This window comes from Clostridium sp. J1101437_171009_A5, assembly GCF_015547905.1.
Lineage (GTDB): Bacteria > Bacillota > Clostridia > Oscillospirales > Oscillospiraceae > Pseudoflavonifractor_A > Pseudoflavonifractor_A gallinarum.
The window spans coordinates 39,056-241,980 of sequence record NZ_JADMVY010000004.1; the positions used below are offsets into that span (position 1 = coordinate 39,056).

202 protein-coding genes, 5 tRNA genes, 1 other RNA gene and 2 pseudogenes are annotated in these 202,925 nt (G+C 61.8%); 133 read left to right on the forward strand and 77 right to left on the reverse strand.

Annotated features, from left to right (window positions below):
• Nucleotides 1-2 precede the first annotated feature (2 nt).
• Nucleotides 3-76: transfer RNA gene (locus I2C21_RS07285), tRNA-Gln, on the forward strand.
• Nucleotides 77-233: 157 nt separating this feature from the next.
• Here the strand turns inward: I2C21_RS07285 and glyA are convergent.
• Nucleotides 234-1,481: a serine hydroxymethyltransferase gene (glyA, locus tag I2C21_RS07290; protein ID WP_101692682.1), complete on the reverse strand. Its 1,248-nt coding sequence runs from the start codon at nt 1,479-1,481 to the stop codon at nt 234-236.
• A 202-nt stretch (nt 1,482-1,683) separates the two neighbouring features.
• Here glyA and nth point away from each other — a divergent pair, with 202 nt between their 5' ends.
• The 3 genes from nth to I2C21_RS07305 all read left to right on the forward strand — a co-directional run bounded on the left by nth (nt 1,684) and on the right by I2C21_RS07305 (nt 4,338).
• Nucleotides 1,684-2,325 carry an endonuclease III gene (gene nth / locus I2C21_RS07295; protein ID WP_101692683.1) on the forward strand — a complete coding sequence of 214 codons (642 nt, stop codon included), beginning with the start codon at nt 1,684-1,686 and terminating at the stop codon, nt 2,323-2,325.
• A 26-nt stretch (nt 2,326-2,351) separates the two neighbouring features.
• Entirely contained in the window at nt 2,352-2,813 is a 462-nt protein-coding gene (locus I2C21_RS07300; RefSeq protein WP_195278886.1) for a peroxiredoxin, read from the forward strand.
• A 151-nt stretch (nt 2,814-2,964) separates the two neighbouring features.
• Nucleotides 2,965-4,338, forward strand: a complete 1,374-nt coding sequence (locus tag I2C21_RS07305; protein ID WP_195278887.1) for a vWA domain-containing protein — start codon at nt 2,965-2,967, stop codon at nt 4,336-4,338.
• A gap of 69 nt (nt 4,339-4,407) precedes the next feature.
• On the opposite strand, the gene nrdR is transcribed toward I2C21_RS07305, so the two are convergent.
• Complete coding sequence (nrdR, locus tag I2C21_RS07310) at nt 4,408-4,863, reverse strand: transcriptional regulator NrdR (protein WP_101692686.1); 456 nt, start codon at nt 4,861-4,863, stop codon at nt 4,408-4,410.
• A gap of 182 nt (nt 4,864-5,045) precedes the next feature.
• Between nrdR and I2C21_RS07315 the strand changes: the two genes are divergently transcribed.
• The 4 genes from I2C21_RS07315 (at nt 5,046) to I2C21_RS07330 (ending at nt 7,364) form a co-directional block, all read left to right on the forward strand.
• Complete coding sequence (locus I2C21_RS07315; protein WP_193538100.1) at nt 5,046-5,201, forward strand: hypothetical protein; 156 nt, start codon at nt 5,046-5,048, stop codon at nt 5,199-5,201.
• A 236-nt stretch (nt 5,202-5,437) separates the two neighbouring features.
• Nucleotides 5,438-5,511: transfer RNA gene (locus tag I2C21_RS07320), tRNA-Gln, on the forward strand.
• A gap of 190 nt (nt 5,512-5,701) precedes the next feature.
• Nucleotides 5,702-6,073: a DUF2500 domain-containing protein gene (locus I2C21_RS07325; RefSeq protein ID WP_195278888.1), complete on the forward strand. Its 372-nt coding sequence runs from the start codon at nt 5,702-5,704 to the stop codon at nt 6,071-6,073.
• A gap of 13 nt (nt 6,074-6,086) precedes the next feature.
• Nucleotides 6,087-7,364 (forward strand): replication-associated recombination protein A, encoded by a 1,278-nt coding sequence (locus I2C21_RS07330; protein ID WP_195278889.1) that lies wholly within the window; start codon nt 6,087-6,089, stop codon nt 7,362-7,364.
• Between the two features lie 6 nt (nt 7,365-7,370).
• Here I2C21_RS07330 and ypeB read toward each other — a convergent pair whose 3' ends face one another.
• On the reverse strand, nt 7,371-8,741 hold the full coding sequence (ypeB, locus tag I2C21_RS07335) for a germination protein YpeB (protein ID WP_286167227.1): 1,371 nt from the start codon (nt 8,739-8,741) through the stop codon (nt 7,371-7,373).
• 167 nt (nt 8,742-8,908) lie between these two features.
• Here ypeB and I2C21_RS17540 point away from each other — a divergent pair.
• Nucleotides 8,909-9,352: pseudogene (locus I2C21_RS17540) on the forward strand (flavodoxin family protein); the annotation flags it as partial.
• 50 nt (nt 9,353-9,402) lie between these two features.
• On the opposite strand, the gene I2C21_RS07345 reads toward I2C21_RS17540, so the two are convergent.
• The 4 genes from I2C21_RS07345 to csaB all read right to left on the reverse strand — a co-directional run bounded on the left by I2C21_RS07345 (nt 9,403) and on the right by csaB (nt 14,580).
• The gene (locus I2C21_RS07345; RefSeq protein ID WP_195278987.1) at nt 9,403-10,062 is read right to left on the reverse strand and encodes an HAD family hydrolase; all 660 of its coding nucleotides are present in this window, start codon (nt 10,060-10,062) and stop codon (nt 9,403-9,405) included.
• A gap of 91 nt (nt 10,063-10,153) precedes the next feature.
• Nucleotides 10,154-11,179 (reverse strand): inorganic phosphate transporter, encoded by a 1,026-nt coding sequence (locus I2C21_RS07350; protein ID WP_195278891.1) that lies wholly within the window; start codon nt 11,177-11,179, stop codon nt 10,154-10,156.
• Between the two features lie 66 nt (nt 11,180-11,245).
• Nucleotides 11,246-12,331, reverse strand: a complete 1,086-nt coding sequence (locus tag I2C21_RS07355) for a glycosyltransferase family protein (RefSeq protein ID WP_328821070.1) — start codon at nt 12,329-12,331, stop codon at nt 11,246-11,248.
• Nucleotides 12,328-14,580, reverse strand: a complete 2,253-nt coding sequence (gene csaB / locus I2C21_RS07360) for a polysaccharide pyruvyl transferase CsaB (protein WP_195278892.1) — start codon at nt 14,578-14,580, stop codon at nt 12,328-12,330. The genes I2C21_RS07355 and csaB overlap by 4 nt, the downstream gene beginning before the upstream one ends.
• A 157-nt stretch (nt 14,581-14,737) precedes the next feature.
• Between csaB and I2C21_RS07365 the strand changes: the two genes are divergently transcribed.
• Together I2C21_RS07365 and I2C21_RS07370 are read left to right on the forward strand one after the other, a co-directional pair.
• Nucleotides 14,738-15,259 (forward strand): DUF4330 family protein, encoded by a 522-nt coding sequence (locus I2C21_RS07365; RefSeq protein WP_101692691.1) that lies wholly within the window; start codon nt 14,738-14,740, stop codon nt 15,257-15,259.
• Nucleotides 15,260-15,340: 81 nt separating this feature from the next.
• On the forward strand, nt 15,341-15,895 hold the full coding sequence (locus tag I2C21_RS07370; RefSeq protein ID WP_101692692.1) for a phosphatase PAP2 family protein: 555 nt from the start codon (nt 15,341-15,343) through the stop codon (nt 15,893-15,895).
• A gap of 80 nt (nt 15,896-15,975) precedes the next feature.
• On the opposite strand, the gene ssrS is transcribed toward I2C21_RS07370, so the two are convergent.
• Nucleotides 15,976-16,177, reverse strand: a non-coding RNA gene (gene ssrS / locus I2C21_RS07375) — 6S RNA.
• 33 nt (nt 16,178-16,210) lie between these two features.
• Nucleotides 16,211-16,510, reverse strand: coding sequence for a DUF1292 domain-containing protein (locus I2C21_RS07380; protein WP_195278893.1), 300 nt, complete (start codon nt 16,508-16,510; stop codon nt 16,211-16,213).
• A 287-nt stretch (nt 16,511-16,797) separates the two neighbouring features.
• Between I2C21_RS07380 and I2C21_RS07385 the strand changes: the two genes are divergently transcribed.
• Nucleotides 16,798-19,437 carry a transglycosylase domain-containing protein gene (locus I2C21_RS07385; RefSeq protein WP_193538091.1) on the forward strand — a complete coding sequence of 880 codons (2,640 nt, stop codon included), beginning with the start codon at nt 16,798-16,800 and terminating at the stop codon, nt 19,435-19,437.
• Between the two features lie 63 nt (nt 19,438-19,500).
• Here I2C21_RS07385 and ytvI read toward each other — a convergent pair whose 3' ends face one another.
• The gene (gene ytvI, locus I2C21_RS07390) at nt 19,501-20,571 is read right to left on the reverse strand and encodes a sporulation integral membrane protein YtvI (protein WP_195278894.1); all 1,071 of its coding nucleotides are present in this window, start codon (nt 20,569-20,571) and stop codon (nt 19,501-19,503) included.
• Nucleotides 20,572-20,748: 177 nt separating this feature from the next.
• Between ytvI and I2C21_RS07395 the strand changes: the two genes are divergently transcribed.
• The 3 genes from I2C21_RS07395 (at nt 20,749) to I2C21_RS07405 (ending at nt 23,753) form a co-directional block, all read left to right on the forward strand.
• Nucleotides 20,749-21,189 carry an ACT domain-containing protein gene (locus I2C21_RS07395; RefSeq protein WP_101692696.1) on the forward strand — a complete coding sequence of 147 codons (441 nt, stop codon included), beginning with the start codon at nt 20,749-20,751 and terminating at the stop codon, nt 21,187-21,189.
• A 22-nt stretch (nt 21,190-21,211) separates the two neighbouring features.
• Nucleotides 21,212-22,414, forward strand: a complete 1,203-nt coding sequence (locus tag I2C21_RS07400) for a homoserine dehydrogenase (RefSeq protein ID WP_193538089.1) — start codon at nt 21,212-21,214, stop codon at nt 22,412-22,414.
• A gap of 112 nt (nt 22,415-22,526) precedes the next feature.
• Nucleotides 22,527-23,753: an aspartate kinase gene (locus I2C21_RS07405; RefSeq protein WP_101692698.1), complete on the forward strand. Its 1,227-nt coding sequence runs from the start codon at nt 22,527-22,529 to the stop codon at nt 23,751-23,753.
• An 84-nt stretch (nt 23,754-23,837) separates the two neighbouring features.
• On the opposite strand, the gene malQ is transcribed toward I2C21_RS07405, so the two are convergent.
• The 3 genes from malQ to I2C21_RS07420 form a co-directional block, all read right to left on the reverse strand.
• Nucleotides 23,838-25,325 carry a 4-alpha-glucanotransferase gene (malQ, locus tag I2C21_RS07410; RefSeq protein ID WP_195278895.1) on the reverse strand — a complete coding sequence of 496 codons (1,488 nt, stop codon included), beginning with the start codon at nt 25,323-25,325 and terminating at the stop codon, nt 23,838-23,840.
• A gap of 72 nt (nt 25,326-25,397) precedes the next feature.
• The gene (locus I2C21_RS07415) at nt 25,398-25,934 is read right to left on the reverse strand and encodes a DUF4358 domain-containing protein (protein WP_193538084.1); all 537 of its coding nucleotides are present in this window, start codon (nt 25,932-25,934) and stop codon (nt 25,398-25,400) included.
• The gene (locus I2C21_RS07420) at nt 25,931-28,417 is read right to left on the reverse strand and encodes an ATP-dependent Clp protease ATP-binding subunit (RefSeq protein ID WP_195278896.1); all 2,487 of its coding nucleotides are present in this window, start codon (nt 28,415-28,417) and stop codon (nt 25,931-25,933) included. The genes I2C21_RS07415 and I2C21_RS07420 overlap by 4 nt, the downstream gene beginning before the upstream one ends.
• Before the next feature lie 209 nt (nt 28,418-28,626).
• Here I2C21_RS07420 and fdxA point away from each other — a divergent pair, with 209 nt between their 5' ends.
• The 4 genes from fdxA to I2C21_RS07440 all read left to right on the forward strand — a co-directional run bounded on the left by fdxA (nt 28,627) and on the right by I2C21_RS07440 (nt 32,183).
• Nucleotides 28,627-28,797 carry a 4Fe-4S ferredoxin gene (gene fdxA, locus I2C21_RS07425; protein WP_101692701.1) on the forward strand — a complete coding sequence of 57 codons (171 nt, stop codon included), beginning with the start codon at nt 28,627-28,629 and terminating at the stop codon, nt 28,795-28,797.
• A gap of 157 nt (nt 28,798-28,954) precedes the next feature.
• Nucleotides 28,955-30,256, forward strand: coding sequence for a branched-chain amino acid transport system II carrier protein (gene brnQ / locus I2C21_RS07430; RefSeq protein WP_101692702.1), 1,302 nt, complete (start codon nt 28,955-28,957; stop codon nt 30,254-30,256).
• 16 nt (nt 30,257-30,272) lie between these two features.
• Nucleotides 30,273-30,740 carry a hypothetical protein gene (locus tag I2C21_RS07435; protein WP_186963744.1) on the forward strand — a complete coding sequence of 156 codons (468 nt, stop codon included), beginning with the start codon at nt 30,273-30,275 and terminating at the stop codon, nt 30,738-30,740.
• Between the two features lie 24 nt (nt 30,741-30,764).
• Nucleotides 30,765-32,183: an amidohydrolase family protein gene (locus tag I2C21_RS07440; RefSeq protein ID WP_195278897.1), complete on the forward strand. Its 1,419-nt coding sequence runs from the start codon at nt 30,765-30,767 to the stop codon at nt 32,181-32,183.
• A gap of 69 nt (nt 32,184-32,252) precedes the next feature.
• Here the strand turns inward: I2C21_RS07440 and I2C21_RS07445 are convergent, their stop codons facing one another.
• The gene (locus I2C21_RS07445; RefSeq protein ID WP_195278898.1) at nt 32,253-33,218 is read right to left on the reverse strand and encodes an alpha/beta hydrolase; all 966 of its coding nucleotides are present in this window, start codon (nt 33,216-33,218) and stop codon (nt 32,253-32,255) included.
• Between the two features lie 194 nt (nt 33,219-33,412).
• Here I2C21_RS07445 and I2C21_RS07450 point away from each other — a divergent pair, with 194 nt between their 5' ends.
• The 9 genes from I2C21_RS07450 to argF all read left to right on the forward strand — a co-directional run bounded on the left by I2C21_RS07450 (nt 33,413) and on the right by argF (nt 43,905).
• A complete protein-coding gene (locus I2C21_RS07450; protein ID WP_195278899.1) occupies nt 33,413-34,720 on the forward strand; it encodes a hypothetical protein in 1,308 nt (435 codons plus the stop codon).
• Between the two features lie 30 nt (nt 34,721-34,750).
• Nucleotides 34,751-35,455 carry a DUF6320 domain-containing protein gene (locus I2C21_RS07455; protein WP_101692707.1) on the forward strand — a complete coding sequence of 235 codons (705 nt, stop codon included), beginning with the start codon at nt 34,751-34,753 and terminating at the stop codon, nt 35,453-35,455.
• A 266-nt stretch (nt 35,456-35,721) separates the two neighbouring features.
• The gene (locus I2C21_RS07460; protein WP_101692708.1) at nt 35,722-36,939 is read left to right on the forward strand and encodes an argininosuccinate synthase; all 1,218 of its coding nucleotides are present in this window, start codon (nt 35,722-35,724) and stop codon (nt 36,937-36,939) included.
• A gap of 217 nt (nt 36,940-37,156) precedes the next feature.
• Nucleotides 37,157-38,542: an argininosuccinate lyase gene (gene argH / locus I2C21_RS07465; protein ID WP_101692709.1), complete on the forward strand. Its 1,386-nt coding sequence runs from the start codon at nt 37,157-37,159 to the stop codon at nt 38,540-38,542.
• Between the two features lie 96 nt (nt 38,543-38,638).
• The gene (gene argC / locus I2C21_RS07470) at nt 38,639-39,580 is read left to right on the forward strand and encodes an N-acetyl-gamma-glutamyl-phosphate reductase (RefSeq protein WP_195278900.1); all 942 of its coding nucleotides are present in this window, start codon (nt 38,639-38,641) and stop codon (nt 39,578-39,580) included.
• A gap of 66 nt (nt 39,581-39,646) precedes the next feature.
• On the forward strand, nt 39,647-40,870 hold the full coding sequence (gene argJ / locus I2C21_RS07475) for a bifunctional ornithine acetyltransferase/N-acetylglutamate synthase (RefSeq protein ID WP_101692712.1): 1,224 nt from the start codon (nt 39,647-39,649) through the stop codon (nt 40,868-40,870).
• Nucleotides 40,871-40,890: 20 nt separating this feature from the next.
• Nucleotides 40,891-41,745: an acetylglutamate kinase gene (gene argB, locus I2C21_RS07480; protein WP_101692713.1), complete on the forward strand. Its 855-nt coding sequence runs from the start codon at nt 40,891-40,893 to the stop codon at nt 41,743-41,745.
• 13 nt (nt 41,746-41,758) lie between these two features.
• Nucleotides 41,759-42,937 (forward strand): aspartate aminotransferase family protein, encoded by a 1,179-nt coding sequence (locus I2C21_RS07485; protein WP_193538070.1) that lies wholly within the window; start codon nt 41,759-41,761, stop codon nt 42,935-42,937.
• Between the two features lie 47 nt (nt 42,938-42,984).
• The gene (argF, locus tag I2C21_RS07490; RefSeq protein WP_101692715.1) at nt 42,985-43,905 is read left to right on the forward strand and encodes an ornithine carbamoyltransferase; all 921 of its coding nucleotides are present in this window, start codon (nt 42,985-42,987) and stop codon (nt 43,903-43,905) included.
• A 65-nt stretch (nt 43,906-43,970) separates the two neighbouring features.
• Here argF and gltX read toward each other — a convergent pair whose 3' ends face one another.
• The 3 genes from gltX to hcp all read right to left on the reverse strand — a co-directional run bounded on the left by gltX (nt 43,971) and on the right by hcp (nt 47,560).
• Entirely contained in the window at nt 43,971-45,461 is a 1,491-nt protein-coding gene (gene gltX / locus I2C21_RS07495) for a glutamate--tRNA ligase (protein ID WP_195278901.1), read from the reverse strand.
• A gap of 136 nt (nt 45,462-45,597) precedes the next feature.
• Nucleotides 45,598-45,870: a TIGR04076 family protein gene (locus I2C21_RS07500; RefSeq protein ID WP_101692717.1), complete on the reverse strand. Its 273-nt coding sequence runs from the start codon at nt 45,868-45,870 to the stop codon at nt 45,598-45,600.
• Between the two features lie 49 nt (nt 45,871-45,919).
• Nucleotides 45,920-47,560: a hydroxylamine reductase gene (gene hcp / locus I2C21_RS07505; protein ID WP_195278902.1), complete on the reverse strand. Its 1,641-nt coding sequence runs from the start codon at nt 47,558-47,560 to the stop codon at nt 45,920-45,922.
• A gap of 239 nt (nt 47,561-47,799) precedes the next feature.
• On the opposite strand from hcp, the gene I2C21_RS07510 reads away from it, so the two are divergent.
• Nucleotides 47,800-49,791 carry a fructose-1,6-bisphosphatase gene (locus I2C21_RS07510; RefSeq protein ID WP_101692719.1) on the forward strand — a complete coding sequence of 664 codons (1,992 nt, stop codon included), beginning with the start codon at nt 47,800-47,802 and terminating at the stop codon, nt 49,789-49,791.
• A 68-nt stretch (nt 49,792-49,859) separates the two neighbouring features.
• Here the strand turns inward: I2C21_RS07510 and I2C21_RS07515 are convergent, their stop codons facing one another.
• Entirely contained in the window at nt 49,860-50,993 is a 1,134-nt protein-coding gene (locus I2C21_RS07515) for a hypothetical protein (protein ID WP_195278903.1), read from the reverse strand.
• Nucleotides 50,986-51,531 carry an RNA polymerase sigma factor gene (locus I2C21_RS07520; RefSeq protein ID WP_286167228.1) on the reverse strand — a complete coding sequence of 182 codons (546 nt, stop codon included), beginning with the start codon at nt 51,529-51,531 and terminating at the stop codon, nt 50,986-50,988. Before I2C21_RS07520 ends, I2C21_RS07515 begins: the two co-directional genes overlap by 8 nt.
• Before the next feature lie 195 nt (nt 51,532-51,726).
• Here I2C21_RS07520 and I2C21_RS07525 point away from each other — a divergent pair, with 195 nt between their 5' ends.
• Nucleotides 51,727-52,824 (forward strand): helix-turn-helix transcriptional regulator, encoded by a 1,098-nt coding sequence (locus I2C21_RS07525; RefSeq protein ID WP_195278904.1) that lies wholly within the window; start codon nt 51,727-51,729, stop codon nt 52,822-52,824.
• A gap of 44 nt (nt 52,825-52,868) precedes the next feature.
• Here the strand turns inward: I2C21_RS07525 and I2C21_RS07530 are convergent, their stop codons facing one another.
• The 3 genes from I2C21_RS07530 to I2C21_RS07540 form a co-directional block, all read right to left on the reverse strand.
• Nucleotides 52,869-53,333: a phosphate-starvation-inducible PsiE family protein gene (locus I2C21_RS07530; RefSeq protein WP_193538060.1), complete on the reverse strand. Its 465-nt coding sequence runs from the start codon at nt 53,331-53,333 to the stop codon at nt 52,869-52,871.
• Nucleotides 53,334-53,352: 19 nt separating this feature from the next.
• Complete coding sequence (locus I2C21_RS07535) at nt 53,353-54,381, reverse strand: threonine aldolase family protein (RefSeq protein ID WP_195278905.1); 1,029 nt, start codon at nt 54,379-54,381, stop codon at nt 53,353-53,355.
• A 69-nt stretch (nt 54,382-54,450) separates the two neighbouring features.
• A complete protein-coding gene (locus I2C21_RS07540) occupies nt 54,451-56,142 on the reverse strand; it encodes a glutamine--tRNA ligase/YqeY domain fusion protein (RefSeq protein ID WP_195278906.1) in 1,692 nt (563 codons plus the stop codon).
• A gap of 259 nt (nt 56,143-56,401) precedes the next feature.
• Here I2C21_RS07540 and I2C21_RS07545 point away from each other — a divergent pair, with 259 nt between their 5' ends.
• The 17 genes from I2C21_RS07545 to I2C21_RS07625 all read left to right on the forward strand — a co-directional run bounded on the left by I2C21_RS07545 (nt 56,402) and on the right by I2C21_RS07625 (nt 76,389).
• Entirely contained in the window at nt 56,402-57,304 is a 903-nt protein-coding gene (locus I2C21_RS07545; RefSeq protein WP_195278907.1) for a DMT family transporter, read from the forward strand.
• Between the two features lie 10 nt (nt 57,305-57,314).
• Nucleotides 57,315-57,917, forward strand: coding sequence for a histidine phosphatase family protein (locus I2C21_RS07550; RefSeq protein ID WP_186963735.1), 603 nt, complete (start codon nt 57,315-57,317; stop codon nt 57,915-57,917).
• A gap of 376 nt (nt 57,918-58,293) precedes the next feature.
• A complete protein-coding gene (gene glnA / locus I2C21_RS07555; protein WP_195278989.1) occupies nt 58,294-59,628 on the forward strand; it encodes a type I glutamate--ammonia ligase in 1,335 nt (444 codons plus the stop codon).
• 31 nt (nt 59,629-59,659) lie between these two features.
• Nucleotides 59,660-60,208 carry an ANTAR domain-containing response regulator gene (locus I2C21_RS07560; RefSeq protein WP_101692728.1) on the forward strand — a complete coding sequence of 183 codons (549 nt, stop codon included), beginning with the start codon at nt 59,660-59,662 and terminating at the stop codon, nt 60,206-60,208.
• 12 nt (nt 60,209-60,220) lie between these two features.
• Complete coding sequence (gene dapF, locus I2C21_RS07565) at nt 60,221-61,018, forward strand: diaminopimelate epimerase (RefSeq protein ID WP_328821068.1); 798 nt, start codon at nt 60,221-60,223, stop codon at nt 61,016-61,018.
• 450 nt (nt 61,019-61,468) lie between these two features.
• Entirely contained in the window at nt 61,469-62,317 is an 849-nt protein-coding gene (locus I2C21_RS07570; protein ID WP_328821067.1) for a sigma-E processing peptidase SpoIIGA, read from the forward strand.
• A 37-nt stretch (nt 62,318-62,354) separates the two neighbouring features.
• Entirely contained in the window at nt 62,355-63,074 is a 720-nt protein-coding gene (gene sigE, locus I2C21_RS07575; protein ID WP_101692731.1) for an RNA polymerase sporulation sigma factor SigE, read from the forward strand.
• A gap of 114 nt (nt 63,075-63,188) precedes the next feature.
• Nucleotides 63,189-63,785, forward strand: coding sequence for a cytidylate kinase-like family protein (locus tag I2C21_RS07580; RefSeq protein ID WP_101692732.1), 597 nt, complete (start codon nt 63,189-63,191; stop codon nt 63,783-63,785).
• Between the two features lie 455 nt (nt 63,786-64,240).
• A complete protein-coding gene (locus tag I2C21_RS07585; RefSeq protein WP_101692733.1) occupies nt 64,241-65,086 on the forward strand; it encodes a transketolase in 846 nt (281 codons plus the stop codon).
• A 3-nt stretch (nt 65,087-65,089) separates the two neighbouring features.
• Complete coding sequence (locus I2C21_RS07590; protein ID WP_101692734.1) at nt 65,090-66,037, forward strand: transketolase family protein; 948 nt, start codon at nt 65,090-65,092, stop codon at nt 66,035-66,037.
• Nucleotides 66,038-66,868 (forward strand): HAD family hydrolase, encoded by an 831-nt coding sequence (locus I2C21_RS07595; protein ID WP_195278908.1) that lies wholly within the window; start codon nt 66,038-66,040, stop codon nt 66,866-66,868.
• Nucleotides 66,869-67,044: 176 nt separating this feature from the next.
• Nucleotides 67,045-67,998, forward strand: coding sequence for a D-2-hydroxyacid dehydrogenase (locus I2C21_RS07600; protein ID WP_101692736.1), 954 nt, complete (start codon nt 67,045-67,047; stop codon nt 67,996-67,998).
• A gap of 129 nt (nt 67,999-68,127) precedes the next feature.
• The gene (gene mgtA, locus I2C21_RS07605; protein ID WP_195278909.1) at nt 68,128-70,788 is read left to right on the forward strand and encodes a magnesium-translocating P-type ATPase; all 2,661 of its coding nucleotides are present in this window, start codon (nt 68,128-68,130) and stop codon (nt 70,786-70,788) included.
• A gap of 40 nt (nt 70,789-70,828) precedes the next feature.
• Nucleotides 70,829-71,320: a winged helix-turn-helix domain-containing protein gene (locus I2C21_RS07610; protein ID WP_353654788.1), complete on the forward strand. Its 492-nt coding sequence runs from the start codon at nt 70,829-70,831 to the stop codon at nt 71,318-71,320.
• A 506-nt stretch (nt 71,321-71,826) separates the two neighbouring features.
• Nucleotides 71,827-74,583, forward strand: coding sequence for a magnesium-translocating P-type ATPase (gene mgtA, locus I2C21_RS07615; RefSeq protein ID WP_195278910.1), 2,757 nt, complete (start codon nt 71,827-71,829; stop codon nt 74,581-74,583).
• A gap of 16 nt (nt 74,584-74,599) precedes the next feature.
• Nucleotides 74,600-74,755, forward strand: coding sequence for a hypothetical protein (locus tag I2C21_RS07620; protein WP_180956920.1), 156 nt, complete (start codon nt 74,600-74,602; stop codon nt 74,753-74,755).
• A gap of 473 nt (nt 74,756-75,228) precedes the next feature.
• A complete protein-coding gene (locus I2C21_RS07625; protein ID WP_195278911.1) occupies nt 75,229-76,389 on the forward strand; it encodes an MFS transporter in 1,161 nt (386 codons plus the stop codon).
• Between the two features lie 310 nt (nt 76,390-76,699).
• On the opposite strand, the gene I2C21_RS07630 is transcribed toward I2C21_RS07625, so the two are convergent.
• Complete coding sequence (locus I2C21_RS07630) at nt 76,700-77,125, reverse strand: flavodoxin (protein WP_101692740.1); 426 nt, start codon at nt 77,123-77,125, stop codon at nt 76,700-76,702.
• A gap of 33 nt (nt 77,126-77,158) precedes the next feature.
• Nucleotides 77,159-77,746: a DUF3793 family protein gene (locus I2C21_RS07635; protein ID WP_195278912.1), complete on the reverse strand. Its 588-nt coding sequence runs from the start codon at nt 77,744-77,746 to the stop codon at nt 77,159-77,161.
• A 343-nt stretch (nt 77,747-78,089) separates the two neighbouring features.
• Here I2C21_RS07635 and I2C21_RS07640 point away from each other — a divergent pair, with 343 nt between their 5' ends.
• A complete protein-coding gene (locus I2C21_RS07640) occupies nt 78,090-79,463 on the forward strand; it encodes an MATE family efflux transporter (RefSeq protein WP_195278913.1) in 1,374 nt (457 codons plus the stop codon).
• 74 nt (nt 79,464-79,537) lie between these two features.
• Here the strand turns inward: I2C21_RS07640 and I2C21_RS07645 are convergent, their stop codons facing one another.
• The 6 genes from I2C21_RS07645 to I2C21_RS07670 form a co-directional block, all read right to left on the reverse strand.
• Entirely contained in the window at nt 79,538-81,919 is a 2,382-nt protein-coding gene (locus tag I2C21_RS07645; RefSeq protein WP_101692743.1) for a phosphoketolase family protein, read from the reverse strand.
• 268 nt (nt 81,920-82,187) lie between these two features.
• Nucleotides 82,188-83,003, reverse strand: coding sequence for a hypothetical protein (locus I2C21_RS07650; RefSeq protein ID WP_195278914.1), 816 nt, complete (start codon nt 83,001-83,003; stop codon nt 82,188-82,190).
• 37 nt (nt 83,004-83,040) lie between these two features.
• A complete protein-coding gene (locus tag I2C21_RS07655) occupies nt 83,041-84,399 on the reverse strand; it encodes an MATE family efflux transporter (RefSeq protein WP_286167229.1) in 1,359 nt (452 codons plus the stop codon).
• A 188-nt stretch (nt 84,400-84,587) separates the two neighbouring features.
• On the reverse strand, nt 84,588-85,121 hold the full coding sequence (locus I2C21_RS07660; protein WP_101692746.1) for a GNAT family N-acetyltransferase: 534 nt from the start codon (nt 85,119-85,121) through the stop codon (nt 84,588-84,590).
• Between the two features lies 1 nt (nt 85,122).
• Nucleotides 85,123-86,442, reverse strand: a complete 1,320-nt coding sequence (locus tag I2C21_RS07665) for a 2-hydroxyacyl-CoA dehydratase (RefSeq protein ID WP_195278915.1) — start codon at nt 86,440-86,442, stop codon at nt 85,123-85,125.
• 28 nt (nt 86,443-86,470) lie between these two features.
• A complete protein-coding gene (locus I2C21_RS07670) occupies nt 86,471-89,407 on the reverse strand; it encodes an acyl-CoA dehydratase activase (RefSeq protein ID WP_195278916.1) in 2,937 nt (978 codons plus the stop codon).
• A 140-nt stretch (nt 89,408-89,547) separates the two neighbouring features.
• Between I2C21_RS07670 and I2C21_RS07675 the strand changes: the two genes are divergently transcribed.
• Together I2C21_RS07675 and I2C21_RS07680 are read left to right on the forward strand one after the other, a co-directional pair.
• Nucleotides 89,548-89,871 carry a hypothetical protein gene (locus I2C21_RS07675; protein ID WP_195278917.1) on the forward strand — a complete coding sequence of 108 codons (324 nt, stop codon included), beginning with the start codon at nt 89,548-89,550 and terminating at the stop codon, nt 89,869-89,871.
• 105 nt (nt 89,872-89,976) lie between these two features.
• Complete coding sequence (locus I2C21_RS07680; protein WP_193538031.1) at nt 89,977-90,483, forward strand: hypothetical protein; 507 nt, start codon at nt 89,977-89,979, stop codon at nt 90,481-90,483.
• A 44-nt stretch (nt 90,484-90,527) separates the two neighbouring features.
• On the opposite strand, the gene I2C21_RS07685 is transcribed toward I2C21_RS07680, so the two are convergent.
• The 4 genes from I2C21_RS07685 to trhA all read right to left on the reverse strand — a co-directional run bounded on the left by I2C21_RS07685 (nt 90,528) and on the right by trhA (nt 95,232).
• Complete coding sequence (locus tag I2C21_RS07685) at nt 90,528-91,283, reverse strand: glycoside hydrolase family 25 protein (RefSeq protein WP_193538139.1); 756 nt, start codon at nt 91,281-91,283, stop codon at nt 90,528-90,530.
• A gap of 102 nt (nt 91,284-91,385) precedes the next feature.
• Complete coding sequence (locus I2C21_RS07690) at nt 91,386-93,287, reverse strand: LTA synthase family protein (RefSeq protein WP_195278918.1); 1,902 nt, start codon at nt 93,285-93,287, stop codon at nt 91,386-91,388.
• A gap of 211 nt (nt 93,288-93,498) precedes the next feature.
• Entirely contained in the window at nt 93,499-94,368 is an 870-nt protein-coding gene (locus I2C21_RS07695) for an NAD(P)-dependent oxidoreductase (RefSeq protein WP_186963722.1), read from the reverse strand.
• Between the two features lie 114 nt (nt 94,369-94,482).
• The gene (trhA, locus tag I2C21_RS07700; protein ID WP_195278919.1) at nt 94,483-95,232 is read right to left on the reverse strand and encodes a PAQR family membrane homeostasis protein TrhA; all 750 of its coding nucleotides are present in this window, start codon (nt 95,230-95,232) and stop codon (nt 94,483-94,485) included.
• A gap of 139 nt (nt 95,233-95,371) precedes the next feature.
• On the opposite strand from trhA, the gene I2C21_RS07705 reads away from it, so the two are divergent.
• Entirely contained in the window at nt 95,372-95,899 is a 528-nt protein-coding gene (locus tag I2C21_RS07705) for a ferritin-like domain-containing protein (RefSeq protein ID WP_186963721.1), read from the forward strand.
• Between the two features lie 62 nt (nt 95,900-95,961).
• Here I2C21_RS07705 and rplT read toward each other — a convergent pair whose 3' ends face one another.
• Genes rplT through infC form a run of 3 tightly spaced genes read right to left on the reverse strand, consistent with a single transcriptional unit; the run spans nt 95,962 to nt 97,177 of the window.
• On the reverse strand, nt 95,962-96,318 hold the full coding sequence (rplT, locus tag I2C21_RS07710; RefSeq protein WP_087259349.1) for a 50S ribosomal protein L20: 357 nt from the start codon (nt 96,316-96,318) through the stop codon (nt 95,962-95,964).
• Nucleotides 96,319-96,355: 37 nt separating this feature from the next.
• Nucleotides 96,356-96,559: a 50S ribosomal protein L35 gene (rpmI, locus tag I2C21_RS07715; RefSeq protein ID WP_101692753.1), complete on the reverse strand. Its 204-nt coding sequence runs from the start codon at nt 96,557-96,559 to the stop codon at nt 96,356-96,358.
• 57 nt (nt 96,560-96,616) lie between these two features.
• Complete coding sequence (infC, locus tag I2C21_RS07720; protein WP_207724933.1) at nt 96,617-97,177, reverse strand: translation initiation factor IF-3; 561 nt, start codon at nt 97,175-97,177, stop codon at nt 96,617-96,619.
• A 286-nt stretch (nt 97,178-97,463) separates the two neighbouring features.
• On the opposite strand from infC, the gene I2C21_RS07725 reads away from it, so the two are divergent.
• Both I2C21_RS07725 and I2C21_RS07730 read left to right on the forward strand, forming a co-directional pair.
• Nucleotides 97,464-99,410 (forward strand): bifunctional metallophosphatase/5'-nucleotidase, encoded by a 1,947-nt coding sequence (locus tag I2C21_RS07725; RefSeq protein ID WP_195278920.1) that lies wholly within the window; start codon nt 97,464-97,466, stop codon nt 99,408-99,410.
• A 36-nt stretch (nt 99,411-99,446) separates the two neighbouring features.
• A complete protein-coding gene (locus tag I2C21_RS07730; protein ID WP_101692755.1) occupies nt 99,447-100,178 on the forward strand; it encodes a class I SAM-dependent methyltransferase in 732 nt (243 codons plus the stop codon).
• A gap of 77 nt (nt 100,179-100,255) precedes the next feature.
• Here I2C21_RS07730 and sigG read toward each other — a convergent pair whose 3' ends face one another.
• A complete protein-coding gene (gene sigG / locus I2C21_RS07735; RefSeq protein WP_193538025.1) occupies nt 100,256-101,026 on the reverse strand; it encodes an RNA polymerase sporulation sigma factor SigG in 771 nt (256 codons plus the stop codon).
• A gap of 219 nt (nt 101,027-101,245) precedes the next feature.
• On the opposite strand from sigG, the gene I2C21_RS07740 reads away from it, so the two are divergent.
• The 8 genes from I2C21_RS07740 (at nt 101,246) to cls (ending at nt 111,207) form a co-directional block, all read left to right on the forward strand.
• Nucleotides 101,246-101,319: transfer RNA gene (locus tag I2C21_RS07740), tRNA-Gly, on the forward strand.
• 322 nt (nt 101,320-101,641) lie between these two features.
• A complete protein-coding gene (gene murB / locus I2C21_RS07745) occupies nt 101,642-102,556 on the forward strand; it encodes a UDP-N-acetylmuramate dehydrogenase (RefSeq protein WP_193538023.1) in 915 nt (304 codons plus the stop codon).
• Nucleotides 102,557-102,587: 31 nt separating this feature from the next.
• Nucleotides 102,588-103,448, forward strand: coding sequence for an RNase adapter RapZ (gene rapZ, locus I2C21_RS07750; RefSeq protein WP_101692758.1), 861 nt, complete (start codon nt 102,588-102,590; stop codon nt 103,446-103,448).
• A gap of 48 nt (nt 103,449-103,496) precedes the next feature.
• Entirely contained in the window at nt 103,497-104,510 is a 1,014-nt protein-coding gene (locus I2C21_RS07755; protein WP_101692759.1) for a gluconeogenesis factor YvcK family protein, read from the forward strand.
• Between the two features lie 13 nt (nt 104,511-104,523).
• The gene (whiA, locus tag I2C21_RS07760) at nt 104,524-105,420 is read left to right on the forward strand and encodes a DNA-binding protein WhiA (RefSeq protein ID WP_101692760.1); all 897 of its coding nucleotides are present in this window, start codon (nt 104,524-104,526) and stop codon (nt 105,418-105,420) included.
• 17 nt (nt 105,421-105,437) lie between these two features.
• On the forward strand, nt 105,438-105,719 hold the full coding sequence (locus I2C21_RS07765) for a hypothetical protein (RefSeq protein ID WP_193538019.1): 282 nt from the start codon (nt 105,438-105,440) through the stop codon (nt 105,717-105,719).
• Between the two features lie 419 nt (nt 105,720-106,138).
• On the forward strand, nt 106,139-109,675 hold the full coding sequence (locus tag I2C21_RS07770; RefSeq protein WP_195278921.1) for a DNA polymerase III subunit alpha: 3,537 nt from the start codon (nt 106,139-106,141) through the stop codon (nt 109,673-109,675).
• The gene (cls, locus tag I2C21_RS07775) at nt 109,675-111,207 is read left to right on the forward strand and encodes a cardiolipin synthase (RefSeq protein ID WP_195278991.1); all 1,533 of its coding nucleotides are present in this window, start codon (nt 109,675-109,677) and stop codon (nt 111,205-111,207) included. The genes I2C21_RS07770 and cls overlap by 1 nt, the downstream gene beginning before the upstream one ends.
• 266 nt (nt 111,208-111,473) lie before the next feature.
• Here the strand turns inward: cls and I2C21_RS07780 are convergent, their stop codons facing one another.
• Complete coding sequence (locus I2C21_RS07780; protein ID WP_101692763.1) at nt 111,474-111,866, reverse strand: DUF5655 domain-containing protein; 393 nt, start codon at nt 111,864-111,866, stop codon at nt 111,474-111,476.
• A gap of 25 nt (nt 111,867-111,891) precedes the next feature.
• Nucleotides 111,892-112,647, reverse strand: coding sequence for an EFR1 family ferrodoxin (locus I2C21_RS07785; protein ID WP_195278922.1), 756 nt, complete (start codon nt 112,645-112,647; stop codon nt 111,892-111,894).
• A 146-nt stretch (nt 112,648-112,793) separates the two neighbouring features.
• Here I2C21_RS07785 and I2C21_RS07790 point away from each other — a divergent pair, with 146 nt between their 5' ends.
• Nucleotides 112,794-113,270, forward strand: coding sequence for a CYTH domain-containing protein (locus I2C21_RS07790; RefSeq protein ID WP_195278923.1), 477 nt, complete (start codon nt 112,794-112,796; stop codon nt 113,268-113,270).
• Nucleotides 113,271-113,459: 189 nt separating this feature from the next.
• On the opposite strand, the gene I2C21_RS17545 is transcribed toward I2C21_RS07790, so the two are convergent.
• The 6 genes from I2C21_RS17545 to I2C21_RS07815 form a co-directional block, all read right to left on the reverse strand.
• Nucleotides 113,460-113,594 carry a hypothetical protein gene (locus I2C21_RS17545; RefSeq protein WP_279287847.1) on the reverse strand — a complete coding sequence of 45 codons (135 nt, stop codon included), beginning with the start codon at nt 113,592-113,594 and terminating at the stop codon, nt 113,460-113,462.
• 384 nt (nt 113,595-113,978) lie between these two features.
• Complete coding sequence (locus I2C21_RS07795) at nt 113,979-115,463, reverse strand: recombinase family protein (RefSeq protein ID WP_101692768.1); 1,485 nt, start codon at nt 115,461-115,463, stop codon at nt 113,979-113,981.
• 100 nt (nt 115,464-115,563) lie between these two features.
• Nucleotides 115,564-116,091, reverse strand: coding sequence for a hypothetical protein (locus I2C21_RS07800; RefSeq protein ID WP_195278924.1), 528 nt, complete (start codon nt 116,089-116,091; stop codon nt 115,564-115,566).
• A gap of 3 nt (nt 116,092-116,094) precedes the next feature.
• Nucleotides 116,095-117,294: an exonuclease domain-containing protein gene (locus I2C21_RS07805; protein WP_195278925.1), complete on the reverse strand. Its 1,200-nt coding sequence runs from the start codon at nt 117,292-117,294 to the stop codon at nt 116,095-116,097.
• 38 nt (nt 117,295-117,332) lie between these two features.
• A complete protein-coding gene (locus I2C21_RS07810) occupies nt 117,333-117,764 on the reverse strand; it encodes an ImmA/IrrE family metallo-endopeptidase (RefSeq protein WP_195278926.1) in 432 nt (143 codons plus the stop codon).
• On the reverse strand, nt 117,757-118,137 hold the full coding sequence (locus I2C21_RS07815) for a helix-turn-helix domain-containing protein (RefSeq protein ID WP_195278927.1): 381 nt from the start codon (nt 118,135-118,137) through the stop codon (nt 117,757-117,759). The genes I2C21_RS07810 and I2C21_RS07815 overlap by 8 nt, the downstream gene beginning before the upstream one ends.
• Nucleotides 118,138-118,279: 142 nt before the next feature.
• On the opposite strand from I2C21_RS07815, the gene I2C21_RS07820 reads away from it, so the two are divergent.
• Nucleotides 118,280-118,504 (forward strand): helix-turn-helix domain-containing protein, encoded by a 225-nt coding sequence (locus I2C21_RS07820; protein WP_195278928.1) that lies wholly within the window; start codon nt 118,280-118,282, stop codon nt 118,502-118,504.
• Between the two features lie 47 nt (nt 118,505-118,551).
• On the opposite strand, the gene I2C21_RS07825 is transcribed toward I2C21_RS07820, so the two are convergent.
• Complete coding sequence (locus I2C21_RS07825) at nt 118,552-118,938, reverse strand: hypothetical protein (RefSeq protein WP_195278929.1); 387 nt, start codon at nt 118,936-118,938, stop codon at nt 118,552-118,554.
• Between the two features lie 130 nt (nt 118,939-119,068).
• Between I2C21_RS07825 and I2C21_RS07830 the strand changes: the two genes are divergently transcribed.
• The 43 genes from I2C21_RS07830 (at nt 119,069) to I2C21_RS08040 (ending at nt 151,701) form a co-directional block, all read left to right on the forward strand.
• The gene (locus tag I2C21_RS07830; protein ID WP_195278930.1) at nt 119,069-119,536 is read left to right on the forward strand and encodes a helix-turn-helix domain-containing protein; all 468 of its coding nucleotides are present in this window, start codon (nt 119,069-119,071) and stop codon (nt 119,534-119,536) included.
• The gene (locus I2C21_RS17550; RefSeq protein ID WP_286167230.1) at nt 119,529-119,654 is read left to right on the forward strand and encodes a hypothetical protein; all 126 of its coding nucleotides are present in this window, start codon (nt 119,529-119,531) and stop codon (nt 119,652-119,654) included. Before I2C21_RS07830 ends, I2C21_RS17550 begins: the two co-directional genes overlap by 8 nt.
• 5 nt (nt 119,655-119,659) lie before the next feature.
• Complete coding sequence (locus I2C21_RS07835) at nt 119,660-119,842, forward strand: hypothetical protein (RefSeq protein WP_195278931.1); 183 nt, start codon at nt 119,660-119,662, stop codon at nt 119,840-119,842.
• 157 nt (nt 119,843-119,999) lie between these two features.
• Nucleotides 120,000-120,314, forward strand: a complete 315-nt coding sequence (locus I2C21_RS07840; RefSeq protein WP_101692824.1) for a hypothetical protein — start codon at nt 120,000-120,002, stop codon at nt 120,312-120,314.
• A gap of 39 nt (nt 120,315-120,353) precedes the next feature.
• Nucleotides 120,354-121,145 carry a helix-turn-helix domain-containing protein gene (locus tag I2C21_RS07845; protein ID WP_195278932.1) on the forward strand — a complete coding sequence of 264 codons (792 nt, stop codon included), beginning with the start codon at nt 120,354-120,356 and terminating at the stop codon, nt 121,143-121,145.
• Nucleotides 121,135-122,472 (forward strand): replicative DNA helicase, encoded by a 1,338-nt coding sequence (locus I2C21_RS07850; RefSeq protein ID WP_195278933.1) that lies wholly within the window; start codon nt 121,135-121,137, stop codon nt 122,470-122,472. Before I2C21_RS07845 ends, I2C21_RS07850 begins: the two co-directional genes overlap by 11 nt.
• On the forward strand, nt 122,454-122,615 hold the full coding sequence (locus I2C21_RS07855) for a hypothetical protein (RefSeq protein ID WP_193536049.1): 162 nt from the start codon (nt 122,454-122,456) through the stop codon (nt 122,613-122,615). The genes I2C21_RS07850 and I2C21_RS07855 overlap by 19 nt, the downstream gene beginning before the upstream one ends.
• Nucleotides 122,602-122,805, forward strand: coding sequence for a hypothetical protein (locus I2C21_RS07860; protein ID WP_195278934.1), 204 nt, complete (start codon nt 122,602-122,604; stop codon nt 122,803-122,805). The genes I2C21_RS07855 and I2C21_RS07860 overlap by 14 nt, the downstream gene beginning before the upstream one ends.
• Before the next feature lie 14 nt (nt 122,806-122,819).
• Nucleotides 122,820-123,602, forward strand: coding sequence for a ParA family protein (locus I2C21_RS07865; protein ID WP_195278935.1), 783 nt, complete (start codon nt 122,820-122,822; stop codon nt 123,600-123,602).
• The gene (locus I2C21_RS07870) at nt 123,586-125,064 is read left to right on the forward strand and encodes a ParB/RepB/Spo0J family partition protein (protein ID WP_207730607.1); all 1,479 of its coding nucleotides are present in this window, start codon (nt 123,586-123,588) and stop codon (nt 125,062-125,064) included. The genes I2C21_RS07865 and I2C21_RS07870 overlap by 17 nt, the downstream gene beginning before the upstream one ends.
• 2 nt (nt 125,065-125,066) lie before the next feature.
• Entirely contained in the window at nt 125,067-125,324 is a 258-nt protein-coding gene (locus I2C21_RS07875; RefSeq protein WP_195278936.1) for a hypothetical protein, read from the forward strand.
• 137 nt (nt 125,325-125,461) lie between these two features.
• Nucleotides 125,462-125,731: a hypothetical protein gene (locus tag I2C21_RS07880; RefSeq protein WP_195278937.1), complete on the forward strand. Its 270-nt coding sequence runs from the start codon at nt 125,462-125,464 to the stop codon at nt 125,729-125,731.
• A 356-nt stretch (nt 125,732-126,087) separates the two neighbouring features.
• Nucleotides 126,088-126,306, forward strand: a complete 219-nt coding sequence (locus tag I2C21_RS07890) for a hypothetical protein (RefSeq protein WP_195278939.1) — start codon at nt 126,088-126,090, stop codon at nt 126,304-126,306.
• 53 nt (nt 126,307-126,359) lie between these two features.
• Nucleotides 126,360-126,947: a nucleoside triphosphate pyrophosphohydrolase family protein gene (locus I2C21_RS07895; RefSeq protein WP_195278940.1), complete on the forward strand. Its 588-nt coding sequence runs from the start codon at nt 126,360-126,362 to the stop codon at nt 126,945-126,947.
• Nucleotides 126,948-126,961: 14 nt separating this feature from the next.
• Nucleotides 126,962-127,435 (forward strand): hypothetical protein, encoded by a 474-nt coding sequence (locus I2C21_RS07900; protein ID WP_195278941.1) that lies wholly within the window; start codon nt 126,962-126,964, stop codon nt 127,433-127,435.
• Entirely contained in the window at nt 127,425-128,144 is a 720-nt protein-coding gene (locus I2C21_RS07905; RefSeq protein ID WP_195278942.1) for a hypothetical protein, read from the forward strand. Before I2C21_RS07900 ends, I2C21_RS07905 begins: the two co-directional genes overlap by 11 nt.
• Before the next feature lie 131 nt (nt 128,145-128,275).
• On the forward strand, nt 128,276-128,407 hold the full coding sequence (locus tag I2C21_RS17910) for a cysteine-rich KTR domain-containing protein (RefSeq protein ID WP_502709454.1): 132 nt from the start codon (nt 128,276-128,278) through the stop codon (nt 128,405-128,407).
• Between the two features lie 73 nt (nt 128,408-128,480).
• Nucleotides 128,481-128,852: an HNH endonuclease signature motif containing protein gene (locus tag I2C21_RS07915; RefSeq protein WP_195278944.1), complete on the forward strand. Its 372-nt coding sequence runs from the start codon at nt 128,481-128,483 to the stop codon at nt 128,850-128,852.
• A 228-nt stretch (nt 128,853-129,080) separates the two neighbouring features.
• Nucleotides 129,081-129,596 carry a P27 family phage terminase small subunit gene (locus I2C21_RS07920; RefSeq protein ID WP_195278945.1) on the forward strand — a complete coding sequence of 172 codons (516 nt, stop codon included), beginning with the start codon at nt 129,081-129,083 and terminating at the stop codon, nt 129,594-129,596.
• Complete coding sequence (locus I2C21_RS07925) at nt 129,586-131,397, forward strand: terminase large subunit (protein ID WP_193537963.1); 1,812 nt, start codon at nt 129,586-129,588, stop codon at nt 131,395-131,397. The genes I2C21_RS07920 and I2C21_RS07925 overlap by 11 nt, the downstream gene beginning before the upstream one ends.
• Nucleotide 131,398: 1 nt before the next feature.
• A complete protein-coding gene (locus I2C21_RS07930; RefSeq protein ID WP_195278946.1) occupies nt 131,399-131,626 on the forward strand; it encodes a hypothetical protein in 228 nt (75 codons plus the stop codon).
• Entirely contained in the window at nt 131,623-132,846 is a 1,224-nt protein-coding gene (locus I2C21_RS07935; RefSeq protein WP_195278947.1) for a phage portal protein, read from the forward strand. Before I2C21_RS07930 ends, I2C21_RS07935 begins: the two co-directional genes overlap by 4 nt.
• Nucleotides 132,839-133,543, forward strand: a complete 705-nt coding sequence (locus I2C21_RS07940; RefSeq protein WP_195278948.1) for a Clp protease ClpP — start codon at nt 132,839-132,841, stop codon at nt 133,541-133,543. The genes I2C21_RS07935 and I2C21_RS07940 overlap by 8 nt, the downstream gene beginning before the upstream one ends.
• An 18-nt stretch (nt 133,544-133,561) precedes the next feature.
• Nucleotides 133,562-134,854: a phage major capsid protein gene (locus I2C21_RS07945; RefSeq protein WP_195278949.1), complete on the forward strand. Its 1,293-nt coding sequence runs from the start codon at nt 133,562-133,564 to the stop codon at nt 134,852-134,854.
• Nucleotides 134,855-134,866: 12 nt separating this feature from the next.
• Nucleotides 134,867-135,280 (forward strand): hypothetical protein, encoded by a 414-nt coding sequence (locus I2C21_RS07950; RefSeq protein WP_195278950.1) that lies wholly within the window; start codon nt 134,867-134,869, stop codon nt 135,278-135,280.
• Nucleotides 135,277-135,606, forward strand: coding sequence for a head-tail connector protein (locus tag I2C21_RS07955; RefSeq protein WP_286167231.1), 330 nt, complete (start codon nt 135,277-135,279; stop codon nt 135,604-135,606). The genes I2C21_RS07950 and I2C21_RS07955 overlap by 4 nt, the downstream gene beginning before the upstream one ends.
• Before the next feature lie 46 nt (nt 135,607-135,652).
• Nucleotides 135,653-135,985, forward strand: coding sequence for a head-tail adaptor protein (locus I2C21_RS07960; RefSeq protein WP_101692846.1), 333 nt, complete (start codon nt 135,653-135,655; stop codon nt 135,983-135,985).
• Entirely contained in the window at nt 135,982-136,317 is a 336-nt protein-coding gene (locus I2C21_RS07965; protein WP_195278951.1) for a phage tail protein, read from the forward strand. The genes I2C21_RS07960 and I2C21_RS07965 overlap by 4 nt, the downstream gene beginning before the upstream one ends.
• Before the next feature lie 50 nt (nt 136,318-136,367).
• Nucleotides 136,368-136,955 carry a hypothetical protein gene (locus tag I2C21_RS07970; protein ID WP_195278952.1) on the forward strand — a complete coding sequence of 196 codons (588 nt, stop codon included), beginning with the start codon at nt 136,368-136,370 and terminating at the stop codon, nt 136,953-136,955.
• Between the two features lie 5 nt (nt 136,956-136,960).
• Nucleotides 136,961-137,518 (forward strand): hypothetical protein, encoded by a 558-nt coding sequence (locus I2C21_RS07975; protein WP_101692849.1) that lies wholly within the window; start codon nt 136,961-136,963, stop codon nt 137,516-137,518.
• A gap of 319 nt (nt 137,519-137,837) precedes the next feature.
• A complete protein-coding gene (locus I2C21_RS07980; protein ID WP_195278953.1) occupies nt 137,838-138,209 on the forward strand; it encodes an HK97 gp10 family phage protein in 372 nt (123 codons plus the stop codon).
• Nucleotides 138,210-138,351: 142 nt separating this feature from the next.
• Nucleotides 138,352-142,686: a hypothetical protein gene (locus I2C21_RS07985; protein WP_195278954.1), complete on the forward strand. Its 4,335-nt coding sequence runs from the start codon at nt 138,352-138,354 to the stop codon at nt 142,684-142,686.
• A 12-nt stretch (nt 142,687-142,698) separates the two neighbouring features.
• On the forward strand, nt 142,699-143,589 hold the full coding sequence (locus tag I2C21_RS07990; RefSeq protein WP_195278955.1) for a phage distal tail protein: 891 nt from the start codon (nt 142,699-142,701) through the stop codon (nt 143,587-143,589).
• 17 nt (nt 143,590-143,606) lie between these two features.
• Nucleotides 143,607-144,758: a siphovirus ReqiPepy6 Gp37-like family protein gene (locus I2C21_RS07995; protein WP_195278956.1), complete on the forward strand. Its 1,152-nt coding sequence runs from the start codon at nt 143,607-143,609 to the stop codon at nt 144,756-144,758.
• Between the two features lie 132 nt (nt 144,759-144,890).
• A complete protein-coding gene (locus I2C21_RS08000; protein WP_195278957.1) occupies nt 144,891-146,003 on the forward strand; it encodes a hypothetical protein in 1,113 nt (370 codons plus the stop codon).
• A gap of 243 nt (nt 146,004-146,246) precedes the next feature.
• Nucleotides 146,247-146,597, forward strand: coding sequence for a DUF4376 domain-containing protein (locus tag I2C21_RS08005; protein WP_195278958.1), 351 nt, complete (start codon nt 146,247-146,249; stop codon nt 146,595-146,597).
• 40 nt (nt 146,598-146,637) lie between these two features.
• Nucleotides 146,638-147,027, forward strand: coding sequence for a putative ABC transporter permease (locus I2C21_RS08010; RefSeq protein WP_286167232.1), 390 nt, complete (start codon nt 146,638-146,640; stop codon nt 147,025-147,027).
• An 88-nt stretch (nt 147,028-147,115) separates the two neighbouring features.
• A complete protein-coding gene (locus tag I2C21_RS17555) occupies nt 147,116-148,186 on the forward strand; it encodes a collagen-like domain-containing protein (protein ID WP_286167233.1) in 1,071 nt (356 codons plus the stop codon).
• Complete coding sequence (locus I2C21_RS08020) at nt 148,179-149,141, forward strand: leucine-rich repeat domain-containing protein (protein WP_195278960.1); 963 nt, start codon at nt 148,179-148,181, stop codon at nt 149,139-149,141. The genes I2C21_RS17555 and I2C21_RS08020 overlap by 8 nt, the downstream gene beginning before the upstream one ends.
• Nucleotides 149,141-149,365 carry a hypothetical protein gene (locus I2C21_RS08025; protein WP_195278961.1) on the forward strand — a complete coding sequence of 75 codons (225 nt, stop codon included), beginning with the start codon at nt 149,141-149,143 and terminating at the stop codon, nt 149,363-149,365. The genes I2C21_RS08020 and I2C21_RS08025 overlap by 1 nt, the downstream gene beginning before the upstream one ends.
• Nucleotides 149,362-149,766, forward strand: coding sequence for a hypothetical protein (locus I2C21_RS08030; RefSeq protein WP_195278962.1), 405 nt, complete (start codon nt 149,362-149,364; stop codon nt 149,764-149,766). Before I2C21_RS08025 ends, I2C21_RS08030 begins: the two co-directional genes overlap by 4 nt.
• A complete protein-coding gene (locus I2C21_RS08035) occupies nt 149,763-151,232 on the forward strand; it encodes an N-acetylmuramoyl-L-alanine amidase (protein WP_195278963.1) in 1,470 nt (489 codons plus the stop codon). Before I2C21_RS08030 ends, I2C21_RS08035 begins: the two co-directional genes overlap by 4 nt.
• A 1-nt stretch (nt 151,233) precedes the next feature.
• On the forward strand, nt 151,234-151,701 hold the full coding sequence (locus tag I2C21_RS08040; RefSeq protein WP_195278964.1) for a phage holin family protein: 468 nt from the start codon (nt 151,234-151,236) through the stop codon (nt 151,699-151,701).
• Nucleotides 151,702-151,810: 109 nt separating this feature from the next.
• Here I2C21_RS08040 and I2C21_RS08045 read toward each other — a convergent pair whose 3' ends face one another.
• The 3 genes from I2C21_RS08045 to dcd form a co-directional block, all read right to left on the reverse strand.
• Nucleotides 151,811-152,077: a DUF1653 domain-containing protein gene (locus I2C21_RS08045; RefSeq protein WP_195278965.1), complete on the reverse strand. Its 267-nt coding sequence runs from the start codon at nt 152,075-152,077 to the stop codon at nt 151,811-151,813.
• On the reverse strand, nt 152,074-152,427 hold the full coding sequence (locus I2C21_RS08050; protein WP_195278966.1) for a hypothetical protein: 354 nt from the start codon (nt 152,425-152,427) through the stop codon (nt 152,074-152,076). The genes I2C21_RS08045 and I2C21_RS08050 overlap by 4 nt, the downstream gene beginning before the upstream one ends.
• A 124-nt stretch (nt 152,428-152,551) precedes the next feature.
• Nucleotides 152,552-153,175 (reverse strand): dCTP deaminase, encoded by a 624-nt coding sequence (gene dcd / locus I2C21_RS08055; protein WP_195278967.1) that lies wholly within the window; start codon nt 153,173-153,175, stop codon nt 152,552-152,554.
• 352 nt (nt 153,176-153,527) lie between these two features.
• Between dcd and I2C21_RS08060 the strand changes: the two genes are divergently transcribed.
• Nucleotides 153,528-154,157 (forward strand): hypothetical protein, encoded by a 630-nt coding sequence (locus I2C21_RS08060; protein WP_328821076.1) that lies wholly within the window; start codon nt 153,528-153,530, stop codon nt 154,155-154,157.
• A gap of 383 nt (nt 154,158-154,540) precedes the next feature.
• On the opposite strand, the gene bsh is transcribed toward I2C21_RS08060, so the two are convergent.
• Nucleotides 154,541-155,518, reverse strand: a complete 978-nt coding sequence (gene bsh / locus I2C21_RS08065; protein ID WP_195278968.1) for a choloylglycine hydrolase — start codon at nt 155,516-155,518, stop codon at nt 154,541-154,543.
• A gap of 318 nt (nt 155,519-155,836) precedes the next feature.
• Complete coding sequence (locus I2C21_RS08070; protein WP_195278969.1) at nt 155,837-156,940, reverse strand: DUF3048 domain-containing protein; 1,104 nt, start codon at nt 156,938-156,940, stop codon at nt 155,837-155,839.
• A 222-nt stretch (nt 156,941-157,162) separates the two neighbouring features.
• On the opposite strand from I2C21_RS08070, the gene I2C21_RS08075 reads away from it, so the two are divergent.
• The 5 genes from I2C21_RS08075 (at nt 157,163) to tsaD (ending at nt 162,546) form a co-directional block, all read left to right on the forward strand.
• Nucleotides 157,163-157,702 (forward strand): DUF4364 family protein, encoded by a 540-nt coding sequence (locus tag I2C21_RS08075; RefSeq protein WP_101692868.1) that lies wholly within the window; start codon nt 157,163-157,165, stop codon nt 157,700-157,702.
• A gap of 107 nt (nt 157,703-157,809) precedes the next feature.
• Entirely contained in the window at nt 157,810-160,470 is a 2,661-nt protein-coding gene (gene polA / locus I2C21_RS08080; RefSeq protein ID WP_195278970.1) for a DNA polymerase I, read from the forward strand.
• A 26-nt stretch (nt 160,471-160,496) separates the two neighbouring features.
• A complete protein-coding gene (gene rimI, locus I2C21_RS08085) occupies nt 160,497-160,946 on the forward strand; it encodes a ribosomal protein S18-alanine N-acetyltransferase (RefSeq protein ID WP_186963708.1) in 450 nt (149 codons plus the stop codon).
• Nucleotides 160,943-161,539 (forward strand): GNAT family N-acetyltransferase, encoded by a 597-nt coding sequence (locus I2C21_RS08090; protein WP_195278971.1) that lies wholly within the window; start codon nt 160,943-160,945, stop codon nt 161,537-161,539. The genes rimI and I2C21_RS08090 overlap by 4 nt, the downstream gene beginning before the upstream one ends.
• Nucleotides 161,536-162,546 carry a tRNA (adenosine(37)-N6)-threonylcarbamoyltransferase complex transferase subunit TsaD gene (tsaD, locus tag I2C21_RS08095; RefSeq protein WP_195278972.1) on the forward strand — a complete coding sequence of 337 codons (1,011 nt, stop codon included), beginning with the start codon at nt 161,536-161,538 and terminating at the stop codon, nt 162,544-162,546. The genes I2C21_RS08090 and tsaD overlap by 4 nt, the downstream gene beginning before the upstream one ends.
• Before the next feature lie 274 nt (nt 162,547-162,820).
• Here tsaD and I2C21_RS08100 read toward each other — a convergent pair whose 3' ends face one another.
• Nucleotides 162,821-163,126: a hypothetical protein gene (locus I2C21_RS08100; RefSeq protein ID WP_101692873.1), complete on the reverse strand. Its 306-nt coding sequence runs from the start codon at nt 163,124-163,126 to the stop codon at nt 162,821-162,823.
• A gap of 173 nt (nt 163,127-163,299) precedes the next feature.
• On the opposite strand from I2C21_RS08100, the gene I2C21_RS08105 reads away from it, so the two are divergent.
• From I2C21_RS08105 to rbr, 3 genes are all read left to right on the forward strand, one after another.
• Nucleotides 163,300-163,683: a Fur family transcriptional regulator gene (locus I2C21_RS08105; protein ID WP_195278973.1), complete on the forward strand. Its 384-nt coding sequence runs from the start codon at nt 163,300-163,302 to the stop codon at nt 163,681-163,683.
• Between the two features lie 158 nt (nt 163,684-163,841).
• Nucleotides 163,842-164,228, forward strand: coding sequence for a desulfoferrodoxin family protein (locus tag I2C21_RS08110; protein WP_101692875.1), 387 nt, complete (start codon nt 163,842-163,844; stop codon nt 164,226-164,228).
• Between the two features lie 108 nt (nt 164,229-164,336).
• On the forward strand, nt 164,337-164,870 hold the full coding sequence (rbr, locus tag I2C21_RS08115; protein WP_101692876.1) for a rubrerythrin: 534 nt from the start codon (nt 164,337-164,339) through the stop codon (nt 164,868-164,870).
• 48 nt (nt 164,871-164,918) lie between these two features.
• On the opposite strand, the gene I2C21_RS08120 is transcribed toward rbr, so the two are convergent.
• From I2C21_RS08120 to larE, 8 genes are all read right to left on the reverse strand, one after another.
• Entirely contained in the window at nt 164,919-165,524 is a 606-nt protein-coding gene (locus I2C21_RS08120; protein WP_186963704.1) for an ABC transporter ATP-binding protein, read from the reverse strand.
• Nucleotides 165,521-166,456: an ABC transporter ATP-binding protein gene (locus I2C21_RS08125; protein WP_195278974.1), complete on the reverse strand. Its 936-nt coding sequence runs from the start codon at nt 166,454-166,456 to the stop codon at nt 165,521-165,523. Before I2C21_RS08125 ends, I2C21_RS08120 begins: the two co-directional genes overlap by 4 nt.
• Nucleotides 166,457-166,473: 17 nt before the next feature.
• Nucleotides 166,474-167,295 carry an ABC transporter permease gene (locus I2C21_RS08130; protein ID WP_101692878.1) on the reverse strand — a complete coding sequence of 274 codons (822 nt, stop codon included), beginning with the start codon at nt 167,293-167,295 and terminating at the stop codon, nt 166,474-166,476.
• A complete protein-coding gene (locus tag I2C21_RS08135) occupies nt 167,292-168,245 on the reverse strand; it encodes an ABC transporter permease (protein ID WP_195278995.1) in 954 nt (317 codons plus the stop codon). Before I2C21_RS08135 ends, I2C21_RS08130 begins: the two co-directional genes overlap by 4 nt.
• 79 nt (nt 168,246-168,324) lie before the next feature.
• Entirely contained in the window at nt 168,325-169,938 is a 1,614-nt protein-coding gene (locus I2C21_RS08140) for an ABC transporter substrate-binding protein (RefSeq protein ID WP_195278975.1), read from the reverse strand.
• A gap of 14 nt (nt 169,939-169,952) precedes the next feature.
• Complete coding sequence (larC, locus tag I2C21_RS08145) at nt 169,953-171,257, reverse strand: nickel pincer cofactor biosynthesis protein LarC (RefSeq protein ID WP_195278976.1); 1,305 nt, start codon at nt 171,255-171,257, stop codon at nt 169,953-169,955.
• Nucleotide 171,258: 1 nt separating this feature from the next.
• Nucleotides 171,259-172,023 carry a nickel pincer cofactor biosynthesis protein LarB gene (gene larB / locus I2C21_RS08150; RefSeq protein WP_101692881.1) on the reverse strand — a complete coding sequence of 255 codons (765 nt, stop codon included), beginning with the start codon at nt 172,021-172,023 and terminating at the stop codon, nt 171,259-171,261.
• Nucleotides 172,024-172,036: 13 nt separating this feature from the next.
• A complete protein-coding gene (gene larE / locus I2C21_RS08155) occupies nt 172,037-172,792 on the reverse strand; it encodes an ATP-dependent sacrificial sulfur transferase LarE (protein WP_195278977.1) in 756 nt (251 codons plus the stop codon).
• Between the two features lie 328 nt (nt 172,793-173,120).
• Between larE and I2C21_RS08160 the strand changes: the two genes are divergently transcribed.
• Both I2C21_RS08160 and I2C21_RS08165 read left to right on the forward strand, forming a co-directional pair.
• Entirely contained in the window at nt 173,121-174,362 is a 1,242-nt protein-coding gene (locus tag I2C21_RS08160) for a cation:proton antiporter (protein WP_195278978.1), read from the forward strand.
• The gene (locus tag I2C21_RS08165) at nt 174,359-174,991 is read left to right on the forward strand and encodes a TetR/AcrR family transcriptional regulator (protein WP_195278979.1); all 633 of its coding nucleotides are present in this window, start codon (nt 174,359-174,361) and stop codon (nt 174,989-174,991) included. Before I2C21_RS08160 ends, I2C21_RS08165 begins: the two co-directional genes overlap by 4 nt.
• Nucleotides 174,992-175,105: 114 nt before the next feature.
• Here the strand turns inward: I2C21_RS08165 and I2C21_RS08170 are convergent, their stop codons facing one another.
• From I2C21_RS08170 to I2C21_RS08180, 3 genes are all read right to left on the reverse strand, one after another.
• Entirely contained in the window at nt 175,106-177,076 is a 1,971-nt protein-coding gene (locus I2C21_RS08170) for an oleate hydratase (protein WP_193538476.1), read from the reverse strand.
• Nucleotides 177,077-177,219: 143 nt separating this feature from the next.
• Complete coding sequence (locus tag I2C21_RS08175) at nt 177,220-177,780, reverse strand: TetR/AcrR family transcriptional regulator (RefSeq protein ID WP_101692886.1); 561 nt, start codon at nt 177,778-177,780, stop codon at nt 177,220-177,222.
• Nucleotides 177,781-177,828: 48 nt separating this feature from the next.
• The gene (locus tag I2C21_RS08180; RefSeq protein ID WP_101692887.1) at nt 177,829-178,284 is read right to left on the reverse strand and encodes an AlbA family DNA-binding domain-containing protein; all 456 of its coding nucleotides are present in this window, start codon (nt 178,282-178,284) and stop codon (nt 177,829-177,831) included.
• 172 nt (nt 178,285-178,456) lie between these two features.
• On the opposite strand from I2C21_RS08180, the gene I2C21_RS08185 reads away from it, so the two are divergent.
• The 3 genes from I2C21_RS08185 (at nt 178,457) to I2C21_RS08195 (ending at nt 179,546) form a co-directional block, all read left to right on the forward strand.
• Nucleotides 178,457-178,540, forward strand: a tRNA-Leu gene (locus I2C21_RS08185).
• A gap of 73 nt (nt 178,541-178,613) precedes the next feature.
• On the forward strand, nt 178,614-179,384 hold the full coding sequence (gene yaaA, locus I2C21_RS08190) for a peroxide stress protein YaaA (protein ID WP_195278980.1): 771 nt from the start codon (nt 178,614-178,616) through the stop codon (nt 179,382-179,384).
• A 74-nt stretch (nt 179,385-179,458) separates the two neighbouring features.
• Nucleotides 179,459-179,546: transfer RNA gene (locus I2C21_RS08195), tRNA-Leu, on the forward strand.
• 138 nt (nt 179,547-179,684) lie between these two features.
• Here the strand turns inward: I2C21_RS08195 and I2C21_RS08200 are convergent.
• The 5 genes from I2C21_RS08200 to I2C21_RS08220 form a co-directional block, all read right to left on the reverse strand.
• On the reverse strand, nt 179,685-180,308 hold the full coding sequence (locus I2C21_RS08200) for a LexA family protein (protein ID WP_186963690.1): 624 nt from the start codon (nt 180,306-180,308) through the stop codon (nt 179,685-179,687).
• A gap of 79 nt (nt 180,309-180,387) precedes the next feature.
• On the reverse strand, nt 180,388-182,466 hold the full coding sequence (locus I2C21_RS08205; RefSeq protein WP_195278981.1) for an S-layer homology domain-containing protein: 2,079 nt from the start codon (nt 182,464-182,466) through the stop codon (nt 180,388-180,390).
• Nucleotides 182,467-182,486: 20 nt separating this feature from the next.
• Nucleotides 182,487-183,668, reverse strand: coding sequence for an ABC transporter permease (locus I2C21_RS08210; protein ID WP_195278982.1), 1,182 nt, complete (start codon nt 183,666-183,668; stop codon nt 182,487-182,489).
• Nucleotides 183,665-184,390, reverse strand: coding sequence for an ABC transporter ATP-binding protein (locus I2C21_RS08215; protein WP_195278983.1), 726 nt, complete (start codon nt 184,388-184,390; stop codon nt 183,665-183,667). The genes I2C21_RS08210 and I2C21_RS08215 overlap by 4 nt, the downstream gene beginning before the upstream one ends.
• 5 nt (nt 184,391-184,395) lie before the next feature.
• Nucleotides 184,396-185,442 carry an efflux RND transporter periplasmic adaptor subunit gene (locus tag I2C21_RS08220; protein ID WP_195278984.1) on the reverse strand — a complete coding sequence of 349 codons (1,047 nt, stop codon included), beginning with the start codon at nt 185,440-185,442 and terminating at the stop codon, nt 184,396-184,398.
• 668 nt (nt 185,443-186,110) lie between these two features.
• On the opposite strand from I2C21_RS08220, the gene tet(W) reads away from it, so the two are divergent.
• The 7 genes from tet(W) (at nt 186,111) to I2C21_RS08255 (ending at nt 192,516) form a co-directional block, all read left to right on the forward strand.
• Nucleotides 186,111-188,030, forward strand: a complete 1,920-nt coding sequence (gene tet(W), locus I2C21_RS08225; RefSeq protein ID WP_002586627.1) for a tetracycline resistance ribosomal protection protein Tet(W) — start codon at nt 186,111-186,113, stop codon at nt 188,028-188,030.
• Nucleotides 188,031-188,080: 50 nt separating this feature from the next.
• Complete coding sequence (locus tag I2C21_RS08230) at nt 188,081-188,848, forward strand: class I SAM-dependent methyltransferase (protein WP_002586626.1); 768 nt, start codon at nt 188,081-188,083, stop codon at nt 188,846-188,848.
• 171 nt (nt 188,849-189,019) lie between these two features.
• Nucleotides 189,020-189,442, forward strand: coding sequence for a sigma-70 RNA polymerase sigma factor region 4 domain-containing protein (locus tag I2C21_RS08235; RefSeq protein WP_002586616.1), 423 nt, complete (start codon nt 189,020-189,022; stop codon nt 189,440-189,442).
• Nucleotides 189,435-189,647, forward strand: a complete 213-nt coding sequence (locus tag I2C21_RS08240; RefSeq protein ID WP_002586615.1) for a helix-turn-helix domain-containing protein — start codon at nt 189,435-189,437, stop codon at nt 189,645-189,647. The genes I2C21_RS08235 and I2C21_RS08240 overlap by 8 nt, the downstream gene beginning before the upstream one ends.
• Nucleotides 189,648-190,144: 497 nt before the next feature.
• Nucleotides 190,145-190,543 carry a plasmid mobilization protein gene (locus tag I2C21_RS08245; RefSeq protein WP_002596229.1) on the forward strand — a complete coding sequence of 133 codons (399 nt, stop codon included), beginning with the start codon at nt 190,145-190,147 and terminating at the stop codon, nt 190,541-190,543.
• Complete coding sequence (locus I2C21_RS08250; protein WP_002596230.1) at nt 190,515-192,140, forward strand: relaxase/mobilization nuclease domain-containing protein; 1,626 nt, start codon at nt 190,515-190,517, stop codon at nt 192,138-192,140. Before I2C21_RS08245 ends, I2C21_RS08250 begins: the two co-directional genes overlap by 29 nt.
• Nucleotides 192,130-192,516 (forward strand): cysteine-rich VLP domain-containing protein, encoded by a 387-nt coding sequence (locus I2C21_RS08255; RefSeq protein WP_002596231.1) that lies wholly within the window; start codon nt 192,130-192,132, stop codon nt 192,514-192,516. The genes I2C21_RS08250 and I2C21_RS08255 overlap by 11 nt, the downstream gene beginning before the upstream one ends.
• An 83-nt stretch (nt 192,517-192,599) precedes the next feature.
• On the opposite strand, the gene I2C21_RS08260 is transcribed toward I2C21_RS08255, so the two are convergent.
• The 5 genes from I2C21_RS08260 to I2C21_RS08280 form a co-directional block, all read right to left on the reverse strand.
• Nucleotides 192,600-194,111 carry a recombinase family protein gene (locus tag I2C21_RS08260; protein WP_002575864.1) on the reverse strand — a complete coding sequence of 504 codons (1,512 nt, stop codon included), beginning with the start codon at nt 194,109-194,111 and terminating at the stop codon, nt 192,600-192,602.
• A 94-nt stretch (nt 194,112-194,205) separates the two neighbouring features.
• A complete protein-coding gene (locus I2C21_RS08265) occupies nt 194,206-194,397 on the reverse strand; it encodes a hypothetical protein (RefSeq protein ID WP_321118048.1) in 192 nt (63 codons plus the stop codon).
• Nucleotides 194,398-194,401: 4 nt separating this feature from the next.
• Entirely contained in the window at nt 194,402-195,346 is a 945-nt protein-coding gene (mobV, locus tag I2C21_RS08270) for a MobV family relaxase (protein ID WP_002575862.1), read from the reverse strand.
• Nucleotides 195,347-195,519: 173 nt separating this feature from the next.
• Nucleotides 195,520-195,915, reverse strand: a complete 396-nt coding sequence (locus I2C21_RS08275) for a replication initiator protein A (RefSeq protein WP_002575861.1) — start codon at nt 195,913-195,915, stop codon at nt 195,520-195,522.
• Between the two features lie 111 nt (nt 195,916-196,026).
• Entirely contained in the window at nt 196,027-196,440 is a 414-nt protein-coding gene (locus I2C21_RS08280) for a cysteine-rich VLP domain-containing protein (protein WP_002575860.1), read from the reverse strand.
• Between the two features lie 228 nt (nt 196,441-196,668).
• Here I2C21_RS08280 and I2C21_RS08285 point away from each other — a divergent pair, with 228 nt between their 5' ends.
• Together I2C21_RS08285 and I2C21_RS08290 are read left to right on the forward strand one after the other, a co-directional pair.
• The gene (locus I2C21_RS08285) at nt 196,669-196,932 is read left to right on the forward strand and encodes a hypothetical protein (RefSeq protein ID WP_002575859.1); all 264 of its coding nucleotides are present in this window, start codon (nt 196,669-196,671) and stop codon (nt 196,930-196,932) included.
• A gap of 78 nt (nt 196,933-197,010) precedes the next feature.
• Nucleotides 197,011-197,811 (forward strand): helix-turn-helix domain-containing protein, encoded by an 801-nt coding sequence (locus tag I2C21_RS08290; protein ID WP_002575858.1) that lies wholly within the window; start codon nt 197,011-197,013, stop codon nt 197,809-197,811.
• Nucleotides 197,812-197,891: 80 nt separating this feature from the next.
• Here I2C21_RS08290 and I2C21_RS08295 read toward each other — a convergent pair whose 3' ends face one another.
• Nucleotides 197,892-199,112: a Mef(A)/Tet(V) family efflux MFS transporter gene (locus I2C21_RS08295; RefSeq protein WP_002584949.1), complete on the reverse strand. Its 1,221-nt coding sequence runs from the start codon at nt 199,110-199,112 to the stop codon at nt 197,892-197,894.
• Nucleotides 199,113-199,487: 375 nt separating this feature from the next.
• Nucleotides 199,488-199,724 carry a hypothetical protein gene (locus I2C21_RS08300; RefSeq protein ID WP_014080336.1) on the reverse strand — a complete coding sequence of 79 codons (237 nt, stop codon included), beginning with the start codon at nt 199,722-199,724 and terminating at the stop codon, nt 199,488-199,490.
• 488 nt (nt 199,725-200,212) lie between these two features.
• Between I2C21_RS08300 and I2C21_RS08305 the strand changes: the two genes are divergently transcribed.
• The 3 genes from I2C21_RS08305 to I2C21_RS08315 are packed head-to-tail and all read left to right on the forward strand — an operon-like array spanning nt 200,213 to nt 202,055.
• Nucleotides 200,213-201,007 carry a replication initiator protein A gene (locus tag I2C21_RS08305; protein WP_006356266.1) on the forward strand — a complete coding sequence of 265 codons (795 nt, stop codon included), beginning with the start codon at nt 200,213-200,215 and terminating at the stop codon, nt 201,005-201,007.
• Complete coding sequence (locus I2C21_RS08310; protein ID WP_002596233.1) at nt 201,004-201,846, forward strand: ATP-binding protein; 843 nt, start codon at nt 201,004-201,006, stop codon at nt 201,844-201,846. The genes I2C21_RS08305 and I2C21_RS08310 overlap by 4 nt, the downstream gene beginning before the upstream one ends.
• A 14-nt stretch (nt 201,847-201,860) precedes the next feature.
• Nucleotides 201,861-202,055 (forward strand): transposon-encoded TnpW family protein, encoded by a 195-nt coding sequence (locus I2C21_RS08315; RefSeq protein WP_002596234.1) that lies wholly within the window; start codon nt 201,861-201,863, stop codon nt 202,053-202,055.
• 64 nt (nt 202,056-202,119) lie between these two features.
• On the opposite strand, the gene I2C21_RS08320 is transcribed toward I2C21_RS08315, so the two are convergent.
• Nucleotides 202,120-202,320, reverse strand: a complete 201-nt coding sequence (locus I2C21_RS08320; protein WP_002596235.1) for a hypothetical protein — start codon at nt 202,318-202,320, stop codon at nt 202,120-202,122.
• 225 nt (nt 202,321-202,545) lie between these two features.
• Here I2C21_RS08320 and I2C21_RS08325 point away from each other — a divergent pair.
• Nucleotides 202,546-202,860 (forward strand): annotated as a pseudogene (locus I2C21_RS08325) (recombinase family protein); the annotation flags it as partial.
• Between the last annotated feature and the right edge of the window lie 65 nt (nt 202,861-202,925).

Here is a 202,925-nt window from a genome sequence, read left to right on the forward strand (position 1 = left end):
ATAGCGGGTTTGTGTAAGGGTAGCACAGCAGACTCTGACTCTGTATGTGAGGGTTCGAATCCTTCACCCGCTGCCAAAAGAGATGCAACGTCGGTTGCATCTCTTTTTTTGTCCTGGAGGAGGATTCCGGGCGCTTGAAACGAAAATTGAGCTGGTTCGGCAAAAGGAGGCGGAGACTCACAAGAGTCTCCGCCTCGGTGATTTTCGCTATGATGAAGTTGCCCGTCCGGTCATCAGTTGCCGGGATAGAGGGGGTACTTCTCGGTGATGGAAGCCACGGCGTCCCGGATGGACTGGGCCTTGGCCTCGAAGTCGGTGGCCGCCTGCCAGATCAGCTGGCCGATGAGGGTCATATCCTCTTCCTTCAGGCCGCGGGTGGTGGCGGCGGGAGTGCCGATGCGCACGCCGCTGGTGACGAAGGGCTTCTCGGGGTCGTTGGGGATGGCATTCTTGTTGACGGTGATATGTACCTCGTCCAGACGGTGCTCCATCTCCTTGCCGGTGACGCCGGCCTTGCGCAGATCGACCAGCATCATGTGGTTGTCCGTACCGCCGGAGACCAGATCAAAGCCCTCCTTCATCAGAGAGGCCGCCAGCGCCTTGGCGTTTTTGATCACCTGCTCCTGATAGGCCTTGAACTCGGGCTTGAGGGCCTCGCCCAGGGCCACGGCCTTGGCCGCGATGATGTGCTCCAGAGGGCCGCCCTGGCTGCCGGGGAAGATGCCGGAGTCGATCTTCTTGGCCAGCTCCTCCTTGCACAGGATCATGCCGCCGCGGGGACCGCGCAGGGTCTTGTGGGTGGTGGTGGTGACCACGTCAGCATAGGGCACGGGGTTGGGATGCAGACCGGTGGCCACCAGGCCGGCCACGTGGGCCATGTCCACGAAGAGATAGGCGCCCACCTCATGGGCGATGTCGGCAAAGGCCGCGTAGTCGATGAAGCGGGGATAGGCGGAGGCGCCGGCAATGATCATCTTGGGATGATGCTTGCGGGCCATGTCCCGGACGTTGTCGTAGTCGATGAATCCCTCTTCATTCAGGCCGTAAGAGACCATGTTATAGTTCTTGCCGGAGAAATTGACCGGGCTGCCATGGGTCAGATGTCCGCCGTTGGCTAGATCCATACCCAGCACGGTGTCGCCCACGTTGCACAGCGCCTGATACACGGCATAGTTGGCGTTGGCGCCGCTGTGAGGCTGGACATTGGCATGGTCCGCGCCGAAGAGCTTACAGGCACGATCCCGGGCCAGATTCTCCACCACGTCCACGCACTGGCACCCGCCATAGTAACGCTTGCTGGGATAACCCTCCGCGTACTTGTTGGTCAGCACGGAACCGGCCGCGGCGAGCACCGTCTCGCTGACAAAGTTTTCAGATGCGATCAGCTCGATATTCCGGCGCTGACGGTCAAACTCGTGTTTGATCGCCTCACCCACCTCAGGATCCTGCGCGAGGATAAAGTCCATCATGTCCTTGACCATTTTGATTCCTCCCATGGCATTATACTAAACAGTATAGTTTTTGGGTACTCTATGTTGATTATAGCTGAGCTTGTCCCAAATTACAACCATGATTTGTAAATAATGTCTCGTTTTTTTTCATCCCCCATGTTATAATGGCACAATCAAAGAACCGGTGCTCCATCTGCCGCAAGCACCTTGACCGGTATATGAGGTGATCCCCTTGAAATCCCAAGACGATATTCTGGCCATTGTGGCCGCGCTGAAAAGCGCCTATCCGGAGGCCATCTGCTCTCTGGACTATCAGAAAGATTATGAGCTGCTCTTCTCCACCCGCCTGGCCGCACAGTGTACGGACGAGCGGGTCAATCAGGTCACGCCCACGCTGTTTTCCCGGTTTCCCACGCTGGAGGCCCTGGCCCAGGCCGATGTGAGCGAGGTGGAGGAGATCATCCACTCCACCGGCTTTTTCCGGGCAAAGGCCCGGGACATCGTGGCCGCCTCCCAGATGCTGCTGGAGGTCTATGGCGGAAAGGTGCCCTCCACCATGGAGGAGCTGCTGAAGCTCCCCGGGGTGGGGCGGAAGACCGCCAATCTGATCCTGGGCGACATCTTCCACGCCCCCGGCGCCGTGGTGGCCGACACGCACTGCATCCGCATTTCGGGCCGCCTGGGGCTGACCGACGGCACCAAGGAGCCCCCCAAGGTGGAGCAGCAGCTGCGCGCCCAGCTCCCGCCCGAGGAATCCAATGACTTCTGCCACCGCCTGGTGCTCCACGGACGGGCCGTGTGTATGGCCCGCAAGCCGGACTGCGCCAACTGTACCCTGCGGCCCTGGTGTGATTTTTACCAGCCCCAGGACTGAACCATCCAGAAAAGGAGGAGCATACCATGCTTCCGATCGGTACTCTAGCCCCTGATTTCACCCTTCCCGATCAGGACGGGAACCTTGTGACCCTCTCCCAGTTCCGGGGAAAGAAAGTGGCCCTCTACTTCTACCCGCGGGACAATACCCCCGGCTGCACCCGGCAGGCCTGCGCCTTTGGGGAAGCCTGGAGCGCTTTCCAGGACCACAATACCGTCGTCCTGGGGATCAGCAAGGACAGCACAGCCTCCCACGCGAAATTTGCCCAGAAATACGCCCTGCCTTTTCCCATTCTCTCCGACCCGGAGCTGATTGCCATTCAGGCCTATGATGTCTGGAAGGAGAAAAAGCTCTACGGAAAAGTCAGCATGGGCGTGGTGCGCTCCAGCTATCTCATCGACGAGAACGGCGTGATCCTGGACGCCCGGGAAAAAGTGAAGCCCGACACCAATGCAGCCGATCTGCTGGCCCGGCTGGAGGAGGGTTAAGGTACATTTGTGCCCGCCTTCGAAACATTCCAAGCAGGTCCTGTCCCCTGACAAAGGGACGGGACCTGCTTTTTTGTGCCTTTGGTGTGCCACAAGGGCACGCACCTGCATAGGATGTCAGGGGGAATTCCCCAGAAGGAGGCCGCAACCCATGGGTATTACCAATTCCAACAAAGTCATCAATCAGGACCGGATCGACTGTGACGGTTCTCTCCGCGTCACGCTGGCCATCACCGCCGCGCCGGATATCATCTCGAATCCCACCGACATCGTCCTGGTACTGGACCGCTCCGGCAGCATGGCCGGGGCGCCCCTCTCCGCCATGAAAATAGGCGCAAAGACCTTTATTGATATTATTGACGAGGCCACCGACAGCAGCAAGGACGGACAGATCGGCTCCGGCAGCCGGATGGGCGTGGTGAGCTTTTCCAGCACGGCAGTGGCCGACACACAGCTCATCACCTCGGTGGATGCGCTCAAAAATGCCGTAGACGGACTGAGCGCCGGCGGAAGCACCAACCACGCAGACGCCTTCACCAAGGCCATGGAGCTCTTTGAGCCCGCCTCCAGCAATGCCAAGGTGATCGTCCTCTTCACCGACGGCAACACCACCGCCGGTGCGCCGCCCGCCCCGGTGGCCGCCGCCGCCCGGGCCCAGGGGATCACCATTTACTGCATCGGTCTCATCGGGTCGGACGGACTGGATATCGATGCGCTGAACAACTGGGCCACCGATCCGGACACCTCCCACGTGGCGGTGACCCCGGATCTGGCCGACCTGGAGGAACTGTTTGCAGAGCTGGCCGCCAACATCTCCAAGGCGGGGGCCACCAACATCCAGATCAAGGAGATGGTCACCCCTGATTTTGTCATCACCAGCATTTTGCCCCCCGCCAAAGGCATGGCAGAGCAGCTGGATGACCACACCCTGCGCTGGAAGATCCAGGAACTGGGCGTGACGCTCAGCGAGAGCGCCGTGCTGGAATTTTTCGTCCGCCATGTGGGGCAGGAGCCGGGGATCAAGCTGGTCAACGAGTCCATCACCTATTCCGACAATGAGGGGAACGTGGTCACCTTCCCCGAGCCCAAGGTAGAGGTGGACTGTGATGTGGTGGTCCATCCGGAGGAGTGCCCCGTACCCATCCAGTTCACGGTGGAGGGCTGTGAGGATTCCCTGCTGGTGGATCTGGGCGACACGTATCTGGAATCCCAGGGCCGGATCATCCAAGTGGACGCAACGGTCAAACAGGTCTTCCCCCATACCCGGGTAGCCCTGGCCGTGATCCTCACTGAAGTGGACACGGACGGCATGGAGTACCAGCGCGGCATGAAGGCCGTGACCCTCCCGGCCCATGATTTCCCGGGCTGCCGGGACATTCAGGTCAAGTGCATCAAGTTTGTGGTGCCGGAGGATCTGAGCGTATCGGGCGGTTCCCTGTGCAGCCCCCGCAATTTCAAAGCGCGCCTGATCGCCCACAGCATCGACACCGATTATCGCTGCTGTGAGGCGGTTATTTCCCCCTGATCTATTTCACTGAAGTCGGATGGAAAACGGGCGGCCGGGACACCATCGTGTCCCGGCCGCCCGTAGTGTTTATTTTTCCCGGATGAGCTTGTCCAGCTCGTCCATAAAGGAACTGATGTCTTTGAATTCCCGGTAGACCGAGGCAAAGCGGACATAGGCCACCTCGTCCACCCCGCGCAGGCGCTCCATCACCATCTCGCCGATGTGGGTGGAGGAGACCTCCCGGTCCAGCGCGTTCTGGAGGGTCTGCTCGATCTCGTTGGCAATGGCCTCCAGAGTATCAAAGGAGACCGGGCGCTTCTCGCAGGCCCGGAGCATCCCGTTGAGGAGCTTGCTCTTATCAAAAGTCTGTCGGCTTCCATCCTTTTTGATCACGACCAGTGGAAGGCTCTCCATGGTCTCATAGGTGGTAAACCGTTTATGGCACACCAAGCACTCGCGGCGGCGGCGGATACTCGCACCCTCATCCGAGGGGCGCGAATCCACGACCTTGCTCTCCGGGTTGGCACAATACGGACATCTCATGGCGGAATCCCTCCCTGACGATACGCGGCGTTTTTGCTGAAATGTGGGGCTCTTCCCGAGAGCACCGTTTCACGTTACGTTATTATATCATGTCCTGCGTCAATTTTGTATCCTTTCTTTTTGCGGGAATGAAATCTTGCCGGAGCGGTTAAACTATGCTCGCCGAAAGGAAGGTGAATGTTATGCAGAACAACTATAACGACGAGATCCGCAAGGCCAACCGCAGCAGCCACAGCAAGTCCTCTTCCTCCAGCGCCCAGAGCAAAAAGCAGGGCCCCACCGCGGAGAACAAGAAGAGTTCTTCCAAGAGCGGCCCTGAGACCAGCTCCTCCTGCTGAGATCCGTTGATCTGACCGGAGCTCCGGCGCAATCCCAGCACGGTTGAGTGCGTGAGAACAGCCCGGAAGGGCGTGCCGTTTCCGCGGCAGTCCCTGCCCGTCCGGGCTGTTCTCGGGGTACTTACGGCCTCCCGCAGCAGCTTTTTTGCCGGGAGGAAAAATTTTGTCAAAAAAGGCTTGACTTTTCTGAAATATCGGCTATAATATTTTTTGTTGTTCCGACACGGAACGGATATAGCGGGTTTGTGTAAGGGTAGCACAGCAGACTCTGACTCTGTATGTGAGGGTTCGAATCCTTCACCCGCTGCCAAAAAGAGATGCAACGAATGTTGCATCTCTTTTTTTGTTTCCAGACCGACTTTGCCTCTGTGGGGCGTCCGGTCGCCCACCGGAAAATGTAGTTGAAAAGTGTTGGAAACATGGTATGATGAGAGTACAAAATCAGCCCGCGCTCAGACAGGACGGGCAGGAAAGCGAGGCTTTGGAATATGGGATTCGGTATGGGATTTGACCTGATGTTCGGACTTGTTCCCATCCTGGTTATGATCATCTTTGGCATCGTACTGGTGATGTTTGTGGTAGGTGCGGTACGGGGCGTCTCCCAGTGGAACAAAAACAATCACAGCCCCCGCCTGACGGTGAACGCCGCGGTGGTGGCCAAGCGCGGCCATATCACCCGCCATCACCATGCCGATCACAACGGCATCGGGCACACCCACACCAGCACGACCTATTATGTCACGTTTGAGGTGGAGAGCGGCGACCGCATGGAGCTGCAGGTCCCCAGTCATGAGTACGGCATGCTGGTGGAAGGGGACCGGGGGACACTGACCTTCCAGGGCACCCGCTACCTGGGCTTTGTCCGGCAGTAAGGGGGGAGCGCGTATGAGTTACCGTCCCCTGGCCGACGAGATCCGCCCCACCACGCTGGATGAAGTGGTGGGGCAGAGCCATATTTTGGGGCAGAACGGCCTGCTCCGCCGGATCATTGAGAGCGGCAGCATTCCCAATCTGATCTTCTACGGGCCCTCGGGCACCGGCAAGACCACGGTGGCCAATCTGATCGCCAAGCGGACCAACCGGCCCCTTCACCGGCTCAACGCCACCACGGCCTCCATTTCCGACATCAAGGACATCATCGCCGACATCGGCACCATGCTGGCCCCCGACGGGGTGCTGCTCTATCTGGACGAGATCCAGTATTTCAACAAGAAGCAGCAGCAGAGCCTGCTGGAGTTCATGGAGAACGGCAAGATCACCCTCATCGCCTCCACCACGGAAAATCCCTATTTCTACGTGTACAACGCGGTGCTCTCCCGCTCCACGGTCTTTGAGTTCAAGCCGCTGGAGGGGTCCGACGTGGTGCCCGCCATCCTGCGGGGCCTGGAGTACATGGCCCGGCGGAGCGAGATCCCCCTCACCTGGGAGGACGGAGTGGTGGAACACATCGCTCAGGCCTGCGGCGGGGATGTGCGCAAGGCCATGAACGCGGTGGAGCTGCTCTCCGGTGCGGCCCGTGTCACAGAGGAGGGGCGGCGCATCACCCTGGAGGACGCCCGCATGGCGGCCCAGCGCTCCGCCATGCGGTATGACCGGGCGGGAGACGACCACTATGACATCCTCTCCGCCCTTCAGAAGTCCATCCGGGGCTCGGACCCGGACGCGGCCTGTCACTACCTGGCCCGCCTGCTGGTGGCGGGAGATCTGGTGTCGGCCTGCCGGAGGCTCATGGTCATTGCCTGCGAGGATGTGGGACTGGCCTATCCCCAGATCATCCCCATCGTCAAGGCCTGCGTGGACGCGGCCAATATGCTGGGGCTGCCCGAGGCCCGCATCCCCCTGGGGGACGCGGCGGTCCTCATGGCCACCGCGCCCAAGTCCAACACCGGGCACATCGCCCTGGACCTGGCCATGGCCGACGTGCGGGCGGGGAAGACCGGGGACTATCCCCGCCACCTCCAGAACCGGCATGCCGACTCGGCCGGCCTGGAGCGGGAGCAGGGGTATCTCTATCCCCACGACTTTCCCCACCACTGGGTGGAGCAGCAGTACCTTCCCGACGCCCTGGTGGGAACGCGGTACTACACCTACGGCGAGAACAAGACCGAGCAGGCCGCCCGGCGGTACTGGGAGGAGATCAAGGGCAAGGGCGGCTCCCGCTGAGGGGCCTTACAGCACCAGGGTGCCGTTTTCGTCCTCCAGCAGGAGGAGGATGCGCTCCTGCTCCCCGGTCTGAGCATTGACATAGAGGATATAGTGCTGTCCCTTTTCATTGCGGCATTTGAACTCGTGACAGAGGACCTCGTTCTCTCCCTGGGTGGGGATGAGGGCCAGCTGCTGGCTGAGGACTTCCAGCCCCTGGGTGACCTGACTGCGGGCCTCTTCGGCCGATACGGCCGGGGCGGAGAAGGTCCGGCTCTGGTGGCTCATGAGATAGTTGCGGCTCTCCAGACCCACGATGCCGCCGTTATCCAGCGCCACCGATACCTTGACCAGATCGGGGTAACAGAGCACATTCCCCTCCTTGCCCGCAAAATTGATGGTGAGGATGTTGCCCTGGTCGATGAAATAGGTCTCGGCCATGTCCGGATAGCCCAGCTTCTTCAGGAAGGCCTGGGCCCGCTCCACCGCCTGCTCCCGGGTGAGCTGAGCGGGCCCCACCGGGCGAGAATGGAGGATCTCCAGAAGCTGTCCGCCCTGTTTGGTGACCTCCACATAGAGCTCGCCCCCGTCCACCTGGGCGGAGAAGCCCCAGCTGGGGAGAACGCCCGCTCCGTCGGAGACGGGGGTGAAGAGCTGCGGCTCCTGCCCCAGCCACCCGGCCGCGGCGGAGCGGGCATCCTCCCGGCTCACCTGGGGCTGTCCCTCCAGCATACGGGGAGTCCGGTCGGCCAGATGGTCGGAGAAGGGACCGTCGTAGATCAGGGTGGGAAGCTCGGAGCACTCCTGCTCGATCTCCTGGAAGGAGGAGCCGGCGGTGGTCTGATCTCCAGTCTGTGTGGCCTGGGAGAGCCGCTCCTGGACCTGGGCCAGGTCCTCCAGACGCATGGTACCGGAAAAGAGGTCGCTCTCCAGAGACTGGAGGGTCTGACACAGAGCCGAGGAGCGCTGGGCCAGGGCAGCGAGGGTGGAGCGCTGCTCCTCACTCAGCCCCTGGGAGGAGGCGCGGGAGAGGGACATGGTGTAGTCGCCCGTCTTGGCCAGGAAGGTGGCGGTCTCCTCCAGTTCCACATTTCCGTAGGGCAGGGAGCCCAGGGCGGTCTGGGCGGCCAGGGCGCTGCGGAAGGCCTCGGTGCACAGGGAGGAGAAGAGCTGAGGAGAGGTGGCATAGATGCCCTTTTGCAGCGCGGTATCCAGCTGGGAGACCGAGGTGCTCAGCTCTGCAAAGGCATATTCATAGGTCTTGTTGAGCAGGTACTGGTACTGTGCGGCGCGGACCTGACCCTGAATGGCAAAGCCGCCCAGTACGGCCAGCCCCGCAGTGAGAAAGGTTGCGGCCCGGACTTTTCCACGGGTGGAAGTGGGAATGAGCTTCATCATAAACGCCCCTTTTCGGATGCTCTCAGGCATTGGATTGTGCTTAGTGTGCGTCCGAAAAGCGGAATTATTGCATGGTAAATATCAGAGAATGACGGGAAGCAAAGCGAATATTGGACGTGGGATCCGGACAAAAGGGACCTGCGCAGAGAAGATGGGAGGGTGTGTATATGGTTCACATTTTGGGATTGTGCGCCAGCCCGCGGCGGGAGGGCGCCACGGACTATGCCCTGCGCATGGCGCTGGAGGGGGCACAGGGCGTATCGGAAGAGATCGAGACTTCCATGGTGACCCTGGCGGGGAAGCGCATCGCGCCCTGCACCGACTGCAAGGCCTGTATCCGCAGCCATTCCTGATGCGTGATCCCGGATGACATGCGGACTTTGGTGGAGCAGCTGGACCGGGCGGACGGCATCCTGGTGGCCTCGCCGGTCTACTGCATGGGGCCAACGCCCCAGCTGAGCGCCTTTTGTTCCCGCCTGCGGGCCATCCGGGACTGCTTCCCGGGGCTGCTGCGGGGCAAATTCCTGGCAGCCCTGGCGGTGGGCGGCACCCGCAACGGCGGGCAGGAGACCACGGTGGCTGCCATCCACAATCTCTTCGGCATCCGGGGCATGAACCTGGTCACCAACGAGCCCCGGGAGTACATGGGAGAGGACGTTTTTTATGCTTCGGGCGTGAGGAGCAGGGCGGCCAGGGCCTGGGGGGTATCGGCGATGCAGGAGGTGCCGTGGGCGTACAGGAAGGCGCTGTCCCGGAAACCCCAGGAGACCGAGATACAGGCCGTGCCGGCGTTGCGGGCGGTCTCAATGTCCACGTCGGAGTCTCCCACGTAGACCGCGCGGTCGGCCGGGACATCCAGCGCGCGCAGCGCGGCAAAGACGGTGTCGGGGGCGGGCTTTTTCCGCACAGAGGGGGACTCGCCCAGTGCCACCGGCACGCGGGGACCGAAATAGTCCCGGCAGAGCTCTTTGACCGCGGCGTCAAATTTGTTGGATACCACCGCCACGGCGATCCCCGCCTGCTGGAGCGCGTCCAACAGGGGCAGAATGCCGGAATAGGGGGCGGTCTGGTCCCGCATATGGACCAGATAGTGGGCCCGGAAGCGCTCCAGACAGCGCGCCTCCTCCTCCGGGGCGGTCCCGGCGGGGACCGCCCGGTGGATCAGCTTGGCCACGCCGTTTCCCACAAAGGCCCGGACCTCGTCCAGGGTGCGGGTCGGGTAACCGCAGGCGGTGAGGGCGGCATTCACCGCGGCGGCCAGATCGTCCAGGGTGTTGAGCAGGGTGCCGTCCAGATCAAAGATCACGGCGTCATAGCGCATGAAAATCACTCGTTTCTTCCTTGGTGATAGAGTCCGTCCCATGGGAGACCGACCTCTCTTATCATACCCCAGCGGCGGTTGGGATGCAAGCTCAGGCGAGCAGCTGCCGGGCCAGAAAGAAGCCGAGGGCTCCGCAGCCGGGGAAGGTGAGCAGCCAGGTCAGGGCAATGGAGAGGGCGGTCCCCGGGCGGGCCCGTCCTCCGTGGGCCGTTCCGGCCCCCAGAATGGCCGAGGTCTTGGTGTGGGTGGTGGAGACCGGCAGACCCAGCAGGGTACACACCAGCAGGGCGCATCCGCCGCCCAGATCGGCGGAGAGCCCGGCGGCGGGGGAGAGGACCACCAGCTCCCGGCCGATCTTGTCGATGATGCGCCGTCCGCCCAGCAGAGTGCCCAGGGCCATAAACAGGGCGCACACCGCCATCAGCCACAGGGGGACCGAGAGGGCGCCCAAGGTCCACCGGCCCTGGGAGAGGGCGGCTCCCAGCAGAAAGACCCCCAGGAATTTCTGCCCGTCCTGGGCCCCGTGGAGAAAGGCCATGGCCGCCGCGCCTGCCGTCTGAAGGGAGCGGCACCGGCGGGGGGAGAGGGGGAGGCGCTGGAGAAGCCCACTCGCCCGCCGGCCCAGCAGAAACCCCAGGAGGACCGAGAGGAGAAGGCCCAGGCCCACCTTGCCCCAGGCCTCCGGCCGCAGGTTCTTCCACCCGCCCGGCAGGGAGAGGGCCGCACCGGCCAGACCGGAGAGCAGGGCGTGGCTTTCGCTGGTGGGAATGCCGAAGCGCCAGGCCAGCGTGGCCCAGAGGACCACCGCCAGCAGCGCGGCGCACAGGGCGGTGCAGGCGATGGTGGGATCGCCGCCGAAATCGGCGGCCTCGCAGACGGTCTGCGCCACGGCGGGCATGCACAGGGAGGTGGCCGCCACACCGGCCAGGTTGCACCCGGCGGCCAGCAGGACGGCCCGGCGGAAGGAGAGGGCGCCCGAGGCCACGGCGGTGGCGATGGCGTTGGGCGCGTCGGTCCAGCCGTTGACCAGCAGGACGGCCAGGAGCAGGAGACTGACCAGGGCCAGCGTGGGATTTCCACGGGCCTGGGCGAGGAAGTCGGAACAGGATATGGACAAAAGATCACCCCCACCGTATTGTACGGCAGGGGTGGGGCGAATAGCACGGAAAGAAAGCGGCACGTCTCAGAAAAGCCCGATGCTCTCCAGAATGCGCTCCACCTCCCGGGCCCGGTTGGACCAGGAGCCGATCTGTCCGTAGGAGCGCCGCCGGTCCCGGGCCCAGGAGCCGCGCTCGGCCAGGGCGCTGGTGCACAATTGGGAGAACTCCGCGCTGGTGTGGGCGCCGTAGATGACGTCCGGGAACTGCTCCACCTGTCCGGGCTGGAGCATGGAGACCACCGGCTTTCCGGTGGCGAAGTATTCAAAGATGCGGGGCGGCAGGATGTCCCCGTCCATGGAGCCGGTGCGCAGGAGATTGAGACACACGTCAAACCGGTTCAGGTATTCGGGCAGTTCCACCAGCGGCTTGCGGCCCAGAAAGCGCACGTTGGGCAGCCGCTCCAGCGCGCGCAGGTGGGGATTGCGCTCCACCCGGCCCACCAGCACAAAGGTGGCGGCGGGGTGCTCCCGGGCGGCGCGGAGGAGGGGCTCCAGGTCCAGATCCCGCCAGATGGTGCCCTCATAGCCCAGGACCGGGCCGGAGATGTCCCGCAGAGCGGGCGGAGTCTCCAGGTCCTCCCGGGCAAACATGGTGTAGTTGGCCCCGTTTGGGAGAAGGGCCACGTTGTCGTTGCAGGGGCCGATGTGGTCGCACAGCTCCGGAGAGGCGGCAAAGACCACGTCGGCCGCCAGGGCCAGCTCGCTCTCCCACTGGTCGGGGAGGGAGGACCAGTCCCGGCCGCAGTCGTAGACCAGTCCCTGACGGGGCAGGCCGTCCAGCAGGTGGACGGCGGTGGGGATGGCGCACCAGAGCACCGGGTCCTGGACCCGGTGGCGGAGCATGGCTTTTTCCACATAGCGGGCCAGCTTGCGCTGCCCCAGGCGGAAGAGCAGGGGATGCTCCCCCTCCCCGTCCAGAACGGGCGGGAGGGAGTAGACCAGAAGGCCGGGCCGGACCCGGCGGGCGGGCTTCTTCCAGGGACATCCCTTCCGGCGGGCGGGCGGCTCAAAGTAGAGGATATGGACATCCTTCAGCCGGGTCATGAGCTGCTGGGTCCGGGCGGGCACGCTGCTCCAGGGGGTGTCGGAGAGACAGACCAGGTGCTTCACGGGCGCTCGCCCTCCTCCTCGGGGGCGGGGAGGCCCAGCAGGCGGCGGGCGGTGGCCGAATTGCGGTGCTCCACCTGGCGCAGACGGTCCACGCCCTCGGTGAGGAAGTCGTGGTCGTCGATGCGAGCGCAGGCGGTGTCGATGTGGGCGGTGAGCCGCTCCAGGGTCAGCTCGCCCAGGTCGGTGTAGAGGTCCTGTCCAATATAGGAGAGGAAGGAGCTGATCTTCTGGTCATAGACCACGCCCACCAGGGGGACCCCCTGGCTGGCGGAAAAGACCAGAGCGTGCAGGCGCATGGAGACCACGACCTTCATCCGGGCAAAGAGGCCGATGGTGTGGGCGGAGCTGCCGGTATTCTCAATGATATGGAAGGGGGCGGTCATGGAGGCGGTGGCCTGCCGGATGGCGCCCAGGTCCAGCCGGCGCTCAATGGGGAGGAAGACCGGCGTCAGGCCGTATTTCCGGTAGGCATAGTCGGCGGCGGCGGCAAAGATCTCCGCCTTTTCCTTAAAGCCGGGCCAGGGACGCAGGGTGAAGCCGATATAGGAGCCGTTGGGGTCCAGGCCCTCCCGCTCCAGAATGCCGTCCACCACCTGGGGCGCGGCGGCGGGGAGAATCACGGTGGGGTCGGCGGAGAGGATGATCTCCGGATGGTCCACGCCCATGCGCTTGAGCTCCTCCCGGGAGTGGGTGTCCCGCAGGGTGATGGCGTCCACCCGCTTCTGGAGCACCTTGGCCGCCAGGCGGCGGTTGGACTCGGAGCGGATGGGGCCGATGCCGCAGCCGTACATGAGCACCCGGTTGCCCAAAATCTTGCCCGCCGAGATGGTAAAGAGGTAGAACCACAGGGAGCGGTGGCTGGTCACATCCTGCATCAGGGAGCCGCCGCCGTTGATGTAGAGGTGGGTCTTGGTCATCCGCCGCAGGAAGCGGGGGAAATTAAAGGTATAGATGGAGTTGACCCGGTAGGTGAGCCGGGTGCTGTCCGGATTGCGGGACAGGACCCAGATGGGAAGGTCGGGGTCCAGCTCCCGCAGCTCGGCCACGATGGCCTCCAGGATGGCGTCGTCTCCCGCGTTGCCCCGGCCGTAGGCCCCGCAGACCAGCACGCCGTCCCGCTGGCCGCCTTTCCGGCTGTGGCGGCGGAGAATGGTCTCGTAGATGTGGAGCTGGCGCTGGAGAGTGGACTCCAGAGAAAAATCCTCCTTGGCCTTCTGGTAGAGCCGGCGGCCCAGGTGGGCGCGCAGGGTGGCGTCCTGGGCGAGGGCGGTGAGCTGGCGGGCCAGACCGTCCGGGTCCCCGGCCTCGAAGAGCAGACCGGTCACGCCGTCCTCGATGAGGTAGGGCACGCCGCCCACCCGGCTGGCCACGGTGGGCAGTCCCGCCCGGGCCCCCTCGGTGAGGGCGTAGGGGAAGGTCTCCGACAGGGAGGTGAGGGTATTGATGTCGATGGCGTTATAGAAGCTGTCGGTGTCCGAGATCCAGCCGGCAAAGCAGACCTGCCGCTCCACGCCCAGCTCCCGGGCCAGGCCCTCCAGCATGGCGCGCTCCTCTCCGTCGCCGGCGATGAGCAGGCGCAGGTTGGGGCAGTGCTCATAGGCCTTGGCAAAGCCGCGGATCAGGGTGGCCACATCCTTCACCGGATTGAGTCGGGCGGCGATGCCGGCGATGACGCAGGAGTCGTCCGCCTCCAGACCCACCGAGCGCAGATAGGCCTGCCGGTCCATGGCGGGGTGGCGGGGGGAGAAGTCCAGGCCGTTGTAGATGGTAAAGAGCCGGTCCGGGTCAAAGCCCCGGGAGATGAGCAGGTCCGTCATGGCGTCGGAGACGCCGATCCGGTAATCCAGCAGGCGCAGGGCCACGGTGTTGGTGGTCCCGTAGACCAGCCGGGCGGCGGGGCGGCCCAGATAGTCCAGCCGGTAGTCGGAGTGGACGGTGCTCACCACCGGAAGTCCGGTGGAGCGGCGCAGGAGGGCGCCCATCATGTTGCCCCGGGCGCCGTGGCAGTGGATGATCTGGTAGCCGCCGTCCAGGATAAACTGCCGGAGCTTCCGGTAGGTGGAGAGCAGGTTCCGCCCGGAAAAGATGACGGTATGGATGCCCAGCTCCCGGGCCTCCTGGGCAAAGGGACCGTCCATAAAACAGACCATGGTCACGTCGATGGTCTGGGAGAGATTCTGAAGCAGGGAGTGCACATGGGTCTTGGCGCCGCCGCTGTCGCCGCCGCTGATGAGGTGGATGACTTTCATGGGATGAGACCCTCCAGGTGAAAAAAGACTTGTTCCCATACTGGGAATATGCTACAATATAAAAAGCTCCACTGTGAGTCCGGAGGCTTCCGGACACAGGGACAGTCCTATTTTACACCATAAACCGGTCAATTTACAACCTCGGAGGCTGCAAAAGATGTTAGACGAAAAAGGCAGACTGTTTGGAAAGATCAACATTGTGGACCTGCTGGTCCTGATCCTGGTGGTATTGCTTGCCGCGGTAGTGGGTCTGAAGCTGCTGGGCAAGGGCGGCGTGCTCCCCGGCGCGGAGGGCGGCGCGGCTACCCTGACCTATACGGTCCAGGTCAACAACGTATACCCGGAGGTATATGACTCCATCGTGGAGTATGTGGAGCAGGAGGGCGGCGATCAGCTCATGGCCTCCGGCACCAAGCTCAACGGCTATGTGACCGATGTGGTGGCCAAGCCCCACGACAACAGCACCACCATCAACTCCGCCACTGGCGCGCTGACGCTGCCTCTGGCGGATAACCTGCTGGACCTGACCTTTACGGTGACCGTGCATGTGGCCAACAGCGCCACCAACGAAGTGGGCACCCAGGAGGTCCGCATCGGCAAGGCCCATACGCTCAAGACCACGCACTTTGAATTTGCCAACGGCATCATCACTAACTGCCAGTGGGACGAGGCGGCCTGATCGCAAGAGACAGAACGAGAGCAGGACGGGAGCGTTCCCGTCCTGCTTTTTTATCATTCGGAATCAGAAAAGGAGATAGCTATGCTTACGTGGCTCCTGGCGCTGGACGGCGCGATCCTCCTCTGGATCCAGGATTGGGTCCGCAATCCGATCCTGAACGCGTTTTTCTCCGTTTTCACCCATCTGGGGGACGCGGGCATGCTGTGGATCGCGCTGGCACTGGTCTTTGCGTGTATCCCCAGGACCCGGAGAGCGGGACTCTGTGCGCTGACGGCCCTTCTGCTGGGCCTGCTGTGCACCAATGTGGTGCTCAAGCACCTGGTGGAACGCACCCGGCCCTGGCTGGTGGTGGAGGGGCTGGTCCCTCTGATCGCAGAGGGAGACCCCAATTCCTTCCCGTCGGGGCACACCACAGCGGCCTTTGCCGCGGGCGTGGTGTGGTGGAAGAGCCTGCCCTGGCCCTGGGCAAGGGCAGGTGCGCTGGTGCTGGCGGTGCTGATGGGCTGCTCCCGCCTGTATGTGGGGGTCCATTTCCCCAGTGACGTGCTGGCCGGCGCCGTGGTGGGCACCCTGTGCGCCCTGTGTGCCATGGCCCTGTGGCGGCGCGTGGCAGACCGGAGAAGAAACCGCATCTGAAAAAAGCGGGTACGATTTTAAGATCGTACCCGCTTTTCTGTCCCTTCGCATATAAAAAAACCCCACAGGCAGAGCCTGTGGGGGGGCCCGCAGAAGCCGTGTGGACTCCTTTAAAACCTGCACGTAATTGGCAGGTGGGTTGTCTCCACAGCGCTTCCTTGCTTCCAACTTCCAGTGACCCACAAAGGGGGCCGGGAGGCCTGCAATCCACGCCGTGAGGGCGACATCCCGTTTCAGAGATGTGGGTTTAAATAAAGCCCATCACGCACCCCGCAGGAAAAATTCAGAAAAAATTCAGAATTGGTAAGGCGGAGGTTATTCCTCTTCGTCCTCGAAGAGCTCCTGCATCACCAATTCATAGACGGCGTCCAGCTCTTCCTGGCTGTCCAGCGTGGCCAGCTGATCCTCGCCGTCCACGTTGATGACCTTGAGGATGACCAGACCGTCGTCCTCGCTCTCTTCCGGCTCTTCCGTGTCCTCATCGGCCTCGGTAACCGTCAAAAAGGCCATATAGAGCGTGCCTTCGTGCTCGATCGTCGTGCAGTATTCCAGTTCGAACTCATTGCCCTCCTCATCGGTCAGGGTAATGAACTCACCGCCAAATTCCTCGCTCATGGCTTCACCGCTTTCTATGGTTTGTGGTCCCCGGAGGGGGAGGCCGTACAAAACGCCAGAGCGATTTGCTGCCGTACCTATTGTAACCCGAAGCAGGATAAATTGCAAGATAGGAGTCCGCAAATTTTTTTCGAGATTCTAAAAATAGGAAATAAAGGGATAATATAGGGTGGACAACTGGCGCACCTATGCTATAATATTCGGGTACCTGTGACGAAGTCACCCATACCATGGCAGCCGGCCGCAGAATGCGGCGGGGCTGGCCGACCGATACCGGAGGTGTCACTTTGGCAAGAACAACGAATCCCAACGACGACCGGCGCGCGCGGGGGAGCGGAGGACATACGGCGCGAACCGTCCTCAAGGGGATCGGGACGCTGTTCCTGATCGGGCTCGTGACCTGTGCGTTCCTGGCCTGCTTTGCGGCGGTTTATATCACGACGGAGATCCTGCCCAACGCCCATGTGGATGCACAGGCCTATTCCACGGCGCTGGCCAGTACGATCTACTACACCGACAAGGAGACCGGACAGCCGGTGGAGCTTCAGTCCCTCTACGGGACGGAAAACCGGGTGTGGATCCCCTATGAGGAGATCCCGGAGGATCTGATCAACGCCACCATCGCCATTGAGGACCGGCGCTTTTACAAGCACAACGGCGTGGACTGGGTGCGTACCGCCCGGGCGGTGCTGAGCATGATGACCGGCGAGGACATCCAGGGCGGCTCCACCCTGACCCAGCAGCTGCTCAAAAATATGACCGACTATGACGACGTCACCGTCAAGCGCAAGATCCTGGAGATCTTCCGGGCGCTGGATTTTGAAAAGTACCACACCAAGGAAGAGATCCTGGAGCTCTATCTGAACTATATTTACCTGGGGCAGAAGTGCTACGGTGTGTCCACGGCCGCGGAGAACTATTTCGGCAAGGATGTGCGGGAGCTCTCCCTGGCCGAGTGCGCCAGCCTCATCAGCATTACCAACAACCCCTCCATGTATAACCCCTATCTGCATCCGGAAAACAATGCCAACCGGGCGCTGAACGTGCTCAACGCCATGCTGGAGCAGGAGAAGATCAGCCAGGCCGAGTACGATGAGGCGGCCGCCCAGGTCAAGGCCGGACTGAACTTCACCAAGGGGGAGGATGAGGAGAACGAAAATACCACTAATGTGCTCAGCTGGTATGCCGAGCAGGTGGTGCGGGATGTGATCGACGACCTGGTGGAAGAGGGCGGCTACTCGAGAGAAGTGGCCAGCAACATGGTTTACAGCGGCGGACTCAAGATCTACTCCTGCATCGATCCGGACGTCCAGGAGGTGGTGGATGAGGTCTACCTCAACCGGGACAACCTTCCCCAGACCTCTTCCCGGGGCGAGCAGCTGGAGTCGGCCATCGTGGTGCTGGATCACGACGGAGACGTGGTGGCCATGGCCGGCGCCATGGGCGAAAAAACGGCCAATCAGGTGCTGAATATGGCCACCATGAGCAAGCGGCAGCCGGGCTCCTCCATCAAGCCCCTCTCCGCCTACGCCCCGGCCATCGATCTGGGACTCATTACTCCCAACTCGGTCTTTGATGACACGCCGGTGATGGAGCTGAGCGGCTCTGCCTGGCCCTCCAACTCCTACGGCTACTACTGGGGCCGCGAGACGGTGAGCAAGGCGGTGGAGCAGTCGGCCAACACGGTCCCGGCCCGGGTGATCCAGGAAATGGGCATCGGACAGTCCATGGAGTACCTGGAAGACCACTTCCACATCAGCACGCTGGTCCACAGCGCGGAGAACAAGAAGAGCAACGACGAGGGCCTGGCCCAGCTCTCCCTGGGCGGTCTGACCGACGGCGCCCGGGTGATCGATATGGCTGCGGCCTACTCGGTCTTCCCCCGCAGCGGCGTGTACGTGGAGCCCCGCACCTACACCAAGGTGACCCGGGAGCAGGATGGCCAGGAAGTGGTCATTCTGGATAACACCCAGGAGGAAGAGAGTGCGGTCAAGTCCACCACGGCGTGGTATATCAACAGCATGCTCAAGAACGTCATCAAGAGCCCCAACGGGGTGGGGACCGGCCGGGAGGCCTACTTCAGCGGCATGACCATCGCCGGTAAGACGGGCTCCACCAACGACTACAAGGACCGCTGGTTCGTGGGCTACTCCCCCTATTATACGGCGGCCGTGTGGACCGGATACGCCCAGTATCCCGAGCGCATCAACAACGGCTCCACCAACCCGGCGGCCCAGATGTGGCGCAAGGTGATGGAGCCCATCCACCAGGGCCTGGAGAATAAGGACTTTGAGACGCCCGAGGGACTGGTGACCGTCAACATCTGTATCGACAGCGGCAAGCTGGCCGGTCCGAACTGTACGCTGGATCCCCGTGGGAACCGGGTGCAGGGCGCCTATTTCTTCAACGGCGACCAGCCCACCGAGCACTGTGACGTCCACACGCAGACCATTGAGGTCTGTAAGGACAGCCCCATCCTCAATTCCTCCGGAGAGAGCACCGGACTCTACCATGTGGCCGGAGAGTTCTGTCCCCGGGAGGGGAATGAGGCCGGGGTGGAACCCACGGTCGTCACCATCTCTCTGCCCAGCTTCGAGCGGGAGTCCTTCGGAAGAGGGGCCCGGGACGACGCCTACCGCCTGCAGAACGTACAGGCCCAGGGGACGTGCACCGTCCACACCCAGGAGCAGGAGAAGCCGACGGAATACGATCCGTCGACCTTCGATCCCATGGACCCCAGCACCTACCCGCCCGCGGACCTCTACCCGGATTTTGACCCCTATAACCCGGAGACGTGGCCGGTGGTGACACCGTCGCCCGAGCCCAGTACAGAGCCCACCGAGCCGGGCGGGGAGACGGAGGAGCCGGAAACCACACCCTCTCCGCCGCCCAGTGAAGAGGTGGCCCCTCCGGCAGACGCCCAGTAATAGAATAGCGCAACAAAAGCCCTCCGCGGCCCGGCTGCTTCAGCCGGAAGGCGGAGGGCGTCGTTATTTCCAGAGGTGGACCAGACCTCGGTCGTGGAGCTCCTTGAGCATGACGGCGGCCATGGGCAGGAAGATCATGCCCGCCGCCCCCCACAGGATAAAGCCGGTATACATGGCGAGCAGCGCGGCCAGAGGGGGGAGACCCGAGCCCTTTCCCACCAGCTTGGGCTCCAGGATGCTGCGGGTGAGAAAGAGTACGCCGTAGAGGAGGAGCAGTCCCAGCGCCAGGGAGGTCTGCCCCCGCAGCAGGGAGAGCAGCGCCCAGGGCAGCAGGACGATCCCCACGCCGAAGACCGGCAGGGCGTCCAGCAGTGCTGTGAAGCCGGCGGCCAGAATGGCCAGATCCACCCCCAGGAGCAGAAAGCCCGCCGTGAGCAGACACAGCGTGACCAGCATGAGACACCCCTGTGCCCGCAGCCAGCCGGTCATGGCATCCCGCACCGCACCCACCATATGCCGCAGGCGGGTGCGGAAGCGAGCCGGGACCTGACGCCAGAAGAACGCGTGCAGGCGGGACCGGTCGGCGCTGATGAGGCAGGTGGCCAGGGCGGTGGTAAAGAGAAAGAGACCCCACTGGGGCAGGGCGGAGGCCCCGTGGGCCAGCCAGGTCCCCAGCAGGCCCGAGGCATCCCCCAGCAGACGCATTCCCTGGTCCTCCAGCGCCTCCATCCCGCCCCGCAGGGTCTCCTGAAGGGGGATGGGGGCTGCGATGAGGAAGCGCTCCGCCCAGCGCCGGACCCCGCCCAGCCAGCCGGTAAAGGCCGAGAGGAGCTGGGGCGTCTTTTGGAGGAGCACGGCGCACTCCGTTCCCAGCCGCCACACCAGCAGGCCCAGGCCACCGGCCAGCAGAAGGAAGAAGACCAGGGTACACAGCGCCGCGGCCAGGAAGCGGGGGAGCCTTCCGCGCCGGGTGAGAAAGGCCACGGGCCCTTCCAGCAGGGCGGCGCAGAGGAGGGCCAGCAAAAAGGGCAGCAGGCAGGGAAGTACGATGGGCAGCAGAAACCAGAGTCCTCCCAGCACAAGGATGGCCTGTAAGACGCGGACAGGAATCAGGGGCGAAGGCGGCGGGGGCATGGGGGTCCTCCTTTCCAACGATGTGGTTATTTTGACGAAAAAGTGGGGATGATAGACTGTAAAACTGTTGGCTTTCACGCGAAATCGGCGGTTGATTGTCGCAGTTTACTGTGCTAAAATGATAACAATTCGATGAACAATTGCTTTTCGGAGAAGGACATTGAGGAGGGATTGACGTTGAGCAAGACACCGAATTATTTTATCGTGGAGGCCGGAGCGCTGCCGGAGATTTTCCTCAAGGTGGCGGAAGCCAAGCGCCTTCTGGAGACTGGCGAGGTGGATACTGTCAACGCCGCGACCCGCCGTGTGGGGATCAGCCGCAGTGCGTTTTATAAATATAAGGATGCGGTACGGCCCTTCAACGATATGCTCCACGGGCGTATCGTCACCTTCCAGATCCTGCTGAAGGATGAGCCGGGCGTACTCTCGGCAGTCCTCAATATCTTTGCCCAGAGCGGCGGGAATATTCTGACCATCAATCAGGGGATCCCGGTCAACGGCTGCGCGGCCGTGACCATCGGCGCGGAGACGTCGGGCCTGCAGCTCTCTCTGGAGGAGCTGCTGGCGCAGGCGCTCAACGTGGAGGGCGTGGTGCGCTGCGAGATTCTGGCCGGCTGAGCAGAGAGGAAGAGAACGAAATATGATACATGTGGCAATTCTGGGCTACGGCGTGGTGGGTTCCGGCGTGGCGGAGGTCCTGCACGAAAACGCCGGGGCTATCGGCCGCCGGGCGGAAGAGGAGATCGGCGTCAAATATATCCTGGTGCGCCGGGATTATCCGGACAGCCCCTTCCGGGACCGGATGGTCCGGGACTTTTCCCTGATTGAGCAGGATCCCCAGGTGGAAGTGGTGGTCGAGGTCATGGGCGGCACCGGCGCGGCCAAAGAGTACACGGAGCGGGCACTGCGGGCCGGGAAGAGCGTGGTGACCGCCAACAAGGAGCTGGTGGCCGAGCACGGGTATGAGCTGCTCCAGCTGGCCCGAGAGCACGGCGCGCGCTATCTCTTTGAGGCCAGCGTGGGTGGGGGCATCCCCATCATTCGGCCGCTGAGCCAGTGCCTGGCGGCCAATGAGATCGAGGAGATCACGGGCATCCTCAACGGGACCACCAACTATATCCTGACCCGGATGATCCGGGGCGGGCTCTCCTTTGAAGCGGCCCTGAAAGAGGCCCAGGACAATGGCTATGCCGAGGCAGATCCCACCGCCGACATCCAGGGCCATGACGCCTGCCGGAAGATCTGCATTCTCGCCTCCCTGGCCTTTGGACGGCATATCTACCCCCGGCAGGTCCCCACACAGGGGATCACAGAGCTGACCGGGGCCGACGTGGCCTATGCCGGGAGCGCCGGATACCGCTGGAAGCTGCTGGGCCGGGCCATCCGGCAGGCGGACGGGCGTCTGTGCATCTATGTGGCGCCCCACCTGGTGGAGGAGGAAAACCCGCTCTCCGGTGTGGAGGATGTGTTCAACGCCATCACCGTGAAGGGAAACGCGGTGGGCGATGTGATGTTCTACGGCCGTGGAGCCGGAAAGCGGCCCACCGCCTCCGCGGTGGTGGCCGACGTGATGGACGTGGCCAAACACCGGAAGGGCCCGGGAGAGCTGTCCTGGGCGCCCGGCGGCGAGGATACGGTGGCCCCGGCCGATGCGCTGGAGAGCCGCTGGTATGTCCGTCTGGCGGAGGCCGCCGCCCTCCCCGAAGGGGTGCAGGAGCTCACGCGTCCGGACGCCCCGGCAGGCGAGCGGGCCTTCCTCACCGGCGCCATGAGCGGCGCGCAGCTGCGGGAGAGCCTGTCCGGATTCGGACGGGTCGTTCTGGCTCAGCGGGTGCTGGACTGACGGCTCGGGGGAGCAGAACATAAGATAGTGAGAGGAAGGGGGCCGCTCCGGCCGCCGTTCCTTCCGAGCGGACAACGCTCCACTCTGAAGTTTTAGGGGGTACATAGATACCATGGGATTGATTGTACAGAAATTCGGCGGCTCCTCAGTCGCCGATGCGGATAAGATCCGCAATGTGGCGCGTATCATCACGGAGACCTACCGCCGGGGCCACAATGTGGTGGCCGTCCTCTCGGCCCAGGGGGACACCACCGACGACCTGATCGCCAAGGCGGCGGAGATCAACCCGAAGGCCTCCAAGCGGGAGATGGATATGCTCCTCTCCACCGGAGAGCAGATCTCCTGTTCCCTGTGCGCCATGGCCATTGAGGCCATGGGCTATCCGGTCGTCTCTCTGACCGGGTGGCAGGCCGGGATGAAGACCAACTCCGCTTACAGCAACGCCCGCATCAAGCGCATCGGGCCCGAGCGCATCCTGGCCGAGCTGGACCGCAGAAGCATCGTGATCGTCACCGGCTTCCAGGGCGTGAACAAGTACGACGACATCACCACACTGGGCCGGGGCGGGTCGGATACCTCTGCCGTGGCTCTGGCCGCCGCCCTCCATGCGGATCTGTGTCAGATCTACACCGACGTGGACGGTGTCTATACCGCCGATCCCCGCCGGGTCAAGGGCGCGCGCAAACTGGATGAGATCACCTATGACGAGATGCTGGAGCTGGCCAGCCTGGGCGCCCAGGTCCTCCACAACCGCTCGGTGGAAATGGCCAAGCGCTACAATGTCAATCTGGAGGTGCTCTCCAGCTTTTCCGGACAGCCTGGCACCAAAGTCAAGGAGGTTACTAAAAACATGGAAAAAGTATATGTCAGCGGCGTTGCCAAGGATACCGATATTGCCCGTGTGGCCATCATTGGCCTGGCCGATGAGCCGGGTATTGCCTTTAAGATCTTCTCCATGCTGGGGAAGGAAAATATCAACGTCGATATCATTCTCCAGTCCATCGGCCGTGACCAGACCAAGGATATCAGCTTCACCGTCGGCCATGGGGACATGGAGCGGGTCCGGGAGCTGCTGGAGGAGCGCAAGTCCGCCCTCCACTACGACCACGTGGACATCGTGGACACCGTGGCCAAGATCTCCATTGTGGGCGCCGGTATGGTAAACAACGCCGGCGTGGCCTCCCAGATGTTTGAGGCCCTGTACAGCGCGGGCGTCAACATCAACATGATCTCCACGTCCGAGATCAAGATCTCGGTGCTGGTGAACAAGAACGAGGCCGACCGGGCGGTCCAGGCGATCCACGACCGCTTCTTCTCCCAGTTCGGAAGCCACAACTAAATCGATACAGCAGAAAAAGAGCCCGGACGGCATAGCCGTCCGGGCTCTCAGCGTGTCGGAGCAATGTTTGGATACCTGTGACGATCACAGACAGCGGCGGTAGGTGCGGGTGATCTTCCGGAGGCGGGTGGACACGTCCGGGTTGAAGGCGGCCTCCCGCACCCGCCAGCTCCAGTTCTGGGGCCCCATGGTGCCGGGGGCGTTCATCCGGGCGTCGGAGCCCAGGCCCAGCAGGTCCTGCATGGGGACCATGGCCAGGCGGGAGGGAGAGGCCCAGGCCCCGCACACGGCCCCCCAGCCGAAGCCCTCGTCTCCCCGGAGGCGGAGGTAGTCGGAGGCATACTCCCGCTCGGCGGCGCTGGACTCCTCAAAGAGCCACTGGACAAAGGTGGGGGTGTCGTGGGTGCCGGTGTAGATGATGGAATTGGGCGGACAGTTGTGGGGCAGATAGGAGCTCTCCCCTACCGGATCAAAGGCGTAGATCAGGATCTTCATGCCGGGCAGGCCGCTCTGGGCGATAAAGGCCCGGACCTCGTCGTCCAGGTCGCCCAGGTCCTCGGCGATGAGATGGAGCCCGGGGATGGCCGAGAGGAGCTCCACCAGCTCCAGACCGGGGCCGGGCTCCCAGTGGCCGGCCTTGGCGGTGGACGCGTCCAGGGGAATGGACCAGTAGGTGTGGAAGGCGCGGAAGTGGTCGATGCGCACCACGTCGTAGAGCCGGGCCATCTGATCTCCCCGGCGGCGCCACCAGGCATAGCCGGTGGCGCGGTGATAGTCCCAGTCGTAGAGGGGATTGCCCCAGTGCTGGCCCTCGTCGCTGAAGGCATCCGGGGGCACGCCCGCCACGGCGGTTGGGTGGAAGTCCTCATCCAGCTGGAAGAGGGAGGGGTTGGCCCAGACCTCCGCCGAGTCGGGAGAGACGTAGATGGGCAGGTCGCCGATGATGGAGATCCCCCGCTCGTTGGCGTAGCGCTTGAGGGCGTCCCACTGGCGGAAAAAGAGGAATTGCAGGAACGCATGGTAGGAGATCTCTTCGGCCAGGGCCTCCCGCAGGGGGGCGAGGGCCTCGGGCTGGCGGGTACGCACTTCCCGGGGCCAGTCCTTCAGCTCGGCGCCGCCGAAATGGCCCCGCAGAGCCAGGAAGAAGGCAAAGTCGGGCAGCCAGTCGGCCTCCTCCTCCAGGAAGCGGTCCAGCTCCTGGGCATAGCGGGTCCGGCCCCGTTCCCACGCCTTGCGGAGCAGGGCAGGGCGGTTCATGTGGAGCCAGGGGTAATCCACCCGGTCGGGATTGGGATACTGGGATTCACTCAGCTCCTGGGCGGTGAGCAGGCCGTCCTGGGCCAGAGTCTCCAGATCCAGGAAAAAGGGGTTGCCCGCAAAGGAGGAGGGGGACATATAGGGGGAGTCCCCTCCACCGGGAGGGACCAGAGGGAGGATCTGCCAGTAATGCTGTCCGGCGTCACAGAGAAAATCCACAAAGCGGCGGGCCTTGGCCCCCAGGGTCCCGATACCGTAATCGCCGGGAAGGGCGGAGATGGGGAGCAGGATGCCGCTGGAGCGGTAAGTGAGCATCGTATGACCTCCAATCGTGCGGCCGGAGGGCCGCAGGTTCTGCTCCATTATAGAGCGGCGGCGCGGAGGCTGTCAAGAAAGCCCGGCGGGGATGCCGCCCTCCTCCAACGTGCTGCGGATGGCGTCCAGGACCCCGTCGGCGTCCTCACATAGGACCAGCAGACAGGTGCCGTCGGCCAGGGTCTCCACCCGGGCATCCTCGGCGATGGCGTACTGGTCGGCCAGATAGAACTCAAAATTGTTTTTCTGGGTCTCCACAAAGGAATCCAGCCCATCGCGGACCACATCCTCCCGCCCGTCGGCGGGGAGGATCAGGGCGATGCCATAGGCCTTGATGTTCATGGGGGAGACCGCCACGGCAAAGGACTCCAGGTCCTCCGGGGTGACCCCCAGAAGGGAGAGGAGCAGATCGGCCCGCTCGTCCTCCGGGTCGCTGAGGACCGGGAGGGCCTCGTTCGTCTCCTGGTCCCGGGCGCGCTCGATGGCGGAGCGGTAGAGCTGGGTACGCTCCTCCGGGGAGAGGGAAGGGGCAGGGGAGGCCGAGCAGGAGCAGAGCAGGGCAGTGAGCAGCAGGATCGCAGGGAACAGGCGTGTATGGCGCAGTATCATGGTTCCAGACTCCTTTCGTTTGTGGCGGGGGATTGGGGTTCCAGGGCGAGGGCGCCCTCCCGCAGGACCAGCCGGACGGCCCCTCCGGCCTGGAGGGCGCCGGAGAGCAGAGCCTCGGCGGCGGGGTCCTCCACCCGGGCGCGGATGGCCCGGCGGAGGGGGCGCGCACCGTAGTCGGGGGCGAAGCCCTCCCGGGCCAGCTGTTCCAGGGCGTCCTCCTCCACGTGCAGGGAGACCCCCAGGCGGCCCAGCCGCTCACCCACGCCGTCCAGCATCCGGCGGGCGATGGTGCGGATCTGTTCCCGCTCCAGCTGGCGGAACACGATGGTGTCATCCAGCCGGTTGAGGAATTCCGGCCGGAAGACCCGCTTCAGGTCGCCCATCACGGCCTCTTTGAGCTCGGTCAGGGGGCGGGTCTCCCCGGAGGAGAGGGCCGACTGGAAGCCCAGCTTGCCACCCTTGGCGGTGATGCGCCCCGCCCCCACGTTGGAGGTCATGACAATGACCGTGTTGCGGAAATCCGCCTTCCGGCCCTGGGTGTCGGTGACCACTCCGTCCTCAGTGATCTGGAGGAGGAGGCCCCAGACGTCCTCGTGGGCCTTCTCCAGCTCGTCAAAGAGGAGGACCGAGTAGGGACGCCGGCGCACCGCCTCGGTGAGCTGTCCCCCCTCATCGTGGCCGATATAACCCGGCGGGGAGCCGATCAGGCGGGAGACCGTGTGCCGCTCCATATACTCGGACATGTCGAAGCGGAGGAGGGCCTCTTCACTGCCGAAGAGGGCGGCGGCCAGGGCCTTGCAGAGCTCCGTCTTGCCCACGCCGGTGGGCCCCAGAAAGAGAAAGACCCCGATGGGACGGCCGGGCTCCTTCAGCCCCACCCGGCCCCGGCGCACCGCCCGGGCCACCGCCCGGACCGCCTCGTCCTGGCCGATCACCCGGCGGTGGAGCTCCCTCTCCAGGGCGAGGAGGCGGTCCTTTTCACTCTGGGTGAGGGAGGTGACGGGGACCCCTGTCCAGCGGGAGACCACCTGGGCCACATCCTCGGCGGTGACTTCCCCCACGTTCTGTCCGCTGTGCCAGAGGGTGCGCTCCCGGTCCAGCTCCCGGCGGAAATCGCTCTCGGCGTCCCGGAGCATGGCGGCCTTTTCAAAATCCTGACTGCGGATGGCCTCCTCCTTCTCCCGCCGGGCCTGAGCCACCCGCTCCTCCAGCTCCCGCAGGTCGGCGGGCGCGGAGAGCCGCTCCAGACGCACCAGGGCGGCCGCCTCGTCCATCAGGTCGATGGCCTTGTCAGGCAGGCGGCGGTCGGCCAGATAGCGGATGGAGAGGGAGAGGGCCGCGTCCAGGGCCTCGTCGGAGATGCGCAGCTTATGGTGGGCCTCATACCGGCCCCGGATCCCCAGCAGGATGGAGCGGGCGGTGGCCTCGTCGGGCTCGGAGACGGTAACGGGCTGGAAGCGCCGCTCCAGCGCCGCGTCCTTTTCGATATAGCGGCGGTACTCGCTGGTGGTGGTGGCGCCGATGACCTGGATCTCCCCCCGGCCCAGGGCGGGCTTGATGATGTTGGCCGCGTCGATGGCGCCCTCGGCGGAGCCGGCGCCCACGATGGTGTGGAGCTCGTCAATGAAGAGGATGATGTTGCCCAGGCGCACCACCTCGCCCAGCAGCTGCTTGACCCGCTCCTCAAACTCGCCCCGGTACTTGGTGCCCGCCACCATGGAGGAGAGGTCCAGGGCCAGCAGGCGCTTGCTGCGCAGCTCGTCGGGGACCTCCCCGGCGGCCAGGCGGCGGGCCAGGCCCTCGGCCACGGCGGTCTTGCCCACGCCGGGCTCTCCGATCAGGGCGGGATTGTTCTTGCGCCGGCGGGAGAGGATCTGGATCACCCGGTCGATTTCATCGTCCCGGCCCACCACCGGGTCCAGCAGGCCGCTGGCCGCCATGCGCGTCAGGTCCCGGGAGAACTGCTCCAGGAGTTTGCTGTCCCCGGCGCCGGTGTAATCAGGCTCGGATTTGGCCTTTCCACCGCTGCGGAAGGGCGGGGGGAGCTCTCCTCCCATGGCCGCGGAGAGATCTCCCGCCAGACGCCGGGGGTCCTGCCCGCAGGCCGAGAGGACCCGGATGGCCACGCCCTCTCCCTCCTGGAGCAGGCCCAGCAGGAGGTGCTCCGTGCCCACGTAGTCCTGACCCAGCCGTCCGGCGTGGGCCAGGGCCAGCTCGATGATGTGCCGGAAGCGGGGGGTGAGCCCCTGGGAGGGGAGGGCCCCCGGTATCCCCGAGCCCACCGCACGCAGGATGGCGGTGCGGATGGTCTCGGCCTCCAGTCCCGCGCTCTGGAGGACCCGGGCGGCCACGCCCCCGCCCTCCCGCAGCAGTCCAAGCAGGAGATGCTCCGTACCCACATAGCCGTGCCCCAGCTCCGCGGCGCTCTCCTGGGCCAGACGCAGAGCGGTCTGGGCCCGCTGGGTAAAATTCACGTCGTTCAAACGATCACCTCGTTTTGCGGAGAATCGGAATCTCCGGGTTCTTTTTTGGATCGGCCCCATGGTAACGCCTCTTTCCTCAGTAAAATTCGATCGCACAAAAGCTGGAAATTCTGCCATCCAAAAATATACCCAGTATTCTGTGAATTTAGCATTGCAATTTTAAAAATTCGTGTTACAATGTGGTTAGTTTAAGTTTGGAGGTGTTACCTATGGCATATGTGATTAGCGGCGATTGCGTGAGCTGCGGCTCCTGCGCTGGCGCCTGCCCCGTGTCCGCCATCCACGAGGGTGACGAGCACTACGAGATCGACGCCGGTTCCTGCATCGACTGCGGTACCTGCGCTGATACCTGCCCCGTCGGAGCGATCTCCCAGGGCTAATCGTCTCATCTGAGAACTGAAAAACAGGGACCCGTCCTAGACGGGTCCCTGTTTTTGTGTTTGCATGAAATACATTTGTTTACAACGGGGCGGAAATCCTGTATACTACCATCATGTAAACTCATGCGTATTCCAGAGAGAAAAAGGAGGAGCGAGCATGAAGCAGCTCAAGAGCAGGGACCTGCTGCTGGTAGGATTCACCCTGTTTTCCATGTTTTTTGGGGCGGGAAATTTGATTTTTCCGCCCAATATTGCGGCTCAGGCCGGGACCATGACCTGGTTTGCCATGCTGGGCATGACCCTGAGCGCGGTGGGCCTTCCGGTATTGGGCATCATCGCGGTGGCCCGCTCGGGGGGGCTGGACGTCCTGGGCGGCCGGGTCCACCCCCTGTTTGCAAAGATCTTTACGGTGATCGCCTATCTGGCCATCGGCCCCTGTCTGGCCATTCCCCGTACCGCCAGCACGTCCTTTGAGATGGCCGTACCCCCCTTTGTGGGCGGAGACGCCCCCATTGCGGTCTATCAGCTGATCTACTCCCTGGTGTTTTTCGTCCTGGCCCTCATCGTGGCCCTGCGGCCGGAAAAGCTCACCGACCGGCTGGGCAAGATCATGTGTCCCATCCTCATCGCCCTGATCGTCATCACCTTTGTGGGATGCGTGATCAATCCGCTGGAGGGATACGGCGCGGCCGGCGCGGGCTATGAGACCCCGGTCCAGGCCGTCTCCACCGGCTTTTTGGCGGGATACAACACCATGGATACCATCGCGGCGCTGGTCTTCGGCATCATCATCAGCCTGAACATCCGCGCCCGGGGCGTGGAGGAGGACCGCGCCGTGGTCCGCGGAGCGGTCCGGGCAGGCATCATCGCGGGTGTGCTGCTCTTTGTGATCTACTCCATGCTGGCCCACATCGGCGCCCTCTCGGGCGGCGCCTTCCCCAATCCGGAGAACGGGGCCCAGGCGCTGACCAACATCGTGGCCGCCCTGTTCGGACGGCTGGGCAACGTGCTGCTGGCGGCCATCTTCGTCATCGCCTGCTTCAATGTGTGCGTGGGCCTGATCTGCTCCTGCGGCGAGTATTTCAACAGCATCTGCCCCAAGCTCTCCTACCGGGCCTGGGCGGTCCTCTTTGCGGTGGTGAGCATGGTTCTGGCCAACGCGGGACTCAACCAGATCCTGGCCGTCTCCGGGCCGGTGCTCAACATGATCTATCCGGTGGTCATCATGCTCATCCTGCTGGCCTATGCCCAGCCCTGGCTGGAGGGACGGCGGATGGTATACCCCATGACCATCCTCTTCACCGGAGTGGCCAGTATCCTCTTTGAGGTGCAGCGCCTTTTGAAGCTGGAGGTCTTGAACGGAATGCCGCTGGCCGAGCTGAATCTGGGCTGGATCCTGCCCGCCGCCGTGGGCGTGATCGTGGGCCTGATCCTGTCCGGCAAGAAAGCGGAAGCGTAATTGGGAGGAAAAAGAAATGCATCACGACGGTCACTGCGGCTGCGGCCATGACCACAGCCATACCCATACCCACGACTGCGGGTGCGGGCACGAACATGGACCTGCACAGGGGGAGCTGACCCCCGCTATGGAGGACTTTCTCCACCATCTGCACCACCATCACTTCCTTCCGGTGGCCCGCTTTCTGGTGGAGAGCAGCGTGGAGGAGGATTTCTGCGCCGTGGCCCTTGCCCCGGTCTATCTCCGCGCGCCCGACGAGAGCATGGAGTCGGTGAAAGAGACGGCGGCCATGCTGCTGGAGCTGGAAAAGATGGGCTATCTCACCCTGGATTACGATTATCCTCTTGACAGATACTCATATAAAGAGTATAAAGAATCTGAGCTTTATGCCTATTTCTGCCGGACGGTGGCGGAGGGAACAGGACGAGCCGGATTCCTGGGTGACCGACCTGTGCTGGAACTGGGCAGTATCGCTCCCACATAAACAGATTGGAAGGAAGGATACTCCATGGAACAGCTCATTCGCAATGCCGTCATCGTGACGGTGGACCCGCAGCGCCGCATTCTCTGGGACGGAGCCATCCTGGTTCGGGATGACCGCATCGCCGATCTTGGTCCCAGCGCTGAGCTGAACGCCAAATACCCTGCCCCCGACCGCGTCGTGGACGCGGGAGGAAAGGTGATCTTCCCTGGCTTTATCGACAACCACACCCACCTCTTCCAGACCCTGCTCAAGGGCATCGGAGACGACATGGAGCTGAGCGACTGGCTCTCCCATATGATGTTCCCCGCGGCGGTCTACCTGGAGGCGGAGGACACATACCATGCCGCCATGCTGGGCCTGTCGGAAGCCCTGCACAGCGGCGTGACCACCACGGTGGATTACATGCACTGCCACAGCAAGGGCGGACTGACCGACGGGATCTGCCGCGCGGTGAAGGACCTGGGCGTACGCGGCATCGTGGGCCGCGGCACCATGGACACCGGCGTGGAGTACGGCACCTGCCCCGACCTGTGCGAGAAGGTGGCCGACGTGGAGGCTGATCTCCACCGGCTGTTCCGCACCTATCACAATACCGAAAACGGCCGCCTGAAGATCTGGGCCGCTCCGTCCTCCATGTGGTCCAACTCGGACGAGATGCTGAAGATGCAGTGGCGCGTGGTCAATGAATACGGCGCGGGCTTTACTGTCCACGTGTCCGAGACGGAGTATGCCCGCATGGCCACCGAGTGGGTCCACGGGTGCAACGACGTGGATCTGCTGAAGAAGCTGAACATCCTGGGCCCCAACGTGCTCATGGTCCACTGCTGCTGGGTCAACGAGCAGGATATGGAGCTGATGAAGCAGTACGACATGAAGGTGTCCCACGACGTCTGCTCCAACATGTACCTGGCCGACGGCGTGGCTCCGGTGCCCGAGATGCTGCGCAAGGGCCTGACCGTGGGCCTGGGCCTGGACGGCGCGGCCAGCAACAACTCCCAGGATATGATCGAGCTGATGAAGTGCACCGCCCTCCAGCACAAGGTCAAGACCCTGGACCCCATGGCGGTCACCGCCGAGAAGGTGCTGGAGATGGCCACCATCGACGGCGCCCGCTCCATCGGCATGGAGGAGGAGATCGGCTCCATCGAGGTGGGCAAGAAGGCCGATCTGGTCTTCTTCGACCCGGCGGCCAGCCAGAAGTCCACCCCCATGCACAACCCCGTCTCCACCCTGGTGTACTCCTCCGGGATGCAGAACATCACCGATGTGATGGTGGATGGACGCATGGTGCTGGAGAGCGGCCATCTGACCACCGCCAGCGATGAGAGCATCATCGCCAACGGCCAGCGCGCCGCCGAGGGCCTGTGCCGCCGCGGCAAGATCACCAACCGGGGCGAGGGCCACAAGTGGGAGAGCTTCAAGACCAGAGCCCAGGAGAACTGATCCTTCTGAGAGAAAGAAATACCCCCAGACCTACATGGGTCTGGGGGTATTTTGCTGTAAGAGAGAAGATCAGATGGAGAGCTGTTCCAGCAGGAAGCGGCCGATGCTCTCCATGGCCTCGTTGGAGCGCTTGAGGGGGAACATCTGAAAGACGTGCCACATGCCGTTCCAGACCTCCAGGCGGCAGGGGATGCCGGCCGCCACCAGCCGGTCCCGCAGGCGGACCGAGTCGGAGAGCAGAATCTCGTGGGTGCCCGCCTGGATGAGGACGGGCGGAAAGCCGGAGAAATCCCCGAACAGGGGGGAGAGGTAGGGGGAGGTCCAGTCCTCCCCCCGGGCATAGGCCCCCCGGACGGCCTGGATATACTCCAGCGTGAGGGAGGGGTCCAGCTCGGCCCGCTCCTGATAGGAGCGCCCGCTGGCCGTCATATCGGTCCAGGGGGACATGAGAATGAGAGAGGCGGGGAGCCTGCGCCCCATGGCCTTGAGCCGGTGGGTGAGCACCAGGGCCAGATTCCCGCCCGCCGAATCTCCAGCCACCACGATGTCCCGGGCACCGTAGCCCAGGTACATCAGGTGGTCCCAGGCCCGGATGGCGTCCTCCACCGCGGCGGGATAGGGGTGCTCCGGAGCCAGGCGGTATTCAAAGGAGAGGACCTCATACCCGGTGACCGCCGCCAGCTTGGAGGCGATGGGGCGGGAATAGCCCAGATTGCCGCTGGTATAGCCTCCGCCGTGGCAGTAGAGGATGGCGTGGCGGCGGTCGTGGCCCCGGTTGGGCCGGACCCAGGCCGCATTCATGCCGGAGAGGGAGAAGGGCTCCCAGCTCATCCCGGCCATGGGGGCGGCCAGGCGGCCCAGGACCTCCTGCCCCTTGCGCTGGCGCTCCAGATCCTCCGGGTCCATGGACTCGGGAGAGGTGGCGGTGTGGATGGCCTTGAGGGCCTTCATCATGCCGGTCAGGCGCCGCTGCTCGGCCCGCCGGGATTCGGAGCGGGCCCGGTCGGATTTGGAGAAGAGCATGGTTCGTTTCATGGACACAGGTCCTCCTTGTACGTGGGAGCTTGTAATATAGAAAAGAGGTAATAGACGCTTTGCGGGTATTATACCACAGAAGGGGGAGGCGTAACAGTACCAAACCTCCCTTCGCCCAATTCCCCTTGTAGTTTCCATACGGGGGTGATAAAATGGAAGGCAAGAAGCGATCTGATCCAAAAGGAGGTGACCGAATGGCTCCCAGAGAACGCAGAGAGAAGCAGTGGTATAAGCTGGACAATGCCGGCGTGCTCTACTCCGCGATCCAAAAGGAAAACTATTCCGCCATCTACCGCTTTTCCGCGGTGATGGAGGAGCGGGTGGACCCTGAGGCCCTGCAGCGGGCGGTGGATAAGACCATGCCCCGTTTTCCGGGCTTTGCGGTCCACATCAAAAAAGGGGCCTTCTGGTACTACTTTGAGCCCAATCCGGCCCCGGGACCCTTTGTGAAACGGGATATTTCCAACCCATGCCAGCCGGTCCGCTTCCGGGAGGACAACGGCTGGCTGGTGCGCTTTTACTACTATGAGCACCGGATCTCTCTGGAGGTCTTCCATGCCCTCTCGGACGGGGCGGGCGCACTGGTCTTTTTCCGCACCCTTCTGGCCGTGTACCTGCGGGAGATGGGGCATGCCATCCCCAACGGTCCGGGCATTCTGGACGTGGAGGAGCCTCCCCACCGGGAGGAGCTGGAGGACGCCTATGCCCGCTATGCCACGGTCCGTTCCCTTCGGGCCGGGATCGGGAAGAAGGCCTTCCAGAACACCGGCACGCCGGAGCCCTTCTATACGCTGAATGTGACCATGGGCTTCGTCCCGGTGGACCAGCTCAAGGCCCGGGCCAAGTCCTACGGCGTGTCCATCACGGAGTATCTGACCGGCGCGCTGCTGAAGGTCATTCTGGAGAATCAGGCTAGGGAGGAGCCCTGCCATCCCAAGCCGGTGGCGCTGGCCATCCCCATCAATCTGCGGCCCTGGTTCCCGTCGGAGACCCTGCGCAACTTCATCCTGACGGTGCGGCCCTGCATCGACCCTTCCCTGGGGGAGTATACCTTCCCGGAGATCCTCTCTCAGGTCCACCACTATATGCGCCTGCACATCAACCGGCAGGAGATGCAGGCCCTGCTGACGGGAAATGTCCGTTTCCAGACCAACCGGGCCCTTCAGCTCATCCCCATCTGGCTGAAAAATCCCGTCATGGCCCTGAGCTACCGCCTGGCGGGGACCCGGCCCTATTCCGGTACTTATACGAATCCCGGCGCCTTCACCGTGCCCGAGGAGATGGCCCCCCACATCCGGCGGATGGAGGTCATTCTGGGGCAGGCCACCAACCCCCGGGTCCACTGTGCCTCCATCAGCTACGGCAATACCATGGAGATCACCTTCGCCGGGACCCTTCAGGAGACCGACACCGAGCGGGAGTTCTTCCGCTTCCTGGTCCGGGAGGGAATCCACGTCAAGGTGGAGAGCAACCGGAGCGTCCAATCCGAGCTGCTGTTTTGAGTTTTGCGTGAAAACGAGGTGTAAGCCGCTATGTCCTATTGCGTCAACTGCGGGGTAGAGCTGGATGGAACGGCCTCCTTCTGCCCTCTGTGCCATACGCCGGTGGTCAACCCGAAGCAGCCGGTGGATACCGTCTCCCCCAAGCCCTTTCCCACGGAGCGGGGCGAGGTGGCCCCGGTCTCCAAGTGGGAGCTGGCCGTGCTGATCTCAGCCATGCTGGTGTCGGTGTCGGTGTGCTGTGCTATTTTGAACATCTTCCTCCCGGCGGAGCGGACCTGGTCCCTCTATGTGGTGGGGGCGGCCATCATGCTGTGGCTGTGGTTTGTCCCGCCGCTTCTGCTGCGGGGGATGCCGCTGCTGATCCGGCTGGTGCTGGATGTGGCGGCGGTGGGGGTGTATTTGCTCCTCATCGCCATAGACCTGGACGGAATGGTGTGGTACCTGGGCCTGGCACTGCCCATCGTGCTGTGGGGCGGGGCCTGTGTTCTCTTCCTGGGGCTGATACTGGGGGGAGGACGGCGCTCCATCCTGACCACGGTCACGCTGCTGGTGGGCACGATCGGGGCCTTCCTGGTGGGCACGGAGCTGCTCATCGACCGGTTTATCCACGGGGCCTGGGGACCCAGCTGGTCCCTGGTGGTTTTCACCATCTGCGTGGCGCTGGTCATTCCGCTCATCATCGTACGGCGGATCCCCTCCCTGCGGGAGGAGGTCCGGCGGCGGTTCCATATGTGACAGCGCGGCGGCGCGGCTCTCTTCGGAGGGCCGCGCCGCTTTTTTCATGGCATGCAGAATAAAAACGTATATTCCAGAGTGTGCGCCAGGGGAGTACATTCTGAAATATTCACTATAAAATGAATATTTAAAATTATATTCAAATAAAATGGGATATATAAGAATAATTATGCAAAATGACAGTTGCATTTTTATTCTGCTGGGAGTATAATGATGCCAACATCAGGAAGACGGCCGGAGCGGCCGCCTCACAGGAGGTCATTACAATGTCTGAGATCAAGAAAGTTGTCCTCGCCTACTCCGGCGGTCTGGATACGTCCATCATCATCCCCTGGCTGAAGGAGCACTACAACAACCCCGAGATCATCGCCGTGGCCGGCGACGTGGGCCAGAATGACGAGCTGGAGGGCCTGGAGGAGAAGGCCATCAAGACCGGCGCTTCCAAGCTGTATGTGCTGGATCTGGTGGATGAGATGGTAGACGATGTCATCATCCCCTCCATGATGATGGGCGCCAAGTACGAGGACTATCTGCTGGGCACCGCCTTTGCCCGGCCCATCATCGCCAAGGGCCTGGTGGAGATCGCCAAGAAGGAAGGGGCCGACGCCATCGCCCACGGCTGCACCGGCAAGGGCAACGACCAGATCCGGTTTGAGCTGGCCATCAAGCGCTTCGCCCCCGAGATGAAGATCATCGCCCCCTGGAGAGAGTGGGACATCAAGAGCCGCAACGAGGAGATCGACTACGCCGAGGCCCACAACGTGCCCCTGAAGATCAGCCGGGAGACCAGCTACTCCAAGGACAAGAACCTGTGGCACCTCTCCCACGAGGGCCTGGACCTGGAGGATCCCGCCAGCGAGCCCCAGTACGACAAGCCCGGCTTCCTGGAGATGGGCGTCTCTCCCGCCATGGCCCCCGACGAGGCCACCTATGTGACCATCGACTTTGAGAAGGGCTGGCCCGTGGCCGTGGACGGTGAGAAGATGAAGGCCTCCGACATCATCCGCAAGCTCAACGACCTGGGCGGCAAGAACGGCATCGGCCTGCTGGACATCGTGGAGAACCGGATGACCGGCATGAAGGACCGGGGCGTGTACGAGACCCCCGGCGGCGCCATCCTCTACCGGGCCCACGAGGTGCTGGAGATGATCACCATCGACAAGGACACCAAGCACATGAAGCAGAAGCTGGCAGTGGACTTCGCCGATCTGGTCTACAACGGCAAGTGGTTCACCCCCGTGCGGGAGGCCCTCTCCGCCTTCGCCGCTGAGACCCAGAAGTACGTCACCGGCCAGGTGAAGCTCAAGCTCTACAAGGGCAACATCATCACCTCCGGCGTCACCTCTCCCGACACCCTCTACTCCGAGGACATCGTCACCTTCCAGGAGAGCGATTACAACCAGAACGACGCCACCGGCTTTATCAACCTCTGGGGCCTGCCCGACACCATCCTGGCCCTGCGGGACCAGGGAAAGCTGAAGTAAGACGGCATTCAGCCCTCGGCAGAGTTTCGCCTCCCGCAGGCGGCGAAAGAAAATCGAAATCCGTTTTTTCCGAGGACATGCGCCTCGGAAAAAACACTTCTCAGCCCACAAGCGTGCGCGCTTTGCGCGCGCGACGCAGGGGGCTGTATCCCCTCTCAAAAATGCCTGCATTTTTGAGAAAACACTAACCCGATGAAAGAGAAATGAGGTAACCAGCATGAAATTGTGGGCAGGACGGTTCCAGAAGGAAACCGATACCCTGGTAAATGACTTTAACTCGTCCATTTCCTTCGACGCCCGTCTCTACAAGGAGGACATCGCAGGCTCCATGGCCCACGCGGCCATGCTGGGAAAGACCGGCATCATCGAGGCCCATGAGGCCGAGAAGATCATCGACGGGCTCAAGGCCATCCTGGCCGACGTGGAGGCCGATCAGGTGGAGTTCTCCATGGAGAACGAGGACATCCACATGAACATCGAGTCCCTCCTCACCCAGCGCATCGGCCAGACCGGCAAGCGGCTGCACACCGCCCGCAGCCGGAACGACCAGGTGGCGGTGGACTTCCGGCTCTATGTGAAGAAGGAGATCCCCGTCATCATCGGCATGATCCAGGACCTGGAGGAGGTGCTGGTGAAAAAGGCCCAGGCCAACCTCCACACCGTCATGCCGGGCTACACCCACCTCCAGCGGGCCCAGCCCACCACCTTCGCCCACTACATGATGGCCTACGCCAACATGCTCAAGCGGGACATCACCCGCCTGGAGGACTGCCTGGAGCGGATGGACGAGTGCCCCCTGGGCGCGGGCGCCCTGGCCACCTCCACCTATCCGGTGGACCGGTTCCAGACCGCGGCGGCCCTGGGCTTCCGGTGCCCCACCGACAACTCCATGGACTCGGTGTCCGACCGGGACTTTGCCATTGAGTTCCTGTCTGCCTGCTCCATTCTGATGATGCACCTGTCCCGTTTCTCGGAGGAGATCATCCTCTGGTGCTCCTGGGAGTTCAAGTATGTGGAGCTGGACGACGCCTACTCCACCGGTTCCTCCATCATGCCCCAGAAGAAGAACCCCGATGTGGCCGAGCTGGTCCGGGGCAAGACCGGGCGGGTGTACGGCTCCCTCATCACCCTGCTGACCGTGATGAAGGGCCTGCCTCTGGCCTACAACAAGGACATGCAGGAGGACAAGGAGCCGGTCTTCGACGCCATCGACACGGTGGAGCTGTGCATCCCCGTCTTTGCCGCTATGCTGGACACCCTCACCGTCAAGGAGAAGAACATGCGCGCGGCGGCCTCCGGCGGCTTCATCAACGCCACCGACTGCGCCGACTACCTGGTCAAGAAGGGAATGCCCTTCCGGGAGGCCTACATGATCGTGGGCAAGCTGGTCAACTTCTGCATCAAGGCCGGTGAGACCCTGGACACCCTGCCCCTGAAGGACTTCAAGGCGGTCTCGCCCATCTTCGAGGAGGACGTCTACCAGGCCCTGGAGCTCAACACCTGCGTCAACGGACGCCAGGTCTACGGCGGTCCCTCCGCCGAGAGCGTGCAGCAGCAGATCGACCACATCAAGGACTTCCTGGCCCAGCGGAAGAAGGGCTGAGAAACCAGACTGTAACAGGTTTGAGGTTGAAATCCTCGCTCGGCTGCCGTACTATGAAACTGTCTACGCGGCAAACCGAGAAAATGGGGTGTTTCTATGAATAAACCAAAGGTATATATCGACGGCAAGGAAGGCACCACCGGCCTTCAGATCTATGAGCGCCTGGGCGCGCGGGAGGACATTGACCTCCTGCTCATCGACGAGGAAAAGCGCAAGGACGTGGAGGAGCGGAAGAAGCTCCTCAACGCGGCCGACCTGGTTTTCCTCTGCCTGCCCGACGCGGCGGCCAAGGAGGCGGTGGCCCTCATCGAGAATGACCACACCCGGGTCATTGACGCCTCCACCGCCCACCGCACCGCCAAGGGATGGGTCTACGGCTTCCCGGAGTTTTACCGCTATCCCGGCGAGGTCATCGGACAGGCCACCCGGGTGGCCAATCCCGGGTGCCATGCCACGGGCTTTCTCTCCTCCACCATGCCCCTGGTCTCCCTCCACATCCTGCCCAAGGACTACCCGCTCACCTGCTACTCCCTGACCGGCTACTCCGGCGGGGGCAAGAAGATGATCGCGGAGTACGAGAGCGGGGAGAAGGGGAAGGACCTGTACAGCCCCCGGATCTACGGCACCAACCTGCGCCACAAGCATCTCAATGAGATGCGGAAGATCTCCGGGCTGGACCAGCCTCCGGTCTTCTGCCCGGTGGTGGACGACTACTACAAGGGCATGGCCACCACGATCATGCTCCACAACAAGTATCTGCTGGGGCAGCCCACGGCCAAGGAGATCTACCACATCCTCATGGCCTACTACGCCGGACAGAAGCTGATCTCGGTGCGCTATGAGGAGGAGGGCGGAATGCTCCCCGCCAACGCCCTGGCCGGAAGCGACCGGCTGGAGCTGGTGGTCTGCGGCCATGAGGAGCAGACCATCGTCACCGCCCTCTTCGACAACCTGGGCAAGGGTGCATCGGGCGCGGCGGTACAGAATATGAATATCATGTTGGGCCTGGACGAGACCACCGGGCTCCATTTGGACTGAGCGGAAGAAGGGGAGCTGGAGACAGCGCACCCTTCGTTCCCCCACAGAAGGGAAGGACATAAGGTTATGAAGCAGATCAACGGCGGCGTGACCGCAGCCAAGGGCTTTCGGGCCTGGGGCGTTCACTGCGGCGTCAAGAGCAAGAAGCTGGAAAAGAAGGACCTGGCCATCATCCTCTCCGAGCGGGAGTGTGCGGCGGCGGCCACCTACACCATGAACCGCGTCAAGGCGGCCCCCATCTACGTCACCATGGACCATCTGGAGGACGGAACGGCCTGGGGCGTGGTGGCCAACAGCGGAAACGCCAACGCCTGCTGCCCCCAGAGCCATGAGAACGCCGAGCTTATGAGCCAGTACGCCGCCCAGGCCACCGGCCACAAGCCCTCGGACTTTGTGGTGGCATCCACCGGTGTCATCGGCCAGACCATCAACATCGCCGCCATCGAGCGGGGAATGCCCGAGGTGGCGGCCGGACTCACCGACGGCCCCGAGGGCTCCGACGCGGCGGCCCACGCCATCATGACCACTGACACCAGCAAGAAGGAGATCGCCATCTCCTTCACTCTGGGCGGCAAGACCGTGACCATGGGCGCCATCGCCAAGGGCTCCGGCATGATCCACCCCAACATGGGGACCATGCTCTGCTTCATCACCACCGACTGTGCTATCACCGGCGAGCTGCTCTCCGACGCCCTCCACGAGGTGGTGCCCAAGACCTTCAACCGGGTGACGGTGGACGGGGACACCTCCACCAACGACATGTGCGTGGTGCTGGCCAACGGCATGGCGGAAAATCCCCTCATCGAGTGGAAGGATGACAGCTACACCGTCTTCCGCAAGGCCCTTCACCAGGTCTGTGAGTATCTGGCCCGCTGCATCGCCGGCGACGGCGAGGGCGCCAGCCGTCTCATCACCTGCACCGTCCATGCGGCCCGCAGCGAGGAGAGCGCCGAGCGCCTGAGCAAGGCGGTGGTGGGCTCCCCCCTGGTGAAGGCCGCCATGTTCGGCACCGACGCCAACTGGGGCCGGGTCCTGTGCGCCATGGGCTACTCCAAGGCCCCCTTCCGTCCCGAGTACGTGGATGTGAAATTTGCCTCCGCCGTGGGCGAGGTGCTGGTCTGCCAGCAGGGCATGGGCCTGGACTTCGACGAGGAGGCTGCCAAGAGCATCCTCTCCCAGGACGAGGTGATCATCGACATCTGCCTCCACGAGGGAGAGCACGAGGCCACCTGCTGGGGCTGTGACCTGACCTATGACTATGTGAAGATCAACGGCGATTACCGCACCTGATCGGGAAAGAAGGATTCCAAATGTCTGACCCTGTTGTGACCAGAGCCACGGTGCTGGCCGAAGCTCTGCCCTATATCCAGAAATTTTACGGCAAGACCATCGTGGTCAAATACGGCGGAAACGCCATGATCTCCGACGAGCTGCGCCGGGCCGTCATCAGCGACATCATCCTGCTCCACCTGGTGGGCATCCATGTGGTGGTGGTCCACGGCGGCGGACCCGAGATCTCGGAGATGCTCCGCAAGATCGGCAAGGAGTCCCGCTTTGTGGACGGCCTGCGCTACACCGACGAGGAGACCATGGACATCGTCCAGCAGGTGCTCTGCGGCAAGGTGAACAAGAACCTGGTGGCCACCCTCAACCGCCGGGGCGGCCACGCCATCGGCCTGTGCGGCATGGACGCGGGCCTCTTCCAGGCCCAGAAGCTGGACGAGAAGTACGGCCTGGTGGGCGAGATCGTCAAGGTCAATCCTGACCCGGTGCGGGACTGCCTCCAGCAGGGCTACATCCCGGTGGTCTCCACCGTGGCCCAGGGAGTGGATGGGGAGAACGCCTACAACATCAACGCCGACACCGCCGCGGCCAAGCTGGCCGTGGCCCTGGGGGCCGAGAAGCTCATCCTCCTCACCGACATCCGGGGGCTGCTGCGCGACCCGGCGGACGAGGGGACCCTCATCCCGGTGGTGGGACTCTCCGACGTGCCCCAGCTGGTGCGGGAGGGCGTGATCCAGGGCGGCATGATCCCCAAGATCGAGTGCTGCGTGGAGGCGGTACGCTCCGGCGTGGAGCGCACCCACATCCTGGACGGACGCATCCCCCACTCCATCCTCATCGAGATGCTCTCCGACCAGGGCATCGGTACCATGATTCTGTAAGGAGACGGCAACCATGACCTTTGAAGAACTGAAAGCCCTGGATCACGCCCACACCCTTCAGACCTACGGGCGCTTTGACGTGGCCATTGCCCACGGAAAGGGCGCCACGCTCTGGGATCTGGAGGGGAAGGAGTACATCGACTTCACCTCCGGCATCGGCGTGAACTCGGTGGGCTACGGAAATGAGCAGTGGGCCTGGTCCATCTATGAGCAGGCCCTGGCTCTGGGGCATATCTCCAACCTCTTTTATACCCAGCCCTACGCCAAGCTGGCCGATGTGCTGTGCCGGCGGGCGGGAATGGCGGCGGCCTTCTTCGGAAACTCCGGCGCCGAGGCCAACGAGGGCATCATCAAGCTGGCCCGCAAGTACAGCTTTGACAAGTACGGCAAGGGCCGCAGCACCATCCTGACCCTGAAGAACTCCTTCCACGGACGGACCATCACCACCCTGACCGCCACCGGACAGGATGTGTTCCACCAGTACTTCTATCCCTTTATGGAGGGCTTCCGCTACGCCGACGCCAACGATCTGGAGAGCGTCAAGGCGGAAGGCGGGAAGGACGTATGCGCCGTGATGCTGGAGCTGGTCCAGGGCGAGGGCGGCGTGCTCCCCATGGAGCCGGACTTTGTCCAGGGCCTGGCGGAGCTGTGCGCCGAGCGGGATTGGCTCCTGCTGGTGGACGAGGTCCAGACCGGCATCGGCCGGACGGGCACCCTCTTTGCCTACCAGCAGTACGGCATCCAGCCCGACGCGGCCTCCTTTGCCAAGGGCATCGCCGGCGGCCTCCCCATGGGCGGATTCCTGGTGAACGAGAAGTGCCGGAACGTGCTGGGCGCGGGCATGCACGGCTCCACCTTCGGCGGCAACCCCATTGCCGCCTCGGCCGCCCTCACCGTCCTGGATATCCTGGACGAGGACGCGCTGGAAGCGGTGAAGGAGAAGGGCGCCTACCTGCGCGCCGGCATCGAGGCCCTGGACAAGAAGAGCATCGGCTCCACCCGCGGGCTGGGCCTGATGATCGGCATTGAGGTCAAGGAGGGCTATACCAACAAGGCCCTGGCCGCCCAGCTGGTGCAGAATGGCCTTTTGGTCCTCACCGCCGGTCCGGGTCTGCGGCTGCTGCCCCCCCTGACGATCACGAAGGAAGAGATGGACAAGGGCCTGGCGATCATGGCCCAGGTCCTGGAATAAGAACGGCGCGGGACACCGCTCCCGCCGGATGATGAGGTGACATGGAAATGAAGGATCTGTTGAAGCTGCTGGATCTCTCCAAGGAAGAGATCATTCATATTCTGAACGTGGGCGACCAGATGAAGTACAACCAGAAGCATGGTCTCACCCACAACTATCTCCAGGGCAAGACTCTGGCCATGATTTTCGAGAAGAACTCCACCCGCACCCGGGTCTCCTTTGAGACCGGTATGTACCAGCTGGGCGGCCACGCCCTCTTCCTCTCCAGCAAGGAGAGCCAGATCGGCCGCGGCGAGCCCGTGGAGGACACCGCCCGGGTGCTCTCCCGCTACTGCGACGGCATCATGATCCGCACCTACTCCCAGGAGGAGGTGGAGAAGCTGGCCGAGTACGCCGACATCCCGGTCATCAACGGCCTGACCGACTTCGCCCACCCCTGCCAGGTGCTGGCCGACCTGATGACCATTCGCGAGCACCAGAGCAAGCTGGAAGGGCTGAACATGTGCTTCATCGGCGACGGCAACAACATGGTCAACTCCCTCATCGTGGGCTGCCTGAAGGTGGGCATGAACGTGTCCGTGGCCTGCCCCGAGGGGTATGACCCCCATCCCGACGTGATGGAGTTTGCCAAGAGCGTGACCGACGCCACCTTCACCCTCACCCGGGATCCCATGGAGGCCGCCAAGGGGGCCGACGTGGTCTTTACCGACGTGTGGGCCTCCATGGGCCAGGAGGAGGAGACCGCCAAGCGCAAGGCCGCCTTCCAGGGCTATCAGGTCAACGAGGCGCTGATGAAGGTCACCAACCCCGGCTGCATGGTGCAGCACTGCCTGCCCGCCCACCGGGGCGAGGAGATCACCGCCGAGGTCTTTGAGGCCCATGCCGGCGAGATCTTCGACGAGGCTGAGAACCGCCTCCACGCCCAGAAAGCGGTGCTCTACCTGCTCATGGGTGAGGAAAAGAAGTAAATCAGACCAAAAAGAAACGCCCCCGGTTCCGCGGAACCGGGGGCTTGTTCTGTATGAGAAGAAAATCAGCGAGCCAGCTGCTCCATACCCAGGCGGATACGGCGGAGGGTCTCCTCCTTGCCCAGGATGTGGCACAGCTCCACGGCGCCGCCGGGGGTGACGGCCTTGCCGGAGACTGCGGTGCGCACGGGCCACATGATGCGGCCGTTCTTGAGTTCGTGGCTGGCGGCCAGGTCGATGAGGGCGTCGTGGATGGCGTCATAGGTCCAGTCGGAGAGGCCTTCCAGCACGGGAAGGACCATCTGGAGGGCCTCCAGAGAGTTCTCCTCGTTGGTCTTCATCTTCTTGTGGCAGTAGAGCTCGTTGGAATAGGCGGGCAGCGCGTCAAAGAAGTCCACCTGGGGGGCGATGTCCAGCCAGGTGTCGCAGCGGGGCTGCACCAGGGGCGCGATGAGGGAGAGGTCGATGCCGGGGGTCTTGACCGCCTGCTCCAGGTAGGGCCGGGCCCCCTCATAGAAGGCCTCGGGGGAGAGGGCGCGCAGGTACTTGGCGTTGAAGTACTTGAGCTTCTCCAGGTCGAAGATGGCGGGGGACTTGGAGATGCCCGCCACGTCGAAGGACTCTGCCAGCTCGGAGAGGGTGAAGAACTCCCGCTCGCTCTCCTCGCCCTTGGGGGACCAGCCCAGCAGGGTGACATAGTTGACCACGGCCTCGGAGAGGAAGCCCATGGCCAGGAGGTCCTCGTAGGAGGGGTCGCCCTTGCGCTTGGACATCTTGTTGTGCTGGTCGCGCATGACGGGGGAGCAGTGGATATAGGCGGGGACCTCCCAGCCGAAGCCCTCATAGAGCAGGTTGTACTTGGGGGCGGAGGAGAGGTACTCGCTGCCGCGGACCACGTGGGTGATGCCCATGAGGTGGTCGTCGATGACGTTGGCGAAGTTATAGGTGGGCAGACCGTCCGACTTCATGAGGATCTGGTCATCCAGGGTGGAGTTCTCCACCGTGATGTCACCAAACACCACGTCGTGGAAGGTGGTGGAGCCCTCCTTGGGGATCTTCTGGCGGATGACATAGGGCACGCCGGCTTCCACCTTGGCCCGGGCCTCCTCCATGCTCAGGGAGCGGCAGGGATCGTCGCCCCGGTCAAACTCACCGGAGTCCTCCTCGGACTCGGTCTTTTCGCAGAAGCAGTAGTAGGCGTGGCCCCGCTCCACCAGGAGCTCGGCGTACTTGCCGTAAAAGCCGCGGCGCTCGGTCTGTACATAGGGGCCCACCGGACCGCCCAGATCGGGACCCTCGTCCCAGTCCAGACCGCACTTGCGTAGGGTGTTGTAGATCACGTCCACGGCGCCCTCCACCAGGCGGCCCTGGTCGGTGTCCTCGATGCGGAGCAGGAACTTGCCGCCGTTGTGCCGGGCGATGAGCCAGGTGTACAGGGCGGTGCGCAGGTTGCCCACGTGCATATAGCCCGTGGGAGAGGGGGCAAAACGAGTGCGGACCTCTCCCTTGGGAATGCGGGCCTCCATCTCGTCAAACCAATTCATATCCAGAGCCATTTGAATTCCTCCAACGGTTGGGCGCCGCCCGAAAGGGGGAGCGCCTGAATTAAGCAGACAATATTATAGAGGCTTTTCCCGCCTATGGCAAGGGGGCGGGGGCAAAACTCTTCCAAAATGGACGGAAAAGGAGGGATCAGGGCTCCTCCGGGGGGAGGATCTCCAGGCGGAAGACGTTGACCACGTCTGCGTCCGGACAGCAGAAGCGGTAGTCCCCGTGGCGGCTCTTGGGCAAGGTCCCGCCGTAGCGGAGGATGTCCACGAAGGGGAAGGCCGCGTGGGCCGCCATGGGGCACAGCTCGCCCCGCTGGGTCTCAAAGTCGAAGGAATCGCCGATCTGATGCCCCCGGTGACACCGGCAGGGGCCCAGACGGTCCACCAGAGTGATGCGGACGGACGGCTTTTTCATGGAAAGACAGCTCCTTTCTCTCAGAAACCCGGCAGGGCGAAGGGGGGACTCAGGCCTGCTCGCCGAAGAAGAGGGCCATGTCCTCCTCCACGGTGCGGATGCCGGCGATGCCGAAGTTCTCCACCAGGACCTTGGCCACGTTGGGGCTGAGGAAGGCGGGCAGGGTGGGGCCCAGGTGGATGTTCTTCACCCCCAGATAGAGCAGGGCCAGCAGGACGATGACCGCCTTCTGCTCATACCAGGCGATGTTGTAGATGATGGGCAGGTCGTTGATGTCGGAGAGGCCAAAGACCTCCTTGAGCTTGAGGGCGATGACGGCTAGGGAGTAGGAGTCGTTGCACTGGCCGGCGTCCAGCACCCGGGGAATCCCGTTGATGTCGCCCAGGTCCAGCTTGTTGTACTTGTACTTGGCGCAGCCTGCGGTGAGGATCACGGTGTCCCGGGGCAGGGCCTTGGCAAAGTCGGTGTAGTAGCTGCGGCTCTTGGCGCGGCCGTCGCAGCCGGCCATGACCACGAACTTCTTGATGGCTCCGCTCTTGACGGCCTCCACCACCTGATCGGCAAGGGCCAGCACCTGGGCGTGGGCAAAGCCGCCCACGATCTCACCCTGCTCCAGCTCGGCAGGGGGCGCGCAGCGCTTGGCGTGCTCGATGAGAGCGGAGAAGTCCTTCTCCTCCCCGATGGCGCCGGGGATGTGCTTACAGCCGGGGAATCCGGCGGCGCCGGTGGTGTAGAGCCGGTCCTTGTAGCTGTCCTTGGGGGGCACGATGCAGTTGGTGGTCATCAGGATGGGACCGTGGAAGGACTCGAACTCCTCCTTCTGCTTCCACCAGGCGTTGCCATAGTTGCCCACAAAGTGGGGGTACTTCTTGAAGGCGGGGTAGTAGTGGGCGGGGAGCATCTCGGAGTGGGTGTACACGTCCACGCCGGTGTCCTTGGTCTGCTCCAGCAGCATCTCCAGGTCCCGCAGGTCGTGGCCGGAGACCAGGATGCCGGGGTTCTTGCCCACGCCCAGCTGGACCCGGGTGATCTCGGGGTTGCCGTAGGCCTGGGTGTTGGCCTGGTCCAGAAGGGCCATACCGGATACGCCGTATTTGCCGGTCTCCAGGGTGAGGGCCACCAGGTCGTCGGCGGTGAGGGTGTCGTCCAGAGTGGCGGCCAGGGCCCGCTGGAGGAAGGCGTCGATCTCCTCGTCGGCCTGGAGCAGGGCGTTGGCGTGCTTGGAGTAGGCGGACAGGCCCTTCAGACCGTAGGTGATGAGCTCCCGCAGAGAGCGGATGTCCTCATTTTCGGTGGAGAGCACGCCCACCTGGGCGGCCTTCTCCTCCCAGTCGCCGGAGCCGTCCCACCGGGCGGCGGCGGGAAGGGCGGAGGGGTCCTGGACCTGGGCCAGCAGGGGTGCCTTGGCCGCCAGGGTGTCCCGGATGCGCTGGAGGATGGCCTCCTGGTCAAAGTTGGCGTTGGTGATGGTGGTGAAGAGGTTGAGGGTGATGAGCTGGTTGAGGGAAGCGGGGATGGTCTCGCCCTGCGCCCGCAGGGCGGTGGTGACAGCGGAGAGCCCCTTGGTCACATAGACCAGCAGGTCCTGGGTGTTGGCCACCTGGGCGGTCTTGCCGCACACGCCGGCTCGGGTGCATCCGGCGCAGCCGGCGGTCTCCTGGCACTGATAGCAGAACATCTTGTTTTCCATAGTCTAACTCCTTTTTATGGCCGGAGCAAGCTGCGGCCGATGGTTTTCTGGATCATGGCATCAGTATAGGGGAGAATGGCCCATTTGTATGTTGGAATTCCAACAAAAAAACGAATGCACCGGGGAAACCGGATGGAAAAATCCGGTGTGGAAGAGGGAAAGGACACGCCTCCCCTTGCAACCGGAGGGAGAACGTGACATAATGAAGATTACCAAAGATTAGAAAAGGAGGCCCCCGCATGAAGCCATCGAAAACCTACCGGTCCGAGAATCTGCACTATCTGAAAATGCTGGCCCGGCAGTATCCCACCGTTCAGGCGGCCAGTACCGAGATCATCAATCTCCAGGCGATCCTGAACCTGCCCAAGGGCACGGAACACTTCATCTCCGATGTGCACGGCGAATACGAGGCATTTCTGCACATCCTCAACTCCGCTTCCGGCGTGGTGCGGGAAAAGCTGGACAAGCTCTTCGGCACCAGCGTCTCCAAGGCCGAGCTGGACCAGCTGGCCACCCTCATCTACTACCCCAAGGAGAAGCTGGAGGAGATCGAGCGGGAGAACGACGACATGCGGGAGTGGTACCGCATCACCTTCCACCGCCTCATCGAGGTCTGCCGGGAGGTCAGCTCCAAGTATACCCGCTCCAAGGTCCGTAAGGCCATGCCCAAGGAGTACGCCTATATCATCGACGAGCTCATCCACACCCACTACGAGGACAGCGATAAGCGGGACTACTACGAGAACATCATCTCTACCATCATCGACATCGACCGGGCCTCCAACTTCCTGGTGCAGCTGTGCGAGCTCATCAAGCGCCTGGCCGTGGACCACCTGCACCTGGTGGGCGATATCTTTGACCGCGGCCCCCGGGCCGACATCATCCTGGACTCCCTGATGGAGTACCACAGCGTGGACATCCAGTGGGGCAACCACGACATCCTGTGGATGGGCGCGGCCTCCGGCTCCCGCACCCTGGTGGCCACCGTGCTGGCCAACTCCCTGCGCTACAACAACCTGGAGGTCATCGAGACCGGATACGGCATCTCCCTGCGGCCCCTGTCGGTCTTTGCCAACGAGGTGTACAAGGACTGTGACATCCACCAGTTCGCCGTCAAGCTCACCAATGAGGACGAGGCCCACTACACCGAGAAGGACAAGATGCTGGCCGCCCGGATGCACAAGGCCATCACCATCATCCTCTTCAAGCTGGAGGGGCAGAAGATCCTGCGCAATCCCTGCTTCGGCATGAACGACCGGCTGCTCCTGGACAAGATCGACTATGAGAACAAGTGCATCACCCTGGGGGGCACCACCTATCCGCTGGAGGACACCGACTTCCCCACCGTGGACCGGAACGACCCCTATGCCCTCACGGAGGAGGAGTCCGTCCTCATCGACCAGCTCACCGCCTCCTTCCGGCACAGCGAAAAGCTCCAGCGGCACATCCGCTTCCTCTACTCCAAGGGCAGCCTCTACAAGGTGTTCAACGGGAACCTTCTCTTCCACGGCTGCATCCCCATGACGGCGGAGGGGGAGCTGATGCGCTTCTCCATCGGCTGCGAGAACCTCTCGGGGCGGGCCTTCCTGGACTATGCCGACCTGGTTGCCCGGCGGGCCTACTACAATAAGCCCGGCTCTCCCGAGCGGCAGTTCGGTATGGACTTCCTCTGGTTCCTCTGGGCGGGACGCAACAGCCCCATCTTCGGCCGGGACCGGATGACCACCTTCGAGCGGCGGCTCATCGTGGACGAGTCCACCTGGACCGAGCCCAAGAATCCCTACTACCAGTTCTACAACGACCCCGCCGTGTGCGATATGCTGCTGCGGGAGTTCGGGCTGGAGGGCCCCCACTGCCACATCATCAACGGCCACATCCCGGTCAAGTCCAAGAAGGGCGAGAGCCCCATGAAGGCGGGGGGCAAGCTGCTGGTCATCGACGGCGGCTTCTGCAAGGCCTATCAGAAGACCACCGGCATCGCGGGCTATACCCTGATCTACAACTCGGGCTGCTTCCGCCTGGTCTCCCATGAGCCCTTTGTGGGCCGGCGCAACGCCATCCGGGAAAATCAGGACATCGCCTCCAGCTCGGTGGTGTTTGAGCGGCTGGAATCCCGCATGAAGATCGCCGGGACCGATGTGGGCCGCCAGCTCCAGGAGCAGATCGACGACCTGATGGCCCTGCTCTGGGCCTTCCGCAGCGGCGAGATCGCCGAGGACCACAAGAAATAAGCAAAGAGAACAGGGCGCGGCCGCCGCAGAACGAATCTTCTGCGGCGGCCGCGTTTGTTTTTGGGGGGTCAGGAGGGGGCATAGATGCCGTGCCCGGTGTCGGTGTCATTGATATACCAGGTGGGACGGAGCTCATCCAGGTAGGGGTCGGTCACGGCTGGGACATAGGCGGAGCTGATGCTGGAGTAGCGGCGGACCTTCTCCGTGTGCATCACCGGAGTGAGATCCCAGTAAGCCTGCATATAGATGATCTCATAGAAGGGCTGGAGGAAGGAGGCGCCAATCCCGTCGGTACGGTAGATCAGCTGGACCCACAGGACGCGGGCCTCCTCCGGGCGGGTCTCCACGCCGAAGTAGTTTCCCGCGCGGAAGAGGGAGAGGGCCTCCTCCGTGCTCCGGATGGGGTAGACCCCCTGCTGGACCGGCGTGAGGGTGAGGCGCAGAGAGGTGGCGCTGTCCGACCGGGCGGCGGAGAAGGTGTAGTCCAGCAGCTGCTCCTCCAGCGGCTGCCCGGTATCGGCGGGGAAGGACCGGGACTGGGTGTCGGGCTCCCCGGAGAAGGAATAGTGGACCGACTTGGCCGTTTCGACGGCGCCTCCCCCGGTGAGGCGGGAGAGCAGGTCGGCAGGGGAGCAATCGGTGGGCTCGATGACCACCTCGGGGGCATCTGCGGAGAAGGAGAGCTGGGTGCCGTCGGCCAGGAGAAAGACGCCGGGATCGTCCGTGCCGCGGAGGGTGGTATCCAGCGCGTCGGCCAGATCCTCGGCGGCGGCCTGCTGCGCCTCGGCGGAGAGGGGGCCGGAGGGGTAGACGGGCAGCGCGGAGATTTCATCGGTCCGGTCCCGGGTGGGATTTCCGCTGTCATAGTCCTCCGGGGTGATGATAATGCTCCACCCGTGGTCGTCAGGGGGGAGCGTGGGGGTGGGAGTGACGGCGGGCGGGTCGGAGACAGCGGGCGGGTCGGAGACGATGGGTGGAAGGGCCTGTCCGGTATCCGCGAGGGCGATGGAGATGCTGGCGGTAATCCCGGCCGCGGCCAGCAGGAGGCCGGCCAGGGCCACCCGCAAGGGCCGGCGGGGGCCTCGTCCCTTTGCGCCGTCCAATACGGCGTCCACCCGGCGCCGGACCGCGCGGGGGTCCACGGTGGGGTAGGCCTCGGGCAGGTCCAGGTCCTCCCATAGATCGTGCAGGTGATCACGCATGGTCGATTCCTCCTTTCAATAGCGCCTCTTTCAGGCGTTTCCGGCCCCGGCTCAAACGGGCCTTGGCGGCCGCCAGACTCAGGCCCAGGCGGGGGGCCACCTCTTTCAGGGGCTGGTCCTCGTAGTAGTAGAGGAGAAACAGGGTACGGTCGGGCTCCTCCATGGCCTCCACGGCCCGGCGGAGCTGGGCGTGGCACTCCTGCCGTTCCACCAGGGCCTCGGGCAGATCACCCACTGCGGGCAGGGTGTCGGAGAGGGGGAGGACACCCCGGGTGCGGCGCAGGCGGTCGGCGGATTTGTTCCGGGCCACGGCGGCCAGCCAGGGGCGCAGGGACGGACCGCTCTGGATGTCACCGGAGCGGAGCCAAAGGGTCACAAACACGTCGGAGACCACCTCCTCCAGATCCTCGGGGAGCAGGGAGGGCCCCAGAGTGCGGGCGGCGACGGCGGTCACATACCCGGTGTAGCGCCGGATGGCGGCGTGGAGTGCCCAGCGGCGTCCCGCCTGGATGTGCCGAAGCAGAGCTTCTTCCTTCAAAGCATACACCTCCTAAGGGGGCTGTGTGGGAGTGTTTTTTGCTCCCCTCTTCTGGACGCAGAAGGAGCGAAAAGGTGACACAAAAAAGACCTGACGGCGCGATTCTCGCCCCCCGGGAGGGAATTCCCGCCCTGTGGGGTGGCTGCGAGAGCGATTTCCTGCTACAATGGGGCCAGAAAGAAAGGAGGCGGAACCATGGAAGCGGAATTCAGTGAACGCCTGAAACGCTATCGCAAGGAAAAAAACATGACCCAGCAGGAGCTGGCCGACGCCCTGGGGGTGAGCAACAAAAGCATCTCCCGCTGGGAGTCGGCGGGCGGATACCCGGACGTCCCCCTGCTGGTGCCCCTGGCCCGGGCCCTGGGGGTGAGCGTGGACGATCTGCTGGACGGGGAAAAGCCGGTGCGCGCTCTGACCCGGACGGATGTTCAGAGCCTGCTCTCCTTTGCCTTTGCCCTGGGGGGCGGCATCCTGTTCTATCTCCTGCGGCTCTTTGTGCCCCTGCTGGTGTGCTACCTGGCCTATCTGGGCTGCATGGCCTACGGGGTCTACCTCCAGCGGTACTACGCCTACCACTCCCGCTGGTTCTGGCTGGGGAACGCCGGGATGAATCTGGCGGTCAACCTGAGCGTGATCGCCGGCGCGGCGGCCGGCGGGCTCGTCCTGATCGCGGGAGGAGGGAGCACGCTCCTGTCGACCTGGTTCCAGCTGTGGCTGTCGGGCCGGCAGAGGGGGATGGTGCTGGGGGTGCTCTTCCTCTGGCTGGCGCTGGGCGCGGCGCTGACCGCCCTGACCATGGGCCTCGCCCGGCGGCATTTTCAGGAAAAAGGGGGCTTCCGTCTGTCGGTGTGGTCCCTGCCCCGGGGCCGGGCACTCCTCCCGGCGGCGGGATTCCTGGTGGTGCTGGGGTTCTGGGGCGCCTACTGCCTGGACATCCTTCCCATCTGGTGCTACCGGTATCAGGGTGGGCTCTTTGCCGGACTGCTGGTCCTGCTGGAGCTCTGGTATCTGTGGCTCTTCCGGCGGGACCGGAGGCGCCTGGTTCCGGCCCTCCTGCTGACCGCCCTGTGCGGGCCCATGTGGCTCTTTGCAAAGGGAAGCGCCGAACAGATCTGGAGCCTTTCCACCGGGCGGGAGTACTCCTGGACGCCGGAGGTCGATCTGAGCCGCTTTATCGTGGAGTGGAGGCCGTCGGCAGGGGTGTTCCTGCTGGGTGTGATCCTGCTGGTCCTCTACCTGGTCCTGGCCGGATGTTCCGTGCGGAAGAAGCAGCCGGAAGAGGGTACCATATGACAAAAGAGGGTGTACGGTTTCCCGTACACCCTCTTTTCATCGCCTCAGGAGTGGATGTGCTCCTGAGCGGACTCCTCCGCGTCGGCGCGCTTCTTGCTGTGGGGGCTGTATTTTTTGTCGTCCAGTCCGGGAATAAACAGGTATTTCCGGATGGTGAACAGAATGGCAATGGCGATCACCATGACCAGGTTCTCCACCGCGGTGGTGTGCTCAATGACCATCTGGCGGGCGATGGCGAAGAGGAGGACCTCCACCACCGAGCTCATATTGTGTCGGCTGAGCATCTTGAGGAACTCGATGCCGATGACCACGGTAAAAACGTCGGCCAGAAAGGTCTGGAGCAGATCGGTATTGCCGGGGCCGCTTGTCATAATGTTCAGCTCCAGGAGAACCGACCAGACCGACAAGGTGATGGCGACAATCACAATGAGGCTCACCACGATCTCCAGCAGTTGGGCCACACGGTAGATGTACGAGGGGATGCGCAGTTTCAGCAGTTCACTGTCCATAAAAATCCCTCCGGTTCAATCAGGGCAGGGGGAACTCGTTCAGCAGCCCGTCCACATCGGAGGGCTCGGTGGCAAAGCTGGCCACCAGACGGATGACGGTATGGCCGGCCTCGGGCGCCGCGCCCCATACCTCAAAGGCACAGATCCGCTCCAACTCCGGGAGGATGGCGTCGGGCACGATGGGGAAGATCTGATTGGAGGGGGACTCGAAGAGGAAGGAGTACCCCTTGGCCTTCAGTCCGTCCTGGAGCTTGCGGGCCATGTCGTTGGAGTGGCGGGCCAGCTGGAAATAGAGGTCGTCCTTCAGCAGGGCCTCGAACTGGGCACCCAGCAGCCAGCCCTTGGCCAGGACGGCGCCCCGCTGCTTCTTGATGCGGAAGAAATCCCCCTGAAGGGCGGGGTTGACCAGGACCAGCGCCTCGCCCATGAGGGCGCCGTTCTTGGTGCCGCCGATGTAGAAGGCGTCGGTCAGGCGGGCCAGATCGGGGAGGGTCAGGTCGTTGGCGGGGGAGGTGAGGGCACAGCCCAGGCGGGCGCCGTCCAGGAAGAGGAGCAGGTCGTGGGCACGGCAGCAGGCGGAGAGGGCCTCCAGCTCGGCCTTGGTGTAGACGCCGCCGGTCTCGGTGGCGTCCGAGATGTAGACCAGCCGGGGCTTGACCAGGTGGATGTCCTCATAGGCCGGGAGGGCCGCCTCGATGAGGGCGGGGGTCAGCTTGCCGTCGGGGCCGGCCTCCAGGGGGAGAAGCTTGTGCCCGGTGGCCTCCACCGCGCCGGACTCGTGGCCGTTGACATGGCCGGTCTGAGCGCAGAACACCCCCTCCCAGGGGCGGAGGAAGGCGGCGATGGCGGTGAAGTTGGCCGAGGTGCCGCCGATCAGGAACTGCACATCGGCCTGGGGGGCCTCGCAGAGCTCTTTGATCCGGGCGGCGGCCGCCTCACAGTGGGGGTCGAAGCCATAGCCGGGGTTGCCCTCCAGATTGCTGGTGGACAGGGCCTCCAGCACCTTAGGATGGGCGCCGAAGGAGTAGTCGTTGCGGAACAGATACATCACATTTCCCTCATTTCAAAACGTGGGCGGTATCCCATTGGATACCGCCCACAGGCTTGACAGACTGGATTACTTGCCGGGCTTGAAGCTGTCCTTCAGGCTGACGGAGCGGTTGAAGACCAGGTGGCCGGGCTGGGAATCCTTGTTGTCCACGCAGAAATAGCCCTGGCGGAGGAACTGGTAGGAGGCGGGCGCCTGGGCGCCGGCCAGACTGGCCTCCACCTTGGAGCCGGTGAGGACCTCCAGAGAGCCGGGATTCAGGCAGTCCAGGAAATTCTTGTCGCCGGCATCGGGCTCGGCGTCGGCGAAGAGGTTGTCGTAGAGGCGGACCTCGGCGTCCACGGCGGTGGCGGCGTCCACCCAGTGGATGGTGGCGCCCTTCACCTTGCGGCCGTCGGCGGGATCGCCGCCCCGGCTGTCGGGATCGTACTCGGCGGCGATCTCAATGACGTTGCCGGCATCGTCGGTCTCATAGCCCACACACTTGATGAGGTAGGCGCCCTTCAGGCGGCACTCGGGTCCGCCGGGATAGAGGCGCTTGTACTTGGGCACGGGCTCGGGGAGGAAGTCCTCGGCCTCCACATAGAGCTCCCGGGAGAAGGTGACGGTCCGGGTGCCGTCCTCGGGCCGGTTGGGGTTGTTCTCCACCTCGAAGGTCTCGCTCTGGCCCGCGGGGTAGTTGGTGATGACCAGCTTCACGGGGCGCAGGACCGCCATGACGCGCTGGGCAGTCTCGTTGAGGTCCTCCCGCAGGCAGTGCTCCAGGAAGGCAAACTCCACCGTGGAGGCCGCCTTGCTCACGCCGTTGCGCTCGGAGAAGTTGCGGATGGAGCGGGGGGTGTAGCCACGGCGGCGCAGGCCGCAGAGGGTGGGCATGCGGGGATCGTCCCAGCCGGAGACCCGGCCCTCCTCCACCAGCTGGCGGAGCTTGCGCTTGGACATGACGGTGTAGTTGATGCCCAGCCGGGCGAACTCGATCTGGCGGGGCTTGGCGGGCACATCGCAGTGCTGGATGACCCAGTCGTAGAGGGGACGGTGGTCCTCAAACTCCAGGGAGCACAGGGAGTGGGTGATCCCCTCCAGAGCGTCCTCCAGCGGATGGGCGAAGTCGTACATGGGATAGATGCACCACTTGTCCCCCTGGCGGTGGTGGTGCATGTGGTTGATGCGGTAGATGACCGGGTCGCGCATGTTGAAGTTGCCGCTGGTGAGGTCGATCTTGGCCCGCAGGGTCATGCGGCCGTTCTCGAACTCGCCGGCGCGCATCCGGGCGAAGAGGTCCAGGGACTCCTCCACCGGGCGGTCCCGGTAGGGGGAGCGGGCGGGGGTGTTCACGTCCCCGCGGTATTCCTTAAACTGCTCCGGGGTGAGCTCACAGACATAGGCCAGGCCCTTCTTGATGAGCTCCACGGCGTACTGGTACATCTGCTCAAAATAGTCCGAGGCAAAGAAGAACCGGTCGCCCCAGTCGTAGCCCAGCCAGTGGATGTCCTCCTGGATGGCCTCCACATACTCCACATCCTCTTTCGTGGGGTTGGTGTCGTCCATGCGGAGGTTGCACAGTCCGCCGTACTTCTCCGCGGTGCCGAAGTCCACGAAGATGGCCTTGGCGTGGCCGATGTGCAGATAGCCGTTGGGCTCGGGGGGAAAACGGGTGTGGACGGTCATACCTTGGAACTGACCGCCCTGCGCGATATCCTCGTCAATGAAATCATGGATAAAGTTCTGGGCCATTACGGGTGGATTCAGTTCGTCAGGCATATCATTCACTCCTTTGTATTATCGGCACCCGCCCGCCGCCGGGGCAGGGACAGGTGACTTTTCCTATTATATACTGATGGATACGAAGTTTGCAAGACTTCTGTGCCCGTGAAGGGGAGGGAAACGGGAAAAACCGCGGATTTTCTCGCCTGCCGCCGGGGCAGACCTTGACAGGGGAGCGTTTTGCCGTCTAGAATGAGACAGACCGTGCGGTTTCCGCCCCATCCCGGGGGCCCGCCGCCGGAGAGAGGAGCTTGTCATGAAACGCATCTTAGGACTGGGTATCCTGTCCTCCTTTTTCTTTGCCTTTACCTTTATTCTCAACCGGAGCATGAATCTCTCCGGCGGATACTGGATCTGGAGCGCGTCGCTGCGCTATCTGTTCTCCCTGCCGTTTTTGTGGGGGATGGTGGGGGCCCGGCACAAGCTGGGCCCGGTGCTGGAGTCCATCCGGCGCAGTCCGGGGCCCTGGCTGCTCTGGAGCACGGTGGGCTTCGGCCTCTTTTACGCCCCGCTGACCTGGGCCTCCGACTTCGGGGAGTCCTGGCTCACGGTGTCCCTGTGGCAGCTGACCATTGTGGCGGGGGTCTTCCTCAATCCCCTGTGGGGGAAGAAGATCCCCCGCCGGAGCCTGGGCGCGGTGGCGGTCATCCTGCTGGGGGTGGTCCTCATCCAGAGCGAGCGCCTCCTGAGCGGGGAGGCCGGGGGCGGGGTGCTGACCTGCCTGGGGCTCATCTCGGTGGCGGCGGTGGCCTACCCCCTGGGCAACCGCAAGATGATGGATCTGTGCGGGAAGGAGCTGGACACCCCCCAGCGGGTGCTGGGCATGACCATTTGCAGCCTGCCCTTCTTCCTGGCCCTCTCGGCCGTGGCGGTGGTCCAGGGACGGCTGCCCAGCGGGAGCCAGTGCTTCCAGGCGCTGCTGGTGGCCATCTTCTCGGCGGTCATCGCCACCATCCTCTTTTTCCAGGCCACCAATCTGGGACGGGGGGACCCCAAGCTCCTCTCCCTGGCCGAGGGGACCATCGCGGGCGAGATCATTTTTACCCTGATCGGCGGGGTGGTGCTGCTGGGAGACGCCATGCCCACCCCGGTCCAGTTCCTGGGCATCGGGGTCATCATTGCGGGACTGCTGCTCAACTGCCGGGCGGCGGCCAAGTGAGGAGGACGCTATGAGACTGCTGCTGGCACGGCACGGAGAGACCGACTGGAACGCCCGGGGACAGATCCAGGGACAGAGCGACACCACCCTCAACGACCGGGGCAGGGCCCAGGCCGCCGAGCTGGCCCGCCGCCTGCTGGCGGCCGGGGAGCGGGTGGAGCGGATCTATGCCAGCCCCCAGAAGCGGGCCCTGGAGACCGCCCAGATCGCGGGCAGACTGCTGGGCCTGACGCCCGAGCCGGTGGAGGGCCTGCGGGAGATCTCCTTCGGCCACTGGGAGGGACATGCCTGGACCGAGATCCAGAAGCGCTGGCGGGAGGAGTACCGGCGCTATGAGGCCGACCGCCTCCGCATGGCCCCCCTGGGGGGCGAGTCCTTCGCGGCCATGCTCTGCCGGGTCCTGCCCGCCCTGGAACAGATCAGCCGCTCCGGGGAGGGGACCGCCCTGGTGGTGGCCCACAGCGCGGTGATCAAGGGGACCCTATGCTGGCTGGAGGGGGGCAGCTTTGCGGAGATGAACCGCCGCTACCGGCTGGACAACGCCCAGTGGGCGGTGCTGGAGGGGCGAGATTCCTTTCCCCTCCCCCTTGCCAAAGAGGGACGGATATGGTAGGATGGACAAGACGGCCCTTCCGGCGCGGGAAGGGAAGTACATGAGTCGAGGACAAGGGCGTTCCGGCTCCCGAAGGACGGGAGAGGAGCGCCCTTTTTGCCAGGATCACACATATATTCAGCGTGTCGAAGTACTTCGACACGCTTCTCAAAAATGCAAGCATTTTTTCGAGGGGGATGCAGTCCGCTGCGCGCACTCGCTTTCGCTCGCACACTTGCGGCCTGAGCAGAGTGTTTTCCGACGTACATGCCGCCGGAAAACACGATTTGATCTTCTTCCGCCGTCTGCGGGACGGCGGAACTCTGCGAGGCTCTTGCAGCACAAATCGCAGAATACACTTCATTGACAGACAGATATATTTAAAGGGGGATTATTCATCATGGCACTGAGTAAGGAAGACATCATCCGCATCGTGCGGGAAGAGGACATCAAATTTGTCCGCATGCAGTTTGCCGACATCTTTGGACAGCTGAAGAATGTGGCCCTCACCGCTTCCCAGGTGGAGAAGGCGGTCAACAATCAGATCATGTTTGACGGCTCCTCGGTGGAGGGCTTTGTCCGCATCGACGAGTCGGACCAGTGCCTCTACCCGGACCGGGACACCTTCACCATCTTCCCCTGGCGGGCCCAGTTCGGCAAGACGGCCCGGATGATCTGCGACGTGTACAACACCGACGGCTCCCCCTTCATGGGGGACCCCCGGAACGTGCTCAAGCGCATGACCGAGAAGATGAAGGCCATGGGCTACGACACCTTCAATGTGGGGCCCGAGTGTGAGTTCTTCCTCTTCAAGACCGACGAGCACGGGAACCACACCACCGAGACCAACGACGAGGCGGGCTATTTTGACCTGGGCCCCCTGGACCACGGGGAGACCACCCGGCGGGAGATCTGCCTCAACCTGGAGGAGATGGGCTTTGAGATCGAGGCCAGCCACCACGAGAACGCCGCGGGCCAGCATGAGATCGACTTCAAATACGCCGACGCCCTCACCGCCGCCGACAACATCATGACCTTCAAACTGGCGGTCAAGCTCCTGGCCCAGAAGAACGGCCTCCACGCCACCTTTATGCCCAAGCCCATCTTCGGCGTGGCCGGATCGGGCATGCACACCAACATGTCCCTCTTCCGGGACGGCAAGAACGTGTTCTACGATCCCAATGACCGCCGGGGACTCTCCAAGGAGGCGTACAGCTTCATCGCGGGCATTCTGGCCCATGTGAAGGGGATCTCGGCCATCACCAATCCCCTGGTCAACTCCTACAAGCGCCTGGTGCCGGGCTATGAGGCCCCCTGCTATCTGGCCTGGTCGGCCTCCAACCGCTCGGCCCTCATCCGCATCCCGGCCGCCCGGGGGCAGTCCACCCGGGTGGAGCTGCGCTCCCCCGACCCGTCCTGCAATCCCTATCTGGCCTTTGCTGTGTGCCTGGCCGCCGGACTGGACGGCATCGAGCGGGGCCTCACCCCGCCGGAGGAGATCACCGAGAATATCTATGCCATGGACGACGCCGCCCGGGCCGCCCGTGGGATCGAGAGCCTGCCTGACTCCCTCTCCAGCGCCATCAAGGAGCTGCAGAAGGACCAGCTGCTCATGGATGCCCTGGGGGATCATGTCTCCTCCTACTACATCCAGGGCAAAAAGAAGGAGTGGTACGAGTATAAGACCCGCGTCAGCTCCTGGGAGCGGGAGAAGTACATCACCCTCTATTGATGGAGCACAGCGCACAGGGAGTTGAGTGGGGTTGGAGCGCGTCGTACTTGCCTTTGAGAATGAGAACACCAGCCGGAAGGTCCGTGCGCTGCTGGAAGGAGCGGGCCTGGCCCGGGGACTGATCTGCCGCACGGCGGCGGAGGTCCGCCTCCTGCTGGGCCAGCAGCAGATCCCCACGGTGGTCTGCGGCTACAAGCTGCCCGACGCCACGGCGGAGGAGCTGTTTTTTGACCTGCCGGCCGGGCGCACCATGGTGCTGGTGGCGCCGGAGAATCTGCTGAGCCTGTGCGGGCGCTCCGATGGGCTGGTGACCCTCTCCACCCCGCTCTCCCGCAGTGTTCTGCTGGAGGGAGTGGAGCGGGCGCTGGGCCTGGCCCAGAGCGTCCGGCTGAGTGTCCGCCCGGCCGGGGAGGAGGAGCTCATCCGCCGGGCCAAGGAGTGGCTCATGGAGCAGCGGGGGATGGACGAGGGGCAGGCCCACCGCCTGCTCCAGCAGAGAAGCATGATCTGCGGACGAAAGCTGGCGGAGACCGCCCGGCTCCTCCTGGAGCGGGAGGCGGGACTGGCGCTGTATGGATAAGGAGGAATTGGCGTGAAGTTTACCAAAATGCAGGGTCTGGGCAACGACTATGTCTACCTGGACTGTACCCGGGAAATGCCGGAGGACCTGCCCGCCCTGGCCCGGCGGGTGTCTGACCGGCACTTCGGCATCGGCTCGGACGGACTGATCTGCATCTGTCCCTCGGACTGTGCCGACGTGCGGATGCGGATGTACAATGCCGACGGCTCGGAGAGCGAGATGTGCGGCAACGGCATCCGCTGCGTGGGAAAGTTTGCCTACGACAAGGGGCTGGTGGGCAAGACCAGCCTGACGGTGGAGACCCTGGCCGGCATCAAGCACCTGGAGCTCCACCTGGAGCACGGGAAGGTGTCCGCGGTGACGGTGGACATGGGGGTCCCCACCTGGGAGGAGAACCGGGTCCTCACCATCCAGGGAGAGGACTACACCGTAACGCCGGTCTCCATGGGCAACCCCCATGCGGTGCTCTATGTGGACGACCCGGGAGCGGTGGACCTGCCCCGGCTGGGCCCAGATTTTGAGCACCACCCCAGCTTCCCCAACCGGACGAACACCGAGTTCGTGCAGGTCCTGGGCCCGGACCACCTGCGCATGCGGGTGTGGGAGCGGGGCAGCGGCGAGACCATGGCCTGCGGCACCGGCGCCTGCGCGGTGCTGGTGGCCACGGTGCTCAACGGCAAGTGCGGCCGCAGCGCCGACGTGGACCTGCTGGGCGGCCGCCTGCACATCCGCTGGGACGAGGAGACCGGCCACGTCTTCATGACCGGTGGGGCCGTCACCGTCTTTGAGGGAGAACTTATCGAGGACTGATTCTCAAAAATGCAAGCATTTTTGAGAGAAGGATGCAGTCCGCTGCGCGCACTTCGTCGGGTCAAAGTCCGTACCGTTCGCCCCGGCCTGACGGCCAGGGTTCACTCTGCTCCCTTGTCCCTCCTCTCCCAAACGAACCCGCTTAGCTGGGCTTCGTTTGGGTTCCCGACTCGCACACTTGCGGCCTGAGGGGAGTGTTTTCCGACGTACACGCCGTCGGAAAACACGACTGGACTTGATTCCGCCGTCTGCGGACGGCGGAACTCTGCGAGGCGTTACCGCAAAAATCACAGACTGATGTGATCGACAGTCTGACCGGCGCCCTACTGGGCACCGGTTTTGTCGTATCATGGGGAAGCGTGAGGAAGATGGGGGGCAACGGCTTATGACCTTTTTTGTGGCGGGACGGGCTTATAATGGGGGGCACGGAAAGGGGGGAGGCCGTTGACGGTGGTCTACATAGACGAGCTGTTCCTGCTCAATCTGACGGTCAACTATCTGCTCCTGCTCTCGGCGGGCAAGCTGGCGGGGGAGCGGCTGCGCCGCCTCTGGCTGGGGGCCGGGGCCGCGCTGGGCGGGCTCTATGCCGCCGCGGTGTGCTTTCCGGGGATGGGATTTCTGCTCCATCCCCTCTGCAAGCTGGCGGTGGGGGTGGCCATGCTCCTGCTGGCCTACGGGCGCAGTCCCCGCCTGCTGCGGGTGAGCCTGGTGTTCTTCGGCGTGTCGGCCGCCTTCGGGGGCGGCGTGTTCGCCATCGCGCTGCTGGGCGGGCGGGGGCTCACCCTGAAAAACGGGATCTTTTACTCCGGGATGGACCTGCGGCTCATCCTGCTCTCGGCGGCCGGGTGCTATACGCTTTTGACCCTGGTCTTCCGGCGGGGGGCGGTCCACACGCCCCGGGAGCTGCGCACCGCCGTGGTGCGGCTGGGGGAGCGGACGGTATCCCTGGTCACGCTGGTGGACACCGGCCACACCCTCACCGATCCGGTGAGCGGGCGGATGGTGCTGGTGGCGGAGGGGCGGAAGCTGGAGGACCTCTTTCCGCCCGGGAGCGGCCCCGATCCCTGGGCCCTCACCCACCCGGTGGAGGGGATGGAGAAGCTGAGCCAGGGCGCGCTGGGACGCCGTCTGCGCCTGCTGCCCTACCGGGCGGTGGGGGTGGAGTGCGGCTTTCTCCTGGCGGTCCGGGCCGACTCGGTCCGGGTGGGGGGAGAGGAGCTGGGCGACCTGCTGGTGGCCCTCTCGCCCACGCCGGTATCCGACGGAGGAAACTGCACCGCGCTCATCGGCGCGCTGTAAATCAGACCCGGTGAGGACCGGGAGGAGGAGAAAGGGTATGAATCTGCGCCTGCGCATCTACACGGGGATACAGCGGCTCCTGACGAGGCTTGGCCTGTCGCTGCCGGGAAAGGTCATGTACATCGGCGGCAGCGACACGCTGCCCGCCCCGCTTCCCCGGGAGGAGGAGGCGGAGCTCATCCAGCGGCTGGAGGAGGGGGACGAGTGGGCGAAAAAGCGCCTGATCGAGCACAACCTGCGCCTGGTGGTCTACATCGCCCGTCGATTTGAGAACACCGGCGTGGGGCTGGAGGACCTGATCTCCATCGGGACCATCGGACTCATCAAGGCCGTGTCCACCTACAAGCCGGCCAAGAACATCAAGCTGGCCACCTACGCCTCCCGGTGCATTGAGAATGAGATCCTCATGCACCTGCGCAAGACCTCCAACCAGAAGACCGAGGTCTCCTTTGACGAGCCCCTCAACACCGACTGGGACGGCAACGAGCTGCTCCTCTCCGACGTGCTGGGGACCGAGAGCGACCTGGTCATGCGCCCCATCGAGGAGGATGTGGACCGGCAGCTCCTCTTCGACGCCCTGGAGAAGCTGGAGCCCCGGGAGCGGGAGATCATCACCCTGCGCTTCGGGCTCAGCGGCGGAGCGGAGCAGACCCAAAAAGAGGTGGCCGACCGGCTGGGGATCTCCCAGTCCTACATCTCCCGGCTGGAGAAGCGGATCATCTCCCGCCTCAAGCGGGAGATCCTGCGGATGATCTGAACGACAATTTTTGAAAAAAGTGTCAAAATTACCTTTCTGTTTGGAGAAAATATGGTATAATAATACTATACCGGAGGAGATCCGGAACACGACCGAAACAGGGAGGTGCCTTTTATGAAACAGGTCGTCATTTCCATCAGCCGCCAATACGGTTCCGGCGGGCGCATCATCGCCCGGAGACTGTCGGAAGCGCTGGAGGTTCCATACTATGACAAGGAGATCATTCAGGCGGTGGCCGAGCGGACCGGTCTGACGGAGAACTACATCCGCCAGGCGGAGACCCGCCCCACCGGCAGCTTTATGTTCGATCTGTACAATATGACGCAGATGCTGCCCCTGCCCGATCAGGTGTTCATCGCCCAGTCCAAGATCATCAAGGAGGCGGCTCAAAAGGGCCCCTGTGTCATCGTGGGCCGCTGCTCCGACTACATCCTGGACGAGTTCCCCAACTGCCTGCGGGTCTTTGTGATGGCCCCGCTGGAGGAGCGGGCCCGCCGCGCCCGGGAGGAGTACGGGGTGGAGAGCGTCCATATCGAAAACTACGTGACCCGGCAGGACCGCTACCGCGCCTCCTACTACAACCATTTTGTAGGGAAAAAGTGGGGCGATATGAACAACTACGATCTGTGCATCAACAGCCGCATCGGCATTGAGGAGTCGGTGAAGGCCATTCAGGCCGCCGCGCTGGCCATGGATGAGAACGGCAAATAAACAAGACAGGACGGCCCGGAGATCGTATGGTCTCCGGGCCGTTTCAGGCTGTCGATAAAGTGTATTACTGTGATTTATGCTGCAAGAGCCTCGCAGAGTTCCGCCGTCCGCAGACGGCAGAAAAGAGTCAAAATCGTGTTTTCCGGCGGCATGTACGTCGGAAAACACCCTGCTCAGGCCGTTAGTGTGTGCCCCAAAGGGGCACGCGCGCGGCGGCCTGCATCCCCTCGAAAAAATGCTTGCATTTTTGAGAAGCGTGTCGAAGTTTTTCGACACGCTGGGACGGCCCGGAGATCGTATGGTCTCCGGGCCGTTTTTCGGGTTCCGGACCGGGGGCGGGGGGCGGAATTTGCTTTCCGCACGAAGAAAGGCGTTTTTTATCTTGCGAACTGGGCCGCGGTGGGCTATACTGAAAGCAATGGTTCAAAATATCGTTCAAAGGACAGGTGAATCAAATGGAACAGGCAAAGGTACATGAACTGGCAGTCACCGCTGCAAAAGGGCGCCTGCTGGGCATGGATATGGTCCATACGGCGGCTTCCGGCCACATCGGCGGCGCGCTGTCCGCGATGGACATCCTGACGGTGCTCTATTTTCACGAGATGAAGGTGGACCCCAAGGAGCCCAAGTCCCCCGATCGGGACCGCTTCGTGCTCTCCAAGGGCCACTGCACGCCCGCGCTCTACTCCGTGCTGGCGCTGCGGGGATTCTTCCCCGTGGAGGAGCTCAAGCTCTTCCGCTCCATTGAGGGCCATCTCTCCGGCCACCCCGACATGGTGCACGTCCCCGGCGTGGACATGTCCACCGGCTCCCTGGGACAGGGCCTCTCCACCGCGGTGGGCATGGCTCTGGCCGGCAAGCTGGACAAGAAGGACTACCGGGTCTATGCCGTCCTGGGCGACGGTGAGGTGGCCGAGGGCCAGATCTGGGAGGCCGCCATGGCCGCGGCCAAGTACCATCTGTCCAACCTCTGCGCCTTCGTGGATGTGAACGGCCTTCAGATCGACGGCAAGACCGCCGACGTCATGCCCACCGAGCCTCTGGATCAGAAGTTTGCCGCCTTCAACTGGAACGTGCTCCAGGTGGACGGCCACGACTATGCGGCCATCGCCGACGCGCTGGAGCAGGCCCGCGCCTGCACCGACAAGCCCACCGTCATCCTGGCCCGCACGGTCAAGGGCAAGGGCGTCTCCTTCATGGAGAACGACGCCGGCTGGCATGGCAAGGCTCCCAACGACGAGCAGTATGAGAAGGCCCATGCCGAGCTGGAAGCCAAGCTGAACGAACTGGAGGGGAAGTAAACCATGGCTGATAAGATCGCAACCCGCGCCGCCTTCGGCGAGGCTATCGTAGAACTGGCGGAGCAGTATCCCGAGCTGGTGGTGCTGGACGCCGACCTCTCGGGCGCCACCATGACCAAGAATTTTTCCAAGGCCTATCCGGAGCGCTTTTTCAATATGGGCATCGCCGAGAGCAACATGGTCGGCGTGGCCGCCGGCCTTGCCACCTGCGGCAAGAAGCCCTTTGCCGCCACCTTCGCCATGTTTGCCGCCGGCCGCGCCTTTGAGCAGGTGCGCAACTCCGTGGCCTACCCCCACCTGAACGTGAAGGTGGTGGGCTCCCACGGCGGTCTGAGCGTGGGCGAGGACGGCGCCACCCATCAGTGCTGCGAGGACTTCGCCACCATGCGCTCCATTCCCGGCATGCTGGTGTGCTGCCCCTGCGACGGCCACGAGATGAAGCTGGCGGTCAAGGCCCTGCTGGACTATGAGGGCCCCGCCTACCTGCGTCTGGGCCGCCTGGCGGTGGAGACCGTCACCGACACCATCCCCGGCTACACCTTCGAGCTGGGCAAGGGCACCACCCTGAAGGACGGCAGCGATGTGACCATCGTGGCCACCGGCATGATGGTGCAGATGGCCCTGAAGGCCGCCGAGATGCTCCAGGCCGACGGCATCGACGCCCGGGTCATCGACATGCACACCATCAAGCCCCTGGACGAGGAGCTGCTGCTCCGCGCCGCCCGGGAGACCGGCGCCATCGTGACCACCGAGGAGCACAACATCCTGGGCGGTCTGGGCGAGGCCGTGGCCGGCTATCTCTCCGGCGTGTGCCCCGTGCCCGTGGTGCGCCACGGCGTCAACGACGTGTTCGGCCGCTCCGGCAAGGCTCCCCTGGTGCTGGAGCACTACGGTCTCACCCCCGAGGGGATCGCGACCCAGGCCCGCGCCGCGGTGGCTCTGAAGAAGTAAATGATCCGTCTCATTGCCACCGATATGGACGGCACCCTCCTGGAGCGGGACCATGTGACCATCTCGCCCCGCAGCTGCGCGGCCCTGCGCGCGGCGTCGGAGCGGGGGGTGCACATCGTCCTGGCCAGCGGGCGGCCCTGGTGCTTCGTGCGGGACAGCGTGGAGAAGCTGGGGTGCGTGGACTACACCATTCTCTGCAACGGGACGAGCACCCGGGCCGTGGCGGAGGATGTCTGGCTGGACCGGAACGGTCTGGAGGAGCCGGTCTGGCGGCGTCTCTTCGGGATGCTGCGCCGGGCGGACGTGCCCTTCCTGACCTACTCGGACGGGGAGGCCTATCTGGAGCGGGCCGTGCTGGCCGAGATGGGGCAGCATTTCTGCCTGTCGCCGGAATTTCAGCGCACCGCCGAGCGGGTGATCACCCTGGTGGACTCCCTGGAGGAGATCTTGGCCGGACGGCGGGTGGAGAAGATCGACAACTTCTTCGTCCCCGAGGCCGTCCGCGCCCCGCTGCGGGAGGAGCTTGCCTCCATTCCGGGGCTCTATGTGACCTCCGGATTGTCCCATAACCTGGAGATCAGCTCGGCGGGCGCCGACAAGGGCCGGGCCCTGGCGCGGCTGTGTGCCCGCCTGGGGATCGCCCGGGAGGAGGTCATGGCCTTCGGGGACGGCGGAAACGATGTGGAGATGCTCCGCTGGGCGGGGTGCTCCTTTGCCATGGAAAACGGGATGGACTGTGCCCGGGAAGCGGCCGGTCAGATCGCCCCCTCCAATCAGGAGGACGGCGTGGGCCGGATGGTGGAGCGCTATGTGCTCCACCCAGAGGCGTAACGGACAGGGGTTCATCCCACAAGAAGCGGTTTCGGGTCACGGATGGGCTGCCCCGGCTTGCGGGGCGGCATGCAAAGCGTACCAAGGAACGATACGGCGGCGCGGTCTCGAAATGGGACCGCGCCGCTTTTTGTGTCTTGCTCCGGGAGCAGCCGGGAGCAGAAGGGAGAATGTTTATGAATTGTGTGATTTTGGACGGGTACACCCTCAATCCGGGCGATCTGGACTGGGCCCCTCTGGAGCGGTTTGGAACGCTGACGGTCTATGACCGCACGCCGCCGGAGCTGGTGGCCGAGCGCATCGGGGAGGCCCAGGTGGCCATGACCAACAAGACCGTTCTGGACCGCGCGGTGCTGGAGGCCTGCCCCAACCTGCGCTATATCAGCGTCCTGGCCACCGGGTACAACGTGGTGGACCTGGAGGCGGCCCGGGAGCGGGGGATCGTCGTGACCAACATCCCGGCGTACAGCACCCATGCGGTGGCCCAGCACGTCTTTGCGCTGCTGCTGGAGCTCACCAACCACGTGGGTCTGCACAGCGAGAGCGTCAAGGCGGGGAACTGGGCCCGGATCGAGGATTTCTGCTACTGGGAGAAGCCCATGATGGAGCTGGAGGGCAAGACCTTCGGCATCGTGGGCTATGGCCGGATCGGCCAGGCGGTGGCCCGTCTCGCCCTGGCCTTCGGGATGGAGGTGCTGGTCTCCTCCTCCCACACGATCGAGGAGATGCCCGGACTGCACGCCGCCGCGCTGGAGGAGGTCCTGCGCCGCTCGGATATCCTCTCCCTCCACTGCCCCCTGACCGAGGAGCGCCGGGGCTTCCTCAACCGCGCGCGCCTGGCCGCCATGAAGCGGGGCGTTCTGATTCTCAACACCGCCCGGGGACCGCTCATCGACGGGAGCGCCCTCTATGAGGCCCTCTGCTCCGGACAGGTGGGGGGCGCGGCCCTGGATGTGCTGTGTGAGGAGCCGCCCCGCTCGGGAGACCTCCTCATCGGCGCGCCCAACTGCATCATCACGCCCCACCTGGCCTGGGGTCCCCGGGAGACCCGGGTGCGCCTGATGGAGATCGCGGCGCACAATCTGGAGTGCTTCCTGGCCGGCACGCCGGTGAACGTGGTGAATCCCTGAGAAGCGGGACGCCCTAGACCTGGAAGGGCAAGAAAATCGCAAGAATTTCAGCTCACCCAAGGGGAAGAGAATATGGTACAATAGGCAGGACACAAGTGCGGAGAGCACGGCCGGAGGGGAGTGTGCGCCATGGAGCAGATACCGTCATCGCCGCAGGAGCGATTGCGCCGCTATGCGCGGGAGGACGTGGAGACCCTTTACCGGGAGCTCCAGGTGCCCCCCGGGGGGCTGAGCCGGGACCAGATCCCCCGGATGCGGGAGAAGTACGGAGAAAACCGGATCGGGTACCGCACGGAGGAGGGGCCGGGAGCGCGGCTCCGCCGGGCGTTCATCACCCCCTTCAGCGTGATCCTGCTGGTACTGGCGGCGGTGTCCTTTGTCACCGACGTCTGGCTGGACTCCAATTTCAGCCGGAATGGGACCACGGTGGCCCTCATCCTCCTGATGCTGGTGGCCGGAGGGGCCGTCCGGCTGCTCCAGGAGCGGAGAGCGGGCTCGGCGGCCGACCGGCTGATCGGAGAGCGGGCCATCACCGTCTCGGTCCGGCGGGGAGGACAGGTGCTGCGCATTCCGGCGGAGGAGCTGGTGGTGGGGGACGTGGTGCTCCTCTCCACCGGAGACCGGGTCCCGGCCGACCTGCGCCTGACCGGCGTGCACGGCCTCTTTGTCTCCCAGTCGCTGCTGACCGGGGAGAGCACCGTCCTGGAAAAGACGGTATCCCCCCTTCCGCCGGGGGGCTCGGCGGCCCTGAGCGCGTGCTCCAATCTGGCCTTTACCGGCAGCAGCGTCCTCAGCGGCAGTGGCGAGGGCGTGGTCCTGGCCGTGGGTCCCCACACCGTATACGGGAGCTACCTCCGGGAGCTGCAGGAGACCAGACGGAGCTTTGACCAGGGGGCCAACTCCATCGCCTGGGTGCTGATCCGCTTCATGGCCACCCTGGTGCCGGTGGTCTTTGTGATCTCGGCCCTGACCAGAGGGGACTGGGGGACCTCCTTTCTCTTTGCCCTCTCGGTGGCGTTGGGGCTCACCCCCGAGATGCTCCCCGTGGTGATCAACGCCTGCCTGGCCAGGGGGAGCGCCGCCATGGGGCGGAAGCAGACCATTGTCAAGAACATCAACGCCATGCAGAGCTTTGGCAGCATGGATGTGCTGTGCGTGGACAAGACCGGCACCCTGACCGGGGACGAGATCCATCTGGAGTACTACCTGGACATCCTGGGGGAGGAGAGCGGCACGGTGCTGGACTGCGCCTATCTGAACAGCCTCTGCCACGGGGGGCCCTCCAACCATCTGGACCGGGCTATCCTGGCCTGCTCCGGCATGCCGGGCCGGGAGGCGCATTTTCAGGCGTTGGGGCAGCGGGTGCGGAAATGGGATGAGCTCCCCTTTGACTACACCCGGAAATGCGCCAGCGTCCTCCTCTCCGACGGGGAGGGGGAGCCCTTTTTGATCACCAAGGGGGCGGTGGAACAGGTCTATGCCCGCTGCCGCCGGGTCTTCCACCGGGGAGAGACCGTGGAGATCGACCCGTCCGATGCCGGAGGGGTCCACGCCGTGGTGGACGAGATGCTGGAGGACGGCATGAAGGTGCTGGCCGTGGCCGGGCGCAGGCTGCCCGGAAAGCAAAAACTCTGTCCGGAGGACGAGCGGGAGCTGACGCTGCTGGGGTATCTGGTCTTTTTTGACGCGCCCAAGCGCTCGGCCGCCCAGGCGCTGGGCCGCCTGCGGGAGCTCCATGTCCGGGTCAAGGTGCTCACCGGGGACCACCGGAGCGTGGCCGGTTCGGTGTGCCGGCGTCTGGGCATCCCGGCGGAGCAGATCCTGACCGGAGAGGCGCTGATGGCCCTGACGGAGGATGCCCGCATCACGGCGGTGGAGCAGACGGACGTCTTTGCCGAGCTGACGCCGGGGCAGAAATCGGAGCTGATCCGCCTCCTGCGGGAGAACGGACACACCGTGGGCTTCCTGGGGGACGGGATGAACGACCTGGCCGCCATGACCAGCGCCGACGTGGGCATCTCCGTGGACACGGCCGCGCCGGCCGCCAAGGAGGCCGCCGACGTCATCCTCCTGAAAAAAGACCTCAACGTGCTGGAACAGGGCATCCTGGAGGGGCGCCGGGCCTTTGCCAACATGAGCAAGTATATCCACATCACGGCCTCGTCCAATTTCGGGAACATCTTCTCCATCGTGCTGGCCAGCGCCTTCCTACCCTTCCTGCCCATGACCTCCATCCAGCTGCTGCTCCTCAATCTGCTCTATGACCTGCTGTGCATGACCCTCCCCTGGGACCGGGTGGACGGGGAGGACTGCGGCAGGCCCAGCATCTGGTCGGGCCATACTCTGGGGCGGTTCATGCGGTTTTTCGGACCGGTGAGCTCTCTGTTCGACCTGCTGACCTTCGCCTTTTTGTACTGGGTCCTCTGTCCCTCCCTGCTGGGGGGCGGATACGCCGCCCTGTCCGGGGCCATGCAGGAGCAGTATGCCATGCTGTTCCACACCGGGTGGTTTCTGGAGTCCATGTGGACCCAGGTGCTCATCCTGCACATGCTCCGCACCCGGCACATCCCCTTTGTTCAGAGCCGGGCGTCCGGCGTGGTGTGGCTGGTGACCTCCGGGGGACTGCTGGCGCTGACGGCGGTGGTGTACACACCGGCGGCGGCCTGGCTGGGGCTGACCCCGCTGCCGGGGGTCTATTTCCTGTTCCTGGCCGGGATGGTGCTGTGCTATATGCTGCTGGTCACACTGGCCAAGCGGTACTATCTCAGGCGGTATCATACGCTGTGGTGAGACATCCATTCCATGTGTGGGAGAAAGGGGAGGAGACCGCGTGAAAAAAATCTATTTTGCCTCCCTGGACTCCGCCGTCCTCCAATGGCTCCGGCAGGCGCTGGAGCACGGGGCCCCCGATACGCCGGGGGGAAGAGAACTGCGCCGGGGGATCGAGAGCCTGGGGACGGGGGCCTCCGACGCCCTGATGCTCGAGGTGGGCGGTGCGGCCGGGGAGACAGAGGCCGACGGGATGACCTGCGGAGACCTTGTCATATCCCCCCGGAGCAGACGGGTGCTCCGGGCCGGGAAGGAGATCGCCCTGACCCCCAAGGAGTTCGACATCCTGTATTTCCTGGCCCAGAACCGGGGGACCGTTTTTACCAAGGAGCAGATCTACCAGGCAGTGTGGGAGGAGGACTATTACACCACCGACAGCAACATCATGGCCTTCATCCGCAAGCTGCGGAAAAAGATCGAGCCCAACCCGGACGCGCCCGAGTATATCCTCACCATCTGGGGGATCGGGTACAAATTCAATGACGACCTGTGATAGCGTGTCGAAGTCTTTCGACACGCTTCTCAAAAATGCAAGCATTTTTTCGAGGGGATGCAGACCGCTGCGCGCATGGCCCAAAGGGCCACACACTTGCGGCCTGAGAAGAGTGTTTTCCGACGTACACGCCGCCGGAAAACACGATCCCACCCTCTTCCGCCGCCTGCGGGCGGCGGAACTCTGCGAGGCTCTTGCAGCGAAAAACGCAGGAGCACACTTTATTGACAGTCTGAAACGGGCTGCCGCACGTTCTTGTGCGGCAGCCCGTTTCTTGCGCAAAGGCAAGAGAATCGCAAGGATTTGAACATAGGATCCGGGGGAGAAAAAAGCTATACTATAACCTGCGCCCGGGGAAACGGGCAAGTTGAATGACATCAGGAGGTGGTTTTGATGGATGCCGGCCCGCTTTTATGCCGGAAAAATGAGGGGAAGGCCGCCAAAACCACCCCTTGCGGAGGTGTGTGCGGCGGCTGGATGCCCGAGAAAAAGGAGGATCAAGCCCCATGCATCGCAAGAAACAGCAGAACATCCCGGCCCGCAGCGCAGCCGCCTCTGCCGCCCGGGAGAAGAACCACGAGGCACTGACCTTTGCCGCCACCAGCGGCATCAAGACCGTACTGGAGCGGTGGGACACCGCCATGGGCGGACTGGAAGAGCACGCAGTGCTCCTGCACCGGAACCTCTATGGGCGCAATCAGGTGACCCATGAGAAGAAGAAGTCCCTGGCCGCCCGGGTGGCGGGCTCCTTCATCAACCCCTTCACGGCCATTCTCTTCTGCCTGGCCGTGGTGTCCATGTTTACCGACATCCTCATCCCGCTGTACCAGCACCAGCCGGAGGAGGTGGCCCCCCTGACGGTGATCATCATTCTGACCATGGTCTTTCTGTCCGGGACCCTGCGCTTCGTGCAGGAGTCCCGCTCGGGGAACGCGGCCGAGCGGCTGCTGGCCATGATCACCACCACCTGCACGGTGACCCGCCGGGAGCAGGGGACGGGCGAGATCCCCCTGGAAGAGGTGGTGGCGGGGGACATCATCCACCTCTCCGCGGGGGACATGGTCCCGGCGGATGTGCGCATCCTGGCGGCCAAGGACTTGTTCATCAGCCAGGCCGCCCTGACCGGGGAGAGCGACCCGGTGGAGAAGACGCCCGAGAGCTGCGCCGATGCGGATGTGCCGGTGACCGACCTTCCCAACATCGCCTTCCTGGGGAGCAATGTCATCAGCGGAAGCGCCACCGCCGTGGCCCTGGCCGTGGGGGACGCCACCCTCTTTGGCTCCATGGCGGTCTCGGTGGCCGGAGAGGCGGTGGAGACCAACTTCACCAAGGGGGTCAACGCGGTCTCCTGGGTCCTGATCCGCTTCATGCTGGTCATGGTCCCGGTGGTCTTCTTCATCAACGGCCTGACCAAGGGGGACTGGCTGGAGGCCTTCCTGTTCGCCATCTCGGTGGCGGTGGGATTGACCCCCGAGATGCTCCCCATGATCGTGACCACCTGCCTGGCCAAGGGGGCGGTCTCCATGTCCAAGGAAAAGACCATCGTGAAAAACCTCAACTCCATCCAGAACTTCGGGGCCATGGATGTGCTCTGCACCGATAAGACCGGGACGCTGACCCAGGACAAGGTGGTGCTGGAATACCACATGGACGTGTCCGGGAAGGAGGACGCCAGAGTGCTGCGCCACGCCTATCTGAACAGCTATTTCCAGACGGGCTACCGCAACCTGATGGACGTGGCCATCATCGAGCGCACCGAGGAGGAAGAGGCCTCCCAGCCCCAGCTGGTCAATCTGTCCCAGCGGTACCGCAAGGTGGATGAGATCCCCTTTGATTTCACCCGCCGCCGCCTCTCCGTGGTGGTGGAGGACCTGAGCGGAAAGCGCCAGATGATCACCAAGGGCGCGGTGGAGGAGATGTGCGCCGTCTGCGCCTGGACCGAGTACCGGGGGGAGATCCGCCCCCTCACCGAGGAGACCCGCCGGGAGATCCTGGAGACCGTGGACCGCCTGAACGAGGACGGGATGCGGGTCATCGCCCTGGCCCAGAAGATGGTGGAGCGGGTGGATACCTACCACGCCGAGGAGGAGCGGGACATGGTCCTCATGGGCTACCTGGCCTTCCTGGACCCGCCCAAGGAGTCCACCGCCCAGGCCATCCGGGCCCTCAGAGACCACGGGGTGACCACCAAGATCCTGACCGGGGACAACGAGCGGGTGACCCGCTGCATCTGCAAGCAGGTGGGCCTGCGGGGCAGCAAGATGCTGCTGGGCTCCGATGTGGAGCGGATGAGCGACGAGGCCCTGGTCCGGGCGGCCGAGCACACCGACATCTTCGCCAAGCTCTCCCCCGACCAGAAGGCCCGGGTGGTCTCCGCCCTGCGGCAGGGGGGCCACACGGTGGGCTTCCTGGGCGACGGCATCAACGACGCGGCCGCCATGAAGGCGGCGGACATCGGCATCTCGGTGGATACGGCGGTAGACATCGCCAAGGAGTCGGCCGACATCATCCTGCTGGAAAAGGACCTGATGGTGCTGGAGCGGGGGATCGTGGAGGGCCGCAAGACCTACGCCAACATGATCAAATACATCAAGATGACGGCCTCCTCCAACTTCGGGAACATGTTTTCCGTGCTGGCGGCCTCGGCCCTGTTGCCCTTCCTGCCCATGGAGAGCATCCATCTGATCCTGCTCAACCTGATCTATGACCTGAGCTGCACCGCCATCCCCTGGGACAATGTGGACGAGGAATTCATCGCCCAGCCCCGCAAGTGGGACGCCTCCAGCATCGGAAAATTCATGCTGTGGATCGGGCCCACCAGCTCCATCTTCGACTGGACCACCTACGCCTTTTTGTACTTTGTCTTCTGTCCGCTCTTTGTCTCCCACGGGATTCTGTACAACGACCTCCCCGCCTATTACAGCGGCGCGGAGCTGGCCGGGATGCAGCAGACCTATGCCGCCATGTTCCACGCCGGCTGGTTCGTGGAGTCCATGTGGAGCCAGACCCTGGTCATCCACATGATCCGCACCCCCAAGCTGCCCTTCCTCCAGAGCCGGGCCTCCGCCGGGGTGACGCTGCTGACCTTCACCGGGATCGCGGTGCTGACCGTGATTCCCTTTACGAAGCTGGGTACCCTGCTGGGTCTGGTGGCCCTTCCGGCGGCGTACTTTGCCTATCTGATCCCCTGCATCGTGCTCTATATGATGCTGGCCACCAGCCTGAAAAAAGCCTATGCGCGCCATTACGGCGAGCTGCTGTGAAAAAGGAGGAAGCGCTATGACCATCCACTGGACAAAGCTCTGGCTCGACCTGTTCGGGACCACCGAGTGGGCAGGCATCAACCTGGGCTTCTGGGCCGCCATGGCGGCCACGGCCCTGGTGGTGATCGGCATGAACCTGCTGTTCTGGACCAGAAAAAAAAAGGAGGACTAAAAGGATGCGCCTGCCGTGGCAGCCACGGCAGGCGCATCCGGCTATGGATAAGTGTATTTCTGCGATTTGTGCTGCAAGAGCCTCGCAGAGTTCCGCCGTCCGCAGACGGCGGAAGGAAGTCAATCGTTTTTTCCGGCGGCGTGTACGTCGGAAAAAACACTGCTCAGGCCGCAAGTGTGTGGCCCTTCCCGGGAACCCAAACAAAGCCCAGCGAAGCGGGTTTGTTTGGGAGAGGAGGGGCAAGGGAGCGAAGTGAGCCCTGGCCGTCAGGCCGGGGCGAAAGGTGCGGATTTTGCCCCGACGATGCGTGCGGCGGCCTGCATCCCCTCGAAAAAATGCTTGCATTTTTGAGAAGCGTGTCGAACCTGTTCGACACGCAGGTGCATGTTTGTGGGCAGAAGGGGAAGATTTCCTTGCCTTTCCCGGATGGGTGGGATATAATAACACTTCACCTGTCAGAAAGGACGACTGCTATGAGACGCAAGCTCCCCATCTATGCCATCTGCTTTGTCAATTTGATTTATCTGGCCCCCTCGGTGGCGGTCAGCGGACTGCTGAGCGCCTTTCCGGGGGTGCCCGAGCCGGTGCTCCAGCTCCTGCTGACCCTGCCCAACCTGATGGGCATTGCGGGGATCCTGGGCGTGCCGCTGCTGACCCGCTTCTTTGCCCGCAAGCACCTGGCCGTGGCCGGGCTCTCCATCTACCTGTTCAGCGGCGCGCTGAGCTATGTGGGGCGGGCCTGCCTGCCGGTGCTGCTGGTGGGGAGCGCCATGATGGGCATTGCCTACGGCATGGGCTCCACCCTCTATCCGCTCCTGGTGAGCATGTACTACGAGGGGGAGGAGCGCCGCCGGGTCATGGGGGCCACCGCCGGGATCATGCAGCTGGGGCGCATCGCGGTGGTGCTGGCCGGAGGAGTGCTGGCCGACCTGCACTGGTACAATGTGTACCTCCTCTTCGCCCTGAATCTGATCCCCCTGGTGCTGACCATCCGCCTGCTGCCCACCGATGCGGTGGAAGGGCGGCACGAGGGACAGCCGGGCGGCGGATGCGAGGGGTGGAACGTCCCCGCCATCCTGCGCCTGAGTGTCATCGGCTTTGTCTTTGCGGTGTGTTACTATGTGAATGTGACCCAGGCCTCCCTCTACATCGAGGGGTACGGGCTGGGGACCGCCCAGCTCACGGGGATCGTGACGGCGGTGGCCTCGGTGCTCTCGGGGCTGCTGGCCTTTGTGTTCGGCCCCATCTACCGCCGGACGGGGCGGTATACCTTTGCCTGGGCCCTTGGGATCATGGGCGGGGGCTACCTGCTGGCCGGGCTCCAGATCGGCCTGCTCCCGGCGGTCCTGGCGGTGTGCGCCCCGGCGGCGGGGATCGCCCTCTTCAACCCCTGCCTGATGCTGGAGCTCACCGAGACCGCCCCCCAGAAGACCCTGCCGGGGGCCACCGCGCTGGTGCTCACGGTGCTGAACGTGGGCTATTTTCTCTCTCCCTACCTGGTGGGGGCCTTTGTGCCCCTCTTCCCGGGGGAGGGGGCCGCGGCACAGTTTCTGGCCGGGGGCGGACTCTGCCTGTGTGCGGTGGTGCTGTGCGCGGCAGGGGAACTGCGCCGGAGCGCCCGAGTGGTCAAGTGAGCAAATCCCCTCGAAAAAATGCCTGCATTTTTGAAAAGCAGACTCCCCCCGGTGTGCCCAGCACCGGGGGGAGTCTGCTTCTGTCGTTTGCTGCTTGGAGAAAAGAGAGAAATAGGTGTAGACCGAAGGAGGATGCGCGGAACAGGCCAGCCGAAGCCCATAGGCTCGCCTGCTCCGGGCGTCCCACTTGGGTGGGAGGGAGGAGGCCCCGGGCGGCGGAGGTCTCAGACCGCCGCCCGGGTTTCCCGCGCAGAGTTTGGAGAAAAGAAAGTTTGGAGAAAAGAGAGAGTAGGGAGAAAACAGAAGAAAATCAGGACTTGGCCAGCGCCTCACCCAGAGAGCGGCACTGGGCCAGAGCGGCCTCGTCGGGGGTCTCGTGGGCCATCAGGCCGTCCTGACAGAGCTGTGCGCCCGACTGGTCGGTGCGCTCCTGCCAGTCGCGCATCCACTGCCCATCGCCCCAGCCATAGGAGCCGAAGAGGGCCACTGTTTTTCCGCTGAGTTTGGACTCCAGCTCAGTGAAGAAGGGCTCAAATTCGCTCTCCTCCAGCACCTCGGCCCCCATGGCGGGACAGCCCAGGGCCAGACGCTCATACTTGGCGGCGTCGGCGGCGGTCAGCTCCGAGACCTGGAAGAGGGATACATCCGCACCGGCATTCCGGGCGCCCTCGGCCACTGCCTGGGCCATGGCCTCCGTGTTGCCCGAACCGGTCCAGTAGATTACCGCGATTTGCATGTCAAAACGACCTCCTTTGATGTAAGCGTATCCTTATGCAGCCTGCGCTCGCTGTGTTTGCAGCAGCTCCAGCAGGGGGGTCCCGTCGGCCAGCCCCCGGCACAGCCGGTCCCGGCACCGGTCGAAGCGGGCAAAACAGCCCCTGGCATAGGCCACGTCGCCGTAGACCTTCCAGTATCCGCTCATGCGGCAGCACTCGCCCCCCAGGGCCAGGAAGCCCAGCACATCCGCCAACGGATAGCCCAGGAAGAACCCGATCTCGTGGGGGAAGCCCCCGCCGTGGGAGACCCGGTCCCGCAGCAGCTCCAGCTGCTCCGCCAGGGTCCCGCCGGCCGGGTAGCCGCAGCGCAGCAGGCACGCCCGCACCTGGACCAGAGCCAGGGCCTGGCGCAGCAGCGCCGGGCGAAAGACCAGCAGCAGCCACCGGCGGTCACACTGGCACAGGGGGAAGAGCCGGATGCCCAGGGGCTCCAGCCGCCGGCCGTAGCGGGCGAGCAGGGCGGGCAGATCCGGATACTCGCTCCGGGCCAGAGAGACCAGGTTGGCCGGCGCAGCGCCCGAGAGGGCGGGGGCACAGTGAAAGGCGAGGGCCCGTTCAAACGCAGCGGATTGAGGATGCATGGTAACACTCCTTTTTGATAGTTAGTTTATGCTAACCTAAAGGGAAAGAGAAGCGGGGGAATGGCCCCCGTCCAGGAACTTGTTAGTTAGCTAAGACTAACTACATGTATGAGAATAGCACAGGGGAAGCGATCTGTCAAGGGTAATTTTTCAGTTTCTGCAAAAATCGCAGAAAAGATATTCTGTGTATCTCGTGCAAGGATGGGGAAGGGGGCGTGCAAATTGTGTGCAGTTCTCCGCCTTGCACCGGGGAGAAGGCAGGCTCTATAATAGTGTCTGCTGCATCGGGCGAAGGTCTCCCGCCAGACTCTGTCCGGTACCTGATTTGAGAGAGGATGACCCTATGAAACACGATTCCCAACGTACATCCGGGCGGGGCGGGGCCGGCCAGATCCTGGCCCTGACCTGGCCGATTTTTATTGAACTGCTCCTCCAGCTCATGGTGGGCAACGCCGACCAGATGATGGTGGGCTGGCACGATCCCAACGGGGTGGGGGCCATCGGAAACGCCAACCAGATCACCAATCTGCTGCTGCTGGTCTTTTCCGTGGTGTGTACCGCCTCCATGATCCTGATTTCCCAGTACATCGGCGCCCGGGACACCCGAAAGGTCAACCAGATCTACGCGGTCTCCCTGGCCGCCAATCTGATCTTCGGGTTGGCGGTGAGCCTCTTCCTGCTGCTCTTCAGCCCCTGGGTCTTCCGGCTGATGGGGGTCCAGGCGGTCATGTTTGAAGAGGCCTGCCTCTATATGCGCATCATCGGCCTGGGCATGGTCTTTCAGGCGGTCTATCTGACCTTTACCGCCTTTTTCCGCAGCAGCCAGATGATGAAGGAGACCATGGCCGTCTCGGTGGTCATGAACTGCCTGAACATCGGCGGCAACGCCATCCTCATCAACGGCATCCCGGCGGTGGGCCTGCCCGCCCTGGGGGTGGCGGGGGCGGCCATCTCCAGCGGCATTTCCCGGGTCATGGGCGTGATCATCATCGCTACCCTCTTCCGTGCCCGCTTCGGACCGGTGCTCCGACTGGAATATCTGCGCCCCTTCCCCCGGGAGGAGCTGCGGCGGCTGCTGCGCATCGGCATCCCCACCGGGGGCGAGTCGGTCTCCTACAACCTGTCCCAGATCGGGGTGCAGACCGTGTGCAATGTGTTCCCGGCCTTCGTGGTCAACACCCGGGTGTACGCCACCATGTTCGCCAACGTGACCTACCTCTTCGGCTCGGCCATGTCCCAGGCCTGCCAGGTGGTGGTGGCCCGGCTGATGGGCGGGGGAGAGATCGCCCGGACCGACCGGCAGGTCAAGACCACCGTGCTCATCTCCACAGGGGTGTCCACGGCGGTCTCGGTGGTGCTCTATGTCCTGTGTGAGCCGGTCTACCGCATCTTCACCTCGGACCCCCAGGTCCTGGCCCTGGCCAAGACCATCATGCTCATCGAGATCCCCCTGGAGGTGGGCCGGGCGGTCAACATGGTGATGGTGCGCTCCCTCCAGGCCTGCGGAGACATTCGCTTCCCGGTCACCATCTGCATCATCGCCGCGTGGATCGTGGGGGTGGGCGGAAGCTACCTCTTCGGCGTGGTGTGGGGGATGGGCCTGGCCGGGCTCTGGATCGCCATGGCGCTGGATGAGCTGATCCGGGCAGGGCTGTTCCTCTGGCGCTGGCACGGCAGGAGCTGGTGCCGCAAGCAGCTGCTGGAGCCGAACGACTAAAAAAGAAAGGCGGGGACGCTCTTCCGTTTGGGAGAGCGTCCCCGCCTGTTATTTTGTCTTGGCGGGCCTCCAGATCAATAGATCCCCTTGCCGCCGTTCCACTTCCAGTCCCGGACCTCGGGCATGTCGATGCCGTTGGTGATGATGTACTGCTTGTGCTCCACCAGCTTGTCCTTCATGAGCTGGATGAGGAAGGAGCCCCGGTTGCCCAGCTGGGGCAGACGCTTGACCACGTCCTCCACCAGGTGGAAGCGGTCGATGTCGTTCTGGACCCGCATGTCAAAGGGCGTGGTGATGGTGCCCTCCTCCTTGTAGCCGCGCACGTGGAGGCGCTTGTTGTGGCGGCGGTAGGTGAGCTCGTGGATGAGGGTGGGGTAGCCGTGGAAGGCGAAGATGATGGGCTTGTCCACCGTGAAGAGGGCGTCGTAGTCCTCGGCGGTCAGGCCGTGGGGGTGCTCCGTATGGGGCTGGAGCTTCATCAGGTCCACCACGTTGATGACCCGGATCTTGAGCTCCGGGAGATACTTGTGCAGGATGGTGACGGCGGCCAGGGTCTCCAGCGTGGGGGTCTCGCCGCAGCAGGCCATGACCACGTCGGGCTCGCACCCCTGGTCGTTGGAGGCCCACTGCCAGATGCCGATGCCGTGGGTGCAGTGCTTGATGGCCTCGTCCATGGTGAGCCACTGGGGACGGGGGTGCTTGGAGGTGATCAGCACGTTCACATAGTTCCGGCTGCGGATGCAGTGGTCGAAGCAGGAGAGCAGGCAGTTCCCGTCCGGGGGGAGGTAGAGGCGCACCACGTCGGCCTTCTTGTTGGCCACATGGTCCAGGAAGCCGGGGTCCTGGTGGGTGAAGCCGTTGTGGTCCTGCTGCCAGACGTTGGAGGAGAGGACGTAGTTGAGGGAGGCGATGTCCTGCCGCCAGGGGAGCTGGGCGCAGACCTTGAGCCACTTGGCGTGCTGGGCGAACATGGAGTCCACGATGCGGATGAAGGCCTCGTAGCTGTTAAAGATGCCGTGGCGGCCGGTGAGGAGGTAGCCCTCCAGCCAGCCCTGGCACATGTGCTCGGAGAGCATGGAGTCCATGATGCGCCCGTCGGGGGCCAGGTACTCATCCCGGTCGGTGCGCTCGGCGTTCCAGCAGCGGTTGGTCTCGTGGAACACGGCGCCCAGCCGGTTGGACATGGTCTCATCCGGGCCAAAGACCCGGAAGTTGCGGGCCTCGGCGTTGAGCTTGAGGATGTCCCGGACGAATTTGCCCAGCTCGGTCATGTCCTCGCCCTTGACCTCGCCGGGGGCGGGGACGTCCACGGCGTACTCCCGGAAATCGGGGATGCGCAGGTCCCGCAGGAGCAGTCCGCCGTTGGCGTGGGGGTTGGCGCCCATGCGCCGGTCCCCCTTGGGGGCCAGAGCCTGGAGCTCGGGGATGAGGGTGCCGTTGCGGTCGAAGAGCTCCTCGGGATGGTAGCTCTTGAGCCAGTTTTCCAGCAGCTTCAGGTGCTCCGGGTGGTCCTCGCCGATGGAGATGGGCACCTGATGGGCACGGAAGGTCCCCTCCACCCGCAGGCCGTCCACCTCCTTGGGGCCGGTCCAGCCCTTGGGGGAGCGGAAGACGATCATGGGCCAGCGGGGACGGGTGGTGTCGCCGGTGGTGCGGGCGCTCTGCTGGATGCGGTCGATCTCCCGCACGGCCCAGTCCAGGGCGGCCGCCATCTGCTGGTGCATCTTGACCGGGTCGTCCCCCTCCACAAAGCGGGGGGTCCAGCCGCAGCCCTTGAAGAAATCCTCCACCTCTTCATGGGTGATGCGGGAGAAGATGGTGGGGTTGGAGATCTTGAAGCCGTTGAGGTGCAGGATGGGGAGCACCGCGCCGTCGATGACGGGGTTGAGGAACTTGTTGGAGTGCCAGGCGGTGGCCAGGGGGCCGGTCTCGGCCTCGCCGTCGCCCACCACGCAGGCGGCGATGAGGGTGGGGTTATCCAGCACCGCGCCGAAGGCATGGGCCAGGGAATAGCCCAGCTCGCCTCCCTCGTTGATGGAGCCGGGGGTCTCGGGAGCCACGTGGCTGGCGATGCCGCCGGGGAAGGAGAACTGCTTGAAGAGCTTCTTCATACCCTCCAGGTCCTGGCTGATGTTGGGATAGATCTCGCTGTAAGTACCCTCCAGATAGGTCTGGGCCACCATGGCGTTGCCCCCGTGGCCCGGGCCGGAGAGGTAGATCATGTTGAGGTCATACTTGGTGATGATGCGGTTCAGGTGGGTGTAGATGAAGTTCTGCCCAGGCACCGTACCCCAGTGGCCCACAATGGTCTTCTTGAGGTGCTCGCTTTGCAGGGGTTTCCGGAGCAGGGGGTTATCCAGCAGATAGAGCTGTCCGGCGGCCAGATAATTGGCGGCCCGCCAATAGGCGTCGATCTTACGCAGCATGTCGGGGGTGAGGGGCCCCTTCTTTGACATGCGGGTGGATGTTTTAGCAACAGCTTTTGCTGTGGTTGCTGCCTTTCGAGCCAAGATAACGACCTCCTTATTTCGCTTATTACGCTGTTATTATATGCTTAATTGAGAAAAAGTCAAGAAAAATGGATAAAGTTCACGATTTAAAGAGGGGAATGCGGGAGAAAGGACAGCAAAAGTGCCCATAGAGTGGGAAAAACGCCAATGTCATATAAAGACATATCCCCCTCCGCCCGGAGGGGCAGAGGGGGACGAAGTGGCAGAGAGTGAGCTATACGCCGTAGCTGGGTTCCAGCGTGAAGCGGGACAGGGAGAAGGAGGCGCCGTCATAGGTCACGTCGGCCAGGAGCCGGGCGAAGTAGAAGGGCTCCTCCTCGCCGGACAGGCGCAGGCCGATGCCGAAGACCGCGGTGATGCGTCCGTCCTCCTCCCGGAAATAAGTCTGCCCCTGGAAGGTGAGGGGCTGGGCCGGGTCGGGGTCGGGCAGATCCTCCAGATAGTAGAGGAGGGAGCTCTCCTCCGCGGTCAGGGACACCCCGCCCGAGATGGGGTCGAACTGATAGCCGACGGTGTCCTCCAGGGTGGACACCCAGTCCTCGGCCCGGAGGGCGGTGTCAGTCCAGCCGTCCTCCTCCGGGCGGTAGAGATGCAGCTCAAAGATGTGCTGGTCGGTGGTGTTTAAGGTCAGATAGTTGACGGCCAGCTCCGAGGAGCCGTCCCCGTCAAAGTCCGCCCACCACAGATCGGGGAGGCGGGGCGATTCGTCGGGGAGAAAGCGCTGGTCAAAGGGGAAGAGGTCCTCCTCCTGCCGGAGGATCACCCCGCCCCCCAGGCCCGGGTTGAGCCCGTAGAGGGTGAGTCCGGCCTCGGGGACCTGGCCCAGCAGGAGGGCGCCGGGGCCGTCCAGGGCGAGAAAGGTCTCCAGATCGGAGACGACGCACCCGTCCAGGGTCTCCGCGGTCAGGGGAGCGTCCTGGGCTGGGGCGGACGGAGAGGACGCCGCCGGGAAGCTGCTCTGAGGGGTGGGCGCGGCGCAGGAGGCGAGCAGGAGCAGGGAGGCGCTCAGGCAGAGAAGGGAATGACGCAAGTACAAATCAACCTCACAATCCAAGAAGAGACAGGTGTTACGGCTGGCAGGAGATCGCGTCGATCTTGGTCTTGGAAAACCAGCGATACAGCACCAGCGCGCCGATACAGGGGAGGGCCTCGGCGATCACGAAGGCGTACCAGACCGCCCCCGCACCCGCCGCAAGGCCCAGCAGGAGGGCCAGGGGGAAGATCAGGATGACCTGCCGCAGCAGGCTCAGGCCCAGGCTGAGGGAGGGCACGCCCAGGGCCTGGAAGGCCGAGCTGAGCAGGATGGAGATCCCGGCGGGGAGGAAGGAGAGGCACAGGATGCGCAGGGCGGGAATGCCGGCGGCCAGGGTGGCGGCGTCGGCGTCAAAGAAGCCCAGCAGCGCCCTGGGGAAGAGGAGGAAGACCGCCGTTCCCAGCAGCATGATGCCTCCGCCGATCAGCAGGGCGAAATGGATGGCCTCCCGGATGCGGTCGGGGCGCTTGGCCCCGTAGTTGTAGCTGACGATGGGGGTGAGGCCGTTGTTCATGCCGAAGATGGGCATGAACACGAAGGACTGCACCTTGAAATAGGCCCCCATGATGAAGACGCCGGTATCCGAGAAGAGGGCCAGGATCTTGTTGGTCCCCAGGGTCATGATGGTGAAGAGGGACTGCATCACGATGGCGGGCAGTCCGATGCGGTAGATGTCGGCCACGATGGCCCCCTGGGGGCGGAAGCCCCGGAAGGAGACGTGGACGATGGGGCTGCGTGCCACCATGACCAGGCCGATGACCATGCCCACCACCTGGCCCAGCCCGGTGGCGATGGCCGCGCCGGCCACCTCCAGACGGGGGAAGCCCAAGAGGCCAAAGATCAGAATGGGGTCCAGGATCAGATTGACGATGGCCCCCACGCCCTGGATCACCATGGGGCCGATGGAGTTGCCGCTGGCCTGGAGGACCCGCTCGGCGGCAAACTGCATGCAGGAACCCAGGGAGAACAGCACCACGATGCGCAGGTAGGTCACGCCATACTCGATGACCCGGGGCACATCGGAGTAGAGCTCCATAAAGGGACGGGCAAAGAGCATGCCCAGGGTGAGAAAGACCACCCAGCACAGGAAGTAGAGGAAATAGCCGTGGCAGGCCACGGCGCTGGCCTCCTCGGGCCGCTTCTGGCCCAGACGGCGGGAGAGCATGGTGTTCACGCCCACGCCGGTACCGGCCTGGATGGCGGTGATCAGGCTCTGCACCGGAAAGACCAGGGAGAGGGCCACAAAGGCGTCGCTGTTGAGCTGTGCCACAAACATGCTGTCCACCATGTTGTAGAGGGCCTGGACCAGCATGGAGAGCATCATGGGCCAGGACATGGTGAGCAGCAGGGGACGGACGGGCATGACGCCCATCTTGTTTTCGCTGGGAGACAAGGGGGAATCCTCCTTTCCATTGGGGAACAGATGGACAAAAACAGCGGGCTTTCCATGGGAAAACCCGCTGTCCGGCTTCTGTCACAGGCTGTGCGGGGGGACGACGGGGCAAAATCAGCACAGCCAGTATTTAAACTTACACGTTTATTATAAGAGAAAAGGAAGGAAAAGTCAACCGGGAAGGCCCATTACAGGGTTCTGGTATACCGCAGGTCCACACAGATCATGTCGTGGGGGAAGGGGATGTCCTTGTGGGTACCGTCCCAGGCGAAGCCGTGGCGGGCATAGAACCGGCGGGCCCGGGCGTTCTCCTCCAGCACCAGCACGAAGCAGGAGGCGAAGCCGTCCGCCTTCAGGCGGCGGAGGGTCTCCTCCATCAGCATGGAGCCGTAGCCCCGGCCGATCTCGGCGGGCTCGGCATAGAAGGAGCACACCTCGCCCCAGCCGGAATAGGCCGCGTCCCTGGGCAGGGAGAGCCGGGCGGGGCCGTAATTGCAGCAGGCCACCGGGGTGTCTCCCCGGTAGAGGAGCAGTCCGTGGCACTTCCCGGTGCGGTGGTCCTCCCGAAAGATGGGGACCCAGTGGTCCTCGGTGATGACGTCCCGCAGGTAGTCCTCGGGGACATAGCCGGGGTAGGTGTCGTGCCAGCCCCGGGCATGGATGGCGCTCATGGCACGGAAGTGCTCCTCCGTGCAGGCGTCCACAAAGTGCAGCTCATCCATCTTAGGCCTCCACGGGTACCCGCTCTTCCCCGGCCGGGGCGTGAGAAGCCGAATCGGCCTCCTTGGCCAGGGCACGGGCGTTGGCCAGCATGAGCTTGATGCGGTTCTCCTGGTTGATCTTGGTGGCGCCCGGGTCGTAGTCGATGGCCACGATGTTGGACAGGGGATAGTCGTCCTTCAGCTTGCGGATCATGCCCTTGCCCACGATGTGGTTGGGCAGGCATCCGAAGGGCTGGGTGCACACGATGTTGGGGGTGCCGGAGTGGATGAGCTCCAGCATCTCGGCGGTGAGGAGCCAGCCCTCGCCCATCTTGTTGCCCTCGCCCAGGTAGCCCCGGATGAGGCGGCGCAGGTCGTCAAAGGTGCCCGGCGCCCGGAAGCCGCCCGCGCTCATGGCGGCGATCATGGCCCGCTGGCACTTCTTCACATAGTTCTCAAAGAGCTCGCACACCTTCTTCTTGATCCACTTGCCGCCGTAGAGGTCCACGTCCACCTCGCGGTTGTTGATCTTGAAGATGATGAAGTCGGTGAGGCCGGGCACCACGGGCTCGGCCCCCTCGGCGAGGAGGAACTGCTCCAGATTGTTGTTGCCCAGGGGGGAGTACTTGATGTAGATCTCGCCGACCACGCCCACCCGGACCTTGGGCTCCCCCTGGACGGGAATGTCCCGGAAGGTCTGGACGATCCACTTGAAGTTCTCGCACATCTGGGGGTAGGAGAGGCCCTTGCCCTGGTCCATGCCGTCCAGCAGGCGCTGCATGCAGGACTCGATGGCCGCGTCGGTCTGCCCGGCGGTGACCTCGTAGGGGCGGACCTGGTTGGAGGTCTGCACGATGATGTCGCCGTACATCATGGCGAACACCGCCTTGCGGATGAAGGGGAGGGTCAGCTGGAAGCCGGGGTTCTTCTCCAGGCCGGAGAGGTTGACCGACACCACGGGGACGAACTCCAGCCCCGCCTTCTTGAGGGCCTTGCGCAGCAGGTGGATGTAGTTGGAGGCACGGCAGCCGCCGCCCGTCTGGGTGATGAGGAGGGCCACCTTGTGTACGTCGTACCGCCCGCTCTGGATGGCGTCGATGAGCTGGCCGATGACCAGGAGGGCGGGATAGCAGGTGTCGTTGTGGACGTACTTCTGTCCGGCGTCCACGATGCTCTTGCCGGAGGTGTTGAGGGTCTCCACCTTGAAGCCCTCCCGCTCCAGCAGGCGGGCCATCATGCCGAAGTGGACGGGGAGCATCTGGGGCATGAGGAGGGTGTACTCCTCTTTCATCTCCTTGGTGAAGAGGAGCCGCCCGGTCTTATCGTATACTAATTCAGCCATAGCTTGCTTCCTTTCGATGGGGTGAGGTTCACTGCCGGGCCTTCCGGGCCTCGATGGCGGCCATCAGGGAACGGATGCGGATGGTCACAGCGCCCAGGTTGCTGATGTCGTCGATCTTGAGCTGGGTGTAGAGCTTGCCGCCCTCCTCCAGGATGTCCCGCAGCTCGTCGGTGGTGATGGCGTCGGTGCCGCAGCCGAAGGAGACCAGCTGGATGGCCTGCATGTCGTCCTGGGTGCACACATAGCGGGCGGCGTTGTACATCCGGCTCTGGAAGGTCCACTGGTTGAGCACCTTCCGGGGGGCGTAGCCCTCCAGATAGCTCAGGGCGTCCTCGGTGACCAGGACGAAGCCGAAGGAGGTGATGAGGTCGTTGATGCCGTGGTTGATCTCCGGGTCGATGTGGTAGGGGCGGCCGCACATGACCAGGATGGGCATGTCGTGGGCCCGGGCGTACTCGATGTACTCCTTGCCGGTCTCCCGCACCACGTCCAGGTAGTTCTCGTAGGCGGTGTAGGCCGCCTGGGCGGCCATGCGGGTCTCCCGCTTGGGGATCTGGAACTCCCGCTCCATGAGGGCGGAGATCCGCTTGATGAAGTCCTTGTGCCGCCACAGGCCCACATAGGGGTCCAGGAAGCGGGTCTTCTTCAGAGAGGGCACGTTGGCGGCCAGCAGCTCCGGGTAGTAGGCCACCACGGGGCAGTTGTAGTGGTTGTCGCCGATGCCCTCGTCGTTGTTGTAGGACATGCAGGGGTACCAGATGGCGTCCACCCCCTCCTCCACCAGGGCCTCCACATGGCCGTGGAGGAGCTTGGCGGGGTAGCACACCGTGTCCGAGGGGATGGTGCGCTGGCCCTTCAGGTAGAGCTTGCGGGAGGACTCGGGGGAGAGGACCACCTCAAAGTTCAGCTTGGTGAAGAAGGTGAACCAGAAGGGGAGGTTCTCGTACATATTCAGGCCGAAGGGGATGCCGATGCGGCCCCGGGAGCCGTCCCCCTCGCCCATGCCCTGGAGGGAGCGGAGCTTCTTGTACTTGAAATTCATCAGGTCGGGCAGCTGGGTCTTCTCCTTGCCCAGGGGGCGGGAGCAGCGGTTGCCCGAGATGAACTTGCGTCCGCCGTCAAACTGGTTGACGGTGAGGGAGCAGTGGTTGGTGCACAGGCCGCAGGTGACGGGCTTGGCGGTGTGGGTGAAGGACGCCAGATCCTCCCGGGTCAGGAGGGTGGAGCGCTCCAGATGGAGGTCCCGGGCGGCCAGGGCCGCGCCGAAGGCCCCCATGAGGCCCGCGATGGTGGGACGGGTCACGTCCCGGCCCAGCTCCTGCTCAAAGGCCCGGAGCACGGCGTCGTTCAGGAAGGTGCCGCCCTGCACCACGATGTGGCGGCCCAGGTCGTCGGCCGAGGCGGCCCGGATGACCTTGTAGACCGCGTTCTTCACGATGGAGATGGACAGTCCCGCGCTGATGTCCTCCACGCTGGCGCCGTCCTTCTGGGCCTGCTTCACGGAGGAGTTCATGAACACGGTACAACGAGAGCCCAGGTTCACCGGGCGGGGGGAGAAGAGCCCCAGCTTGGAGAAGGAGGCGATATCATACCCCAGGGCCTTGGCGAAGGTCTCGATAAAGGAGCCGCAGCCGGAGGAGCAGGCCTCGTTGAGCATGATGGAGTCCACCGCGCCGTTGCGGATCTTGAAGCACTTCATGTCCTGGCCGCCGATGTCGATGATGAAGTCCACGTCGGGGTTGAAGTGGGCGGCAGCCTTGTAGTGGGCCACCGTCTCCACCAGACCCAGGTCGCAGCGGAAGGCGTTCTGGATGAGGGCCTCGCCGTAGCCGGTGACCGCCGCGCCCTTGATCTGGATGCGGTCCCCGCACAGCTCGTAGAGCTTGCGCAGCTGCTCCAGCACGATGGCCACGGGGTTGCCCTGGTTGGAGTGGTAGTAGGTGTAGAGCAGTCCGCCGTCCGCCGTGATGAGGGTCATCTTGGTGGTGGTGGAGCCGGCGTCGATGCCCAGCCACGCGGGTCCGGCGTAGGTCTCCAGGTCGGCCTTGGGCGGGTGGTTGGCGTTGTGGCGCTCCAGGAAGGCGGCGTAGTCGGCCTCACTGGTGAAGAGGGGGGGCATGGTGTCCACGGTGGTCTTGGCGTCCACGCTCTCCTCCAGCAGCTTGAGGACCTCCTCAAAGGGGCGCTCCCGGTACTCGTCGGCGCAGAGGGCCGCGCCGATGGCGGCGAAACAGTCGCCGTCCTCGGGGAAGATGGCGTGCTCCCCGTCCAGGTGGAGGGTCTCCACAAAGCGCTCCCGCAGGCCCATGAGGAAGTGCAGGGGGCCGCCCAGGAAGACGATGGTCCCCTTGAGCTCCCGGCCCTGGGTCAGACCGGCCACGGTCTGGTCCACCACGGCCTGGAAGATGGAGGCGGCCACGTCCTCCTTCCGCCCGCCCTGGTTGAGGATGGGCTGGATGTCGGTCTTGGCGAACACGCCGCAGCGGGAGGCGATGGGGTAGATCTTCTCATGCTGGAGGGAGAGCCGGTCCAGCTCGTCCGCGGTGACGTTCATCAGGGTGGCCATCTGGTCGATGAAGGCACCCGTTCCACCGGCACAGGAGCCGTTCATGCGCTCCTCCAGGGCGCCGCCGAAGAAGATGATCTTGGCGTCCTCGCCGCCCAGCTCGATGACGGCGTCGGTGGCGGGGTAGTACTCCCGGACGGCGGCGGCGGTGGCGTAGACCTCCTGCACGAAATCGATGTTGCTGGCCTTGGCAACGCCCAGGCCGGCCGAGCCGGTGATGACCAGCTTGACCTGCTGGCCCCGGAATCGGTCCTCGATGGAGTGGAGGGTCTCGCAGGCCCGCTCGCGGGTCTTGGAGTAGTGCCGCTCATAAGAACGGAAGAGCAGTTTGTTGGATTCATCCAGCACCACGACCTTGACGGTGGTGGAGCCGATATCAATGCCGATGCGCAGGCTCATAGCCGAAATCTCCTTCATGTTCCCAGGGCCGGACCGGCCCCGCTCGGAAAATATGAAATACACGTAACTTACATAATAGTACAAAATTTTTCATTTTACAACCCCTAAAAGCGGGAATACAGGATGTTCCGGTGTTGGAAATGAATTTGGAATTGTGCAGGATAGACAAAGATAACCGGGTGGGAGAGGGGCTGGTCGACAAGGAAGCAAATCCGGACAGCGTGTCGAAACAGTTCGACACGCGTCTCAAAAATGCAAGCATTTTTTCGAGGGGGATGCAGGCCGCCGCATGCACTCGCTTTCGCTCGCACACTTGCGGCCTGAGCAGAGTTTTTTCCGAGGCGCATGTCCCCGGAAAAAACAGATTTGGACGTTCTTTTGCCGCCTGCGGGCGGCAAAACTCTGCCGAGGGCTTTTCCATGCAGGCAGGACAGAGCGGATTGCAGGGCAAACGGCTTTTTTGACAGCCTGATTTTTAATCCGATTTTAAAGAAGGGAGCCTTGTCTGTGGGCCGGGGATATTATATGATAGCACCGAACAACCACAGGACAGCGGGAGGAAAGGAAATATGACGAAGGAAGCCTATTTGCAGGGGCTGTGGAATGCCCTGATCCTCCGGGTGGATCGAGCGGAGGCCGAGCGCCTGGTGACCTATTACGAGCGCACCCTGGCGGAAGCGGGGGCGGAGGGAGAGGCGCGCCTGATGGAGCAGTGGGGCACGCCGGAGGAGCTGGCGGCGCGGCTGTGCGGCGTGTCGGACCAGCGGCGCCGGCCGGACCGGCGGACCCGGTGGACGGTGGGCGCGGTGCTGTGCGTCCTGGTGGCGGCCTCCATCTACTCCGGGGCCCGGCAGATCTCCCGCTGGATGGACTGGGGCGCGCACCGGTCGGTGGACGTGGTGACAGAGGCCCAGACGGAGACCACGGTGCTCCTCCCGGGAGAGAGCGACGAAGCCCATGTCTATTATGAGTACACCCTCACCCCCCAGGAAGGGGTGGCCGTGTACGGAGACGCGCAGGAGTCGGGATGGGAAGGCAGCGTCTATATAGACGAGAGCACCGTGCAGATACAGTAAAAAAGAATGGCCCTCCGGCAACAAGCCGGAGGGCCGTTTTCTTATTATGCAGTGGGCAGGCCGAAGGCATCGAAGGCCTTCCGGCTGCCACGGAAGACGTTCAGGTCGATGCGCTGTTCCCGGCCCTGATAGCCCTCCAGCCGGGCGGCGTGGCTATACTGCCAGAAGTCCCAGTCGTGGAGCAGGGGGGCCACCAGGGGACTGCTGATCCAGAGGGGGTAGTCCTGATACTCCCGCCCGGAGAGGTAGAGCTGGTAGGAGCGGTAGGTGGCGTAGAGGATGGGCTTGACGCCGTAGTGCTCCTCCAGCGCCTCCAGGAGGGGGTCCAGAATGGCCTTGGTGGAAGCGGCGTCGGCCGGCTCATCCAGATAGGAGCCGTAAAACTCGATGTCCACCACCGGGGGGAGGGAGCCCGGCGTCACCGGCACGGTCTCGATGAAATTCTGGGCCTGGGTCTCGCCGGGGCTGTCGTAGCTGAAGAAATGGTAGGCCCCGGGGCGGATGCCGGCGGCCTGGGAGCCGCTCCAGTTCTCCGCAAAGCGCACGTCCTTGAGGCCGCTGCCCTCGGTGGCCTTGATGAAGGCGAAGTCCACCCCCTGCCCGGCCAGGGAGGTCCAGTCCACCTCCCCCTGGTAGGTGGACACGTCCACGCCGAAGACCTGCCACTCGGGGGGATGGACCTCGTCCGGCAGGAGGATGTAGCCCCGCCAGCGGAGAAAGGCCAGGGTGAGCGCGGCCAGGGCGGCCAGAGCGGCCGCAATGAGAATGAGCCGCAGCAGGATACGAAAAACAGATTTCACAATGCGCACCGGAAAACGAGCCTCCTGTTCGGTTGGGTTGCTTGCGCTTCTCCCCTATCATAGCGGGCTGTGACCCCTTTGGCAAGGGCCGGGGGATGGAATTTATTCCCGCTCAGGGGTGTAGCAGGTGAGCTCCTCCGCAATATAGTGTTCCCCGTAGAGGATGTCGTAGACCAGGGAGCGGTAGATGGAGACGGTCTCCGCGCTCTCCTCGGGCGGGGCGGCGTAGGCCGTCCCCGCGCCGTCCACGAAGAGCCGCTCCCGGTAGAGCAGCATGTCCTCACCGGCCTGGTCCACCCAGGTGAACCAGAGGGGCTTCCAGAGCCCCGCCCAGTCCAGGATCTGGGTTCCCATGCCCGAGACGCTCACCAGGTCGGGGGCCTCCAGCTCCGCGCCGTAGTTGTTCCACACCACATAGGAGGTCTGGTGCATCCGGAAGAGCTCCTGGGTGTCCCAGTCCTCGGTGTTGGGGGAGGAGGAGTAGCCCAGCTTGGAGTAGATGGAGTCCGAAGTGCCCAGAGAGAGCCCGGGCAGGTGGTCCCCCAGGAAGACCAGGAGGACGGGCTCTCCGCAGTCCTCCAGGGCGTCCACCAGCTTGCCCAGCATGGCGTCGGCGTCGTGGAGGCCGTGGATCAGGGAGTCCAGGGCCCCCAGGTCGGCTCCGGTCAGACTGGGACAGGTATAGTCTATCCCGGAGGGGGAGGAAAATTTCCCGTCGTAATAGGGCTGGTGGTTCTCCATGGTCAGACCGTAGAGGAAGAGGGGGGCGTCCCCCTTCTCCACGAAGAGGGTAAGGAGCTGGTCGGCCAGGGTGTCGTCCGAGAGGTAGCCGCCCGCATACCGGGGCTCCACGGTGAAGTCCTCGTCGTACACCAGCTGGTCGAAGCCGATGGCGGGCAGGTTGGAGGCGCGGTTGTAGAGGCTGTCGTTGTAGGAGTGCACCATGGCGGTCTCATAGCCCTGCCCTTCCAGGGCCTTGACCAGGGAGGGGAGACGGGAGTAGGCGGTGCGGTCGCTGAGGGTGGTGAGGCTCTCCGACGCGCCGGGGAAGGCGGAGGGGACGCCGGTGAAGAGCTCCATCTCCACATTCCCGGTGCCCCCCGCATAGGCGGAGGAGAGGAAGGTCCCCCCGGCGGCCTCCTGCTGGAGGGCGTGGAAGTTGGGGATGGGGTCCTCCGCAAAGGTGATGCCGGGGAGGGCGGTGATGTCGAAGAAGCTCTCCGACAGGATGAGGATGATGTTGGGCTGCTGGGCCTGGGGGTCGGCGGGCTCCTGGGCGGCCTCCAGCTGGAGGAGGATGCGGTTGAGGTTGTTCTCGGTGTAGGCATCGGGGGCCTCCATGGCGCTCTCGCACAGGGCGCTGTACATGCCGGAGAGCAGGCCCAGACGCTGGTTGCGCTCCCCCTGGCTCTCCCCCTCGGGGCCGGAGAGGAGGGCGCGGGAAGGGGGCATCCACAGGAGATTGCCCAGCAGAGAGAGGGTCAGGGCCAGGCAGCCCAGGCGGCGGGGGAGCCGGTTCCAGCGGGGGGAGGGCTCCCCCTTGGAGAAGAGAAAGGCCAGCACCAGCAGGAGGAGGGCAAGCCCGATCCCCTGCCAGGTGGCCGTACCCAGCTCCATCCCGGGACGGAGAAATCCGGCGATCTGCCCGGCCTGCCCGGTCATGGCCAGGTCGCTGGCCAGGATGGGGGCGCCGTTGAGGACCTCCTTCAAGTGGTTGGCGATGGAGAAGAGGAGCAGGGGCAGCGTGAGCATGGCCGCCGCCGCGAAGAATCGCCGGGTCAGAAGCAGGAGCAGCTGCTGGAGCAAAAAGAGAAAGCAGTATGTAAAAAAGACGGCCTGCACATGGCTGTCCATCCAGGCCGCGGCCTCTGGTGCGCCCTGTAAGGTGATGAGCTGGCACAGGTAGAGGAGGAGCAGCGGGGCAAAGCCGATGACGGGAAGGCGGAGCCATGGATTGCGTCTCCATGGTCCCCGCCAGAAGCGGAGCATACGATCACGGGTCACGGGGCACATCCGATCCTTTCTGGCTGGAATATCGCGTTTGAGCAAGTATTTTCCCATTGTAGGCGGAGGAAATGGCATTTGTCAATGGCAAAGAGACACAAAAACAGAAAAAGCACCCAGAAACGCCCGAAAAAAGCCCCGGCCCGGATCAGGAAACCGGGCCGGGGCAAACTGCGTCTCCGCAAGAAAAGACTGCATGTTTGAGAAGTGTTCAGCGGGACTGGTAATATTGGATCAGGGCCTGGGTCCCCTCGTTCTCCAGGCCGTCCTCCGCCATCTTCTCATAGAGGGCGCAGACGGTGTTGAGCATCTCCAGGTCCACGCCGCGGCTGCGGCACTCCTCCTGGACGATGCGCATGTCCTTGATGAAGTGCTTGATGAAAAAGCCGGGGGCAAAATCGCCCTTGAGCACCCGGGGGGCCATATTGGCGATCTGCCAGGAGCCCGCCGCTCCGCCGCCGATGGCCTGGAGCATGGCCTGGGGATCCAGCCCCACCTGCTGGGCGTAGACCAGCGCCTCGGTATAGGCGGCGGTGGCCCCCGCCACGGCGATCTGGTTGGCGGCCTTAGTGTGCTGTCCGGCCCCGGCGGGGCCCATGTAGTGGATGCTCTTGCCCATGCAGGCGAAGAAGGGGGCGGCCGCCTCAAAGTCGGCCTCGTCGCCCCCCACCATGATGGAGAGGGAGGCGTTGCGGGCGCCGCTGTCTCCGCCCGAGACCGGGGCGTCCAGCACGCGGATGCCACGCTCCTTTCCCAGGGCGTGGAGCCGCTGGGCCAGCGCGGGGGAGGAGGTGGTCATGTCGATGGCCAGCGCGCCGGGCTTGGCGTGGGCAAAGATGCCCTCCGCGCCGGTAAAGACCTCCTCCACGTCGCGGGGATAGCCGACCATGACAAAGATGGCGTCGGCGTCCTGGACCGCCTGGGCGATGGTGGAGCAGGGGGTCAGATGATACTGGGCCGCCACTTCAGAGAGGGTTTCAAAACGGCGGGTATAGACGGAAACGCTGTGTCCGTGGGCGGCCAGATGGCCGGCCATGGGGCGTCCCATCACACCGGCGCCGATCCATGCGATATGTGCCATAGGGAGGACCTCCTTGGATGAGTTTGTATTCAGTATAGTGCCTCCCGGTCCGGTCTGTCAACCGGAAGGAAAAGGCCGCAGTCCATCGGACTGCGGCCTTGGTGCAGGATCAACTTAGAGGAAAGCGACCACCTGATACATGAGGATAAAGTGGCAGACGCTGCCCAGCAGGATGAACACGTGGAAGATCTCGTGACAGCCGAAGCGGGGGTTGTTCCGGCCGGGCCACTTGACCGCGTAGAGCACGCCGCCCACCGAGTAGAGCACACCGCCCGCCAGGAGCCAGAAAAATCCGGCGGCGGGGAGCACCTGGGTGAGGGGGACCAGGGCCACCAGCGCCATCCACCCCATGAAGAGGCACAGCCCGGAGGTCACCCAGCGGGGGGCGTCGATCCAGGCCACCGCCAGCGCGAAGCCCGCCAGGGCCAGCGCCCAGATCACCCCGAAGAGGACCCATCCCCAGAGACCGTAGGTCCGCAGGGGGACCAGACAGATGGGGGTATAGGACCCGGCGATGAGGAGATAGATGGAGGTGTGGTCGTATTTGCGCAGGGCGATGCGGCCCTTGACGCTGGTGTTGACGCAGTGGTAGAGGGTACTGGCCGTATAGAGCCCGATCATGGACAGCCCGTAGATCAGAAAGGACACCACATGCCAGGCGTCCAGACCCAGGGCCCAGGCGCGCAGGAGGAGAGCCACGGTGCCCACCACGCCCAGCAGGGCGCCCGCACCGTGGGTGATGGCCGACCAGGGGCGCAGGCCGTCGTAGGGGTCCCGGCCCTGTTCGGAGATCCGCTTCCGGCGGGGAGCAGTGTGGTAATAGAGCTTGGAGGAATCGCCAGGCAGGATATGTTCATGGTTCATAAAAGTCACCCGATCACGCATAGATTGAAAGGCGTACACCGCCTCTGCTATGGTTAGTATAACACGCATCGCAAGAAATAGTCAATAGGAGTGTGAGATATAATATTTAAAATTAGATTTAAGGAAGGGAGGGGTACCGATGGAAATGATCTGCGTGGCCGCGGCCTTCCGCGCGCCGGAGCCCTATCCGGAGATCCGGGTGGAGGGCAGAAACCTCCGCTATGCCCGGGCCATGCTGAGCAACATGGGGGGCGGGACGTCCGAGATGTCCGCGGCGTCCCTGTATCTGTATGACCAGCTGGTGTGCGCCGGGGAGGAGGCGCTGGCCCAGACCTTCCACGAGGTGGCCATGGTGGAGCTCCACCACCTGGAGATCTTCGGGGCGCTGGCGGTGCAGCTGGGGGGCGAGCCCCGCCTGTGGAGCGTACAGCGGGGCCGGCGGGTCTGGTGGTCGCCCGAGTACAATCAGTATAACCGGATGATGGGTCCCTTATTGCAGGCCGCCGTCCGGGCGGAGGAGGCCTCCATCCGGATCTACGAGAACCAGGCCCGCTGGATCGGGGACGAGAACGTGCGGGCCAATCTGCGGCGGATTCTGGCCGATGAGCGGTGCCATCTGGAGCTCTTCCGCCAGCGGTGGCAGGAGCACATGGACCGGCGCAGGTAATCGGGAGACAGACAAACAAAAAACCGGAACTCCAGACGGAGTTCCGGTTTTTCTATCGAATCTTAGGCCAGCTTGCTCTTGGCCAGCTCGGTCAGCTGGGTGAAAGCAGCCTTGTCGTGGATGGCCAGCTCGGAGAGCATCTTGCGGTTGATCTCCACACCAGCCTTCTTCAGGCCGTTCATGAAGGTGGAGTAGTTCATGCCGTTCTGCTTGCAGCCGGCGGAGATGCGGGCGATCCAGAGCTGACGGAAATCGCGCTTCTTCAGACGGCGGCCGGTGTAAGCGTACACCAGGGACTTCATGACCTGCTCCTTGGCCATCTTGAAGTGCTTGGACTTCGCGCCAAAGTAGCCCTTCGCCAGCTTCAGGGTCTTATTTCTTCTCTTGCGCGTCATCATCGCGCCTTTAACTCTAGCCATTGTAGATTAGCCTCCTATATCAATGAGTAAAAAGTTCTTATTTATAAGGGATCAGACGCTTGATGGCGGGCTCGTTGGTCTTGTCCGCGTAAGCGCCGGCACGGAGGCCTCTCTTCAGCTTGGTGGTCTTGCCGTGACCGTTGAGCAGGTGACGCTTGTTGGCGTGGGCGCGCTTGACCTTGCCGGTCTTGGTGAGGTTGAATCTCTTCTTCGCGCCGCTGTGGGTTTTCAGCTTAGGCATGGTAGTGATCTCCTTTACTTTAACAATATCCAGGATACAGGTAAGAAGGAAGCCCTCTTACTTCTTGGTCTCCTTCGCGGTCTTGGGGGAGAGGAAGATGGACATGTGCCGTCCGTCCAGCTTGGGCTCCTTATCCAACGTGGCGACCTCGCCGCACTCCTCCGCGAATTTCACCAGCAGATTCTTGCCGATGTCCGTATGCGCCATCTCACGGCCGCGGAAGCGGACGGTGACCTTGACGCGGTTGCCCTCGCCCAGGAACTTCTGAGCGTTGCGCAGCTTGACGTTGAAGTCGTTCACGTCAATGCTGGGAGACATGCGGACTTCCTTGATCTCCACGACGCGCTGATTCTTCTTGGCTTCCTTCTCCCGCTTGGTCTGCTCGAACTTGAACTTACCGTAGTCCATGAGCTTGCAGACGGGGGGGACGGCGGTGGGGGAAATCTTCACCAGGTCCAGATCGGCCTCCATGGCCTTCTCCAGCGCCTCCCGGGCAGACATGATACCAAGCTGCTCGCCGGTGGCAGAGACCAGACGGACTTCCTTGTCGCGGATTTCTTCGTTGATTTGATGACCCTTGTTGCTGATACGACAGCACCTCCCATTCTCAATAAGCAAAACAAAAAAGCGGCTACCAGCCCGGTACCCGCAATCGCACGAAAAACACCGCCGGAATTCCGGCGTGTTCTGCAACGCTATCAACCTCTTCGCTCTGTGCTGGAGGTGAGGACGGGGACCGTTCTGCTTTATTGTGCCTGATTAGTATAGCAGGATTCAAGACGCTTGTCAACGGGAAAATGCGAAAAGAGACTTCCCAAAGAGTGCGGGCCGGGGCCCTTCCCTTTTTGTGCAGGTTATGGCATAATGAGACCAGGAAAGACAGAAAAAAGGGAGGATACTGGAAATGAGAGGAGTCCGGTGCATTCCGGTCCTGGTGCTGCTGGGCGCGGTGCTGGCAGGGAGCGCTGCCCCCGCCCAGGCCCAGGGGGAGCGCGATACCCTGCGCATCCTGTTTACCCACGACACCCACGACCACTGGTACCCCACCGAGTCGGAGGGGGGAGCATATGGGGGATACACCCGTCTGGCCACCCTGCTCCGGCAGGAGCGGGAGGCCTTTCCCAGCGGGGAGGGCCAGGCCCTGGTGACCCTGGACGCGGGGGACTTTTCCATGGGGTCCCTGCTCCAGACCATCTACTCCACCGACGCCCCCGAGCTGCGGGCCCTGGGGGAAATGCGGTATGACGCCACCACCTTTGGAAACCACGAGTTCGACTACCGCGCCGGAGGGCTTGCGGCCATGCTGAACGCGGCGGTGGAGAGCGGGGAGACCCTCCCCGCCATCGTGGAGGCCAACTACCGCCCCCCGGAGAGCGACACCGAGAGCTGGGCAGCCTGGGAGAACTACGGCGTCACCGACTATACCGTCATCGAGCTGGGCCGCTCCGCCGACGGGGACCCCCTGCGCATCGCGGTGTTCGGCGTGATGGGGGAGGAGGCCGACTCCAACGCGCCCATGTCCGGCATGGAGTTTGAGCCGGCGGCCCAGGCAGCCCAGCGGGTGGTGCAGGAGATCCAGGCCAGGGAGGAGGCCGACTTCATCGTCTGCCTCTCCCACAGCGGCACGGACAACGGCAAGGGGGAGGACTACGAGCTGGCCCGGAAGGTGGACGGGATCGACGTGATCCTCTCGGGCCACACCCACACCACCCTGGAGGAGCCCATCCGGGTGGGGGACACCCTCATCGTCTCCTGCGGGGCGGACACGGCCAATCTGGGCCGGCTGACGGTGGAGCGGAACGAGAACGGCGGGCTGGAGCTGGTGGACTACACCCTCCTCCCGGTGGACGAGACCGTGCCCGAGGACCCGGAGATGGTGGCCATGGCTGAGGTCTTTCAGCGAAAGGTGGAAGAGGGATATCTGCGGGACTACGGCCTGGGGTACGACCAGGTGCTGGCCCAAAATCCCTGGTCCTTTCCCGCCATCCAGACCTTTGGAGAGGCGCAGCAGGAGGAGCCCCTGGGCAACCTGATCGCCGACTCCTATCTCTATGCGGTGAAGAAGGCCGAGGGGGCGGACTATGTACCGGTGGACTTCGCCGTGGTGGCCGAGGGCGTGATCCGCAGCTCCTTCACCCCGGGGCCCATCACCACGGCGGACGCCTTCCAGGTGTCCTCCCTGGGGATCGGGGCGGACGGGACGCCGGGCTATCCCCTCATCTCGGCCTACCTGTACGGGCATGAGCTGAAGGACGCCTTTGAGGTGGACGCCTCGGTCACCCCCCTGATGCCCGAGGCCCAGCTCTACGGCGCGGGGATGGGCTGGAGCCTCAACCCCCACCGGCTGATCTTCAACAAGGTCACCGACTGCTGGCAGGTGCTGGAGGACGGGACCCGGGTGCCCATCGAGGATGACCGGCTCTACCGGGTGGTGACGGGGCTCTACTGCGGGCAGATGCTGGGGACGGTCAACGGCCAGTCCTTCGGCATCCTGGGCATCACCCCCCGGGACGAGAACGGCGCGCCGGTGGAGGACCTGGAGGCGCGCATCATCCACAACGCCAGCGGCGCGGAGGTGAAGGAGTGGTACGCTCTGGCCTCCTACCTCCGGTCCATGGGGACGGTGGACGAGCGCTATGCCGCTCCCGAGGGGCGCAAACAGGTGATCCCCTCCTGGAACCCGGTGGACCTGCTCCGCTCCCCCAACCAGGTGGGCCTGACCGTGTACGGCGTGGTGCTGGGCCTGGTGATCCTGGTGCTGCTGGTGGTCTCCAGCGGGGGCCGGAGAAAACGCCGGGCCTACGGGAAAGGACGGGGCCGGGGGAACGGATACCGGCCCTACCGGGGGTAAGCGCGCCGGATGGACCGTATAGAATAAGGTGAAACCATGAAAGAAAACCACTACGACAACGAGACATTTTTTGAAGCATACAGCCGCTTTCCCCGCTCCGTGGAGGGGCTGCGGGCGGCCGGCGAGTGGCACGAGCTGAAAAAGCTCCTGCCCGATTTCACGGACAAGCGGGTGCTTGACCTGGGCTGCGGGTTCGGGTGGCACTGCCGCTATGCCGCGGAGCAGGGGGCCCGGTCGGTGCTGGGGACCGACCTCTCGGAGAAAATGCTGGAGCGGGCCAGGGAAATGACCCAGGACCCCCGCATCACCTACCGCCGGGCGGCCATGGAGGACCTGGAGGGGGAGGCGGGCTCCTTTGATGTGGCCCTCAGCTCGCTGGCCCTGCACTACGTGGACGACCTGCGGCCGGTCTTTCAGAAGGTCCACGACCTGCTGGTACCGGGCGGGGTGTTCGTGTTCTCCTGCGAGCACCCGATCTTTACCGCGGAGGGAAGCCAGGACTGGTACTGCGATGGGAACGGCCGGCCGCTCCACTGGCCGGTGGACCGGTACTTTACCGAGGGGAAGCGCACCGCCCATTTCCTGGGCTGTGAGGTGGTGAAATACCACCACACCCTGACCGACTGGCTCAACACGCTGCTGGAGACCGGCTTTGCGCTGGAGCGGGTGGTGGAGCCCCGGCCCGATCCCGCCCTGATGGACGTGCCGGGCATGGCGGACGAGCTGCGCCGCCCCATGATGCTGCTGGTGCGGGGAAGAAGAATATAATATGAGGTGTTTGGAACCTGCGTGACCGACCCGCGCACATCGCCCCGGCCTTTTGGCCGGGGCGATGTCATACACTCTCACATATTTTTGCGCAGCTGCTTGATGGCATTTTTCTCCAGACGGGAGACCTGGGCCTGGGAGATGCCCACCTCGGTGGAGACCTCCATCTGGGTCCGCCCCTCGAAAAAGCGCAGGTTGAGGATGTGCCGCTCCCGGTCGGAGAGCTGGGCCATGGCCTCCTTGAGGGCGATGTGCTCCAGCCAGTTCTCGTCGGTGTTTTTGGAGTCCCGCACCTGGTCCATGACGCAGATGGCGTCCCCGCCGTCGGAGTAGACCGGCTCATAGAGGGAGACCGGGTCCACGATGGCGTCCAGGGCGAAGATGATCTCCTCCCGGCGCACGTCCAGGGCCTTGGCGATCTCCTCGATGGAGGGCTCCCGCTGGTGCTGGGAGAGGAAGGTCTCCTTGACCTGCAAGACCTTGTAGGCGGTGTCCCGCATGGAGCGGGAGACCCGCACGGCGCTGTTGTCCCGGAGATAGCGGCGGATCTCCCCCACGATCATGGGCACGCCGTAGGTGGAGAAGCGCACGTCCAGGTCGGTATTGAAGTTGTCGATGGCCTTGATGAGGCCGATGCACCCCACCTGAAAGAGATCGTCCACGTTTTCGCCGCGGCCGGAAAATTTCTGAATGACCGAGAGGACCAGCCGGAGATTGCCGGAGATCAGGGCCTCCCGGGCTTCCGCGTCTCCGGCCTTGGCCTGTTTCAGCAGCGCCATGGTCTCCTCATTTTTGAGGACCTTGAGCTTGGACGTATTGACGCCGCAGATTTCCACTTTTCCTATCATTGCGCGGTCCCTCCTGTGCAGAAACGGTCTGTTCCTCAGTATTTCCGGGCAGAGAAGGAACATACCGGAAGGCCGGAGGGATATTTTTTATTGTGGGACCCGATTCGATGGATTTTGCGCAGGAAAGGGGAGCGGGCCAAAAAGCCGGGACCATCTGGGAAAAAATCACTTGCCAAACCGGATGGGGCGTGCTATAATATCCGAGTCAGTAACCAAGATGCAGGTGTAGTTCAATGGTAGAATGTCAGCTTCCCAAGCTGAACACGCGGGTTCGATTCCCGTCACCTGCTCCATGTCGGGGCAAGCGTGCAAGTGCTTGCTCCGACTTTTTTTCCATATCGAACGGCCCTGGCGCCGCGGTATGATGCTTTCAGGGCCGCCCGGCGGACTGCTTGCAGCGGGTCCTGCCGCCTGCCGGCCCTCCTTCCAGGACCCAACACCGCGGGGAGCCTTCTGACAGGGGCTTCCCGCGGTCTTTCTCTGTGATGGGGGGATTTGGGACGGGCCTATTCTAATCTATGGAAAAAGCTGTTATAATAAGAGTTATAGACTGGCCGGGCCAACGGGGAAATCCCGGGCGGCGGCGGTCAGAGGATCGATCGTTTGGAGGTTTCCATGGACGTTTATTCCGCATTGATTCAGGCACTCAGAGAGAGGTTTCCCGGCATGGAGCTGCGGGAGCGGGAGCCGATGGAGCGGCACACCTCGTTTCGCATCGGGGGGCCCGCCCGGCTGATGGCGCTGCCCCGCAGTGAGGAGGAGGCCGCGGGCGTGGTCCAGGCGGCCCGCGCCCATGGGATCGAGCCCTTTTTCATGGGCAACGGCTCCAACCTTCTGGTGTCGGACACCGGGTATGAGGGCCTGATCCTCAAGACCTTTGACGGGATGGACCATCTCTCGGTGGAGGGGGAGGTCATCCGGGCCGGAAGCGGGGTGCTGCTCTCCCGGCTGGCCAACTTTGCCCTGGAGCACGGCCTCACCGGGCTGGAGTTTGCCCACGGCATCCCCGGCACCGTGGGGGGCGCCCTGATGATGAACGCGGGGGCCTACGGCGGCGAGATGTGTCAGGTCGCCCAGGAGACCCGGGTCCTCACGCCGGAGGGGACCATCTGCGCCGTGGTGGGGGAGGAGCAGGGCTTCTCCTACCGGCACAGCGCCTTTTCCGACGGCACGCGCCTGATCCTGGGCGGCGTCTTCCGCCTGGAGCGGGGGGAGCGGGGCGACATCCGCGCCAAGATGGAGGACCTGGCCGCCCGCCGCCGGGAGAAGCAGCCCCTGGAGTACCCCAGCGCGGGGAGCACCTTCAAGCGGCCCGAGGGGCACTTTGCCGCCGCCCTCATCGAGCGCTGCGGCCTGAAGGGCAAGCGCGTGGGGGGCGCCCAGGTGTCGGAGAAGCACGCGGGCTTTGTCATCAACCGGGGCGGGGCCACCTGCGCCGACGTGATGGATCTGACCGCCCACATCCGGGAGACCGTCTTCCGGGAGACCGGCGTGACGCTGGAGATGGAGGTTCGCACTTTGGGGATCTGAGCGGTCCCCGCGGGAGAGAGGAGCAAGAGGGATGGAATTTGTGATCATTTCCGGCCTGTCCGGAGCGGGAAAGAGCAAGACGGCGTCCTTTATCGAGGACATGGGATTTTACGTGGTGGACAACATGCCCGCCCCGCTCATCCCCAAGTTTGCCGAGCTGTGCATGGCGGGACAGGGCAAGTATCAGCGGGTGGCCCTGGTGACCGACATCCGGGGCGGACACACCTTTGACGACCTCTTTGAGGCCCTGAGCGCCCTGAAGGAGATGGGGTGCGTGTACAAGATCCTCTTCGTGGAGGCCGCCCCCGAGGCCATCATCAAGCGCTACAAGGAGACCCGGCGCATCCACCCCCTCTCCCGGGACGGGCGGTCCCTGGCCCAGGCCGTCCAGGAGGAGCGGGACGCCCTCCAGCCGGTGCGGCAGCGGGCCGAGTACATCATCGACACCACCGCCCTCTCCACCGCCAAGCTACGGGGGGAGGTGCTGCGCCTCTTCGGAGACGGGCAGGTCCCCCACGCCATGAGCATCAACGTCATCTCCTTCGGCTTCAAGTACGGCATCCCCATCGAGGCCGACCTGGTCTTTGACGTGCGCTTCCTGCCCAACCCCTATTACATCGCGGAGCTGCGCACCCAGACCGGACTGGACGAGCCGGTGCGCTCCTTCGTGTTCCACTACCAACAGACCCGGGACTTCATGACCCATCTGGAGAACCTGATGAACTTCCTCCTGCCCCAGTACGTGGCCGAGGGAAAGACCGTGCTGGTCATCGCCGTGGGCTGCACCGGCGGACAGCACCGCTCGGTGGCCGTCACCCGGGCCCTGGCCGAGTTCATTCGCCAGAAGGGCTATGACGCCAGCGAGAACCACCGGGACATGACCCGGGCATAAGGCTTGCCGTGGGGCAGGCCCCACCCATTCAGTGCGGAGGAATCGTACATGACAGAACGGAATTGCTGTGAAGTGGGCCGCGGCCCCAAGATCGTGGCCATCGGCGGGGGGACGGGACTGTCCACCATGCTGCGCGGCCTGAAGCTACATACCCGCAATCTCACGGCCATCGTCACCGTGGCCGACGACGGCGGCGGCTCGGGGGTGCTGCGGGAGGACCTGGGTATGCCGCCTCCGGGGGACATCCGCCACTGCATGGAGGCCCTGGCCAACGCCGAGCCGGTGATGGAGCAGCTGCTCAGCTACCGCTTTCCCAGCGGCTCGGGGCGGCTGACCGGGCAGTCCTTCGGCAACCTCATCCTGGCCGCCCTCAACGGGATCTACCCCTCCTTCGACGAGGCGGTGGCCCGCATGAGCGAGGTACTGGCCATCTCGGGGCGCATCCTCCCGGTGACCAACGAAAACGTGCAGCTGGAGGCCACCTTCGAAAACGGCACCTCCGTGGTGGGGGAGTCCAAGATCTTCCAGTTCAAGAAGGAGCAGGACTGCCGCATCCGCAGCGTCCGGCTCCTGCCCGAGCGTCCGGCCGCCCTGCCCGCGGCGGTGGAGGCCATTGAGGAGGCCGAGCTCATCCTGCTGGGGCCGGGGAGCCTCTACACCAGCGTGATCCCCAACCTGCTGGTGGACGGGATCGCCGAGGCGGTGTGCCGCTCCAAGGCCCTCAAGCTCTACATCTGCAACATCATGACCCAGGACGGCGAGACCGAGGGGATGACGGCCTCCGACCACGTGGCCGCCCTCCTGGACCACTCCGGCCCGGGGCTGGTGGACCTGTGCCTGTGCAACTCCGCCCCGGTGCGGCCCGGCCTTCTGGAGCGCTACCGGGAGGAGGACGCCATCCCCATCACCGTGGACAAGGAGGCCATCGAGGCCCTGGGGGTGGAGCTGGTCACCCGTCCGGTCTCCTCCGAGACCTCCAACTACGCCCGCCACTCGGTGACCCGTCTGGCCCAGGCGGTGATGGAGATCTACGAAGAGCGGGCCCACACCCGGATCTTTTAAGGGGGGAGCGGCCATGTCCTTCGCATCGGAGACCAAGGGGGAGCTGTGCCGGAATGAGCTCTCCCGCCGCTGCTGCGCCCAGGCGGAAGCCTACGGGGTGCTGCTCTTCTGCAATCAGTTTTCGGCCGCCGGGGCCCGGATCGTCACCGAATCCGAGGAGTTTGCCCGGCGGCTTCCGGCCCTCTTCAAGAAGGCCTTCAAGCTCCGCTTTGACCGCCAGACCGAGCCGGAGCACCGGGGAAAGTACATCTTCGCCATTCAGGATGCGGACAAGCTCTCCGCCATCTGCGAGGTCTTCGGCTACGACCCCGGGGAGACCCTGGCCCACCACATCAATTTCGCCGTGTTGGAGGAGGAGCACTGCCGCACCGCCTTCTTCCGGGGGGCCTTTCTGGCGGGGGGATCGGTGACCGACCCCACCAAGCGCTACCACCTGGAGCTGGCCACCTCCCACTACAACGTGAGCCGGGAGATGAGCGCCCTGCTGCGGGAGGCGGGCTTCTTCCCCAAGGAGACCACCCGCAAGTCCCACTACATCACCTATTTCAAACAGAGCGAGACCATCGAGGACTTCCTCACCGGCATCGGCGCGCCCCTCTCGGCCATGGCCGTGATGAACGCCAAGGCGGAGAAGGCGGTGGTGGGGGGCGTCAACCGCCGGGTGAACTGCGACGCGGCCAACCTGGACAAGGCGGTGGAGGCCGCCCAGGAGCAGATCGAGGCCATCCACCGGCTGGAAGAGCGGGGGATGCTGGACGAGCTCCCCCCCAAGCTGCGCGCCACGGCGGAGGTCCGCCTTGCCCATCCGGAGCTCACCCTCTCCCAGCTGGCCGAGGCCCTGGACCCGCCGGTGACCAAGTCCTGCCTCAACCACCGGCTGCGCAAGCTGATGGAGTTGGGGAAAGCATAACGGAAGGAGGAACACCCATGCAGAGAACACCATCCGGCCGCCAGATGGCGGTGCTGGCAGGGGGGATCGTCCTGCTGCTGCTGGGCGCGGTGAGCCAGACCGCCCTGCCGGCCCAGGCCGTCGCCCTGGTCTGCTATGTGGCGGGCGTGCTGTGCCTGGCCTTCGGCATCCAGGGCGGCGTGCGGCGGAAGACCTGCCCCCTGTGCCGGGCCACCCTGCGCACCCCCACCGACCAGCTGCCCGGACAGACGGAGCAGTACCGCTGCCCCAACTGCGGCAGCATCGTGAAGCCGAAATAAGAAAGGGGCCTCCGGACCGCCCGCCTGCCTCGACAACCGCCCGTTTCCCGCGGGGCGTCGGGGACGCCGCCCCCTACAAGAGACCGTAGGGGCGGGCCTCCGGACCGCCCATTTGCCCCGACAACCGCCCGTTTCCCGCGGGGCGTCGGGGACGCCGCCCCCTACAAGAGACCGTAGGGGCGGGCCTCCGGACCGCCCATTTGCCCCGACAACCGCCCGTTTCCCGCGGGGCGTCGGGGACGCCGCCCCCTACAAGAGACCGTAGGGGCGGGCCTCCGGACCGCCCGTTTGCCCCGACAACCGTCCGTTTCCCGCGGGGCGTCGGGGACGCCGCCCCCGACAACAGACCGTAGGGGCGGGCCTCCGGACCGCCCATTTGCCCCCACACGCATACAGATCCGATCAAAAGGAGGAGACCCATGTCCTTTGTCCATTTACATGTCCATACGGAGTATAGCCTTCTGGACGGCGCGTGCCGCATCGGAGGGCTGGTGCAGCGGGTGAAGGACCTGGGGCAGAGCGCGGTGGCCATCACCGACCACGGCGTGATGTACGGCGTGATCGACTTCTACAAGGCCTGCAAGGCGGCGGGGATCAAGCCCATCATCGGGTGTGAGGTCTACGTGGCCCCCCGCACCCGCTTTGACAAGGTCCACGAGCTGGACTCGGCCGCCCGCCACCTGGTGCTCCTGTGCCAAAACGAGGTGGGCTACCGGAATCTGAGCTATCTGGTCTCCCAGGCCTTTTTGGAGGGCTTTTATATCAAGCCCAGAGTGGACATGGACCTGCTGCGGGAGCACTCCGAGGGGCTCATCGCTCTCTCGGCCTGTCTGGCGGGGGCGGTGCCCCGGCTCCTCCTGGGGAGCAACTACGAGGGGGCCAAGGCCCACGCCCTGGAGATGCAGGAGATCTTCGGGGAGGGGAACTACTACCTGGAGATCCAGGACCACGGCATCCCCGCCCAGCGGGAGGCCGCCGAGGGCATCTTCCGCCTCCACCGGGAGACCGGCATCCCCCTGGTGCTCACCAACGACGCCCACTACCTGACCCGGGAGGACTCGGCCATGCAGGACACCCTCATGGCCATCCAGATGGGCAAGACGGTGGACGACCCCTCCCGGATGCGCTTTGAGACCCGGGAATTCTATATCAAGTCGGAGGAGGAGATGGCTACCCTCTTCCCCGAGTACCCCGAGGCCGTGGCCAATACGGCCCGCATCGCCGAGCGGTGCCAGGTGGAGTTCGAGTTTGGCAAGTACCACCTGCCCGAGTTCAAGCTCCCGGAGGGATACACCGACGGGGACGCCTATTTCCAGAAGCTCTGTGACGAGGGCTTTGCCCGGCGCTACCCCGACGCGCCCCCCACCTACCGGGAGCGGCTGGAGTACGAGATGGGGGTCATCCGCCAGATGGGCTTTGTGGAGTACTTCCTCATCGTCTCCGACTTCATCCACTACGCCAAGAGCCACCAGATCCCCGTGGGACCGGGCCGCGGCTCGGCGGCCGGGTCCATGGTGGCCTACTGCCTGCGCATCACCGAGATCGATCCCATGCGCTACGACCTGTACTTCGAGCGCTTCCTCAACCCGGAGCGGGTGACCATGCCCGACATCGACGTGGACTTCTGCATCCGCCGGCGGCAGGAGGTCATCGAGTACGTCCAGCGCAAGTACGGCCCCGACCACGTGGCCCAGATCGTCACCTTCGGCACCATGGCCGCCAAGGGGGCCATCCGGGACGTGGGCCGGGCCCTCAACATCCCCTACGCCGAGGTGGACGCGGTGGCCAAGCAGGTGCCCAGCGGCCCCGGTGCCCTCCACATCACCCTGGACGAGTCCATCCGGCTCTCCAAGCCCCTGCGGGAGGCCTACGAGGGGGACGGGACCATCCGCCGCCTCATCGACACGGCCAAGGCCATCGAGGGCATGCCCCGCCATGCCTCCACCCACGCCGCGGGGGTGGTCATCACCCGCCGCCCGGTCCACGAGTACGTGCCCCTGGCGAAAAACGACGAATCGGTGGTCACTCAGTACACCATGACCACCCTGGAGGAGCTGGGCCTGCTCAAGATGGACTTTCTGGGCCTGCGCAACCTGACGGTGCTGGACGACGCGGTGAAGCTGGTCCAGGCCCGGGAGCCGGACTTTTCCCTGGAAAACCTGCCCGACCACGACCCGGCCGTCTTCCAGATGCTCTCCGAGGGCAAGACCTCGGGCGTCTTCCAGATGGAGTCGGCCGGCATGACCGGCGTGTGCGTGAGCCTCAAGCCCCAGAACATCGAGGACATCACCGCCATCATCGCCCTCTACCGCCCCGGCCCCATGGAATCCATCCCCCAGTTCATCGCCTGCAAGCAGAACCCGGAGAAGATCACCTACAAGCACCCCTCCCTCCGGCCCATCCTGGAGGTGACCTACGGGTGCATCGTCTACCAGGAGCAGGTCATCCGCATCTTCCAGGACATGGCGGGCTACTCCCTGGGACAGGCCGACATGGTGCGCCGGGCCATCTCCAAGAAGAAGAAGGACCAGATCGAGCGGGAGCGCAAGGCCTTCATCTACGGCGACCCCGACCGGGGGATCGACGGTTGCATCGCCCGGGGCATCCCGGAGCAGGTGGGCCAGGACGTGTACGACGAGATCTACGATTTCGCCAACTACGCCTTCAACAAGGCCCACGCGGTGAGCTACGCGGTGGTGGCCTACCAGACCGCCTGGTTCAAGCGCCACCGCACCCGGGAGTATATGGCCGCCCTCCTCACCTCGGTGCTGGATTCCAGCGAGAAGGTGGCCGAGTATATCGCCGAGTGCAAGGACTGCTCGATCTCCCTGCTGCCCCCCGACATCAACGAGTCGGGGGCCTCCTTCACCGTGTCCGGGGAGAACCTGCGCTTCGGCCTGGCCGCCGTGAAGGGGGTGGGCTGGGGCTTCGTGCGGGATGTGCTGGCCGAGCGGGAGAAGGGGCCCTTCCGGGACTTCCCCGACTTCTGCCTGCGGCTCTTTGACCACGACCTCAACAAGCGGGTGCTGGAGAACCTGATCCGCTGCGGGGCCTTCGACTCCATGGGTGTGCGCCGCTCCCAGCTGCTGGACGCCTACGAGCAGCTGGTGGACACCATCGCCCAGAACAAGCGGAAAAACCTGGCCGGACAGTTCGACCTCTTCGGCGGCGGGGGGGACGCCATGGAGACCGCCCCCCAGCTGGTATTGCGGGACATCCCGGAGTTCAGCCGGCAGGAGCGCATGACCATGGAGAAGGAGACCACCGGCCTCTACCTGACCGGCCACCCCATGGACGAGTACCGGACGGCCGCCCGGGCCTGCCGGGCCGTGCCCATCGGCTCCATCACCGCCGACTTCGCCCGGGAGGGCGGGCCGGAGCGCTACGCCGACGGCCAGAAGGTGACCATCGCCGGCGTGGTGACGGCCTCCAAGACCCGGACCACCCGGAGCAACAGCCTCATGGCCTACGCCACCCTGGAGGACGACACCGGCGCGCTGGAGGTGCTCATCTTCTCCCGGGTGCTGGGGGAGTGCAGCGCCTGCCTGAAGGAGAACACCCCGGTGGTGGCCGAGGGGCGCATCTCGGTGCGGGATGAAAAGCCCCCTCAGCTCATGTGCGACAGCCTGCGTCCACTCCAGGGCGCGCCCGAGAGCGGCCCCTCCGCCCCGGCCGAGCCCGAGGCGGGGAAGGTGCGCAAGCTCTACCTCCGCCTGCCCGCCCGGGAGGACCCCCGCTGGCGGCACATCCTGCGGGTTCTCCTCATGTTCCCGGGGAGCGAGCCTTTGCGGGCCAAGTTCGCCGCGGAGGGACAGTGGACCCCGGCCTACCCCTGCCAGATCCACCCCCTGCTCCTGGAGGAGCTGCGGGGCCTGCTGGGGGAGGAGAACGTGGTGGTCCAGTCGGGCAAGCCTGAGGTGCTGACGCCCCTGCCGGGCGGGGAGGCGTTCCTATGATGAAGAAACTGGCTTCCATCCTCTTCCACCGGCTGACCATGACGGCGCTGCTGCTGCTGGTGCAGCTGGCCCTGCTGCTGGCCATGATGGGGCGCTTTTCCGCGTACTTTGTCTATTTCTACTGGTTCTGCATCGCCCTCTCCGTGGCGGCGGTGCTGTGGATCGTGGGGAACAAGAGCGACCCGGGCTATAAGATCGCCTGGCTCATCCCCATTCTGCTCTTCCCGGTCTTCGGGGGACTGATCTACCTCCTCCTGGGCGGCAACCGGCTCTCCCCCCGGCAGCAGAGAAAGATGCAGGGCATGGACCGGCAGATGGCCTCCGCCCTGGAGCGGGACTGCAAGGCCGAGGAGCTCTCCGGCTTTGGGGCCGACGCGGTGAACCAGGCCCGCTATCTGGAGCAGTACGCCCACGCCCCGGCCTACAATCACACCGAGGCCACCTACTTCCCCCTGGGGGACGACGCCTTCCCCCGGATGCTGGAGGAGCTGCGCCGCGCCAAGCGGTATATCTTCGTGGAGTACTTCATCATCGAGCGGGGGGTCTTCTGGGACTCCATTCTGGAGGTGCTGGAGGAGAAGGTGCGGGAGGGCCTGGACGTGCGGGTCATCTACGACGACATCGGCAGCCTCTTCACCCTGCCCAAGGACTACGCCGCCCAGCTGGAGGCCAAGGGCATCCGGTGCTGCGTGTTCAACCGCTTCATCCCCGTCCTCTCCCTGCGCCTGAACAACCGGGACCACCGGAAGCTGTGCATCATCGACGGCCACACGGGCTTTACCGGCGGGATCAACCTGGCCGACGAGTATATCAACCGGGCGGTCAAGTACGGCCACTGGAAGGACACCGCCATCCTCCTGCGGGGGGAGGCGGTGTGGAGCATGACGGTGATGTTCCTCACCATGTGGGACTACATGCGGGGGGAGGAGTGCATGGAGGATTTCCGCCCGGCCTCCCTGCCGCCCGAGTGCGCCCACTGCGGGGACTACTTCGTCCAGCCCTACACCGACAGCCCCCTGGACGGGGAGCCGGTGGGGGAGACCGTCTACCTCAACCTCATCAACAAGGCCAAGAAGTATATCTACCTGACCACCCCCTACCTCATCGTCAGCAACAGCGTCAACACCGCCCTGTGCAACGCGGCCAAGGCGGGGGTGGACGTGCGCATCATCACCCCCCACATCCCCGACAAGAAGGTCATCTTCGAGGTGACCCGGGCCCACTACGAGTCCCTGCTGGAGGCGGGGGTGCAGATCTTCGAGTACACCCCCGGCTTCATGCACGGGAAGAACTTCGTGGTGGACGACCAGTTCGGCACGGTGGGGACGGTCAACATGGACTACCGCAGCATGTTCCTCCACTTCGAGGACGGCGTGTGGCTGTGCGGCGCGCCCTGCCTGCGGGACATCAAGGAGGACTTCCTCCGCACCCAGGCGCAGAGCGAGCGGATCACCCTCCAGCGCTGCCGGGCCCACTCGGGCGTGCGGCGGCTCTTCCGCGCGGTGCTGCGGATTTTGGCGCCCCTCATGTAGGGACATTCTCAAAAATGCGAGCATTTTTTCGAGGGGGATGCAGGCCGCCGCGCGCACTCGCTGACGCTCGCACACTTGCGGCCTGAGCAGAGTGTTTTCCGACGTACACGCCGCCGGAAAACACGATTTGATCCTCTTCCGCCGTCTGCGGACGGCGGAACTCTGCGAGGCTTTTGTTTCCCAAATTCCAGAAATTACACCGGCGGAAGTCTGCAAAAGTAAGCCCCGCCCTCTCTCCCGAACAGGAGAAGGGGCGGGGCTTTTATCTATTTACTCTCAGCGAACTGATAGGCCTCCTCGATCCAGGCGAAGAGGGTGTCGTCCAGCTGCTGGGGCGAGGAGACCACCACGTGGTGGGTCCAGCGGTTGGGATAGGGCTCCACCGCCACGGCCACGCGGGGGGAGTCCAGCCGGTGGGAGAGCCCGAAGGTCACCAGGATGCAGGTCTTGGGCCAGTCCTTCTTCCGCCGGACCGGCAGGGAGGCGGCGGCGAAGAGATGGCGGTTGTAGAAGCTGATCTGGCTCTTCTGCACCTTGACCGAGCAGGCGGGGAACTGGGCGCACAGGCGGCGGAAGAAGGCCTCGTACAGGGCCCGCTCTTCGGCATGGCCGTCAAAATAGGCCAGCACGTCGCTCTCATAGTAGGGGGAACATTCCATCGCGTACTCCTTTCCAGAGCGGGGCTCAGGGCTGGTAGGGGGGACACTGGTAGCGGGCCTTGCCCCGGGTGGCCTTGCCGTACTCGATGGCCGCCGCGGGGCAGCCGCAGAGACAGGCCATGCAGTGGGTGCAGTCCTTCCCCCAGACGGGGCGGCCGCCCTCCAGGTGGATGTTCCCCAGGGGGCAGTCCTGGGCGCATTTGCCGCAGGAGATGCAGGCGGAGGAGACCGTGAAGGGCTTGGCTTTTACGAAAAAGCGGTAGAAGAGCCGGTTGACCGGGCCGGACTTGAGGCGGTCGGGCAGGCCCGCGGCGGGGGGCGGGAAGTCCTCCCCGGCCTGGATGCGCGCGGCCGCCTGCTCCAGCGTGGGCCGGACGGCGGCCAGGAGGCGCTTGCTCTCCCCCTCCTCCGGCGCGGGGAAGAGGACCAGGTAGTTGTCCGGCATGACCACCGGCAGGGTGCCCCGGCAGGCGAGTCCCAGCTCCCCGCACAGGGAGCGGTTGGCCCGGTGGGCGTCCCCGATCTCCGCGCCGCAGGTCATGACGAAATAGGCCTCCCGGCAGCCGGAGAAGGAGCTGCTGCGGAGGAAGTCCCGAAAGACCCGGGGCAGCTGCCAGCTGTACGTGGGGGCCACGAAGACCCAGGGGGACTCGGAGTGCAGGCGGGCCGGGCTCCCCTGGCGCAGGTAGTAGGCCGCGTCCACATACGCGTCCCCCAGCCGGTGGGCGAGCATCTGGGCGCAGTAGCGGCTGTTGCCGGTTCCGGAAAAAGAAAGAATCATGGAATCCCTCGCTTTCACATTTGGAACTCTATCATACCACGGGGGACCGTTTTTTCAAAGGGCGGGCCGTTGCGTTTGAGGGGAAAATGGGGTATCCTGATACTACCAAGGCCCCCGCCGGGCGGGGGAGACAGGAGGAAGCGGATATGGAGATCGAACGCCGCTGGCTGGCCCGTGGCTGGCCGGAGAGAGAGCCCGACGAGGTCTGGCACATGGAGCAGGGGTATGTGACCACCCGCCCCGCCGTCCGGGTGCGCAGCGAGCGCCGGGCGGGCGGAGAGGAGCGCTTTCTGCTCTGCCTGAAGCGGGGGAGCGGCCTGAGCCGGATGGAGGTGGAGTTCCCCGTGGAGGAGGCGCAGTTCCGGGCGGTGGCCGCCTTCATCGACAAGCCCTTTATCCAAAAGGAGCAGCGGCGCTACTCCCTGCCGGAGGGGTATACCCTGGAGTGGAACCAGGTGGACGCGGGCACCCCCGAGGGCTACTTCTACGCCGAGGTGGAGTTCCCCACCGAGGAGGCGGCCCTGGCCTGGGACCCCGGGGAATGGCAGCCCTGGCTGCTCCGGGAGGTCACCCAGGAGGGGCAGGAGAGCATGGCGGCCTACTGGGCCCGTACCAGAGGGTAAAAACAAAGGGGTGGCCGGGGTATCCCGGGCCGCCCCCCCCCCTTCACCCTGAAAAAGGGAATAAATGGGATAAACAAGGATAGAACCTTGATTTTTACGGGTAATTTACAAAATGTTCTTGATTTCTTCACGGAATCGTAAGAAACAGGGGTTGTAAATTTACATAAAATAGAGTATACTGAGTACAGATCAAACGAGGGAGGTGATACTATGTTGTATGAGAAGAATCGTGGGACCGATATTGACGATATGATTTTTGGCGGCGATGAGAAGGTCATTCGCAGCGATCGCTAAAAAACCGGATTCCGTCAGGGTTTGTTCCACACCAGACTTTGGTGTGGTTTTTGTTTTTATGTACCAAATCAACCGTTTCGAAAGATGGTGAAGGACATGGACACAGAACCGGGCCAGTATTGGAAGTAAGCGGCAGGGAGAGGGCATGAGGCCTCAACCCCTGCCGCTTTTTCATGTCCCGGGGGCCGGGGCGGGGCGCACCATTCTCCCGCCCCCTCATAGAATGGCATGGAAGCAATTCCGAACACGCATTAGGAGGTATTGCAATGCCTGAGAAAGTAACCCCCGGCCCTGTGCAGGAAAACACCTGCATCCGGGAAGCCGTCTGCATTGACACCCGAAAGATCTTTGATTCGTGCAAAGAGGAAGATATAGCGTCTTAAATACTCTGAGCAGACCGCCCCGGGAGTAGATCTAGTAAGGGCTCAGCGTGAAGAGGAGCTGGAAGGCGCTCTGTCTGGACTTCTTCTCTTTTTGATAGGTGATGGTGCTGATGACGCTCTTCAGCATGGCGTTGCGGCCGGCCGGATCGGCGGCGGCGTAGGCGTCCAGCACAGCGCGGATCTTGGTGGCCAGGGCGGCCGGGTCGGCCAGCTGGGCGTCCCGGATGGCGTGCTCGGTCTCCCGCTGGCGGCGCTCCAGGCCGGCGATCTTCTCCTTTACGGCGGACATCCGCTCCCGGAAGGTGGGCAGGTCGTACTCCTCCAGCTCCAGCAGCTCATAGAGGCGGCTCTTCTGCCGCTGTGCCGCCGCCAGCTCCTTTTTCAGCGCCTCCAGGGCACTGTCCAGGACCGAGGTATCCCGGGCCGCGCCGCTCTGCTGTTCCAGCTCCAGCTTCACCAGGGCCTCCTCCAGATAGGAGAGCACCCGCTGCTCCACCAGCTCGAACTTCGTGCTGGAGCAGCATCCCTTTTTCATACAGAGCAGGTAGGCCTGCCCCTTCATGACCATCCGCTGCATGTTCTGCCCGCAGTTGGCGCACTTCACCAGCCCGGCCAGCGAGCTGCGGACCGTGCCGTCGTTCTTGGAGGGAATATAGCGCCCGTCCATGATGGCCTGCACCTGGTCGTACAGCTCCTGACTCACGATGGCGGGGTGGAGGCCGTCCACGATGGTCCACTTCTCCCGGGGATTATAGATGGTGACGTGCTTGGGGTTTCCTTTGGCCCCCTTGCGGATGTGGGACTTCTGGTTCCAGACCACCTTCCCCACAAAGGTGGGATTGCGGAGGATGTGGGCCACGCTGTTGCGGGTGAACTCCTCCGAGCGGTGGGGCTTGGCCCCCAGGGAGTTGACGTGCCGGGCGATGGAGACGCAGCCATAGCCCTGGGTGTAGAGCTGGTACATCATGCGGACAAAGCGGGCCTCCGGCTCGTAAATCTCCAGGGTGGGACGCCGGTCCACCAGCACCTTCCGGTAGCCGTAGGGGGCGTTGGCTACGTAGCAGCCGTCGTGGATGCTCTGCTTCAGGCCCCGGCGCAGGCGCTTGTTGATGATCTTGTACTCCCGGCGGGACATGAAGGTCTTGAACTCCGCCATCTCGTCGTCCAGATCGTCGGAGAGATCGTAGGTCTTTTCGGGCGTGACGATGAGGGTGCCCGAGTCCCGGAAGGCGTCCAGGATGATGCCCTGGTCCTTCATCCGGCCGCGGGAGAGCCGGTCCAGATCCATGACCAGCACCGCGTCGTAGCGGCCCTCCTCCACGTCCTCCAGCAGGCGCAGCATCTCCGGCCGGGCATAGAGGCTCTCGCCGCTGACCACCTCCTCATAGGTGGCGATGATGTGGATGCCGTGGGAGGCGGCGAACTCGGCCAGGGCCTTCCGGTGCTTGGAGAGCACCTCCGCCGTGTCCATGCCCTCCTCCATACGGGATTTCCGCAGATATTCCGCCGCGTCCATTTTGGTCACCTCCTGGGGGATTTTAATACAAATGTTCGATTCTTGGCGTTTGAAGAGACCGGGGCCGTGGCCCCGGCTCTTTTTTTGAGATAAGCAGCAATTACACATTTCGATTTTCGCCGAAGAACACACGTCCACTGCTTAAAATCTTACGATATCCGCATTGCATAGCGAAAGCCTTATCGGGGTGAACGCACGTTCTGGCATTGCTGCACTCTAAATATCTGGAACAGCAATCCCATTCTTTCGGATAACGGTCCACCGTAGCACCTGAAATCTGGCAGAGAAACGACGTGTAGAAATCGAGCGGGTGTTGATCGTCAATCATAAGACGGATGTACTTCGGCTCGGAGCTTACCTGCTTTTGGATGACACCCTCCGGGATCAGGTCAGAGAATAGAGTGGGAATAGAGATGCTGTGCTGCTTCCCTCGCAGTCGAAGCCGAAACACTGTGAAGTTGCAAAACAACACGGCAGTATATGATTTTGTGGCGCTCTGGATAAGCATGTCTGACGGGCCTCCGTGGTCCTCAACAGCAGTACGCATGGCCGGCATAGTGCGCTCCAGCCAAGATGACTCCCGTGTTTCTGTCTCGGGAGTATCGGTCAGAGAAATCTGTCCTTCCAAAATTTAAACCTCCACAGCGTGAACTAAGTCGATGAACTCGCGTTCGCGGATAATCTTTATGTGTGTCGCACCGAGTTGATTCAGCTCACGAACCTTTTTTTCTTTGGAACTGACCCCGTTCTTTCCGACTATCGCTAGATCTTGGGTGCCAACAACCAGATAGTCTGTTTTTCTGGATACAGCGCCTGTGATGATGGCCCCTACGTCAGCGGCCATTTGTGCAGCATCTTGGCGTGATATGGAGAGTTGACCAGTAAAGACTATACGTTTCTGATACAACGGATGCGATTTATCTAACGAGTCGCAGGTGCAAATAACATCTTTTGGTGAAAACTTAGGATAACGATGATACTCGTTGGAAGCCACTCTGGATTGGGTGCTCCCATGAAAACATTTCGGGGTGATTGTCTTTTTCGAGGATGCTATACATTTGCAAAATAAGGCATGTGTTTGGCGCACGTCTGACAGGGCGCGATGATCTTGACTGTCATCAATAGACAGGAAACGAATCAATGTAGATAGCTTGTGATTTGGAGCAGATGGGAAAGCGTGACGGGCAAGCTCCAGCGTGTCAATATATTCGAGCTTTGACTCCAAACCTATGGCATGATAAGCTGCGTCCAGAAAACTGAGGTCAAACCTTGCATTGTGAGCGACAATTGGAAGGCCATCAATGAACTGGTATAGCTTTTCAATTGCATTCTGGACAGTGGGGGCGCCGGATACATCGTCATCGGTAATTCCGGTCAATCTGGTAATTTTAGCTGGAATAGGACATTGGGGATTCACAAAAGTATTCATAACCCCAAACTCTTGCCCATCGATATATTTTATGGCACCAATTTCAATGATACAGTCACATTCGGGCGATAGGCCAGTTGTCTCAAAATCCAGTACGACATAGGAAGGCACCTGGCTCAACCGTGTAGTTGGTGCTGGGGACTCATCGGGTTCTATATCTTCTTGGTCCAAATTATCGGGGCAACCATTCGGAAAATCAAACTCCCATTGCCGACTGTATATTCGTTCCAAATTAACGTCCAGCTCCTGATTCAAAATATCTGTTATTTTTTCGACTTGCTTGACATTGACCGCTTCTGGGCTATCTTCTGCATCAGAAGAAGAGGCAGAAGATATTGAGATATTTTGACTCAGGGGATTTGATTGTTTCTGGCAGAACAGCCGCTTGAACAGGTCCAACATGGCGTGCCCCCTTCCGGTGTCCGACTTGGACACATTTTTTATTGGTACTGATCCACGGCCATGTTGCCGTACTTATACCAGCAGATTGCTTTGCGGATCAATTCTTCTGTGACATCAAAATATTCGGCCAGCTGCCAGGGTTCTTGATACCCCTTTTGAACGGCCTTCTTCAGCTCATCCTCCGGGATGAGCTTTTTGCATGCCCAGCGGTTGGCACGGTTCTCATGCTTCTGCCGGACATCCAGAGCGGCGTACTCGTTGTAAAAGCTGCCGGTCTCGCAGTGCCCCAGCTCGTGGGCCAGCTTGGTCTTTTCTTCGGCCAGAGTCCCAAGGTGCCAGGGGTCCATGGCAATGTAGCAGTCCCCATCGGAATCCATGAAGGACAGCGACTCCGCACAGTCCATGGTAAACCAATAGACGCCAACAGCACGCTGCTTGGCATAATCATAAAGACCAATGAGATCAGTCATTCCGCTGCTTCTCCTGTTTTTTCTGCTGCGCCACAAACGCGGCAAAATTTTTGACGTCGGCCCACATGGCTTTCTTGTCCTCTTCGGTGAGATCCTGGTCTCCGCCCCAGAAGGCCGCCATGATTTGCCTCTCGTCAAGTTTGCGCTCATTTGAAGGAGTGGTAGGGGCGGGTTCTTTTTCATCTCTGGCAATGCCCATCATTTCATCCACAGATGCTCCGAAATACTCCGATAACCGTCTAAGCGTTTCAAACGTGGGTTCGCTGGAGCCGTTCTCGTATTTAGCGTATGTACTACGCTCAATCCCTAGATAGGCCGCAACATCCTTCTGCGTTTTTCCCATGCGAGTGCGATATTCTTTTAAATTTCTCATATGCTCACCCAGTGTGATTATATGTGAAATTATTTCACACTTCAAGCAATGTGAAGATTTTTCACAAAAAACTATTGACAAGTGAAGAAACATCACCTATAATCCATCGTGTGAAGATACTTCACACGATGGAGGTGAGGATGTGGAGACGATCAAACGATTGAGAGAAGCAGCAGGACTTTCTCAGGACACGCTTGCGAGAACACTTCAAGTTGACCGAAGCACGGTCGCAAAGTGGGAAACCAGTGGAGTATATCCACGAGGTGATAAGCTGCCGGAGCTTGCGGACGCCCTCTGTTGTTCCATCGACGCCCTCTACGGGCGCGCCCCGCTGGGCGGGGAGGGGAGTGAGCAATGTGGTCGGTGACAAGCAAGGCTGACTCAAAACAACGGTTATTATTCTGCCTACCCTCGCTATCCTGCTAAATTTAGTATTAAACGACAGTTTTCTATGATTCTATCTAGGTCTGACAGGATAGAGACCAGTAACGCCAGGATGGAGATGACTATGGCCGCAGTAGCTTTTATGTCGGTATGCTTTGGCCTCAAAAATGCCAACCCTTTGGGAGTAATTATGGTGTTGAGCAGCACAGGATGGGCTTTCCCGTCCATCGTGCGTAGTTCGGCACCCTTGTTCTCAGCTCTTCCGTGCAGATAACCTAGTTTGACACAGTCCATCAGGATTTCAGCATCCTCTAGGTTCATCTGGTGAGGCTGCACATCATCCAAGGAATCCGCACGCTGTACCCGTAGCAACATGGCACGCAAAGCCTTTTCATAATCGCGTTGGGATCGAAGCATGGAAATACCTCCTTTTCCAGAAGTATACCATGCCCAACGTAGAGCCGCAAGAAAGTCGGCCAGGAGGCAAGCACATGGTCTGCTGGGAGGCTCTATAGACCAATGATATACCTAAGAAGGAGGTTTTACCATGCCGGGAGATAACCGGAATATCTACAAAACCAGCCGTCATGCGGCCGGTCTCACCCAGGAAGCAGCCGCCGAGCGGCTGGGCATCAGCGTGGAGTCCGTCCGGGCCTATGAGACAGGCCAGCGCCTCCCGCCCAACGACGTGGTGGAGCTGATGGTCATACTCTACAATGCCCAGCACCTGGCCTATCAGCACCTGCGGGAGACCAACGCCCTCTACGGCCGCATCGTGCCCCCGCTGGAGGAACGCAGCCTGATCGAGGCCGCCGTGCGGATCTACAACCGCGTGGGCCGCTTCACCCAGCAGCACTCGCTGGAGCGCCTGATGGAGATTGCCGAAGACAATGTCATCGACGACGAAGAGCGGCCTGAGTTCATGGCGATCGTGGCAGAGTTGCGGGATATCGTGCAGAGCGTCCTGGAAATACCGGGGGGCTGCATTCCTGTGGAGGTGAGCGGCGGTGCATGACGGGATCGCGTTCTTTGGCCTGCTGGCTGTGGCCCTGGCCGCCGACAGCGTGGGCCCAGCCGGGAGCCTGGCCGCTGCACTGATCCTTGCGGTCGGTGGATTTTTGAGCTGGAGGTGAGTGACGTGACAATCGACCTGACAATGGAGCAGGTTTGTGAGATCCGGATCGGGCTGATGAGGTCTCGCTTGGAGTACGAAAATACGGCCCGTCTGGCCGCCAGAAGGGGAGAGCATCGCGCGGAGGAGATCTATCTGGGCTATGCCGGGCAGATCGACGAGCTTCTGGCGATTCTGGAGGGCTGGTAGCGCAAAAAAAACCGCCCCCAGGTGGACCAGACCTGAAGACGGAACAGGGAAATATTGCAATCACACTATATCACACCGTGTGCCGGAGCGCAAGTGCGTTCTCCGGCGGCATAGGACATTCTGTCCCTCGCATACAGAGAGATGAGGAGGTGTTTTCATGGATTTGAAGCTGGATATTGAGCCTCTGGAGGAGCTGGTGGTCACCACCAAGATCATCCCCGAGACCTTTGGGAAGAACCACGTGGACACCGTCATGACCCGACGGAAGGGCCTGCACTGGCTCACGGACATGGGAGGCCGGCGGGTGCTGGTGGACGAGTCGGCCACCATGGACGCCGGGGAGAAGTACGGCACCACGCTGTGCTATACGCCCCACAGCGACGTGGAGGTCAGCGAGGAAGAGCGGGCTGCCAACCGGGCACGCATCAAGGCCGTGGCCACCCAGGTCATGATCGACATGGGTATCTGGTAACACGGGCCGATTTTTACATCAGACAAGGGGGTGGCGAGTGTGGCGGGATCTCAGATGAACTTCCGCTTCGAGCGCAAGGGCGGCTTTACGGTGCTGACCAACGGGGTGCTGCGGGACCCGCGGCTCTCCCTCAAGACCAAGGGGCTGTTCGCGGTGATCTCCTCCCTGCCGGAGGACTGGCGGTACAGCGTGTCCGGCCTGGCCTCCTACTGCGGGGTGGGGCGGGACGCGATCCGCTCCGCCCTGAAGGAACTGGAGGCGGCCGGATACCTGACCCGGGAGCAGCTCCACGGGGAGCGGGGCAAGTTCGGCGGCAATGCCTATGTCCTGCGGGAGGAGAGCGTGCTGCCGTTGCCGGGTTTTCCGTCAACGGGTAACCCGTCGACGGGAAATCCGACACTACAAAAGAAAGATAAACAAAAGAAAGAGAAAACAAATACCCCCATAGTCCCCCAGCGGGGGGACGGCGAGCCGGGGAAGCGAAAAGGGCGGACCTACAAACCGGAACCGGACTGGAAACCAGAGCGATTCGCGAAGTTCTGGGAGTTCTACCCGAGAGGGGAGAACAAACAGGCGGCCATCCGGGCCTGGGACAAGCTCCGGGCAGAGGACAGCCTGATCGACACCATGGCCGCCGCGCTGGTCCGCCAGAAGAAACGGGCGGACTGGCAGCAGGGAGTGGGCATCCCCTACGCCTCCACCTGGCTCAACGGCCGCCGGTGGGAGGACGAGGAGCGCGCGCCGGACACCGCCCAGCCGGAGGCTCCACAGCCGCGCAAGTACCACATGGCCGTGATCGACGGGGAGGAGGTGGTGGTCTATGATGACTAACGGCGTGGAGGCCGAGCAGGCCGTGATCGGTTCCATCCTGCTGGATGGCCGGTGCCTGCCGGTGGTGGGGGAGCTGCTCCGGGCGGAGGACTTCGCCCTGGAGTCGGACCAGCAGATCTACCGGGCGGCGGTCAAACTGGCCCGGGAGGACAAGCCGGTGGATCTGGTGACCATCCTGGAGGAGGTCCGCAGCCAGCACGCGGACGTGAGCAGCGAGTACATGATGCAGCTCCTGGAGATCACGCCCACCGCCGCCAACGTGGAGGTCTATGCCCGGCAGGTGCGGGAGCAGTCGGTGCGCCGAGCCATCCGGAGCCTGGGCGAAGAGCTTCAGCACCGGGTGGACGAGCACGACGAGACGGCCGCCCTTCTGGCCGACGCCGGGCGGCGCATTGAGGACCTCCAGACCGAGGGGGTGACCGGAGACTTGCTGACACCCAATGATGCGCTCCTGGCCTTCTATGAGCACCGCCAGCAGGTGGAGGAGGGCAAGGCGAGAAGCTTTGTGCCAACCGGATTCCGGGACATCGACATCCTGCTGGGGGGCGGGATGCTCTCCAGCGGCATGTACATTCTGGCCGCCCGTCCCGGCATGGGCAAGACCACCGTGGCCCTCAACATCGCCGACCGGGTGGCCGAGCGGACCGGGCCTGTGGTATTTGTTTCTCTTGAGATGGACGAGGAGCAGCTCATGGCCAAGCGCCTGAGCCGCCTCTCCGGCATCCCGGGCCACCGTCTCCTGATGGACAAGCTCACCGAGCCGGAGGGGCGGAGACTGGCCGAGGCCAGCTCCAAGCTCAGCCGACTGCCGGTGCATATCAGCCAGCGCCCCGCGGTGACGGTGGACGACATCGCCCTCCTGGCCCGGAAGGTCAAGGGGGTCAAGCTCCTGGTGGTGGACTACATCGGCAAGATCACCCCCGGACAGGGGGCCCAGCGCAAGAACCGCATCGAGTACATGACCGAGATCTCCGGCGCCCTCAAGACCCTGGCCCGGACCCTGCGCATCCCGGTGCTGGTCCTCTGCCAGCTCAACCGCCAGACCGAGGGGCAGAGCGACAAGGTCCCCCAGCTCGCCCACCTGCGGGACACGGGGGCCATCGAGCAGGACGCGGACGGGGTGATCTTCCTCTACCGGGAGGACTACTACGCCGAGAAGAAGCCCAGCGGCTTCGATCCCTCTCCCCTGGAGGTCATCGTGGCCAAGAACCGCCACGGCAGCACCGGGAAGTGCGAGATGGCGGCCTGTCTGGCCCTGAGCAAGATCAACCCGGTGAGCAACGACCCGAGACGGGCATGGAGGGCGGAATGTGCAGCAGGGAACTGACGCTTCTGGAGGCGGAGATCCTCCGCCACGAGGCCATGGCCCTGGCCGACCCGGACCGCCGGGGCGAACACGAGGAGGTGGCGGCCGCCCTGCGTCAGGCCCTGGCCGCCCTGAGAGAGGAGAGAGATCATGCACCTCGGTGAGAAATACCGCTTCACCCCCCACGCCTTCACGGGCGAGGTAGGGAAGACCAAGGGTCCCATGCCCTGTATCCCCCGGACGGTGACCGGGCGGATCGTGTACATCAACGAGGCCCACCGGTACTTCACGGTGGAGGCCAGTGTGGACTGGGCCACTATCCGGGAGAGCTTCAAGTTCGACGAATATCGATGAAAGGACGATGCAGCGTGAAAGCATTTGCCATTGTGAACCTGAAAGGCGGCGTGGGCAAGACGGTGACCGCCGTCAATCTGGCGGCCATCCTGGCCACCGAGTACCAGCGGCGGGTGCTCCTGGTGGACTGCGACCCCCAGGCCAACGCCACCCAGTCCCTCCTCCCGCCAGGGGAGTACAACACCTTGGCCGGGCTTTTGACCATCCCGGACGCCTACTACGATGATCTCCTGTACCGGAGCAGCATCCGGGGGCTGGACGTGCTCCCGGCGGACGACGAGCTGCGTAACCTGGATGTGGACCTGCTGGAGGGAGAGTGCCCCCGCCTGACCGCCCTCCGGGATCTGCGGGACGCCATTGCCGAGGACGACGCCTACGACGTTTTGATTCTGGACTGTCCGCCCGCCCTCTCGCCGGCCTGCGCGGCGGCCATCGCCGCCAGCACCGATGTCATCATCCCCATCAAGCTGGACGCGTACTCCGTGCGGGGCATGCACGAGCTCACCGCCCAGATCGACCGGCTGCGTCGGATCTACCCGGATGTCCATATCGCGGGGTGTCTGCCCACGGTGTGGTACAAGAGCGACACGGTGGAGCAGGGGGAGGCCCTCCTGCGCCAGCACGCGCCCTGTAAGGTGTTCCGGACCCACATCCGGCGCTCACCGAAAGTGGACGAGTCCACCTGGACCGGGGAGCCGGTGGTGAGCTGGTCTCCCCGGAGCGGGGCGGCCCAGGACTACCGGGCCTTCGCAGAGGAACTGCTGGGGAAGGAGGGGGACCATGGTGCGGAAGTTTGACATGAGCGCCGCCTTTGCCGCCGCCGTGGGTGATGTGTCCAAGTCGGACACCGGCCGGGAGGAGATCGAGTACCTGGACCTTGCCCTCCTGCGGGAAGACCCAGGCAATTTTTACAGCCTGACCGGCCTGGAAGAACTGGCCGCCAACATCCAGCTCTGCGGGCTCCAGCAGCCCATCCGGGTGCGCGCGGCGGAGGACGGCGGGTATACCATTGTCTCCGGCCACCGGCGGCGGGCGGCTCTCTCCATCCTGGCGCAGGAGGAGCCGGACCGGTGGACCGCCGTCCCCTGCATCGTGGAGCGGGACGAGGCCTCCCCAGAGCTGCGGGAGCTGCGGCTCATCCTGGCCAATTCCTCTACCCGGGTGCTCAGCCCAGCAGAGGTGGCTAAGCAGGCCCAGCAGGTGGAGACGCTGCTCTACCAGCTCAAGGAGCAGGGGTATACCTTCCCGGGGCGGATGCGGGACCAGGTGGCGGCGGCCTGCAAGGTCTCCGCGCCCAAGCTGGCCCGACTGAAGGTCATCCGGGAGAAGCTGGTCCCGGAGTGGCTGTCCCTCTTTGACCGGGATGCCCTCCCGGAGCAGACGGCCTATGCCATGGCGCGGATGCCGCAGGCGTTCCAGAGCCGCCTGTACAGGGTCTGTCCGGAGCCCCCGTCCGGGGGACGGGCCGAGGAGCTGCTGAAACGATACGAGGGCGGCGCACGGTGGGAGCCGGAGTTCTCCTGCCCGGATGGGAAGCCCTGCAAACGGGGGGACACCTTCCTGCGGCACGATGTGGACTGTATGAGCTATGAGCTGTGCGAGGGAAAGACCTGCTGTCTGGAGTGCAGCCAGGCCAAAACACAGTACGGTGTCTGTGACCGCATGTGCGCCAAGGCCAAGGCCCTGCGGAAAGAGGGACGGGATGACGCTGCCCGCGCCGAGGAGGAACGGCGAGAAAAGCAGCAACGGGAGTACCGGTCTGCCATCCAGCGCAGCGCGGCGCGGCTCCTCAAAGCGGCCGAGGCGGCGGGGCTGGATGATTCGGTAGAGATCAATCCCCGGACATACTACGCGGCGGTCTCGGTGGCCGACCTCCGGGCTTATGCTGCCGGAGAGTTCGGAGAAAAGTACTTTTACAGCAACGACCTGGCTCCGGGCAATCTGGATCACCCGGAGCAGATCGCCAAGACGCTCCGCTGTTCCGCTGACTATGTGCTGGGGCTCACCGAAGAGCTCCACCCATCCGGAGTCGGGGAAGACCCCTGGCACTGGTGGCCGGAGGAGCCGAAGGAGGACGGACTGTACTGGTGTGTAAAGGGCCCCCTTCACCGGGGCGGGGCGCTCTACTGGTGGTCCGCGGCCAACCGGCGCTGGGAGGACCCGGCAGCGGGAGGATTTGCCCTGAACGTGGACGTGAAGCTGTGGATGGCCTGCCCGGCCCTGCCGGAGTCCATGGCCTGGGAGCGGGGGGAGGCATAGCCGTGGAGAAGGAGAAGATCGACCGCCTGGCGCTGATCGGGCAGCTCAGGGCGTTTGCAGAAAAGCAGAGCAGCCATATCTCCATCCGTCCGACCCTGGTGCGCTCTGCCGTCCAGGCGCTGGAGGAGGCTGAACGGGAGGTGCGCTGTCTCAGCTGGGCTATCCGCCGACTCGCACAGAAGCGGGAGCCCAGAGCGGAAAGGGAAAGCCCGCCGGCGTGGGCGGGACAGATGCTCCGCCGGTTTGAACGGGTGGAATAAGAACGGCTCCGGCCTTCTGCCGGGCGGGGTGCGCGCTCCGCCCGGACCTCTCTTTGACCTCCGGGCGCCGTCCTTCTGGCGGCGTCCGGCAGAGGGCCGGAGCAATGTGTCCAAGTTGGACACGGAGGGAGGTTTATATGAGATATCAGTATCTGGAAAGCGGCGAGTATGAGACGGACGTGGTTGCGGCATTTTGTTCGTTTTGCGGGGAAGGGGACGACTCCTGTGAAGAGTGCTCACCGACTGGCTGCCCGGCCGCCCGGTTTGGGATAAGGGCGTATGCAGAAGCGAACACAGCGGAGGCCGCGATGCGCATGGGGCTGCGCCTCATCCCGGACAGTGAGGAAGAAGCTGCGCAGATCCGGGAGTTGTCCGAAAGACTGGAGGCAGAGCTGGGGTATGAGTAAAAAGAATATGCGCCGCATCCGCCTGCTGGTCACGGCCCAGACGGCCTATCACCTGGAGGAGCGGCCAAGGTCTGTGGCTACAAGGAACTGGGCCGCGTCGTGGACAAGCTCACCAGGGAAAAGATGATGAGCCTCCGTGTTAGACGGGAGGAATAGCATGGACTATAAGGCAATTGCGACAGCCGTCAAACTGTGCGGAAGTGTAAAAGGCATTGAAGAGTGTAAAAAGTGCCATTATTGGAAAGGGCCAGACATGTCCAAGTGCATCCCGCGCATGACGGAGGACGCCGCAGCCGCCATCATCAACCTGCTGGCCCGTGCAGAGGCCGCCGAGGATGCGCTGAAAGGGAAACGAGATGGCTGAAAAGATCCTGTTTCCGACGTTTAACATATCCATCAACAAGTCTATCGATATTGTGAAGTATGACCTTGACAACATGGATATCCCGTTTAAGACCAGAACTCTTGCAATTGACCATGTAGCTCACATGGAAACACATAACAGCATCACAAAAAGCGAACTTGCCAGCGCACTGCGGTGGTTGTTTGACCACTATGATTTTGAAGACCAATAATAGAACCGCCACCCGGACACGGCGGAAAGACTTTGCAGCGGGAGGAACATGATATGGAACTGAATCTGAATGAATTAGCACGTGAAGCCCATCAGATTGCTGTGGAGCACGGATGGTGGGAAAAGGAACCTACCTTTGGTGAATTGGTGGCTCTGATGCACTCGGAGCTTTCCGAGGCGCTGGAGGAGTACAGAGCTGGGAACAGAATCAGACCCGGGCAACCTACTCCGATGGTATATTATAGCGGCGGAGGATATGTAGCCACAGACACAACCGAGTGCTGCAAAAAGCCGGAGGGAATCGCTGTTGAGCTGGCGGACTGCATCATCCGGATTCTTGACTGGGCAGGACACGAAAACGTGAATATGGACAGAATTTTCTTTGAAGTGATGGAGGCGCACAAAGACCAGCCGGAAGAAGAACAAAGGTTTGGGGAGTTTATTTCGGCCCTTCATAATCTGCTGTCCATGGCGTACTGCGATGCGGACGATCGCAATGACAGAGACATTTATATGGGCCTCGTCATCTATTACATTCTGGAAAACATGGAGCGTGCCGGAGTGGAAATGGACGCCATTATCCGAGAGAAGATGGAGTATAACCGGACAAGACCCTATCGGCACGGTGGAAAAACTTTGTAATGGAGGAAAATAACATGACGCTGGACACGATGGACGGCTTGATCCAGGCGCTCAAGCGGCTGCGCGTGGAGACTGGCAGCCTGGCCTGCCTGGGGTGTGGGCATGAGCATGACTGCGGCGTTCGCGGCTGCGCAATCATCCGAAAGGCAGTGGAGCGGCTGTCTGGGATGACCAGGGCGAACCATCCTGACATCACCGACAGAGTGGTGCCCCTGACACAGGCGGACATAAACACAATGCATTTTGAACGGGTATGGATTGATTATGGAGCGGGCGGAGAGTACGGCGTAATCCTCTATGGCAAGCTGTACTCCATTGATACCCTCGATGGAGCCGGTATTGAGGAGTTGCTCCTGGACGCGACTGGGCATGGTGGGGAAAGCCTCGACAGCCCAAGCGGAGAGTACACGATTTACCGATGCCCAAAGACAGGGCCGGGCCAAGAGAGTGCCCGGACACTGGAGGCGGGAGGCGACCATGGAGGATAGACCGTGGCACTGCGTCCGGCAACGAGCCGGGCCCCTGACCAAGGAATGCCGGGCGATCCGGCCCAGGCTCTCCGGACAGGATAGCCGGAGCGACCGGAGGGAGAAGGGGGAGATCATCCACTCGCCCCATTCGGCGGTCTGCCGGAGTCAGGCAGACCGCCTGGAGTTACGTCTGGCACTGTTTGGCTATGAGGGGAACCACTACACGCTCACATTTGACAATCTCCATCTCCCGACCACTTTTCAGGGTGTCCAGAAGGCAAAGCGGGCCTTTATGAGTCGGGCGCGCCGGTTCCATGATAACCAGCCATTCGATTGGATATCCTGCATTGAGGGCCTCCATGGTGACCACCGTTACCACATCCATCTGGTCCTCCGGGACAGCGATTTCCCGCCGGCTGTGGTTCGCCACCTATGGCCGGCGGGGGAGGTTGACGATGAGCCGGTGCTGATGCCAAAGGGCGGATACCGCCGCTTGGCCGAGTATTTCAACAAGGAGGGGACGGATGGCGTAGTCATCCCAATTGGAAGGCACCCCTGGAGCTGTTCCCGCAGCCTGTCCAGCCAGCTGCCTCCGCCGGAGCGGTGGAGAGACGAGAGTGGCGCGATTGATGTGCCGCCGCAGGTCATTTGGGCTCGCCGCGGGCAGCGGGAGAACGATTTTGGAGCCTACAACTACGCCAGCTACATCATCCGCGAAGAGACCTGAGCGTCTTCTACGCGTACGCGCGCGTGCGCGCGCGATCTATCTTGAAACCTAGTGGAAAATAAGACACACGGGAGGAAAAGACGTTGCCTGAAAAATGGAATCGTGGTAAACTAATCGTAAAGGACGGATATGTGATATGCCCAGGGTGCGGCAAGATGAAGCTCCTGCGGTTACCGTCCGATGGCAAAGTCAAAGCGTTTGTATTTTGCCGGCACTGCAAGCAGGAGCATTTCTTGAATATCGACTTGAGCCTGAGCCATTGAGCCTGAGCCACGAAACCGCAGTCTGCGGGAGCGTTGGTTCGGGCTCTTTTGTTTTGCCTGGAGGTGATAGCCCATGGCAATGAAGCCGCTCCGGCCCTGCCGATATCCCGGATGTCCGGCGCTCACCCGCGAGGGTTACTGCGCAAAGCACAAGCCCAAGCGGGCCGAGCGCCGGGCCTCGGCGGAATACCACGGGTGGTACAGTCTGGATGTATGGACGCAGGACCTGCGCCCGACCCAGCTCCTGCGGGAACCTTGGTGCCGGGAATGCGCCCGCCGTGGCATGCGGACCAGGGCCACCGTGGTGGACCACATCACGCCGCACCAGGGTAACTGGTTGCGGTTCGTTGATCGGGGCAATTTGCAGTCACTCTGCAAGCATTGCCACGATCGAAAAACAGCGCTGGAACAGGCGGAAAAGCGCAGAGAACGGGCGCAGTTTTGAGCCATTCTCCGGACAGGAAGCTACGTCCGCGCTCCGGCGTGTGCGCAGGTGTGTGAGCATCCGCACGCCTGCGTGCGCCCAGGGGAAAGCCAGAGGCTTTCCGACCCACCCCCGCCCTGAAAAAGATTTTGGGCGAGGGTGTGCAAGACCGCACGGCCCCTCGAATGTGAGAAAATTTCCCCCATCAGGGTTTCGGCCGAAAGCGGGAAACAGCGGGAGGTGAAAAACATGCCGACGCCACCGAAGGCGCTGGAGAATATGAGCAAAAATCTGACCGACGAGGAGCGCCAGCTTCGGGAGCGCGCTGAGGATGGGGTGATCCCGGACCGGGGGCGGGAGTCCAACATGGAACGTCCCGCCATCATGGCCAAGAACACCGCTGCCGGCCGCTACTGGAAGAAGGTCCTGGAGCGGATGCAGGGCCTGGTGATCCTGGACGACCTGGACAGCGATGCTCTGGGCGTCTACTGCGTGATGATGGCGCGGTATGAGAGCCAGTGCAAGGTGCTGTCTCAGGTGACCAAGCAGCTGAAGGATGCCAAGGGCGACCTGGAGAAGGTGGCCGACGTGGTGTCCAAGTTGGACACTGTGAGCGGCAAGATGCAGTCACTGGAACGGAACATCCTCCAGTATGCGGAGAAGCTGGGGCTTACGCCTTCCGGCCGGGTGCGGCTGGCCCAGAAGCGGGCACAGGCCGCAGCCGAAGCCAGGACGGACCAGGACAGTGACCTCTATGGCGACTAGATGGCAGTCCGGCCTGCACCACCCTGTCAGCGTCTATGCCAAGCAGGTGACGCAGGGGCGGCTTCGGGATCAGTGCTGCAAGTATGAGATCCTGGCCTGCCAGCGGCATCTGGATGATTTGAAGCGCCAGGGAACGGATGACTTCCCGTATGTTTTTGACACCACCCGGGCGGACCGGATCATCCGGTGGTTTGGCCAGTGCATCCAGGTGCGCGGCGTGGACGCGGGAAAGCCCATCCAACTGGAGCCCTGGCAGGTGTTCGACCTGGGCTGCACCTACGGCTGGGTCCACAAGGACACCGGCGCACGGCGCTTTTCCCACACCTACAACAAGCGGGCGCGAGGCAACTACAAGAGCTCGGAGAAGTCCTGCCAGGGACTCCACCACATGTGCGGGGACGCTATCTACCCACCCTACCACCCGGAGCTGGCCCGATTTGAGCAGGAGCCGGAGGTGGAGTGCGCGGCGGTGGACCGGGGGCAGGCCATGCGCGTGCTGGGCGACGCCAAGAAGATCGCCCAGGCCAGCCCCAACATTGCCAAGCGGCTGATCGTCCCGCGCTCCAACCCGATCGTACACCGGACCCGGGGCGGGTATATGCGGGCCCTGTCCAAGGACACCAAGAACAAGGACTCAGGCGCGCCCACCTATTTTATCGTGGATGAGTACCACGCCCACCCCAACTCGGAGATCTATGACCTGGGAACCAACTCCTTCGGCAAGCGGGAGCAGTCCCTGCTGGATGTCATCACCACCGCAGGAGACGATGCCGGGAGCAAGCCCTGCTACGAGGAGGAGCTGTACGCCAAGCGCGTGCTGGAAGATCCCACGGTCATTGACGAGAGTTATTTCATCATGATCCGGGAGCTGGACGAGGGGGACAACCCACACGACGAGAAGCTGTGGGCCAAGCCAAACCCGTGCCTGCGGTATCCGAGCCGGTACAGTGAGATCCTGCTCAAGCAGATCCGTGATGAGCATAACGCGGCCTACGCCTCCAACGACCCCAACAAGATCCGCAAGTTCCTGACCCGCCGGATGTGCCTGTGGCAGTCCGGCAGCGTGAACCGCTATCTGGACGAGAACTGCATGGCGAAAGTCAGGACGGCTATGGTCCCCCGGGAGGAGTTTGCCGCGCTTACCGACGGGCTGCGCTGCAACTGCGGCTTTGACTTGGGCAAGCGCATCGACCTGAGCGGCGCGGCGGCGGTGTTTGACCTGCCGGACGGGCGCATCGCGTTCAGGCTGCACGGCTTTATGCCGGAGAACGGCGCCGACCGCCATGAAAAGACCGACCGGGTGCCCTATAAGGCCTGGGCACAGGGCGGCTACTGCACCCTCACCCCCGGCGACGTCACCGACAACAGTTATGTCTACAACTGGATCTGCGCAGGCGAGCGGGAGCATGACTGGCAGGTGGACGAGGTGGACTATGACGGCCACAACGCCACGGACCTGGCCATCCGCATGAACGAGGACCGGAACCGGGAGGACTTCTGCGTGGAGGTGGCCCAGACCTGCGCCGGGCAGAATCTAGCCGTGAAAACCTTCCGGGAGCTGCTGCTCCAGGGGCGGGTGGTCATAGAGGAGAGCCCTCTGGCCCTCTGGTGCCTCCAGAATGCCATCGAGATCCAGAACAACTACGGGGATATCAAGCTCTCCAAGCGACATAAGGACGACACCGAGCGCATCGACCCCGTGGCGGCAGCCATGAATGCCCTGGCCCGGGTGCTGGTGAAGCGAACGCCGGTGAGAAGTGACATCAACGAGCACATTCAATCCGATGATTGGGGTTTGTAGAATGGAACATCAGAAAAAATTTTTCGATACGCTGCAGAAGACTGCCCGGTCGTTTGCCGGGTATTTCGCGCTCTATCTGGATGACCTGCTTCTGATGGGCGCCGGTGCGTGCCTGGTATCGGCGGCCTACGAGCAGTACGGCCGGGCGGCTGGATTAGCGGCGGCTGGTGTATGCCTGGCGGCATATGCCCTGATTGTAGCCCGGTCGAGAGGAGGACGGCACAAGTGATTTTGAGCAAAGCCGTGCAGGCACCGAGAGCTTCCATGGAGGAACAGGCCCTTGGGTGGGAAGAGGTGCAGGCGTGGTTCAAACGGGTCTTTACCGCCGGAGAGGCGATCGAGGGGAGTCAGGGCAACGCGGAGCACCTGTCTCCCGTAGCAGCGGCCCACCGCATCCTGACCAACTCCTTTGGCCTGATCCCATTCGGTGCGTACCGGAAGGATGGGGATGCCAGAGTCCCATACAATGACGAGCGGCTCCGCACGATGCTGAAGGTTCGGCCAAACGACTGTATGTCTCCGTTCATGCTGCGTAAGGTGCTGATGTCAAACGCCTTTTGGCACGGATTCGGAGCGGTGTGGAACCGGCGCGACAGCTCCGGGCGTGTAGTCCAACGGTTGCCGCTGCCGACAGAGTGCTGTTCCATCCTCAAAGACCGCGAAGGGGGACAGTATTGGTATCAGTACAATGTGGACGGCATGGTAAAAAAGTTTTCCAACTATGAGCTGTCCTTCCTGTTCTTTGAGACCTATGACGGCATTCACGGACGCGGATTTCTGCATCTGGCCCGGGAGGCCATTGCAGTGGACGCCATGGCCCAGAGGTATGGCAAGAAATTCTACCAGAACGGAGCGCGGCTTTCCGGCATTGTGGAGATCGACTCGGACGCCGATCGGAAGACCAGGGACAAGGTCAAGGCAGAGTTCCAGTCCTATGCGACGGACGACGCCTTTGCAGTGGCAGTTCTGGACCGCGATATGAAGTACACACCCCTGGGCCTCAATCAGAGGGATAGCCAGTTTATCGAGAGTCGGGAATTCTCTGTGGAGGAGGTGGCTCGGTTCTCGGGAGTGCCCAAGCATATGCTCCAGACCGGCAAGGAGAGCTACAACAGCAACGCCCAGCAGCGGCTCAACTATGTGACCGATGTGCTCCTGCCCTATGTGGTGCAGTGCGAGAATGAGGACTCCTGGAAACTCCCCACGCCCGATCAGAAACGGGACGGGGTCTATATCCACGGAACGGTGGAGGCGCTGCTCCGGGCAGATCCCAATACGCGGGCGGATTTCTATGTGAAGCTGATTGAGCACTCTGTGATGAATCCGGACGAGTGCCGGGCAAGGGAGGAGCTCAACCCCGTTCCGGGAGGGCTGGGGAAGCAGTTCCTTGTGACAAAAAATCTGGGCTCTCTGGAGTCCGTACTGAGAGGAGAGGACACAAATGCCTGATATCGCACTGCGCGGCGAGCTGTGGGACAACGATTCTGCCGACGTGCTCCGCTGGTGGGGCTTCCGGGACATTACCGCGCCCATGGATATCCAGGCGGCACTGGATGCCGCCAACGGGGAGGACGTGACACTGCTGATCAATTCTCCCGGCGGAGATATGGCGGTAGGCACGGAGATCCGCTCCATGCTCCGCCGCTACCAGGGGAACACCACAGCCCTCTTCCAGGGCTATGGGGCCAGCGCGGCCACGTTGGCGGCAACCGGCTGCAAGACCATCCAGAGTGAGCCGGGGGCGCTGCTGTGCTACCACAATCCAAGCGGCGCGGCCGAGGGGGACTATCACGATATGCGCCGGTCGGCGGAGGCCCTGCGTAATGCCAGGGACTGCGTGCTGGAGGTCTATTCCGCCAGAAGCAGCGCCAGGAGCCGGGAAGAGCTGATCGCCCTGATGGACAAAAACATCTGGATCAGCCCAAGCCAGGCCCTGGACTACGGCCTGATCGATGAGATCGTGGGCCTGCCCGGTGGAGAAGAGGACCCTGCCGCCTTTGTGGCGGCATCCGGGGGCCGTATTCGGCTGACGGCTGCCATGCGGCAACGGTACCAGGACCATATGGAAGATGTGCGGAGGGAGACCGAGGCCAGAGAAAGAGCAAAATGCGCCATGGCTAAGCTGCGGGCGCTTGCAAATTTTTGATTGAGAGGAGCAAATACGATGGATTTCATGGAGAAGATCGCGGACCTGCGTGCGCAGAAGAGCCAGCTTCTGGCCAAAGCTCAGACTGCGGCTGATGAGGGCAACTATGATGAGGTGGACCAGATCACCAACCAGATGGAGGGTATCAACAACCAGATCAGCAGTCTGGAGAAACTGGCCAGACAGAGCCAGGAAAATGCCGATCCCGTGTACGACGGTATCCTGCATGATAAGAATAAGACCCCCAAGGAGGGGAGAGGCGGCGAGGAGAAGCCCTTCGCCTCTATTGGTGAGCAGCTGGCCGCCATCTACAACTTCCGCAAGAACCACATTGAAGACAAACGGCTTCAGCAGGTGAACAACGCAGTACTGGGGACCAACGAGGGGATCGGCGCGGACGGCGGATTTGCGATTCAGACGGATTTTGCTGGAGCAATTCTGGAGAGCGCGGTGCAGATGAGCCCCCTGCTCAACCGTCTGGACCGCTATACCTGTTCCAGCGCGGCCAACTCCATGCGGTGGATCAGCGCGGATGAGACCGATGTGAGTCAGTCCGTGTTCGGCGGTGTGCAGATGTACTGGGCAGCTGAGGGCGCCGCTGTGGCCGCCAGCAAGCCTCAGTTCCGGGAGATCAAGATGGACCTGGAAAAGATGATGGGCTTCCTGTACTGCACCGATGAAATGTTGCAGGACGCCGCTTTTATGAGCGGCTTTGCCTCCACCGGCTTTGCCCTGGCCGGTGACCGCCTGTTGACGGACGCTGTGATTGCAGGCAATGGATCCGGCAAACCCCTGGGCTTTATCAATTCCAAGGCCCTCATCACGGTAGATAAGGAGCCGTCTCAGACCGCCGGAACTTTCGTGGGCAATAACGCGGTGAAGATGCAGGCGCGGTCTATGCCTCGCGGCCGCGAGCGGCTGGTGTGGCTGATGCATCCCGATGCGGAGGAGCAGCTGCCCCTGCTGGTCATCAAGGGCGGGGATGAGTCCAAATTCCTGTGGACGCCTGAGGGTGGTCTGGGTAATTTCGACACCCAGCGGGTGCTCCACAAGCCGGTCCTCTTTGAGGACAGCTGCTCTGCTCTGGGCACCAAGGGCGATATCATGCTGGTGGATCCCTTCCAGTACATCCTGCTGACCAAGGGAGCCGTCAAGCAGGACTGGTCCATCCATGTGGAGTTCCTGACTGACCAGAACTGCTTCCGCGTGGTGTTCCGCTGCAACGGCGCACCCAAGGTAAACAGCCCCCTGAAGATCAAGAACAGCACCAAACTCCGCAGCCCCTTTGTGGCGCTGGCCGACCGAAAGTAAGGAGGAGCTACTGTGAAGCGTATTTTTGAAGAGCTGGCCTTTGTCAATGTGTTTGCGCCCCAGTCCGTGGAAAAAACCACGGATAAAACCACCACCTTTGTTGACACCTCCGGCGCTGGGGAGGTCGCATTTTTGGTCTCCACCGTAGCCTTGGGTGCGGGCAAGAAGGTAACGGTGACGGTAATGGGCTCTGATCAGACCACCGGCGCAAGCGCCAAAGCCATTGGCGATGCGGTGGAGTTTTCCGACAGCGTGGGAACGGATCCTCAGACGATTGTGGTGAGCTACCAGGTGGATCCCGCCAATCCCCGCTACATCGGCCTGAAATTCCAGCACAACGGGGACGCTGCAGTCCTGTGCGGCGTGGCTGCGGCGGGGCGCAACCTGTATCTGCCCGCCGCCAATGGCTGGACTCTAGCAAAATGATGTCGATCAGCGATGAACGGATGAAATCTCTCCTGGCCTATTGCAGGGTGGAGGAGCCGACCGAGGAGGAGCTCCTCACCCTGGAGGGGCTCTATGATGCGGCAGTGGGGTACCTGGAGAACGCCGGGGTCTCGGAGCCGCCGGCTGGCACGAGCCGGCGGGCCCAGTACGACCTGGCAGTCAATTTTATGGTGCTGCGGGATTTCGACCTGCGGGACGCCACCATCACGGGGACTATTGTGGAGGACAACCCGGCTTTCCGTCGGCTCATCGTCCAGCTGAAGCTGACGGAGCCGGTGTCCGACTTGGACACATCGGGGGGGTGAGGGAGTGGCGAGAAGCGCAAGGGCAGGAGAGCTGCGGACTCGGGTGATGTTCTTTGACTTTCCGCGGGATGAGAAGGGCGAGATCGAGCAGGATATGGACGGATACGAGGCCACGGAGCGAGTCAATATCCTGGGGGAAGGCGCCTTCCGGATGTGCAAATGGACCAACGCGTGGGGAAGCGAGGTTTACACTGCACGCCAGGCTGGGGTAAGGGAGCCTGCTACGCTCACCCTCCGGTTTAACTCCAAAATCACCAGTACCTGCATCGTCTACCGGGGCCGGGACCCACACCCCTATGAGGTGATCTCACTGAATGATGTGGAGGACCGGCACGTCTGGCTGGAGATCAAAGTGGAAAGGATGGCGGCGGCAAAATGACCCTGAATCAGCGGCTAATTGGGGCACTTGAACCTCTTGGACTCCCGGTGGTGCCTGACGTAGACACTCAGCACCGCCCCCGCTGTCTGGTATTTAACTATGATCTTCTCCCAACCCAGGCAGCGGACAACCGGCCCATATGGTACCGGGCACTGGTCCAGATCCACCTGTATCTACCCCTGAAGGAGAACAGCCTGGCAATCCGCAGCAAGGTGGCGCAGGCTCTGGCCGGAGCCGGAATGACCTGGCCAGAGGTGGTAGACGCCACCGATGAAGAGACCCAACACAAGGTATTTGAGTGCGAGACACTCATAGGAAAGGATGATCTGTAATGGCAGGAAAGACACGCAGTAAGGCGGCCGGATACCACGGAATCCAAAACATGAAATTCGCACCGAAGGAGGCGGAGGGATATGCCTCTACCCTCCTGGACATGAAGTATGCCCAGAGCATCAACCCCTCTGCACTGTTGGAGGCGGCAGAGCAGTATGCGGACAACCGTCTGGTGTGCCGTATTCCCAACGACACCGGCTATGAAGGCGAGATCGGCACCACCGCTGCCGATCCGGAGGTGGAGAAGGCTGCGGGCTTTGCCCTGGAGGGAGCAACCGGCCTTATCACCACCAATATCGTGAGCTATCTCCGCGGCGCGCTCTACTACGAGTATCTGGAGAACGACGAGGATGGTAAGCAGTCTGTTGTCAAGGTGTGGATGTTCAATGTGGAGCTGGGCAAGGGGGCTGCCACCCATACCACAGACAAGAACTCTCTGGAGTTCGGATCGTATACCTATCCGTTCCGGGCCTACGGCGATACGCTGATGGACGCGGAGGGGACCGGAGAGTACCTGGATGAGCGCGGTGTGGGCCGGAAGGCATATCTCTACACCTGCCGCTATGACGACGAGGGCTATGCTAATTTTGGTAAAACCGTCCCGGTGCCCAAGGTGGCGGCGGCGGACGGCCCCTGATCGGGATGGAGATGGAACTGGGCGGGGTCCGGTACCGGCTGGACCCCGCAGCCATCTCGGCTATCCGGTATCGGGCGGCCTACGGAGAGAGCATCGTTGAGGCCCTGCGGCGTCCGATGACTACAAAACAGTTGGAGGGAGTTCTTCTGCGGATGTGCCACCGGATGATTCCGGCGGCGGAGCGGCCGGAACTGCTCGTTTTAGCCCGGCAAGCCCGAAAGGACGGAAACTTCCTCACCAAAGGGCTCCGGGCCCGAGATGCCCTGTTGGAGGCAGACCATGCCCTGGACGGCTGGGAGGATGGAGAGGAGTCCGCAAACGAGCCGTTTGACGAGTATCGCCTTCTGGCGTCGCTGACGCTGGCCCGGGTGGATCTGGGTCTGCTCTATGAGCTGCCCCTCCTCCATCTGGTTGGCGTGGTGCGGCGGCTGGTGGCTCTCCAGGATCCGGAGCGCAAGAGCTACCGCAAGCTGACGGCCAAAGAGATGGCGCAGTTATATCCCCGGGCAAAGAAAAAGGCCGCCCGGGCTGGGCGGCAAAATTTGACAAGGACGGCGCCTTGAAGGTATAATATCCGCGGCGCTGTTGTATAGCGGTTGGCCACTCCCTTGTGAGAGGGGGTGAGGCTGATGGGACGGAAAGCCTTCCGGCTTTTGATTTGCTTTGTTGTCATCTTTGTGATGATGACTTACATGAGCCCAAAAGCGTGTTGACCGCTCAGGCTGGTACCCTAAGCGGTCAACGTAGATAAACCTATGTTGTGACTTCTGGGCCAACCGTTGCAACAGCGCCCTTCTACTCTTAATTATACCATCTGCCCCCGCTTTGTCAAGTTGAGACAAGGCGGGGGTTTCTGTATGTTGAAGAAGGTGGTGGAGTATAGTGGGACCGATCCCTATTGAGGAATTTGAAATCTATCTTGCGGATCTATGTGAAAAAGAAGCGATGAAAGCAGAGTTAACGCTGGATGAAATCATTCAGAATAGGGCTTTGGAGCTGAAAGAAAAGCTGAAGGAGCGTAGCCCAAAGGACACCGGAATCTATGCTTCAGGCTGGCGGGTGCGGACTGAAACCAGGAATCATGAAAAGGTAAAGGTAATCTATAATGCGTCCAAGCCGGACCTTACCTTTATTTTGGAATATGGGACGCGCAACAATGACGGGGGCGTTCGAATGGATGCGAGGCAGCACATACGCGTCTCGCTTAATGAAGAGATTGACCAAATCATGGAGGAGCTGCTTGCGCGGCTGTGAAAGAGGGAAATAGAGAATGGCGGTAAGCTCCAGATATACAAAAGGCATTGAGATTGAGATTGGTGGCAATGCCACAAAACTGAAAACTGCGCTAGACTCTGCAAACCGAGCAATCCGGACGACGCAGTCGGAACTGGACACATTGCGCAACAGCCTAAAGCTGGAGTGGGACCCCTCAAAATTTCAGCGGGCGCAGGAATTGGCGCGCCGGGCGCTGGAGGAGACCGAGCGGAAGGCGGAGGTGCTCCGAAAGGGACTCGCTGCGATGGGAGACCCGGGAAGCTTTAGTGAGACGCAACGGGCACAGTATGAGGCGCTCCGACGGGAGTTGAGCTATGTTGAAGTGGCCGCGCAGAGGGCGAGGGAGCAGTTAAAAGAGGTCAGCCGTGCCAGTGAACAATCCAAGATTGATCTCTTAACCGGCGAACTGGAAGATGTGAGCGCGGGCTTGGAAACCACGGGAGCGAAGCTGGACCGCGTACGTGCCAAGCTGGAGCGGAAGTGGAACGCAAAGCAGTTTGACGAGGCCCAGGAGCTGGCACAGCGTGCGATTTCCCAAACAGAGCAGAAGGCGGAACTCTTGCGGCAGAAGCTGGCCGCACTGGACGAGGCGGGGACGGACAAAACTTCGGCTGAGTACCAGAGGCTGGAAAAGGAGCTAACCGAGGCGGAGGAAGCCGCCGAAGAGGCTCGGCAGGCATTGCAGAGGATCAATCAGATCCGCCTGGACCAGATCAATCAGGGTCTGAGCTCAGCGGCAGGGAACCTGAAGGCAATGGGGAGCACCATGACCCGGTATGTGACGCTCCCGCTGGCAGCAGCCGGCGCGGCGGGCATTACCTTCGCCAGCGACATGGCCGAGTCTATCAACAAGGTAGATGTGGCCTTTGGGGATGCTTCAGAGAGTGTGAAGCGATGGTCGGACACCACACTGAGCTCCATCGGGCTGGCTAAGGGGACTGCGCTGGATATGGCGGCCCTTTACGGCGATATGGCCACCTCCATGGGCCTGAGCCAAAAAGAAGCTTCCGCACTGTCTATGACGCTGGTAAATCTGGCGGGCGACCTCTCCTCTTTCAAGAATGAGAATATCGAACAGGTAAACACTGCGCTCAAGGGTATTTTCACCGGTGAGACAGAAAGCCTCAAGGAGCTGGGCGTGGTAATGACCCAGACACAGTTGGAGGCCTATGCACTGGCGGCAGGTTACCAGACGGCCTATACCGAGATGGACCAGGCTCAGCAGGTCATGCTGCGGTATCAGTATGTAATGGATGCCACGAAGAACGCCCAGGGGGATTTTGCCCGAACCTCGGACGGAACATCGAACCAGCTTCGTATCCTGAAGGAAAGCCTGAAAGAGGCCGGCGCCGCAGCCGGGGAGGAGCTCCTTCCCATTATCACGCCTTTGATTCAGCAGCTCGCAGAACTCATTCAGAACTTTGGAGATCTAGACGAGGGAACCCGAAGAGCAGTTGTCCAGACCGGGCTTTTCCTGGCAACGCTGGGCCCGGCCCAGAGTGTAATGGGCGGCTTGACTGGTGCTATCAGCAAAGGGGTGGAGGTGTACGGGGCACTCCGTACGGCCCAGGCAGCCGCTGCGGCAGGTCAGACCGCCCTGAACGTGGCTATGAGCGCCAACGCGATCGGTGCGGCAATCACTGTTGCGGGGACGCTGGCATCCGTTCTGGCCTCCTTGGCGGTGACATATGGACTGACTGCGGATGCAGGGGATGCCCTGGCAGAGAGTGTGGAGAAAAACCGGAAATCCCGGGAAGAAGAAAGGGAAGAGCTCCAGGCCGAGCAGGACGACCTTTTGTCCATGGTCACGGCGCTGGAGACGCTTTCTGAGGCAGAGGATAAATCCGCCACCCAGAAGGCCACCATGCTGGAACTGGTGGAACAGCTCAACGAGGCGGTCCCCAGTCTTTCCCTGGCCTACGACGCACAGGCAGACAGCCTCAACATGACCACGGAGGCCATCCGGGCGCTGGTAGAGGCCCAGGCCGAGCAGGCATTGGCGGAACAGGCCGTAAAGGATATGGTGGAGATCCAGAAGGACCAGCTCTCGCTGGAGGAGGAGCTGACCGAGGCCAATCGTGAGCTCGCGGAAGCCCAGACCAAGTTCGATGCGGTACTGGAAGAGACCACGAGCAGGATGGGAGATTATGAGGGTATCTCGATCTCTACCTCCACGGCGCTCCAAAAAGCGCGCAAGCGCGTAGAGGAGCTGACGGAGCAGTACGAGGCCAACGAGGCCGAGATGGATCGTCTGGAGGGGATTTACGGGAAATACAACGCCACGGCGGAAGAAACCGTGTCCACAATGGACGGGGCCGGAAGTGTGGCAGAACAGGCTGCCGCCAAGCTCAAGGAACTGAGCGGCGTGCTCTCAGAGACCCAAGGCGCTTACGATCTGCTGGCTCAGGCGCAGAAGGAGCAGAGCGAGACGGGCTATCTGGAACTGAATACCGTTGCAGAGCTTTTGGAGAAGTATCCGCAGCTCTATCCCTACCTTATTGAAACGGCGGATGGATACCAGCTTGCGGACGGAGCGCTGAAGGACTACATGGATACCCAACGGGCGGAGTATGCCTTGGCATTCAATGAGGCTCAGAGCGCGGCAGATGCCATTGTGGTGGCGGAAGAGAAAAAAATCGAGGCCATCAATGCCACCACACTTTCGGTGCAAGGGCAGCTTGAAGCCCTGGCCAATCTGTATCAGAGTATGGGGGCGAATGCGGAGAACGAGGCGGAGGGAGCCGGTTATTACGCCAAGGCCAACGAATACCGCAAGGCGGCGCAGGAGTTGGAGAGCGCGGGGAAAGCTCTGGAGAATTTTGACCGTATCAGTGCCAGCTATGTTCGGCAGAGCAGTACCTCTGGGAAAAAGACTTCTTCCAAGTCCTCGACTGCCAAAAAAGAGAAGACTCCGGCAGAGCAAGACCTGGAAGCCTACCAGGCGGCTGTGAAGGAGCTGGATCACCTGCGGGCCATGGACCTCCTGAGCGAGGAGGAGTACTACCAGCGCAAAGCCGAACTGGGGGCCAGGTACTTGGGAGCCAACCAGGATGAGCGCTGGAAGCTGGAGGAAGAGCTCCACACGTGGCAGGCCGGTGCCTATGAGCGGGATCTTCAGGCCCTCCAGGAGGCCCTGGACGCCGAGGAGATCACCTGGCAGGAGTATCTTCAGGGAATGCAGCAGGCCCGCATGGATCACCTGACCAAGGGGAGTGAGGAATGGATCGCTGCCGTTCAGGCGGAGCAGGAAAAGGCACGGGAACTCAAAGAGGAATCCTATGAGGATCAGCTTGCGGACCTCCAATATTTTCTGGATTTGGACCTGATCCGCGAAGAGGATTATTATCGCATGATGGGCGAGCTCAGGGATTACTACCTGGAGGAGAACTCGGATGCCTGGCAGAAAGCGACGGTTGCACTCTACGAGTGGCAAAAGGAGCAGCGTGAAAAGCAGCTGGAGGCGCTGGAGGACCAGTTCAACGAGCGGCTGGACGCGGCAAAGGAGTCCTACGATGCTGAGACCGAGGCTATCCAGAGAGAGCTGGAGGAGCAGAAAGATCTCCTGAAGGAGCACTATGAAGAGGCCAAAGAGGCCGCCAAGGAGGCCTACGAGGCGGAGAAAGACGCCCTGAAATCGGCCTATGAGGAGAAGACCGCGCTCATCGAGGCAGAACTGGAGGCGGAAAAGGAGCGGCTCAACGCGGTGCTGGAGGGGATCGACGCCGAACTCCAGGCCCGAAGGGAGCTCCGGGAGGACGAAAAGCAGGACGACGCCATTGCCAAGGCGAAAAAGCGCCTGGAGGCCGCCCAGGCCCAGCTTGCCTATGCCCGTGATGAGGAGGAACGCCTGGAGTGGGAGAAGGAGGTGGCCCGGCTCCAGAAGGAGCTGGACAAGGCCATCCAGGATAAGGAGGACACCCTCTTTGAGCGGGAAAAAGAGCAGGAAAAGGAAGAGATCCGAGACCAGATCGAGGCAGCTGAGGAGGCAGCCGACGCGGCCAAGGAAGCCGCAAAGGCCGATTACGAGGCGGCGCTTGCCAAGCTGGAAGCCGATTACGACGCCAAGGTGGAGCAGATGGAGGCCGCTTACCAGGCCAGCCTGGAACGTCTGGAGGCAGAATACGAGCGGCGTTTGGCGGACGCCAGGGAGGAATATGAGCGCCGGGTGGCGGAGCTCCAGGCCCAGTATGAGGCCAGCAAGAGCCAGACGGAGCCTGGAGGCCGTTCCACGGCCAGAACCGGCGGGGCGGCCTCCTCCGGCGGCCTGGACCTGGACGGGCTGGGGGGGATCCTGGGGGCTGTGACCTCCGGCATCGCGGCCATCCACAAGGTGATGACCACAAACCATATCAACAACAGCCGCACGGCCACCCTCACCTACAACGTGACCGGAGGCATGACTGAGGGCCAGGTGGCCCGTACCGTCCGGAAAGCGCTGGACGAGCTGGGACGATAGGAGGTAGGACGGATGAGATATGTTTCCTGGGTATCGGACAGCGGCCGGGTCTGCACCTTTGAGGGGGGCGGGCCCTATGAGCGGCCGGGCCCCTACTACTTCCGGGGGCTTACATCGGACCTCGGTGCTACAGCCGAGACGGTCCGAGCTCCGCGCCAGGACGGCGTGACCACCTATCACGTGGCTCTGGATGCACGGACCATCAACTTGACCGGCTCCATGCTGGTCTACGGGAATGCGGCACATCCGGCACGGGCGGCTTATGACCGTGCCCGGGCCTGGCTGGCCCAGACCTTTGCGCCCAATGCCTGGGGTATTCTGACCTACTACAAGGAGGACGAGGCGGTCCAGGTAAGGTGCAGGCCACAGGCCACACCCACCATTTCCGACCCGGTGGGGACCTTCTCCACGGTGGATATCACCTTTGTGGCAGATTCTCCCTACTGGGAGAGCGCCGAAGAGCATGTGGAGGCGATTGGAGTGATCCAAAAACTCTGGCATTTCCCCTGGTCTCCGGTCCGGAGTCCGATGGGGACGTTCAGCCCCTTTGCTTCCATCGTGAATCCCACCGACGTGGATATCTACCCCGTGGTAGAGGTGTTCTCCACGGGACAGTATGTGACGGTGTCCAAGTTGGACACCGGGGAACAGGTGACCATCGAGCACCCAATTGAAGAGGGGCAGAAGCTGGTCATCGGTATGGAGGATGTGACGGCCTGGCTCTGGGAACGGGATGCGTCCGGGGTATACCAGCGCAAGGAGGACGTTTCCCACTGGATGAGCCTGGACTCCACGCCATGGGCCCTGACGCCTGGGGCCAATGAGCTGGCGGTCAAAAACGACGTGCCCGAGGACACACCGGTGTCGTATATCCGGTGGAGAGTTCCAAGCCTGGGAATTTAGGGAAAGGGGAGATGGATATGCCGGTAGAGATCCGGATCTTTGTGCCTCCGGAGGAGGGGACGCCCACCTTCCGCTCCGTGGGACGCTGCACCCGGGCTACGGGGATCACGCTGGTGGAGCGGCTGTGGACGCCAGGGTACTTCACCATCGAGGTCCCCGTCGAGGCCCGGCACGCGGACCGGCTTACTGCCGGGCGTCTGGTGCTGGTGGACGGATCGTTTTGGGGCATCATTGACGATCTGGCGCTGGCCACCGGGGCAGAGGGGCAGACATGCACTGTCCAGGGGCGGCAGCTCAAGGGGCTGACCATGGACCGCATCACCATCCCACCCGCTGCCACGGAGATCACGGGGGCCCAGGGGTACGACCCTGTCACCGGCCCCACGGAGACATGTATGAAGCACTATGTCTCGGCCAACCTGGCCGCCCCCAACTTACCCGCCCGGAAGGTGTGGGGGCTTGAGGTGGCGGAGGACCGGGGGCGGGGCGTGCCGGACGACAAATACATGAGCCGACATGAGGTGGTGGCCGACGTGCTCTCCGCCCTGGGCGAAGCATCTGGACTGGGGTACGATATCACGCCGGACCTGGCGCGCCACGCCTTCGTGTTCGACGTGGTAGAGGGGGTGGACCACACGGCCAACCAGAGCGAACGTATCCGGGTCATTTTTGACATCCAGCGAAGGACTGCCCAGGCCCAGAACTATGCGTTTGCCTCCACAGACGCCCGGAATCTCTTCTATACCACCATGGCCGGCTCGGAGTTTGCGGACGAGACCCTTACCGTCTCCTATGTGCGGGAAGGGGAAGAGGAGCCGGTGGGCATTCGGCGGAGGGAGGTTCATCTCTCGGTTTCGGTGGACACGCCGGAGGCCGGGAACGAATACGAGGAGCTGAAGCGCCAGGCGCTCATCGAGGCGGAGGGCTACCGGGTGGCCGAGTCCTTTACCTGTGAGATCCTGGATGGGCGGTATGTGTACGGCCGGGACTACCGCCTTGGAGACCTGGTAACATGCCGGAACCTCGCCTGGGGTGTGGAGATGCACCCCAGACTCACCGAGATGCAGACGGTTTGGAGCAGTTCCGGTGTCCAGCGGACGGCCACCTTTGGCACGGCGCCCCTCAATGTGTTCGGGCGGCTGCGGCGACAGATCAGACAGGGGGTATGACTTATCAAGAGTTACTTTTTTAACGCCGTCAAAACAAGCGATCTGGGGACGTATCCCAGCGGCTACGACCGGGAATATGACGCAGATGACCATGCCGCATTCTTCGCACCCTTTTTCTCAGAGAAGGGCGTCATGGCAGGCGCCGACTCGGACGCCTGCAAGGTTACGGTGCAGGGCGGAGAGGGCACCACGCTCCGGATCGGCGCCGGAGCGGTCTATATCCGGGGGCGCGCTGCGGTATTTGATGGTACGGAGACGGTGAAGGTCTCTGAGGACTGCAAGATCGTAGTCCGGATGAACAAAAGCCTGGAGGTGCGGAACTTTCAGCTGCTGGCCATCACAGGGGAGCTGGTGAGCACGGAGGATATCTGCGATCTGGAGCTGGCCGGCGCTCACCTGGAACCCGCCTCGGGAGGGCACCGGGTAACGCTGACAGACACGAGGACCTTCCTAACCTACATGGGGCAGCCGGCCTATTACCCGCCGGACAACGAAAACCTCCCATATGTGCTCTGGCTCTATACGCTTGGTTTTCCCATGGACGAGGAGCAGAGAGAGGCGGTGGAGGGAAACCCCAGTCTCATGGCAATCTTCCACAACAGCCTCGGGGCGGTCCGGTCGACAACAGAGGATTTGCAGGAAGGTCTGGCCGCCCATGCCGGGAATCGCTCCAATCCCCATGGCGTGACAGCCCAGCAGGTGGGGGCTGACCCGGCAGGGACGGGCGCCGCAGTACAACAGGCTCTGAATTCTCATGTAGCGAATAAAGGCAACCCCCACGGCGTGACCATTCAGCAGATAGGAGCTGAAAAAGCATGGACGCTTATAGGATCAATACCCATTTCGTCTGGAGGATCTTATAATCTGGCGTCATCTATCGGATATGACACCATTAAAATGGTTTTTGATATTCAAAGCTTTCAATCACGTCAAGGTGGATCGGTTTCATTAGAAGGCGGAAATTCCGAATTGATTATTATCGACTATAATGCTTCAGATGAGGGAATTACAGTCGCAAGTAAATGTGTTTTTCAGTCAAATCAAAGTGCTATCAACGTTACTTTACAAAACACCATTGAAAGAAGTTATATTATATCGGGCACGGAAACACTTCCTTTAAGCAGCTCTACTCAAAGTTTTTCCGAAGTTGTTTTTGATGGGTCAAACTACAAATTTACGATTTCAATCGCAGGCTCAATGAGTGTCAGCATGAGGGTGAAACTATATGGCAAAAACGAAGGGTAGGGGAGTTGTGTGAAGTACAAAGCGGTTTCGTTTAATGGCGTTTATTATTGCATTGAGCAATGCGATGATAATTATTCTCCTGCTGAGAATGAACTCATTCTGAACAGGCAAGAGGAGGCGGAGACATTTCCGATCCCTTGCAGGTGGGATGAAAAGACGCAGAGCTGGGAGTCTGCGCCTATACCGGATGAGGTCAAGCCTAAACCTGATCCGGATGCTCTTCCCAAGGCGAAGAAAGCTAGAGTGGTTCAGTCCAAGTCCGATCTGGAATCCTATCTTGCGTCTCATCCTATCACCTGGACGGACGGGAATCCGTACAGTATCACCCGGGAGAAGCAGCAACAGCTCACCAGTAAGATCCTCTCCGCGGTGTTGGCGGCCCAGACCTCTACTCCCTATGACCTGACCTGGAATGCAACAGGAGAGGAGTGTACCTCTTGGACGCTGGAGGAGATTTCTGCGCTGGCGTTCGCCATCGATGCCAGAGTCACCGCCCTGGTGAGCTACCAGCAGAAAAAAGAGGTGGAGATTCTGGCCGCCAAGACGCTGGAGGAGCTGGAGCAGATCGAGGTGGACTATGACACGGTGGAGTAAGAGAGTCCTTTCCGTGCTCCTGTGGTTTTTCGGAGGGACCTTGTATTTTCTCCTGGAGGTGACATTTAAAACTATCACGGGCCATCCGGAGCGGATCAGCTGGGCCATGTTGGTGGTGGCCATCCTGCTTACCATCCCCGTGGAACGGGCGGGAGCGGAGCTGCCCTGGGCATGCCCACTGTGGTTCCAGGCGGCGGTCTGCGCTGCGCTGGTCACGGTGGCAGAGCTGATGTCCGGGATCGTCCTCAACCTCTGGCTGGAGATGGATGTGTGGGACTACTCCGGCATGGCGTTCAACCTATGGGGACAGATCTGCCCCCAGTTCTCGGCTCTCTGGTGGGGACTGTGCCTGATATTTATCCCGGTGTTCGACTGGACCCGATGGGCCGTTGAGGGCGGGGAACGCCCGCATTATGTTTGGAGGTGGTAGCGTGGGCAAACGGATTGCATATATCCCGCTGAACACCAATTTCAGACCGGAGGACTATCCGGCGGCGTGGGAGGCGGCTGAGTAAAATATGATCACGATCTCAGACTGGACCGTTAACGTACCATTTGAAGACCGGAAAGTTGGGTACTCCGGAGAAAATAGAGTTTCCTGCATAGAGATCGCTTTACTGGACGGCGACTACTCGAGCTTCAGCACCTATACATTAGAGATAGCTGCCTCCATGGCTTACTCTAATATATTGGAGCTCACAAAATCTGATGGCAGCCTGAAAGTCGAAATTCTGGAATCTTTTGGACTGCCGGAAGGCACCATAAGGTGTCAGGTGGTTGGCGTCAATGGAGAGGGCGCAAAAAAGAAATCGAATACGTTTACGCTCAAGGTGATCCATTCCATCAATGCCGCCTCGCAGTATCCGCCTGTCCTTCCGTCTGAATTCCACCAGATGGAGGAGAGGATCTACGAACTCAACCAGCACCCTCCCATCCCTGGTGAATCTGGATTCTGGATGCTCTGGAATACAGAGTCTGACCAATACGAGCAGTCCGAGCTCCCGCTGCCGGAAGGCGGTGGGGCCGGAAGCGACGGAGGGTACTACACGCCGTCAGTAGAGCAGACTGATGAAACTACCATGCGTGTGTCGTTCACGCCGTCCAAGGACGATATGGACTCCGTGGCTCCGGTGGATGTAACTCTCCCCCGAGGCGAAAAGGGTGATACCGGCGACACTGGACCGCAGGGACCAAAGGGCGACACCGGTGATACGGGCCCACAGGGACCCGCCGGCAAAGATGGTGCGCAAGGTCCTGCTGGCGAACAGGGACCACAAGGCCCGGCAGGAGCAGACGGAGCACAAGGCCCTCCCGGTGAGCAGGGTCTGAAAGGTGATACTGGTGCCCAAGGCCCTGCTGGGCCAAAGGGAGACACGGGAGAGCCCGGTGCTCAGGGTCCGGCAGGAGAACAAGGGCCTGCTGGACCGAAAGGCGATACCGGAGAGCAAGGACCCGCTGGTCCTGCTGGTGCAGATGGTAAAACTCCGGTAAGGGGTGTTGATTACTACACCGAAGCGGATAAGCAGGAAATGGTGCAAGCTGTGATTGCAGCTCTTCCGGTCTATAATGGGGAGGTGCAAGATGGCTGACATTGAGATCACCGTAGACGGTGGTACGTCAAAAAGACTGCTGACTGCTGGTAAGTACTGTGACCGTGATATTTTGGTCACAGCTACTGGTGGAGGTGGTGGTGAACCAGAACCTCCTGATGATGGTAAGACTCGCCTGTATATTACTATCCCTCCCAATGCTATGCCTGATCGTCCTCCTGCACGTAATGAAGTACCACTCTATATCCAGCAGACAGTAGAGAATGGAGTCACTATTGATTGGGGAGACGGGAGTGAACCAGAAACAATCCCCGGTACTGGAAAAGTAAACACCACCCATACCTACCAGCAGGCCGGTGATTATGCTATCAGCCTTGACCCAGCAGAAGGGTGTGAATTAGGATTAGGAGACGGTGATGTTTATAAGTGCGTGGTTGGCGGTATAGGCAGTAAAAATAGTGGATATGGTGGGATGCTTAAACGAGCCATAATTGGTCGTAAAGTTACCGCTATTGGAAGCTATTCATTCCAATACTGCTTTTCTCTTGACTCTGTTTTTATTTCGGATAGTGTTATTAGAATTGAATCAGGTTCTTTTCGGTATTGCTATTCACTTACTTCCGTTATAATTCCAGTAAGTGTTACTTCTATTGAGCAGAGTGCGTTTCAAGAGTGTCGTTCTCTATCTCTCGTTAGTATCCCAAATACCGTTGTTGACATTGAGTCTGGTGTATTTCAGAGTTGTTATTCGATTACTTCTGTTATTATTCCAGCAAGCGTTACTACGATTAAAAACACGGCGTTCAAGTCTTGCCGCGGAATAAAAGAATACCATCTTTTTTCTGAAACGCCTCCTCAACTTACCCATATTGATGCACTGAGCGGTATCAATCCAGACTGCATTATCTATGTTCCGGTCGGAAGTCTTGAAGCATATCAGACTGCCACAAACTGGTCTACCTATGCCGACCAGATGCGAGAGGAGGGAACCTGATGATTCAGACTGAAATTTTTGAAAACAACGGTCGTAAGCTGATGCGAACCTTCTCTGATACTGGTCACATGATTCGCCAGGATGGTACAGGTGTGGTTTACTCCGAAGCGATTGACCCTGCTGAATCAGGACGCACCTATACCGAGACAGACGAAAAAGTACCTGACAGGGAGCTGACCGCAGAAGAGGCATTGGAGATCATTACAGGAGGTGGTGCTGTATGACCGAGAAAGAAGCAAAAGCGTTTCGATCTCTTGTCGTTCAGGGCGCAACCTCTCTGGATGATAAGACATTATCTACTGCGCCGGATGTTCTCCAAAGAATGCAGTACGACGGTTCACTTATCAAGAACGGGACCAGAATCAACTGGGGAGGTACAATCAAACGTGCTGCATCTGACCTTTGGGACAGAGAGGACCAGAACCCTGACAATGCCCCTACTCTTTGGGAAGATGTGCTTTATCGAGACGGTATTCGAATTATCCCCAACCAAATCACAGTGGGGCTTGCATTCAGCGAAAATGAACTCGGATGGTGGGGAGACACGTTGTATCGTTCTTTGCATGATAACAATGTCTATACCCCTTCCGAGTATCCTGATTGGTGGGAGGCTGTTTCTGTATGAGCTATAAGATCGCTGAGTACCAGCAGAATAAATACAAATTCAGGTTGTACGACAACACCAGGCGTCTGACGTGGCAGCAGATCCAGAAGGAAACCGGGTGCTACGCCATCATCAATCTGTCCTACTTCGACCTCATTACATACCAGCACCGGGCGGCCCTGATGATCGCCGGTGAGTGGGTGCATGGTGTGAACTGGCACGAGTACGGTTTACTCATTGACAAGGACGGCCTTTTGACGGTCGACAACGAGGATTATGCCGTCTACGACTACGCCATCGGCTGCCCACCGGTGGATATCAACGGCCGTCGGTACACGGACAAGGACGGCGGGCGCAATGGCTGGACATATACCGGCGTAAAGGCGGACGGTACGGTTGTGGTCCTTCTTTGCTCCAAGGACACGCCGGAGACCACGGACGCCCTGGAGGCTGCCCTTCGGGCGCGGGGATGCGCCAGTATCCTCCGGTGGGACGGGTCCTGGTCCTCTCAGGGCACCCTTGGTCCGGGCCTGGAGGTGACCCCCAGCCAGAAACGGATCTGCCGCTCCTGGCTGCTCATCTTCCGCCGGAGCGATGGCGAGAAACCGGACGGAGATAAGGAGGAAACCATGAGCAAACAGTACACGGTCACGCCGTCCATCGGCGTCAACATCCGCAGCGGCCCGGGTACGGGCTATGGAAAGACGGGAGCCTATCCCTGCGGCACGGTGGTTACCATTCTGGAGGAGCGGGACGACTGGGGGAGAACAGACAAGGGCTGGGTTTCCTTGGACTACCTGGAGCCGGTAAAGGCCCCTCAGCGGACCACTGACAACGGCATTGCCATCCAGACCGACTACATCCCCCAGGGCCGGAAGAACCGCCCCGGCGGCTTCAACCCGTGCAGCTACCTCACGATTCACGAGACCGGGAACGCAGCCCGGGGGGCGGACGCGGCGGCCCATGCTTCCTACCTGAAGGGCGACGCTGCCGCCAACGCCCTGGTGAGCTGGCACTACACGGTGGATGACCACGCCATCGTCCAGCACCTGCCGGATACCGAAGCGGCCTATCACGCCGGGGACGGAGCCAAGGGCCCCGGCAACACCAAGAGCATCGGCGTGGAGATCTGCGTGAATCAGGGCGGTGACTTTGAGAAGGCAAAGCAGAACGCCGCCGCCTTGGCGCGCCTCCTGATGACAGAGCACAGTATCCCCCTGGAGCGGGTAGTGCAGCACCACCATTGGAACGGCAAGGACTGCCCCCGGACGATCCGGAACACGCCCGGTGGCTGGGAGGAGTTCCTGAAGCTGTGCAAAGGGGAGGAGCCCAATGTGTCCAACTTGGACACCGACGTGGAGACGCTGGCCCAGGCCGGGATCATCGGTTCTCCCGCCTACTGGAAGACCGGCAGCGGCTATGCAGACGCCAATGTGGTGTGCTTGATCCACGCCATGGCGGAGTATCTTCGGAAGGAGAAAGACTGATATGGAGCATGTGAATACGTTCAAGGCCGCGCTGTCGGCCTTCTGCGCTGCCCTCACCGCACTGTGGGGCTGGTTTGGCTGGCTGGTCATTGCATGGATCTCCTGCATGGCCATCGACTATGCCACTGGGTCCTGCGCGGCGCTGCGAGCGGGGAAGTGGTCCAGCCAGGCCGCCAGAGATGGCATCTGGCACAAGCTGGGGTCGGTGGTGGCAGTCATCGTGGCCGGTATCTTGGACATGGTGATCAGCATGATCCTGGAGCATATGCCGGGTATCAGCCTGCCGTTTACATATGAGATCTTTTTCTGCCCGCTGGTGATCGTGTGGTATATCCTCACAGAAACGGGGAGTATCATCGAGAACGCCGGAGCGCTGGGGGCGGATATCCCGCCCTGGCTTACGAAGGCCATTGAGTCCCTGCGCGAAAAGGTGGACGATGGGGCAGGAGCACAAGAGGATACAAAGTGAGGAACGCCCACAGGGCTTGCCTCCAGTAGTAAGCTGCCGAACAGGTGGCAAAGGTGTAGCTATGACAAACGCCCGCAGGTATAGACCTGCGGGCGTTCTTTATGACATTTTATTCTTCTACCTGGAAATTAGAACTATCTACAAAGTAAATACGGGCAAAACGATAACGCTGGGCGCAATCTGGATATTTGTCCCTGTCCACTTCAGAGGTAAACATGTCATATGGACGGGCATAGATAGCAAAGTCGCCATAGAGAGCTTGGTAGATAACCAGAGCTTCCTCCGTTTCGGTGTGCCGTGCAAGCGCAATAACTTGGTATAGATTCCCTTTGAAATGTCGGTATTTTGCACCCACAACAATTGAACGTTTAATCATGAAAAATCAGAATCTCCCTCTTGGTCAGGATGAAAGAATGCTTGGATCTGGCCCAGAAGGCGGTAGAAATAGAGCAGAGTAATAACTATAATACAGATGGCGGCCACAAATACCTTGTGGTTGGAGAAAAAAGTATCAATCAACTCTGTTGCTAGGTTGACCAACAGTCCAACAAAGAAAGAGAAAAGAATGCCTTCAAAGAGCAGATTTCTAATTTGATGGACCCGATTCTGTAGTTCCTTCCGACGATGTATTTTCACAGCATTGTGATAGATGGCATCGGCCTCTTCTTGGGTTAAGGAGTCCCGAATTTCTTTCCGAATGGAACTGGAAATGCTTTCCTTAAGCATGGGAACCATCCTCTGCTTTTCCTTAGAGTCTACATGGTCTACAGAGTCCACAGTATGACCTTTCGTCATGACTTGGGAAACATAAAAATCTACTAATTCTTCAAGTTTGATTGTATCTTGATGGCTACTCTCCACTACGAAGTACCTCACCGGTCAGAATAGACTGATATAGTGCCCTGGCTTCAGGGGAAAGCTCATTCATATTAAATTTGGGACCAATAAACTGGGATTCTCCCTGATAGGCGGCATCCTGCTTTGCAGAATAAGGTTTGTCACATGGTTGAGACATGGTTTCAAAAATGACTTGAGCAACACAAATGCCGGCAGGAATCCGGATAGTATTAGGACTGATGTTATGCAATCCTAACTGCAACTGTCCATGATAGCCAGGATTGCAATGTTGAGGGGAGATCATAATTCCAAGCCGTGTGAATCTGGTGCGGGGACGAATATGGGCTACCAAGTCAGTTGGGATAAAAAGCGACTCCTGAACTTTGACCAGAACATACTGATTTGGCTTAAGAAGGAACGGACTAGAGGATAAATCCACTTCCTCATAAAGGTGATTTAGAGCTGCCTCATCATTCAAAGAAATGGTTTTCACGCTATCAGAAAAGACATGGACAGAGTTTCCAATAGAAAGATCATAGGAGGCTCCCTGTAGTTGCTCTTCGTGAAAGGGAGTTACAAGCGATTGTACACCCGCGGAGAGGCAACGTGCGCGAATTTCTTGCGAGTTTAGTATCATAATACAACATCTCCCTGGATCAACTCTGACTAGTATAAAAACATATTATAGCAAATTAGTAGGGAAAGTCAATAAAAATGATTTTCCTTCTCTTTTCTGGAGTGCTAGTATAGCATATTTTTAATTTATATTAATGTTGCGGATGGCAATTGAAGGCTTTCAATAATAGGCAACTTTTGTTCAAAAGTTGCCTATTCTGGTACACCAAATTTAAAACAAAATTTGTATTTAAGACGCTATATCTTCCGACAAGGACTGCATCGAAGATCTGCGGTTCTATCCCACCCAGGATTCCCAGTGCGCCATCGACCGGGCGGTCAGCATCAAGGCCGGGAAGGCCGAGCTGATCTATGTGTACATCGACGTGGAGCCCATCGGGTTCAACCGCGGCTTTTACACCGTGGACGTCCGCTACTACTACCGGGTCACGGCCGACGCCTTTGTGGGCGCGGTGCGTCCGGTGGAGATCAGCGGCCTGTGCGTCTTTGACAAGCGGGTCATCCTCTTCGGCAGCGAGAGCAGCGCCAAGGTCTTCTCCTCCTGCCTGGACGAGGGGCCGGACGCCCAGATGCGCCGGTGCAGCGTGCCCACCGCCGTGGTGGAGGCGGTGGACCCCATCGTCCTGAACATGAAGCTGGTGGACGTGTGCGAGTGCCACCCCTGCGACTGCGAGCTGACCGAGATCCCGCCCTGCATCTGCGCCTGCTTCTGCAGCGACCTGTGCTTCGGCAACCAGGGCAAGCGGGTCTATGTGAGCCTGGGGCAGTTCTCCATCATCCGGCTGGAGCGGGACACCCAGCTCCTCATGCCCATCTACGACTACTGCCTGCCCGAGAAGGAGTGCACCTGCGGCGGCAACGAGGACGATCCCTGTGAGATCTTCCGCCATGTGAAGTTCCCCGTGGATGAGTTCTTCCCGCCCAACCAGGCCCCCGGCACCCCCGCGTGTTACCGGGAGGTCAAGAACGGCTGCATGGTCTAAGCTGCGCTTCTCAAAAACGCAGAGCGTTTTTTCGAGGGAGATGCAGCCTGCTGCGCGCACCTCGTCGGGTCAAAGTCCGTACCGTTCACCCCGGCCTGACGGCCAGGGCTTACTTCACTCCCTTGCCCCTCCTCTCCCAAACAAACCCGCTTCGCTGGGCTTTGTCTGGGGTCCCGGGAAGGGCCACACACTTGCAGGCTGAGCAGTGTTTTTTCCGAGGCACATGTCCTCGAAAAAAACGGATTGAAATATTCTTCCGCCGTCTGCGGACGGTGGAACTCTGCGAGGCACTTGCCGCAAACAGCCTAGAGATACGGTCTCCTACTAATTTTGGCTCCCCCGGTCGGTTTGGCCAGGGGAGCCGCTGCATGGAAACCTATCGTTTAATTGACCCAGTGTACGTGCTGCTGATTCTCCAGCGGATAGCAGGAGAGCGCCTCTCCATCCATCAGCGCCTCGGTAAAACGCACTCCGTTGATCTGATGGTTTTCGTAGGTTTTATAGTAATAGACCCCATGGGAGGCATCGGCACAGGAGGCATACAGGGTCAGGTCCGGCTTTCCCTCCGGGGTGATGACGCTTCCCCGGACCATGGATACGCCATCCAGGATGTGGAAGAACTGCGTCACATCCTGCATTTCATCCCCGGTAAAGAGGGCGTTCTCCTTCAAAAAGGCCGCCCGCACAAAGCGGGACATGGGGGAGACATCGCCGGGCAGTCCCAGCGCGCCCATGCCCTGCCCGTATACGGCCAGGGGAAGCTCCGGCGCAAAGGTGTTCCTGGGGGGATGGGGCGAGAGGGTCTGATAATTGCTCAGGTTCATCTGCTGGTACGGAAAGGGCGGATTGTTGGTGAGCACCCCCACCGGGTCGGGATAGAGATGGGCCCCGTCCTCCATGACCTCCAGCACCAGGGAGCCAGTGCCGTCGGCAATGTGCCAGTGCAGCGGGGCCACCGGATAGCCCGGTGCAAAGGGGAGGCTCAAGAGGTCGATCCCCTTCAGGATGGCTTCGGCCTGCGCCAGGGTCTCACAGCGGCCCAGCACCAGCGGGATCAGCTCGTAGGGGGCCACGGCGTCCGCTGCGGCCTGTTCCGGCGGGGTGTAATAGGCATTTCCGGGGAAATTCAGGCCCGCCATGTAGAGGCCCTTTTCGTTCATCGCCTCCGCATACAGGGCGGTATCCCGATCCACCGTGGCCATGCCGATCATGGCCAGATGGTGCGCCATGGTGCTGCGCCGGTGGAAGTGCAGCGGATGGTTTCGGGGGGTGATCACCACCTGCTGTCCAAAGGAATATTCCAGATCCAGCGTGCGGCCAAACAGCTTCCGGGGGGCAGAAAACGCGACGCTCGTACACATAAAACAGGCCTCCTTGCAACCTTTTTTTCAGTATACCCCGGGAGAGGCCAAAAAGCAAACCTTCCGCTGGTTTCCGGCGGGCAGACGCCCTTGCGGTATCTTGACAAGATATAAAGAAAAGCGTATAATATCTTTTAAAGAAATTTACGGCGGGAGCACCCCCCTCCCGACAAAATTGTCGGGACCCTCCTGACAAAAATGGCGGGACCCCTCCCGACAAAAATGGCGGAGAGAGTAAGTCAAGATAAGAGAATAAAAAAGAAAACCGAAAAAGAGCGTCCCCGGTCTGAGAGGACCGGAGACGCCTAAGCTGTCTTCTCAGCCCTGGATCTCCACGTCGGAGTCCAGGGGGACGATGTTCACATAGCTGTGCCCGGCACCCAGGGAGATGGGGTTGCCGTTCAGGTCGGTATAGCGCAGCTGCTCATTCCGGCCCCCCTTGCTCCAGAGGATGTCGATGAGCTGGCCGCCGCAGGCATAGTAGCCGGTGCCGCCGCTGGTGAGGTCCACCGTGATGCGGCCCTTGTCGTCCCCGCGGATGGCGGAGCACCGGGTCTTGAGGATGAGCACGTTGGTGACGCCAACCTGCTCGCCGGTGTTGCCGTCCACATAGGGCTTTCCGTACTCCTCCACCAGATAGAGCTCCTGCTCCGGGTCGTAGGTGAAGACGCCCGTCTTCACGTTGGAGAAGGGGACGGTGATGGTGTTGGCCGTCACCCCGCCGGAGGGGGTCCCGTCGGGCAGGAAGTTCATCTCGTAGGTATAGCCCTCCTGGTGCTCCTGCCGGAAGGAGTAGCCCGCAAAGCGCTCCACGATGGTCTCGCCGGTGGTGATGACGCTGTGCTCATAGCCCATGTTGCGCCGCCGGTCGGCGTCCCGCCACATCAGGTTGGAGCCGGGGCTGGAGCCGCAGTAGGGCCCGTTGACCCCGTCCAGGGCGGTGACGTTCCAGGCGCGGATCTTCTCATAGGCGTCGGGGCTGCCCCCGGCGTGGATGTAGACCGCGTCGTGGCCCAGGGCCAGCTCCAGATAGTAGGGCCGGGAGGAGCGGATGGAGCCGATGGCCCCCGCCTGACTGGGGTCCTGATAGACCCCCAGCATCCGGGTGATGCCGCCCTCGGCCAGGCACTCATAGATGATGTCGGCGTCGGAGACCCCCACCTGGGGGAGGGCCTGCTTGAGGTTGTTGAGCATGATGGCCACCGGGCGGCGGTTCACATATTCCTCGGCGATGGGCAGTCCCGTGAGGGGATTCACCGGGCCGGTATACTCCGGCTCGGGGGTAGGTGTGGGAATGGGCTCGGGCGTCCGGACCGGGAGGGAGTGCTCCGGCGCGGGGGAGACCTGGGCCGTGGGCTTCCCGCAGGCGCTCAGGCCCAACAGCAGAGCGAGACAGAGTGGGGCGAGCTTCTTGGTCAACATGGAAGAAAGCCTCTCTTTCCTGGTAATTCCGGGATAATTTTATGATACCCTCCCGGCCGAACTCTGTCAAGAAAGACAAAAACGGCGGGAAATATGGGACCGCGGGGCGGCGGAGGAGGGAAAGCCCGCGCTGCTCTTGCCAAGCCGGAAAAAATACCGTATAATGACTTTAACTGAGCAGTACAGAGAAAAGACTGCAAACGCAGAAAGGTGGTCCCTTCCATGAGCCGTTTTGGTTTCATCCACGACAAAATGGAGATCAAGTTCCTGGTCCTCTACATTATGGCCCGGGTGGCCTCACCCATCGACTTTCCCACGCTGACCGAGCTGACCATGTGCGACGAGGGCGTGGACTATTTCGATTTTGCCGAGGCGGTGGCCGAGCTGGTGGAGACCGGGCATATGACCCTGGAGGATGGGCTCTATGCCATCACCGACAAGGGCCGCCAGAACGGCGAGGCCTGCGAGAGCAGCCTGCCCTACTCGGTCAAGCACAAGTGCAACGCCAACCTGGCCAAGGTCAACGGCATCCTGCGGCGCAACGCCCAGGTCCGCACCGAGGTGCTGCCCCGGCCGGACGGGAGCCTCACCGCCCGCATGACCCTGGACGACGAGGGCGGCAACATCATGACCATCGAGCTGCTGTGCGTCAACCGGGACCAGGCCGCCCGCCTGTCCGAGGGGTTCCAGGCCAAGCCCGAGCGGGTCTACAACGAGGTGCTGGCCGCCCTGCTGGACAAAGAGGACAGCAAGGACGAATAAGGATACCGCCCCCGGGGATGGAGTGTTCCGTTCCGCGGGGGCGGACTTGTGCCGGGCGGAAAAAGCGGATATAATAGAAGGAATCAGATTCGGGACGGAGGCATCCTATGAAAAAACTCATGGCCATTGACGGCAACTCCATCATCAACCGGGCCTTTTACGGCATCCGGCCCCTCACCACCAAGGACGGCACCCCTACCAACGCCGTCTACGGCTTTGTGACCATCCTGCTCAAGCTGCTGGAGGAGGAGAAGCCCGACGCCCTCTGCGTGACCTTTGACCGGAAGGCCCCCACCTTCCGCCACCTGGCCTATGAGGGCTACAAGGCCCAGCGCAAGGGCATGCCTGAGGAGCTGGCCGCCCAGATGCCCATTCTGAAGGACGTGCTGGACGCCATGAACATCCCCCGCTATGAGCTGGACGGGTGGGAGGCCGACGACCTCTTGGGGACCATCGCCGCCCGGGACACCGCGGCCGGGTGGGAGACCGTCATCGTCACCGGCGACAAGGACTCCCTCCAGCTGGTGAGCGACCACGCCACCGTCAAGCTGGTGACCACCCGCATGGGCCAGACCACCACCCGCAACATGACCCCGGCGGTCTTCCGGGAGGAGTACGGCTTCGACCCCATCCACATCGTGGACCTGAAGGCCCTGATGGGGGACAGCAGCGACAACATCCCCGGCGTCAAGGGCATCGGGGAGAAGACCGCCATGGACCTCATCCAGCGCTACGGCTCGGTGGAGGCCATCTACCAGGGCCTGGACACCCTGGAGGCCAAGCCCGCCGTGCTGAAAAAGCTGCGGGAGGGGGAGGAGGGCGCCCGCCTCTCCTATGACCTGGCCACCATCCGGTGCGAGGCCCCCATTCCGTTTGCCCCCGAGGACAACCTCCGGCAGGAGAGCCACACCGCCGCCCTCTACGACCTCTTCCTCAAGCTGGAGTTCCAGAAGCTCATCGACAAGCTGGGCCTCAAAGCTCCCCAGGGGGAGACCCCGCAGGAGGAGCAGTTTACCGGCACCTGCACCAGCGAGGTGGTGGAGGACCGGGCCCGGGCCCAGGAGCTGCTGGCGCTCTGGCGCGGGCAGGAGAGCGTGAACGTGCTGGCCCTGCCGGGGCTGGACGTGGTGGCGGTGGAGCACCGGGTGAATGAGAGGGAGTGTCACGCCGCCGTCCTCCGCGCCGACAAGCTGGAGGGGTACAACGACCTCTTAAAGGCCCTCTTCGCCGGGGACATCCAAAAGAACGCCCACGACGTGAAGAGCCTCCTCTCCCGGCTGCTGGAGGAGGGCATCGAGGGGGATGGCTTTGTCTTCGACACCGCCCTGGCCGCCTACCTCCTGGCCCCCACCGACGGCAGCTATGACCTGGAAAAGCTGGGCATGAGCTGGTTCAACCACGAATACCCCAAGGCCAAGGAGACCTACCTGGCCCCTGACGCCTTCTCCCCCCTGGGGGACGAGGGGACGGTGCTGGGCGCCCTCCTGTCCCACTGCGCCCTCATCGGGGCGCTGAAGGAGGCCATGGCCCCCCGGCTCACCGAGCTGGGGATGGACCAGCTCTACTACGAGGTAGAGCTCCCCCTGTGCGCCGTGCTCAGCCGCATGGAGCGGGAGGGCTTCCTGGTGGACCGGAAGGCCCTGGGGGAATTCGGAGAGATGCTGGAGGGGCGCATCCAGGCCGTCCAGCAGCGCATCTACGAGGAGGCGGGGGAGACCTTCAACATCCTTTCGCCCAAGCAGCTGGGGCACATCCTCTTTGACAAGCTGGGGCTGCCCCCCGTGAAAAAGACCAAGACCGGCTACTCCACCAACGCCGAGGTGCTGGAAAAGCTCCGGGGACAGGCCCCCATCGTGGACGCCGTGCTGGAGTACCGGCAGTACACCAAGCTCTCCTCCACCTATGTGGAGGGGCTGACCAAGGTCATCGCCCCGGACGGGCGCATCCACACCTCCTTCCAGAACACGGTGACCGCCACGGGGCGGCTCTCCTCCACCGAGCCCAACCTCCAGAACATCCCCATCCGCACCGAGCTGGGCGCCGAGCTGCGCAAGATGTTCGTGGCCGGGCCGGGGAACGTGCTGGTGGACGCCGACTACTCCCAGATCGAGCTGCGGCTGCTGGCCCACATCGCCGGGGATGAGCATATGATCTCCGCCTTCCGCAGCGGGGAGGACATCCACACCATCACCGCCGGACAGGTCTTCGGCGTGCCCCCCGAGATGGTGACCCGGCAGATGCGCTCGGCGGCCAAGGCGGTGAACTTCGGCATCGTGTACGGGATCTCGGACTTCTCCCTCTCCCAGGACATCGGCGTCACCCGGAAAGAGGCCAAGGCCTACATGGAGCGCTACTTTGAACGGTATTCCGGCGTCCACGCCTATATGACCGATATTGTGGAGCGGGCCCGGAAAGACGGCTTTGTCTCCACCCTGATGGGCCGCCGCCGCTGGCTGCCCGAGCTCAAATCCTCCAACTTCAATATGCGCTCCTTCGGGGAGCGGGTGGCCCTCAACATGCCCATCCAGGGCACGGCGGCCGACATCATCAAGCTGGCCATGATCCGGGTGGACGCCCGGCTGCGGGCCGAGGGCCTGAAGGCCCGGCTGGTCCTCCAGGTCCACGACGAGCTCATCGTGGAGTGCCCCGAGGAAGAGGCCGAGACCGTGAAGAAGCTGCTCACGGAGGAGATGGAGGGGGTCGTCTCCCTGGCGGTCCCCCTGACGGCGGACGCCCACGTGGGCAAGAGCTGGGCCGAGGCCCACTGAGCAACGAGAAAAAGGAGCGGATCACCATGAATTACCAACTGGTCCCCATGGACCGGAGCCATCTGGAGGGCATCGCGGAGCTGGAGCGGACCTGTTTTTCCCACCCCTGGAGCGTGGATATGCTGGCCGAGGAGCTCTACAACGAGACGGCCTCCTTCCTGGTGGCCGAGGGGGAGGACGGCAGCGTCCTGGGCTACGCGGGGCTCCATGTGGTGCTGGACGAGGGCTATATCGACAACGTGGCGGTGGACCCGGCCTACCGGCGGCAGGGGATCGCCGACGCCCTCATCGACACCTTTGTCCGGTTCGGCGCGGCCAAGCTGGCCTTCCTCACCCTGGAGGTGCGGGCGGGCAATGCCCCCGCCATCGCCCTCTACGAGAAGCACGGCTTCTACGAGGTGGGCCGCCGGAAGGACTACTACGACGACCCGAAGGAGGACGCCATCCTCATGACCCGGGAGTGGGACCGGGCATGATGGAGCTGGATATGCGCGTCCTCTCCCGGCAGCAGATGCGGCGCATCTACCGCTGGGAGATGCAGGAGGCCTTTCCCCGGGTGGAATTGAAGCCCCTGTGGACCATCCTGCGCCTGATGGAGCGGGGCGAGTACGACGCCCTGGGCTTCTACCGGGGGGAGGAGCTGGTGGGATACGCCCTCCTGCGCCTGGGGGAGCGCTTTGTGCTCCTGGACTATCTGGCCGCCTGCCAGGGAAAGCGGGGCGGGGGCGTGGGAAGCGCCATGCTGGGGCAGCTCCAGCGGCGCTACGCCGCCACGGCCGGCCTATTGGCCGAAGTGGAGGCCCTGGAGGAAGATCTCTCCCCGGAGGAGGGGGAGAAGCGCCGCCGCCGTCTGGCCTTCTATACCCGAAACGGCTTTTTTGACCTCAAGTACCAGGCCGACATCTTCCGGGTGCGGTATGCCATGCTGGGCTGGTCGGCCTCCGGGTCCATGGACACCGGGGAGGCCATGGAGGCCCACCGGGCCCTCTACCGCCTGGGGACGCTGCTGCCCCTCTACCGGCGCTATGTACACATCCCCATCCAAGAGAAAGAAGGAACGAAACCATGATTATTCTGGCTGTGGAGTCCTCCTGTGACGAGACCGCCGTGGCCGTGGTGCGGGACGGGCGGACGGTGCTCTCCGACGCCATCGCCTCCCAGGCCGATATGCACGCCACCTACGGGGGCGTGGTCCCGGAGATCGCCTCCCGCAAGCATGTGGAGGCCATCGCCGCCCTGGCCGACCGGGCCCTGCAAGAGGCCGGGATCGGAAAGCAGGACATCGACGCGGTGGCGGTCACCTACGCCCCCGGCCTCATCGGCGCGGTGCTGGTGGGGGTGAACTTTGCCAAGTCGGTGGCCTACGCCCTGAAAAAACCCCTCATCGGGGTACACCACGTGCGGGGCCACATTGCGGCCAACTACATCACCCATCCCGATCTGGAGCCCCCCTTTGTGTGCCTGTGCGTTTCCGGGGGCAACACCATGATCGTGGACGTGAAGAGCTATACCGAGATGGAAATTTTGGGGGCCACCCGGGACGACGCGGCGGGGGAGTGCTTTGACAAGGCGGCCCGGGTCCTGGGGATCGGCTACCCCGGCGGGGCCCCCATGGACAAGCTGGCCCAGGGGGGAGACGATACCCGCTACGACCTGCCCCGGGCCCATGTGGCGGGGGCCGAGCTGGACATGTCCTTCTCCGGGCTCAAGACGGCGGTGGTCAACCTGGTCCACAACGCCAACCAGAAGGGGGAGGCGCTGGATCTGCCCGGCCTGGCGGCCTCCTTCGGCGCGGCGGTGAGCGACACCCTGGTGCCCCGCACCATGGCGGCCGCCCGGAAGTGCGGCTACGGCAAGATCGCCATTGCCGGCGGCGTGGCGGCCAACTCCCGGCTGCGGGCCGACCTGGAGCGGGCCTGCGCCAAGAGCGGGGACAAGCTCTATCTCCCGGCCCTCTCCCTGTGCGGGGACAACGGGGCCATGATCGGCTGCCAGGGCTACTATGAGTATCTGGCCGGAAAGCGGGACAGGATGGACCTGAACGCCTACGCCACCCGGGATATCAGTAAAGGCTAAAGCGCGCTGCGCTTCTCAAACATGCAAGCATGTTTGAGAGAGGGATGCAGTCCGCGCGCGCACTCGCTGCCGCTCGCACACTTGCGGCCTGAGCAGTGTTTTTTCCGAGGCACATGTCCTCGGAAAAAACGATTTGATTTCATTCCGCCGTCTGCGGACGGCGGAACTCTGCGAGGCATCCCACGCCAAAAACAGGCGCATATCGTTGGATACATGGAAAAAGAGGGCCGGTTCCCATGGCGGGAGCCGGTCCTCTCTATGCAAAGGGGCGGGGTCATTGGACGGCATTTTTGATGCCGTCGCCCACATCCCGGGCGGCGTTGCTCACTCCGTTGCCCACATCCCGGGCCGCGTCGCCCACGCCGTCGGCCGCGCCCCGGACCACATCGCCCGCGCCGTCCAGCACACCCTTGGCCGCGTCCCCGGCGCCGTCGATGGCGTCCTGGACCGGGTGGTCGGAGTTGGTGGGCGCCATGGTGGGCGTAGGCGTGGGGGAGGACATGGGCTCCGTGCCGGAACAGCCCGCCAGCCCCATACCGATCACAAGGGTAAGCGCAAGGATACAGAAAATCCGTTTCATGGGATAGCCTCCTCAATGGTTTCAAATACTTGAGATGTGCATCTGACGCTAGTCTGCGCAAAACCGGGGACATTCATACCGGAAGTTTTTCAAAATTAGGGCTTGCCAAACGGCGCAACATCTGCTATATTAATAACAGTAATAATTACTGATTTAAAGAAAGGAGACGGTCGATGAAAGGAAAACGCTATTCCAGACAACGTGAACTGATCTATGAGGCCCTGATGGGGACCACCGAGCATCCCACCGCCGAGATGATCTATCAGTGGCTGAAACCGGAAAATCCAAACCTGAGCCTGGGGACCGTCTACCGGAATCTGAATCTGATGGCAGATGAGGGAAGGATCACCCGCATGGCCTTCCCCGTGGAGCGATATGACGCAAATACCAAGTTCCATCCCCATTTTCAGTGCGACCGGTGCGGAGGGGTCTATGACATGGACCTGCCCTACCGGGCGGATCTGGACGAGGAGGCCCTGGCCCACAGCGAGCACCAGGTCACAAGACATGAGCTGCTCTTCCACGGGATCTGCGCCCAGTGCAAGACCCTCCACTGAGTCCCCGTATCCCTTGTAGTTTGCCCGTTAAAATGTTACGATTGGAGAAGCTGAGAGAAAAGATTTGACCATTATCCCTTGTAGTTTGCCCGTTAAAATGTTACAATTGGAGAAGCTGAGAGAAAAGATTTGACCATTTTATTAAGGAGGATTTTATCATGGAAATGAAGTTGTACCGCTGCGCCCACTGCGGCAACATCGTGTTCAAGGTCGTCGACAAGGGCGTGCCCGTGGTCTGCTGCGGCGAGCCCATGCAGGAGCTGGTCCCCAACACCACCGACGGCGCCCTGGAGAAGCACGTCCCCGTGGTGGAGAAGACCGCCCACGGCAGCGGCTATTCCGTCACCGTGAAGGTGGGCTCCGTGACCCATCCCATGCTGCCGGAGCACTATATCAATCTGATCGCGGCCGTGTCCGGCGACACCGTGACCTTCCGCTTCCCCCAGCCCGGGGACGAGCCCGAGCTCAAGACCTTCACCCGGAACGAGAAGGTGGAGGCCTATGAGTACTGCAACCTGCACGGCTTCTGGAAGGGCGAAGGCTAACGCCCAGCGGGCCGAACCCGTTCGGCCCGCTTCTCAAAAATGCAAGCTTTGACCGCCTGTGATCGGATCTAAATTTTGAATCAAAGAATAGAAAGGAAGGACAGAACTATGGAACTGAAGGGCAGCAAGACCGAGGCCAATCTGTGGAAGGCATTTGCCGGAGAGAGCATGGCCCGCAACAAGTATACCTACTTTGCCAGCAAGGCCAAGAAAGAGGGCTTTGAGCAGATCGCAGCCATCTTTGAAGAGACCGCCGGCAATGAGAAGGAGCATGCCAAGCTCTGGTTCAAGGAGCTGGGCGAGCTGGGCGATACGGCCGCCAACCTGAAGTCCGCCGCCGCCGGCGAGAACGAGGAATGGACCCAGATGTACCGTGAGATGGCCGAGACCGCCAAGGAAGAGGGTTTTGAGCGCCTGGCCTTCCTGTTCGAGGGCGTGGGCAAGATCGAGAAGGAGCACGAGGAGCGCTACCTGGCTCTCCTGAAGAACCTGGAAGAGGGCGCCGTGTTCCAGAAGGGCGACGTCTACGTCTGGAAGTGCCGCAACTGCGGCCACCTGCACGTGAGCAAGGAGGCCCCCGAGGTCTGCCCCGTGTGCGCCCATCCCCGCGCCTATTTCGAGCTCCAGTGCAAGAATTACTAATCGCTTGAATCAGCAAAAAGCCTCCCGAACTATGTTCGGGAGGCTTTTTTATGTCAGTGGGTGGATGCGGGTGCAAAGCCGCTCCAGCAGGAGGGTGTTGTGGCTGACGATGACCAATCCCAGCTCTCGCTGCCGGGCCTCTTCCAGGAGGAAGTCCCAGATCTGGGCCTGGGTGATGAGATCCAGCATGGCGGTGATCTCGTCACACAGGAGGTAGCGCACCCCCTCCCGCAGGGCCCGGGCGATGCAGAAGCGCTGAAGCTCCCCGCCGGAGAGCTCCAGGGGATAGCGCTCCAGCCAGGCGGGCTGGATGTGCAGGGCATCCAGCAGGCGGTCCTCCACCGGTCCCGCCTCATAGAGGGTCTCGCCCAGGCGGAGGAGGGGATCCACCGCCGTCTCCGGGTGCTGCCAGATCATCTGCACCGGGCAGAAGCCTTTGTAGGAGGAGAGGGGGCGGCCGTCCAGCAGGACCTCCCCCCGGTCGGGCCGCTCATAGCCGGAGAGGAGCTTGCACAGGGTGGTCTTGCCCCGGCCGCTGGGGGCGGAGAGCCCCACACGCTCGCCGGGCTCCACCGCGAGGGAGACCCCCTCCAGCACGCTCCCCCGGCTCCGGCGGGGATAGCGGAAGGTGAGATCTTTGGCTTCCAGACTCATTCCATCACCTCCCCGGGGAACGTACAGCGGACCATGCCGCCCCGGAAGGAGCGGTAGGCCGGATGGGTCTCCTGACAGTCCTCCCGGCAGCGGGGACAGCGGGGGGCGAAGCGGCACCCGGTTGGTATCTCGCCGGGGGCGGGCTGGCTGCCCGGGATGGGCCGGAAGCCGTTCTGGGGGAGGGCCGCCCAGAGCGCCCGGGTATAGGGGTGGCGCAGGCCCCCCGGCGTGGTGAAGTCTGCGGCGGCGGCCTCCTCCACCGTCTCGCCGGCGTAGAGGACGGCCACCCGGTCGGCGATGGTGAGGGCCAGCTCCAGATCGTGGGTGATGAGAAGGACCCCGGCCCCGCCGTCGGCCAGCTCCCGGAAGTGGCCCAGGATGCGCCCGGCGGCCCGGGCGTCCAGGCCGGGGGTGGGCTCGTCGGCGATGACCAGGCGGGGGGACTCCATCACGGCGGTGGAGATGAGCACCCGCCGGGCCATGCCGCCCGAGAGCTCAAAGGGATAGCGCTCCTCCGTGTCGGGGGGGAGGCCGTAGCGGGAGAGAACGGCCCGGCAGGCTTCCCGGACGCGCCCCTCCCGCCGCCCCTTGCAGATCTGGGGCCCCACCTTCATCAGGGGGTCCAGATAGGTCACGCCCTGGGGGACCAGCACGATCTCCGTCCCCCGCAGGGCGGCGGTCCGGGCGGGGGTGAGGGGCTCCCCCCGGTAGCGGATGACTCCCTCCCGGGCGCTGTTGGCGGGGAGGATGTCCAGAAGGGCGTGGGCCAGCAGGCTCTTGCCCGAGCCGCTGGAGCCCACCACCGCCACCACCTGCCCCGGCGCGATGGACAGGGACAGGTCGTGGATCACCGGGAGGGTGCGCTGGTGGGCGCCCCGGTCGTATTGCCGGAAGGAGATGGAGAGTCCTTCCACGTCCAGGATCGGTTCCATGGCGGAACCTCCTTTCCTCATTGATGGGCGCTGGCGGGGTGGAGCAGGCGGCGCACACCCTCCCCCAGCGCGGCGAAGAGCAGCACCACCAGCACCAGGGACAGCCCCGGGAAGAGGGCCAGCCACCATTTCCCGGTGGTGAGGTAGCGCATGCTCTCGGACAGGATCACCCCGATGGCGGGCTGCTCCGGCGAGAGGCCGAACCCCAGGAAGGTCACGCTGGCCTCGTGGAGGATGGCGTGGGGGAACTGGAGGATGAGCCCGGTGAGGAACTGGGGCAGCAGATGGGGGAGCATGTGCCGCCGGATGATCCGGCCCCGGGGCACGCCCAGGCGCTCGGCGGCGCGGACATAGGTGGTCTGGCGCAGCTGGAGGACCTCCCCCCGGATGACCCGGGCCAGGGAGGGCCAGTGGCTCAGGGAGACACCGGCCACCACCCCCACAAAGCCCCGTCCGAAGGCCAGGGAGATGAGCATGACCAGCAGGATATGGGGGATGCCCAGAAAGAGGTCGATGCACCAGGAGATCACGGCGTCGGCCCGGCGGCCCAGGGCGGCGGTCACCCCCAGAAGGACCGAGAGGAGGGCGCTCACCACCGCGGTGAGAAGGCCGATGCGGATGCTCAGGGAGAGGCCGGTGAGGGTGCGCGCCAGCATGTCCCGGCCCATCCAGTCGGTGCCGAACCAGTGGCCGGGACCGGGAGCGAGCTGCTTGTTTGCAAAGTCGGTCTCCATGGCCAGGGGCTGGAACAAGAGCCCGGCCACGGTGACGGCGCACAGGAGAAGGGCGGCGCAGCCCAGCAGGGCCAGGGTGCGCTTGCGCTGATTCCAACGGCTCATGAGTGACGGGCCACCCCCCTTCGGATGCGGGGGTCCACCGCGCCGTAGAGGAGGTCTGCGCTCAGACTCCCCAGAAAGACGATGGCGGCGGTGACCACGGTGATGCCCAGCAGGAGGGGCAGATCGCTCCCCAGGCCCGCCGTGACGGCGGCCTGCCCCAGACCGGGGTAGGAGAAGACCTGCTCCACCAGCACCGAGCCCCCGATGATCTCACTGATGGAGGTGAACTGGAGGGTGATGGCGGGCAGCAGGATGTTGCGCAGGCCATGGCGCAGCAGGATGGCCCGTCCCGACTCCCCCCGGGCCCGGGCGAAAAGGACATAGTCGGAATCCAGCACGTCCACCACCTTCTCCCGGGTGTGCAGGGCGATGTTGGCCACCCCCGTGATGCTCAGGGTCACGGCGGGGAGGATGGCGTGGGAGAGCAGGTCCTGCCAGGTGACCTGGGAGGCCTCCATCCCGATGGGGACGGCCAGCCCGATGGGGAGCCAGCCCAGCCACACCGAAAAGATCATCAGCAGCAGCAGGGCCAGCCAGAAGGCGGGTGTGCTGGAGATGACCAGGCAGTACCCCCGGATGAGCCGGTCGGGCAGCCGCCCCCGGGTGGCCCCGGCCAGCAGGCCCAGGGTCACCCCCAGGACGCCGGACAGGACCCAGGCCGTGACCATCAGACCCAGGGAGCTCACAAGGCGCTGTCCGATGACCTCCATGACGGGCTGGCGGTAGAGCAGGGAGGTGCCGAAGTCCAGCCGGAGGGCGTCGGACAGCCAGCCCAGATAGCGCTGGGGGAGGGGCTCGTTGACCCCCCAGTACTCCTCGAGGCGCTGGATCTGCTCCTCACTCATGGAGCCCAGGGCGGCCTGGCCCACGTTGGTCTGGAGGGGGTCCAGAGGGGAGAGGGACATGAGCAGAAAGGCCACCAGGCTCACGCCCAGCAGGAGCAGCGCCATGCGCAGGAGTTTTTTGCCCGCAAATTGCAGACGGTGTTTCACACAAAGGCCTCCTCTTGCAGCGGCAGAACGCCGGGGATCAGGACCAGCTCCACTGGTCCACGTTGTTCACGATGGACCAGCCGTGGCCGTGGGGGTGGATCTTCTGCTCGGCCACCTGGAGCCCCTCCCGGACCCAGTAGAGGTGATCCACGTTGACCAGCCACACCCAGGGGGTGTCGCCCTCCTGGGTGACGCCGGTGGAGCCGTCCCACTGGGCCTTCTGCCAGAGCTCGTAGGAGGTCTCCAGGTCGGTGCACTGGAGGGCCTGGTCCATGTAGGAGTCCACGGCGGCGTTGGCGTAGGGGGAGTACCCGGCAAGACCGGTGTCCGCCGACGTGTGGTAGATGTTGTAGAGCTCCATGGGGGTGTGGGCGCCCCAGCCCCAGATGAGGGGCTCGGACTGGGCCCGGTCATAGGCGGTGTCCCAGCCCACCCCCTCGATGGAGGTGGAGATGCCCAGCTCCTGGAGCTGCTGGGCGAAGTCGGCGCACAGGGCCTGGCGGACCGAGTCGCTGCTGGGATAGAGCAGGTGGAGCTCGGCCTTCACGCCGTTCCGTTCCCGGATGCCGTCGCTGCCCAGGGTCCAGCCGGCCTCGTCCAGCAGCGCGGCGGCCGCCTCGGGGTCGTACTCCACCTGGGAGGCGGGGTTGTACCAGGGGAGCTGGTCACACACGCTGTACGCCGGGGTGCCGTAGCCGTTGAGGACGTTCTCGATCATCTCCTCCCGGTCGATGCCGATGTTGATGGCCCGCCGGACGAGGACGTCAGAGGTGAAGTCGTTGCCGATGGCCTGGCCCTGGGCGTCGGTCCCGGCGGGGACGGCGGGGAGGTTGAAGCCCCGGTTGTCCACGGTGCGGTAGGCCGTGAGGGAATACCCCGCCACACTCTGGTCGGAGTAGGTGGCCGAGGTGTAGGCCAGGTCCACCTGTCCGGCCTGGACGGCCAGGAAGGCGGCGTCCTCCTCCAGGAAGAGGATGGTGAAGCGGCGGATGGTGGGAGCCTCGCCGTAATAGTCGGGGTTGGCCTCCAGGATGATCTGCTGGCCCTTGTCCCACTGCTTGAGGACGTAGCGGCCCGAGCCGATGGGATTCTGGCCGTAGGTGGCGCTGTCATAGGCGTGCTCCGGCACGATGCCCACCACCGCCATGGTGTAGGGCCAGATGGAGAAGGGGGTGTTCATGTGGAAGGCCACGGTGGTCTCGTCCACCGCCTCGGCCCGGTCCAGCATGGTGAAGTCGTTGACCGAGCTGGACTCCTTCACGGTGTTGTAGGTGAAGGCCACGTCCTCGGCGGTGAGGGCCTCCCCGTCGGTGAAGCGGGCGTCGTCCCGGATGGTGACCGTCCAGGTGAGGCCGTCATCGCTGACCGAGTAGCCGGTGGCCAGGTCGTAGCCGATGGTGAGGTCGGGCTTGGTGACGGTGAGGGTGCTCTGGATGAGGGGTTCATGGACGTGCTCCCCGGCGCCCCAGCCGAAGGCGGGGTCGAAGCCGGCGGCCGGCTCGGAGTTGGTGTCCATGGCGATGACCACCGAGTCCTTCCCGGCGGACGAGGCGGGCGTGGGGGAGGGGGAAGCCGTCCCCTGACAGCCCGTGAGGATGCCCGCCCCCAGGGCGGCGGTGAGGAGCAGGGAGAGAAGGGATTTCTTGGACATAAGGACCTCCTGGATCAGACGTGGCGGAGGATGTCCCGGGCCATCTCCTCCAGGGAGACCCCGCGGCTGCGGGCCAGGGCGGCCACATCCTCGTATTCGGGCTTGACGTGGGTCACGCCGTATCCCTGGGCGGTCTTGACCCGGACCGCGCCCCAGGGGGTCTCCGCCTCCCGGACCGAGGGGGTGAGGAAGTACTTCCCGCACCGGCGGGCGCGCAGGCCGTTGGTGGTGGTGAGGGAGAGGATGTGCCGGGCCAGGTCCCCCTCCTGCTCGGGGGCGCACAGGACGGTGAGCACCTGGCCGCTGCGGCCCTTCTTCATGGTCCCGGGCAGGGTGTACACATCCAGGGCGCCCAGCTCCAGCAGGCGGGCGCAGGCGAAGGAGAGGGACTCGGCGGTCATGTCGTCGATGTTGCACACCAGCTCCACGATCTCGCCGTTGGCCTCCTCGGCGCTCTCGCCCCAGAAGGCCCGGACGCAGTTGGCCTGCTCAAAGACCTTGGTGCCGATGCCGTAGCCCACCTTCTGGGTGCACATCACGGGCATGGGGCCGAAGGAGTCGGCAAAATGGGCCAGAAGGGCGGCCCCGGTGGGGGTGCACAGCTCGCCCTGGACCGCCCCGCCGTAGGTGGGGACCCCGGCGAGAAGGGCGGCGGTGGCGGGCGCGGGGACGGGCATGATGCCGTGGGCGCAGCGGACGGTACCGCTGCCCACGTGGATGGGGGAGACCACGATGCGCTCGGGCCGGAGCAGGTGGAGGGCATAGCACACGCCCGTCACATCGGCCACGGCGTCCAGCGCGCCCACCTCGTGGTAGTGGACGTCGCCCACCGGGCAGCCGTGGGCCTGGGCCTCGGCCCGGGCGATGGCATCATAGACCCCGCGGGCGTGGTCCTTCACCTCCTGGGGGAGGGGCAGATGGTCGATGAGATGGGCGATGGCGCCGGGGGTGGCGTGGTGGTGATCGTGGCCGTGGTCATGGTCATGGTCGTGGTGGTGATCGTGCTCATGGTCATGGTCATGGTGATGGTCATGCTCATGGTCATGCTCATGCTCATGGTCATGCTCATGGTCGTGGTGATGGTCATGGTGATGATCGTGACCATCGGTCCCCTCCTCGACACCGTGGACGGTCACATGCATGTGGGTGCCCGCGATGCCCGAGGTGACGCCCCGCTCGGCCTCCAGGTGCACGCCGGGGAGGGGCAGGTGGTTCATGGTGTCCAGGAAGGCCTCTTTGTCCTCCAGGAGCTCATAGAGGGCGGAGAGCAGCATATCGCCGGCCGCGCCCATATTGCATTCCAGATACAGTGTTTTCATCTCAGGATTCCTCCAAACCTTCCATTTGATTGATCATACTGGCCAGATACCCGGCCCCGAAGCCGTTGTCGATGTTGACCACGCTGGTGCCCGACGCGCAGGAGTTGAGCATGGAGAGCAGGGCGGAGAGTCCCCCGAAGCTGGCCCCATACCCCACGCTGGTGGGGACGGCGATGACGGGACAGTCCACCAGACCGCCCACCACGGAGGCGAGGGCCCCCTCCATCCCGGCCACGGCCACCACGCAGCGGGCGCTCATGAGCACGTCCAGGCGAGAGAGCAGGCGGTGGAGCCCCGCCACCCCCACGTCGTAGAGCCGGGTGACCTGGTTGCCCATGGCCTCGGCGGTGAGGGCGGCCTCCTCGGCCACCGGCATGTCGCTGGTGCCGCCGGTGGCCACCACGATGTTGCCCAGAGAGGTCCGGGGACCGGGGAAGGCGATGCCCAGCCGGGGAGAGGGGTGGTACTCCAGGGGGAGGGCGTCGGCCACCTGCCGGGCGGCGTCGGCCTCCATGCGGGTGATGAGGATGTTGCGGCAGCCCCGCTCCCCCATGGCGGAGGCGATGCCGATGATCTGCTCCGGCGTCTTGCCGGCGCCGTAGAGGACCTCAGCCGCCCCCTGGCGGATGTTGCGGTGGAAGTCCACCTTGGCATACCCCAGGTCCTCAAAGGGGGACTGCTTGAATTCCAGCAGGGCCTGCTCCGGGGAGGTGTCCCCGGAGGCTACCGAGCGCAGGAGCTGTAAGATCTCATGCTTGTTGTCCATAAAAACTCCTTTCTCAGCGGGAGGGGGTGCGTGCGTCCAGATCCAGCAGCACCGCGGAGAAGTGGGGGGCAAGCTGCTTCAGGATCTCCTCCCGGCGCTTGAGGAGGCCCTCCATCTGCCCGGCCGGGATCTGAATACGGGCGGCATCCCCCGCCAGACGCACCCGGAAGTCGGAGAAGCCCAGGGCGAAGAGGGCGTCCTCCGCCCGCTCCACCCGCTCCAGATCGGCGGCGGTGATGGGGGTGCCGGTGGGAATGCGGGTGGCCAGACAGGCATAGGCGGGCTTGTCCCAGGTGAAGAGTCCGGCCTCCCGGGAGCGGGCGCGGACCTCTTCCTTGGTCAGGCCGCACTCCCGCAGGGGGGAGCGGACCTCCAGCTCCCGCAGGGCCCGCATGCCGGGCCGGTCGCCGGCGTCGTCCGAGGCGTTGGTGCCGTCCAGGAGCAGGGTGTGGCCGTCGGCGCGGGCCCGCTGCCAGAGCAGGGAGAAGAGGGAGCGCTTGCAGTGGTAGCAGCGGTCGGGGCCGTTGGCCGCGGCCTCGGGGACGGCGAGAACATCGGTCTCGATGACCGTCATGGGCACGCCCAGCTCCTGGGCCAGCCGGCGGGCGTCCTCCCGCTCAAAGGCGGGTTGGAAGGCGGTGCTCACATAGTAGGCGTGCACGTCGCAGCCGTAGGCCCGGGCGGCCCAGAGCAGAAAGGCGGAGTCCACGCCGCCCGAGAAGGCGACGGCGGCTCTGGGGTGGTCGTGGAAGAATTGTTCCAGTGTCATAGAGTCTCCTTTCACAGAAAAAGAAGGTATCTGTCCTCCTTCCGGGGGACAGATACCTTCCTGGTATCGACAATCGTAGAATACGCGGGGACGGAGGTCCGGGAGGGCTGCGGCGGCTTCTGCCGATCTGCCCGGCTTCCTGCCGGGGCGCGCAGCTTCGTTCTGCGGACTTCTATTTAGTATACCGAAAAAATTGCGCTTTGGCAAGAGCCATCGTGGGACGGCGGGGGAAATTCTTAACAATTCATTTACAGACGGAGTCGTCTGTTTGTGCTATACTGAGAAAAACAGACGGACTCGTCTATAATTGAAAAAGGAGAAGACTGCTATGGACCTCTTGTTTTCTGTGCTGCGGCTGCTGGGCTCCATCTTCCTGGCGTTTGCTGCGGGCAAGCTGATCTCGAAACTGAAATTGCCGGCCATTCTGGGCTGGCTGATCGCCGGCATGGTGATCGGGCCCCACGGGCTGGACCTGCTGAACGAGGCCGTCCTGGAGTCCGGGTGGTTCGATGTGACCGAGCGCATACTGGAGAGCGTGTTCGGCCTGATGATCGGCACCGAGCTGATCTGGAGGCAGATGAAAAAGGCCGGGCCCAGGATCCTGGTCACCACCATCACCGAGTCCCTGGGGACCTTTGTGGTGGTGAGTCTGGTCTTTGGCGTGCTCTTTGCCTGCACGGGGGTGCCGGTCTATCTGGCCTTTGTCTTCGGGGGGATCGCGCTGGCCACTGCGCCGGCCCCCTCGCTGTCGGTGGTGCGGGACCTGAAGACCGACGGAGCGGTGACCAAGACCCTGATCCCCATGGCCGCCCTGGACGATCTGGTGGGGGCGCTGGTGTTCTTTGTGGTCATGGGCCTGGTCTCGGCCCAGGTGTCCGCCGTGGGCATCCCTCTGCCGGCGGTGATGCTGCTGGTCTTCCTGCCGGTGCTGCTGGGGGGCGTGACCGGTGCGGCGGCCGGGCTTCTGATGCGCCGCGTCCGCAGCCGGGCGGGCGTGCTGGCGGTGATGGGGTCCATGCTGCTCCTCACGGCGGGGCTGGGCTTTTTCATCAACAGCCTGCTGCCCGTTCCGGTGCTGAACTTCATGCTCATCGGCATGGCCTACTCCACCGCCTTCTCCAATCTCATTGACACGGAGAAGCTATATGGTATGATGGAGGTAGTGAACCCGGCCATCGGCTTTGCCATGATCGTGGTCATTCTGAACCTGGGCGCGCCGCTGGACTACCACCTTATCTTTGGCGCGGGGATCTATACGGCGGTCTACATCCTGGCGCGGGCGGTGGGGAAGTACAGCGGCGCCTATCTGGGCGCGGCGGTCACCCATGCGCCGGCGACGGTGCGGCGCTATCTGGGCTTGACGCTGCTGCCCCACTCGGGCGTGTCGCTGGTGTTCACCGGCATCGCCGTGTCGGTGCTGCAGAACGCGGCGCCCGAGTCTGCGTCCATGCTCCAGGGGACCATCGCGGCCGCGGCGGTGATCAACGAGGTGATCGCCGTGTTTGCGGCCAAGAAGGGCTTTGAATGGGCTGGGGAGCTGCACAAGGCGGAAGGAGGTCTGACCGCATGACACAAAAGGAGCGGCAGGAACACAGCAGACAGGAGATCCTGCGGGCGGCCCTGGAGGAGTTCGGGCGCCGGGACTATGATGCCGTCAATATGGAGCAGATCTGCAAAAACCACGGCATTTCCAAGGGCATGATGTACCACTACTACTCCGGCAAGGACGAGCTGTTCCTGCTGTGCGTCCGGGACACCTTTGAGCGGCTGACCGCCCATGTGGAGGTGGGGATGGCCCAGCTGGGAGAGGGGGACGCCCTGGGGAGCATCCAGCGCTTTTTCCTGCTGCGGGAGTCCTATTTCCAGGACCACCCGGAGCGCAAGCGGATCTTTGAAAACGCCATGCTCCGTCCCCCGGCGCACCTGCGGGAGGAGATCTGGAGGCTGTGGGAGCCCCTGCGCCGGATGAACCGGGCCTTTCTGGAGCGGATGGTGCGCACTATGCCCCTCCGCCCGGGGCTGGAGCCCGAGCGTGTGATCCGGTATCTGGAGAGCACGGAGGCCTCCTTCCGCAGCCTGCTGCTCCACTATCAGGAGGAGCGCGAGGGCCAAGACCTCCACACTGTGCTGGGCGTGGGGGCGGAGATGCTGGACCTGATCCTCTTCGGCGTCCTGCGGCAGTCTGCCGATCAAGTATAGTTTTGTGACTTAGGGAAAAGAGCCTCTTTGAGACACATGCCGAACGTGCTCCTCATGCGAAACGCCCCCGGAAGCCATGGCTTCCGGGGGCGTGTGTTCTGTTGGGGGAGGAAATTACAGCATACCGTCCCGCAGGATGTTGTGGTCCCGCAGCAGCTTTTCCACCACGGTACCCTGCACGGCCTTGAGCAGGGGCTTTTTCAGCAGGTTCAGGGGGCCGGGCAGCTCGATCTCCAGGGGAGAGCGGCCGTCCATCAGGCACACGGAGCTGTCCAGCAGGGCGCGCACATCGTAGACGCTGCCCCACACCTCGGGCACGCCGCGGTCCACGCCCAGCAGGCCGTAGACGGCCTCCATGGCGGTGCGCACGGAGTACTCGGTGGTGAACACGGTGTCCCGGGGGGTGTCGGCGAACTGGCCCAGGAAGGCGAAGTTCACGCAGCCGTCGGGAATCACGTCGGGGCGGTCCCCCTTGGTCCGGGGCATGAAGAAGGCGGTGATATAGGGCATCATGGTGGGCACGCACACCGCGCTCTCATCGGCCAGCCGGGGGATTTGGTCCACCGGCACGCCGATGTGGTAGAGCCACTCCTGGGTGATCTCCCGGCCGGTACACTCCCGCATAGGCTTTTTCACATAGTCGCCCGGCACGTCGGTGAACAGGCCGTAGACCCAGACGCAGACCTGCTCGGGGTCCTGCTCCTTGAACTGGCCCTGGCGGTTGATGGTCCAGCTGAGCAGCCACTTGGAGTCCCGGCAGCTGACGATGCCGCCGGTGACCACCTTTCCGGTCCGGGGGTCCCGCTTGCAGATGTTGGTGATATAGGGCAGGATCTTGTCATCCAGGGTGGTGATGGTGGCCGACTCCCAGTTGGTCTTGGAGATGTCCGAGCAGAACTTCTCCGGACGGCCGAAGCTGGGGTCCTGCCTGGCGATGTTCTTCCAAAGGTTCCAGCAGCCGCTGGTGCGCATCTCGGCGTCCCCGTTGGGGGCGTGGTCCTGGTCGCCGTAGATGGTGCCCTCGGTGCAGGAGCCGTTGGTCACAAAGACCAGGTCGTTCTCAGTGAGGACGATGCCCTGCTCCACGCCGTTGACCTTGCACTCGATGGCGGTGGCCGTCTTTTTGCCGCCCTGGATGGTGAAGAGCACGTTGGTCACTTCCGTGCCGAAGCGGAAGTCCACCCCGGCCTCCTCCAGATAGCGCTGCATGGGGAGGATGAGGGACTCGTACTGGTTGTAGCGGGTGAATTTCAGAGCGCTGAAGTCGGGTAAGCCCGCGATGTGGTGGATGAAGCGCTGGAAGTAGAGCTTCATCTCCAGGGCGGAGTGCCAGTTCTCAAAGGCGAACATGGTGCGCCAGTACAGCCAGAAGGTGGAGTCAAAGACCTCCTCGTCAAAGACGTCCTCGATGGTCTTGTCGTAGAGGTCCTCGTCCGGGGTCATGAAGAGCTTGACGATCTCCATGCAGGCCTTCTGGCTCAGGTCGAACTTGCCGTCGGTGTGGGCGTCCTGGCCCCGGTTCACGGTGGCCCGGCACAGGGAGTAGTTGGGGTCATGCTTGTTGAGCCAGTAGAACTCATCCAGCACGGAGGCCCCGGGCTTCTCCAGCGAGGGGATGGAGCGGAACAGATCCCACAGGCACTCGAAATGGTTCTCCATCTCCCGGCCGCCCCGCATGATGTAGCCCCGTCCGGGATCGTAGATGCCGTCGCAGGCGCCGCCGGCCACGTCCATGGACTCCAGGATGTGGATGTGGGAGCCGGGCATCTGTCCGTCCCGCACCAGGAAGCAGGCGGCGGCCAGGGAGGCCAGGCCGCTGCCCACCAGGTAGGCGTGCTTTTCCTCCACGCCGGCGGGCTTCTCGGGGCGGGCAAAGGCCTCGTAGTTTCCGTTGGAGTAGTAGATGCCCTTGCTGTTTTTCGCCTGCCGGCCCAGCTCGGTGTTCCGGTACTCTCCGCGCTCCCCAGCGGAGGCTCCCTCCGGGGTAGTGCGGCTCTGGGCCGCTTTCTTTGCCAGGACGACCGCCGCGCCCGCGCCCGCGAGACCGGCGGCTGCCGCAGTCCATTTTCCGATGTGTTTTGCCATAGATGATCCGCCTTTCATGGGGCTCCGCAGGGCGGAGCTCGTTTGGAATGTGTCTGTATCTTACCCGTTCCGGGCGGGAAACACCATGTACAAACGGGGCCGGATGATCGGTTTTTGATCATCCGGCCCCGTTTGTACAAAAATCACCGCTGTGCGGTAAAGTTTTCAATGGCGTTTGCGATGGTTCCGTGCATGGTGGCGCTGACCTTACGCACGATAGTCTGGTAGTCCTCGCTCATGCCCTGGCGGATCCAGTCCAGCAGGATACCCACGAAGCTGTACTTGTAGAACTCGGCGATAAAGGCCTTGTCCTCCTCCGAGATGGGTTTCCCCTGGCTCTTCTCGTCCACCACGCCCCGGATCAGTCCGTAGGTCAGGTGAAAGAGGAAGCGCTCCATCTGGTCCCGGCTGATGCAGCGGAAGGCGTTGAGGACAAAGGGCTTGTTCTCCAGTACCGCCTCAAAGATCTGGGCAAGCCCCTCCTGCCAGGTGTCGTAGGTCTTTTTGCCCTGGAGGGCCCGGGATGCGTCCTCCACGCACACCCACTCCACCAGGTCGTAGATGTCTTTAAAGTGGTAGTAAAAGGTCATGCGGCTGATGCCGCACGCCTCGGTGATGTCGCGGATGGTGATCTTGTCCAGAGGCTTTTTCAGCATCATCTGCTTGAGGGACGCCTCCAGCGCCTGTTTGGTAATGGTTGACATAGTAGAAATGCGCCTCCCCGCTGGGTCCGGTCGAAAAGAGAGGAAACCTCAGCCCTGCCGCCCCTCCAGCATGGCCTCCACCTCGGGGGGGGAACAGCGCAGGTCGGCCTCCCCCTCCCGGCGGTAGGTGCCGTGGTAGGGGTCCCGGCCCACATAGACCGGGCGGAGGGCGTCCTCGGCCCAGGGCACCTCGATGACGATGATGTCCCCGTGGGGGGTGGACTCCACCCGGGCCCGCTCCTCCGACACCAGGTCGGCGCTGACGGTCTGGGGGTCCTGCACCCGGGTGAGGAATTCCTCCAGCATCTCCTGGGCGTCCAGCAGGCCCTGGATGCGCAGGGAGTGGTCGCTCCGCTCCTCCACCCCCAGCAGGATGACGCCCCCGTAGGAGTTGGCAAAGGCGGAGTAAGTCTCCCAGAGGCTCTCGGGCAGCCCACCGGTGGCCAGCTTTGCCTCCAGACGGGCGTTTTCCCGGTAGGTCTCGATCCGATCCAGAGAAAACATGGAAATCCCCTTCTTTCCAAACGGTGTGGTCTTACTCTGCACTCAGTATACAGGAGCGGAGGGGGGAGGACAAGGGTCAGGAAAATTTTTTAAAAACTTGAAAAAAGACCATTGACAAATGCTGCATGGGAAGCTATAATAAACAAGCGTTCTGAAGAGGACAGCACAACATGCGGATGTGCTGGAACTGGTAGACAGGCACGTTTGAGGTGCGTGTGTCCATGACGTACGGGTTCAAGTCCCGTCATCCGCACCACGTCGGAGCAAGCTTTCATCGCTTGCTCCGATTTTTTTATCATTCTGAAAACGTGACAAAGGAGGGCTTTGCCGTGCGGATCATCCTTTCCCCGGCCAAGCAGATGCGGGAAGAGGGGGACACCCTGGCCCCAGCCGGTCTGCCCCAGTATCTGGCCGAGGCCGGACAGCTGGCGGACTACCTGCGCGGCCTCTCCCTGGAGGAGCTGCGCGCGCTCATGGGCTGCAACGAGAAGATCGCGGCCCTCAACTGGGCGCGCTATCAGCAGATGGACCTGGAGCGGGCATCCACCCCGGCTCTGCTGGCCTATGACGGCATCCAATATCAGTATATGGCCCCCCGGGTCTTTGAAGGGGCCTACTATACCTATGTGCAGGAGCATCTGCGCATCCTGTCCGGGCTGTACGGCGTGCTGCGCCCTCTGGACGCGGTGACCCCCTACCGCCTGGAGATGGGGACCCGGCTCAAGACCCCCTTCTGCCGGGATCTGTATGACTTCTGGGGGGACAAGCTGGCCCGGGCTGCCCTGGAGGGGGAGCGGGTGCTGCTGGATCTCTCCTCCTGGGAGTATGGCAAGGGAGTGGCCCGCCACCTGCCCGAGGGCGTGCGGGTGGTCAAATGCGTCTTTGGCGAACGGGCAGGGGAGAAGATCGTGGAAAAGAGCGTCCACGTGAAGATGGCCCGGGGCGAGATGGTCCGCTTCCTGGCCGAGCGGGGGGCCCAGACCCCGGAGGAGGCCATGGCCTTTGACCGGCTCTCCTACCACTATTCCCCCCAGGACTCCACGGAAAACCGGCTGGTTTTCCTGCGGGAGGAGTCCGGGCAGGAAAAGAAGAAAAAATAAGAAAAAAGCAGTTGACAAGCGAAAACCGGTGTGGTAATATATTACCTGCGCTGAGCGGTGCACAGCGCAGAGACGCACGAGTGGTGGAATTGGCAGACTCGCTAGATTCAGGTTCTAGTGTGCATTACGCACGTGCGGGTTCAAGTCCCGCCTCGTGCACCAAAACAAAAGGACATCCGAAAGGATGTCCTTTTGTTTTGGGTTTCGCCGCCTCCGGGGCGGCTCCACCCTCCGGAGATGGAAATGCTCGGGCCCGTCGCAGAATGGAACGATTCTGTGACGGGCCCTTTTTGCGTGTTGTTAGAGGAGAAACTCCACCTTGACCACCTTGCCCAGCACCTGGATGCGGGTGCGGTGCAGATCGTAGATCTGGGGCTGGTGGATGGGATTGGTGGACTGGGGCATGAGGGTGACCGTGCTGTCGGTGGCGTAGAAGCGCTTGACCGTGGCGTTCTCGTCCCCCACCAGGACCACCGCCACCTCGCCGTTTTCCACACTCTCCTGGCGGCGGACGATGATGAGGTAGCCGTCGTTGATCCCGATGGCGTTCATGCTGTCCCCGGACACCCGGAGGGCAAAGTACTCCGCGCCGCCGTTCAGGTCGGTGACGGTGTAGCCCTCGATGTTCTGCTCGGCATAGATGGGCATGCCGGCGGAGATCCGGCCCAGGATGGGGATGCGCTGGGTGGGGTGATAGGGGAGGGCCCCCTCGGGGAGGGAGGGGGTGTCCAGACCCAGCAGGTAGGCGGGGGTGGTGTGCAGGGCGGCGGCGAGCTTCTCGATGGTGGCCTGCTTGAGGTTGACGACCAGACCGCTCTCATATTTGTGGATGGCGGCCTTTTTGACCCCTACCTGGAGGCCCAGCTCCTCCTGGGAGAGGCCTGCGGCTTTGCGGAGGTCACGGATGCGCTGGCCCATGGTCATGGTGGATCATCCTTTCTCTGAAAGTATCTTGATTATACATTTTCCAAACAGAGATGGCAAGAGAGAATCTTAAAAAGAATCAGGAGGGGGACTGCGTCAGGATGACCCGCACTTTGGCGTCGGTTCCCAGGGTGCCGCTGTAATAGACGGTAAAGGTATCGGTGTAGGCCTTGGCCTGGGCGAGGGTGATCCACTGCCCGTTGTCCGTGTTATACACCTGTACCTGGTCGCTGATGGGGACCGCCGCGCCGGACAGGGTCACCGTGTCGGTGCCGTCAAAGGCGGAGCGGGGGACGTCCTCTACCTCCTCCAGGACCAGAAGTCCGGCCACCCGGCCGTCGCTGGAGGGGACCAGTCCGCCCACCTGGCCGTCGGGGACCGCCGTGCCGGTCAGGCACTCCTGGGAGAGACCGGCGCTGTTCTCCACGGCCACCGTGCGGTTGGTCACCTGCATGGTTCCGTTGCCCTCGGTCTTGGTGCCGGAGGAGAAGATGCCGTAGGTATAGGCGTCTCCCGTCACATCGTCCAGTACCAGCACGTCGATCTCCCCGGCGGAGTTGGTTGCCGTGTAGAGGATGCGGGAGGCGGGGACGGAGTCCACCAGCAGGTCCTCCAGAGCGATCTGGACGGCGTGGGTCTTGCCCACCCGGTCATAGAGCACCACATCCTCGGCCAGGGGGGTGCTCCCCAGGGTCCGCTCCGCCACCTGGAGGGCGGCGGAGGAGGTGCCGGCCGAGACCTGGGAGAGGGAGAGGGTCCCCGGGCTGGAGGCGCTCACCCGCACCAGGTCACCCACCACAAAGGTGGTGTCGGAGCAGCTCCCGGAGGCGGTGAGCCCGTTGGAGAGGGCCACGGAACAGGAGTTCCCGGTCTCGGTCACCAGACCGATCATGACGGCGCTGCGCTCGGAGGGAGAGCAGGCGTCCACGATCTCACCGGAGCCGTTGAAGGAGACGGTGATCCGGTCCCCCACCCGGAACTGGGCCAGGGCGCTCACCCCCTCCTCGGCCACCGGGTAGGTCTCCCCCAGCAGGGTGATCGAGGTGGGGTTGGAGGCATTGGGGAGGACGTTTTCGTAGTAGCCGGTGAGCACGGCCCCGTCATACCGCTTGGTCTCGGAGGCGGTGACCAGATTGACGCTGCCGGAGGCGCTGTAGTAGAGGGTGACGGTCTCCCGCCCGTCCAGCTCATACCAGGCCTCGCCGTAGGTGGTGACGGTGTCGTCCAGGACCAGGGGCACCGCGCTGGACAGGGTGTAGCTGGCGCTGCTCTCATCCACGAGCCGGTCGGCCTTGGCCTCGGCCAGGGAGAGGGTGCGCACCGTGCTCTCATCCGGGAGGAAGCCGGAGACCGCGCCGGTCTCGTTCAGCAGAAGGGTCCCCCGGCGGTTGAGCAGGGTATCGGGGAGTGTGGTATCCTGGGTGTACCAGGTCAGGCCGCTGTTTCCGGCATAGACCTGGGCGGTGTGGACCTCACCGGAGGGAGAGGTGTCGTCGTTCTGGAGGAGGACTGCGTCGGAGATGGTGGTGTGGGCCAGCTTTTCCACATAGGGCGTTCCGTCCTTGCAGCTGCTCTGGAGCATGGCATAGAGCAGGAGGGCGGCCTCGCCCCGGGTCATGGCGGCATCCGCCTGGGGGCGCACGCCCTCCAGGAGCCCCAGATCGGTCCCCTTGCTCAGATAGTCCTGGGGCCAGAAGGGGCCCACGTCCTCCTCCCCGTAGCCCATCAGGCGCAGGACGATGGTGACGGCCTGCCCGATGGTGACCGGGTCATCCGGCCCGAAGCGGCCGTTGCCGTAGCCGCTGATGAGCCCCTCGCTCTGGGCCAGATTCACATAGGGGGCGGCCCAGTGGGAGGCGGGCAGATCGGAGAAGAGGGTGCGGTATGCGCTCTCGGCCACCTGATCGCCGTGCCCCTCGGCGAGGACGGCGAGGGTGGCGAACTGGGCACGGGTCAGGGTCTCGGAGGGGCGGAAGGTCCCGTCGGAGTAGCCCGAGACAATGCCCAGGCTGGACAGGACGGATACCGCCTCGGAGACGTCGGCGTCCCCGATGTCGGAGAAGCCGGCGGCCTGTGCGGGGAGGGAGAGACCCACCACGCCGATGATACCCAGGCACAGGGCGGCCGCCAGAACGGCGGAGAGGATTCGCTGTTTCATTGGATACACCTCTTAGTTTGTTAGTCGGCCCGCAGCGCGTCCACGGGCTGGAGGTTGGAGGCCTTGACGGCCGGATAGATGCCGAAGAGGATGCCGATGGCCACCGAGAAGGAGAAGGCCCCCAGGGTGACCGGCAGGCTGGGGAGGAGGATGAGGTCATACATGGCCTTCCCCAGGATCAGGGACAGCCCGAAGCCCAGGGCGATGCCGATGAGCCCGCCCAGGCCGCTGAGGATGCCGGCCTCCACCAGGAACTGGGTGATGATCTCGCCCCGGGGGGCGCCGATGGACTTTTTGATGCCGATCTCCCGGGTGCGCTCGGTGACGGTGACCAGCATGATGTTCATGATGCCGATGCCGCCCACCAGGAGGGCGATGGAGGCGATGCCGCCCAGCACCACGCTCATGGAGGTGGTCTCCTCCGAGCTCTCCGACATGGCGGAGTTTCCGTTTTCCAGGGTGTACTCCCCCACGCTGGAGGAGATCTGCTGGGCCAGATAGACCTCCAGCCGGGCCAGCACGGTCTCCACATGCTGGGAGGTGTCCACCTTGACCGTGATGGAGGTGACGTCGGCGCTCTGGAGGAGCTCCCGGTTGAGGGTATAGGGCACGGCGAGCATGTCGTCCATGGAGTCCTCCGTGCCGCCGTCCTTCTGGTAGTAGGTGCCCACCACGGTGAAGGGGATGCCGGAGAGATAGACGGTCTCCCCGATGGGGTCGGTGTAGGGGAAGAGGGCGGACGCCACATAGGAGCCCAGGACGCACACCTTGTTGCGCTGCTCCAGATCCCACTCATTCAGGTCCCGCCCGTCCTCCAGCGTGTAGTTGTTGCAGATGGAGAACTGGTCGCTGCCCAGGTAGATGGTGCTCTCCTCCAGCGTGGTGGAGCGGTATTTTACCGGCAGCTGGGTGGAGGAGGAGGGGGAGACCCCCTCCACCATGTCCCCCAGCGTGTCGTTGGCGTAGGTGTAGACCAGGCTGTACACATCGCTGGCCCGGGTGCGGTCATACCAGGTCAGGCTGAGATTGACCTTGTTGACGCCCAGCTTTTCATAGTAGGCGGTGATGTCGGCGTTGTAGCCGGAGACCAGGGCCACCAGGACCAGCACGGCGGTGACGCCGATGATGATGCCCAGCATGGTGAGGAAGGAGCGGCCCTTCTTTTCCCGGATCGAGTCCAGAGCCATCAAAAGCGCGTTCATGCTCTCGCTCCTCCCGCGGGCTGGGCCAGGAGGACCCCGTCCCAGAGGCTGTCGTGGATGATGTGTCCGTCCTTGACCTGGACGGTGCGGCGGGCCTGGGCGGCGATGGAGTTGTCGTGGGTGATGAGGATCACCGTGGTGCCCCGGGTGTTGAGCTCCTTCATCAGGGAGAGGACCTGGGCGCCGGTGGCGGAGTCCAGCGCGCCGGTGGGCTCATCGGCCATGAGGACGGGGGAGCGGGTGGCGATGGCCCGCGCGATGGCCACACGCTGCTGCTGGCCGCCCGAGAGCTGGGTGGGGCGGTTCTCGGCCTTGGCGGAGATCTCCACCTGCTCCAGGGCCTCCATGGCCCGCGCCTTCCGCTCGGCCAGGGGGACCTTCTGGTAGAGCATGGGCAGGGCCACATTCTGCCAGACGTTCAGAGAGGGGATCAGGTTGTACCCCTGAAAGATGAAGCTGATCTGACGGGAGCGGATGAGCTCCAGTTCCCGCCGCGACTTCTGGCGGATGGAGACGCCGTCCAGGTAGTATTCTCCGCTGGTGGGCACATCCAGGCAGCCGAGAATGTTCATCATGGTGGACTTGCCCGACCCGGAGGTGCCGATGATGGCCACGAATTCCCCCGTGTCGATCTCCAGGGAGACGTCATCCAGGGCGTTGACCTGATTTTCCTGGCCCTGGGCGTAGATCTTGGATACGTGCTGCAATTGGATCAGGGACATGCGTATCAGCCTCCCATCCGTCCGCTGCCGGGCATGCCGCCGCCTCCGCCGGAGAAGCCGCCGGAGAAGTCGCCGCCCGGTGCGGCGGGCATCATCTGCATCTCGCCGCCGGGGAAGGCCTGCTCCTGGGACTCCTCACCCTGGCTGGTGGTGTCGCCGTTGGCCGGGGCGCTCTGCTGGTAGCGGGTAAAGACCACGTCGCCCTCCTCCGCGCCCGAGAGGATGCGCACATACTGGCTGTTGGAGTCGCCCACCTCCACGGGTACGGCATAGAAGCCGTCGGGCACGCCCTCGGCCTCCACGGTCTGCTCGGGCGGGGTGTCGGACTGGATGTACAGGCAGGTCTCCCCGTCGGTGGAGCGCTTCAGAGCGGAGATGGGGGCCAGAAGGCCCTCCGAGGTGTCTCCCACCTGGATGGAGTAGGAGACGTTCACACCGGCCGAGAGCTCCCCGCCGCTGGGGATCTGAATGGTCACCGGGAAGTAGGCCACGCCGTTGGAGTTGGTGGCCTCATAGCTCACGGCGGTGACGGTGCCGGTAAAGGTCTGGTCGCCGTCGCTGCTGGCGCCCGAGCGGGAGATGAGGGCCTGGGTGCCCACCGTGACGTGCTCGATGTCCAGCTCGTCGATGTTGACCGAGATCTCCATGTTGTCCAGATTATAGAGGAGTACGGCGGTCTCGCCCGCCTGCCGGGGGGTCTCCCCCTCGCTCACGTTGACCTGGATGACCTTGCCGGAGATCTCGGCGGTGACGGCGTAGTCGGTCCGCTTGGCCTCGGTCTCGGTGATCTGCTCCTGGTAGTCGGCGATGCGCTCCTGGGTCTGGGTGATCTTGTTCTGTACGCTGGAGAGCTGGGAGGTGTAGTCGCTCCCATCCAGCACAAAGAGGGTCTGGCCCTTGGTGACGGTGCCGTAGGCCACCGGGGTCACCTGGGTCAGTTCGCCGGAGGCCTCAGCGGTGAGGGTCTCGCTGTCCTTGTACTCCAGGGTGCCCGAGATGGCGGCGTAGATGGGCTGCCCGGAGGAAGAGGAGATGGAGGACGCGCAGGACATGCCCTGGGTGAATGCTCATGTACGGTAAGGAAGCAAGCAACCGAAAACAAGAGATAGACCGCCAGCACTACACTATTCCGAACCAAAGACCAAAAGATAAGCATTGTGGGAAAATCTAAACTTTTGGATTTTCCTACAATGCCAACTACGGCGGAATCCCTCCCACTCCTTATATCTTTCTGTATACATTGAATTTGTATTTAGTAAAATGCAGACAACACCACGGATCGGCTTTTGGTTGGACAATTCCAACCAAACACCACAGCAGACAGCAGAAAACATTCTGAACGCTAGGAAGCCGGTATGATTGTTACATATAAGGGGAAGAAAAATTTCTTTTAGGTACTTGCTTTCCTAAAACTGATGTGATACAATGATTTAATCCAGAAAAGGAGTAAAAAATATGCGGCAAGGTATTCTTAAATAAAACTATAATCAAATAGTGGGAACAAAGGATTATGATAGCTCCTTTTGTAGGGGCTTAGTTTTTTGTACCCAATTTAAGAATACTTTTGCCTTATCAATTTTGACATATCCCCAAAAACAGCAATCACAAACAGGTGTATGCTGTATATGTGTATGTCCGCAACTTATAATCCCCAGTGGTAAAAGTATTTTACTGCTGGGGATTTTTATGCCCTTTGGGGCTGTAAAGGGAGGACAATCACATGAAAATAATCAATATTGGAATTCTTGCCCATGTAGACGCTGGAAAGACGACCTTGACGGAGAGCCTGCTATATGCCAGCGGAGCCATTTCAGAACCGGGGAGCGTCGAAAAAGGGACAACGAGGACGGACACCATGTTTTTGGAGCGGCAGCGTGGGATTACCATTCAAGCGGCAGTCACTTCCTTCCAGTGGCACAGATGTAAAGTTAACATTGTGGATACGCCCGGCCACATGGATTTTTTGGCGGAGGTGTACCGCTCTTTGGCTGTTTTAGATGGGGCCATCTTGGTGATCTCCGCTAAAGATGGCGTGCAGGCCCAGACCCGTATTCTGTTCCATGCCCTGCGGAAAATGAACATTCCCACCGTTATCTTTATCAACAAGATCGACCAGGCTGGCGTTGATTTGCAGAGCGTGGTTCAGTCTGTTCGGGATAAGCTCTCCGCCGATATTATCATCAAGCAGACGGTGTCGCTGTCCCCGGAAATAGTCCTGGAGGAAAATACCGACATAGAAGCATGGGATGCGGTCATCGAAAATAACGATGAATTATTGGAAAAGTATATCGCAGGAGAACCAATCAGCCGGGAAAAACTTGCGCGGGAGGAACAGCAGCGGGTTCAAGACGCCTCCCTGTTCCCAGTCTATCATGGCAGCGCCAAAAATGGCCTTGGCATTCAACCGTTGATGGATGCGGTGACAGGGCTGTTCCAACCGATTGGGGAACAGGGGGGCGCCGCCCTATGCGGCAGCGTTTTCAAGGTTGAGTACACCGATTGCGGCCAGCGGCGTGTCTATCTACGGTTATACAGCGGAACGCTGCGCCTGCGGGATACGGTGGCCCTGGCCGGGAGAGAAAAGCTGAAAATCACAGAGATGCGTATTCCATCCAAAGGGGAAATTGTTCGGACAGACACCGCTTATCAGGGTGAAATTGTTATCCTTCCCAGCGACAGCGTGAGGTTAAACGATGTATTAGGGGACCAAACCCGGCTCCCTCGTAAAAGGTGGCGCGAGGACCCCCTCCCCATGCTGCGGACGACGATTGCGCCGAAAACGGCAGCGCAAAGAGAACGGCTGCTGGACGCTCTTACGCAACTTGCGGATACTGACCCGCTTTTGCGTTGCGAAGTGGATTCCATCACCCATGAGATCATTCTTTCTTTTTTGGGCCGGGTGCAGTTGGAGGTTGTTTCCGCTTTGCTGTCGGAAAAATACAAGCTTGAAACAGTGGTAAAGGAACCCTCCGTCATTTATATGGAGCGGCCGCTCAAAGCAGCCAGCCACACCATCCATATCGAGGTGCCGCCCAACCCGTTTTGGGCATCCATAGGACTGTCTGTTACACCACTCTCGCTTGGCTCCGGTGTACAATACGAGAGCCGGGTTTCGCTGGGATACTTGAACCAGAGTTTTCAAAACGCTGTCAGGGATGGTATCCGTTACGGGCTGGAGCAGGGCTTGTTCGGCTGGAACGTAACGGACTGTAAGATTTGCTTTGAATACGGGCTTTATTACAGTCCGGTCAGCACGCCGGCGGACTTCCGCTCATTGGCCCCGATTGTATTGGAACAGGCATTGAAGGAATCGGGGACGCAGCTGCTGGAACCTTATCTCTCCTTCATCCTCTATGCGCCCCAGGAATACCTTTCCAGGGCTTATCATGATGCACCGAAATACTGTGCCACCATCGAAACGGCCCAGGTAAAAAAGGATGAAGTTGTCTTTACTGGCGAGATTCCCGCCCGCTGTATACAGGCATACCGTACTGATCTGGCCTTTTACACCAACGGGCGGAGCGTATGCCTTACAGAGCTGAAAGGATATCAGGCCGCTGTCGGTCAGCCGGTCATCCAGCCCCGCCGTCCAAACAGCCGCCTGGACAAGGTGCGCCATATGTTTCAGAAGGTAATGTAAAGATACATAATCGTCAAGACGGCAACAATCAGAAGTTATGGAGGGTAACAATGGAATATAGTAAGGAAGATTTAATGGAAGCAAAAAAGCAAATTTGGGGAGTGGGAGAGAACATGGGAACAGAGGAAAGTAAAAAAATCTGGGAGGAGAACGCACAATTTTGGGATAATGCAATGGGTGACGAATCTAATGAATTTCACAGAGAGGTAGTGCGTCCCAAAGTAACGGAACTTCTATCTCCTAATCCTGCGGATTACATTTTGGATATTGCGTGTGGCAATGGAAATTATTCTTCGTATCTTGCACAAAGAGGCGCTTCGGTTGTCGCTTTTGATTACAGCAAAAAAATGATAGAATTGGCTAAAAGACGGCAATCACAATATGCAAAACAAATTGAATTTTGTGTGGCGGATGCGACCGATAGAAAAAGTATATTAGAATTAAAAAGAAATCGAGCCTTTACGAAAGCAGTTTCTAATATGGCAATTATGGATATTACGGATATTGAACCACTTCTTATGGCTGTTTATGAACTGTTGCAGGAAAGCGGAATTTTTGTCTTTGCAACGCAACACCCTTGTTTTGTCACGTTGACTGAAAAATATATGACACCGCACAGTTACTATGATATAGCGATTGAAGGGCAACCGAAAGAGCAGATTTATTATCATCGTTCCATACAAGATATTTTTAACCTTTGTTTTAGAGCTGGATTTGTCATTGATGGATTTTATGAAGAATGTTTTAAAACCAACAAAGAAATTCCTATGGTAATGATAGTAAGGCTTAAGAAGGTAAAACGTGATAGCTTAAAATAAATTCAAGTTTGTCGGGTAAATAGCAAACCCAGCCGAGCCAGTCAACGGTCAAGATGAACGGCGCATATGCGCAGCCGTTGACAGCCCCGCCCGCCTTTGCTGGTAGGCAATCAAGGGGCGACAGCAAGAAGTGCCACCGCCCCGCACTATTATTCAGAAAGGGGAATTTCCATGACCGACCAGATAGCCTATCAAGAATATATCCAGCGCAGGTACAACGCCTTTTGCAAGACTGTTATCCGCTGTGCCGCCTTGGACAAGATTTTGAAGCTTAAACGGCAATGGGAACGGCAAGTTTCCCTTGACTATCTGATGAACGAGAAGTTTGTCCAGTTTGCCGCGTCGGAGCCGGACGAGGAATACCCATTTACCGTCTGCGGTCAGACCGTCCTGCTCTGCAACGCCGCCCTTGCCGACGCGATCTCTGTTTTGCCGGAGCAGACGCGGGAAGAAATCCTGCGCTATTACTTTCTGCGCCAGCCGCAGCGCGTGATCGGCGCGTGTATTGGCCGGTCACGCAGCACAGCGGGGCGGCATATCCAGCTTGCCTTGCAGCGGCTACGCGAAGAAATGGGGGTGAGCCGGTATGAGTAGACTTCTCCCCTATGAAACAATCCTCAAAGCCCGTGAGGGCGACCCAGAAGCCGTGAACGCTGTCCTGCTCCACTACGCCGGATATATCCGCTATTTCTCAAAAGTGAACGGGCAGGTCAACGCCGAGGTGGAGGACTATGTAAAGCAGCGGTTAATTGACTGTCAATTCAAGTTCCGGCTTGACGAACCACCGGACAAGTCATAAAAACTGAATACCAGCCGCCACCGACGCGGCCAGCGAAAGCAGTAAGTCTTGAAAAAGATTTACTGCTTTTTTTGTTGTCCGGCTCCGCTCCCGGCCATTTTGCCCCCTGCCGGTTGTAGTAGTAAGCGAGGAGGGAATTTTTCTGCCCTGGTGTTTGGCATTTGGAGCATTTACCCGTAGTAGAGGGCAAAGAGAAAGGATTTCTCCAACACCGGGTAGAAACCACTGCGTCCGGTGTCATTTTAGCGAAAGCGGGCAGGAATGCCCTTTACAGGATTAGTAGTAGCAGAAAAAGAGAAACAAACTTTTGTGGTTGCAGTTTTCCAAAAAAGTGGCGGACGGAAGTGAGAGAAAGTTTGCAGTCACGGAGAGCAAGTTTCTACCACGGTGCCAAAATCCGCAATTCTGCAGTTTTGCCCCTCGCGGGAAACTTGTTGGGGAGTGCCTTCCCCAAACCCTGCTCATGCGCCCTTACGGGCGAGAAAGGAGGTCACACCATGCGAAAGAAATACAACACGCCCCACCGCAGCCGCGTTGTGAAAACCCGGCTGTCCGAAGATGAGTATGCCGACTTCACAGCGCGGCTTGCGCCCTATGGTATCAGCCAGTCCGAATTTCTCCGGCAGGCGATACGGCGGGCGACCATACGCCCGGTTGTCCATGTGTCGTCGGTCAATGACGAGTTGCTTTCCGCTGTCGGGAAGCTGACAGCCGAGTACGGCAGGATCGGCGGCAACCTCAATCAGATTGCCCGGTATCTGAACGAATACGGCGTACCCTACAACACCCTTTCCGGCGAGGTACGCGCCGCCATATCCGACCTTGCCGTCCTCAAGTATGAAGTCCTCAAGAAAGTAGGTGACGCGGTTGGCAACACTCAAGCATATCAACTCTAAAAACGCCGACTACGGAGCCGCCGAGCAATATCTTCTCTTTGAGCATGACGAGTTTACCATGAAGCCCGTCCTTGATGAAACCGGCAGGCTTATCCCCCGCGAGGACTACCGGCTGTCCACGCTGAACTGCGACGGGGAGGATTTTGCCGTTGCGTGTATGCGGGCCAATCTCCGCTATCAGAAAAACCAGCGGCGGGAAGATGTGAAAAGCCACCACTACATCATCAGCTTTGACCCGCGGGACGGGCCGGACAACGGCCTGACCGTAGACCGGGCGCAGGCGTTGGGGGAACAATTCTGTAAAGAGCATTTTCCCGGCCACCAGGCCCTTGTCTGCACCCACCCGGACGGGCATAACCACAGCGGCAACATTCATGTGCATATCGTCATAAACAGCCTGCGGATTGAGGAAGTGCCGTTCCTGCCCTACATGGACAGGCCGGCCGATACGAAAGTCGGCTGCAAGCACCGATGTACCGACGCTGCCCTGCGCTACTTCAAATCCGAAGTCATGGAGATGTGCCACCGGGAGGGGCTTTATCAAATCGACCTCTTGAACGGCAGCAAGAACCGCGTCACCGACCGGGAGTATTGGGCGCAGAAAAAGGGACAGGCCGCGCTGGACAAGCAGAACGCCCCCATGATTGCCGATAGTATCACGCCCCGGCAGACCAAGTTTGAAACGAACAAGGAGAAGCTGCGGCAGACCCTACGGAAAGCCCTTGCCACCGCCGCCAGCTTTGACGAGTTTTCCTCTCTGTTGCTGCAGGAGGGTGTGACCGTCAAGGAGAGCCGGGGGCGGCTTTCCTACCTCACGCCGGACAGGACAAAGCCAATTACCGCCCGGAAGCTGGGCGACGATTTTGACCGCGCCGCTGTCTTTGCCGTTTTAGAGCAAAACGCCGCCAGAGCAGCCGAAGCGCCAGCCAGATCCCCCGATCCCCCACGCACCATAAAAGACCGCTTGCAGGTTGCCAGAGCCGAGATAGCCGCCCCGAAACAGGACGGAGTGCAGCGGCTTGTGGACATTGAGCAGAAAATGGCCGAGGGCAAAGGCCGGGGCTATGAACGCTGGGCGAAGATACACAATCTGAAGCAGGCCGCCAAAACGCTGTCCGTCTACCAGCAATACGGCTTTACTTCCCCGGAGCAGTTAGAAGCCGCCGTTGACACCGCCTATCAGAAAATGCGCCAGACCAGCGGCGAACTGAAAGCACTGGAAACGAAGCTGCAAGGGAAAAAGAAGTTGCAGCGGCAGGTGTTGGCCTACGCCCAGACCAAGGCCGCCCGCGACGGGCTGCGGGCACAGAAATCCGAGAAAGCCCGCGCCGCATACCGGCAGGCCCATGAGAGCGATTTTATCATAGCCGACGCAGCAGCCCGGTATTTCAAGGCGCATGGCATTACCAAGCTGCCCGCCCGGAAAGCGTTGCAGGCCGAGATCGAGCAGCTTATCTCCGAGAAAGACGGCCTGTATAACACCTATCACGAACAGAAACAGCGGTTCAAGGAGTTGCAGACCGTCAAGCGGAACATCGACCAGATTTTGCGCCGGGACGAGCCGCACCGCAGAAAGGAGCAGAGCCATGAGCGATAACCTGCCCCACATGGACTACCGCCAGCACCGGCGGGCGCGGCGGCTGGTACATGAGTGCTGTAACTACGATGAGGGGAACTGCCTGCTATTGGACGACGGGGAGCCTTGCGTGTGCGTCCAGAGCATTTCCTTTTCCCTCATGTGCCACTGGTTCCGTGTGGCTGTCCTGCCCCTTGACGGGGAGCTGGCCGCAGCCCTCTTGTGCCGGGGAAGCCGGAAACGGTGTGCCGTCTGCGGGGCGGCCTTTGTCCCCAAATCCAACCGGGGAAAATACTGCCCCGACTGCGCCGGGCGCATGAAGAAAATCAAAGCCGCCGAGAGAAAGCGGAAACAAAGGCAGAGATGTCACGCTTTAGAGCCTTTCAAACCCGCATAAATCAAGGCTTTTTTCGTGGGTGTCAAAGTACAGTTTACAAGGGACTACACAGGGTAGGTATCTGACGGGAGGGGTGCCGCCAGTCAGATTTTCCATGTGATGTTCAAGCTGTCGCTTGTGGCGGCTATGGTGGTGATCATCAAATCCACCACACGCCGCTTGTCATCAAAAGATACATTCTCCCAGGTATCGAGGTAGCCGGAAATCTGGCTGACCTGTTCCGGGCTGATGGCCTCCACAGTCAACTCCGCTATCCTTGCCAGAAGTTCCTGCTTGCGCCCGTCCAGTTCCGCTATCTTCACATTCACATAGGAGAACAGGACATTGTTTGCCCCCGTCAGACTGTCCACCAGCTTTTCAATCTCGCTGTCTACATGGGCAAGTTCCACTTGCAGGGCGGTGATTTTCGGGTTTGCCTTTGCCGCTTTCTTTTTTCCTGTCAGCGTCTTGTAGCTTGCCAGCTTCTTTACCATCTGCTGATAAACAACCGCTTCCAGTTCCGAAGTGATGATTTTCCCACAGCCAGGACAGCTTTTATTGTCCAGCCGTTTCGTGCAGCGGAGATACTGTTTGCCGGAGGGATTGTAGATACTCATAAGAGCATACCCGCAATTCCCGCACTTGATTTTTCCTGCCAGCCATGTGTGGGTGGCTTTCCGGGCAGACTGGATTTTCATGTTGTTCATCAGCTTCTTGCGGCAGGTCAGCCAGGTGTCGGAGGGGACGATACCCTCATGGGGAGCCAGTACCAGCATTTGGTCTTTTAAGTCGTTTTTCTTGCTGGCCTTTACATCTCGCCCTTGATACAGATAGCAGCCGTTCATGCCCGTAAAATCGGCAACGTCATTGACAATGACTGTACCTTGACTTTTGAAAAATTCGTACACATCAAGGTCTGCCTGCACATAGACAGGATTGCGTAACATCTGCGCCAGCGTGGGGCGTATCAGCTCTTTGCCATGGAACAAAATCCCCTGTTCGGCAAAGTACCGGGTAATGTCCCCGTAGGAAGTTGTGGGCTGGGCGTACATCTCAAACATCAGCCGGATATTGGCCGCTTCCTCCGGGTTTACCACCAGCTTCTTTGTGTTGATACCGTCCATCTTGATAGGCTCCGTATGGAAGCCGTAAGGGGCTTTCCCGCCCATCTTAAAGCCCCGCTGACTGCGGGAGTAGTAAGCGTCCGTTACCCGCTTCTGTATCGTTTCCCGTTCAAGCTGGGCGAACACGATACAGATATTCAGCATGGCCCGTCCCATCGGCGTGGAGGTATCAAACTTTTCCGTAGAGGACACAAACTCCACATTGTACTGCTGGAACAGCTCCATCATGTTGGCAAAGTCCAGAATGGAACGGCTGATACGGTCGAGCTTGTAAACCACGACCTTTGCAATCAAGCCCCGCTTGATGTCCCGCACCAGTTCTTGAAACTTCGGACGGTCTGTGTTCTTGCCGCTGTACCCTTTGTCTGTGTATTCCTTGCAGTTACCGCCTTTCAACTCGTATTTGCAAAATTCAATCTGGCTTTCAATGGAAATGCTGTCCTTTTTGTCTACCGATTGTCTTGCATAGATTGCGTCTATCCGATTGTTCATATTGTCGCTCCTTTTCTTAAAAAAGAAACGGAGCTGCTGACAGTTCTATTATACCGCCAGCAGCCCCGCAAATCAATGATGGGTTTGGAAAACCTTATGTCCCGGCTTCCTCACTCTCCCGCTTGTCGGCGTACTTGCGGAACACCTCATAAAGCTGCTGTTCCAGTTCCCGGCGTTTGGCTGCTTCCTGTTCCGGCGTGAACACCGGGGAGAGATTTTCCAGTGTGATTTCCTTTCCCTGAAAAGTCACGATTTCGATTTCCTTTTTGTATCTGATATTACTTATAAGATCACCTTTCCTTTCCATGCTGCCGCTGTTGCCGTTTCAGTTCCGCTAAAATCTCCGGCGGGATACGGTCAACCAGCCGCCGCATATCGTCCAGTTCGCTTTTTAACTTCGCCCGTTCCATCGTGTCATTCATCTTGCCTTTTTCGCTGGCCTTTGCCCTGACTTCCAGCTTTTCATTTTCCGCTAACAAGTCATTGATTGTGACCTTGTATTTTTTCAGTTGCCCGGAGAAGTTCTCCATCTGCGGAAACCACTTTTTCAGCATGGAGAGGGCTTCCTCTTTCTTCTTTCCGGCGTTCAGCGGGGTAATGCCGGAGAGAACCGCTTCAATGGCCCTCGCCTGTTTGGAGAGGTTGACCGCCTGTTTGAACAGCCGGGTGGGGATATGCTTCCGGCCCGTCTTGCTGGCGCTTTCCCCACGCTCCAGGTCGGGGTACTGCTCCACCATACAGGCGTGAAAATCGTCCTGCCACTTCGTCAGATTGGCCCGGTTGCCGATAATTTCTTTGGCGCACAGGCGGTTGTCCTTTGTCAGCGGCACAAAGACCAAGTGCAGATGGGGCGTTTTTTCATCCATGTGTACCATAGCCGAAACGATGTTCTCCCGGCCCACCCGGTCAATGAGGAAGTCCGCCGCCCTCTGGAAGTAGGCCGCTATCTCCTTTGGGGACTTGCCCTTGAAAAACTCCGGGCTGGCGGTAATCAGCGTGTCCACAAACCGAGTGCTGTCCTTGCGGGTGCGGCATCTGGCCTGCTCGATGCGGCTCTGAATGAAATGGTAGTAGCGGCCATCCGGCTTGACGATGTGGAAATTGTACTTGCTCCGGCTGGTGTCAATGTCCGGGTTGCTGGCGTACTGCTCCTTTTTCCGTTCATGGTGGGCTTCCAGCGGCCCCGCCGGGTGGCCCTTGTGCTTCTCAAATCGCAAAATTGCGTGTTGTGCCATTGAACTCCTTTCCCCATTCCATTCCTTTCCGGCGGGTTTTCCCGCCGAAAATATCTCTGATAGGATTGGAATGGAATGAATGTAAATAGATGGTTTTAATCTCTGTATTTCTATATACCGTCAGATTTCCGTACTTCAAGAGGATTGATTTTCGTACTCGCCAAGTACGGTTTTCAGCCCTCCGGCGTACCATAACCGGATTTCTTGAAGTCGGTGTTTGGAACCGCTTCATAGGATTTCGGGTAAATGCGGTTGGGTTTTCCACAGCCCTGTTTCTGGATTTCCACCAGCCCCGCATACTGCAACTCCCGCAGGGTGTTGACCGCTTTCTGCCGCCCGCAGCGGAGCAAAGCGACCACCTCGCAGATGGGGTAGTACAGGTAGACCCGCCCGTACTCGTCCGCCCAGCCGTTCTTCCGGGACAACTCCGCCCGGCGCAGGACAAAGGCATACAGCACCTTCGCTTCGTTGCTCAAGGGCTGGAATGTGGGTGCTTCAAAAAGGAAATTGGGGAGCCGGGTGAAACTGAACGCCTTTTCCGGCTGGTGAATATAAATCGTGTTTGTCATAGCGTGTTTTGTGGACGGTTAGAGGCCCGTTTTCCGGGGCGAATGATAAATGATACCAGCCGCCCCGGTTGAGGGCTTGCGGAGCCTTGCAAATCAAGGCTTTTCCCGCTCTTAACTGTCCACAGCAGACCTCCTTTTCCGTTCACTTTCTGTTTTCTGCCGCCTGTGAACTCTGGCGGCGCAGTCCGGGCAGTATTTGCCCCGGTTGGACTTCGGGACGAACACACCGCCGCACTCCGCACAGCGTTTCAAGTCCCTGTCCCGGTAAATCTCCGCTTCCAGCGTCCTGTCCAGCGGCAAGACCGCCCAGCGGAACCACTTGCAGCAGACGGAGAACGAAATCATCTGCGGACAGGCGCAGGTGTCGCCATCGTCCAGCGCAAGGCAGTTTCCGTCCTCGCAGTTGCAGCACTCCCGGCGTATCAGGCCGCTGGCTCGTCTCTTCTGGGGCGGGGTTATGCGGTAGGGGGAGCCGTCCGGCCTGTGTTCCAGCGGCGGCAGGTGTTGATAGGGTCTTTTGCTCATGCGTCCCTCCGTTTTCTTTGGCGTGTTCTGTTTCCAAGGTGCTTGTCCATCGATGAACTATCCCAAGTCTACACCTTTTTGACCGCCTGTGCCGTATATCCAAGAGGTAGGAAATCAGCCTGAAAAACTCCCTATTTCCACGCTCTCGGATTTGTGATATAATCAAAAAAAGATAAAAGACAAATTCAGGTTTCTGGTCTTCTTGCACAAAATAAAGGAGGAGCTATTATGCAAATTGTTTATATTCCAAGCGAATCAATGTCTGTTCAAGGTAAAAAAGATGAAATCTATAAAAGATATGGGAAAGACTGGAATATTAGAGAACAGGGAGGAGGTAACGGAAATTGGTTGTTGACCAGAAAAAGTGATGTGCTTGTAGATGGAAAAAGTTATCGTACTTTTGTACTTGAACACTACGGTAAATCCAAGCTGACAGCGAAGCTTGTTGATAAATTTCGTGAAGATGTAGCAAATGGTAAAATAAAACTGTAAATGCCTATGCCGTTATGCTATGAGCATAGTACATAGCATAACGGCTTCTCTTTCGTTGAGCTAGCAAGGAGGGTGAATATGTCTTTATCCATACAAGAGCGATTAAAAGACCTACGTGTGGAGCGTGGCTTGACGCTGGGGCAGCTTGCGGAGCAGACCGGGCTTTCCAAGTCTGCGCTGGGCAGTTACGAAACGGAAGACTTCAAGGACATCAGCCACTATGCCCTTATCCGGCTGGCGAAGTTTTACGGTGTGACCGCTGATTATCTGCTGGGGCTGTCTGAAATGAAAAATCACCCAAACGCCGATCTTGCAGACCTGCGTTTGAGTGATGAAATGATTGACCTGCTGAAAAGCGGGAGGATAGACAATACCCTGCTGTGTGAGCTGGCGGCGCACCCGGATTTCCCCCGGCTGATGGCTGACCTTGAAATCTATGTGAACGGAACGGCACTGAAACAGGCGCAGGGTGCAAACGCCATAGTGGACACGATGAGCGCAACTGTTATAAAAAAGCATAATCCTGGCATGAGTGATACGCAGTTAAGACAGCTTATCACCGCCCATATTGATGAGGACGAGTTTTGCCGCTATGTGATACAACGGGACATAAACGGGATTGCCCTTGCTCTGCGGGAAACACACAAGGACGATTTTTTCAGCGTCCCAGAGGATAACCCGCTAAAAGAAATGCTGGAAACTGCTGGTGAAATCGTCAGCCAGGACAGCGACACGGAACAAGCGTACTTGGCGTTTATCTGCAAACGGCTCAAGCTGAATTTTAGGAAGCTGTCAGTAGAAGAACGGAAGTGGCTGAAAAAGATTGCGGAAAAATCCGACTTGCTGAAGAATCCAAAACCGCAGAGAGGACGAAGATAAAAAATGCCTGAACGGCGGTTCTGGTTTTTCAGAACCACCATCCAGGCATTTTGTTTAGTAATAGAAAAAGGTGCAGTTGATTATTGCGTATTGTCAATCTCTCTCAAACCGGGTAGTAAAAATACGGCAAGCGCAACGATGATAATGCCAATTCCGCAAATGACAAACCATTTCTCAACTCCCAGCCGCTCCGCCAGAGGCCCGGAAATGACAAGGCCAAACGGCATGGCGAGGGAAGCGGCGCTTGTCAGTAGAGAAAAAACTCTCCCCAGATATTCTGGTTTGACCGTTTCTTGAAAAATCGCATTTTGCACACCGTAAAATGGAGCGGAAATTCCCATAACAGTACAGCACACAACAAAGACAAGAAATGCGTCTGGCGGCAAAAGCCCGGAGAGCATATTGCTAACGCCCATCAGGAGAACGGAAAGACCGATGGTGTACCGCCGTTTCTTAAAACCGCCCCAAATGCTCAGAATGACTCCGCCAAGCAGCATACCAACCGCAAAAGCAATTTCAGCGGCAGAGGCATGGGCCGGTGTTCCTTTGAAGTATGACATACAGATGAGAGGAAAAAGCGTACTGATTGGCATATAAAAGAACATATAAATTACACCAATCCAGAGCAGAGCAAAGAGGCCCCTGTTTTGCTTTAATACCACATACCCCTCTTTCATATCCTGTAAAAACTGTTGTCTTTTCGTTTCTGGACATAGTTCAGGCGTTGGTATGGACGAAATCGCAACAGTCACACAGGCAAGGATTGCACCCACAATATCTAACAATATAATTGCATTAAGAGGCCAAACAGCATATAAAAACGCTGCGGCAGCTGGACTGATAATCGCACTTACTGCTTGCATGGTCTGCGTGTAACCAGCGCATTTTGTAAGTTCCTCTTTTGGCACAATCATAGGTGTTGCTGCGCTGAATGCTGGAGAATGAAAAGCAGTTCCCGCACTTCGGATTAACAGGACAACCATAATAGACCATACGGGCAATTCCATGTAAAACGCCACCAGCGCCAGAATACCGCCAGCGGCGGCAATTATCAAATCCGCACCAATCATTACGCTTTTACGGCTGTGCCGGTCAACAAAAGCACCTGCAAACGGGCCTAAACAGGCTTGCGGCAAAAATCCAATCAGTGTTGCCGCCGTCAATATGATTGCAGAATTAGTTTTCGCAACCAAATAAAAGATAATGGCCATTTGCAAAATACCGCTGCTAATAAAGGATATTGCTTGTCCGGCAAGAAGTGTAAAATAAGTTTTTCTCCATGAATTGTTGTTTTGGGTCATAATGCGAACCTCCTTTTTTATTGCATTGTTCCTTTGTTTCTGCAATAAAAAGCAGGCGTTGTCCCACAGAGAGGGCAGACGCCTGCATAACAACAAAGCACGAAAAAACACCACGATACAGTTCAAAGACTGCTCGTGTCAAACCTACGTGTTCCTTTGCATACGCACGCAAAAAAAGCCCACCATCATGTGGAAAGGTACTTCTACTTTTTATTGCTTATTAGCGTACACAAATTAACACACGTAAGCCTCCTTCCAATCTCAAACTGTCGCACAGTATAACACACATCCGATAGACTTGTCAACCATTTTTAACCTTGTTTTCCATCTTGTTTTTCCATCTCTTACGGGCAGTAGCAAAGCCAGGCGAGCCAGTCAACGGTCAAGATGAACGGCGCTTTCAGCGCCGCCGTTGACAGTCTCGCCCGTCTTTGCTAATGGGTAATCAAGGCGGGAAAGCCATTTTAGGGCTTTCCCGCCCATTTCAATTTTGGGAGAAGAAAGGCCCCAAAATGAACGAGTGCGGCCAAACACTTTTAGGGATTGGCCACCTTGTCCACCCATCCAGCGGGGCGGCGGGGAACGGTCAAGGCCGGGCGTCAGCCCATTCATTTCAGCCTTGACGGTTTCCTGCCGTCCTGCTACTTTTCCCGGAGTGTGGCCACACATCTGGTCACGGTGTCCAGAGCTTTGGGACTTTTTGTCCCATAGGCCGGGGGCGGAGGACGAGGGACGGGGGCTTTCATAATACGCCCTGTCTGCTGCTGAAATCAGCCCTTTGTTTCCGGCTTACCAGCCCCAAACAAAGCCCTGCTTTCCTGCCGCGTCAAATGCCCTTGCCCTCCCCGGCGGCAACGGTATTTTCAGGGCAACGCCGACAGAGCGTATAACACACTACACTTTGCTCCGCAAAGTCGTGTGCCAAATGGGGCGCTGCCCCCTTTGGAAACCCCCGCAACAAACAGGTGCTATGCACCCAGCCGGGAGCATAGCGCCGTTTGTTGTCAGCAGCCCGTTTCACGGTCTGCGTGTAGTTCCTTGTAAACTGACCTAAAGGGTACGCGATACATTTATCCTTTTCCCCCGGAAACGGCGTTTTAATGCGTGACAATACGCCAAAATCAACCCGAACACAGGGAGGTGATCCTATCGCTGATTATATCAGGGCAGACACGCGGCTGCCCGCCTATCTGCCGTATCCCCGTTTCCTGCTGAAAATGGAGATTTCACAGACCGCCAAGCTGCTGTATTCGCTGCTGTTAGACCGTTCCACCCTCTCCCAGAAAAACAAGTGGCTGGACGACGAGGGCAGGATTTATATTATCTATCCCATCGCGGAGATAGCAGAAATACTGGATAAAGGCAGCACCACCATCAAGGGGGCGCTTAATGAACTGGACACGGCGGGGCTGTTGGAACGGGAACGGGGCGGCTTCTCCGCACCGAACCGGCTTTATGTCAAAGTACCGCCAGTGCCACAGGTACAGTTTTCAGACCAACTGATGGCCGGAAGTCCGCCCCTCATAGAGCCGGAAAACCGTCCTACTGATGGTCAGAAAACCGACCTTATGATGGTCGGAAAACCGTCCCCTAACCAAACTACTATAAACAACCTTACAGAGAGCCAAACAAAGGGAGTGAGTGGGGGGCCGTCCGCGCCCTATGGCCGATATGGAAATATTTTTCTGTCACAGACCGAATACGACGAGTTGCAGGCAGAGTACCCTGACAGGCTGGAACGGTTCATCGAGGAAATGAGCCGCTACCTTGCCGCCAACGGGAAAAGCTACCAGAACTATGCCGCCGCCCTGCGGATATGGGCGGGGAACGACAAAAAGGAAGCCCCTAAAAAGGGCATACCAGACTACTCATGCAAGGAGGGCGAGAGTTTATGAAGAATGAAATCAACGCGGTTTTGGAGAATATGACGACCACCATCCCGGAGCCGGAGGACTACACCGGCGAGGACGGTTTACTGTACTGCGGCAAGTGCCGCAAGCCGAAAGAAGCCTATTTTGCGCCGGATAAGGCCGCTATCTTCGGGCGCGACCGCCACCCGGCAGAGTGCGACTGCCAGAGAACCGCCCGCGAGGAACGGGAAGCCGCCGAAAAGCGGCGCAGACACCTTGACACCGTGGAAGAACTGAAACGCCGGGGCTTTACCGACCCCACCATGCGGGACTGGACTTTCGAGAACGACAACGGCAGGAACCCGCAGACCGGGCTTGCCCGCCGGTATGTGGAGCATTGGGAAGATATGCGGACAGACAATATCGGCTGCCTGTTCTGGGGCGGCGTAGGCACCGGCAAAAGCTACCTTGCAGGCTGTATCGCAAACGCCCTCATGGAGAAAGAAATCCCCGTCCGCATGACGAACTTTGCTCTTATCCTCAATGACCTTGCCGCCAGCTTTGAGGGGCGCAACGAGTACATTTCCCGCCTTTGTCGTTATCCGCTGCTGATCCTTGACGACTTCGGCATGGAACGCGGGACGGAATACGGGCTGGAACAGGTGTTCAATGTGATTGACAGCCGTTACCGCAGCGGCAAGCCGCTGATCGTCACGACCAACCTTACGCTGGACGACCTGCACAACCCGGAGGACACCGCCCATTCCCGGATTTATGACCGCCTGCTTTCCATGTGCGTCCCGGTACGCTTTACCGGCGACAACTTCCGGCAGGAAACCGCCAAGCGGAAAATGGAGAGCATGAAGAAACTGATTACCGACTGAAAGGAGTATTGCCTATGGCAGATAACAAGCAGCACGACACCCGCACCACCCGCCGCCCTGACTGTGTGACGGAAATCCGCATGGGCAATTCCGTCCTTGTCGTGTCCGGCTATTTCAAGAAAGACACCACAACCACAGCCGCCGACAAAATGGCGCGGGTACTGGAAGCGGAAGCCGCTGCTACACAGGAGCCGACTTATCCGGCGTGAACCGGGGCATGGAAAAGCGGCCATGCCAGGGAGCATGACCGCTGGAACGAAAATCGGAAGTGCTTTAGCAATTCTTAATCTCATTCTCTATAAAATAATTTGCAATTTCAAAGGCTTTTATTCTTCTCTTTGCCAATGTGATTTGTGATTTATAACGCTCGGAATTATCCTTTGATTCAAATGTTTTTACTGTTTCTCTTAGCTTGTGCAGAGTTGAATCAATTTGCCTTTTGGCCGCGGTTAATTCATCTATTGTATACTTCATGTTTTCTCCTTTAACTTCTGATTTTTTTGTTAAATCAGAGTATACCACGGAGTTATGAACTTTTCTACTGCAAATATGGGACGACAACCCATACCATAAAAATCGGAAAATTGAAAAGCTGTAAAGAAGCAAATTTAACGCTTTTGCCGCTGTACAGCCCCCGCCGTTCCGTGGTACAATGAAACCACGGAATAGTGGGGCTGGCTGTCGGAAACGGAGGATTTTATGTTAAGACAAGCCACCCAAAACCTCATTACCGCCCTTTATCCGAGATTGTCCCACGAGGATGAATTGCAAGGCGAGAGTAATTCCATATCGAACCAAAAAAGGATACTCGAAACCTACGCAAAACAGAACGGCTTTACCAATCTGCGCTGGTACACCGACGACGGTTTTTCCGGCGCGAACTTCCAGCGGCCCGGATTTCAAGCCATGCTTGCGGACATTGAAGCCGGGAAAGTGGGTACGGTCATCGTCAAGGACATGAGCCGGTTAGGGCGAAACTACTTGCAGGTAGGGTTTTACACGGAAACATTATGGACAAGGACACAAAAGGCAGACCGTGAAACGGGCTGCTGACAACAAATAAAGGCTGAATATCAGGC

Coding starts and splice junctions, on each gene's coding strand:
- glyA (WP_101692682.1), bottom strand. CDS start 1,481: ATGGTCAAGGACATGATGGACTTTATCCTCGCGCAGGATCCTGAGGTG.
- I2C21_RS07300 (WP_195278886.1), top strand. CDS start 2,352: ATGCTTCCGATCGGTACTCTAGCCCCTGATTTCACCCTTCCCGATCAG.
- I2C21_RS07305 (WP_195278887.1), top strand. CDS start 2,965: ATGGGTATTACCAATTCCAACAAAGTCATCAATCAGGACCGGATCGAC.
- nrdR (WP_101692686.1), bottom strand. CDS start 4,863: ATGAGATGTCCGTATTGTGCCAACCCGGAGAGCAAGGTCGTGGATTCG.
- I2C21_RS07315 (WP_193538100.1), top strand. CDS start 5,046: ATGCAGAACAACTATAACGACGAGATCCGCAAGGCCAACCGCAGCAGC.
- I2C21_RS07325 (WP_195278888.1), top strand. CDS start 5,702: ATGGGATTTGACCTGATGTTCGGACTTGTTCCCATCCTGGTTATGATC.
- I2C21_RS07330 (WP_195278889.1), top strand. CDS start 6,087: ATGAGTTACCGTCCCCTGGCCGACGAGATCCGCCCCACCACGCTGGAT.
- ypeB (WP_286167227.1), bottom strand. CDS start 8,741: ATGATGAAGCTCATTCCCACTTCCACCCGTGGAAAAGTCCGGGCCGCA.
- I2C21_RS07345 (WP_195278987.1), bottom strand. CDS start 10,062: ATGCGCTATGACGCCGTGATCTTTGATCTGGACGGCACCCTGCTCAAC.
- csaB (WP_195278892.1), bottom strand. CDS start 14,580: ATGAAAGTCATCCACCTCATCAGCGGCGGCGACAGCGGCGGCGCCAAG.
- I2C21_RS07365 (WP_101692691.1), top strand. CDS start 14,738: ATGTTAGACGAAAAAGGCAGACTGTTTGGAAAGATCAACATTGTGGAC.
- I2C21_RS07370 (WP_101692692.1), top strand. CDS start 15,341: ATGCTTACGTGGCTCCTGGCGCTGGACGGCGCGATCCTCCTCTGGATC.
- I2C21_RS07380 (WP_195278893.1), bottom strand. CDS start 16,510: ATGAGCGAGGAATTTGGCGGTGAGTTCATTACCCTGACCGATGAGGAG.
- ytvI (WP_195278894.1), bottom strand. CDS start 20,571: ATGCCCCCGCCGCCTTCGCCCCTGATTCCTGTCCGCGTCTTACAGGCC.
- I2C21_RS07400 (WP_193538089.1), top strand. CDS start 21,212: ATGATACATGTGGCAATTCTGGGCTACGGCGTGGTGGGTTCCGGCGTG.
- I2C21_RS07405 (WP_101692698.1), top strand. CDS start 22,527: ATGGGATTGATTGTACAGAAATTCGGCGGCTCCTCAGTCGCCGATGCG.
- malQ (WP_195278895.1), bottom strand. CDS start 25,325: ATGCTCACTTACCGCTCCAGCGGCATCCTGCTCCCCATCTCCGCCCTT.
- I2C21_RS07415 (WP_193538084.1), bottom strand. CDS start 25,934: ATGATACTGCGCCATACACGCCTGTTCCCTGCGATCCTGCTGCTCACT.
- fdxA (WP_101692701.1), top strand. CDS start 28,627: ATGGCATATGTGATTAGCGGCGATTGCGTGAGCTGCGGCTCCTGCGCT.
- brnQ (WP_101692702.1), top strand. CDS start 28,955: ATGAAGCAGCTCAAGAGCAGGGACCTGCTGCTGGTAGGATTCACCCTG.
- I2C21_RS07435 (WP_186963744.1), top strand. CDS start 30,273: ATGCATCACGACGGTCACTGCGGCTGCGGCCATGACCACAGCCATACC.
- I2C21_RS07440 (WP_195278897.1), top strand. CDS start 30,765: ATGGAACAGCTCATTCGCAATGCCGTCATCGTGACGGTGGACCCGCAG.
- I2C21_RS07445 (WP_195278898.1), bottom strand. CDS start 33,218: ATGAAACGAACCATGCTCTTCTCCAAATCCGACCGGGCCCGCTCCGAA.
- I2C21_RS07450 (WP_195278899.1), top strand. CDS start 33,413: ATGGCTCCCAGAGAACGCAGAGAGAAGCAGTGGTATAAGCTGGACAAT.
- I2C21_RS07455 (WP_101692707.1), top strand. CDS start 34,751: ATGTCCTATTGCGTCAACTGCGGGGTAGAGCTGGATGGAACGGCCTCC.
- I2C21_RS07460 (WP_101692708.1), top strand. CDS start 35,722: ATGTCTGAGATCAAGAAAGTTGTCCTCGCCTACTCCGGCGGTCTGGAT.
- argH (WP_101692709.1), top strand. CDS start 37,157: ATGAAATTGTGGGCAGGACGGTTCCAGAAGGAAACCGATACCCTGGTA.
- argC (WP_195278900.1), top strand. CDS start 38,639: ATGAATAAACCAAAGGTATATATCGACGGCAAGGAAGGCACCACCGGC.
- argJ (WP_101692712.1), top strand. CDS start 39,647: ATGAAGCAGATCAACGGCGGCGTGACCGCAGCCAAGGGCTTTCGGGCC.
- argB (WP_101692713.1), top strand. CDS start 40,891: ATGTCTGACCCTGTTGTGACCAGAGCCACGGTGCTGGCCGAAGCTCTG.
- I2C21_RS07485 (WP_193538070.1), top strand. CDS start 41,759: ATGACCTTTGAAGAACTGAAAGCCCTGGATCACGCCCACACCCTTCAG.
- argF (WP_101692715.1), top strand. CDS start 42,985: ATGAAGGATCTGTTGAAGCTGCTGGATCTCTCCAAGGAAGAGATCATT.
- gltX (WP_195278901.1), bottom strand. CDS start 45,461: ATGGCTCTGGATATGAATTGGTTTGACGAGATGGAGGCCCGCATTCCC.
- I2C21_RS07500 (WP_101692717.1), bottom strand. CDS start 45,870: ATGAAAAAGCCGTCCGTCCGCATCACTCTGGTGGACCGTCTGGGCCCC.
- hcp (WP_195278902.1), bottom strand. CDS start 47,560: ATGGAAAACAAGATGTTCTGCTATCAGTGCCAGGAGACCGCCGGCTGC.
- I2C21_RS07510 (WP_101692719.1), top strand. CDS start 47,800: ATGAAGCCATCGAAAACCTACCGGTCCGAGAATCTGCACTATCTGAAA.
- I2C21_RS07515 (WP_195278903.1), bottom strand. CDS start 50,993: ATGCGTGATCACCTGCACGATCTATGGGAGGACCTGGACCTGCCCGAG.
- I2C21_RS07525 (WP_195278904.1), top strand. CDS start 51,727: ATGGAAGCGGAATTCAGTGAACGCCTGAAACGCTATCGCAAGGAAAAA.
- I2C21_RS07530 (WP_193538060.1), bottom strand. CDS start 53,333: ATGGACAGTGAACTGCTGAAACTGCGCATCCCCTCGTACATCTACCGT.
- I2C21_RS07535 (WP_195278905.1), bottom strand. CDS start 54,381: ATGTATCTGTTCCGCAACGACTACTCCTTCGGCGCCCATCCTAAGGTG.
- I2C21_RS07540 (WP_195278906.1), bottom strand. CDS start 56,142: ATGCCTGACGAACTGAATCCACCCGTAATGGCCCAGAACTTTATCCAT.
- I2C21_RS07545 (WP_195278907.1), top strand. CDS start 56,402: ATGAAACGCATCTTAGGACTGGGTATCCTGTCCTCCTTTTTCTTTGCC.
- I2C21_RS07550 (WP_186963735.1), top strand. CDS start 57,315: ATGAGACTGCTGCTGGCACGGCACGGAGAGACCGACTGGAACGCCCGG.
- sigE (WP_101692731.1), top strand. CDS start 62,355: ATGAATCTGCGCCTGCGCATCTACACGGGGATACAGCGGCTCCTGACG.
- I2C21_RS07580 (WP_101692732.1), top strand. CDS start 63,189: ATGAAACAGGTCGTCATTTCCATCAGCCGCCAATACGGTTCCGGCGGG.
- I2C21_RS07585 (WP_101692733.1), top strand. CDS start 64,241: ATGGAACAGGCAAAGGTACATGAACTGGCAGTCACCGCTGCAAAAGGG.
- I2C21_RS07590 (WP_101692734.1), top strand. CDS start 65,090: ATGGCTGATAAGATCGCAACCCGCGCCGCCTTCGGCGAGGCTATCGTA.
- I2C21_RS07595 (WP_195278908.1), top strand. CDS start 66,038: ATGATCCGTCTCATTGCCACCGATATGGACGGCACCCTCCTGGAGCGG.
- I2C21_RS07600 (WP_101692736.1), top strand. CDS start 67,045: ATGAATTGTGTGATTTTGGACGGGTACACCCTCAATCCGGGCGATCTG.
- mgtA (WP_195278909.1), top strand. CDS start 68,128: ATGGAGCAGATACCGTCATCGCCGCAGGAGCGATTGCGCCGCTATGCG.
- mgtA (WP_195278910.1), top strand. CDS start 71,827: ATGCATCGCAAGAAACAGCAGAACATCCCGGCCCGCAGCGCAGCCGCC.
- I2C21_RS07620 (WP_180956920.1), top strand. CDS start 74,600: ATGACCATCCACTGGACAAAGCTCTGGCTCGACCTGTTCGGGACCACC.
- I2C21_RS07625 (WP_195278911.1), top strand. CDS start 75,229: ATGAGACGCAAGCTCCCCATCTATGCCATCTGCTTTGTCAATTTGATT.
- I2C21_RS07630 (WP_101692740.1), bottom strand. CDS start 77,125: ATGCAAATCGCGGTAATCTACTGGACCGGTTCGGGCAACACGGAGGCC.
- I2C21_RS07635 (WP_195278912.1), bottom strand. CDS start 77,746: ATGCATCCTCAATCCGCTGCGTTTGAACGGGCCCTCGCCTTTCACTGT.
- I2C21_RS07640 (WP_195278913.1), top strand. CDS start 78,090: ATGAAACACGATTCCCAACGTACATCCGGGCGGGGCGGGGCCGGCCAG.
- I2C21_RS07645 (WP_101692743.1), bottom strand. CDS start 81,919: ATGTCAAAGAAGGGGCCCCTCACCCCCGACATGCTGCGTAAGATCGAC.
- I2C21_RS07660 (WP_101692746.1), bottom strand. CDS start 85,121: ATGGATGAGCTGCACTTTGTGGACGCCTGCACGGAGGAGCACTTCCGT.
- I2C21_RS07665 (WP_195278915.1), bottom strand. CDS start 86,442: ATGGCTGAATTAGTATACGATAAGACCGGGCGGCTCCTCTTCACCAAG.
- I2C21_RS07670 (WP_195278916.1), bottom strand. CDS start 89,407: ATGAGCCTGCGCATCGGCATTGATATCGGCTCCACCACCGTCAAGGTC.
- I2C21_RS07675 (WP_195278917.1), top strand. CDS start 89,548: ATGAATTTGGAATTGTGCAGGATAGACAAAGATAACCGGGTGGGAGAG.
- I2C21_RS07680 (WP_193538031.1), top strand. CDS start 89,977: ATGACGAAGGAAGCCTATTTGCAGGGGCTGTGGAATGCCCTGATCCTC.
- I2C21_RS07695 (WP_186963722.1), bottom strand. CDS start 94,368: ATGGCACATATCGCATGGATCGGCGCCGGTGTGATGGGACGCCCCATG.
- trhA (WP_195278919.1), bottom strand. CDS start 95,232: ATGAACCATGAACATATCCTGCCTGGCGATTCCTCCAAGCTCTATTAC.
- I2C21_RS07705 (WP_186963721.1), top strand. CDS start 95,372: ATGGAAATGATCTGCGTGGCCGCGGCCTTCCGCGCGCCGGAGCCCTAT.
- rplT (WP_087259349.1), bottom strand. CDS start 96,318: ATGGCTAGAGTTAAAGGCGCGATGATGACGCGCAAGAGAAGAAATAAG.
- rpmI (WP_101692753.1), bottom strand. CDS start 96,559: ATGCCTAAGCTGAAAACCCACAGCGGCGCGAAGAAGAGATTCAACCTC.
- I2C21_RS07725 (WP_195278920.1), top strand. CDS start 97,464: ATGAGAGGAGTCCGGTGCATTCCGGTCCTGGTGCTGCTGGGCGCGGTG.
- I2C21_RS07730 (WP_101692755.1), top strand. CDS start 99,447: ATGAAAGAAAACCACTACGACAACGAGACATTTTTTGAAGCATACAGC.
- sigG (WP_193538025.1), bottom strand. CDS start 101,026: ATGATAGGAAAAGTGGAAATCTGCGGCGTCAATACGTCCAAGCTCAAG.
- murB (WP_193538023.1), top strand. CDS start 101,642: ATGGACGTTTATTCCGCATTGATTCAGGCACTCAGAGAGAGGTTTCCC.
- rapZ (WP_101692758.1), top strand. CDS start 102,588: ATGGAATTTGTGATCATTTCCGGCCTGTCCGGAGCGGGAAAGAGCAAG.
- I2C21_RS07755 (WP_101692759.1), top strand. CDS start 103,497: ATGACAGAACGGAATTGCTGTGAAGTGGGCCGCGGCCCCAAGATCGTG.
- whiA (WP_101692760.1), top strand. CDS start 104,524: ATGTCCTTCGCATCGGAGACCAAGGGGGAGCTGTGCCGGAATGAGCTC.
- I2C21_RS07765 (WP_193538019.1), top strand. CDS start 105,438: ATGCAGAGAACACCATCCGGCCGCCAGATGGCGGTGCTGGCAGGGGGG.
- I2C21_RS07770 (WP_195278921.1), top strand. CDS start 106,139: ATGTCCTTTGTCCATTTACATGTCCATACGGAGTATAGCCTTCTGGAC.
- cls (WP_195278991.1), top strand. CDS start 109,675: ATGAAGAAACTGGCTTCCATCCTCTTCCACCGGCTGACCATGACGGCG.
- I2C21_RS07780 (WP_101692763.1), bottom strand. CDS start 111,866: ATGGAATGTTCCCCCTACTATGAGAGCGACGTGCTGGCCTATTTTGAC.
- I2C21_RS07785 (WP_195278922.1), bottom strand. CDS start 112,647: ATGATTCTTTCTTTTTCCGGAACCGGCAACAGCCGCTACTGCGCCCAG.
- I2C21_RS07790 (WP_195278923.1), top strand. CDS start 112,794: ATGGAGATCGAACGCCGCTGGCTGGCCCGTGGCTGGCCGGAGAGAGAG.
- I2C21_RS07795 (WP_101692768.1), bottom strand. CDS start 115,463: ATGGACGCGGCGGAATATCTGCGGAAATCCCGTATGGAGGAGGGCATG.
- I2C21_RS07805 (WP_195278925.1), bottom strand. CDS start 117,294: ATGTTGGACCTGTTCAAGCGGCTGTTCTGCCAGAAACAATCAAATCCC.
- I2C21_RS07810 (WP_195278926.1), bottom strand. CDS start 117,764: ATGACTGATCTCATTGGTCTTTATGATTATGCCAAGCAGCGTGCTGTT.
- I2C21_RS07815 (WP_195278927.1), bottom strand. CDS start 118,137: ATGAGAAATTTAAAAGAATATCGCACTCGCATGGGAAAAACGCAGAAG.
- I2C21_RS07825 (WP_195278929.1), bottom strand. CDS start 118,938: ATGCTTCGATCCCAACGCGATTATGAAAAGGCTTTGCGTGCCATGTTG.
- I2C21_RS07830 (WP_195278930.1), top strand. CDS start 119,069: ATGCCGGGAGATAACCGGAATATCTACAAAACCAGCCGTCATGCGGCC.
- I2C21_RS07840 (WP_101692824.1), top strand. CDS start 120,000: ATGGATTTGAAGCTGGATATTGAGCCTCTGGAGGAGCTGGTGGTCACC.
- I2C21_RS07850 (WP_195278933.1), top strand. CDS start 121,135: ATGATGACTAACGGCGTGGAGGCCGAGCAGGCCGTGATCGGTTCCATC.
- I2C21_RS07855 (WP_193536049.1), top strand. CDS start 122,454: ATGTGCAGCAGGGAACTGACGCTTCTGGAGGCGGAGATCCTCCGCCAC.
- I2C21_RS07860 (WP_195278934.1), top strand. CDS start 122,602: ATGCACCTCGGTGAGAAATACCGCTTCACCCCCCACGCCTTCACGGGC.
- I2C21_RS07870 (WP_207730607.1), top strand. CDS start 123,586: ATGGTGCGGAAGTTTGACATGAGCGCCGCCTTTGCCGCCGCCGTGGGT.
- I2C21_RS07880 (WP_195278937.1), top strand. CDS start 125,462: ATGAGATATCAGTATCTGGAAAGCGGCGAGTATGAGACGGACGTGGTT.
- I2C21_RS07890 (WP_195278939.1), top strand. CDS start 126,088: ATGGCTGAAAAGATCCTGTTTCCGACGTTTAACATATCCATCAACAAG.
- I2C21_RS07895 (WP_195278940.1), top strand. CDS start 126,360: ATGGAACTGAATCTGAATGAATTAGCACGTGAAGCCCATCAGATTGCT.
- I2C21_RS07900 (WP_195278941.1), top strand. CDS start 126,962: ATGACGCTGGACACGATGGACGGCTTGATCCAGGCGCTCAAGCGGCTG.
- I2C21_RS07905 (WP_195278942.1), top strand. CDS start 127,425: ATGGAGGATAGACCGTGGCACTGCGTCCGGCAACGAGCCGGGCCCCTG.
- I2C21_RS07915 (WP_195278944.1), top strand. CDS start 128,481: ATGGCAATGAAGCCGCTCCGGCCCTGCCGATATCCCGGATGTCCGGCG.
- I2C21_RS07920 (WP_195278945.1), top strand. CDS start 129,081: ATGCCGACGCCACCGAAGGCGCTGGAGAATATGAGCAAAAATCTGACC.
- I2C21_RS07925 (WP_193537963.1), top strand. CDS start 129,586: ATGGCGACTAGATGGCAGTCCGGCCTGCACCACCCTGTCAGCGTCTAT.
- I2C21_RS07930 (WP_195278946.1), top strand. CDS start 131,399: ATGGAACATCAGAAAAAATTTTTCGATACGCTGCAGAAGACTGCCCGG.
- I2C21_RS07940 (WP_195278948.1), top strand. CDS start 132,839: ATGCCTGATATCGCACTGCGCGGCGAGCTGTGGGACAACGATTCTGCC.
- I2C21_RS07945 (WP_195278949.1), top strand. CDS start 133,562: ATGGATTTCATGGAGAAGATCGCGGACCTGCGTGCGCAGAAGAGCCAG.
- I2C21_RS07955 (WP_286167231.1), top strand. CDS start 135,277: ATGATGTCGATCAGCGATGAACGGATGAAATCTCTCCTGGCCTATTGC.
- I2C21_RS07960 (WP_101692846.1), top strand. CDS start 135,653: ATGTTCTTTGACTTTCCGCGGGATGAGAAGGGCGAGATCGAGCAGGAT.
- I2C21_RS07965 (WP_195278951.1), top strand. CDS start 135,982: ATGACCCTGAATCAGCGGCTAATTGGGGCACTTGAACCTCTTGGACTC.
- I2C21_RS07970 (WP_195278952.1), top strand. CDS start 136,368: ATGAAATTCGCACCGAAGGAGGCGGAGGGATATGCCTCTACCCTCCTG.
- I2C21_RS07975 (WP_101692849.1), top strand. CDS start 136,961: ATGGAGATGGAACTGGGCGGGGTCCGGTACCGGCTGGACCCCGCAGCC.
- I2C21_RS07990 (WP_195278955.1), top strand. CDS start 142,699: ATGAGATATGTTTCCTGGGTATCGGACAGCGGCCGGGTCTGCACCTTT.
- I2C21_RS07995 (WP_195278956.1), top strand. CDS start 143,607: ATGCCGGTAGAGATCCGGATCTTTGTGCCTCCGGAGGAGGGGACGCCC.
- I2C21_RS08000 (WP_195278957.1), top strand. CDS start 144,891: ATGGCAGGCGCCGACTCGGACGCCTGCAAGGTTACGGTGCAGGGCGGA.
- I2C21_RS17555 (WP_286167233.1), top strand. CDS start 147,116: ATGATCACGATCTCAGACTGGACCGTTAACGTACCATTTGAAGACCGG.
- I2C21_RS08020 (WP_195278960.1), top strand. CDS start 148,179: ATGGCTGACATTGAGATCACCGTAGACGGTGGTACGTCAAAAAGACTG.
- I2C21_RS08025 (WP_195278961.1), top strand. CDS start 149,141: ATGATTCAGACTGAAATTTTTGAAAACAACGGTCGTAAGCTGATGCGA.
- I2C21_RS08030 (WP_195278962.1), top strand. CDS start 149,362: ATGACCGAGAAAGAAGCAAAAGCGTTTCGATCTCTTGTCGTTCAGGGC.
- I2C21_RS08035 (WP_195278963.1), top strand. CDS start 149,763: ATGAGCTATAAGATCGCTGAGTACCAGCAGAATAAATACAAATTCAGG.
- I2C21_RS08040 (WP_195278964.1), top strand. CDS start 151,234: ATGGAGCATGTGAATACGTTCAAGGCCGCGCTGTCGGCCTTCTGCGCT.
- I2C21_RS08045 (WP_195278965.1), bottom strand. CDS start 152,077: ATGATTAAACGTTCAATTGTTGTGGGTGCAAAATACCGACATTTCAAA.
- I2C21_RS08050 (WP_195278966.1), bottom strand. CDS start 152,427: ATGCTTAAGGAAAGCATTTCCAGTTCCATTCGGAAAGAAATTCGGGAC.
- dcd (WP_195278967.1), bottom strand. CDS start 153,175: ATGATACTAAACTCGCAAGAAATTCGCGCACGTTGCCTCTCCGCGGGT.
- bsh (WP_195278968.1), bottom strand. CDS start 155,518: ATGTGTACGAGCGTCGCGTTTTCTGCCCCCCGGAAGCTGTTTGGCCGC.
- I2C21_RS08070 (WP_195278969.1), bottom strand. CDS start 156,940: ATGTTGACCAAGAAGCTCGCCCCACTCTGTCTCGCTCTGCTGTTGGGC.
- I2C21_RS08075 (WP_101692868.1), top strand. CDS start 157,163: ATGAGCCGTTTTGGTTTCATCCACGACAAAATGGAGATCAAGTTCCTG.
- polA (WP_195278970.1), top strand. CDS start 157,810: ATGAAAAAACTCATGGCCATTGACGGCAACTCCATCATCAACCGGGCC.
- rimI (WP_186963708.1), top strand. CDS start 160,497: ATGAATTACCAACTGGTCCCCATGGACCGGAGCCATCTGGAGGGCATC.
- I2C21_RS08090 (WP_195278971.1), top strand. CDS start 160,943: ATGATGGAGCTGGATATGCGCGTCCTCTCCCGGCAGCAGATGCGGCGC.
- tsaD (WP_195278972.1), top strand. CDS start 161,536: ATGATTATTCTGGCTGTGGAGTCCTCCTGTGACGAGACCGCCGTGGCC.
- I2C21_RS08100 (WP_101692873.1), bottom strand. CDS start 163,126: ATGAAACGGATTTTCTGTATCCTTGCGCTTACCCTTGTGATCGGTATG.
- I2C21_RS08105 (WP_195278973.1), top strand. CDS start 163,300: ATGAAAGGAAAACGCTATTCCAGACAACGTGAACTGATCTATGAGGCC.
- I2C21_RS08110 (WP_101692875.1), top strand. CDS start 163,842: ATGGAAATGAAGTTGTACCGCTGCGCCCACTGCGGCAACATCGTGTTC.
- rbr (WP_101692876.1), top strand. CDS start 164,337: ATGGAACTGAAGGGCAGCAAGACCGAGGCCAATCTGTGGAAGGCATTT.
- I2C21_RS08120 (WP_186963704.1), bottom strand. CDS start 165,524: ATGAGTCTGGAAGCCAAAGATCTCACCTTCCGCTATCCCCGCCGGAGC.
- I2C21_RS08125 (WP_195278974.1), bottom strand. CDS start 166,456: ATGGAACCGATCCTGGACGTGGAAGGACTCTCCATCTCCTTCCGGCAA.
- I2C21_RS08130 (WP_101692878.1), bottom strand. CDS start 167,295: ATGAGCCGTTGGAATCAGCGCAAGCGCACCCTGGCCCTGCTGGGCTGC.
- I2C21_RS08135 (WP_195278995.1), bottom strand. CDS start 168,245: ATGGCGCTGCTCCTGCTGGGCGTGAGCCTGGTGGCCTTTCTGCTCATG.
- I2C21_RS08140 (WP_195278975.1), bottom strand. CDS start 169,938: ATGTCCAAGAAATCCCTTCTCTCCCTGCTCCTCACCGCCGCCCTGGGG.
- larC (WP_195278976.1), bottom strand. CDS start 171,257: ATGAAAACACTGTATCTGGAATGCAATATGGGCGCGGCCGGCGATATG.
- larB (WP_101692881.1), bottom strand. CDS start 172,023: ATGGACAACAAGCATGAGATCTTACAGCTCCTGCGCTCGGTAGCCTCC.
- larE (WP_195278977.1), bottom strand. CDS start 172,792: ATGACACTGGAACAATTCTTCCACGACCACCCCAGAGCCGCCGTCGCC.
- I2C21_RS08160 (WP_195278978.1), top strand. CDS start 173,121: ATGGACCTCTTGTTTTCTGTGCTGCGGCTGCTGGGCTCCATCTTCCTG.
- I2C21_RS08165 (WP_195278979.1), top strand. CDS start 174,359: ATGACACAAAAGGAGCGGCAGGAACACAGCAGACAGGAGATCCTGCGG.
- I2C21_RS08170 (WP_193538476.1), bottom strand. CDS start 177,076: ATGGCAAAACACATCGGAAAATGGACTGCGGCAGCCGCCGGTCTCGCG.
- I2C21_RS08175 (WP_101692886.1), bottom strand. CDS start 177,780: ATGTCAACCATTACCAAACAGGCGCTGGAGGCGTCCCTCAAGCAGATG.
- I2C21_RS08180 (WP_101692887.1), bottom strand. CDS start 178,284: ATGTTTTCTCTGGATCGGATCGAGACCTACCGGGAAAACGCCCGTCTG.
- I2C21_RS08200 (WP_186963690.1), bottom strand. CDS start 180,308: ATGACCATGGGCCAGCGCATCCGTGACCTCCGCAAAGCCGCAGGCCTC.
- I2C21_RS08205 (WP_195278981.1), bottom strand. CDS start 182,466: ATGAAACAGCGAATCCTCTCCGCCGTTCTGGCGGCCGCCCTGTGCCTG.
- I2C21_RS08210 (WP_195278982.1), bottom strand. CDS start 183,668: ATGAACGCGCTTTTGATGGCTCTGGACTCGATCCGGGAAAAGAAGGGC.
- I2C21_RS08215 (WP_195278983.1), bottom strand. CDS start 184,390: ATGTCCCTGATCCAATTGCAGCACGTATCCAAGATCTACGCCCAGGGC.
- I2C21_RS08220 (WP_195278984.1), bottom strand. CDS start 185,442: ATGTCCTGCGCGTCCTCCATCTCCTCTTCCTCCGGGCAGCCCATCTAC.
- I2C21_RS08230 (WP_002586626.1), top strand. CDS start 188,081: ATGGAATATAGTAAGGAAGATTTAATGGAAGCAAAAAAGCAAATTTGG.
- I2C21_RS08235 (WP_002586616.1), top strand. CDS start 189,020: ATGACCGACCAGATAGCCTATCAAGAATATATCCAGCGCAGGTACAAC.
- I2C21_RS08240 (WP_002586615.1), top strand. CDS start 189,435: ATGAGTAGACTTCTCCCCTATGAAACAATCCTCAAAGCCCGTGAGGGC.
- I2C21_RS08245 (WP_002596229.1), top strand. CDS start 190,145: ATGCGAAAGAAATACAACACGCCCCACCGCAGCCGCGTTGTGAAAACC.
- I2C21_RS08255 (WP_002596231.1), top strand. CDS start 192,130: ATGAGCGATAACCTGCCCCACATGGACTACCGCCAGCACCGGCGGGCG.
- I2C21_RS08260 (WP_002575864.1), bottom strand. CDS start 194,111: ATGAACAATCGGATAGACGCAATCTATGCAAGACAATCGGTAGACAAA.
- mobV (WP_002575862.1), bottom strand. CDS start 195,346: ATGGCACAACACGCAATTTTGCGATTTGAGAAGCACAAGGGCCACCCG.
- I2C21_RS08275 (WP_002575861.1), bottom strand. CDS start 195,915: ATGACAAACACGATTTATATTCACCAGCCGGAAAAGGCGTTCAGTTTC.
- I2C21_RS08280 (WP_002575860.1), bottom strand. CDS start 196,440: ATGAGCAAAAGACCCTATCAACACCTGCCGCCGCTGGAACACAGGCCG.
- I2C21_RS08285 (WP_002575859.1), top strand. CDS start 196,669: ATGCAAATTGTTTATATTCCAAGCGAATCAATGTCTGTTCAAGGTAAA.
- I2C21_RS08290 (WP_002575858.1), top strand. CDS start 197,011: ATGTCTTTATCCATACAAGAGCGATTAAAAGACCTACGTGTGGAGCGT.
- I2C21_RS08295 (WP_002584949.1), bottom strand. CDS start 199,112: ATGACCCAAAACAACAATTCATGGAGAAAAACTTATTTTACACTTCTT.
- I2C21_RS08300 (WP_014080336.1), bottom strand. CDS start 199,724: ATGAATGGGCTGACGCCCGGCCTTGACCGTTCCCCGCCGCCCCGCTGG.
- I2C21_RS08305 (WP_006356266.1), top strand. CDS start 200,213: ATGCGTGACAATACGCCAAAATCAACCCGAACACAGGGAGGTGATCCT.
- I2C21_RS08310 (WP_002596233.1), top strand. CDS start 201,004: ATGAAGAATGAAATCAACGCGGTTTTGGAGAATATGACGACCACCATC.
- I2C21_RS08315 (WP_002596234.1), top strand. CDS start 201,861: ATGGCAGATAACAAGCAGCACGACACCCGCACCACCCGCCGCCCTGAC.
- I2C21_RS08320 (WP_002596235.1), bottom strand. CDS start 202,320: ATGAAGTATACAATAGATGAATTAACCGCGGCCAAAAGGCAAATTGAT.